This window comes from Chitinophaga agrisoli, from assembly GCF_008386695.1.
Classification (GTDB): Bacteria; Bacteroidota; Bacteroidia; order Chitinophagales; family Chitinophagaceae; genus Chitinophaga; species Chitinophaga agrisoli.
In genome coordinates, this window is the sequence record NZ_VUOC01000002.1 from 883,523 (window position 1) to 1,114,208 (window position 230,686).

165 protein-coding genes and 1 riboswitch (2 of these 166 cut by a window edge) are annotated in these 230,686 nt (G+C 50.0%); of the genes, 64 read left to right on the plus strand and 101 right to left on the minus strand.

From position 1 onward, the window contains the following. Window positions 1–1,629, plus strand: the 3' portion of a protein-coding gene (locus tag F0L74_RS10970) for a glycoside hydrolase family 31 protein (protein WP_149837909.1). It extends 765 nt beyond the left edge of the window; 1,629 of the gene's 2,394 nt are visible here — the last part of the coding sequence; its start codon lies off the left edge, out of view; its stop codon occupies window positions 1,627–1,629. Between the two features lie 273 nt (window positions 1,630–1,902). Here F0L74_RS10970 and F0L74_RS10975 read toward each other — a convergent pair whose 3' ends face one another. The 3 genes from F0L74_RS10975 to F0L74_RS10985 form a co-directional block, all read right to left on the minus strand. After that, on the minus strand, window positions 1,903–2,883 hold the full coding sequence (locus tag F0L74_RS10975) for an aldo/keto reductase (protein ID WP_149837910.1): 981 nt from the start codon (window positions 2,881–2,883) through the stop codon (window positions 1,903–1,905). A 26-nt stretch (window positions 2,884–2,909) separates the two neighbouring features. Next, a complete protein-coding gene (locus F0L74_RS10980; protein WP_149837911.1) occupies window positions 2,910–3,728 on the minus strand; it encodes a type 1 glutamine amidotransferase domain-containing protein in 819 nt (272 codons plus the stop codon). Window positions 3,729–3,841: 113 nt separating this feature from the next. Then, complete coding sequence (locus F0L74_RS10985; RefSeq protein WP_188315959.1) at window positions 3,842–5,809, minus strand: sigma-54 interaction domain-containing protein; 1,968 nt, start codon at window positions 5,807–5,809, stop codon at window positions 3,842–3,844. A 333-nt stretch (window positions 5,810–6,142) separates the two neighbouring features. Between F0L74_RS10985 and F0L74_RS10990 the strand changes: the two genes are divergently transcribed. After that, a complete protein-coding gene (locus F0L74_RS10990) occupies window positions 6,143–7,015 on the plus strand; it encodes an AraC family transcriptional regulator (RefSeq protein ID WP_188315960.1) in 873 nt (290 codons plus the stop codon). 74 nt (window positions 7,016–7,089) lie between these two features. Here F0L74_RS10990 and F0L74_RS10995 read toward each other — a convergent pair whose 3' ends face one another. The 7 genes from F0L74_RS10995 to F0L74_RS11025 form a co-directional block, all read right to left on the minus strand. Beyond that, window positions 7,090–10,869, minus strand: a complete 3,780-nt coding sequence (locus F0L74_RS10995; protein WP_149837914.1) for a T9SS type A sorting domain-containing protein — start codon at window positions 10,867–10,869, stop codon at window positions 7,090–7,092. Between the two features lie 27 nt (window positions 10,870–10,896). Next, on the minus strand, window positions 10,897–13,005 hold the full coding sequence (locus F0L74_RS11000; protein ID WP_149837915.1) for a fibronectin type III domain-containing protein: 2,109 nt from the start codon (window positions 13,003–13,005) through the stop codon (window positions 10,897–10,899). 4 nt (window positions 13,006–13,009) lie between these two features. Continuing rightward, window positions 13,010–17,515, minus strand: a complete 4,506-nt coding sequence (locus tag F0L74_RS11005) for a hypothetical protein (protein ID WP_149837916.1) — start codon at window positions 17,513–17,515, stop codon at window positions 13,010–13,012. A 47-nt stretch (window positions 17,516–17,562) separates the two neighbouring features. Next, window positions 17,563–17,952 carry a hypothetical protein gene (locus F0L74_RS11010; RefSeq protein ID WP_149837917.1) on the minus strand — a complete coding sequence of 130 codons (390 nt, stop codon included), beginning with the start codon at window positions 17,950–17,952 and terminating at the stop codon, window positions 17,563–17,565. Window positions 17,953–17,965: 13 nt separating this feature from the next. Then, the gene (locus F0L74_RS11015; protein ID WP_149837918.1) at window positions 17,966–23,086 is read right to left on the minus strand and encodes a fibronectin type III domain-containing protein; all 5,121 of its coding nucleotides are present in this window, start codon (window positions 23,084–23,086) and stop codon (window positions 17,966–17,968) included. A 14-nt stretch (window positions 23,087–23,100) separates the two neighbouring features. After that, window positions 23,101–24,825: a porin family protein gene (locus F0L74_RS11020; RefSeq protein ID WP_149837919.1), complete on the minus strand. Its 1,725-nt coding sequence runs from the start codon at window positions 24,823–24,825 to the stop codon at window positions 23,101–23,103. A 204-nt stretch (window positions 24,826–25,029) separates the two neighbouring features. After that, window positions 25,030–26,799, minus strand: a complete 1,770-nt coding sequence (locus F0L74_RS11025) for a thiamine pyrophosphate-requiring protein (RefSeq protein ID WP_149837920.1) — start codon at window positions 26,797–26,799, stop codon at window positions 25,030–25,032. 354 nt (window positions 26,800–27,153) lie between these two features. On the opposite strand from F0L74_RS11025, the gene F0L74_RS33635 reads away from it, so the two are divergent. Then, window positions 27,154–27,531 carry a KGG domain-containing protein gene (locus tag F0L74_RS33635; RefSeq protein ID WP_213086940.1) on the plus strand — a complete coding sequence of 126 codons (378 nt, stop codon included), beginning with the start codon at window positions 27,154–27,156 and terminating at the stop codon, window positions 27,529–27,531. 105 nt (window positions 27,532–27,636) lie between these two features. On the opposite strand, the gene F0L74_RS11035 is transcribed toward F0L74_RS33635, so the two are convergent. From F0L74_RS11035 to bshB1, 13 genes are all read right to left on the minus strand, one after another. Continuing rightward, window positions 27,637–28,536 carry a DUF4382 domain-containing protein gene (locus tag F0L74_RS11035; protein ID WP_149837921.1) on the minus strand — a complete coding sequence of 300 codons (900 nt, stop codon included), beginning with the start codon at window positions 28,534–28,536 and terminating at the stop codon, window positions 27,637–27,639. 328 nt (window positions 28,537–28,864) lie between these two features. Next, window positions 28,865–30,799 (minus strand): 1,4-alpha-glucan branching protein GlgB, encoded by a 1,935-nt coding sequence (glgB, locus tag F0L74_RS11040; protein WP_149837922.1) that lies wholly within the window; start codon window positions 30,797–30,799, stop codon window positions 28,865–28,867. Between the two features lie 162 nt (window positions 30,800–30,961). Then, window positions 30,962–32,698 (minus strand): DEAD/DEAH box helicase, encoded by a 1,737-nt coding sequence (locus tag F0L74_RS11045; protein ID WP_149837923.1) that lies wholly within the window; start codon window positions 32,696–32,698, stop codon window positions 30,962–30,964. Window positions 32,699–32,759: 61 nt separating this feature from the next. Continuing rightward, the gene (gene rimO, locus F0L74_RS11050; RefSeq protein ID WP_149837924.1) at window positions 32,760–34,067 is read right to left on the minus strand and encodes a 30S ribosomal protein S12 methylthiotransferase RimO; all 1,308 of its coding nucleotides are present in this window, start codon (window positions 34,065–34,067) and stop codon (window positions 32,760–32,762) included. Window positions 34,068–34,341: 274 nt separating this feature from the next. Beyond that, window positions 34,342–35,217 (minus strand): cupin-like domain-containing protein, encoded by an 876-nt coding sequence (locus F0L74_RS11055; protein ID WP_149837925.1) that lies wholly within the window; start codon window positions 35,215–35,217, stop codon window positions 34,342–34,344. 167 nt (window positions 35,218–35,384) lie between these two features. Next, window positions 35,385–36,347, minus strand: a complete 963-nt coding sequence (gene ftsY / locus F0L74_RS11060; RefSeq protein ID WP_149837926.1) for a signal recognition particle-docking protein FtsY — start codon at window positions 36,345–36,347, stop codon at window positions 35,385–35,387. Between the two features lie 249 nt (window positions 36,348–36,596). Continuing rightward, window positions 36,597–36,770: a DUF4295 family protein gene (locus tag F0L74_RS11065; protein ID WP_149837927.1), complete on the minus strand. Its 174-nt coding sequence runs from the start codon at window positions 36,768–36,770 to the stop codon at window positions 36,597–36,599. Between the two features lie 90 nt (window positions 36,771–36,860). Next, window positions 36,861–37,043, minus strand: a complete 183-nt coding sequence (gene rpmG, locus F0L74_RS11070; RefSeq protein WP_149837928.1) for a 50S ribosomal protein L33 — start codon at window positions 37,041–37,043, stop codon at window positions 36,861–36,863. 29 nt (window positions 37,044–37,072) lie between these two features. Further along, window positions 37,073–37,309, minus strand: a complete 237-nt coding sequence (rpmB, locus tag F0L74_RS11075) for a 50S ribosomal protein L28 (protein ID WP_145715343.1) — start codon at window positions 37,307–37,309, stop codon at window positions 37,073–37,075. A 451-nt stretch (window positions 37,310–37,760) separates the two neighbouring features. Beyond that, window positions 37,761–38,348, minus strand: a complete 588-nt coding sequence (locus tag F0L74_RS11080; protein WP_149837929.1) for a carboxymuconolactone decarboxylase family protein — start codon at window positions 38,346–38,348, stop codon at window positions 37,761–37,763. Window positions 38,349–38,448: 100 nt separating this feature from the next. Then, window positions 38,449–39,003: a peroxiredoxin gene (locus F0L74_RS11085; protein WP_149837930.1), complete on the minus strand. Its 555-nt coding sequence runs from the start codon at window positions 39,001–39,003 to the stop codon at window positions 38,449–38,451. A 482-nt stretch (window positions 39,004–39,485) separates the two neighbouring features. Next, entirely contained in the window at window positions 39,486–40,394 is a 909-nt protein-coding gene (locus tag F0L74_RS11090) for a serine hydrolase (protein WP_149837931.1), read from the minus strand. After that, a complete protein-coding gene (gene bshB1, locus F0L74_RS11095; protein WP_149837932.1) occupies window positions 40,391–41,119 on the minus strand; it encodes a bacillithiol biosynthesis deacetylase BshB1 in 729 nt (242 codons plus the stop codon). Before bshB1 ends, F0L74_RS11090 begins: the two co-directional genes overlap by 4 nt. 185 nt (window positions 41,120–41,304) lie before the next feature. On the opposite strand from bshB1, the gene F0L74_RS11100 reads away from it, so the two are divergent. From F0L74_RS11100 to F0L74_RS11110, 3 genes are all read left to right on the plus strand, one after another. Further along, window positions 41,305–42,321: a substrate-binding domain-containing protein gene (locus F0L74_RS11100; RefSeq protein ID WP_149837933.1), complete on the plus strand. Its 1,017-nt coding sequence runs from the start codon at window positions 41,305–41,307 to the stop codon at window positions 42,319–42,321. 522 nt (window positions 42,322–42,843) lie between these two features. Continuing rightward, entirely contained in the window at window positions 42,844–46,008 is a 3,165-nt protein-coding gene (locus tag F0L74_RS11105; protein ID WP_149837934.1) for a SusC/RagA family TonB-linked outer membrane protein, read from the plus strand. 27 nt (window positions 46,009–46,035) lie between these two features. Continuing rightward, a complete protein-coding gene (locus F0L74_RS11110; protein ID WP_149837935.1) occupies window positions 46,036–47,577 on the plus strand; it encodes a RagB/SusD family nutrient uptake outer membrane protein in 1,542 nt (513 codons plus the stop codon). A gap of 91 nt (window positions 47,578–47,668) precedes the next feature. On the opposite strand, the gene F0L74_RS11115 is transcribed toward F0L74_RS11110, so the two are convergent. The 5 genes from F0L74_RS11115 to F0L74_RS11135 all read right to left on the minus strand — a co-directional run bounded on the left by F0L74_RS11115 (window position 47,669) and on the right by F0L74_RS11135 (window position 52,947). Continuing rightward, complete coding sequence (locus tag F0L74_RS11115) at window positions 47,669–48,163, minus strand: hypothetical protein (RefSeq protein ID WP_149837936.1); 495 nt, start codon at window positions 48,161–48,163, stop codon at window positions 47,669–47,671. 103 nt (window positions 48,164–48,266) lie between these two features. Then, complete coding sequence (locus F0L74_RS11120) at window positions 48,267–48,887, minus strand: DUF4294 domain-containing protein (protein ID WP_149837937.1); 621 nt, start codon at window positions 48,885–48,887, stop codon at window positions 48,267–48,269. A 96-nt stretch (window positions 48,888–48,983) separates the two neighbouring features. Further along, complete coding sequence (locus tag F0L74_RS11125; RefSeq protein WP_149837938.1) at window positions 48,984–49,985, minus strand: alpha/beta hydrolase; 1,002 nt, start codon at window positions 49,983–49,985, stop codon at window positions 48,984–48,986. 23 nt (window positions 49,986–50,008) lie between these two features. Further along, the gene (gene ccsA / locus F0L74_RS11130; RefSeq protein ID WP_246197679.1) at window positions 50,009–52,516 is read right to left on the minus strand and encodes a cytochrome c biogenesis protein CcsA; all 2,508 of its coding nucleotides are present in this window, start codon (window positions 52,514–52,516) and stop codon (window positions 50,009–50,011) included. 32 nt (window positions 52,517–52,548) lie between these two features. Continuing rightward, on the minus strand, window positions 52,549–52,947 hold the full coding sequence (locus F0L74_RS11135) for a cytochrome c maturation protein CcmE domain-containing protein (protein ID WP_149837939.1): 399 nt from the start codon (window positions 52,945–52,947) through the stop codon (window positions 52,549–52,551). 225 nt (window positions 52,948–53,172) lie between these two features. On the opposite strand from F0L74_RS11135, the gene F0L74_RS11140 reads away from it, so the two are divergent. The 3 genes from F0L74_RS11140 to F0L74_RS11150 are packed head-to-tail and all read left to right on the plus strand — an operon-like array spanning window position 53,173 to window position 56,158. After that, complete coding sequence (locus F0L74_RS11140) at window positions 53,173–54,216, plus strand: agmatinase family protein (protein ID WP_149837940.1); 1,044 nt, start codon at window positions 53,173–53,175, stop codon at window positions 54,214–54,216. Between the two features lie 31 nt (window positions 54,217–54,247). Beyond that, on the plus strand, window positions 54,248–54,838 hold the full coding sequence (locus F0L74_RS11145) for a hypothetical protein (protein WP_149837941.1): 591 nt from the start codon (window positions 54,248–54,250) through the stop codon (window positions 54,836–54,838). An 18-nt stretch (window positions 54,839–54,856) separates the two neighbouring features. Further along, entirely contained in the window at window positions 54,857–56,158 is a 1,302-nt protein-coding gene (locus F0L74_RS11150) for a radical SAM family protein (protein ID WP_149837942.1), read from the plus strand. Here the strand turns inward: F0L74_RS11150 and F0L74_RS11155 are convergent. Beyond that, window positions 56,124–57,455 (minus strand): MFS transporter, encoded by a 1,332-nt coding sequence (locus tag F0L74_RS11155; protein WP_246197680.1) that lies wholly within the window; start codon window positions 57,453–57,455, stop codon window positions 56,124–56,126. The two genes, F0L74_RS11150 and F0L74_RS11155, sit on opposite strands and share 35 nt — an antisense overlap. 29 nt (window positions 57,456–57,484) lie before the next feature. Here F0L74_RS11155 and F0L74_RS11160 point away from each other — a divergent pair, with 29 nt between their 5' ends. From F0L74_RS11160 to F0L74_RS11180, 5 genes are all read left to right on the plus strand, one after another. Further along, entirely contained in the window at window positions 57,485–58,249 is a 765-nt protein-coding gene (locus F0L74_RS11160) for a sulfite exporter TauE/SafE family protein (protein ID WP_149837943.1), read from the plus strand. A 109-nt stretch (window positions 58,250–58,358) separates the two neighbouring features. Next, window positions 58,359–59,240 (plus strand): hypothetical protein, encoded by an 882-nt coding sequence (locus F0L74_RS11165; protein ID WP_149837944.1) that lies wholly within the window; start codon window positions 58,359–58,361, stop codon window positions 59,238–59,240. A gap of 103 nt (window positions 59,241–59,343) precedes the next feature. Continuing rightward, window positions 59,344–60,813, plus strand: a complete 1,470-nt coding sequence (locus tag F0L74_RS11170; RefSeq protein ID WP_149837945.1) for a DUF5723 family protein — start codon at window positions 59,344–59,346, stop codon at window positions 60,811–60,813. Between the two features lie 67 nt (window positions 60,814–60,880). Beyond that, on the plus strand, window positions 60,881–62,170 hold the full coding sequence (locus F0L74_RS11175; protein WP_246197681.1) for a bifunctional folylpolyglutamate synthase/dihydrofolate synthase: 1,290 nt from the start codon (window positions 60,881–60,883) through the stop codon (window positions 62,168–62,170). Between the two features lie 83 nt (window positions 62,171–62,253). Then, window positions 62,254–64,041 carry a hypothetical protein gene (locus F0L74_RS11180; protein ID WP_149837946.1) on the plus strand — a complete coding sequence of 596 codons (1,788 nt, stop codon included), beginning with the start codon at window positions 62,254–62,256 and terminating at the stop codon, window positions 64,039–64,041. An 82-nt stretch (window positions 64,042–64,123) separates the two neighbouring features. Here F0L74_RS11180 and F0L74_RS11185 read toward each other — a convergent pair whose 3' ends face one another. The 6 genes from F0L74_RS11185 to fbp all read right to left on the minus strand — a co-directional run bounded on the left by F0L74_RS11185 (window position 64,124) and on the right by fbp (window position 69,055). Beyond that, entirely contained in the window at window positions 64,124–65,248 is a 1,125-nt protein-coding gene (locus tag F0L74_RS11185) for a Fic family protein (protein WP_149837947.1), read from the minus strand. Window positions 65,249–65,417: 169 nt separating this feature from the next. After that, complete coding sequence (locus F0L74_RS11190) at window positions 65,418–65,975, minus strand: NUDIX hydrolase (RefSeq protein WP_149837948.1); 558 nt, start codon at window positions 65,973–65,975, stop codon at window positions 65,418–65,420. A 19-nt stretch (window positions 65,976–65,994) separates the two neighbouring features. Continuing rightward, entirely contained in the window at window positions 65,995–66,522 is a 528-nt protein-coding gene (locus F0L74_RS11195; protein ID WP_213086941.1) for a YfiT family bacillithiol transferase, read from the minus strand. Between the two features lie 39 nt (window positions 66,523–66,561). After that, window positions 66,562–67,326: an ABC transporter ATP-binding protein gene (locus tag F0L74_RS11200; RefSeq protein ID WP_149837950.1), complete on the minus strand. Its 765-nt coding sequence runs from the start codon at window positions 67,324–67,326 to the stop codon at window positions 66,562–66,564. 126 nt (window positions 67,327–67,452) lie between these two features. Beyond that, the gene (locus tag F0L74_RS11205) at window positions 67,453–67,944 is read right to left on the minus strand and encodes a CAP domain-containing protein (RefSeq protein ID WP_149837951.1); all 492 of its coding nucleotides are present in this window, start codon (window positions 67,942–67,944) and stop codon (window positions 67,453–67,455) included. Window positions 67,945–68,032: 88 nt separating this feature from the next. Beyond that, window positions 68,033–69,055, minus strand: coding sequence for a class 1 fructose-bisphosphatase (fbp, locus tag F0L74_RS11210; protein ID WP_149837952.1), 1,023 nt, complete (start codon window positions 69,053–69,055; stop codon window positions 68,033–68,035). 144 nt (window positions 69,056–69,199) lie between these two features. Between fbp and F0L74_RS11215 the strand changes: the two genes are divergently transcribed. The 11 genes from F0L74_RS11215 to F0L74_RS11265 all read left to right on the plus strand — a co-directional run bounded on the left by F0L74_RS11215 (window position 69,200) and on the right by F0L74_RS11265 (window position 85,375). Further along, complete coding sequence (locus tag F0L74_RS11215; protein ID WP_149837953.1) at window positions 69,200–70,465, plus strand: aspartate kinase; 1,266 nt, start codon at window positions 69,200–69,202, stop codon at window positions 70,463–70,465. Window positions 70,466–70,994: 529 nt separating this feature from the next. Then, window positions 70,995–73,424 (plus strand): TonB-dependent receptor domain-containing protein, encoded by a 2,430-nt coding sequence (locus F0L74_RS11220; RefSeq protein ID WP_149837954.1) that lies wholly within the window; start codon window positions 70,995–70,997, stop codon window positions 73,422–73,424. Window positions 73,425–73,561: 137 nt separating this feature from the next. Further along, window positions 73,562–74,152 carry an RNA polymerase sigma-70 factor gene (locus tag F0L74_RS11225; protein WP_188315961.1) on the plus strand — a complete coding sequence of 197 codons (591 nt, stop codon included), beginning with the start codon at window positions 73,562–73,564 and terminating at the stop codon, window positions 74,150–74,152. A gap of 49 nt (window positions 74,153–74,201) precedes the next feature. Beyond that, a complete protein-coding gene (locus F0L74_RS11230; RefSeq protein ID WP_149837956.1) occupies window positions 74,202–75,254 on the plus strand; it encodes a FecR family protein in 1,053 nt (350 codons plus the stop codon). 58 nt (window positions 75,255–75,312) lie between these two features. Next, the gene (locus F0L74_RS11235; RefSeq protein ID WP_149837957.1) at window positions 75,313–78,828 is read left to right on the plus strand and encodes a TonB-dependent receptor; all 3,516 of its coding nucleotides are present in this window, start codon (window positions 75,313–75,315) and stop codon (window positions 78,826–78,828) included. 25 nt (window positions 78,829–78,853) lie between these two features. Next, on the plus strand, window positions 78,854–80,479 hold the full coding sequence (locus F0L74_RS11240; protein ID WP_149837958.1) for a RagB/SusD family nutrient uptake outer membrane protein: 1,626 nt from the start codon (window positions 78,854–78,856) through the stop codon (window positions 80,477–80,479). A 27-nt stretch (window positions 80,480–80,506) separates the two neighbouring features. Continuing rightward, entirely contained in the window at window positions 80,507–81,649 is a 1,143-nt protein-coding gene (locus F0L74_RS11245) for a SusE domain-containing protein (protein WP_149837959.1), read from the plus strand. Between the two features lie 22 nt (window positions 81,650–81,671). Next, window positions 81,672–82,808: a glycoside hydrolase family 76 protein gene (locus tag F0L74_RS11250; protein WP_149837960.1), complete on the plus strand. Its 1,137-nt coding sequence runs from the start codon at window positions 81,672–81,674 to the stop codon at window positions 82,806–82,808. 100 nt (window positions 82,809–82,908) lie between these two features. After that, a complete protein-coding gene (locus F0L74_RS11255; protein ID WP_149837961.1) occupies window positions 82,909–83,976 on the plus strand; it encodes a sensor histidine kinase in 1,068 nt (355 codons plus the stop codon). Further along, the gene (locus F0L74_RS11260) at window positions 83,963–84,667 is read left to right on the plus strand and encodes a LytR/AlgR family response regulator transcription factor (RefSeq protein WP_149837962.1); all 705 of its coding nucleotides are present in this window, start codon (window positions 83,963–83,965) and stop codon (window positions 84,665–84,667) included. The genes F0L74_RS11255 and F0L74_RS11260 overlap by 14 nt, the downstream gene beginning before the upstream one ends. A 243-nt stretch (window positions 84,668–84,910) precedes the next feature. Further along, complete coding sequence (locus tag F0L74_RS11265; protein ID WP_149837963.1) at window positions 84,911–85,375, plus strand: DUF1440 domain-containing protein; 465 nt, start codon at window positions 84,911–84,913, stop codon at window positions 85,373–85,375. Between the two features lie 8 nt (window positions 85,376–85,383). On the opposite strand, the gene F0L74_RS11270 is transcribed toward F0L74_RS11265, so the two are convergent. The 14 genes from F0L74_RS11270 to F0L74_RS11330 all read right to left on the minus strand — a co-directional run bounded on the left by F0L74_RS11270 (window position 85,384) and on the right by F0L74_RS11330 (window position 101,253). After that, on the minus strand, window positions 85,384–86,823 hold the full coding sequence (locus F0L74_RS11270; RefSeq protein ID WP_149837964.1) for an NADH-quinone oxidoreductase subunit N: 1,440 nt from the start codon (window positions 86,821–86,823) through the stop codon (window positions 85,384–85,386). A gap of 6 nt (window positions 86,824–86,829) precedes the next feature. Then, complete coding sequence (nuoM, locus tag F0L74_RS11275; RefSeq protein WP_149837965.1) at window positions 86,830–88,380, minus strand: NADH-quinone oxidoreductase subunit M; 1,551 nt, start codon at window positions 88,378–88,380, stop codon at window positions 86,830–86,832. Window positions 88,381–88,401: 21 nt separating this feature from the next. Further along, window positions 88,402–90,291 (minus strand): NADH-quinone oxidoreductase subunit L, encoded by a 1,890-nt coding sequence (gene nuoL / locus F0L74_RS11280; RefSeq protein ID WP_246197682.1) that lies wholly within the window; start codon window positions 90,289–90,291, stop codon window positions 88,402–88,404. A gap of 59 nt (window positions 90,292–90,350) precedes the next feature. Continuing rightward, window positions 90,351–90,659 carry an NADH-quinone oxidoreductase subunit NuoK gene (nuoK, locus tag F0L74_RS11285; protein WP_149837966.1) on the minus strand — a complete coding sequence of 103 codons (309 nt, stop codon included), beginning with the start codon at window positions 90,657–90,659 and terminating at the stop codon, window positions 90,351–90,353. Beyond that, complete coding sequence (nuoJ, locus tag F0L74_RS11290) at window positions 90,656–91,183, minus strand: NADH-quinone oxidoreductase subunit J (RefSeq protein WP_149837967.1); 528 nt, start codon at window positions 91,181–91,183, stop codon at window positions 90,656–90,658. Before nuoJ ends, nuoK begins: the two co-directional genes overlap by 4 nt. Before the next feature lie 57 nt (window positions 91,184–91,240). After that, window positions 91,241–91,756 carry an NADH-quinone oxidoreductase subunit NuoI gene (nuoI, locus tag F0L74_RS33255; RefSeq protein ID WP_188315962.1) on the minus strand — a complete coding sequence of 172 codons (516 nt, stop codon included), beginning with the start codon at window positions 91,754–91,756 and terminating at the stop codon, window positions 91,241–91,243. Window positions 91,757–91,774: 18 nt separating this feature from the next. Next, window positions 91,775–92,725, minus strand: a complete 951-nt coding sequence (gene nuoH, locus F0L74_RS33260) for an NADH-quinone oxidoreductase subunit NuoH (protein ID WP_188315963.1) — start codon at window positions 92,723–92,725, stop codon at window positions 91,775–91,777. 28 nt (window positions 92,726–92,753) lie between these two features. Next, the gene (nuoG, locus tag F0L74_RS11300) at window positions 92,754–95,462 is read right to left on the minus strand and encodes an NADH-quinone oxidoreductase subunit NuoG (RefSeq protein WP_149837968.1); all 2,709 of its coding nucleotides are present in this window, start codon (window positions 95,460–95,462) and stop codon (window positions 92,754–92,756) included. Next, the gene (gene nuoF, locus F0L74_RS11305; protein WP_149837969.1) at window positions 95,443–96,723 is read right to left on the minus strand and encodes an NADH-quinone oxidoreductase subunit NuoF; all 1,281 of its coding nucleotides are present in this window, start codon (window positions 96,721–96,723) and stop codon (window positions 95,443–95,445) included. Before nuoF ends, nuoG begins: the two co-directional genes overlap by 20 nt. A 15-nt stretch (window positions 96,724–96,738) precedes the next feature. Beyond that, window positions 96,739–97,203 (minus strand): NADH-quinone oxidoreductase subunit NuoE, encoded by a 465-nt coding sequence (gene nuoE / locus F0L74_RS11310; RefSeq protein WP_149837970.1) that lies wholly within the window; start codon window positions 97,201–97,203, stop codon window positions 96,739–96,741. 27 nt (window positions 97,204–97,230) lie between these two features. Next, on the minus strand, window positions 97,231–99,030 hold the full coding sequence (gene nuoC / locus F0L74_RS11315) for an NADH-quinone oxidoreductase subunit C/D (protein WP_306462923.1): 1,800 nt from the start codon (window positions 99,028–99,030) through the stop codon (window positions 97,231–97,233). 15 nt (window positions 99,031–99,045) lie between these two features. Further along, window positions 99,046–99,684 (minus strand): NADH-quinone oxidoreductase subunit B, encoded by a 639-nt coding sequence (locus F0L74_RS11320; protein ID WP_149837972.1) that lies wholly within the window; start codon window positions 99,682–99,684, stop codon window positions 99,046–99,048. Window positions 99,685–100,136: 452 nt separating this feature from the next. Next, complete coding sequence (locus F0L74_RS11325; protein WP_149837973.1) at window positions 100,137–100,610, minus strand: NADH-quinone oxidoreductase subunit A; 474 nt, start codon at window positions 100,608–100,610, stop codon at window positions 100,137–100,139. A 199-nt stretch (window positions 100,611–100,809) separates the two neighbouring features. Then, entirely contained in the window at window positions 100,810–101,253 is a 444-nt protein-coding gene (locus F0L74_RS11330) for a CBS domain-containing protein (protein WP_149837974.1), read from the minus strand. A gap of 283 nt (window positions 101,254–101,536) precedes the next feature. Here F0L74_RS11330 and F0L74_RS11335 point away from each other — a divergent pair, with 283 nt between their 5' ends. Both F0L74_RS11335 and F0L74_RS11340 read left to right on the plus strand, forming a co-directional pair. Further along, window positions 101,537–102,409 (plus strand): NmrA family NAD(P)-binding protein, encoded by an 873-nt coding sequence (locus F0L74_RS11335; protein ID WP_149837975.1) that lies wholly within the window; start codon window positions 101,537–101,539, stop codon window positions 102,407–102,409. Between the two features lie 141 nt (window positions 102,410–102,550). Further along, entirely contained in the window at window positions 102,551–104,935 is a 2,385-nt protein-coding gene (locus tag F0L74_RS11340; protein ID WP_188315964.1) for an ABC transporter permease, read from the plus strand. A 70-nt stretch (window positions 104,936–105,005) separates the two neighbouring features. Here F0L74_RS11340 and F0L74_RS11345 read toward each other — a convergent pair whose 3' ends face one another. The 7 genes from F0L74_RS11345 to F0L74_RS11375 all read right to left on the minus strand — a co-directional run bounded on the left by F0L74_RS11345 (window position 105,006) and on the right by F0L74_RS11375 (window position 114,945). Continuing rightward, complete coding sequence (locus F0L74_RS11345; protein WP_149837977.1) at window positions 105,006–106,820, minus strand: glycoside hydrolase family 35 protein; 1,815 nt, start codon at window positions 106,818–106,820, stop codon at window positions 105,006–105,008. 139 nt (window positions 106,821–106,959) lie between these two features. After that, window positions 106,960–108,657: a GMC oxidoreductase gene (locus tag F0L74_RS11350; RefSeq protein WP_149837978.1), complete on the minus strand. Its 1,698-nt coding sequence runs from the start codon at window positions 108,655–108,657 to the stop codon at window positions 106,960–106,962. 122 nt (window positions 108,658–108,779) lie between these two features. Further along, window positions 108,780–110,477: a GMC oxidoreductase gene (locus F0L74_RS11355; RefSeq protein WP_149837979.1), complete on the minus strand. Its 1,698-nt coding sequence runs from the start codon at window positions 110,475–110,477 to the stop codon at window positions 108,780–108,782. Window positions 110,478–110,522: 45 nt separating this feature from the next. Further along, entirely contained in the window at window positions 110,523–111,098 is a 576-nt protein-coding gene (locus tag F0L74_RS11360) for a gluconate 2-dehydrogenase subunit 3 family protein (RefSeq protein WP_149837980.1), read from the minus strand. 170 nt (window positions 111,099–111,268) lie between these two features. Further along, complete coding sequence (locus F0L74_RS11365; protein ID WP_149837981.1) at window positions 111,269–112,018, minus strand: L,D-transpeptidase family protein; 750 nt, start codon at window positions 112,016–112,018, stop codon at window positions 111,269–111,271. Between the two features lie 405 nt (window positions 112,019–112,423). Further along, window positions 112,424–113,551, minus strand: coding sequence for a 4-hydroxyphenylpyruvate dioxygenase (gene hppD / locus F0L74_RS11370; RefSeq protein ID WP_149837982.1), 1,128 nt, complete (start codon window positions 113,549–113,551; stop codon window positions 112,424–112,426). A 395-nt stretch (window positions 113,552–113,946) separates the two neighbouring features. Next, a complete protein-coding gene (locus F0L74_RS11375) occupies window positions 113,947–114,945 on the minus strand; it encodes an aldo/keto reductase (RefSeq protein ID WP_149837983.1) in 999 nt (332 codons plus the stop codon). 150 nt (window positions 114,946–115,095) lie between these two features. Between F0L74_RS11375 and F0L74_RS11380 the strand changes: the two genes are divergently transcribed. The 4 genes from F0L74_RS11380 (at window position 115,096) to F0L74_RS11395 (ending at window position 119,773) form a co-directional block, all read left to right on the plus strand. Continuing rightward, entirely contained in the window at window positions 115,096–115,644 is a 549-nt protein-coding gene (locus F0L74_RS11380; RefSeq protein WP_149837984.1) for an HD domain-containing protein, read from the plus strand. Between the two features lie 303 nt (window positions 115,645–115,947). Then, the gene (locus tag F0L74_RS11385) at window positions 115,948–117,687 is read left to right on the plus strand and encodes a DUF8225 domain-containing protein (RefSeq protein ID WP_149837985.1); all 1,740 of its coding nucleotides are present in this window, start codon (window positions 115,948–115,950) and stop codon (window positions 117,685–117,687) included. Between the two features lie 5 nt (window positions 117,688–117,692). Beyond that, on the plus strand, window positions 117,693–119,174 hold the full coding sequence (locus tag F0L74_RS11390) for a cytochrome c family protein (protein WP_149837986.1): 1,482 nt from the start codon (window positions 117,693–117,695) through the stop codon (window positions 119,172–119,174). Between the two features lie 206 nt (window positions 119,175–119,380). Then, window positions 119,381–119,773, plus strand: coding sequence for a Rid family hydrolase (locus tag F0L74_RS11395; protein WP_149837987.1), 393 nt, complete (start codon window positions 119,381–119,383; stop codon window positions 119,771–119,773). 69 nt (window positions 119,774–119,842) lie between these two features. On the opposite strand, the gene F0L74_RS11400 is transcribed toward F0L74_RS11395, so the two are convergent. Then, a complete protein-coding gene (locus tag F0L74_RS11400) occupies window positions 119,843–120,982 on the minus strand; it encodes a homogentisate 1,2-dioxygenase (protein WP_246197683.1) in 1,140 nt (379 codons plus the stop codon). Between the two features lie 71 nt (window positions 120,983–121,053). Then, window positions 121,054–121,179 carry a hypothetical protein gene (locus F0L74_RS34015; protein ID WP_262714232.1) on the minus strand — a complete coding sequence of 42 codons (126 nt, stop codon included), beginning with the start codon at window positions 121,177–121,179 and terminating at the stop codon, window positions 121,054–121,056. Between the two features lie 371 nt (window positions 121,180–121,550). Here F0L74_RS34015 and thrA point away from each other — a divergent pair, with 371 nt between their 5' ends. The 5 genes from thrA (at window position 121,551) to rpe (ending at window position 128,244) form a co-directional block, all read left to right on the plus strand. Further along, the gene (gene thrA / locus F0L74_RS11405) at window positions 121,551–124,001 is read left to right on the plus strand and encodes a bifunctional aspartate kinase/homoserine dehydrogenase I (RefSeq protein WP_149837989.1); all 2,451 of its coding nucleotides are present in this window, start codon (window positions 121,551–121,553) and stop codon (window positions 123,999–124,001) included. A gap of 37 nt (window positions 124,002–124,038) precedes the next feature. Beyond that, on the plus strand, window positions 124,039–124,971 hold the full coding sequence (locus F0L74_RS11410; RefSeq protein ID WP_149837990.1) for a homoserine kinase: 933 nt from the start codon (window positions 124,039–124,041) through the stop codon (window positions 124,969–124,971). Window positions 124,972–124,997: 26 nt separating this feature from the next. After that, complete coding sequence (gene thrC / locus F0L74_RS11415) at window positions 124,998–126,314, plus strand: threonine synthase (RefSeq protein WP_149837991.1); 1,317 nt, start codon at window positions 124,998–125,000, stop codon at window positions 126,312–126,314. 236 nt (window positions 126,315–126,550) lie between these two features. After that, window positions 126,551–127,555, plus strand: a complete 1,005-nt coding sequence (locus F0L74_RS11420; RefSeq protein ID WP_188315965.1) for a tetratricopeptide repeat protein — start codon at window positions 126,551–126,553, stop codon at window positions 127,553–127,555. 23 nt (window positions 127,556–127,578) lie between these two features. Next, entirely contained in the window at window positions 127,579–128,244 is a 666-nt protein-coding gene (rpe, locus tag F0L74_RS11425) for a ribulose-phosphate 3-epimerase (protein ID WP_149837993.1), read from the plus strand. Here rpe and F0L74_RS11430 read toward each other — a convergent pair whose 3' ends face one another. After that, on the minus strand, window positions 128,245–128,610 hold the full coding sequence (locus F0L74_RS11430; RefSeq protein ID WP_188315966.1) for a response regulator: 366 nt from the start codon (window positions 128,608–128,610) through the stop codon (window positions 128,245–128,247). A 307-nt stretch (window positions 128,611–128,917) separates the two neighbouring features. Here F0L74_RS11430 and purE point away from each other — a divergent pair, with 307 nt between their 5' ends. From purE to F0L74_RS11450, 4 genes are all read left to right on the plus strand, one after another. Further along, a complete protein-coding gene (purE, locus tag F0L74_RS11435; protein WP_149837995.1) occupies window positions 128,918–129,373 on the plus strand; it encodes a 5-(carboxyamino)imidazole ribonucleotide mutase in 456 nt (151 codons plus the stop codon). 80 nt (window positions 129,374–129,453) lie between these two features. Continuing rightward, complete coding sequence (locus tag F0L74_RS11440) at window positions 129,454–130,416, plus strand: PhoH family protein (protein WP_149837996.1); 963 nt, start codon at window positions 129,454–129,456, stop codon at window positions 130,414–130,416. A gap of 326 nt (window positions 130,417–130,742) precedes the next feature. Then, window positions 130,743–131,204 carry a DUF4878 domain-containing protein gene (locus F0L74_RS11445; protein WP_149837997.1) on the plus strand — a complete coding sequence of 154 codons (462 nt, stop codon included), beginning with the start codon at window positions 130,743–130,745 and terminating at the stop codon, window positions 131,202–131,204. Window positions 131,205–131,451: 247 nt separating this feature from the next. Then, window positions 131,452–131,991, plus strand: a complete 540-nt coding sequence (locus tag F0L74_RS11450) for an inorganic diphosphatase (RefSeq protein WP_149837998.1) — start codon at window positions 131,452–131,454, stop codon at window positions 131,989–131,991. A gap of 55 nt (window positions 131,992–132,046) precedes the next feature. Here the strand turns inward: F0L74_RS11450 and F0L74_RS11455 are convergent, their stop codons facing one another. After that, on the minus strand, window positions 132,047–132,823 hold the full coding sequence (locus tag F0L74_RS11455) for a C40 family peptidase (RefSeq protein ID WP_213086942.1): 777 nt from the start codon (window positions 132,821–132,823) through the stop codon (window positions 132,047–132,049). Window positions 132,824–132,894: 71 nt separating this feature from the next. Here F0L74_RS11455 and F0L74_RS11460 point away from each other — a divergent pair, with 71 nt between their 5' ends. The 4 genes from F0L74_RS11460 to F0L74_RS11475 all read left to right on the plus strand — a co-directional run bounded on the left by F0L74_RS11460 (window position 132,895) and on the right by F0L74_RS11475 (window position 135,754). Continuing rightward, on the plus strand, window positions 132,895–133,488 hold the full coding sequence (locus F0L74_RS11460) for an RNA polymerase sigma factor (protein WP_149838000.1): 594 nt from the start codon (window positions 132,895–132,897) through the stop codon (window positions 133,486–133,488). Between the two features lie 4 nt (window positions 133,489–133,492). Beyond that, entirely contained in the window at window positions 133,493–134,542 is a 1,050-nt protein-coding gene (locus tag F0L74_RS11465) for a tetratricopeptide repeat protein (protein WP_149838001.1), read from the plus strand. Between the two features lie 274 nt (window positions 134,543–134,816). Beyond that, window positions 134,817–135,386, plus strand: a complete 570-nt coding sequence (locus tag F0L74_RS11470) for an RNA polymerase sigma factor (RefSeq protein WP_149838002.1) — start codon at window positions 134,817–134,819, stop codon at window positions 135,384–135,386. Window positions 135,387–135,397: 11 nt separating this feature from the next. Further along, a complete protein-coding gene (locus F0L74_RS11475; protein WP_188315967.1) occupies window positions 135,398–135,754 on the plus strand; it encodes a zf-HC2 domain-containing protein in 357 nt (118 codons plus the stop codon). A gap of 8 nt (window positions 135,755–135,762) precedes the next feature. Here F0L74_RS11475 and F0L74_RS11480 read toward each other — a convergent pair whose 3' ends face one another. Next, entirely contained in the window at window positions 135,763–136,242 is a 480-nt protein-coding gene (locus F0L74_RS11480; protein ID WP_149838004.1) for a nucleoside deaminase, read from the minus strand. Between the two features lie 143 nt (window positions 136,243–136,385). Further along, complete coding sequence (gene clpB, locus F0L74_RS11485) at window positions 136,386–138,998, minus strand: ATP-dependent chaperone ClpB (protein WP_149838005.1); 2,613 nt, start codon at window positions 138,996–138,998, stop codon at window positions 136,386–136,388. A gap of 880 nt (window positions 138,999–139,878) precedes the next feature. On the opposite strand from clpB, the gene F0L74_RS11490 reads away from it, so the two are divergent. After that, window positions 139,879–140,364: a DinB family protein gene (locus tag F0L74_RS11490; protein WP_149838006.1), complete on the plus strand. Its 486-nt coding sequence runs from the start codon at window positions 139,879–139,881 to the stop codon at window positions 140,362–140,364. A 155-nt stretch (window positions 140,365–140,519) separates the two neighbouring features. Further along, window positions 140,520–141,803: an OmpA family protein gene (locus tag F0L74_RS11495; protein ID WP_149838007.1), complete on the plus strand. Its 1,284-nt coding sequence runs from the start codon at window positions 140,520–140,522 to the stop codon at window positions 141,801–141,803. A 4-nt stretch (window positions 141,804–141,807) separates the two neighbouring features. Here the strand turns inward: F0L74_RS11495 and F0L74_RS11500 are convergent, their stop codons facing one another. After that, window positions 141,808–143,724, minus strand: a complete 1,917-nt coding sequence (locus F0L74_RS11500; protein ID WP_149838008.1) for a DUF3857 domain-containing transglutaminase family protein — start codon at window positions 143,722–143,724, stop codon at window positions 141,808–141,810. A gap of 20 nt (window positions 143,725–143,744) precedes the next feature. Further along, the gene (locus tag F0L74_RS11505; protein ID WP_188315968.1) at window positions 143,745–145,718 is read right to left on the minus strand and encodes a DUF3858 domain-containing protein; all 1,974 of its coding nucleotides are present in this window, start codon (window positions 145,716–145,718) and stop codon (window positions 143,745–143,747) included. 235 nt (window positions 145,719–145,953) lie between these two features. On the opposite strand from F0L74_RS11505, the gene queG reads away from it, so the two are divergent. The 6 genes from queG (at window position 145,954) to F0L74_RS11535 (ending at window position 154,208) form a co-directional block, all read left to right on the plus strand. Continuing rightward, window positions 145,954–146,877, plus strand: coding sequence for a tRNA epoxyqueuosine(34) reductase QueG (gene queG, locus F0L74_RS11510; protein ID WP_149838010.1), 924 nt, complete (start codon window positions 145,954–145,956; stop codon window positions 146,875–146,877). A 351-nt stretch (window positions 146,878–147,228) separates the two neighbouring features. Then, window positions 147,229–147,771 (plus strand): RBBP9/YdeN family alpha/beta hydrolase, encoded by a 543-nt coding sequence (locus tag F0L74_RS11515; RefSeq protein ID WP_149838011.1) that lies wholly within the window; start codon window positions 147,229–147,231, stop codon window positions 147,769–147,771. A gap of 57 nt (window positions 147,772–147,828) precedes the next feature. Further along, window positions 147,829–148,104, plus strand: coding sequence for an ArsR/SmtB family transcription factor (locus tag F0L74_RS11520; RefSeq protein ID WP_149838012.1), 276 nt, complete (start codon window positions 147,829–147,831; stop codon window positions 148,102–148,104). 390 nt (window positions 148,105–148,494) lie between these two features. Beyond that, window positions 148,495–149,571, plus strand: coding sequence for an efflux RND transporter periplasmic adaptor subunit (locus F0L74_RS11525; RefSeq protein WP_149838013.1), 1,077 nt, complete (start codon window positions 148,495–148,497; stop codon window positions 149,569–149,571). A gap of 141 nt (window positions 149,572–149,712) precedes the next feature. Further along, a complete protein-coding gene (locus F0L74_RS11530) occupies window positions 149,713–152,868 on the plus strand; it encodes an efflux RND transporter permease subunit (protein WP_149838014.1) in 3,156 nt (1,051 codons plus the stop codon). Continuing rightward, on the plus strand, window positions 152,865–154,208 hold the full coding sequence (locus F0L74_RS11535) for a TolC family protein (protein WP_149838015.1): 1,344 nt from the start codon (window positions 152,865–152,867) through the stop codon (window positions 154,206–154,208). The genes F0L74_RS11530 and F0L74_RS11535 overlap by 4 nt, the downstream gene beginning before the upstream one ends. A 287-nt stretch (window positions 154,209–154,495) precedes the next feature. Here F0L74_RS11535 and araA read toward each other — a convergent pair whose 3' ends face one another. From araA to F0L74_RS11580, 9 genes are all read right to left on the minus strand, one after another. Continuing rightward, complete coding sequence (gene araA, locus F0L74_RS11540) at window positions 154,496–155,998, minus strand: L-arabinose isomerase (RefSeq protein ID WP_149838016.1); 1,503 nt, start codon at window positions 155,996–155,998, stop codon at window positions 154,496–154,498. 41 nt (window positions 155,999–156,039) lie between these two features. Next, window positions 156,040–156,753: an L-ribulose-5-phosphate 4-epimerase gene (locus tag F0L74_RS11545; RefSeq protein WP_149838017.1), complete on the minus strand. Its 714-nt coding sequence runs from the start codon at window positions 156,751–156,753 to the stop codon at window positions 156,040–156,042. Then, a complete protein-coding gene (locus F0L74_RS11550) occupies window positions 156,750–158,396 on the minus strand; it encodes a ribulokinase (protein ID WP_149838018.1) in 1,647 nt (548 codons plus the stop codon). Before F0L74_RS11550 ends, F0L74_RS11545 begins: the two co-directional genes overlap by 4 nt. A gap of 256 nt (window positions 158,397–158,652) precedes the next feature. Continuing rightward, the gene (locus F0L74_RS11555; RefSeq protein ID WP_149838019.1) at window positions 158,653–159,357 is read right to left on the minus strand and encodes an NUDIX hydrolase; all 705 of its coding nucleotides are present in this window, start codon (window positions 159,355–159,357) and stop codon (window positions 158,653–158,655) included. Between the two features lie 175 nt (window positions 159,358–159,532). Then, complete coding sequence (locus F0L74_RS11560) at window positions 159,533–160,189, minus strand: HAD family hydrolase (RefSeq protein WP_149838020.1); 657 nt, start codon at window positions 160,187–160,189, stop codon at window positions 159,533–159,535. A 40-nt stretch (window positions 160,190–160,229) separates the two neighbouring features. Continuing rightward, window positions 160,230–161,378, minus strand: a complete 1,149-nt coding sequence (locus F0L74_RS11565; protein ID WP_149838021.1) for an efflux RND transporter periplasmic adaptor subunit — start codon at window positions 161,376–161,378, stop codon at window positions 160,230–160,232. Continuing rightward, entirely contained in the window at window positions 161,378–165,718 is a 4,341-nt protein-coding gene (locus F0L74_RS11570) for a CusA/CzcA family heavy metal efflux RND transporter (protein ID WP_149838022.1), read from the minus strand. Before F0L74_RS11570 ends, F0L74_RS11565 begins: the two co-directional genes overlap by 1 nt. Before the next feature lie 235 nt (window positions 165,719–165,953). Then, the gene (locus F0L74_RS11575; RefSeq protein WP_149838023.1) at window positions 165,954–166,340 is read right to left on the minus strand and encodes a hypothetical protein; all 387 of its coding nucleotides are present in this window, start codon (window positions 166,338–166,340) and stop codon (window positions 165,954–165,956) included. 118 nt (window positions 166,341–166,458) lie between these two features. Beyond that, entirely contained in the window at window positions 166,459–167,229 is a 771-nt protein-coding gene (locus F0L74_RS11580) for an SGNH/GDSL hydrolase family protein (RefSeq protein ID WP_149838024.1), read from the minus strand. Window positions 167,230–167,322: 93 nt separating this feature from the next. Between F0L74_RS11580 and F0L74_RS11585 the strand changes: the two genes are divergently transcribed. Next, window positions 167,323–168,570 (plus strand): dicarboxylate/amino acid:cation symporter, encoded by a 1,248-nt coding sequence (locus F0L74_RS11585; protein WP_149838025.1) that lies wholly within the window; start codon window positions 167,323–167,325, stop codon window positions 168,568–168,570. Here the strand turns inward: F0L74_RS11585 and F0L74_RS11590 are convergent. The 3 genes from F0L74_RS11590 to F0L74_RS11600 all read right to left on the minus strand — a co-directional run bounded on the left by F0L74_RS11590 (window position 168,554) and on the right by F0L74_RS11600 (window position 172,642). After that, window positions 168,554–169,906, minus strand: a complete 1,353-nt coding sequence (locus tag F0L74_RS11590) for an amidohydrolase family protein (RefSeq protein WP_149838026.1) — start codon at window positions 169,904–169,906, stop codon at window positions 168,554–168,556. The genes F0L74_RS11585 and F0L74_RS11590 overlap by 17 nt on opposite strands. A 6-nt stretch (window positions 169,907–169,912) precedes the next feature. Continuing rightward, window positions 169,913–171,088: a trans-sulfuration enzyme family protein gene (locus F0L74_RS11595; protein ID WP_149838027.1), complete on the minus strand. Its 1,176-nt coding sequence runs from the start codon at window positions 171,086–171,088 to the stop codon at window positions 169,913–169,915. 245 nt (window positions 171,089–171,333) lie between these two features. Then, window positions 171,334–171,449: riboswitch (SAM riboswitch) on the minus strand. A 266-nt stretch (window positions 171,450–171,715) separates the two neighbouring features. Continuing rightward, a complete protein-coding gene (locus F0L74_RS11600) occupies window positions 171,716–172,642 on the minus strand; it encodes an NAD-dependent epimerase/dehydratase family protein (RefSeq protein ID WP_213086943.1) in 927 nt (308 codons plus the stop codon). A 111-nt stretch (window positions 172,643–172,753) separates the two neighbouring features. Between F0L74_RS11600 and F0L74_RS11605 the strand changes: the two genes are divergently transcribed. From F0L74_RS11605 to F0L74_RS11625, 5 genes are all read left to right on the plus strand, one after another. Then, the gene (locus tag F0L74_RS11605) at window positions 172,754–173,368 is read left to right on the plus strand and encodes a TetR/AcrR family transcriptional regulator (RefSeq protein WP_149838028.1); all 615 of its coding nucleotides are present in this window, start codon (window positions 172,754–172,756) and stop codon (window positions 173,366–173,368) included. 76 nt (window positions 173,369–173,444) lie between these two features. After that, window positions 173,445–174,956: a TolC family protein gene (locus tag F0L74_RS11610; protein WP_149838029.1), complete on the plus strand. Its 1,512-nt coding sequence runs from the start codon at window positions 173,445–173,447 to the stop codon at window positions 174,954–174,956. 125 nt (window positions 174,957–175,081) lie between these two features. Next, a complete protein-coding gene (locus F0L74_RS11615) occupies window positions 175,082–176,149 on the plus strand; it encodes an efflux RND transporter periplasmic adaptor subunit (protein WP_149838030.1) in 1,068 nt (355 codons plus the stop codon). A 188-nt stretch (window positions 176,150–176,337) separates the two neighbouring features. Further along, the gene (locus tag F0L74_RS11620) at window positions 176,338–179,382 is read left to right on the plus strand and encodes an efflux RND transporter permease subunit (RefSeq protein WP_149838031.1); all 3,045 of its coding nucleotides are present in this window, start codon (window positions 176,338–176,340) and stop codon (window positions 179,380–179,382) included. A 197-nt stretch (window positions 179,383–179,579) separates the two neighbouring features. After that, a complete protein-coding gene (locus tag F0L74_RS11625) occupies window positions 179,580–180,842 on the plus strand; it encodes a YdcF family protein (protein WP_149838032.1) in 1,263 nt (420 codons plus the stop codon). A 95-nt stretch (window positions 180,843–180,937) separates the two neighbouring features. Here F0L74_RS11625 and F0L74_RS11630 read toward each other — a convergent pair whose 3' ends face one another. Further along, complete coding sequence (locus F0L74_RS11630) at window positions 180,938–182,440, minus strand: ADP-ribosylglycohydrolase family protein (protein ID WP_149838033.1); 1,503 nt, start codon at window positions 182,438–182,440, stop codon at window positions 180,938–180,940. A gap of 160 nt (window positions 182,441–182,600) precedes the next feature. Between F0L74_RS11630 and F0L74_RS11635 the strand changes: the two genes are divergently transcribed. Beyond that, on the plus strand, window positions 182,601–183,200 hold the full coding sequence (locus F0L74_RS11635) for a porin family protein (RefSeq protein WP_149838034.1): 600 nt from the start codon (window positions 182,601–182,603) through the stop codon (window positions 183,198–183,200). 88 nt (window positions 183,201–183,288) lie between these two features. Here F0L74_RS11635 and F0L74_RS11640 read toward each other — a convergent pair whose 3' ends face one another. The 3 genes from F0L74_RS11640 to F0L74_RS11650 are packed head-to-tail and all read right to left on the minus strand — an operon-like array spanning window position 183,289 to window position 186,967. Continuing rightward, on the minus strand, window positions 183,289–184,695 hold the full coding sequence (locus F0L74_RS11640; protein WP_149838035.1) for a putative oxidoreductase C-terminal domain-containing protein: 1,407 nt from the start codon (window positions 184,693–184,695) through the stop codon (window positions 183,289–183,291). Between the two features lie 16 nt (window positions 184,696–184,711). Next, window positions 184,712–186,115: a Gfo/Idh/MocA family protein gene (locus F0L74_RS11645; RefSeq protein ID WP_149838036.1), complete on the minus strand. Its 1,404-nt coding sequence runs from the start codon at window positions 186,113–186,115 to the stop codon at window positions 184,712–184,714. Between the two features lie 39 nt (window positions 186,116–186,154). Beyond that, window positions 186,155–186,967, minus strand: coding sequence for a ThuA domain-containing protein (locus F0L74_RS11650; protein ID WP_149838037.1), 813 nt, complete (start codon window positions 186,965–186,967; stop codon window positions 186,155–186,157). A 594-nt stretch (window positions 186,968–187,561) separates the two neighbouring features. Here F0L74_RS11650 and F0L74_RS11655 point away from each other — a divergent pair. Then, a complete protein-coding gene (locus F0L74_RS11655) occupies window positions 187,562–188,197 on the plus strand; it encodes a hypothetical protein (RefSeq protein ID WP_149838038.1) in 636 nt (211 codons plus the stop codon). Here the strand turns inward: F0L74_RS11655 and F0L74_RS11660 are convergent. The 7 genes from F0L74_RS11660 to F0L74_RS11690 all read right to left on the minus strand — a co-directional run bounded on the left by F0L74_RS11660 (window position 188,139) and on the right by F0L74_RS11690 (window position 195,973). After that, window positions 188,139–188,882: a metallophosphoesterase family protein gene (locus F0L74_RS11660; RefSeq protein ID WP_149838039.1), complete on the minus strand. Its 744-nt coding sequence runs from the start codon at window positions 188,880–188,882 to the stop codon at window positions 188,139–188,141. The genes F0L74_RS11655 and F0L74_RS11660 overlap by 59 nt on opposite strands. Window positions 188,883–188,888: 6 nt before the next feature. Further along, complete coding sequence (locus tag F0L74_RS11665; protein WP_149838040.1) at window positions 188,889–189,632, minus strand: nucleotidyltransferase; 744 nt, start codon at window positions 189,630–189,632, stop codon at window positions 188,889–188,891. A gap of 282 nt (window positions 189,633–189,914) precedes the next feature. Further along, window positions 189,915–191,363, minus strand: a complete 1,449-nt coding sequence (locus tag F0L74_RS11670; RefSeq protein ID WP_149838041.1) for an alpha/beta fold hydrolase — start codon at window positions 191,361–191,363, stop codon at window positions 189,915–189,917. Window positions 191,364–191,426: 63 nt separating this feature from the next. Next, window positions 191,427–192,236, minus strand: coding sequence for a helix-turn-helix domain-containing protein (locus F0L74_RS11675; RefSeq protein WP_149838042.1), 810 nt, complete (start codon window positions 192,234–192,236; stop codon window positions 191,427–191,429). Between the two features lie 50 nt (window positions 192,237–192,286). Then, window positions 192,287–194,752 (minus strand): outer membrane beta-barrel protein, encoded by a 2,466-nt coding sequence (locus F0L74_RS11680; protein ID WP_149838043.1) that lies wholly within the window; start codon window positions 194,750–194,752, stop codon window positions 192,287–192,289. Between the two features lie 326 nt (window positions 194,753–195,078). Next, window positions 195,079–195,408, minus strand: coding sequence for a hypothetical protein (locus F0L74_RS11685; RefSeq protein ID WP_149838044.1), 330 nt, complete (start codon window positions 195,406–195,408; stop codon window positions 195,079–195,081). A gap of 79 nt (window positions 195,409–195,487) precedes the next feature. Further along, a complete protein-coding gene (locus F0L74_RS11690) occupies window positions 195,488–195,973 on the minus strand; it encodes a hypothetical protein (protein WP_149838045.1) in 486 nt (161 codons plus the stop codon). 123 nt (window positions 195,974–196,096) lie between these two features. Here F0L74_RS11690 and F0L74_RS11695 point away from each other — a divergent pair, with 123 nt between their 5' ends. The 4 genes from F0L74_RS11695 (at window position 196,097) to F0L74_RS11710 (ending at window position 200,924) form a co-directional block, all read left to right on the plus strand. Further along, entirely contained in the window at window positions 196,097–196,486 is a 390-nt protein-coding gene (locus tag F0L74_RS11695; RefSeq protein WP_149838046.1) for a hypothetical protein, read from the plus strand. 10 nt (window positions 196,487–196,496) lie between these two features. Then, complete coding sequence (locus F0L74_RS11700; protein ID WP_149838047.1) at window positions 196,497–198,497, plus strand: DUF4132 domain-containing protein; 2,001 nt, start codon at window positions 196,497–196,499, stop codon at window positions 198,495–198,497. Next, window positions 198,497–198,811, plus strand: a complete 315-nt coding sequence (locus F0L74_RS11705; RefSeq protein ID WP_149838048.1) for a nucleotidyltransferase family protein — start codon at window positions 198,497–198,499, stop codon at window positions 198,809–198,811. The genes F0L74_RS11700 and F0L74_RS11705 overlap by 1 nt, the downstream gene beginning before the upstream one ends. 97 nt (window positions 198,812–198,908) lie before the next feature. Next, on the plus strand, window positions 198,909–200,924 hold the full coding sequence (locus F0L74_RS11710) for a beta-L-arabinofuranosidase domain-containing protein (RefSeq protein WP_149838049.1): 2,016 nt from the start codon (window positions 198,909–198,911) through the stop codon (window positions 200,922–200,924). A gap of 9 nt (window positions 200,925–200,933) precedes the next feature. On the opposite strand, the gene F0L74_RS11715 is transcribed toward F0L74_RS11710, so the two are convergent. The 14 genes from F0L74_RS11715 to F0L74_RS11780 form a co-directional block, all read right to left on the minus strand. Then, window positions 200,934–201,725 carry a hypothetical protein gene (locus F0L74_RS11715; RefSeq protein ID WP_149838050.1) on the minus strand — a complete coding sequence of 264 codons (792 nt, stop codon included), beginning with the start codon at window positions 201,723–201,725 and terminating at the stop codon, window positions 200,934–200,936. Between the two features lie 15 nt (window positions 201,726–201,740). Further along, window positions 201,741–202,799, minus strand: a complete 1,059-nt coding sequence (locus F0L74_RS11720; protein WP_149838051.1) for a hypothetical protein — start codon at window positions 202,797–202,799, stop codon at window positions 201,741–201,743. A gap of 8 nt (window positions 202,800–202,807) precedes the next feature. Further along, complete coding sequence (locus tag F0L74_RS11725; protein ID WP_149838052.1) at window positions 202,808–203,554, minus strand: hypothetical protein; 747 nt, start codon at window positions 203,552–203,554, stop codon at window positions 202,808–202,810. A 23-nt stretch (window positions 203,555–203,577) separates the two neighbouring features. Further along, on the minus strand, window positions 203,578–203,856 hold the full coding sequence (locus F0L74_RS11730) for a hypothetical protein (RefSeq protein WP_149838053.1): 279 nt from the start codon (window positions 203,854–203,856) through the stop codon (window positions 203,578–203,580). 71 nt (window positions 203,857–203,927) lie between these two features. Next, window positions 203,928–204,158, minus strand: a complete 231-nt coding sequence (locus F0L74_RS11735) for a DUF8617 domain-containing protein (protein ID WP_149838054.1) — start codon at window positions 204,156–204,158, stop codon at window positions 203,928–203,930. Window positions 204,159–204,808: 650 nt separating this feature from the next. Then, window positions 204,809–205,324, minus strand: a complete 516-nt coding sequence (locus tag F0L74_RS11740; RefSeq protein WP_213086944.1) for an SMI1/KNR4 family protein — start codon at window positions 205,322–205,324, stop codon at window positions 204,809–204,811. Then, window positions 205,302–206,438: an RHS repeat-associated core domain-containing protein gene (locus F0L74_RS11745; protein ID WP_306462924.1), complete on the minus strand. Its 1,137-nt coding sequence runs from the start codon at window positions 206,436–206,438 to the stop codon at window positions 205,302–205,304. The genes F0L74_RS11740 and F0L74_RS11745 overlap by 23 nt, the downstream gene beginning before the upstream one ends. Window positions 206,439–206,677: 239 nt before the next feature. Further along, complete coding sequence (locus F0L74_RS11750; protein WP_149838057.1) at window positions 206,678–206,974, minus strand: YrhB domain-containing protein; 297 nt, start codon at window positions 206,972–206,974, stop codon at window positions 206,678–206,680. Window positions 206,975–206,976: 2 nt separating this feature from the next. After that, entirely contained in the window at window positions 206,977–215,322 is an 8,346-nt protein-coding gene (locus tag F0L74_RS11755; protein WP_149838058.1) for an RHS repeat-associated core domain-containing protein, read from the minus strand. Window positions 215,323–215,324: 2 nt separating this feature from the next. Beyond that, window positions 215,325–217,553 carry a hypothetical protein gene (locus tag F0L74_RS11760; protein ID WP_188315970.1) on the minus strand — a complete coding sequence of 743 codons (2,229 nt, stop codon included), beginning with the start codon at window positions 217,551–217,553 and terminating at the stop codon, window positions 215,325–215,327. Between the two features lie 108 nt (window positions 217,554–217,661). Further along, complete coding sequence (locus F0L74_RS11765) at window positions 217,662–224,372, minus strand: DUF5977 domain-containing protein (RefSeq protein WP_188315971.1); 6,711 nt, start codon at window positions 224,370–224,372, stop codon at window positions 217,662–217,664. 864 nt (window positions 224,373–225,236) lie between these two features. Next, window positions 225,237–226,628 carry a PKD domain-containing protein gene (locus tag F0L74_RS11770; RefSeq protein WP_149838061.1) on the minus strand — a complete coding sequence of 464 codons (1,392 nt, stop codon included), beginning with the start codon at window positions 226,626–226,628 and terminating at the stop codon, window positions 225,237–225,239. 42 nt (window positions 226,629–226,670) lie between these two features. Further along, complete coding sequence (locus tag F0L74_RS11775; RefSeq protein ID WP_149838062.1) at window positions 226,671–227,312, minus strand: hypothetical protein; 642 nt, start codon at window positions 227,310–227,312, stop codon at window positions 226,671–226,673. Window positions 227,313–227,340: 28 nt separating this feature from the next. Next, window positions 227,341–230,686, minus strand: partial view of an RHS repeat domain-containing protein gene (locus F0L74_RS11780; protein WP_188315972.1) — the 3' end only. 5,381 nt of this gene lie beyond the right edge of the window; the window shows 3,346 of its 8,727 coding nt (coding positions 5,382–8,727); the start codon falls outside the window, past its right edge; its stop codon occupies window positions 227,341–227,343.

Sequence of the window (230,686 nt, forward strand, 5' to 3'; positions counted from 1 at the left end):
CTATGGGCTTTGGGCTATCAGCAATGCCGCTGGAGCTATTACCCGGAAAAACGGGTACGCGAGATAGCGGCCGAGTTCCGCAAACGCCGGATCCCCTGTGACGTGATCCACCTGGATATTGATTATATGGATGGTTTCCGCTGTTTTACCTGGAACAAGGAGTATTTCCCAGATCCGCAGCAGATGATCAAAGACCTCTCTGACGATGGTTTTAAGATCGTGGTGATCATTGATCCCGGCATTAAAGCAGACCCGGATTACGAGATCTATAAACAGGGCATGGAAGAGGATTACTTCTGTAAACGCGCGGATGGCGCGCTGATGGAAGGCGATGTATGGCCGGGCAAATGCGTGTTCCCGGACTATACAGACCCGCGGGTACGCGAATGGTGGAGCAGCCTGTTTAAAGGACTGCTGGACACCGGCGTAAGAGGGGTCTGGAATGATATGAACGAACCGGCCGTATTTGAGATGGGCACTTTCCCGGAAGATGTACGGCATGATTATGATGGCGAAGACGTGAGCCACCGTAAGGCGCATAATATATACGGGCATTTGATGAGCAAGGCTACGGCAGCAGGCCTCAAGAAATACCTGATGCCTAACCGCCCGTTTGTGATCACCCGCTCCGCCTACGCCGGCGCCCAACGCTGGGCCTCTGTGTGGACAGGCGATAACGTATCTGAATGGGATCATCTGTGGCTGGCCAGCATACAATGCCAGCGCTTATCCGTATCTGGTATTTCCTTTGCCGGCAGTGATATAGGCGGTTTTATTGGCGAACCGGACGGAGAGCTGTATACCCGCTGGGTACAGCTGGCCGCTTTTCACCCGCTGATGCGCACCCACTCCGCCAGCAATGAAACCGGCTTTAACCAGGAGCCCTGGAGCTTTGGCAGCAAATACGAGTTTGTGGCCAAACGTTTTATACAGCTACGTTACCGCCTGCTGCCCTACCTGTATACCACCTTCTGGCAATACAGCTTTAATGGTACGCCCATGCTGCGCCCCCTGGCCTTTGTGGCCCAGCAGGATGCGCAGACCTATAACCGCTCCCATGAGTTCATGCTGGGCGATGCCCTGCTGATCAGCCATGTGGATACGCCGGGCTCCACGGAGAAAGAGGTATACCTGCCAGCCGGCCAATGGTATTATTTCTTTAGCGATAAACTCTTTGAAGGCGGACAGGTAGTGAAGATACCCACGCCGCTGGAAGAGATGCCGCTGTTTGTAAAAGCAGGCGCCGTAGTGCCCAACTATCCCGCCATCCAGTATGTGGATGAGAAGCAGATTGACGAAATGATCCTGAATGTTTATTACAGTGATCAATCTACGCCCAGTATGCTGTATGAAGACGCCGGCGACCACTATGGTTATAAAAACGGGCAGTATAATATCATCAACTTTAAGCAGGTATCTGATAAGCAGCAGTTCCGTCTGAAGAAGAAGTTCTCCGGGCAGTACGAGGCCAGTTATAAGAAACACCGGGTATTGGTGCATGGCCTGCCGTTTAAGCCTACGGAGTATATAGTGGATGGCAAAGCGTATAAGCTTAATAACCGCAATTTTGCTGTAGGCGTGGTGAAAGTAGCTGTGGAAAGGAATTTCGAAGAGCTGATCATCCGTTAAGGATAAGTTTGTATATAAAGGAAAGTCGTTAGTAATTTTTGATACAATGCCCCCGCATTATCAGTATTACTAACGACTATTTTTTTTCCTCAAGCAAAAAAAAGGGCACTAACAGATGGAGATCTTGAGTGCCTTTTCATAACCTATGCCAACTTTAGAGTTTACTCCAAAAGTAAAGCAGTTCGTTATACAGGCAAAGGGGCCAGACAAAATGAATAAAATGAACGGCCTGAATGAAGTGAATGAAGTTGTTAGGAAACCAAACAAATCCATTTAGTTATTCGCCATTCGTTCATGCTGCTCCGTATACCTGGCGCCGGTATCCGGGTATTTTGCCAATAGTTCTTCAATCGTTTGCAAATCGTCTGCGCTTAGTGCTATATCTACTGCGGCCGCGTTTTCCTTCAGGTATTTGGTCTTTTTTGTACCGGGGATAGGTATAATATGTTCGCCCTGGCTTAACACCCAGGCCAGCGCTATCTGTGCCGGCGTTACCTGCTTTGCTGCGGCCAGCGCGGCAAAACCGGCTGCCAGCTTCCTGTTATTCTCCGCATATTTTTCCTGGTAGCGGGGCAATGTTCTTCGGAAATCGTTATCTGCCAGTGCGCTTACATCCAGGGTATTGGTGACCAGTCCGCGGGCCAGCGGGCTAAAGGGAATAAAGGATATGCCCAATTGCCTGGTGAGCGGCAGGATCTCTGTTTCTACGTTCCGTGTCAACAGCGAATACTCGCTTTGCAGCGCCGCAATGGGATGCACGGCATGCGCTTTTTTAAGTGATGCAGCAGAAGCCTCTGATAAACCAAGATACCTGACCTTACCTTGTTTTACCAGTTCCGCCATAGCGCCCACGGTTTCTTCGATGGGCACATCCGGATCTACACGATGCGCATAATACAGATCGATATGATCTACCCGCAGGCGCCGCAGGCTTTGCTCCACCGCCGTTTTGATGTACGCGGGAGATGCATCAAAGGAATTTGCCTTCCCATCATCCCAGCGGAAGCCAAATTTGGTGGCAATAAAGATCTTATCCCGGTTGGGGACCAATACTTCTGACACCAGTTTCTCATTTTCGCCTTTTGCGTAGATATCAGCCGTATCCCAGAAATTAATGCCTAAGTCAATAGCGAGGTTCAGCGTAGCTATTGATTCTTTATCATCGGGCTCACCATAGGCATGGTTCATGCCCATAGTACCCAGTCCTATAGCGGATAATTGTTCGTTGGTATTACCCAGTTTTCTATATTTCATTGTTTATTTATTAAAAGATAAATTTCTTACACTTCAACAGTGGCGCTGATCTCATCCAACGCTTTTACAAAAAGCCTGGCCAGCTCGGGCGCGGTAGGCGGGTTCTGACCGGTGATCAATTCACGGTCAACTACGGCGTGCGGTTTGAAGATACCGCCTTCCGCAAACTCCAGTTTTCCCCCGGCAATGGTTAAAGCATCGGCTACGTAGAACGGCGCCAAACGGTCTTTAAATACGTTCTTTTCCGCGTAATGTTCTTCATCGTTGGAGAACACCGTCATGCGGTAGCCTGCATACTGCCAACCTGCGGACGCTTTTTTTGCAGCCGCTGTATCGCCTGCTACCATCGCAGCACGGAAGGCGGCGGCATCCCGCACGGAGCAGGCAATGGATATGGGGCCATGACAAAGGAATGCAGATGGTTTGGCATTTGTATGGAAATGCCCCAGGATGGCGCCCAGGTATGGGTCCTGCATCAGATCTACCATGGGCGGATGCCCTCCCGGTACAAATACGCCTATATATTCGTCCAGCCCGCCTTCTACCAGCGAACGAAGCGATACCGGGTTTTGCATAGCCGGGTATTTCTCTACAAATTCAAGCGCTTTGTTCAGCGCTTCTTCGCTGTTGCCGAAATGCGCAGCAATGGCGGATGATCTGTCCAGCACCGGTTTATTGCCTTTGGGAGTTGCGAGTACGATCTCATAACCGGCGGCCACCACCGCCTGCATGGGGATGGTAAGCTCATTCAGATAAAAACCTATACGGTCTGTGCTACCATCTTTTAGAATAATGGTATCCACACTTGATGCTACCAGGATAACGGTACCTTTGGATCTTTTCATGGCTGGTGTTTTTGACGTGAAAAATCTGGAATCTATTATCACATCAAAATTAGGAGGAATGGCGCCAGGCGATTGTATCAATATCAAATGCGGTATTATGAATATCAAACATGCTATTTAAAGTGTTCCTTTCTGATGCCCAGCCGTTTCATTTTTGAGCTCAAGGTGCTGTTGGGAACGCCTAACCGCTGCGCCGCGCCGCCTTCTCCCGTGATCTTGCCTTTGCAGTAGATCAATGTGTTGAGGATATGTTCCCGTTCATTTTCATCAATCGTTTTCAGGGAAAAGTATACCTGGGCAGGCTGGCTGACGTTCTGTTGCCTGGGGGATGGCAGGGGTATATCTGTGATCGTATCCCCGGTTGTGAGCAGTATACTTCTTTCTACCAGGTGCTCTAGTTCCCGGATGTTTCCCGGCCAGCTGTATTGCAGCAGTTCCTGTAATTTACTATGGCTGATCTTATTGATCTGCTTCCCTAATTTTTTGGAAAAGCGTTGCATAAAATGAGCGGCCAACACGGGAATATCTTCTGTGCGTGACCGGAGCGGCGGGAGGCAGATGGGGAAAATATTCAACCGGTAATACAGGTCGTTCCTGAACCGGCCTTCTGCTACTTCTTTCTCAATGTCGCGGTTAGTAGCGGCAATGATCCGTACATCTACTTTAATGGTAGTTTTTCCGCCAATACGCTCAATCTCTTTTTCCTGCAGGGCGCGGAGCAGTTTTACCTGCAGTTCCGGCGGCAGCTCCCCTATCTCATCTAAAAACAGTGTGCCATGGTTGGCTAATTCAAATTTACCGATCCTGCGCTCTATAGCTCCGGTAAAGCTACCCCGCTCATGTCCGAAAAGCTCGCTTTCTACCAGGTGTACCGGTAAGGTGGCGCAATTAACCTTTACCATTATCCTCTCTTTCCTGGATGAGTTATTATGTATAGCGCGGGCAATGAGCTCTTTGCCGGTGCCTGTTTCGCCCAGGATCAGGACGGTGCTGTCTGTGCCGGCCACTTTTGATACCAGGCGGAAAACCTTTTGCATTTCCGGTCCGTTACCAATGATCTCTGCATAGTTATGGGTTGTTCCGATCTCTTCTTCCAGGTATATTTTCTTTTCTTCCAATTGCTGTTTATAACGTTTGATGAGATCGTGAATGTTCGCAATATCATCGCTCATCCGCAGTAATAACCTGCCTTCTTCTTCCTTGGCGGCAATGGCTTCATTAGCCTTTATATTCTCTACCGCAATGGACAGCTGGACCGAGATCTTCCTGATCAGCTGCAGCTGTCCGCTGCTCATGTGCTGGCCATCTACCTGGCATATGCACCACAGGCCTATCATCCTGTCCCTTACATGCAACCCCACCATAAACACCATCCTGACGCCGCTATCATAGAGGATCTGGAAGTATTCCGGCATATTGCCCCTGGCATGCTGCTGCCGCAGATCAAACACCTGGGGATCTTTGGATAAGATCACTTTATTAAAAACACCATCATTAAGCGGGTATTTTGCTGCTACGGATTGTTTGTATTTTGGGTGCTCATCCGCCCAGGACTGCGTATCCTGCAGAAAGGAGCTCAGTGTTAATTTATCATCGTTGATCACCGCTACAAACTGATCGCTGAAATCGAATAAGTTCTTTAACTTAAAATGGATGACTTTCAGCAGGTCCTGTTTTTGGCGTATGGTTGCAAAATCAATATTCAGGGATTGGATGATATCGTTTTCCTTTTCGCGGTCCAGCATCTCCTCGTAGTCTATACTGTTCGTTAAGGTGGCGGCTATTAATTCCGCAAACCCGGGCAGGCTTTCCAGGCAGGTTTCGCTTACTGTTTCCTGCGCGCCGTATAAGAGGATCCAGCGGCCTATGAATTTTTCACCATTCAACAGGTCCAGCTGCAGCGGCTTCCATTTTTTGCTGTCTGCGGGATGAAGCAGGTAAGGGTTGATGGAGGAGGTTGTAGCCGCTGCCGAACGGGCAAAAGGATGATGCTGCAGATCTGAAAAATAGTTATACAGCGTTGTTTTATTTGTACCGGGTAAAAATATGGTGGTATACGTATAACCGAGCAAGCGTTTCAAACGGTCATTCAGCAACTGAAAAAGTTGTTTTGCAGACCGGACCCGTAAGCATGCTACATTTAAGTTGTTGGCGTCATGACAGATCATAAGCCACTATTCACTAATTAAATTTAACATTTATCCACCGGATCTGATCATCTGTACAGGTACTGTTTTACGATATATCGGCGGCATTGTCGTAAAAAAAACGATATATCGATGGCCATCCGCTGCGGACGAGTTATAAGCCATTGATATACAACTATTTGAAAACCGGCATGATATTCTGATATGCATCCAGGGCGCGGGGGGCTGGCCGCCTTCCCCGGTAGCATACACTTTAAATTTATCATCATGTCAATAAAAAAAGTAATGCTTGTTACCGGCGCGGGGGATTCCTGGACCTGTAAAACGTTTTTCAGCAGCGGTGGTATGCAGGAAAGTTATTTGTCGCCTAACCGGCGGGAGTTTTACCAGATCATGCTTGTGACAGGCGGCGCCGGCAGGTTAACCATAGGCGGCAATACTTATTCTATTAAGCGGCCAGTGATGTTATTTGTACGCCCTCATGAAATTATCTCCTGGAAAAATCTATCCATACAAGCAGGGGCGCATTATGCGCTGTTTAAAAAAGCCTTTATGATCCGGTATCCGCAGTTTAAAGCCATGCTGGATACATCCGGTCTGTTCCGGGACCGGCAAAAAACGGTGATCTGTTTAAATAACAGCAGATTGCGTACCTGCTGCCGGTATTTTGAAAAGATGGAGGCGGAGGACCGGTCCGGCAATGTTTACCGGGAGGATATTATACAGGCACTGCTACAGCTACTGGTAGTGGAAAGCATACAGGCCGCCCGTTTTCTTACGCCGGGGACTGCCGTTCCGGATCCGCCCATCTGCCAGTTCTTTGAGCTTCTGGAAAAAGAGACTGCCGGCATCAGCTTTACTAATCCCATCCGGATCCGGACGGCCAAGGAGTTTGCGAATAACCTGCATATACATCCCAACTACCTGAACCGGCTGTCGAAAAAACAGACTGGTCAAAGCGTAAGCACGCATATCCGTAACAGGTTGCTGGAAGAGGCAAAAATGCTGTTATTACAAACCAACTGGCCCCTGCAGGATATTGCCTATAGTATAGGTTTTTCTGAACAATCCAATTTTCAGCTTTTTTTCAAAAAGAATACGGGGTTTACTCCCGCGGGGTTCCGGCGAGGCTTTAACTAAACTGCTATAAAAAGTTAGTGGTTAGTAACGCTCTCCGTTACTAACCACTAAAACAAATAGCTAACTTATATTTTTTACAGTATCATCACCTTCAACGCCTTTCTCTCCTTAGCTGTTTCCAGCAGCAACACATACACGCCGGCGGGCAGGTTGGGTATGTTAAACGCTTCCGTATTTACGGTTGACTGGCTTAGCTGGGAACGTTTTTCGTATACTGTTTTATTACGCGTAATATCCACGAAACGGTAGTTCACAGGCGCGTCCACCGTTACTTCCACATCTACATAAAACTGGCCGTTGTTGGGGTTGGGGCGCACTACGGTACGTTTGAACAGGCTTTCAAATTCCGTATCCAGGCCGGGCAGGGCTACGGTATCTATCACGATCAGGTCTTTTGCCATATAAGCGGTACAGTCGCCTCGGTAGGCGGTCATACCAACGGTATACTGCCCGCTGTTGGGGAAGCTAAGCTCTACTACGCTGCTATCTTCGCTGGTGATCACGGCGCCTTTGGGCAGGTTCCATTTTACGCTGTCTGCCCTGGGGAAGCTTACATTAGCCACGATAATGGATTCGCCTTTATAGGCCTGTGTGCTCACCAGGAAGCTGGCATTGATCTCACGGTCGTCTGTTTTGATAATAGCCGTATCGCGGGCAATACAACCCGGCTGGCTGGCTACTTTTACCCAATAGTCGCCGGCTTTGGTGACTGTTACGGCCGGGGTGCTGGCGGTAAAACCGTTGTTGCTGGTCCATTCGTAGGTGTAGCCTTCCGCAATGGTAGCATCGAGGATATACTCCTGGTCTACGCAGAGGGTCTTATCCGCGCCAATGCTTACCGTTAAAGGCGGCGGCGCTACCAGGTTAAATTCCTGTGTTAGCTTACAGCCGCTTTTATCCTGCAGGGTTATTTTGTAATACCCGGCAGGCAGGTTATTAATACTGGAAGTAAGCGCACCTGTATTCCAGGTATAGCGGTATGGCAGGCGGCCGCCGGTGGTGGTCAATGTAATAGCGCCATCAGTATAACCATCGCAGGTAGGATCTTTTACCTGGCTGCTGATGGTAAGCGCATTAGGCACGTTCACTATGGCGCTGCCTTTGATGATACAGCCATTAGCGTCCGTTACCTGCAACAGGTAAGTGCCGCCGATGATACCCTGCTGGTTGGGCGTGGTAGCGCCATTGCTCCAGAGATAGCTGTAAGGGGTTACACCGCCACCAGCCACTGAGCCAACGGTACCATCTTTTGCGCCACTGCAGCTTATTTCGCTGCCGGTGGTTGATAGGGTAAGGGCTGTAGGCTGTTTGATGGTATATGTCAGCCGCAGCTGTACACCGCTCTTGTCCGTAACCGTTACGCCGTAGTCGCCGGCTTTCAGGCCGGTGCGCACGGAGTCTGTAGCGCCATCGTCCCAGGCATACCGGTAAGCGCGCACGCCCCCGTTAACATGGGCATAGAGTTTACCGGTAGCAGCATCGTTACACAATACGCGGGCGGTCTCCTCTATAGCGCCGGTAAGCGGGTCCGGTTGTTTGATGATATAGCTTTGCTTTAAGGTACAGTTGTTCTTATCTGTGAGCAATACTTCGTAGGTACCGTCTCCCAGACCGTTAATATCTTCTGTTACGGGACCGTTGCTCCATTTGTAAACATAAGGCGTAGTACCGCCCTGTGGCGTAATATCAATGCGGCCGTCTGCCAGCTGGTAGCGGGTGGGCAGCACTACATCTGCCTGTATGGTCAAGGGCTCCGGCTGGGTAACGGTGGTATCGGCTGTAGTGGTACAACCGTGGCCGTCTGTTACTGTTACATTGTAAGCGCCTGCCACCAGGTTGTCCAGGTGGTCTGCGGTGCCGGCAGTATTCCATGCATAAGCATAAGGCACGGTACCGCCATCTACGGTGGATGTTATGCTGCCGTTTGCATCGCCATTACACAATGCGGCCAGCGGCAATAAGGTAGCCGTCAGTATGTCCGGCTCGTTGAGATCGTAGGGAACGGATTTAGAGATATTATTTTCGTCTGTTACCGTTATTGTATAACGGTTCTTTCCTAAACCGGTGATCGTGGTGGTTGTTTTGTTATTGGACCAGCGGTAACTTAATACCCCTATGCCGCCGTGGGCGGTAGCTTTAAGCGCACCATCCTGCCGGCCGTTACAACTGATGGGTGTTTCTTCCAGATCGATCGCAATAGAATCCGGCTCTACCAGCGGCACTTTAGCCTCCTGCTGGCAACCGTTGGCATCTGTTGCCACCAGTTTGAACTCGCCGCCACCTAAGCCGGTAAGATCCTCTGTGGTAGCGCCATTGCTCCATGCATAGGTATAGGGCGGGGTACCATTGGAAACACTGGTATTGATGAAACCATCATTGGTACCATATCCTTTAGGATCCAGGAACCCATCCACCGTTATCTTCAGCGGCGCTGTGGGCGCCGTGATGGTTACCGGTTGTGAGCTGGGGCTGGTACAGCCGTAGCTATCGCGGATCTTGATAGTATAGTTGCCTGCGGTAAGGTTACGGAATACATTATCACCAGACTGCCAGGTAACGCCATCATCTTTTGAGTATTCATATTGGGTCACATCCCCATTACCCTGGCCGCCTGCCGGCGTAACGGTAATGCTGCCCCCGTTGCCGTTAAAGCACAATACTTTCTGCGGAACAATATCGGCGATCGTTACCGGCGTTGGGGCTGTTACGGTGAAGGGATAAAAAGTGGCAGCACAGGCTGTCTGACCGTTATTCTTCCCTTCTACTGATAACAGGTAGTTACCAGGCGCCATTGCTTTTACATTACTCCAGGTAAGGGTGTTACCGGGCAGGGAAGTGATGGTGGTATTACCGTTGGCATCCGCATACTGATCAAATACATCCTTGTTGCCATTACCCAGGTCGCGGAAGATAGTCAGCGCGTTGATGGTTTCAATTGAATTCAGGTCCCGGTCAAAATTTATCGTTACCCCGGTGGCCTGATCATAGGAACATCTGGGCTGCACAGCCGATACGTTGACAGGTTTTGGCAATGCGGGCAGGAAGTAATAGGCCAGGATATTGGAGCCTTCATCCGGCCCCAGCGTATAGATAGGGCCCCTTAATTCTCCGTTGATCCCTGAATACTGGGAATCGTACCCGTACCCTACTGATGGCGCGGCGCGGAACTCAATCCTTTCATACAGGTGGTTCTTGTAATTACCGCCAAAGATATCCTGCGGGGTAACGTCTAACAGGTTGCCCTGGTACTGAATACCGTTAGCCGCGTTTACAAGCGGCGAAAAATCGCCCACGCCACCCAGCCGGTATTGCCAAAAGCCATTGGGGCTGAAGGTGGAACCACCGTTATAGGCCACTTTCAGCCGCAAGTGGCCATCCTCACAATATTTATCATCAATGGGATTTGTGCGTTCCGGGTTAGTGATCTGCATGGTGTTAAATACCCGTATAGAAAACCAGAGTATTTTGGAGTAGTCACCATTAAAGTTATCGCCGCTATAGGTACCGGTACGGTCATACGAGTAGGCGGTATTACCATCTACCGGGAAATAATAGCTTATGTTATTTCTGCCGTTATCCGTGGCCACATCCATGCGTATAGTATGTACGCTGCTGTTGCGGTATTCTACGCCGGAAAAGAACTGGCGGGAGTTACTTTTTACCACCTGGTTGAACAGCACTATTTCAGAGTTATCCCAGTTCACCTGGACGATCTTTACCGTCCAGCGGATTTCCGGCGTGCGTAACGGCACGCGTACCTGCCACCTGATGGCATACGGATTGTTGGGGGCCTGCGCCATTACAAACTGGCTACAGGCTAACAATATGATAACAAACAGTAGACCTCTTTTCATAAGTTTATAATTTCAATAAAGGGATCATTAATAATTTACCTGCACCATTTCAGAAAACTTGCTCTGGCGGCCGGTTTGCAGTACTGCTTTTATCGTGTACCGGTAACCGGTGTTAACGTGCAGTTGTTTATCGGTATAACTATCATGGGTGGCGTCCAGCGTCTGCAACAGGGTCAGCGGACCATCGCCCTCCGCACGGTACAACCAATACTGGTTTACGCCGGGCTGGGTAAATAACCAGCTTACTACAATCTCTTTCTCCTCCCGGTCCACCGCGGTCTTTAACACCGGTACCGGCATATTAGCCGCATCAGTAGGCACGGTAACGGTAAGGGGATTAGCGTTGGGTGATACCAGCCCGCTGCCGTCTATAGATTGTACCGTGTACTGGTACGCCACATCACGGTGGGGCGGCGTTTCCACCAGGCTATCCTGCTCAAGACCGGTATTATCATAGACCTTCAGCACCTGCCATACCGCCAGGGGATTGCTGTTTTCCTTACGCAGCACCTGGTATTTCACCACATCTTTTTCATAGCTGTTGATCCAGATCAGCTTTACCTGGCCATTCTTTATCTCATAGGCAGTAATTACGGGCGAGGTAGGCGGCACCAGGTCCGGCTTCTGCAGCTCGAGTATGGCAGAGAAAGCGGATTGGTTATAGCGCTGATCTACAGATTTGATCTTATAATACATTTTGCTGTTCAGGGATTTGATATCTATGGTATCCCTGAAAATGGTGTCTGCCGCCGGCGATTCCGTGAGCTGTACAAACTCCGCATCTGCGCGGCCAGCGCGGAAAACACGGTACCCCATCAGGTCCGGCTCTTTATTGGCCGGCCAGTGGATGGTTACATGGCCCATAGAATCTATCCGGCCCTGCAGGCCGCCAGGTATGGCGGGTGGTATGCTATCCTCCGGTTGCACCAGCACCGGGAAGGAGGCCGTTGCGGTACCGTTACGGCCTATGGCCACTACCGCCATATAGTTGGATGGCAGCAATGGTTTTTCCAATAGCCATTGCCGTTGCTGCGCCGGTATATTACGCTGCAACGTATCAAAAGGCCCTTTTGCGCTGGGCGCGCGGACAATGCTGAAACCAGTGATCAGCTCATTACCGGCAGCGGGAAACTCCCAGGCAAAGTCCACTTTATTTTCCTTGCTTATTTCGTACTTCGTGATCTTAGGATTATAAGGCAGCGAAGGCAGGCCCTGGCCTTTTACCGTGTCAGAGGGTGGCCCCATCTCTCCAAAAGCATCTACCCCCCTTACGCGGTAGAGGTAGGTGGTATAATTGGCTGCAATACTATCCGCATAATAGATACGGGTAGGGCCGCCGGAATCGCGCTCATTCACATTCACCAGCAGCTCTTTGTTAAGTCGTTCAAACTGCATATTGGTAGCGGCGGAGGCGCGCTCCAGGATGTAGCCGTTATATACTTCTTTGAGCAGGGTGTAGTTCCAGCTCAGCATCACGGCCTTATCGTTAAAGATAGCGCCCAGGTCCAGCGGGCGTGGTAAAGGCTGCGCATCTTGCAGGCCTACGTAAACCACGCCGGTATCTGTTTTCATTTTGGCGGCTGGTATATTGGTATATACACGGTACAGGTATTTTTCTCCGGGTTGTACAGTCTTATCCATAAACCCCAGGCCGGCAAACTGCGCTACGGACCAGGAACGGTCGCAGGCAAAAAGGGCATAGGAAAACCGCTGCTCCAGCTCTGTGGCCCTGTTCACAATGTCCATCATGGCGCCACCCTGTTGTACCTCTGCTTTAAAGGTTTCGCCATAGATGGCCTGCGCTACGATAGCGCCATAGTCGCTGGTATCTACCATGCGTTGCCAGGCGGCCAGGGGGCGTGGCTTCAAGGGCGCGGTGGTCAGCACCTGTTTCTCCGGCCGGTCCAGCACCTGTCCGTCGCGAACGATGGTATACCGTTCGATCGTATACCCATATATGTTAGCATACTTCCAGGACAAGGGACTGCTGGCAGCCCAGCGTAACCATACAGCCCCATCTTTGGGTTTGGCTATCACTTTCACCGCCGGGCCGTTACCGGCTTTTTGCTGTGCCAGGGCCCAGCTGCCGGTAAAGATCAAACCTATCGTTATTAAATATCTCAGCGCTTTACACATAAACTTATTGTATAGGATTGTACATACTGATCACCGTGCTGGTACCGGGCTTTTGTCCGGGCAGCATGTAGGTGAGCTTCATTTTATAGGTACCCTGCCGTATTACCGGGAATATGGCGTTCAACAGCGGCTTATACTGCGCCGGTAATGGCGTATAGATGGCTTTACTTACCAGCTGCGTCTGGATCTCTACCAGATCCGTCTTATACTGGTTAGGCAGGTGGTAGCGGTAAGGCAAACGGCCGCCATCCGGGTACAGCAGGTAAGTTTCTATAGGCAGGATGGCCCAGCTGGGGATCAGCGACTGGTTGCTTTCCCTTGGCAGGTTTACCATACCGTTATACGGATAGTTGCTATAGATGAGCGGTTTGATATCCTGTTCGAAATAAGGCTCGCCATCCAGTACAGCCTCGCCTTTGATGAGCGGCTGCCCGTCTGAGAATTCAGAGCCGGTGAGCTCTTTCTCATCAAACACTTCTATGGTGTTGATGAAAGTTTGCAGGGCATGCACATCCGGCAGGAAGATAGGCTCGCGTATCACCTTGGTAATGCTTACGGCGCTCATCTTCTGCGCAAATGAGTTATACTGGCTGGTGCTGAAGTTATAGGTCAGGATCATCTTTTCACCGGTGGCGGTATTAGTTAATGCGCCGCTGGCCTTATTATCCCGTATATCTGTTTCACCGCCTTCTGCCTGCGTATCGCCTGTGTTGGCGGCGGTATAACCCTGCGTTACCTGTTGCGGCGTGCTGCCTGCAGGCGGCAGGTTAACGATCTCCAGCGTGTATTTTGCCTGGTTTGTGAGGGCAGGCGAGCTCCATACCAGTTGTTTATTAGCGGCGTCATAGCTAAAGCCCGGGTTGGTGATCTGCCCGTTGGCCGCTTTGAAATGCAGTTCCTGCTGCCAGCCGGCGCTCTTATCAAACAGGTAGGACTGACCGCGGCGTAATTGTATATAACCCTGGTTGGACTCTGTGGGGAAGAAATGTTCCTGGTCCACTACCGGGTAAGTATACTGTACGTTGCTCATGGGAATGCTTTCCGGCGCCTCGCCGGTGGTAAAGCTTACTTCTTTGGACTCCAGCGCTCTCTGGCCATTATCCATTACCGGGCGCCAGCTGCTGCCTACCAGCTCCTCAAAGCTTACCTGCACCAGCGCTTTTATGGTGGCGTGCGGCGGCAGGATCTCGTCAGAATAAAAGGCCACGGCATCTTTGCCATCGTTCCATTTCAGCTGGCCGCTAATGTTAGCGCCATTATTATTCATTTCGAATTTCTCCAGTTTTACGCGGTATTTCTTAGGATTGCCGGCATCATCATCCAGCTCGATCTCTTTTTCCACCGCCATATTAAATACGGCCTGCGGCGCTTCGAACACATCTACTTCTGTTGATTGCTCTTTAGGCGTAAGGTCTGAGATCACTTTAATACCATCCAGCGGGCTGCCGCCTACCAGCTCACATTCCTGGCCCATTGTTACTTTAAAGTTCACCCGGCCTTTTACCAGGCCACCCAGCACGGAGTAGTAACCGCCTACATAACCGCGCATCCAGAACGGGTTGGGCAGTTTGGCCTGTACCAGCACCGCTGCGCCTACCTTGAGGATGCTGATCTTCTTGGTCTTAAAGAACAATTTGATCTTTAAACCTATATCACCCTGGAAGTATCCATAGGCTTGGCCGTTGGCATACCAGCCATTGATGCCGATGGGCTCATTGCTGCCTTTACAATGCACATCTTCTCCATAATCCTTGAGCATGATATCGAAGCCAAAGCCGGCGTCGAACTTGGCATAGAAGATCAGGAAGGTGAGGTCGCCGGTGCTGAGACTAAAATCCGCCCCAAAGGCAAAACCTGATCCTTTGTCCAGCGCATTCAGATCGCGCATATAATCCAGTTCTCCCGCCTCTACGCCCAGTATACTGGCTACGATAGCCGGCGGCGGCGGGCTGCCGGGTATTTCCTTACCCACCATCAGGTAAGCGCCTGTTTGTATATTGATGGGGCCCAGGCCAAACTTGATACCAATGCGGTTATCCGGGCGGCCTATATGGATGTACCAGATCTCCGGGTCAAAGTGCATGACGCAACTACCCGCCAGATCGCCCGCGCCTACACCGCGCAAGGGGCCTGCGCTCAGGTATACTTCAAACACCCCGTGTAAGGAGGAGTTAACAAAATCTATATCCAGACTGGCCACGGCGGTAATGGCCGCATCGTTGCCCATGGCCTTACGTTCCGATTCATATTGGTTTTTGCCTTCTTCATCGCTAAAGCCCAGTTTCTCCATATTCTTGGCCAGTTTATTAAACTGATCAAGCGGCAGGTCTTTTATGAATTTGGCGGTACCATCAAAATGGATATACCGCAGGCCGCCGCCGGTAGAGAAAGCCATCTCCAGCGTAGCCATACCGTTCACCACTTTCTCTGAGGTAGTAGCAAAACCAACTGAGGCTTTAAAGCCAAAACTTACCTGGTTATCCGGCACATAGAGGAAGCCGGTAGGCGTAACGCCAATACCGGAGGTACCCGCGGGCGCCCTGCCACCCAATTTCATGTGCTGGTACGCGCCGCCGCCAATACCGTTGATCTTAAACCCGGGGAAGATAGGAATGCCCGCCATACCTAACTGGGCAAACGCATCCGCATACCAGTAGCGGTAATCCGGCAGGCGGCCAAATACCGCTTTAGCCGTTACCGTCAGGCTCAGCTTTTTCAGCGTCATGGACAGATCGCCGGCGAATCCTTTTCCGTAGGTAGGGTCATCTTCAAAGATGTAGATATGCCCATCCAGCGCAATGCCGCTATTGTCAAAGCTTACGCCTATCTCATTCAGTCTTATTTTAGAGAATTTCCAGCTTTCCAATCCTTTACCGGAATCCAGCTTGCCAATGATATCCAGGTTGGCATCTCCCCGGAAACCGCCATCTTCCTCACCGCTCAGGTGCACATCTATGCCAAAGCCCAGGCGCACCTCGTCATTACTGGCGGCTACTTCTATGTTATTAATGCTGGCCGGGAAATTGCCAAGGGAGATAGTACCATCATAGCCAAAGCTGGCGATCTTGATCTTGGGGCTTACGGTTTGCAGCTCCAGGCCCTGGAACTCAATATCCGCCAGTTTGCCCACGCCATCATCATCTATCGGCGCATCCTGTTTGAGGGTAGCGTTGATGGTCATTTTACCATTCAGCGTAGCCTTGGGCAGGAACTTGCCATCCTTTACGCGCAGCTCCACAGAGGAGTTGCGGTATAGGGTTACCTGCGATGCGCGCAGGAAACCGAATTGTATACTGTCTTTGGGTTTTACGGTTAACAGGTATTCATTAGCAGGGCTGATAAGGGCATCGTATACCAGTTCCGTCTTATCATCCACCGGCAGTTTTATTCTGCCGCCAAAGCCGGCGCCTTTGAGGTTATTGGCCACCAGCTCCAGGGAGAACTTGTCTATGGAAAAAGGCCAGGAGCCGGCGCTGCCCTCTCCTATCGGCACCAGGTTATTGGCGCTTACCAGGCCGGTAAAGCCCTGGTTATCTATCAATATATTTTTGCCTTCTATGGTGATGGGCTGCGCTTTATCTCCTTTTTTGAAGATGCCCGGCAGGTCAATATGCAGGGTACTGATGGATACGCCCCTCCATACGTTGGGGCTGCCGGGAGGCATATAATCCTGCACATAGCTGGCAGGAAATACGGTGGCGGGATCATTACGCAGATCGCTAAAGTCAAACACCGCCTGGTTAATAGTGAAGTTAAAATCCTTGAGGCCATTCACCTGGAAGGCAGGCAGGCTCAGGTTCACCATAATATCGTTCCAGTCGCTGGCTATAGTACGGAAGCTGCCTTTTACCTGGCCGGTAGGCATGGGCTGTCCGCCGCCATCTACCGGGATCAGTATATCGCGGGAGAAGAGCACATCTGCCGCAATACTCAGCTCTTTAAAGCCTTTACAATCTATAGAGGCATAGGTGACGGGCTCACCGTTGTTCACCATATTGTTATCCTTATCGAATGCGCCTTTCAGGATCAGCGTTGATTTGCCGCCGCCCAGGTCAATGGGAAAATCGCCCAGCAGGGAAAGTTTCACATCTCCTATAAGGCCGCCGGTACGGGACAGCTTTACGCCGTATGCGCCAAAGAACAGGTCTTTTACTTTGCCGGTGGTATTCTTCTGGGGGATCTTGATCCGGAGGAAGGCGGTAAACTCCGCATAATTGGGATTGAACTTCACCTGGGTGATGCCCACGGTATACTGCACGTTGTTAAGGGTGCGGCTTTCGCCAACGGGCAGTTTCACCAGGGATTCCGGGGTGATGTTATCGATCAGGTTATTGTCTTTATCCAGTTCGTCGAACAGCGCCAGGGCGTCATTGAGCGTAGGCAGCAGGCTGGCGGCGCCGGTGGCAGCAGCCGTACTGTCTGTTACGGGTGTAATGGTACGGAAAGGCGCCGCCGCTGCCATGAAAGAGGCCATGGCAAGGAGCGTGAATAGGTATAGGGTTTTACGCATCCGTTAAGGATTTTTTATAGGTATATATCGGTTAGTAACAGCAGGCCTCAATGAGATGTTCCCATCACAGAGAAGTCGCCATTTAAAAGATCGCTGCAATATTTTTCAAGGCATATAGCGGCATAGGCGATGGTAGCCTTCACTTCATCCTCCTCGTCCAATAAGCCGGCAGCCTCCAGCTGCTCATATTCCTTTCCACTGTCTATCTGCTTTTTTTGCAGGATATCCGGCAGGTGGTAGTACTTATCATTCCTAGGATCGATCACCACAAACCCCATTCCTTCTTCACGTTCAAACGTAAACAGCTGCAGCTTTGCGCGCCCATTGCTGAGATGCGCTTCATATGCATTGGGCGGCGTTTCAAACACCAGCTGGTACGTTTTTATCAATCGTTCAAATTGCTTTTCCAGGAATGGGAGATAAAACGCAAACTCCATATCGTCTCTTTTATTATTTGTTAATATCTATGAGCAGATTATCCTCAAATTTAGTTACTGGCATTAACTTGCTAAAGTTAGGGCTGCCAGGCGCTACCATCATGTTTGTTTCAGGATCGAACCGCCATCCATGCTTCCACTCAAAGCGGTGCACCTCTTTACCAAACCCGGTGAGCACGTTCTTACCTTTTCTTAAGGTATACAAATTCCGGAAGCTCGAAACAATTATCACGTCGGCTTTCTGTGCTACGGCAGCATCCACCCACTTGGCGTTTACATTATCAAAGAAGCCGCCTTTTTTGGTGAATGATCTCACCACATCCTCAGATACATTCAGCAAGTTAAACCTTTGCCCGGCGGCCGTCAGGAATTGCGGATTGGAAGCCGGCGCTACGGCCATCGCATTTGTTTCTACCGGGTAGTTCAACTCCTCCAGTATTTCTTTCAGGTCAGCGTTAAAACTACCTACCAGGAAGGTACCTTGTTTGGCGTTATAGAGGATCTTGGCGCCGGAGGTAGGTACATGTATGAACAGGTGCCCCTCATTGGCTAAAATCCTTTCCGCCACCTCGCGGGGACATTTCACGATTGCCATCACATCCGCCACCTTCAGTTCGTAGTCAGCGATCAGGTCATCCAGCTTCTTGAGCCCCGCCGCGCCAAATGCTTCCAGTTTGGCAGCCAGTTCCGGATTTTTAGCCTTCAACTCTGCAAAGTCCTTAAATTTCCATTCCTGGTAAGCCGTTTTTAGTTCATCCACCGCCAGTTTAAACTCCACATATTTCACCCCAATGCCATAAAACAGCCGGATGCCCTGCGCAATCATAATGTATTTATTAGCGGCCTCCCACTTCTCCAGGAATTTTTTACCAGATTCTGTTTTGGCCAGCATTGCCTGGTTATCTGCAATATAGAGGTTACCATTTGCCACTACCAGGTCTATTGTAGCAAACAGGTATGTCCAGAAAGAGGCGCCTTTTGTCCCAAGCTGTTTAGCCGCCAGTACGGCTATCAGCTTGTTCACCGCGTTCATGATGGCATATTTCTCATAATTGCTGGTTATATACGCCATATACATGGCCGGCACATAGGCGTCTACCCTGGTGCCATCTGCTTCCTCGGAGAAAATCCTTAACAGCCTGAAGGGCTCGCTTTGATAGGAGTGACCTAAGTTAAACGGATCTGACAGGTTGATCATGCCGCAGTTCGGGTTCCTGGCCGTATAGCTAATAGACACTTTGCCGTCCTGGCCAAACAGGTTAGCCCAGGGGGTGAACTGGTACTTCACATCATTCTTGATGGACCCGGCTTCATCATAATAAGCGGCCTTTGTGACCATGAGGCCTTGGTCCGCCCATTTATAGTAATAGTTACAATCGTCTTTACTCAATGTCTCCTGGAAAGCGGCCAGCCTGGTATCAAAGGCATCAAACTCCGCCTGCCATTCGAATTCTGTCTTACTTCTGAAGAATAGTTGCGACATGGCGCTGAAGTATTCTTCCAGTTCCGCGCCATCAATATTCTTAAACAGCAGGGCCAGCAAACCGGTGTTATCCAGCCTGAAAGTGTCCAACACTTGTTTAACCTGATCGTCCGGCGTACTTCTGATCAGTTTTACGATAGACATCTCATCGTCATTGCCTACCAAAAATCCATCGGCTATATTCCTGATCAGCGCCACCCGCTCGCTTACGCAGAGGAAGTTCTTCAGGTTCTCTTCACTTATACCGCCCATCTTATCATCCAGCGTAGAACTGTTGGGGTCCCTGGCCAGCTCACCCAGCAAGGTCTGTATTTCCGTAGGCTTGCTTTCCATAGGTATTGTACAGTCTATACATACCTGGCCTTCTATCTGCTTAACGCCTACCAGCTTCCGCAGGTCATCAACAACCTTGATCTCCTTAAAATCAGTATACTTAATGGCTTGCGACTGGTAACGGCCTGCATAGAATGCCAGCTTACATTTGCTGTATTCTATACCTGCAACTATCAACTGTGTGCCCCCTACATCCGTAAATTCATATTTTGCCTTAGTGTTATCAGCGTTTTCATAGTAGCCGGTGAAATCTCCGCTCTCATACCGCGCCAGCCACTGTTTGTTATCTTTCGTGAAACCGGTCACTACGCCAATAGCGTCTTTTGAGATAGACGAGGCATTACCGCTACCGGCCACCATCACATAACCACCAAAGGACACTTTTACGTCTTTAGGCAGCGCAATGATCTTCCCATTGGGCGCCACGTAATTGATGTTGCCATTAACGATATAATCTGCATCTGTAATGCCTGGCAGCTTGTAGTCAGATACAAGGATCATTTTTGTGTTGAGTAGTCCTGCATCCGCATCACTCTGGAACACGCCCCATACTATACCGGGGTTATGCGCTGCGTCCCACTGGAATTTAGTAAGGCGCTGGCCATCGTTATAATTCATAACATTATCCGCCAGGTCGCCGGCGCCAAATCCGTAGCCGTCGAACGTGTGTTTGAGGTTAAATATGCCATGTCCCAGCTCATGCGCGGCGGTTAATCCCAGGTCGCTGCTACCATCGGTGAACAAGTAGCCAAACTGGTGATCACGCGGCATGTCGCCGGCCAGGGCGCCCTCCTTGCCTTTACCATTGCTCAGCACAAACAGGTATACGGTGCTGTTATCCGGCTTACGATCCTGGATATAGGCATTGTTAAGGGCCTTCATCTCATCTGTAAGCGTGCTGAATAAGCCGCTGCCGGAGGCATTCAACTGCCTGTCGCCATCCAGATCCCAGCTCATGTTGGTGAAGGTTTGATCTACGCTTACATCCCAGTGTATGCCTATGGAGTCATATACTTTGTTCAGCGTTGCCGCTATACCTGCGGCATCGCCGGGGTTACCATTCACCGGCACCAGTACCAGCTTACGCTGCTTCTGCCCGTAAGCGGCTATTTTTAATTTACCCAGGGTAATGGACTGGCCATTAGCCGGTTTGTATATGGCAAACAGTTCCTGCGCATCATCCGCCGGGCCACCTACGATGGAGACCTTGTATCTGTTATTCCCTATTGACTCGCTCAGGAATTGCGAGCCTTTACCAGTAATAAACTTAATGCTGTCCGCTACGATCGTATTATCATGTAATTCCACTTCGGCCGTTACCACATCGGTTTGCCCGGCAGCTACTGCTTTGGCGGATACCCGGTAATCGTCTGACAGTTTTTCGTATTCCGCGCCAAAGATCTGGCTCTTTGCATATACAGGATCCCAGGCATCGAAGGCATATTTTGCATCCGGATGTCCGGTGAAACGTACTACGGCTTTATCCGGATGCAGCTGGTTGAGCTGTCCGGCCGGCGGTAATGCTGATGCGCCACCGCCTTTGGCCACCTGTGTTACCTGGCCTTTTTCATCTACTTTATAAATATTACCTGCTGCGTCTTTTACGGTGGCGGGCAGTTTGTCTACTGTTTTGGTAACGGTTTCTCCATTGCTGCCGGTAACGGTGAGCGTACCGCCAGGCGCGGGGTTGCCATCCGCATCCGTATTGGGGGTAGCTTTAATATCTTCCGGTTTATCTACCACCACATCCAGCACCACATCCGCCGTATCCGTACCGGATACTACGTTGCCGGTATTACCACCGCCTTCGAACGTATCATCCAGGTTGTTGATACCATTCCAGCTGGCGTCGTATTCCGTTACTACCTGGCCCTTCACCATACGGTAATCCGTGTTGATGAAGATGTTGTTAAACATTACGCTTACCTGGCCGCCTTTGAGGTAAGGTATGCCAATGTATCCTTTACCGCTGTAGTTGCCGTTAGCGCCCTGGACTTCCAGGATCTTCACGGGAAAATCGCCTGCCATGAACATATCGCGGGCGCGTATAGCAGGCAGCGGTTCCTGGTTGCTGATGTCTACTTCCGCAGGTATCACACCGCAGTTATAGGCGGTTTCCGCCAGCTCATCTGCCGCGGTGGTCACTGTTCTTACATCTGTAAAGGTGCTTTGTCCGCCATCTGCACAATTGCAACGCACTTTGTATTCGTAGGCGGTAGCCGGGTTAAGCTCTATAAGCGTAAGGCTGTTGGCATTGGTCTTTTCTTCAAACCAGGCGGCATCCGGCGTATTGGCCTTGCGGTAGGATACCACAAACTCCTGCTGGTTGGCGGTACCGGGGTTCCAGCTAATGGCGGCGCGGGTGCTGCCTTTAGCCTCTGCATCCTGGTTCTGCGGCACGGCGCAGGAGCCCTGGTACACAAAGCTGAAGATCTCGCTGTAACCGTTGTTCTTAAAAAGATCCATCTCCTGCGCGGCCACCAGGCTTTTGGCCCTTACGCGGAATGCGTAGGTACGGCCGCTTTCCAGCAACGGCTCACCAGGGCCATACACCAGCATGGTGTTCATGGTGGTGGTGGAGTACAGCGGTTTGCCGGCCAAAAAGCCGGCTTGCGGATTATAGTTAAAGCCGGGCATCAGCTCCACCAGCTCCAGCTCATACTCTGTGGTAAAGGCGGAGTTGGGAGAGCCCTTATGCCGGGGCGTCCATTGAAAGGTGATGTATTGCGGGTCCCGTACGGCCACGCGCGCGTTGTTTTCCGGGAAGTTGATAACAGGCGGATCGTTCAGTACTATCCAGGCATTGGCGCAACCACTGGCAATGGATAGTTTTGCGCCTGTTTTCAGCTCATATACGTCAAAGCATATACGGTATAATCCTTCCGGCAATTTGCCGCCCTGCTGGCGGTAGGTATTGGCGTCCAGCCCGGCAAAGTTCAGGTTCTCCGCACGGAAATAAGGCTCGAGATCAGTGCCGGTAAGCCTTTCCGGCACGCCGCCATCGAGGGTGAGGATGGGTACATTTGCCTGCGGGTTGGTGCTCAGCTTTACCCCCTGCCCTTCTATATTTACCCGCAGCTTTACCTGTACGTTGGAAGCGTTGATATCGCGCAGCAGCAGGTTCACGATCATCTTATCATTGGCGCTGCTGGTATAGTCGCTGGTATAAGGGGAATACGGCGGTATAATAATGGTATTCACCTGTACGGGGTAAACCTGCGCTTTTAGCCCAAAGCTGGTCAGCAACAGGAGCAGGCAACCAACCAGGTAACGGGCGTTTTGCCTGAAAGAAAGTATATGATTAAAAAACGTACGCATGCCTAAGGAGTTGATCAGAAACTATAGTTGTAACCCAGTGTGCCTGTCCATTCGTTAAAACGGGATGGCGAGCCGCTGTTGGGCGGCTGCTGCAGGTTGTTCCTGAACAGCGTTACCAGGCTAAGGTTGATATTGTGTTTTTTGAGGAAGATGTAACTGCCACTGGCGCGCAGATTATAGATATCTACCAGCCGCTGGCCGTTGTTACTGCTGGTATTATAGGTAGCAGAGAAACGGGTCTTTAGCTGTTTGTGGAAGAAAGGCTTTCCTACTGCCAGCGTAGGGCCCCAGGCCAGGGAATTGTTGCCGGGCAGGGTATTGTAGCTGAGGTTCCAGGCGGCTGTAAAATTGGTCTGCACCGGCACCAGCATCAGGTTGTAGCCCGCATTCACATTATAGAACTCCGTATTGCCGGCGCTGGCCCCCTTATCCCCCTGCTTATCCGATGCATGCTGGAAAGACAGGTTCATGTTCAGGCTCTGCCTCCGGGCCTTATTGTTGCCCAGCTGGTAGTTTATATTGTAATTGGCATTCTGTGAGATCTGTGTGTAGTTGAGCGTATCCAGATTATCGTAAGGCGTTAGCTGTGTAATATCCTGGAACTGCGGTTTTATATAGGTGTATGACTGGAAGTTGCTGTAGGAGGCATCCATCTGCAGTTTTTCACTGGCGGTATAGGAAAGGTTCAGGGAGCCTACAAAACGTTTCATGTTGCTCATTTTCTTATGCGCCAGATCATCCTGCTGTACGCCGGCATTACCGCCCAGCACTACTTTATTCTTAAAGAGCGCCTGGGAAAAGTTCACCGTTACGTTCTGGAAATCGTTATTAAAGTAATAGGCGCCCAGGCTCTGGTATTCCGGGTCTACCCGCTCATACCCTACGCCCAAGCTAAAGGCGCGTACGCTATAGTTCATACCGGCTTTAAAGGCGTGATAGGTTGCGGTAGAGCCCCTGCGTTGGATAAACGGATCCGTAATAAAATCGCCTTTGCCGCCGGCACTGTCCTTACCGGCGCGTATATCGCGGGTGAGGGTGCTGATAGCATATTCCGCAGTAAGCTTAAGGCCTTTATACACGGTAACGCCGCCGGTAAAACCGATGGCAATGTTTTCCTGGGGCAGTACATTCTGCGCTTCCGGCACTACGGGCAGGGAGGTGATATCATCTTTAGCCCGGAACAGGTTCACGGACAGATCGTAGTTCTTGTGATCGTACGCCACCTTAAAACCATAGCCCATACGCTGGTAGGCGGGCTGGTTATTGGGGTTCAGCGTATCCGGCCGTACGGCGCGTTGCAGCTGCCCATACATGGCGCTGTATTTAAAACCGCCCTCCGGCGCCAGCTCCACTCCAGCGCCCAGGAACTGGTGGCCGCTGAGCGTGTAAGGCGAAAAGGTCATGGAGGTCCAGCCCAGGTGCGCCGTTACCCATTTATAGGTGGGGTGCAGACTGTATTGATTAAAAGGCTGCACATAGCTGAAGTTTTTGTTGGTATAGGAAAATGAAAAGGGAACATTCCAGCCATAGAGGCTGAAGTTGATATTACCGCTGAGGAAATAGCTAAACGGGTCGCGACGCTCCGCGCCGTTAGAGGTATACCAAATGGAGCTGGCAGAAACACCGCCGCTTACATGAAGGGCTTGTTCCTGGCCTATACGGCTCAGATCCTGTGCCTGAGAGGATAGCGGTACACTTGCGGTTATCAGATAAATAGACAGGCGTAAAAATCGGCTCAATAGGTATGAGGGTTTTAAATAGGATAAAGGGCGTTCACAGTTTCAAGGGCAACAGGTCATTTTCGGGGCAAATATAAAAAATAAATTAATATTAAAAAATATTTACAGGCATTTATAGTTAGGACGCCAAACCATCAAAAGCGAAAACCCCGGGCCACACGTTGGCGGACCCAGGGGCTTCCGTACATCAAACAGTATTGTATATCAGCCGTCTACAAGCTCTTTATAGGTTTGTTTGATAATATCCCAGGCTTCGCTATCACCTTTTACCAGGGCGGCAAAGAAATTACGCCGTTGTTCCTGGGTAATGTGGGGTGGCAGCATAGGCACATCCGGATCTGCCACAACCTCCAGCAATACGGGGCGGGTAGCATCCATTGCCTGTTCCAAAGCGGGTATGATCATTTCCGGCTTGTCTGCTTTGATACCTTCGAGGCCCAGCATATTGGCGTATTGCGCGTAGGGGAAATCCGGGATATCCTGGGAGGCGGCAAACTTAGGATCGCCGGAGAGCGCACGCTGTTCCCAGGTGACCATATTGAGGTCCCGGTTATTGAGCACTACGATCAGCATACGGGGCGAGGCCCATTCTTTCCAGTATTTAGCGATGGTGATCAGTTCATTAATGCCCTGCATCTGCATGGCCCCGTCGCCCACGGTGGCTACCACCATACGCTCCGGGTAGGCGAATTTTGCGGCTATGGCATATGGCACTGCGGAGCCCATGGTGGCCAGGTTCCCGGACAGGGAGGCCTTCATGCCGCAACGGATGCGGAGATCCCTGGCGAACCAGGCGGCAGTAGAGCCGGAATCGCCGGTAAGGATAGTATTTTCCGGCAGGAAACGGGAGAGTTCCCAGAAAGCCTTCTGGGGGTTGATGGGGTTAGCCTCATTTTTGGAGCGTGCTTCCAGCACTTTCCACCATTTGGCCGTTTCCTTTTCTATCTGTTCCCGCCAGCTGCGGTCTTTTTTACGTTGGATAAGCGGCAGCAGGGCCCTGAGCGTAGTTTTGCTATCGCCATGCAGCAGCACTTCCATGGGATAACGGATACCGAGCATACGCCCGTCAATATCTATCTGCACGCCCCTGGCCTGCCCTTCCTTTGGCAAAAATTCTGAATAGGGGAAACCGGAGCCTATCATCAGCAGGGTATCACATTCCGCCATCAGGTCCCAGCTGGGTTTAGTGCCCAGCAAACCAATAGCGCCTGTTACATAAGGCAGGTCGTCCTGTAATACATCCTTACCCAGCAGTGCTTTGGCCACGCCAGCTCCCAGCAGATCTGCTATTTCTATCACCTCTGCGCTGGCATTTGCCGCGCCAGCGCCTACCAATATGGCTACGCGCTGGCCTTCATTCAAGACTGCGGCGGCCTTTTGCAGGTCAGCATGGTGCGGCACTATATGCGGCCGGTGGTAACCTGCAGCGGAATGCACAGTGCCATGTTCGCGCGGTGGCGCTTCATAGTCCATTTCCTGGATATCGTTTGGCAGGATGATACATGTGACGGTGCGCTCACTGAGGGCAATGCGGAAGGCCCTATCCACCAGGTGCCGTACCTGGCTGGGATCCGTGCACATATGTACGTATTCGTTCGCTACATCCTTGAACAGGGACAGCAGGTCTACTTCCTGCTGGTAACTGCCACCCAAGGCGGAACGGCGCTGCTGACCAATGATGGCCACCGCGGGTTGATGATCCAGTTTAGCGTCGTATAGGCCATTGAGTAAGTGTATGGCCCCGGGGCCGGAGGTGGCCAGGCATACGCCCGCCTGCCCGGTGAATTTGGCATGGGCGCAAGCCATAAAAGCGGCGGATTCCTCATGCCGTACCTGTATAAAGGGGATCTTTTCGCGGCTGCGGTTCAGCGCGCCCATGAGCCCATTGATACCGTCTCCGGGATAACCAAAGATGCGTTGCACTCCCCAGGCGCCCAACCGCTCCAGTATGAAATCACTAACTGTTTGTGCCATTTTGTATGCGTTTGATAATGAGGATAATAGGGTCTCCAGTTACGGGTCTCCCTGATTTTCATGGTTACAACTTTAACGCCAGCTTGCCCGTTGGTGTAATGCGTACACATATGGCCCCATAAAGGTGTGGACATTTTCTATATACTGTAGAACTGGTTACCCGCCCCCTTGCTGGGCGGCTACTACTATTAGTTATTAATTTCCACAGGCTTATATAATATTACCGTAATGGCGGTGATTGAGCGCCAGGGCCGTCCATGGCATAGTCCTTGTTTGCCATATAGCATATAAGCGCGTTTATAGGCATCAATTACAACGGAAACCTATTTTTCAAACCACTAAAAATCTGATGTTATGACAATGCAAAGCAGCCACTCGAATCAGGAAGAGAACTGGCAAAATGTTGTTGACCATGAAAACCCGCAAGTGGACGACAACACAACACAAAACGATACTCAGAAAAAAGACGATACAAACCGCCGCAAGGCTTTACGCGGATTTGCTGCTATGGATATGGAAAAACAACGTGCCATTGCCAGTATGGGCGGCCGTGCAGCACATCAGCAAGGCGTAGCGCATGAGTTTTCTTCCGAGGAAGCACGTGCAGCAGGCCGTAAAGGTGGCGAAGCCGTAAGTCAGAACAGGGAACATATGGCCGCTATCGGTAAAAAGGGCGGTGAAGCCGCTCATGGGCGCCGGCGTCAACGCCAGGAGTCCCAGCAACAGTCTTAACCGGACAGCGGGAAGATAAAAAGCCGAAAGGTCACAAGTCAGTTTTTTTGCTGCTTTGTGACCTTCCGGCTTTTGTATTATATATCGCTATAGGTTATAAGGTAATTATTTCACCAATACAATCCTGCCCACATCTGTGTTCTTATTCCGCTCTACCGTTATATCGTTTACTGTTTTATCCTGGTAGCCGTTGGATGCATTTATAAACACGTTGTATTTACCGGCTTTGAGGCCGCGCACCTTAAACTGCCCGTTAAACCAGGGTAGTGCATATGCCGTATCTGTGCCATTGGCCACTGTTACCACCGGCCAGGCAGCAGCCGGCGTTACCTGTCCGGACAGGCTACCGGTAGTTTTAAGTGTAAACACCACTATGAAGGGCCGCAGGATGAACTGGCCATTCCTTACTTTGATGATGGAGCGATTAATGTCAAAGTCGAGCCAGAGGTGGAAATCGCCGGTTGTTACTTCGTCCCAGTCATCGCCACGCAGCTTAACAATGATCTTTACCTGGCCGTTTGCAGACTTAAGCGGATAACGTACGCTGTCTTTTACCAGCGCGTTGTTATTACCCAACGTGATGCGGATCTTCTTTACTTTGCCTTTAGGCACAATACCGCCGGCCAGTAACGTATCCGCCCCATTCCTTAAGGACAGTACATCGTATACGCCCGGCGCCACACCCAGGGAATTCCATACCTGGCAATTGTCCTTATCATCATGGCGGTCTTCATCCCACCAGCAGCGGTCTCTCCAATCCCAGTTACGGTCATCATCATCGTTTGGATCGCTGGTACAGGTATCTACCAGCACTTCTACTTTACGGATATCGAGGAATACATTGTCAAAGAAACCGGGATCATCCGACAGGTGGATGCTCAGCTTCTGCTGGTTGGGGCCTATCCCTGGCTGCGTGGAGTTATCCTTCTGACAGGCATACACGACAATTGCCATGAGGCATAGCAGTACCAGCGGCCATCTCAGGTTCCGGAGGTGGTTCTTCATAAATTAATGGTTTTAAGTGTTTATTGGATTATCAGGAATCTTTAGGTGTTGCGCCTTGTTTTTGGTGATTATTGGCCATTCCTACACGTATTACGCTATATTATAAAACGCAGCGTGTCCCCTGTTATATTGCATTTTGTGCTGCGTAATTTTTAGATGGGAACTGTTAAAGAAAGTTTAAAGGGCGTAAAAAAAATTATTTACCAGGTATTAGATCCTTTCATAAATGATAATTAATAGCTATGGTTGACGGTAAACAAGGCTGACTAAAAACAAGCAGGGCTGACCACTGGTTTGTGGTCAGCCCCTGGTATCGTAAAACGAAAATTTATTCCTGCTTTAGTACAATGGCGCCTAATGGCGGTACGCGCAGTTTGATCGTATAATCCTTTCCGTTATAAGCCTGTTGTTGTGTGGTAATGGCCCCGGTATTCACTACGCCGCTGCCGTAATAACGCGGATCATCGCTGTTCAGGATCTCTTTCCAAACGCCGGCAGCAGGAACGCCTAACAGATAGTCTTCCTGCACCATGGGCGTCATGTTCAGCACTACCAGCAGCTGGTCCTTTTCGTTGACGCCTTTACGCATGTATGCCAGCACGCTGTTGTCATAGTCTGTTACATTGACCCATTCAAAGCCGTGATAATCGAACTGTTTTTCATACAGGGCGGGCTGTGAGGTATACAGCTTGTTCACGTCCTTTACAAACTGCTGCAATCCCTTGTGTGTGGGATGTTCCAGCAGATTCCAGTTGAGCTCTGACTTGTAGTTCCATTCCTGCGTTTGACCAAACTCATCGCCCATGAACAGCAGCTTGGTACCAGGATGGGTGAACATGTAGCCATATAACAGGCGCAGGTTGGCAAACTTCTGCCAGTCATCACCGGGCATTTTATAGATCAATGGCGATTTACCATGCACTACTTCGTCATGGCTTAGCGGCAACATAAAGTTCTCGCTGAAGGCGTAGGCAATGCTAAAGGTAAACTGATCCTGGTGCCATTTGCGGTGCAGCGGGTCCTTTTTAAAGAAGTCGAGCGTATCGTTCATCCAGCCCATCATCCATTTCATACCAAAGCCTAAACCTCCCAGGAAGGTAGGTTTGGATACGCCGTAAAAAGAGGTGGATTCCTCAGCAATGGTCTGCGTATCCGGGAAGAGGGCATAGATCCTTTCATTGAGGTGCTTCAGGAAGTTGATGGCGTCGAGGTTTTCCCGGCCGCCAAATTCGTTTGGCTCCCAGGCGCCCGCCTCGCGGGAGTAATCCAGGTGGATCATGGAGGCAACAGCATCTACGCGCAGGCCATCCAGGTGGTATTTCTCCAGCCAGTAGATGGCGTTGCTAAGCAGGAAGCTTTTTACCTCGTTACGGCTATAGTTGAAGATATAGCTGTTCCAGTCCGGGTGAAAGCCTTTGCGCGTATCTGCGGACTCATAGACATGCGATCCGTCAAAGCGGTAGAGGCCATGCGCGTCGTACGGGAAATGCGAAGGCACCCAATCCAGCAGTACCCCAATGCCTTCCTGGTGGAAGGCGTCTACCATGGCCATAAAGTCCTGCGGCGAACCGTAGCGGGAGGTGGGCGCATAATAGCCGGTCTGCTGGTATCCCCAGGAGCCATCAAAAGGATGTTCCCCTACGGGCATGAGCTCCACATGGGTAAAACCCATTTCCTTTACATAGGGCAAGAGCCTGTCCGTGATCTCCTTGTAGGTGTAAAACACCTCGTGGTCATTAGGATCCGGGCGGCGCCAGGAGCCTAAGTGCACTTCGTATACAGTAAAGGGGCTTTGCAGGCTGTTATGCGCAGCCCGTTTTGCCATCCATTGCTTATCCTTCCATTTATAATCCAGCTCCCAGGTAATGGAGGCTGTTTTGGGGCGCAGTTCCCAATACAGGGCAAAGGGATCGCCTTTAAACAACTCCTCCCCAGAGCGGGAGCGGATAAAGTATTTATAGAGGCTGCCCTTTTTTACTTTGGGAATAAACCCTTCCCATATGCCGGAATGATCCCAGCGCGGGAACAGGGTATGCGTGTAACGGTCCCATTCGTTAAAGTCGCCGGTAACTGAAACATAGGCTGCATTGGGGGCCCATACGGCAAAGTAGGTACCCTTCTCCCCTTCGTATTCCAGGAAGTGCGCGCCAAACTTTTCGTACAGTCTCTCATGCGTGCCTGCCTGGAACAGTTCAATATCCCGGGAGGAGAACAGCGAAAAGGGTGCTACAGATGGTAATGTGCGGTATGATTCAGTTGACATCAGCTATTAGATTTCATTTTTTGGGTGTTCCATTTGCTCATAACGCGTTGATCGTTTCCGGATGGAAAATAACGAAAAAAGTCCTCCCGGTAGCACCGGAAGGACTTTTTATTTTTCCAATTCCCTATAGTAATCTTTTCAGCTATGTTGTGTGCAAAGCTATTAGTATCTGCGTTTGAAGCCGGGACGGGGAGCGCCGTTCCTTCTGCCGCCTTCTTCGCCATCCCTACGGGGCGGACGGCTGCCACCGCCGCCACTGCGACGTTTGTCACCATCCTGCGACATTTCGATACGAACGCTACGGCCATTGTGTTCTGCTTTTTTAAATCCTTGCACAAATTTTTCCACCACATCGTTTTCCACTTCAAAGAAGGAGTATACGCCTTTCAGGTCTATACGGCCAATCTTGTTGCCCCTTACCCCGCTGGTATCGCAGAGGTAACGCAGCATATCGCCGCGGGTAAAATCGTCTACAGAGCCGAGGTTGATGAACAGGCGGGTAAATTTACCGGTGCCACGGAAGCTCATGCCGCCGCCGGCGCCATTGCTTTCACCATAGGTACGCTTTTCTTCCTTTACGTTCAGGTCCGGCGCATCCTGGTAGTATTCCAGGAACTCGTTAAACTCCAGCGAAGCAAAGCGCTTGATCAGCTCTTCCTTACTCATGTTCTGAAACTCTTCGTATATACGCTCCAGATAGGGCTCTATCTGCTCCTCGTTCACGGTTACGTTATGTACCTTATGCACCAGGCCAAACAGTTGTTTTTCGCAAACGGCAAAACCATCCGGCACTTCTGCCTTAATGAACTTTTTGCTTATCGCCCTTTCTATCTGGCGGATCTTACCAACGTCACGACCAGTAATGATAGCAATTGATATGCCCGATTTACCAGCGCGGCCGGTACGGCCACTACGGTGTGTGTAGTTCTCTACATCATCCGGCAGTTCGTAGTTGATAACGTGGGTCACATTGTCCACGTCGATACCACGGGCAGCCACATCGGTGGCCACCAGTACCTGCAGGGCTCTTTCGCGGAAGCGTTTCATCACTTTATCGCGCTGCTGCTGGGTAAGGTCGCCATGGAGGGCGTCTGCATTATAGCCATCGCGGATCAGTGATTCTGCGATTTCCTGGGATTCTATCTTGGTACGGGTGAACACGATACCAAAGATCTCAGGATTATAATCCACAATACGTTTCAGCGCTGCGTATTTTTCGCGCGGGCGCACCACGTAGTATTCATGCTCAATATTTACGTTGCCACTGTTTTTGGTGCCTACGGTCAGCTCAAAGGGGTCCGTCATGTATTGCTGGGCAATACGGCGTACTTCCTGTGGCATGGTGGCGGAGAACAACCAGGTGGTCTTTGTTTGCGGGGTTTTGGAGAGGATGTTATTGATATCTTCCTGGAAACCCATGTTCAGCATTTCGTCTGCTTCGTCCAGTACGGCATAGCGTACATTTTCAAAGTTAACGGCGCCGCGTTCAATTATATCCAGCAGGCGGCCGGGGGTAGCAACCACCACGTGCGCGCCTCTTTTGAGCTCCCGCAACTGCTGTACGATGCTGGCGCCGCCGTAAACGGCTACTACGCTCAGATCGCCCAGGTGTTTGCTGAAGTTCTTCAGATCGTTCGTTATCTGCAGGCACAGCTCACGTGTAGGGCATAAAATAAGGCCCTGGGGCTGTCTGCGCTTAATATCCAGTTGTTGTAACAACGGCAGGCCAAATGCTGCCGTTTTTCCGGTACCCGTCTGTGCCAGTCCCACAAAATCCCGGTCGCCGGTCAATAACACAGGAATAGCTTTTTCCTGTATAGGGGTGGGTGAAACAAATCCCAGGTCCTGGATTCCTTTTAAAATGGGCTCCTGTAAGCCCAGTGATTCAAATGTTGTCATTGATTTGCTTTAACAGGCTCCGTCCGGAGCCATTATGTGTAATAAGCCGGAGGCTATCTGCTTAAATTAGTTCCCCCTCCAGGTCGTAATCAAACGCCTTGGTGATCCGCACCTGTACGAAATCGCCAGGTTGCAGTCTTTTGCTCGTATTAATAATTACTTCATTGTCTACCTCTACGGAGTCGAACTCTGTACGCGCCAGGTAACGGCCGGATTCTTTCTTATCCACTATTACCCTGAGCACTTTGCCTACCATTTCCTGGTTTTTTTCCAGCGAGATCTCCTGCTGTACTTCCATGATCTCCTGTGCGCGGCGCTCTTTCTCCTCTGCCGGGATATTATCCTCCAGCTCGTAGGCGCTGGTGCCTTCTTCGTGGCTGTAGGTAAAGATGCCTACACGGTCGAAGCGCATTTTCTCCAGGAAACGTTTTGTCTCTTCCACGTCTTCGAGCGTTTCGCCGGGGAAGCCGGTGATGAGCGTAGTGCGGAGGCAGATGCCGGGCACTTTTTCGCGGATGGCGTATACCAGTTCTTCCATTTCCTCCCGGGTGATCTGCCTTTTCATGGCTTTGAGCATGTTGTTGGCGGCATGCTGCAAGGGCATATCCAGGTAGTTGCAGATGTTGGAATGCTCGCGCATTACATCCAGCACCTCCATGGGGAATTTATGCGGGTACGCGTAATGCAGGCGGATCCATTCCAGGCCGGGTACTGCTGCCAGCGCCCTTAAGAGGTCTGCCAGGCGGCGTTCCTTATAAAGGTCCAGGCCATAGTAGGTAAGTTCCTGCGCAATGAGCATGATCTCTTTTACGCCAAAACGCACCAGCTTCTCCGCTTCGGCCACAATGGCTTCTATGGGTTTGGATACGTGGCCACCGCGCATCAGCGGTATGGCGCAGAAAGAGCAGGTACGGTTACAGCCTTCTGCTATTTTCAGGTAGGCGTAGTGGGCGGGCGTGCTTAAGAGGCGTTCGCCCAGCAGTTCCGCTTTATAATCCGCGTCGAATTTCTTGAGGATCAGCGGCAGCTCCATGGTACCAAACCAGGCGTCTACACCTGGTATTTCCTGTTCCAGATCGCCCCGGTAGCGTTCGCTGAGGCAACCTGTAACGTATACTTTATCCAGCCGTCCGCGCTGTTTAAGCTCTACCTGTTCGAGGATGGTGTTGATAGATTCTTCCTTGGCTTTATCAATAAAACCGCAGGTATTCACAACAACAATGTTATGGTCTTTTTTGGTGTTCTCGTGTACAACATCGATGGCGTTTGCCATTAGCTGACCGCTAAGCACCTCAGAATCAACCATGTTCTTAGAACATCCTAATGTGATAATATTAACCTTGTCTTTCTTTAAAGTTCTTGTCTTCATTGCCGGTTTATTACCGCCACGAAGACATTAAAGACACGAACAAATAAAAACAGCAGACTTACTGTATGTGACTTTGCCTTAGTGGGGGTGTATTGTTGGAAGGTGCAAAGGTAACGATTAATGTGCAAAAGTGCAAATATGCCGTTTAAGGGTGTATAAATGCCTTCCCGTAGGATCAATCATGTACCTGTAACGATTGCATAATTAGCACATCCTTTAGTGAAATGCAAATTAAAAAATTGTGAAGCTGATGAGTTGATGGTGTGTATGCATATCAACTCATCTCTTTTATGAGACGGCCCGCTTTGCGGTGGGCCAGTTTGCGTTTATAATGGTACCACCATTCCGGCGCGAGTTTAATGAGCAGGTTGTTCACGCCACGGAGGCCAACAAGATGATAGAGGCCGTTCAGCTTGCCGGTGAGGCTCTGGTCCAGCGCCCGCAGGCTCATGGCAAAGCCGCTGTCCATATACTCCATATGGTGCCAGTAGCCGCCAGGCATAAATAAAGTATCGCCATGGTTAAGGATGGCCGTATAACCGTTAGCGTATTCCAGGGCAGGAAATTGTTCTGTATCCAATGCCTGGTGCCAGTTTAGAAAGTTGGCGGCGCTTTCTACGGTAAAGGGCATACGATAAATCAGGGGGGATTGTTTGTTCTCCAGTAATAATACCCGCTTACGGCCTAAGAATTGGGTATGAAAGATATGGGACAGGTCGATATCGTAGTGCATATGCGCTACGGATCCGGCGCCGCCTACAAACAGCATGGGATATCGTTTCAGGAAGCCTTTTGCCAGGTGATCCGGCCAGGTAAAGTCCGTTACGATCCGGGGGGCATGCTGGAAAATGTTAAACAAGAAGATGCGTAGTTGGACCGGCCCCTGCTGTATCATATTAAGGTAGTCGCCAAAGCGGATATAATCATCGGCGCCGTTCACCACTGTGCCGGCCCCTGCCCTTTCATTGTTGTAAACGCCAACGGTCTGGTTGCCTACGATAGATTGGAAATAATCCCAGGTCCATTTGTCCCGGGCTGGCCATTGTTTGCTTAGGCCGGATATCACCAGCGGTTTCCGCGGCTCGTAATACTGTTGTCTGAATGCTTCCGGGGTAATCTCTTCAACTCTGTCTATAGCGATTATATTCATATAAACGAATTGTAATGATATACAAACAAGTAAAGGGTGTTAAAACAGAACAATCATCCAAATTTAAATAAAAGAGCTTTACAACCGATTATAACCTAAAATAGTGCCAGTTACGGCACTATTTCTTTAATAGGAATTTTATATAAATAAAGTAAATTATTTAATAATCAGCCATTTATGCTAAATAGTGAATCTACAAACTCTGTTTTATCAAAGACCTGCAGATCCTCCATTTTCTCGCCGATACCGATGTATTTTACGGGTATTTTGAACTGGTTGGCAATGGCGAGCACTACGCCACCTTTGGCGGTACCGTCTAATTTTGTGATGGCCAGGGCGGTGACCTCTGTAGCGGCGGTAAACTGGCGGGCCTGCTCCAGGGCGTTCTGACCGGTAGAACCATCTAATACCAGCAATACCTCGTGCGGGGCATCCGGGATGACTTTTTTCATTACGCGTTTGATCTTGCTCAGCTCATCCATCAGATGGGCTTTATTATGCAGGCGGCCGGCGGTATCTACGATGATCACATCCACATTACGGGCGGCGCCGCTTTGTACGGTATCAAAAGCTACTGCGCCAGGATCGGAGCCCATTTGCTGTTTTACGATGGGTACGCCTACGCGGTCGCTCCAGATGGTGAGCTGGTCTACGGCGGCGGCACGGAAAGTATCTGCTGCCCCCAGTAATACGGATTTACCGGCTTTTTTAAAGTTATAGGCCAGCTTGCCGATGGTGGTGGTCTTGCCTACGCCGTTTACGCCTACGACCATGATCACATAAGGTTTCTTACCCTGGGGCAGGTCAAAATCGCGGAAGCCGCCATCTGGCGCGTCTACCAGCAGACCTGCAATCTCTTCTTGCAGTATCCTGTTCAATTCACTGGTTCCCAGGTATTTATCTTTAGCAACCCGTTTTTCTATGCGGTCGATGATCTGTACAGTAGTATCTACGCCTACGTCTGCAGAAACGAGGGCTTCTTCCAGGTTATCCAATACTTCAGTATCAACGGAGGATTTGCCGGCGATGGCGCGGCCTACTTTCGAGAGGAAGCTTTCTTTGGTTTTCTGTAGTCCCTGATCCAGGCTTTCCTTCTTTTCCCGTGAAAATAGTTTATTTAAAAAGCTCATAATTATTGGGTTTGGTCCATGGCTCCAGCCGGAAATCATGGACGTCCGGTTATTTCCAGGCTGCAATTTACAATTAAACGGCGATTAACTGATGTGCGGATGTGCAGATGTGCTAATGTGCTGATGGGGGATGTGTTGATGGATCAAAGGGCGACGGGGGTGGATGTGCGGGCGGGGCTAATCACAAACACAAAAAGCTGTACCGTATAACGGAACAGCTTCTGTGCAATATGATGTTGTAAAGCCGAATTACTTTTGGTTCATATACTCCTGGACCTTGTCCTTGTGTATAATGGTATCTTTAAAAGTATAGGCGCCGGATTTGGGAGAGCGAACTGCTTTCACCACTTTGGTCCACACCTTTGCGTCAGCGGCAGCCTTCGTATCTTTTACTTTCGAGTTCTTAGAAGCTTGTTTTGCCATTGGTAAATTGGTTTATCGGTTTAATTGCTAACTGGTTTTGAAACAGTTGCGTATAAACAACCATTTCGCCTTTAAGACAATTTAACTAAATTATTTAATTTCTTTGTGTACAGTCACCTTACGCAGGATGGGATTGTACTTTTTCAGCTCCAGACGCTCCGGAGTGTTCTTTTTGTTCTTGTTGGTGATATAACGGGAAGTACCCGGCTGACCAGAGGTCTTATGCTCGGTACATTCCAGGATTACCTGCACCCTGTTACCTTTCTTTGCCATTGTATATTACAATTAAGTGAATGCTGTAATTAGATTTCCTGACCGGCAGCACGCAGTTCTTTTACGACCGCATACAGGCCTCTTTTGTTAATAGTCCTTAAACCGTCCGCAGACACTTTTAAGGATATCCAGCGGTCCTCTTCCGCCAGGAAAAAACGCTTTTTCTGCAGGTTGGGCAGAAATCTTCTCTTAGTTTTGATATTAGAGAAGGAAACATGGTGACCTGTTATCGGCTTCTTTCCTGTCACCTGACATACTCTTGCCATGATCGAAAAAATTTTGGACTGCAAAAGTCCACCTTTTTTATTGATTTCGCAAATATTGTTGCTTAATTTTATTAACACCACCGGATAAAATTAAAATGTGGATATATATGCAGGTGTTAATTATTTTAAACGATTTACTAATCAACGGGTTATGAAAATTGTTTCAAAAGATATCCACATTTTCTTTTATACCTTCCATTCGGGAAAATCAGCGAAATATGTGGTTAAAAAGGTAATGGTCATATGTTTATTGTATCCTCAGCATATCCATCTTTCACAAGATATCAGTCACCAATTTCACAAAAACGCATCGGATCGTTGCAAAGATAGTCATTCGTATTTACCCTGCGAGGGAATAAATTAACATTCCCACGAATATATGAGGCGCTGCCCAAAAAAATAGGCGCCACACCCGCGAACGATGTGACGCCCTCCTATCGCGGCTAAGAATTTACAGGATTGCCGTCAGGCTGCGCAGTACTGCACCCAGGCGCACCGCATCCAGGATGCGCTGTTGCTCTGTACCGTGTTTCAGCAGCGCCTCCTCGTGGGAGGTCACGCACATTTCGCAACCATTCAGGGCGGATACCGTCAGGCTTAACAGTTCAAAGAACTCCTTGCCCAGCACGGGGTTGGCCATAATGCTCATCCGGATACCGGCGGGCGTTACATTGTAGAACTCCTTATTCACAAAATGCCGGAAACGGTAAAATACGTTGTTGGCATTCATGAGGGAGGTGCAGCTGATGACTTCTGCAATTTCTTTGTCAGTAGCGCCATGCTCCCGGGCCAGCGTTTCGAGGGCTGTTTGCAGGGCAGGTTGCTTTTCGTTAATGGCTACGGCAAAACCAAGCAGGTATGCTTCCTTTTTTTGCAGGGTAGCTGCTTCCAGGGCATTGGTGATATTGATCTTCAGATCCTTCAGGTACCGGGCATCTGTAGCTACCAGCGCCTGCAGGTGGGTAGAGAGGGCGCTTTCTGTGAGGCCCACCGCCTGTAGCAGCTGGATGGCTGTATCTTGATTTGTAGTGGCAAACATGATCTATACTTTTTTAAATAAGAAGTCCATGACGCATAGTTAACTGCCTAAACGCAACCAATATGGCCATGGACTATGAACCTAATGAAAATCAAAGTGATTATCCAACCAGGGTAGCTTCGCCTTTCTGCCAGTTGCAGGGGCACAGCTCATCTGTCTGCAGGGCATCCAGCACGCGCAGTACTTCTTTCACGTTACGGCCTACGTTCAGGTCGTACAGGGAAACCCAACGAACGATACCCTGAGGGTCTACGATGAAGGTAGCACGGTAGGCTACTTTCTCGTTAGCTTCGAGGATACCCAGTTCTTCTGCCAGGGTTTTGGAAGTATCTGCCAGCATGGGGAAATGCAGGCCGCGCAGGTCTTCATGGTCTTTTCTCCAGGCCAGGTGCACAAACTCAGTATCGGTAGAAGCGCCTAACAGGATCGCGTCACGGTCAAGGAAATCCTGGTTGTGTTTGTTGAATTCTGCAATTTCTGTAGGACAAACAAAGGTGAAGTCCTTAGGCCACCAGAACATTACCATCCATTTGCCGGAGTTACGGATCTCTTCAGAAGATACGTCGTAAAATTCTTTGCCTTTCTCGATGGACACTACAGCCGTTTTCTTAAATTCCGGAAACTGGGAACCTACGGACAGGATTACATTCTTCATGGTGTTATATGTTGTTTTTAATTTATATTGCTTTCTCGATCCCCTGTTCAAGGTTCTTTGCGTATCAGGTACGCATTTTAAATCCGGTGCAAAGTTCTCTTTCCGGCCATAATAAGTCAAATAGATTTTCAAGATAAGGTATTGAAATTATCTATAGTTTATCCATTATTCCATAGATAATCCTCTATAGGCCCCGCTAATGCTGCGATCAGGCGCGGGGACGGCTCTCCAGCTGTTCAGGCTACCAGTTACGCGCCTGTTTTACCGTAACATTTTGGCACGTTATTTAGTTATACATAGAGAACTTTGAAAAAACACTTTTATGGCAGGTATTAAACTCAAGCATGTACTTTTAGTGATCATTACGGTAGGCCTTGCTTTGATTCCGTTTATTAAAAACAGCATCAGCAGAACGGATGAATTTGACGCTACCCAGGATCTATTCATCTGATAATGGCCAACGAACGGGTTACCCATCCGGATCAGAACTGCCCTACCCCAGGGTCAGGCACCCATTTGTCCTTTTTCTCGTAATAGTTCCAGATCACGCCCGCTACGCTGCGTAGCAAGTTCCAGGCTTCATTGTTCCTTTCCCAGCTCTGATCCTGGTTATTTTTTGTGATAATACTGTATACATAGTCCCCATGCGGGGCATTTACCATGATCACTTCCGAGCGGGACGCATCCACTGCGCCGTTTTTGGAGGCCGTTCTTATATATGGCGGTATCTGCAACAGCCCCTCTGTATCCCAGTAATTACGGGTAAGATTACGGTACATGCGCTCACTGGCTGTTTTGCTCACTACTTCCCCTTTATAGATCATTTCCATGAGACGCGCCATTTCGCGGGGCGATGTCTGTCCCCAGCCATATTGACTGCGGTTAACCTCCCGGCCGGGCGTGCGGCTATTCATACGGGTATTTACAAAACCATGGGCCTCCAGCCAGGTATTGATCCGGAGCCCGCCACCGGCCAGTGATTGCAGCCAGAGGCTGGCGGTGTTGTCGCTCATGGTGAGCATCAGCATCATTACCTTGGCCAATTCCAGCTTTTGTCCGCTTTTAAAGGATCCCAGCAGGTCCTCCTCCCCTTCGTACAGCAGGGAATCCTTGTAAATGAGCTGCTGATGGTATTGCAGCTCCCCGTTAGCTATCTTATCAAAGACGCCTATCATAATGGGTATCTTGATGGTACTGGCGGTAGGGAACACCGTATCCGCGTTGATGGCCACATACCGGTCCTTTTTCAGGTGGTGTACATAAATGCCGGCTACGCCATGGTGTTGGGCCAATAAGGGGCGCAACAGGGCGGCCAGCCGTTTATCTTCCTGCTGCGCCAGTACGGCGGCACTGCTGAATAAGCATATGAATAGTAAGAGGAAGGATCTCATGTTTCAGCGTTGATGAGGTCTGCAAAATTGCGGACACCGATTGCTTTGGCGCTGGTATAACCTTCTGCGTACTCTACCCCTACCATCTTACCCAACATTTTGGCCCGGTATATCACACTGTCGAAGAAGCCGGGAGATGAAATATAGGTCTGCACTTCTTCGTCCTGGTTGACCATAAACTGTGTCTTAAAGCTGCGGATGGCTTCCAGTTTGCGCTCCATTACGGAGCTGACGTCTACCACAAAATCCGGCTCATGATAACGGTCCTGCAGGAAATGATATACTTGTTTGGGGCGCCAGTGTTCCTGAAATTCCCCATTTAAGGCGGTTTCCACTTTACGCAGGCCGGCGAGGAAACAGCTATCAGCAATGAGTTTGGCGGCGCGCCCGTGATCCGGGTGACGGTCGTCTATGGCATTGGCCAGTACAATGTCTGGCCGGTACTTTCGTATAGCCGTTATGATGGCCAGCTGCTCCGGGGTATCGTTCCTGAAAAAACCATCTTTCAGTCCCAGGTTCTCACGGATGGTGAGGCCCATGATCTTTGCGGCGTCTTTTGCTTCCTGTTCCCGGGTATCAGGGGTGCCACGGCTGCCCAGCTCTCCGCGGGTAAGGTCTACCACTCCTACTTTCATGCCTTGTGCGGCGTGCACCATCAGGGTACCGGCACAGCCCAGTTCTACATCGTCCGGGTGGACGGCTATTGCGAGTATGTCTAGTTTCATAATGCTTTTTCAGCCTCTGTTACGGGTGCAAAGAACGGAAAAAGTTTTAGTTTATTAAAGCTGCGTATATCTGTGCGCCTATGAGCAGCGCATGTATAATCATCCTGATCATAAAAGACATGTTGTTGATTTTTATAGGCATAGCATATGAAAAGTCTGTATATTACGCCAGCCCCATTTTCCATATGAAAAGAGTATCGCTTAAAGATGTAGCCCAGAAGGCGGGGGTAGCGCCTTCCACAGTATCGCTGGTGTTGAACGGTAAGGCCAAACAAAGACGTATCAGCGAAACACTGGCCGCAAAGATCATTAGTGTAGCCAAGGCAGCAGGGTATCAACCGCATCCTGTAGCGGTGAACCTCCGGACCGGGCAATCCAAGATATTAGGGTTGCTGGTAGAGAGCATTTCCGGCAGCTTCTTTGCCTCCCTGGCCCGCACCATAGAAGTAGAGGCAGAAAGCTATGGTTATAAGATCATGTACTGCAGCACAGAGAATAATCCTCTTAAAGGCAAAGAGCTGATCCAGATGATGTTCAAACACCAGGTGGATGGTTATCTTATCACCCCTGCCCCCGGTATGGAAGAAGACATAGCGCAGCTGCTGCAGCTAAAGCGGCCGCTGGTACTGATGGACAGCTATTTTGAAGGTCTGAACGCACCTTATGTGCTGGTGGATAATTACAAGGGGGTCCGGACCTGTATGGAACAGCTGCTGAAAAAGGGACATCGTAAAATAGGCTTTATTACGGCAGACCTGGACCTGGTACAGCTGCAGCAACGCAAGCGGGCCTACCGCGATGCCTGCACGGAGTATAAGATACCGGCCTCCTCACAGTATGTGCTGGGCATTGCCTATGATACGCCACAAAAGACCATCATCAAACAGATCAGCGCTTTTATTACCCGGCACCGGGATATGAGCGCCGTGTTGTTTGGCACTAATTACCTGGGGGTGGCCGGCATGGAAAGCATCACCAACCTGGGGCTGCGTATACCCGACGATCTGGCGGTGGTGTGTTTTGACGACCACGATGTGTTCCGCCTGTATCCCCCTGGCATCAGCGCGCTGCAGCAACCCATTGACAATATCGCCAAAACGGCCATTGCCCTGCTTATGAAACAATTGGGCGCCACCAAGGCAAAATCCCGCAAACAGCAGATATTACTGGAGGGGAAGTTCATCAAACGACGGTCTATCTAAAGGTTTTATACAACCAAACACGGGGTTTTGTTGTTATAAAAGATAGGCAGCGGATGTTATCCGTCTGTTAATGCAATCGGTTCAATCCCGCTATGCGTGCCGCTCAACTAATTTTTTGAACAATCGTTTTGGAATGTAAAAAAGAATACTATTTTTACATAAGAACTATTCCAAGAAACAAAAGTCCAAGATTCCACATTCGTACGTAGTAAACAGTGAAATGAACTGAAGTATCAAACTTTAACCTTTAAATAAGATTCTGTAAACATGTAAAGTACTGGCAGGTCCTTTTAGGATCTTTTTTAAAAACCAAATGCTAAATCGATTTTGCTGACAAAGGGGGACATCACGTTATGTTGTGTAGTATCAATGCTCAATGGGTCGTCATTTCTATTTTCTGCTGAATAAATAAAAGTTAGCGGGCAAGTTATGCCCGAAAGTCCCCCCAAACTACTGTGCTGCTCTACGGCAGGATCGATGCTGCTTATTCTACATCGTAAATAAACCAAAAAACCAAAGCGTATGAAGAAAACATCAACCTTTCTTATGCGAACTGGCCTGGTTAACACGTTATGCCTATTAATGTGTTTGCTGGCTGCTGCCCAAACCCGGCAGGTCTCCGGGCGGGTTACTGACGCCAAGGACAATTCTCCCCTACCCGGCGTTACTGTACAAGTAAAAGGTACCACTTCTGGTACACAAACAAAACCAGATGGCACATTCTCTCTGGAAGCTCCGGAGGGCGCCACGCTCACTTTCTCTTTTGTAGGCTATATCCCGCAGGATAAGCCAGCCGGCAGCAATGTAGCCGTAGCATTGGCGCCTGATGTAAAGTCCCTGCAGGACGTAGTAGTAATCGGGTATGGTACCCAGAAAAGGTCTGATATCACTGGCGCGGTAGCATCCATCAAGGCCGCCCAGCTGGAAGAAAGGCCCTTACCTTCTGTAAACCAGGCCCTGGCCGGCCGTTTGCCGGGCGTAAACGTAACGGAGAACTCCGGCCGCCCGGGTGGTCAAACCCGTGTGCGCATACGTGGTTTCAGCTCCATCAACACCTCCAATAACCCCCTGTATATTGTAGATGGGGTGATGTTACCGGTGGGCACGCAAACACAGTTCTCTAACGCCATTGACTTTATTAATCCGGCTGATATCGGATCTGTGGAAGTACTGAAAGACGCTTCCGCCACGGCGATCTACGGTTCCCGCGGCGCCAATGGCGTAGTGCTGCTTACAACGAAACGCGGCTCTTCTGACGGGCCCAGGATCACCTATGACGTGAATGCCTTTGTGCCCATCATAGGCCCTCACCGTGTGAAAATGCTGGATGCCAACGAATTCCTGTTTGTAGAGGAACAGGCTTACAAGAACTCCCAAACCTACGATCCGCAGGGTTGGGCAGACGGTAAGTATTCTGATCCGGTTGAGAAAAGGAGGAATTACCTGGAAGGCAATACCGCCGGTAACCCGGTGCTTTTCCGCCTGGACGGCAGCGGCAACCCCGTGCCCATCTACAACACAGACTGGCTGAAAGAGGCCACCCAAAGCAAACTGGGGCATAACCACCAGGTATCTTTCACCAATGGTAATGAAGACGGTTCCTATGGCGTTTTTATGGGTTATCTGGATGATAACGGCCTGTTACTGAACTCTTACCTGAAACGTTACTCTGCCCGTTTCACCTTTGATACAAAATTGAAGAACTGGATCTCTGTAGGCGGTAACCTGGGTTATAACAACCAGGTGGAAAATATCGTGGATCAGGGCACCGGCGGTCTTAACTCCGTACGTATGATTACAGAAGGCCTGCCTATTCTTCCGGTTAAATTACCGGACGGCAGATGGGCCGGTAACTATATGTACCAGGGTATGGAAGGCGGTGAGAACCCGGTAAACATTATGACCAACCGTTTCTATGAAATGGTGACGCAGACCGTACTGGGTAATTTTTATGCCGATCTTCACCTGGCCAAAGGCCTGGAGCTGCGCTCTGTACTGGGTACTTCCATCGTTACCCGTAACCGCGGCGAATACAACGGCCGTAACCTGAACCAGATCTCCCAGGACCAGAAAGGCCGTGCCGTACTGGACGATAACCGCGAAAGCTTTATCTCTACAGAAACCTACCTGACCTATACCCGTAAGTTTGGCGCAGACCATTCATTTACCGGTATGGCGGGTATGTCATGGTACCTCACTAATATCAAGGGCTTCCAGGCGGTTGGGGAAGGCTTTCAGACAGATTACCTGAAATTCAATAACCTGAGCGCCGCCACCAATTTCCCCACACCGGGATCACGCGCCGCCAGGTTTGCGTTTAACTCATACTACAGCAGGTTGAACTATGCCTACAAGGACAAATACCTGTTAACGCTGACCGGCCGTGCGGATGGCGCGTCTAAGTTTGGCGAAGAGAATAAGTATGCGTTCTTCCCCTCTGCGGCAGTGGCCTGGAGGATCTCTGAAGAGCCTTTCCTGAAAGGCAGTCCTACCATTTCACATTTAAAACTGCGTGCCAGCTATGGTTTAACCGGTAACTCAGAGATCAATACCTACGCATCCCTACCGTTACTGGGTAATTACACGGCCGTATTTGGCGACGCCAGGGCAGCCGGTATTGGTATTAACAGGCTGGCCAATCCAGACCTGAAATGGGAAAAGACCAAGCAGTATGACGTAGGCCTGGAAATAGGCTTCCTGCAGAACAGGATCTCCATAGAAATAGACGGTTACTACCGCAAAACTTCGGATATGTTGCTGGAAGCTCCCCTGCCCCTGACCAGTGGTTATGCTACCATTATCCGTAACGTAGGCACCCTGGAAAATAAAGGCCTGGAACTGGGTATTAACACCGTGAATATCCAGACCAATGATTTTACCTGGAGCACCAGCCTAGTAGCCTCTACCAACAAAAATAAGGTACTGACACTGGCCACCCCTGCCCCACTGTTCAGCGGTAACCCCGGGTTTACCAACCCCACGGGTATCCTGCAGGAAGGCGCATCTGTAGGTTCTTTCTGGGGCCTGAACCGTTTAGGCACCTGGAGCACCAAAGACGCAGCGGAAGCGGCCAAATTTGCAAGCTATCGCAGCAGCCAGCCCATCCTGCCGGGCGATATCCGCTATGAGGATGTGAACGGCGATTACCAGATCAATGATGCTGACCGCAAGATCATTGGCGATAACAACCCCGATGTATATGGTTCCTTTATCAACACTTTCCGCTATAAGAACCTGGAACTGACCGTAGACTTGGCGTACTCCTACGGCGCTGATGTGCTGAACATGACACACCACTCCGGTGAAGACCGCGTGGCCATTGCCAACAGCTACAAGACCGTACTGAACGCGTGGACGCCTGATAATCAGAATACAGATATCGCCGCTTTACGCGATACCAGGGCCGGTTATGTAACCAATGTGGACACCCGTTGGGTAGAGGATGGTTCTTTCCTGCGCGGCCGTAACCTGCTGCTGGGATATACTTTCCCCACTTCTCTGATCAAAAGATTGTACCTGAATAAGCTGCGGGTATACGGTTCTGTACAGAACTTTTTCCTGTGGACCAATTTCAGCGGAAACGACCCGGAAGTGACTACCTACGGCGAAGCATTTGCACAGGGACAGACCTTCTTTGACTATCCCAAACCTACCCGGTTCACCCTGGGATTGAATGTTGGTTTGTAATTCATTGTTGACTAAAAGAACTTAATCATGAAGCGACTTCACTTAACTAAAATAGGATTGTTACTTTGCGGTATGCTGTTCATTGGCGCAGGTTGTACCAAATACCTGGAAGAGAATGACCCGTCCAACCTTGCACCGGACAGTTATTTTACGCTGCCTGAACATGCGGAAACAGCCGTAAACTCCGTATATGCCAACCTCCGATTTATGTCTGCCGGCGCCGGCATTTTCTCTTATAATTTCCAGCTGCCGGAAGCGCTTTCCGGCACCTCTGCCTCCGAGACCGGCCAGAACTCCGATCTGAACAACCTGTTAAACCTGGCGTATGATGCGGACAATGTGCATGTGCGCCAATGGTGGAACAGCCTGTACAGGGGTATTGCCAATGCCAACCTGGCTATTGCCAAAATACCGGACATCCCCAATATGGATGAAGGACTGAGAGCGCGGTATATAGGCGAAGCCAAGTTCCTGCGCGCGCTGCATTATTTCTATGCTGTAAGGCTGTGGGGAGATGTACCGCTGACCATCAAACCCATTGAATCATATACGGACCCGGAACTGTACCCTGGCCGTACGCCGCAGGAAGAAGTATATAACCAGATCGTACAGGACCTGAAGGATGCGGAAGCAGCCGGCCTGCCCTGGACAGATCAAACAGGCAGGGCTAACCTGGGCGCCGCAAAATCACTGCTGGCCAGCGTGTACCTGACCATGGCGGGTTTTCCGCTTAATAAAGGCGCGCAATACTATCAGCTGGCAGCTGATAAGGCCAACGAGGTGATCACACATGGCGATTATAGCCTGTTCCCAACTTACGAGAACCTGCATACGCCGGCGCTTAAAAACAGGACGGAACATATTTTCCAGATCCAGTACTCTGCTTCTGTATCCGATGCGCGCGCTGATTTTCAGCAACCCATGCTGCCCAACTTTGGCGGCGTATCCGCATTTGGCACACAGATCGGCAGTACTGTTCCCACAAGGGCATTCTACAATTCCTACGAAACGGGCGACAAACGTAAACAGGAGCAACAGTTCTTTTATACCGCCTATTATCAGGATGGCAATGGCGCTTTAAAACAGCTGAACGCCCCGTATATCTTTAAACATTTTGACCGCGCTGCCAATGGTACCGCCGGGGTGGCAGGCACCGCGCAAAGCGGTATGAACTGGCCGCTGATCCGCTATGCGGAGGTACTGCTGATCTATGCAGAAGCGCAGAACGAAGCAGCCGCCGCGCCTTCTGCTGCCGCTATAGCCGCACTGAAACAAATCCGCGACCGCGCTGCACTTACCACGCCTGCTACGTTTACCAAGGCCGCTTTCCGCGAAGCTGTCTGGAGAGAGCGCTGGTACGAGCTTTGTTATGAAGGCAAAGCCTGGTTTGATATGCTGCGCCTGCGCAAAGCGTTTAACGAGGCCACTAAAGGTTTTGACAATTTTGTAGGGCACAAATTCAGTTATGGGCCTACCCTGCAGGAAAAACACCTGCTGCTGCCGCTGCCTACACTGGAAATGAACAACAATCCCAGCCTGCGCCCGCAGAACCCGGGATTTGCCGGATAAACTTACGTTTTGGTTGATAGATTGATAACAAACAAGAAAAGGGGGTACCGTTAGCCGGTACCCCCTCTACTTTTATAAATAAGTGCAAGAGCTAATGGATCGTTATCACCACGCCAATCTCTTCTTCTTTTAAGCCATAGCGCTTTTTGCCATCTGCAGCGCTTAGCAGTTGTACATCCGCTATCTCCTTTTTTTCCAGCGCGGCCAGCTGGGAGACCGGGTTGGTGGTGATCACGCTATCGCTCATAATATAACGGAAGCTGCTGTCATTGCCATATTTCTGCAAGGCGGCGGCATAGGCGGGCGACAGGCTGCTGAACATGCGGTTATAACGTTTGCGGGCAAACGGTTTAGTCTCTATATAAAATACGCCGTTGGTAGCGCGGTCCCCATATTTTTCAACTGTTTTCCGGCCCCTTGCAATGGTGATCATGGCTATCTGGTCAGGCCCCAGCTCATTCACCGCCACCGGGTCCACTTCCACGCTGTCAATGATATAGACCTGCACTGCATCGTCTGTACTGTCCTGCGCCTGCAAGCTAAACCCGCAAAGCAGCAGGGAACCTATAATAATCGCCTGTTTCATCTTGTTCTTTATAATTAGATGCATGGATATCATAATATCCACAATATGCAAGAATCGTTCAAAATAAACGGAGGAAATGTTAAAATCGGGGGAATGGGGAATATCAATTATAGGCGCGGTAATAGCGGTACATTTCTATTTCCTGTACGATCACCTCAATATCGCTGTCCTCTTCTTTATCGTATTCGCTTTTGAGGTTGCCGCCAAAGAAAAAGGCCACTGTTTGCCATACCCTGGCATTAAAGCCGCCTTTCAGCTCTTTGATGATCTCGTAACAGTTCTCGCCGGTTTCGCGGTTTATCAGCTTCATGAGCACTTTGCCCTGGTAGATGGACAGGTTTTCCAGCTTATCGCCAAATTCGGCTTTGAGCTCCTTTTCCTTAGTGGCCAGATATGCTTTCCGGTCCTTTTTATTAGGCATGGAGGCCAGGCGGGCATTTACATCCTTGAGGATGCGGGAGGCGGATCTGGCGTAGGGATAGGTCACATACACAGCATTGCGCAGGCGGCTCCAGCGTTCGCGCTCTTTACGCAGGCGGCGGGGCAGTTTTTCCGTTACTTCAAAGATATTGAGGGTAATAGAGGGCAATGTATCTGTGCCTACGATCACCGCCCTTACGTGCATACCCTGGCCTTCTGCGGCAGCCTGTGCTACCGCATCTTTCCGGCATAGGAGGATGCATGATACAACGGTGAAGAAAAAAAGTGTTTTAAGACGGCACATGTACGTTCAAACGCTATTTTATATACTAAAGTTACAATAAAAGATTTTAGATATATACCCCCTGTAAAATTCTGGCGGCGGTGCTGCGGATTATCATCATAACGGCTTTAGTTTCAATATCCGCGTCATAAAATCATCGATGGCGCGCTCTACGCCCGGCACATCTTTGGACACCAGCGAGGAGCCCAGCACATGCGCGCCCGCACCAGCTATGGCAATGGCGGCTTTTTGCGCGGCAGGCGTGCCTAGTTCCTTCTCCATTTCCAGGATGGCGGACACCCTTACGGTGGGATCCTGGTGTGCTTCGTCTTTATAATAATAGAGATTTAATATGGGCTGATGCACTTTTTGAAAGGTGGCTTTGGTCATGGTGCTTTCCAGCAGGTTTTCCAGCTGGATCACCGCCTCCAGGCGGTAAGCATTATTCCAGTAGCGCCCCCTCACGGGATCATTATCGCTGGAACGGTTATACAGGCCTTTTTTCACGTAGCGGGCCACCTGCAGGCCCCAGGGATTATTGGCCAGGAATGCCAGGGGATCATTGATGGCAATATTGGGCGACATATTTACTATAGCATACACCTCGTTGGGGAATTCCGCTGCCAGTTTCAGGGCCAGGGTACCGCCGGTGGAGGTGCTCATGATAATTACGCGCTGCCCCAGGCTATGGCCTATGGCCAGGGCTTCTTTGGCGTCGCGCCAGAGGCCTTCCGCCGTCATGGTGAGCAGCGGCTCAGACGTGTCTATGCCGTGCCCGTCCAGGCGGGACAGGAAGAGGTTGCAGCCATAACGACGGGCAATATCCGGCGCTACCGGATCGCCTTCTTTACGGCTGGCAGAAAATCCATGGAGGTAAACAATGCTGTAAGGCGTTTTGCGGTGCAGGGAGTCCTGCCAGACAATGCAGGCCTCGTTCTCCGGCTTAATACGGTGATGGCTTTCGCGTACCTGCACGTATTGTTGCAGGGCGGCAGTATTTGTTGGCACAGGGGGCAGGCCTGGCGCATATACCGGCGTGGCGGGGCTGGGGCCCAATACATACACGCCTGCAAGCACCACAATAACCACCAGGGTTACGCGCAGCCATTTGCGTTTCATGGGAAAAGGATTTATGATTGAGACTATAGCTCTTCGCTAACCGCTATCTTCCCGCTTTTCACCGCCACTTTTTCCGCCGTCTTTTTTGCGCGCTGGACGATGCTCATCACAAAACCAGCGATCATGATCAGCACGCCGATCCACAATACATTGATGTAAGGGAAAATAAAGGCCTTCAGCACGATGTAGTCATCAAAAGTACCGCCTTCCTTCACTTCCAGCTCGATCTTGTTATCCTTGGGCATGATCTTGCTGAACTTCACATACAGGGATAAAGGCGATAAAGTATCCGGCACGCTGAATTGGTAGGTGCTATCCCGGATATAGTATACCGGTTGCAGTGTAAACTGCTCATTGTTCTTGTTATATACCTGCAGTTTGGCGCCTACGGCGAGGTCGCCGGTCTGGGCCTGGTAATTCCTGTTCTCCGGTTGCGTTTGCAGGCCGGTGAATACCATGTAACCGCTGGAGAAAAAGATGGAATCGCCCTGCTGTACCTGGTGCGTTCTGTACTGCGCCGTATCGTTGGCCGCGTCTTTACGCGGTACTGCTGTTATATAGGTAAATATATCCTTGGTGAGGTAGTGACGGGATGAAGGGTTGGGCGTTAAGCCTTCCTGTCCTTTTGTATTCACAAAGGCATCCGGGTACAGGGTAAAGCTTTCCAGCGTAGCGCCGTTGGCGGGATCCTTTTTCTCATAACGTACCACGTAATAGGTCTTTGGATCACCGGGAACGGTGGAGTCGCCAGCGTAGGTCACGTGGTAAGCACCCATCTGAATGGGGAAGTTACGCGGCAACATCAGGTTCTCCCGAGGGTTTTCTTTGCTTTGCTCGCCAAAGAAACCAGGCTCTATCATCTTCATCTTGTCGATGGAGATGGTTTCTTTTTTAGAGGAGGAAATGAGCACGCCCAGTAATATCATCCCAAAACCGATATGCGCAACGGAAGCCCCGGCAGATCTTACTTTGCCTTTCAGGCCGCTGAAGATATAGGCTGTATTGGCTATGATGGCGTATACGCTGGCAAACAGCATGATATAGATGGCTACCAGGAAGCCGGCGCCGTAAGCCCTGAAGTTGATATTACCCAGCCAGCCTATGAGGGCGGTGGCTACCAATGCAATCACGGTAGGCCATAACAGCTTTTGGGTAACGTGTTTGCGCGGCGTATCCTTATACTTCAGGAATTGTACGATGGCCGTGAGCAGGCCCAGTACAATAGCTACCCAGATCTGGATCTTATTATAGTGGAACACCGCCTCTGTGGGCGGGGCCATGTTCAGTTTAAACAATTTGTTCCATACGGGGATGGAAGTGGTGAAGGTGATCTGGATGGCCGCTATGAGCAGCACCAGTGAACCTACAAACAGCCAGAACTCGCGGGAGTAGGAGCTTTCCTCTCTTTTTACATCCGGTATCTCCTTACGGCGCATGATCAGCAGCGTAAAAGCCGGGATAGTGAATACTGCCATGTATACCAGGAGCTGTCCGCTCATACCCAGGTCTGTAAAGGAGTGTACGGAAGTTTCGCCCAGTATGCCGCTACGGGTAAGGAAAGTGGCATACAATATCAGCACAAAGGAGATAAAGAAAAAGAAGAAGGTGGATTTAAGCGCATGCCCGGTGGACCGGTAGGCCAGCAGGGTATGGATACCTGCCACCAGTGTGATCCAGGGTACCAGGGAGCCGTTCTCTACGGGGTCCCAGGCCCAGTAACCGCCAAAAGTGAGGGATTCATAAGCCCAGGCGGCGCCCATCATTACGCCAGTGCCCAGTATCATGCCTGCAAACAGGGCCCAGGGCATGGCAGGTTTAGTCCATTCTGTATACTGGCGGGTCCACAATCCGCCAAAAGCAAAGGCAAAAGGCACGATCATGGAGGCAAAGCCCAGGAACAGCACCGGCGGGTGGATCACCATCCAGTAGTTCTGCAGCAGCGGGTTAAGACCATTGCCGTCCGGGATCTTGCTCAGGTAATCCGGTAAGGATACCCAGGGCAGGTTGATGTTCTCTTCTGCCTGGCGTAACAGCAAAAAAGGATTGCTGCCAACACGGTAACCGAATATATAGATACCCAGCAGCATGCTGGCCAGGCAGAACTGGGCGAAGGACAGCACGGTCATTACCGGCGCCTCCCATTTCTTTGCCCTGAACATGAGGATGCAACCCAGTACGCTATGCCAAAGGCTCCACAGCAGGAAGCTGCCTTCCTGGTCTGCCCAGAAGCTGGAGAGCAGGTATTTTACCTCAAGGGTGCGGGATGAGTTACGCCAAACGTATTTATATTCAAAGAAGTGATTGTAGAGTACGTAGTATAAGATGCCAAATACAGCGAAAGATGAGAGTATTTCCACTACGAATGCATATCGCGCCAATTTCTTCCAGGAGTCCTGCAGGGGGGCTTCTTTGATCCTTACAGCATTGAAATAAGCGATGGTGGCTACCAGGGAGGCCATAAACGACAGTACAGCAAAAAAATGCCCCAACTGGCCGGGTAGCAGATGTTCCCCTATGTATTTTGTTTCCAAGATGTTGTGATGAATGGTAAAGTAATAGGAGACTACATTTTTTTGGTGCTCATGGCTACCTGGTCTTCCTTGTATTTAGACGGACATTTCATCAGGATCTTGTCACAATGAAACTCCTCTCCGCTGATCTTACCGGTAAGCACCAGCTGGTCTGCCTTCTCGAAATCAGTGGGTTTGGTGCCATAGAATATTACTTTACGGCTTTCACCCAGCTTATCTTTCATGTAGAATGTGAAGTAGTTAGCGTCTTTTACCGGATCATAATTAAGGGCCTGGGCTTTGTCCAGGGTCCCGATCACGTGATATTCCTTGCCTTCTTTTTCCTTAGCGGTGGCAAAAGTTACATAAGTGCTGAAATCACCCGCCATTGTTACAATAACCCCTATGGCCACTGCGATCACTACCAGTAGAACGATGTTTGTTTTCTTCATAGCTTAAATTTTCGGCATGCTTCCTTATCGTCTGTGATTATTTCCGTGAAAAACTCCGGGTACCCCGTCTTATTTCAGCCGCAAAATTAACGCAAAAAGCTTTCTGGTTTCCTTATTTTTTATACAAAAGGTAAGTCCCGGGGGCCGGGATTTTAAAAACCGGCAGGTCTTAGTTAACAGATCACTATCTTTGCGCCGGAAATTGAAAATTGAACTATCACCATCATGGCCGATCTATCACAATTTGATCCTAATTCGGTAGGCGTATTATCCAATAACGTCTTTGGCCTTCCCTTCAGTGAGGAAGACGCCAAACTGGTACTGTTGCCCGTTCCCTGGGAAGTGACCGTATCCTATTCCAATGGTACGGCCCGTGGCCCGGAGCAGATCTTTAAAGCCTCTTTCCAGGTAGACCTCCTGGACCCGGACGTTAAAGACGGCTGGAAAAAAGGGTTCTTTATGCGGGAACCGGACAAACACCTGCTGCTGCGCAGTGATTACCTGCGCAAGGAAGCCGAACTGTATATTAAATTCCTGACAGAAGGCGGCGATATAGGTGAGAATCAATTCCTTAAGAAAACCCTGGTGGACGTTAATACCGGCACCAAGGCTATGAACGAGTGGGTGTATAACCAAACCATTGCCTTGCTTAACAAAGGTAAGCTGGTAGGCCTGGTAGGCGGCGACCACAGCACCCCCCTGGGCTTTTTTAAGGCCATAGGGGAAAAGAAAGGCGATTTTGGCATTCTGCAAATAGACGCCCATTGTGACCTGCGCGACAGCTACGAAGGATTCCAGTACTCCCATGCCTCCATTATGTATAATGCATTGAAAGAGGTGCCCCAGCTGCAAAAACTGGTGCAGGTGGGCATCCGCGACTATTGTGAGGAAGAGCTGGACTTTATACAGGAGAGCAATGGCCGGGTGGTGACCTTTTTTGACAAGGATATAAAAGAAAGGCAGTTTGAGGGCGAGACCTGGCAACAAGCCTGCGACCGCATTATAGCAGCTTTGCCACAGCAGGTATATATCAGTTTTGATATAGACGGGCTGGATCCCAAGCTGTGCCCCCATACTGGTACCCCGGTACCCGGCGGTTTTGAGGTAGCGCAGATATTTTACCTGTTTAAGCGCCTGCTGGCCAGCGGCCGCAAGCTTATCGGCTTCGACCTGAACGAGGTAAGCACCTCCCATGATGAATGGGATGCGAATGTAGGCGCAAGGGTGCTGTTCAAGCTGTGTAACTTATTGGTAGCCAACAATGAATAAGTAATTCCTACACCGCAGATACTATTAATTGATGTATAAATTAAAGATCCTCCATCCCAATACCGTTACGCGCCTGCGCTTACAGCCTGTAATGCATGGGCTGGCGGGCATACTGTTCCTGTTTAATGCCATTGGCACTTACAACAGTCCCAAACCTAACTGGGCCGTGGTGATCTATTTTATTGTGGTGGGGCTGGCCAGCCTGGTATTTCCTTTTATTATGCGCCGTTTCCAGCATTTCTCCGGCGCTAACTCCGTTATGCGGCTGGTACAGGTATTTGTATGTTTTACGGGATTCCTGTACTTCCTTACGCATATGCAGCCCCTTATAGCGGTGCTGCACCTGATCATAGGGCTGGGCCTGGTATATATTGGCTGGGCGGAATACCGTATTTTTCAACCCGTATATGTAGGCCTGGATAACATGGGCGTACAGCTGCCCACCACCTTTTCCCAACGGAACATCGGCTGGAACCAACTCAATAACGTAATTTTGCGGAATGACCTGCTGACAATTGATTTTAAGAACAATAAGATCCTGCAGCTGGACATACTGGATAATATATCCGATGTGAAGATGGGAGAGATAAACGCCTTCTGTAAACATAGACTGGGTAATTGATAATTTGTAACTGATATTATGGCGCTAACAACAAGCCCGTTCATACTGTATTCCGACGGCAAGGGCAATATATTTGAGGATACCACCATGCATGCAACCGGCCGTAGTGGCTGGGATGCATTGCCTATTCCGGTGGAAGAGTGGATTGAGCTGCCGGAAGGAGGATCGTTGTATGAGCTGCCTGGCCGCCGTGGTATTGGCATTATGGCAGATGATACTGAAGAGATGGCCCTGTGCGAGAAAGGTTGGGCAGTAGCCGCCTTTATACCGCCGGCCCATACCGGTCTGTACCTCTCCGCCTACGAAACCCTGCCAGGAGCCCCCACCCTGCCCCTTTTCTGTTACACGGCAGTGGGTTGGCTGGATGGTAAGTTCTATGTACCGGCTACCCGTATAGAGCAGGATATCCGCCAGGAATGCGCCGGTTTTGACGATAAAAAGGTGAAACAAGGCGTAAAAGACCTGCTGGAGGCCTACCCGCATAACCGCCTGGTAAAACACCTGGCAGATAATTGCGCGCTTACTTATCATTGCCCCGCTGCCCGTAATTATTTTATGGGGCGCTGGGAATGCCCTATCCCCTCTTCCCCGGCCTGTAATGCCAACTGTGTGGGCTGTATCTCCTTCCAGCCGGAAGAGGAAAGCATTGTGTCCACCCAGGACCGCCTTCGTTTTAAGCCCTCTGCAGAAGAGATCGTGGAATATACCGTACCGCACCTGGAAACGGCCCCTTTCCCTATCGTAAGCTTTGGACAGGGTTGCGAGGGTGAGCCTTTGCTGATGTGGGAGACCATCCGCGAGTCCATTATAGAGATACGTAAACATACGCCTAAAGGCAGTATTAATATCAATACCAACGGTAGTAAACCGGATGCCGTACGCGCCCTCTGCGAAGCAGGCCTGAACAGCATACGGGTAAGTACCAACTCTGCCCAGGAAAGATGGTATACTCCCTACTACAGGCCCAATAACTATGCGTTTGAAGACATTGTGGAAAGCCTGAAAGTAGTACGGGAATTTGGGGGCTGGAGCTCCATTAACTATTTCGTATTCCCCGGGCTTACGGATAGTGTGGCGGAATACGAGGCCCTGCGTACCCTGATCCGCGATACCGGTCTTTCCATGATCCAGTGGCGCAATTTTAATATTGACCCGGACTGGTACCTGGGTAAACTGGGTATTACCGATCCCGGTGAATGCCTGGGCATGCAACAGATGCTGGACCTGATCCGGGAAGAGTTCCCTGATCTGAAGTTTGGGTATTTTAACCCGCCTATGGAAAGGATCAAAGGGGATTACGCGCAAGATTTTGCGCACTGACTTTTCGTTGCAACAGCCAAAAACCGCCTGCAGTCAACAGGCTCCAGGCGGTAATAATATACCACCAGTCCCGGAAACCCAGGCGCTCCACCAGGTAGGCGCTTAAAGAAGGCGAAATGATCTGCGCTACAGAATAAGCGATCGTATACAATGCCGCATACTGTCCCCTGTTATGCTCCCTGCTGCGGCCAATCCAGAAAGCATTCATATAAGGCATGGTCAGCATTTCACTAAATGTGAAGAACAGTATAAATACCACTGATGTTAGCCCAATAGCCGGTAGCAGGATAAGGCTCAGGAAGGCCAGGCAATTCAGGAACATACCCCGGTAGATAATAGCCAGTGGCGGCTTTGTATTCTCCAGTTTATATACCAGCACCATTTCCAGCAGGGCGATGAGTAGCCCGTTAAACGCCAGCACCAACCCAATATAGAACTCGTTCATGTGCAGCACCGTCTTAAAGAAGATGGGCACGATGGAGCCTATCTGGAAAAATCCCATGGCATACAGCATTACCAGCACTACAAACACCAGGTACAACACATCCTGGTAGGCCGTAGGCCCTTGACCGGCTGGTATCTGCTCCTGCTTATCTCCGCCTGCCTTACGGTCATTTACCTTGGCCGGCGGCAATAATACCCGCATGATGAGCGCCGCCACTATACAGGTAAGGCCATCCGCCCAGAAAAGGAAATTATAGCTGATAGCCGCCAGCATGCCGCCCACCGCGGGGCCAATGGAAAAGCCCAGGTTTACGGCTAAACGGTTCAGGGAATAAGAGCGCACGCGGTTCTCCGGTTTGCTGTACCAGGCAATGGCGGATGCATTGGCAGGGCGGAAAGCCTCGCCCACCAGGCTTAATACAAAGGTGCACGCGCTGATCTGCAGCATGGTGCGCATTTGTCCCAGGATAATAAATAACACCCCATTCAGGAACAGGCTCCAGAACTGCACGGGATAAAAACCGATCCGGTCTGCCAGCCGGCCGCCGGCCAGTGCGCCCAATACGGAGCCAATACCAAAGAAGGCCAGCACCAAGCCTGCCTGCGCGATACTGAAACCGAGGTGCTGGGTAAGGTAGATAGTAAGGAAAGGCAGCACCATATTGCCGCTACGGTTAATGAGCAGCACCAGTGATAACCACCAGGTGGAGGGGCTTAAACCGGCAAAGGCTTTTTTGTACAGCGAGAACAAGGGCATGTTTTTGTGGGAGCGCAAAACTACGGTTTTGACGGCAAAGGGGGAAACCCGTTTAGCGTGCAAGTGATCATGTACCCGGTCTTCGTACAGTTTCATGACAATATGAATACTACTTTTGCGCCGTTATGACCACCGATGTTGCCATTCTTTGCTGTTTTTCCCTGTGCGCCGGCTTTATAGACGCCATTGTAGGCGGCGGGGGATTGATACAAACGCCTGCTATCCTGTTTACCTTTCCGCAGTACCCGGTAGCCACCCTGCTGGGCACTACCAAGATTCCTTCGTTTTCCGGCACCAGTATGGCCGCCTGGCAATACGCCCGACGGGTGGAGATCAACCGCCCCCTGCTGCTGGTAACGGCGGGAACTGCTTTCCTGGCCGCCATGTTAGGGGCTTCCCTGGTAAGTTACCTGCCCAACCATTTTTTAAAGCCGGTGATGCTGGTATTGCTGATCGCTGTGGCCGTTTATACCTACTTAAAAAAGGATTTTGGGCAAGAAACGCACACATCAGTTACCCCCATGGGCAATACCTGGCTATGGGGCGCCGTTATTGGATTGGTATTAGGCTTTTATGACGGTTTTTTTGGACCGGGCGCCGGTAGTTTCCTGATCCTGGCGTTTATAAGCCTGATGGGGTTTGACTTTTTGCATGCCAGCGCGCATGCAAAAGTGGTGAACCTGGCCACCAACCTGGCAGCGATACTTTATTTTGGTTTACATGGGCATATTCTCTGGCCGGTAACCATACTGATGGCCGCCAGTAACCTGACGGGGTCTTTTTTTGGCGCGCGTTTGGCTATATTGAAAGGCAATAAGCTGGTGCGGAAGTTCTTTCTGCTGGTGATCTGCGGGACGATATTGCGGTTTGCGTGGGAGCTGTTTAAGTGATGTGCGGATGGGCGTGTAACCGGGTGTGATATGTGTATTATAACATGTAAGTAGCAAAGCAGTTGCGACAGTTAGGCAGTCTGGAAAAAAAGATTATTTTTGATTCATTATGGCGGAGCAGGATACTCAAGGAAAAAACTTAAAAGCGCTGGGCGTAACTATTGGCGTGCATGCCTTACTGTTAGTAGGGCTGTTATTTGCCGGTTTTTCTGCGCCACCGCCCCTGCCGGACCAGGATCTGGGTATGGAAGTAAACCTGGGTACGTCCGATGAAGGTATGGGTGATGTGCAGCCACTGAATCCCAACCCGCCCAGTGACGCCGCGCCTAATGCATCATCGCCGCAAAGCGAGCCAGTGCCTTCACAGGATAATGCCGCCACGCAGGATATTGCCACACAGGACCAGGAAGACGCCCCTGAAGTGACCCAACGGGAGAAACCGGTGGAGAAACCAAAGGAAACGCCGGAAAACCTGGAGCCTAAACCTGCTAAAACCGTTAAGCCGAAATCGGAGAACCCGCCGGCTCCCGTGCCGCCTGCGCCCAAGCCCAAGGCGGTGTACAGCGGTGGAACCGCGAATAATGCCAATAGCGGCAACAATGCCAATGGCTCTAATAACTCAACCGGCGAAGGGAATACCGGTAAACCGGGCGATCGCGGACAGATAAACGGCGACCCTAACGCCAGCGGTTATACAGGTGGCGGATTAGGCGGCGGCCGCAGTGATTTCCGCCTGAATGGCCGCTCACTGGTAAGTAAACCGCAGCCTACTTATGATGGTAATGAAACCGGCTATATAGCTATCAATATAAAAGTGGACAGGAAAGGTATTGTAACGGATGCCACCCATAGCCTCAGAGGCTCAACCCTTAATAATCCCCGGCTCATAGAGATCGCGAAGAGAGCAGCCAGGGAAATAAAGTATAATGCCAGTCCGGATGCGCCGGAAGTGCAGTTTGGAACCATCCGGTTTTATTTCAAAGTACAATAATACAAGCAGGACAATACTGGCATAATAAATGCTAAAATATACGCACGGAATCCGTGTGGGAAGTGACGCAGAGCGTAGAAACCGCAAAGCCTGGAATATTACTATGCAAAGAATCTTGATTGCCACTTTGGGGCTGCTATTGCTATGGCAGTACGGACAGGCCCAGTCATTTGCCGGGTACCATAATAGTCACTATGCAGGCATTTACGGCGTACTGACCAACCCCGCATCCGCAGCGGGCTCCCGCTATAAATGGGACGTGAATATCATAGGCGTTGACGCAAAAGCCGGCAACACCTATATAAGCTTTCCTAAATCATCTCTTTTTAATATGCCGGACACGTTCCGGCGCAACCGGGATTATTTCCTGGATACCGCCAGCACCAACCGGCAGTACGGCTGGGGCATGGCAGAGGTGATGCTGCCTTCCGTACTGTACTCCATAGACGAAAAACAGTCCGTTGCCTTTACCTGGCGTTTACGTGCTGTAGGTAATGGCGGTAACGTAGACGCCAATATCGCCAACTTTTTTGCGCTGGACTATCCCAATCCCCGCTTTAACGGCCGTAATTATAATGTAGACTATGCCGGCTTTTATGCCCATAGCTGGAATGAGCTGGGCCTCAGCTACGCCCGTGTGATAAAGGATAATGTGACCAGCCGTATTAAAGCGGGCGTTACGCTTAAATACCTCAGCGGCATTGCCGCAGGATATGGCGTAGTGCGGAACGCGAATTTTGTGATGGAGGATAAACGCAATGCCACCATCAGCAGCGGTACGCTGGAAGTGGCGTATAACGAACAGCTGGATAATTGGGAACACCCGGCCAACCGCAATTTTAAACTGTTTGCCAACCCTGGTATAGGCGCAGATATAGGCGTAATTTATGAATGGCGGCCGGATGGCGATGGATTTGGCAACTACGAATCCGATTCCTGGAACCCGGATGCAGATGAATATAAACTACGTTTAGGAGCTTCTGTTACGGATATAGGCGGTATCTATTACAAAAAAGCAGCTTTCAACCGCGACCTGGACCTTACCTCCGGAAACATTAGCCCGGACTCGCTGAAACGCCGCACCCACGAAAGCGTGGATGACTATTATCACCGTGTTGCCGGCTATTTTACGCCGATCACCACCTACGATGGCTTCTTTATGGCATTGCCTACGGCGCTGCATCTTATGGGCGACTATAATATTGATGGCCGCTTCTTTGTGAATGCCAATGCCGTCATAGGTATTTTCAGCGGCCAAAAAGACGTGAGCAAGAACTATGCGATCACCCAGCTACAGATAACACCCCGTTTTGACAGCAAACATTTTGGCGCTTATATGCCTTTTGTAGTGAACCGCTTTGGCCAGGTGGACGCTGGGGTAGGTTTCCGTGCCGGCCCGCTGATCATTGGGTCTTCGAGTATACTTTCCAACCTGTTCCGTTCCCGGATCAACCATGCAGATGGGTTTATTGCCCTGCGTGTAGTGCCCATCAGCTTTAAACACCGTGACAGGGATGGCGGCGGCGGCCTGTTCAAGAAGCAGAGAAGGCAGGTGGATTGTCCGCCGATGTGATGGTGATGTAGATAACTGCTCAACTAATCAGTTTTTTATCGAAGTTTGCGGTATCAATTCTGATCCGATGATGAACTACCAGCAAACTGTTGATTACCTCTACCAGCATCTGCCCATGTTTACCCGCGTAGGCGCGGCCGCACTGAAGAATGACCTGCATAATACATTAGAGCTATGCGCCCTGCTGGATAATCCTCAGCATAAATTCAAATCCATCCATATAGCCGGTACTAACGGCAAAGGTTCTACGAGCCATATGCTGGCCGCTGTGCTGCAACAGGCGGGCTACAAAACCGGTTTATACACCTCCCCTCACCTGCAGGATTTCCGGGAACGGATACGCGTGAACGGGCAGCTGGTACCGGAAGAATTTGTAGTCGAATTTACGGAGCAGATGCAGGATGCAATTGCCAAAATAGAACCTTCCTTTTTTGAGCTTACCGTGGCCATGGCCTTTCATTATTTTGCCCTGGAGCAGGTGGATATTGCGGTGATAGAAGTAGGCCTGGGCGGCCGGCTGGACAGCACCAATGTGATCACGCCTGAGCTGTCTGTGATCACTAATATCAGCTATGACCATATGCATATATTGGGTAATACCTTACCGCTGATAGCCGCGGAAAAAGCTGGTATTATTAAACCAGGCGTGCCCGTGGTAATAGGAGAAACCCAGCAGGAGGTACAACCAGTGTTCCTGGAAAAAGCGGCTGCAATGCAGGCGCCTATCCATTTTGCAGACCAGGAATGGCTGGTGCAGGAAAGTAAATTATCGGGTAGTGGGCTGGAGCTGGGTGTTGTAAACAAGCAGCAACCGGAGATGAAACATATTCATTTGGATCTTGGCGGGCAGTACCAGGAAAAGAATATCCTGTCTGTGTTAAGCGCGCTGAAGATATTACAGCTGGGGGGCTGGGAAATACCGGAAACGGCGGTGCAGGAAGGGTTATCCCATGTACGCAAGCTGACGGGGTTACGGGGCCGTTGGGAGGTGGTGAGTAAGCATCCGCTGCTGGTAATGGATGTAGGGCATAATGAGGCTGGTATTGCGGAGATCATGCAGCAGTTGCGGCATACGGTGTATCAGAAATTGCATATTGTGGTTGGGTTTGTGAAAGATAAGGCGGTGGATGCGGTGCTGCCGTTGTTTCCGGTAACGGCGAGTTATTATTTTTGTAAGGCGCAGATACCGCGGGCGCTGGATGAATTAACGCTGATGGAGATGGCGACTGCGCATGGGTTAAAAGGGCATGCGTATGGGACGGTGCAGGAAGCGTTGCAGGCTGCGAAGCAGCATGCGCATAAGGAGGATTTGATTTTGGTGTGTGGGAGTTTTTTTGTGGTGGCTGAGGCGATGTGAGGGGGGAGATTTTTAGTTCAAAAAGCTAATTTAGCTGCATTGCAGCAATAAGGTTATGGCAATGCAAGCGTTGTACGCAATTTATGAAACCGCGTATCTTTCTAATTAATGTTCTATTTGTTCTGTTATTCATACACAAACAGTCTTATGGACAAAACGGTATAACACCCGGACATTCCATCGGTCAGGTATCGGTAGCAGGCGATTTAATCGTGATCGAGTTGGACAGCGCAGCGCTCGGGCAACCGAACCTGTTTGATCTCGTCGGCCGCACGCTGCGATTTAATCCAGTCGGTTCCAGCTACCGTGTGACGAATGAGACTTTACGTTGGGACACCAACTACGGTGTGGAACTCACCGGTGCTGACGTCAGGCTTCAACAGTTCACGTTTCCATTTTCAGGGCAACGGTGGAGTTCGTTTTCCGTGGGGACGGTGGGATCCATTCGATTCGGTCCGTCACCGAGCATGGGAGATGTCGATGCGTACGGTCGCCCTGACGGCGGAATCGCTTTCGCCATTGGACGATTTGACCGTCTCGCTGACGTCGGCACCAGGCTGGGTGAACGCGCACCAGCCATCAGCGTGTTTCTGAAGCCCAGGATGTCCGGCCCGCGCTACGTGCGGGAGTTGGCTGATCGCGTCGTCATCACATGGGATCTCACCGAACCATTCGGAGGCTTTTTGGATTTCTCCTGGTTCCCCACGACCAATCTGTTTCAGGCTGTCCTGCACCGCGACGGCTCAATCGAGATGTCGTACAAGACCATGGCAGCGAAAGACGGCATCGTGGGGATTTACCCAATCTTATCGGCGGTTGAGAGTGTTCAATCCATTGACCTGTCCAGTCTGTCCCGGAAGAGTGGTCCGTTCGCCGCGTTGTGTGAGTCGTTTCATTACCTGCAGCCGCCCCGGCCACAGGATCTTTCCTGCACGGTCATTCAGACGCTGGGCGACAAGTTCGATTTTCTCGCCTACTATTCGGATTTCCGCTTCGACAGCCAAGAGGCCAGTAGCCCGAGCGATGGGCCTATTGGTGGCAACGTCACCGGGATCGGGGATACCAAACATACTCAAACGAAACTGATCTTGGAGAGCCGCTGCACGGGCGGGCGGTTTCAGCTCGGCCTGTTTCAGCCGATCTTTGTCGGTGCGAACGAAATGCAAGAGAGCCCGCCCGACAATGCACCAGGCGGAAACCCCAAAAATATCTCGTTCTATACACGCCCGCTCGCGCAGGCGACACCGGATGGGAAGCGCCGTGCGTACAATTACGCAGTCGGGCATCTCGGTCACGAGATCGGACACCGCTGGTCGGCGTATGCTGCCGCCTGCGTGAATGGCCAGACGATCTCGCTCGGAGCGTGGCCCCATTGGGATCCCGGATTGGAGACGCACGTGGCGTATCCATACTCGCTACCTCTCGAGGCTTCTACCCAAGGTGGAAGCGCGTGGCAAGACAATCTCGACGGCACGTTCACCCAATTGCGCGAAGGCTTTTTCGTACCCGCCTCGGGATACTCCTATCTCGACCTCTACTTAATGGGATTGATCGCCGCCGCTGAGGTGCCCGACTTCTACATCGTGAGGCCGCTTGTGCGGATCGGCACGGACGCAAACGGACGCCCGATCTTCAAAGGCCAACGAATGAGGATTACGATTCAAGACGTCATCGCCGCGGAGGGTCTGCGCTTACCTGACGTCAATCATTCACAGCGATATTTCAACACCGGGATCGTAGTGATCGTAGAGCACGGGCGAAAGCCAAGCGCGGAACTCATCAACCGAGCCAATGGCATCCGACGACAGTGGATCGACTACTGGGCCATCACGACGGGACATCGTTCTGCGATGACGGTCAATCCACACTAAGTATTCAAAAAAGCGTGAATTGTAAGTCAAAATAGAGAGCATCATAAAAGGATGCAACCAAGGTTTATGAGATTAGGATCATTCACTCTCTAAACAACCCCTCATTCACCAAATAACTCGTACTTCTGCCACCTGTAGGCTCCTTTACCAGTATATTACGATCAATCAGATCCTGTATATCCCGGATAGCCGTATCCTGAGAGCATTTGGCCATCTTAGCCCATTTTGAAGATGTAAACTTCCCTTCAAAACCGTCCAGCAATTTATTTAACATCAACCGCTGCCTGTCATTCAGATTGTGGGATGAAGGATGCCTCCAAAATGTTGCTTTTCTTATTACTGTTGCGAGGGTCTCGTCTGTAGCGCTCAAAGCACGTCTCAAACAGAGCAGGAACCATTCTATCCATGCTGTGATATCCAATGAGCCTTTCTGTGTGCTTTCCAGTATATCGTAATAGCCCTTTCTTTCTACCCTGATCTGAGCCGACATGCTATAGAACCGCCGGAATGTTTCATCTGCCCTTGCTAATTGCATATCTGTAATAGCGCGGGCAATACGCCCGTTACCATCGTCAAATGGATGTATGGTAACAAACCACAAATGTGCAACAGCTGCTTTTATTATTGGGTCTATTGTCGATTGCAGATTAAACCAGTCCAGGAATTGATGCATTTCCGCATCCAATTTATCGGAGTCGGGCGCCTGAAAATGAATTTTCTCTCTGCCCATTCCTCCGGAAACGACCTGCATCGGATCATCCTTTGCATTATCGCGCCACGTACCAACAACAATTTTATACATACCGCTATAACCGGTCGGAAACATGGAGGCATGCCATTCGAATAAACGTTCGGTTGTCAGCAATTTATCATAGCGCTGCGTTGCGTCCAGCATCATTTCAACCACACCTTCCACGTTCTGGTCAGCGGGAATTAATCCAGCAATTTCCATTCCCAGGCGGCGGGCGATGGAAGACCGTACCTGGTCATGGTCCAGGATCTCCCCTTCAATCTCACTGGATTTTAAAACATCGAGCGTCAACGTTTCTAAAGTTGCTTCCTCCTGTAAACTAGATCCTAATCCTTCCATGTACCCCAATAACCTACCCTGCCGGTAACGTACATCGGCTAAAAGTTCAGCTATGTGCTCTGTGTCCCACTGAAAATGAGGCCATTTCTTTAATTGATGGATATATACATTGCCCATTCTACGCACCTTATGCGTCAAATATAGCAATTATTCGGCTCAAGCGAGGATATTCTCGGCATTTCTTGCGTAGATTAGCGGCTATCTACTACGCAAATCGCATATTTCGTGTTAAATTTGCAGGCAAGCTACAGCGCAGACTTGAAGCACAATATTTAAAATAATCAGGTTAAATCCTCCCCTCCCCCAACCGCATCAACGCATACAATATACACGTCACATGCAAACTCTGCCGTATCTTATTCCCCCTCACCATCTCCTTCAACTCCTCCATCGACACATGCACAATCTCTATCTCCTCATTCTGATCCAGCTGCTGCTCCTGCACCTTTTTCCCCCCGGTAGCCAGGAACATAAACGTAAGGTTATTACTAGATGCCGGATTCGGGCATATATCCCCCAAGGCTATCACCGTTTCAAAAGCATACCCGGTCTCTTCCAGCAGCTCCCGCCGCATGGCTATCTCCGGTGAGGCATCTGTGGGGTCCATAGCCCCGCCGGGCAGTTCCAGTATCGTTTGTCCAAAACCGTGGCGGTACTGGCGAACCATGATCACCTGGCCGTCTTCTGCTATGGCCAGTCCGTTCACCCAGTTGGGGTATTCCAATACGTAATAAGGGTCTACGATCTTGCCTCCCGGCGTTAAGCAGGCGTCTTTGCGGGCGGTGAGCCAGTTATCTTTGTAGATGTATTCTGAGCGCAGCAGCTTCCATTCTAATGATGCCATAAACTATGTTATAATGATATTACCATTGTTCCCTTTCCTTCAGGTTCACGATATGCGCCAGGTGGTGCTGGCCATGCCAGGCATAACTGCCGGCTATATAATTAAGCTTAAAGACCTTGCCATGTTCCGGATGGATGAAGGTACGTTCCCATTGTTCGGGTGTTAAGGCCTCCATGAGATGTACCCACCGTGCATGCAGGGAGAATAATAAAGTGATGGATACGTTCACGGGCGTTTTCTGCACATCCGGCAACATGGCCCATGCCGCTTCATCATATGGTTTTATAATGGGTGAGGTTTCTGTAAGGGCCAGTTTAAAACGGGTATAGGCGTTCATGTGACTGTCTGCCAGGTGATGCACTACCTGGGCTACTGTCCATCCGCCGGGGCGGTAGGGCGTATCCAGCTGCCAGGCGTCCAGGTCCTGCACGGCTATCTCTATGAGAGAGGGCAGGTAGCTGATATCAGTGATATAACCTTTAAGCGCATCAGTGTCGATAGTTTCCGGCGCGTCGAAATGGCCGATGGGATAGCGGAGAACATCCATGTCAATTACGAATTACGAGTGAAATTATGCAGCAAAATATTATTCTTCCCGCAGTGCGCGGCCTGTCATTTGCAGGAACACATCTTCCAGGTTGGCTTTTTTCACTTCTTTCTTGCGCTCAAAACCGGTTGCCACCAGGTTGTCTATCAGCCCATCCGGCGAGTTAAGGGCGATGATCTCGCCTTTATCTACAATGGCGCAGCGGTCGCAAAGGAACTCTGCTTCATCCATATAATGGGTAGTGATCACTACCGTAGTGCCTTGTGACCTTACCTGCTGGATAAGGTCCCACAAGTTGCGCCGTGCCTGGGGGTCCAGACCGGTGGTGGGCTCATCCAGGAAAATGATCTTTGGTTTATTGATCAGCGTAGTGGCGATGGAGAAACGTTGTTTCTGTCCGCCGGACAGCTGTTTGTATTTAGCGTTGGCTTTGTCTACCAGGTTAAAACGGCCCAGCAGTTCCTTAGGGTTTACCGGCTGGTTATACAGTCCGCCAAACATCACGATGAGCTCCGTGAGGTTCAGGTTGGGGTAATAACCGGAGCTCTGCAGCTGCACGCCTATGATCTTCTTAATACTCTCCGGATCTTTATCCAGGTCAAAACCATCCACGATCACCTGCCCGGAGGTTTTATCCCGTAAGGTCTCTATGATCTCCAGCGTAGAGGATTTACCAGCGCCGTTAGGCCCCAGCAGGCCAAATATCTCATTCTCGTACACCTCAAAGCTGATGCCCTTTACCGCGGTGAAATCGCCATACTGTTTTACCAGGTCCTTTACGGTGATGATCGTTTTCTTTTCCATAGCGTCAAAAGTACAAAGTTAAACTGCGCCGGGGGATAAAAATTTGATTAAAAAACAGGAAGGCCGCAAGCTTATGCCCCGCTAAGGAACATAACGCTTACGGCCTGCAAGCAATTGCTTTATCCGTTAGTTCTTGATAAATACCTGTGTAAAAAAGGTGATATTGCCTTTGCCTCTGGCGGCGCCTATGCCTATCAGGTTATAAGAGCCCAGCATATTACGGCGGTGACCCGGGCTTTTGATCCAGCCGTTCACTACGCCTTCCGCATCCAGGTTGCCATAGGCTACATTCTCAGCGGCAGCGGCTACACGGCCCAGTTTCTTGCTCACATGGTCTACCCTTTCTTCAAAACCTTCGTGCCCAAAACCGGTACGGCCATTGGCCATGTCCTTGCTGTGATCCAGCGCCTCGCGGCTGATGGAGGACTCCAGCTGCAGGGGGCCTAAGCCCTGTGATTTCCGGAACTTGTTGGTGTAATACAGGATCTGCTCCTCCAGGGTGCCTCCTGCTTTAGCGCTATCCGGCGGCACGGTTGCCCGGCTACAGGCCCAGGCCTGCGCGCTCAGGAAAAAAGCAAACAATAACAGTACAATCTTTCTTTGTGCGGTGATTACCATATACTTAATAATAGTGAACAATAGATACCCTAACCCTTAGACCATTTAAAACGGTGGAGGTTTAGCAAGTATTGTACCTATTTTTAATTTAAACTTTTGGACGATTGGTTACGATCTGCTGCCAGGTGTCCATCAGGGACTTAGAGCCTATAAAAATAGGTACCCGCTGATGGAGCTGGACCGGTTTAAGCTCCAGGAGGCGCTGGCGGCCATTGGCCATGGCTACGCCCCCGGCCTTTTCCATGATAAAGGACATGGGGTTGCACTCGTAACACAGGCGCAAACGCCCGGCGGAGAATTTGCCAAAGGCAGGATACATAAAGATACCGCCCTGGATAAGGGTACGGTGGATCTCTGCCACCATACAGCCTACGAAACGGTGGCGGTAGATCTTATCCTGCTCTGTACGGGCCAGGAAATGGTCAATGGCCAGGCGGATGGGCTGGTCATACAGGTGATAATACCCTATGTTCACGGAGAAGATATCACTTTCCGGGGGGCATTTGAGGTTAGGATGCGACAGGCAGAACTCGCCAATGGACGGGTCCAGGGTAAAACCCTGCACACTGCGGCGGGTAGCATATACCAGCATGGTAGAGGAACCGTAGATGATGTACCCGGCGGCTATCTGCTGGGTGCCCGGCTGCAGGAAGTCTTCCAGCTCGCAAAGGCTACCGTTGGGACTGAGCCGGCGGTATACGGAGAAGATGGTCCCGATGGACACATTCACGTCTATATTATTGGAGCCATCCAAAGGGTCCAGCAGTACAATGTACTTGGAGTTCCTGGAATGCTCGTCTTCAAAGGCAATAAAAGTCTCATTCTCTTCAGAGGCCACCCCGCAGCAGTAAATGCTGGTCTCCAGGGAGCTGATGAACTGCTCGTTGGCAAATTCATCCAGCTTTTTCACGGACTCGCCCTGTACATTGGTTTTACCGGCTTCACCTAGTATATCGGCAATACCGGCCTTGTTTACTTCCACATTCACACGTTTGGCAGCCAGGCCTATATCCCGTAAAAGACCGGATAATTGTCCTGTAGCGCCAGGATAATTCCTAAGCTCCTGGATAGTAAATTCGTCTAAGGTCATCACTTTTTGCTTGCTGTTCATATACTTATCAATTTGGAATGAACGAATATAACGGAAAATAGGCCTATTTTAATGGAACTGTCATTTCTGGGGCCATATATTTTAAAACAAATTCAAAGTTGCCGTACTTTGCCGAATATTTTTTAACAGAAGATAATCTGCTCTATGAAGGTTTTTAAGTTTGGCGGCGCAAGTTTAGAAAGTATTGAACGTATCCACAAGGTAGGGGCCATTGTGCAGTCCTTCCCGGAGGAAAAGCTCCTGATCGTGATCTCCGCCATGGGCAAAACCACCAATGAGCTGGAAAAGGTGGCCCAGAACTTTTACCTGCGCAAGCGGGAGATAGCCGCTCAATTGCTGTACAACATAGAGCAGCAGCATATAGACGTTGCCGCCGCCCTGCTGGGCAACCGGGACCATGTCATTTTCCAACAGCTGCAGCAGTTCTTTACGGAGGCGGAATGGACCCTGGGCGAAAAGCCACTGCGCAGCTTTGACTACTATTATGACCAGCTGGTAAGCCTGGGTGAGTTGCTGAGCACCGCCATTGTGAGCGCCTTTTTTAACCAAACGGGGATCCAGAACACCTGGCTGGACGTACGGGATGTGTTCCGTACAGACGATAATTTCCGGGACGCCAATATTGACTGGGCCGTTACCCAGCGCAGCATCACAGAAAAGGTACTGCCCCTGTTCAATGATACCAATATCGTTATAGCCCAAGGCTTTATAGGCAGCACTGACCAGAACGAAAGCGTAACCCTGGGCCGTGAGGGCAGCGATTACTCCGCCGCCGTATTTGCCAATATGCTGGATGCGGAAAGCCAGACCATCTGGAAGGATGTGGAAGGGCTCAAGAATGCCGATCCCAAGCTGTTCCCAAATACCATTAATATTCCGGAGATCAGCTATAGCGAGGTGATTGAAATGGCCTATTACGGCGCCCAGGTAATACATCCCAAGACGATCAAACCCCTGCAGAATAAACAAATACCCCTGCTGGTAAAATGTTTCCTGAACAAGGACCTGCCAGGCACCGTGATCCGGGAAGACGCAGACCATACCCAGCTACCGCCCATTATTGTGCTGAAACAGAACCAGGTACTGATCACGGTTACCTCCCGCGACTATGCCTTTATTACGGAGGATAAGATATCCGATATCTATGAGATCTTCCATGGGCTGAAGATCAAGATCAACCTGATGCAGAATGCGGCCATCAGTTTCTCCTGCTGTATTGATAATAACCCGGAAAAGATAGAGCAGCTGATCAAGGCCCTGCACCAGGACTTTAAGCTGGCTTATAATGAAGGGTTGCAGCTGCTGACGGTGCGTTATTACCAGAACGGCCTGCTGGATGAGTTGAGCAACGGCCGTACGGTGCTGCTGGAACAGCGGTCTGCCGTCACCATACAAAGAATATTAAAGTAAAAAACAGTCCCTTTTGCCTTTTAATTTTTCCAAAAACCGTTCGTCAAATCTCAGTTTTCTAAGCTACTGAATATTAATACCTTGTTTGTGGCTAGATGGTTTTATGTCACATTTCCCGGGCCGCTGTGCAACCTTTTTTTATCTTGAGCGTCTATAATTAAAACGCCATCGAAAATGCAAAAGGTAATACTCCTGCTTCTGCTTTGTGTGATAGCCCTGGCATTATGCACCTGGAGAAACCATCCTGTACAGTCACCAGCGTCCGAAAATGTAGAGTTGAGCCCTGAATTGGTGCCTTTTTATTTGGTCACTTTTAGTGTGCCGGACATCATGCAATCAAAGCGTCAGCACGCATGCACAAATGCCATGCGTAAGATCTAAACTGTAAGCATTATTAAACCGTCGTTATCTAAATTCAATCATCTAATCTAAAAATCTAAACTCGGGTAACCCTCCGGATCCACCAAATGGCTAACGCGCCCCAACGGGCCGCTGGAATGGATAATGGATACTATTAACACGCGCCTTTATGAACAGAAGTATATTAACCACTTTGTTTTTCTTATTCCTTTCCCAGGTATTGCATGCGCAAACACGCCAGGGAAAAGTAACCCTGAAAGTAACTGAACAGGGCAACAAACCCCTTGCCTTTGCCAATGTGCTGGTGCACAAGGCAAAAGACAGCACCCTGGTAAAAGGGGAGCTGACGGATGAACAAGGTAATGCCACTATAGAGAACGTACCGGACGGCCGTTATTACGTATTGGTGAACCAGATGGGTTATGCGCCGGTAAAAAGCGCCGCCTTCACCATAGACGCCACGCATAAAACGATCTCCCTTCCGCCCATACAATTGACCACACAGGCCAAAGACCTGCAGGCGGTGAATGTGACCGCCCAAAAACCATTTATTGAGCGCAGCGCCGGTAAAACTGTGCTCAATGTAGAAAGCAGCGTAACCGCCGCCGGCAGCAACGTGCTTGACATGCTGCGCAAAGCCCCCGGCGTTACTGTTGATAAGGATGATAATGTGCTGGTAAAAGGCAACCAGGGCGTAACCGTGATGATAGATGGCAAGCTCACCTATCTTTCCGGAGACCAGCTGGCCAACCTGCTGAAAAGCACCCCGGCAGAAACCGTGTCGCAGATAGAGATCATCACTTCGCCCAGCGCTAAATACGATGCCGCCGGTAACAGCGGTATCATCAACATAAAAACAAAAAAAGGGCAGCTTACAGGCATCAATGGCTCTGTAAACGCCAGCATGAGCCAGGCCAGGTATCCTATTTACAATGCAGGCGGTAATTTTAACTGGCGCACTACCCAGTTTAACCTGTTTGGCAACTACAACTACGGTAACCGTCAGTTCTTTACCCTGCGCGAGCTGTGGCGGAATATTGAATCAGAAAAAATGCTGTTCCACCAGGATATCTGGCAGCGCAACCAGTTCCTGAACAATACCTATAAAGTGGGCATGGATTATTTCCTTAGTAAGCAGCATACCGTTGGCGTGTTGGTGAACGGCTATAACAATGCTTTCCGCAACAGCATTTTCAGCGCTACAGATATTGGCAACCAGGCCGGTCAGATAGACTCTGTGGTGCATACCCTTACCCAAAACGATAACCGTTTCAATAACATAGCCCTGAACGTAAACTATAAGGGCCAGCTGGATACCGTTGGCACTGAGATCAGCGTGGATGCGGACTATGCCCGCTTTAACAATAACCGTAAGCTGAACCTGGCCGATAGCCTGCAGGACTTCCACCTGGGCAAAGTGCGAGATCCCCATGGCATCCGCAACCTGGGTAATACGGAAGTGACCATCAAAAGCGCCAAAACAGACCTGGTGCTGCCCATTAATAAAGCGTCCAAATTAGAAGCCGGTCTAAAGGCCAGCTTTGTGGAAACAGATAACCGCCTGCAATACGATTCCCTGAAGGGGAAAGACTTTGTACCAGCCCCTTCCCAGAGCGACCGTTTTATCTATAAAGAGAATATACTGGCCGCCTATGCCACTTATAAACTACAGGTAAAGAAATGGGATATATCTGCCGGCCTGCGCCTGGAAAAGACCATTTCAGAGGGTAATTCCGTGAGCCTGCAAAGCACTATCAAACGCTCTTACCTGGATTTCTTTCCCAGTGTGGCCACTGACTATAAATTCAATGATGATCATAAACTGGGCGTCTCCTACTCCCGCCGTATAGACCGGCCGGGGTATAACGGGCTCAACCCCTTCCTGTTCTTCCTGGATAAGTATACCTATTTTCATGGTAACCCTTACCTGAAACCGGAGTATACAGATAACACGGAGCTGTCCTATACCTTTAAGCAGAAGTTCATTGTCACCCTGGGTTATAGCTATACCCGCGATGTGATCAACGAATACCTGGAACAGAATGACAGCACCAAGATCACCCTTAGCACCAACGTGAACTATAATAACCGGCAGAACTACAGCCTGGTGGTAACCCTGCCCTTTGACGTTACCAAGTGGTGGAATACCAGCACTACGCTGAACCTGTATTATAACAAGTATGCGCTGATGGCGCAGAACATTAACGTGGTGAACAGCCGGGTGGAATACTATTTTAACACCACCAATACCTTTACCATGCCGCGGGACTGGAAGGCGGAACTGGGCGGTTACTACTACTCTCCTTTTATAGAAGGCATTTTCCGCGGCCGGGCGCAGTATGATGTGAGCCTGGGCCTGCAAAAATCGCTGCTTAATAAGAACCTGACGATAAAGGGTAATGTTACCAATATCATCCGCCGGGGCAGCCAGTTCTTTGGAACGGCTAAATATGAAAACGTAGATACCCGGATACAGAATACCTGGAATTATACTACCTATACCCTTTCCATCAGCTACCGCTTTGGCAACAACAATATCAAAGGCGCGCGTGAAAGGAAAACGGGCAGTTCTGATGAGCTGCAACGGGCCGGGAACTGATGTGCGGTTGTGCAGATGATGACCAGTCCGGTTGGCTCCGCCTCAATCCATCTGCACATCTGCACATTTTTTTTTCGCGGCTTGTAAGTAGTTTTCCCATAATTCCTGTCTATATTGTAAATACACCGTGCCGGCGTATGGACAATGTGAATATTAAAGAGCTGCAGCATCAGATTGCACGTTATGGGGACGAACAGGCCTTTTCCGCGCTGTTCCGCCATTTTTATGACCGGTTACTGCGCTTCTGCATACAATATGTACAGGTGCACGAGGCGGCGGAGGAGATCGTATCAGACGTATTTGTAAAGGTGTGGAACCGCCGCGAGAGCCTGGAAACGATCAATAACCTGGAAGTATACCTGTTTGTAGCCATCAAGAACCACTCCCTTAATTACCTGGAGCAATATTCCTCCCTGCGTATTACCCCGCTTACCGATACGGGGATTTCCCAGCTTACCAATGCCGTAGACCCTGAGCGGGCCATGGAATGGAAAGAGGTGCTGTTTAAAATGGACCAGGAGGTAGACCGTTTGCCGGACCAGTGCCGCAAGGTCTTTAAGCTGATCAAGGAAGAAGGTTTCCGTTATAAAGAAGTAGCACAGATCCTGAATATATCCCCCCGTACTGTAGAAACACAGCTGTTCCGCGCCATGCGCCGCCTTAATGAAGCCATAGGCCCTTACCTGCCTGGTAATAAAGAAGGCGAAAAAAAATCTTTCCCCTTGTAAGTAATTCTGTCCTTACTACCTGTCCTTCTTGTACAATCTGCCTCCCCTTATGATGCATGAAGATCTATTTGTTACACTCATCACCAGGAAACTTGCAGGCGAAGCCAGCGCGCAGGAACTGCAGGAACTGGAAACCCTGTTGCAAGCCAACCCGGAGTTACGGGAGCGTGCTGTTATCCTCCAGAAATACTATACGGAATCCCATCACCATGTTACGGCTAATACAGAACAGGCCTTACAGCGCACTTTACAGCGCCTGCAGCAGCCGCAACAGGAAACATCGGAAGCGCCAGCGTCTAAGCCGCGTACTGCCCTGCGCCGCAGCCTGTATGCCGTAGCAACCGTAGCTGCCGCTGTGCTGGCATTTGTAATTATTACCCGGGTAATGAAACAACCCCGGCCTGCCGCGCCGCTGGCCGCCGCAGTTAAAACAGATACCGCCTCCTGGCTGAACCGCCAGAACGGTAAGGCCACCAAGGCCATTATTGAATTAACAGATGGCAGTAAGATCTGGCTGAATGCAGATAGCCGGCTCACTTACCCGGAAGTGTTCAGCAGCGCCGCTGCACAACGGGAAGTATACCTGGAAGGTGAAGCTTTTTTTGATGTTGCCACAGATGCCGCCAGGCCTTTTATCATTCACCTCCGTAAAGGCACTATTAAGGTGTTGGGTACCTCTTTTAATATACGGGCGTATGAGAATGAGCCGGTGCAAACCTCTGTTACTACAGGCAAAGTGGCTTTTATACCACGGTATACAGATAACCGGCAACAACAGGATACCATCCTCATTATGCCGGATGTGAAAGTAAGCTATACACAAAGCACCGGGCAGCTTGTAAAGGAAACAACTGCTGCGGAAGATGATAAGGCATGGACAGAGGGCCGCCTGATCTTTAAGAACGCCAGCCTGGAAAGTATTGCCGCAGAGCTGGAGCGCAGCTTTGGAAAAAAGGTGGCGTTTAAAACGGATGCGCCGCGGCATTACCGCCTTACCGGCTCATTCCAGCATAACTCCCTGCAGGATATTATGTACTACCTGGCCAGGTCCAGGGCATTCCGTTATGAGATCACAGACAGCACATTACTGATCAGCGAATAGGCAGATACTGTTTTACCATATAGTCAACCAAATATTCATTTATAAACAAATCCACGCTATGAGAGTTAAACCTATACTAGCGTTTCTCCCGCCGGCATTCCGTTCGTGGTGCGTTGCACTGCTTACCTGTATGGCGTTGTTGAATATGCTGGACCTGAGGGCCCAGGTGGCCTATGCTTACGGCATGCCGCCGCCCCGTACAACGCAGCAACGGGATAATACGCCCGGCAAACCGCTGGACAACCGCATTAGCCTGCAGGTAAAAGACGAATACCTGGACCAGGTGCTGGAAAAGATAGAGAAGCAAACGCCTTTTGTGTTTGTATACTCTAATGATATGATCAAAACGGCGCAGCGCATTACGCTGGACGTGAAAGACAAACAGCTGTCAGAAGTGCTGCCCATGCTGCTTTCGCCGCTGAATGTAAGTTATGAGCTGATCAACAACAAGATCATCCTGCGCCAGGGAAACGAGCCCGCAGCCGCCTTTCGCCAACAGGAACAGGTAACGGTAAACGGCCGCGTAATGGATGATAAGGGCGAAGGCATTCCAGGGGTGAATGTGCGCCTGAAGGACACCAATACCGGCACCACAACGGACGCCAGCGGTTTTTTTACGTTAAAGATCCCCAGTGGGCAAGCCAATGGTACCTTGGTTTGCTCGTCCGTTGGCTTCGTAACGGCAGAAGTGGGGATCAACAGCCGTACTAATCTTACTGTGGTATTACGGCCGGATGCCAAAGACCTGGGCGAGATCGTAGTAACGGCCTATAGCACGCAAAAGAAAACGCAGGTAACGGCCGCTATCAGCACCGTAGCTACCAAGGATATTACCAGCCGGCCCAGCGCCAACATGTTCCAGGCCTTACAGGGGCTGGCCCCCAACCTTACCATCCAGCAGAATACGGCGGAGCCAGGCGCCGCCCTGAACCTGAATATACGCGGGGTGGGCAGCTTAACGGGCAACGCGCCCCTGGTGATCATAGATGGGGTACAGGCAGGCAGCACCGGTTTGCAGAACCTGAACCCTTATGATGTGGAAAGCATTTCTGTACTGAAAGACGCCGCTTCTTCCGCCATATACGGATCACAGGCCGCCAATGGCGTGATCTATATTACCACTAAAAGGGGCAAAAAAGACGATAAACCCAGCGTACAATACAATGGCCTGTACGGCTGGCAGATGCCCACTACCCTGCCCCGGCAGGTAGAGGCCTGGGAATACATGACGCTGAAGAACGAAGCGCTGGTAAACTCCGGCAAAACGCCGCAGTTCAGCTCAGAAGATATACAGGACTGGCATAACCGCGGCTCTGAAAAGGGTATGCTGCGGGAGCTGGTACGCCGGTATACGCCGCAGCAGAACCATAGCCTGAGCCTTACCGGCGGCGGCAAAAGCAGCAGTTACCTGCTGTCCCTGGGATATGTAGACCAGGGTAATATGCTGCAGAACTCCTGGCTCGCCTCCGACCAAAAGTTTTATTACAAACGTTATAACGCCCGCGCCAATGTAGCGGTGGATGTAAGCAAGTATGTAAAGGTGGCGGCCAATGTGGCTTATACCAAATCCTTTACGCGCACACATCCTTTTGATATGGGCATCCTGATGCGCGATGCCATGCGCGTACCGCGTATCTATCCCGTAAAGGACAGCCTGGGCAACTGGGTAGTACCGGCGCTTACCAGTAACAGCGTATTCGCGCAGCTGTCAGAAGGCGGTTATAAGCTGAATGAATTTGACAACCTGCTGGGCGGGCTGGATATAACGATCACCCCCACAGATCATCTCCGGTTTAATTTCAATGCCTCCGGCGTATATAATATCAATAACGAAACGCAGCGGACTAACCGCTTCTCTTATGCGCCTTATTATACTACCGCCAATCCGCCCCAGTTTGATGAGATACGGCAACAGGAGTTCAAAGACCTGAATACGAACGTGTATGCTACTGCGGAGTATGAGAATACTTTTGGGATGCATTATGTAAAGGCGCAGGTAGGCGCCCGCAGCGATGCTATTAATGAAGGTTATGGTTTCCGGGCAAACCGTATCGGCACCACCAACCTGGATAATGACTGGACCATTGGCGGGGGCTACCGCCCTAAGCCGGATGGCTCTTTTGACTACGGAAAGATCAGCGATTACAATGATATCGTAAACCCCAACCTGTATGCGCTGAACTCTCTTTTTGGCCGCGTTAACTATGTATATAATGATAAGTACCTGGCGGAGTTCACCTGGCGTTATGACGGCTCATCCAAGCTGGCCCCGGGCCACCGCTGGCAGTTCTTCCCCGCCTTCTCACTGGGCTGGCGTATTACTGACGAGGCGTTTATGGATTATGTAAAACAGCACATCGGCAATGTGAAGTTCCGCTTCTCCTGGGGACAGGTGGGCAACTCCAATATTGGCGGGTTTAACTACCTGGCCAGGGTATACATTAACCAGGGCGCCTATACCTTTAACAATACGCCGGTGCCGGGCAGCATCTTCTCCACCTATAACGATCTGTTGCAGTGGGAAATATCAGAGATGACCAACTACGGTGTAGACGCTGATTTCTTTAAGGGCAAGCTGTCCGTTTCCTTCGATTATTTTAATAAGAACACTAGCGGCATTTACCTGTTCCAGACAGTACCCGGCACCGCCGGCGTTACCACAGACCAGGAAAAATCGCCACTGGAGAATGTTGGTGTAGTAAACAATAAAGGCTGGGAGCTGTCTGTTACTTACCGCGCCAATACCGGCCCGGTGGCCCACTCCTTTAACTTTAACGTGTCAGATAACCTGAATAAAGTGGTGAAGTTTGGACAGGAATCCATCCGCGGCTCTGACTTCTCGTATATTATCCGCGAGGGTTTCCCCATTGCCTCTTATTTTGGCTATAAGTCTGATGGGCTGTATCAGAACCTGGACGATATTAAACAAGCGCCTAAAGTGCCTTTTGCGTATAACCAGCAGGTAATGCCCGGCGATATCCGGTATATAGACCGGAATGGCGATGGCACTATCAATGCGGATGACCGCTTCATCTTTGGCAATCCTTTCCCCCGTTATACATTCGGCTTTAACTACAGTGTTGCCTGGAAAGGTTTTGACCTGAACATGTTCTGGCAGGGCGTGGGCAAACGCTCCCAGTTCCTGCGCGGCGATATCGTAGAAGCTTTCCATAATAACGAAGACCATGCTTTTGTACAGCACCTGGACCGCTGGACGCCCACCAATCCCGGGGCCAGCTACCCGCGGCTGACCATTGGCACGGCAGACGCTAACAATTTTGCCTACTCCGATTACTGGATGTTTGATACCAAATACCTGCGTTTAAAGAACCTGCAGGTAGGATATACGCTGCCACACTCCGTTACTGACAGGGTGCATATGGGCAGCGCGCGGATCTACTTTACCAGTCTGAACCTGATCACCATTATGCCTTCCCGCTTCCGCGAGCTGGGCATGGATCCGGAGTTTACGCAGTTTGATGATAAGCTGAACTTTTCCAATTATAACCCGATCGCGGGCCGTAACTATCCCAACGCCGCTACGTTCGCGTTTGGGCTGGATCTGAAGTTCTGATGTACTGATGTAAAAAGCAACACGAATGAAAAAACTACTTTTGATAATAACATGCTCCGTTTCGCTGCTCGCCTGTCGTAAGCTGGACCAGCCCATTACGCGCGAGTTTACGGAAACCGCCTACTGGCGGGATGCCCAGGATGCGCTGGATGCGCTGACCTCGTGCTACGAGCACTTTTCTAAAGACGATTATTATTTTGGCGATGAGGGCCTGAGCGATAACGCCTATGTAAGCGGCACCGGTTTCCTGAATGTTACTGCCGTGGCCAATGGCGGCTACGATCCTTCCAATGGCCGGGTAACAGATACCTGGGGCTATTATTTTACTACCATCCGGCGCTGTAACCTGCTTACAGACAACATAGACAAAGTACCGGCCATGGACGAGGCACTGAAACGCCGTATTACGGCAGAAGCCCGTTTCCTGCGTGCCTACGCTTATTTTCAGCTCACCAACTGGTATGGCGATGTACCATTTTTTACCAGTGTGCTGCCTATTGAAGAATCCCGCAGCATTAGCCGTACCGGTAAGAGCGAGGTGATGCAGTTCATCTTCAGCGAGCTGACGGCTATCCGTAACGACCTGCCGGTGAACAACTACAGCGGCGGGGATGGCCAGTATGCAGATAAAGACAAAGGCCGCATTACCCGTGGCGCCGCCATCGCCCTCTCTGCCCGTATACACCTGTATAATAGCGAGTGGCAGGCCGCCGCAGACGACTGCGCCCTGCTGATCAACAATACCACCAACGGCAGCTATGAGCTGATGGGGGATTATGCCAGCATATTTACCGTGGCCAACGAGTACAACCGCGAGGTGATCCTGGACCTGCAATACGGCGGCGGCAAAACCAATGACAAACAACGCTCCTTTATGCCGCAAACGATCGCCCAGCTGCGTAGCGTACTGGTGCCCACACAAGACCTGGTGGATGATTATGTAATGCTAAACGGTAAAGGCATACGCGAAGCAGGATCCGGTTATGATGAGAACAATCCTTACCAGAACCGCGATCCCCGTTTTGAAGCCACCATTCTGCACCATGGATCTACGGTAACGGATTTTAACGGTACGGTGCAGACCATCCTTACACAACCCGGCTCCAACCCCGCTACCAATAGCGTGGATGACCAGGGCGCCTCCCCTACCGGTTATTATTTCTATAAATATTATGACCGTACGGCCACCAATTATCAATCCGGCCTGAACCTGATCATGATCCGTTATGCTGATGTGTTGCTGATGTATGCGGAGGCAAAGAACGAATTGGGGCAAATGGACGCCGCTACCTGGAACCAGACCATCCGCGCCCTGCGTATACGCGCCAAGTTCACGGACGCCGGTGCTACGGAATTTAATGCCGGCTGGGGCCAGGCGCTGCTGCGCACTATCATCCGCCGGGAAAGAAGGGCAGAACTGGCCTTTGAAGGACTGCGGATCTATGATGTGCGCCGCTGGAAGATAGCGGACCAGGTGCTGACCCGCCCCGTAAGAGGCATCCGGGTAAGCTCCGGCGCTTTTAATAAAGATCCCAACGGTTATATCATCGTTGAGAACCGCACCTTCACCAATCCTAAACACTACCTGTGGCCCGTGCCCACTTTTGAAAGTGACCAGAACAAAAACCTGGGACAGAACCAGGGTTGGTAATATTATCACACGCATAAACTCCCGTATATGAATAAACGTATCATCAACATAGTTTCTATACTGCCTCTGCTGCTGGCTGTTGTGCTGGGCGGCTGTAAAAAGGACGATTATAAGATCAACACCAACCTGCAGCCCGTAGCCAGGCTCACTGCCCCGGTTAATAACAAATTTGTGAAGCTGCAGCCTGCTACCAGCGCCAGCGTGACCTTTGAATGGGACCAGGCCCGTGCGGAAGATGGCTCCCTGGTGTTATATGAAGTAGCTTTTGACAAAGCGGATGGCGATTTCTCTAACCCTATTGCCAAATTCACGGCTGATGGCGGCGGCGTACAGAACCATCTGTCCCTTTCGCATAAATCCCTGAACGGTATTGCCGGCAGCGCAGGCATACCCGCCCTTGGCACCGGTAAGCTGAAATGGACGGTGCTGGCGGCCAAAGGGTATAATATCCAAAAGGCCAGCGAGGACCGTATCGTGGAAGTTGAAAGGCCCAACGGCTTTGCAGAGATACCGGTGGATGTATACCTGACCGGCGAAGCCACTGAAGCAGGTACAGACCTTTCCAAAGCCATCCGGTTAAAGAGCATTTCCAATGGGGTATTTGAAGTATACACTTCTTTGAAAGACGGTAAATACCAGTTCACAGACCGTAACAGCGGCACGCCTGCTACTTATTCTGTAGCCGGCACCGTGCTGAAAGAAGGCGGCGAATCTACCCACACGGGCACTAAAGTATACCGCCTGCGCCTGGACTTTAATAATACCAACGCCACCGCTACAGAGATCACTGGTATGGGATTATGGTTTGCGCCGGATAACAAGATCATGTTTGACCTGAGCTATGCAGGTAATGGTATGTTCACGGCCACCAACCAGGTGATCACCTTTAAACAGGAATCGTGGGGCCGTGATGAGCGTTATAAGTTCCGTATGAATGTAAAGGATGCTGATGGCAACGCCGGCGAAGAATGGGTGGGCAGCTCCAATGCCGATAACTCCCGGCCTACCAGCGCTACGCCGCTTACTTTCTGGGAGCTATGGCCCATTGCGAATAATGATCAATGGAATTATTGCTATAAGTTCCAGACAGAAGTGGATACCAAAGCCTGCGATGTGAAAGTGTATTTCCAGGCGGATAAGGCATACACACATGAAGTAATAGTGTTATAAAACAGCTTAAAGCTTATAAAATATGCGTTCATTCCTATCATTGCTACTGCTGTTATCCATTGCCTGCACTTCCTGCCTGAAAGAGCCGGTAGATGATGGCCCCGGGCCGGGCGCCGGCAAAGGCGCCTACCAGTTTAACTGGCCGGGCATTGCAGACTCTGCGCAGGCTGCGCTTGGCGGCAGCTTCTATAACAGCGGCGGTAAGTACTTTAATAAGAACAATGCCGGTGACGTCACCTTTAATTACTGGCCCAATGCCCATGCGCTGGACGTGCTTACGGACGCGTATATCCGTAAGAATGACGAAGCTATCCGCACCCGCATGAACGACCTGCTGGACGGCATGAAGGTAAAAAACGGCAACACCTATATCAACCATTTCTATGATGATATGGAGTGGATGACGCTGGCCTGCCTGCGGGCCTATGAAGCCACCGGCGACGCCCGTTATAAAACGGTAGCGCAGGAACTGTGGAATGATATCAAAGGCGGCTGGGACGATATCTGGGGCGGTGGTATTCACTGGAATAAGGATAAATCCAAAAAGTATAAGAACACGCCGGCTAATGCGCCCGCCTGTATCATTGCCGCACGTATGTACCAGGTTAGCCGGGACCCGGCGGACCTGGAGTGGGCTAAAAAGATCTATGAATGGGAAAAGGCCACGCTGGTAGATCCCGCCTCCGGGCTGGTATGGGATGGTATTAACCAGGATGGCAGCGGCACGGTGAATAAAGACTGGAAATTCACTTATAACCAGGGCGTATTTATAGGCGCTGGCGTAGAGCTGTATAAACTTACCGGCGAGACCTCCTATATCAATGACGCCTTAAAAACGGCCAATAATGCCCTGGGAGGCGATTTTACCCAAAGCAACCTGGTCAAGGATGAAGGCGGTGGCGATGGCGGCCTGTTTAAAGGTATACTCGTGCGCTACCTGTTGCTGCTGATCACCGATGGCGATCTAAACAGCACGGATAAAACGCGGTTTATGAGCTTCCTGCAGCAGAATGCGGAAACGCTGTGGCTGCAGGGTACATCGCGCCCGCAGATCTTCTTTGGCCCCAACTGGAAAGCGCCTGTTACCACCACAGATATGACCACCCAGCTTAGCGGTGTGATGCTGATGGAGGCAATGGCAAAACTGAGCGAAAATTAATGTGCACATCTGCACATTAAAAGCTGTTTTTCATCCGTCGATTCTGGCCGTTCATCCGTTTGTGCAGGAATAACCGCGTTTTTTACGATTTTTGGATCGCATGAACCGGTTATTGCTGCACATTTTGTTTTGGGTATTATACCTGCTGCAGGACGCCCTGCTGGAATTCCTGTGGGTAGGCCCCGCCCTGCCGCCTGCGCTGGCAGAGGGCGCGCGCTTTGTGATGGCCCTGCAGGCCGCCATAGCGGTAGGCATCCCCAAAATGCTGTTTATCTATTTTTTGCTGTTTGTATCTGTGGATAGGGTACTGAAGGGGGAAAACAACCGCCTCTGGCAGGAGATCACTAAGGTAGTGCTGGTGCTGGCGGTTATTATCGTTGTGTACCGGGCCGTGTTCCATTATTATGTTTACCCGGAGGTGTACCATGGCCTGTTAACGCACCGCTCCATGTTATCCCCCAGCAGCCTGCTGCTAGCCTTAATGGATATAGGCTTTGTAAGCGGCACCGCGGTTACCCTGCACCTGTTAAGGATCCAGCTGGCCGGCAAGGAACGGGAAAAGAACCTGGTAAAAGAAAAGCTGGAAACAGAATTGAAATTCCTGCGTAATCAAACCAACCCGCATTTCCTGTTTAATACGCTTAACAATATCTATGTGCTGGCCCGCAAGAAATCAGACCATACGGCGGAGATCGTGATGAAACTCTCCAAACTGCTGCGCTTTATGCTGTATGAAACCGGTAAACCTTTTATACCTGTAGCAGAGGAGATAAAAATGCTGGATGATTACCTGGAGCTGGAAAAGATCCGCTATAACGAAAGGCTGACCATCACCTTCCAGAAAGAGATAGACAATGGCGCTTATCCCGTGGCGCCGCTGTTATTGCTGCCTTTTGTGGAGAACGCCTTTAAACATGGCGTGAGCGAATCGCGTCTGGATGCTTTTATCTATATTGATATTAAATTACAGGAAGGCCAACTGAGCTTCCATATAGAAAATACCAAGGAGAACGGAGATACCCAGCCCATTACGGATAACATAGGACTTGGCAATGTAAGACGGCAGCTGGAACTGATGTATAAAGAATACCGGCTGGATGTGCAGGATCAGAACGGGCGTTTTAAAGTACACCTTACCATAAACCTGGACAGTCATGCAAAAATATAGCTGCATCATCGTGGAAGACGAGCCGCTGGCGGCAGAAGTGCTGAGCGATTATATACACCAGGTGCCTTTCCTGCACCTGCAGGGCGTATGTGCGGACGCGATCTATGCCATGGAAATGCTGCAGAAGGAAAAGATAGACCTTATTTTCCTGGATATACACCTGCCCAAGCTAAAGGGGATGGACTTTGTAAAAGCCCTGAAAGAACCGCCCCAGGTGATCATTACCTCTGCCTACCAGGAGTATGCGCTGCAGGGCTATGAGCTGAATGTGGTGGACTACCTGCTGAAACCTATTGAATTCAGCCGTTTCCTGATGGCGGTGAATAAACTGAAGAAACCCGCCGCCCCGGCTACTATCATACAAAGCGGGCCCGCTGCTACAGAAAGGATGCACCTGTTCTTTAACGTGAGCAAAAAGATGGTGAAGGTATACCTGGATGAGATCTTGTATATCGAAAGCCTGAAGGAATATATCCGTATCGTAACAAAGGATAAACATATCCTTACCAAGTTCCAGCTGGGGCAGATAGAAGAACTGCTGGCCCGGAATAATTTCCTGCGGGTGCACCGTTCTTTTATTGTTGCGAAGGATAAGATCGAAGCTTTTACTGCTACGGATGTGGAGATCTGTGGCAAACCTATACCCATTGGGCGCAGTTATAAAGAGCTGGTGATGCGGGGACTGGAGTAACAGCTATCATTGACTATTTACAATGTATGAAGAGCGTTTATCGCCCCCTAAACGCCAGGTTACTGGTTTTTCTGGCGCTTCTGTATGCTGTTGGGCCTCCTTCGTTGAATAACCGGCCGTCATGATAAATAGCCCGCTATATTTGGATTGTATATAGCATGTATAATTCCACTCCTTCCGCTAAAAAGGTTACAACTATACATACATCGTATAAACGGGAACCATGCTCTTAAAACAACCAACATGCCATCATCTGCAGCATCTGCCGCAAGTACTATCCTCCGTACCGGCCTGGTAGCCGGTACTTTAGACATCACAGCCGCCATTACGGTATACGCATTTATACTGGATAAGGTCACGGCGCTGCAGTTATTGCAGAGCGTGGCCAGCGGCGTTTATGGCCGGCAGGCCTTTACCGGCGGGCTGGCTATGGGCCTTGCCGGGTTATTATTCCATTACCTGATAGCGCTTACGTTCACCACTGCGTACTACCTGGTATATCCGTACCTGCCTTTTCTGCAAAGACATCCTGTTATAAGCGGAATAGTATTTGGCATTGTAGTATGGAGCATCATGAACCTGCTGGTATTACCGCTCTCCAACTGCGCCACGCGCCCTTTACAGCTGGGGCCTTCGCTGCTGGGCATGGCCATCATTATTGTGATGATAGGTTTGCCGGTGGCGCTGCTGACGAAGAAACTGCGGTAAAACGCAGATCATTTTATCAGCGTCATCATCTGCTGTATAATATGCATCATGGCCGTGGGATACACACCCAGGCCTACCAGCATCACGACTAACAAACCCAGGGTTACATTACCGGCCAGCGGCAATGAGGGGCGGATAAAGACCCGCTCTGAGGTGTCCGTGGTGCGGAACATCATGGCTACGATGCGGATGTAGTAGTACAGGCCTATCACGCTATTGATGACCAGCATAAGCAACAGGAACCAGCGCTGCCCATCCACCCCTGCCATAACAATATAGAACTTGCCGATGAAACCCGCTGTAAGCGGTATACCGGCCAGGGAAAGCAGCATGACGGTAAATGCCAGCGCCACCCAGGGGTAACGCCAGAAAAGACCCCGGTAATCCTCTACCGTTTCCGCGTCCTGCACACTACTGCTCATGACGATCAATACGCCAAAAGCGCCTATGCTGGTGGGAAAATAAGCTACCAGGTAAAAAGCAATGGCCTCCAGCCCCGTTTGCGCGCCGGACAGGAATGCCACCAGCAGGTAGCCCAGGTGCGCAATAGAGGAATAGGCCAGCATACGTTTTATATTCTGCTGGGTAAGGGCCAACCAGTTACCTACAAACATGGAGGCAATGGCCGTAATGGCTAAGATCCACCATAACATGGTATAATCGCGGCCATGAATATCCTGGTAAAGGCGGATAAGCACTACCAGTACCCCGCCTTTGGAGATGGTAGCCACAAAGGCCGCTACCGGTAAAGGCGCGCCCTCGTAAATATCCGGCGCCCACATATGAAAAGGCACAATACCCAGCTTAAAGCCGATGCCGATCAACATCAACCCAAAACCGGCGATCACGGGTAGCGGCAGCGTACCGATCTGCTTTAGATAATTGCCGATGCCTGGAAAATCCATATGCCCGGTAAAGCCATATACCAGCGCCATCCCAAACAGCAGGAAAGCAGAGGAGAGCGCGGCCAGGATCAGGTATTTAAGGCCTGCCTCATCAGAGCGGGGACGTGCGCGCAGGTAAGCGATCAATCCATAAAGGCTGATGCTAAGCATTTCCAGGCCCAGGAACAGGGACATAAAATGCCGGCTAATCACCAGCACCAGTGCGCCAGCGGTAGCCAGCAATAAGAGCAGGTAATATTCTTCCTTGCGCTCTTCGCGTTCTTCGAAATAGTTGTAGGATAACAGCACGATGATGAGCCCTGAGCCAACAATAGCACCACTATTAAATAGGGCAAACATATCTACCACCACCAGTGGCGGTACGGTATGCGGTAACAGTTGAGCAATAGGCACTACTGACATTAAGGCCAGCGCAAAGGCCACCAGCGTAACAAAATATATCAGCCGGTGATTACGCCAGATGGCGACCAGCAGCATACACAGTACGGCGGCGCCGCAGATATTGATCAATGGCCCAAGGGCGAGCAGATCATCAAAAGTCATAAGACATCAATTAGGAATTATCAAAGAATCAGTCGTTATGCTGGTCCTCATTACGAATGACGAATCTGTACGCATGGGCTTTTGATTGTTTGCCTCGTTGGACATGCGTAACTGGTCATTCGTAACAGTTTTTAGTACGGGTGAAGGGTATATGCCCAGCCATAAGATCACGGCTACCAATGGCAGCAGCATGGCCCACTCGCGCGGGCGCAGGTCTGGCAACGCGTACTGCCTTTCCGTATGGCCAAAGAATACCCGCTGCATAATACGCAGGGAGTAGATGGTAGCCACCACCAGGCCTACGGTGGCCAGTATGGTCATTACCTTGTTGGCCTGCCAGCTGCCCAGCAGGATCAGGAATTCTGCGATGAAATTGCCCAACCCAGGTAGCCCCAGCGAGGCCATTACAAATACCATAGTCACCGTGCCCATGGCCGGCAAGGTAGGCCAGAGCCCGCCCATACGCCCCAGTTCGCGGGTATGGATGCGCTCATATAATACGCCTGCCAGCATAAATAATGCGCCGGTGCTGATGCCGTGTGTGATCATCTGCATTACTACGCCCTGGTAGGCTACTTCGTTAAAGGCAAAGGCGCCCAGCAGCACAAAGCCCATATGGCTAACGCTGGTATAGGCAATAAGGCGTTTCAGATCGGGTTGGGAATAAGCCAGCTGTCCGCCGTAAAGGATACCCGCCACGCCCAGCAACATAGCCCAGGGCGCAAAATCGTGGGCGGCTTCCGGGAACAGGGGCAGCACAAAACGCAGGATACCATACGCCCCTGTTTTCAGGAGCAGGCCTGCCAGCACTACGCTGCCAGCCGTGGGCGCTTCTGTATGCGCATCCGGCAGCCAGGTATGGAAAGGAACGGCCGGCAGTTTTACCACAAAGGCTACCAGGAAACCCAGCATGAGCCATTGCGCCAACGCGCGCTCCATAGGAGTATTGAGCAGGGCAAAATAATCGAAGGTATAAACGCCGGTATTGGCGCCATGCACAAAGTACAGGCCCAGTATGGCCAGCAGCATGAGCAGCCCGCCTGCCTGCGTAAAGAGGAAGAATTTATAGGCCGCATACTCCCGCCGCTCATGGCCCCAGATACCTATAAGGAAATACATGGGTATAAGCATCACTTCCCAGAAGAAGTAAAACAGGAACAGGTCCATCGTAAGGAATACGCCGGCAATACCGGCTATTACGAACAGGAGGTTAAAATGAAAGAAGCCTGTCCGGAATTTGATCTCTTTCCAGGATACCAGTACGGAGAGTGCGCCCAGGAAAAAAGTGAGCGCCAGCATTACCAGGCTCAGGCCGTCCATGGCCAGGTGCAGGCTAATGCCAAAATGCGGGATCCAGGGTTGCTGCCAGTTATACAGCCATTGGTTAAAGCTACCTTCGTTGCCGGCATGCGTGATCCAGATACCGGTTACCAGCACCAGGCCCGCCAACAGGCTTAGCAGCGCTACCCAACGCCCCAGCGCCGCTTTCCTGGCTGCTAATAGCCAGGAAAGCAAAGCGCCGAGCATAGGGATGAGTATGATATATAACAAGACCATTTTGGTATATTTTATAGTTCATCATACATATACCCGCCATATGAGCACACTCAGTATCAGCACCGCCCCTATCACCACGCCCATGATATACCAGCGCAGCAGGCCGCTTTGCGTGCGGGCCAGCATATCATGGCACCATTGCATGATACGCGCCAGGGTGGTATAGATACGGTCAACGATATCTTTGCGGTTCATACGCGCGGTGCGCACAAACGGGTGTACGAAGAGTTCATTATACGCGGCGTCAAAGGCCCAGCCGGTAAACCAATATGCCCGCAGCCATTGCATAAAAGGCATTTGCGAAAAGCGCAGCATGCCATCCGGCTTTTTTATGACCCATACCCAGGCAATATAAATGCCCAGGAAAGTGAGGCCGGCTGCCAGCAATTGGGAGGTCCATTCCAGCGCAGCAGATTCCTGCACCAGGTGCACGGCCGGCAATACAGGTTGCAGGAAATCGCTGAATAAAGTAAAATGTCCCATGGTATGCGGCAGCTCCACGAACCCGGCCAGGGTGCTGCAGGCTGCCAGTATATACAGGGGTATCATCATACTGTTGCCGGGCGTATGGGGGTGATGATGGCCGCGTGGCTCACCATAAAAAGTGAGGAACACCATGCGGAAGGTATACATGGCTGTGAGGAAAGCGCCCGCGATAGCAATGACCCAATAGGCGCTGTGCCCCTGCGCGGATGACCAGGCCAGCCATACGATCTGGTCTTTGCTGTAAAAGCCGGATGTAATAAATGGAATAGCAGATAAAGAGGCAGACCCAATAAGAAATACCCAGAATACGGCGGGTAGCTGCTTACGCAGCCCGCCCATTTTAAACATATCCTGTTCATGGTGCATGGCAACTATGACCGCGCCCGCGCCCATGAACAATAAAGCTTTAAAGAAAGCATGTGTTACAAAATGGAAGATGGCCGCAGACCATGCGCCTACGCCCAATGCCAGGAACATATAGCCTATCTGGCTGATGGTGGAGTAAGCCAGCACCCGTTTTATATCTGTTTGTACCAGCGCGCTGCAGCCAGCCAGTAATAAGGTAATAGCGCCTACAATGGCTACGGCCGTTTGCGCGGTAGGCGCCAGTGCAAAGAGCACATGCGTGCGGGCAATCAGGTATACGCCCGCTGTTACCATGGTAGCCGCATGAATAAGGGCGCTTACGGGCGTGGGACCAGCCATGGCGTCTGGTAACCAGGTTTGCAGCGGCAGCTGGGCAGATTTGCCTACGGCGCCGCCCAATAACAGGAAGGCGATCAGTACTACGGTCTCATTACCGGTAGACCATAATTCCGGGGCGCCTGACAGTATAGTTTGGATCTGCAGGCTGCCGGTATGCTGGAACAGCATAAACAGGGCAATGGCCATGGCGGTATCGCCCACGCGCGTTACAATAAATGCTTTGCGGGCGGCATAACCATTGGCGGGGTCTTTATACCAGAAGCCGATAAGCAGGTAGCTGCAAAGCCCTACGCCTTCCCATCCAAAGTACAGGAGCAACAGGTTATCTGCCAGCACCAGCATGAGCATAGCGCCTACAAACAGGTTCATACAGGCAAAGAAGCGGCTGAAATCCGCATCTTCCGCCATATAGCCGGTAGAATATACGTGGATGAGGAAACCTACAAAGGTGATCACAAATACAAAGGCCAGCGAGAGCGCATCCAGCCGCAGGTCGATGCCCGCGTTAAAACCGCCGGATTGGATCCAGCTCCAGAGATGCTGGGCTACTGCGTTTTCGCCGCCCTGCAGGAACTGCCAGCCAAGTACCAGGGTAATGGCAGCCGCCAGCCCCATACTGCCGCAGGCAATCACGGAAACGGCCGCCTTGCTGAGGGAGCGCCCGCCCACAATTAAGATGAGAGCGGAGAAAAAAGGCAATGCCGGTATGAGCCAAAGCATAGATTACAGTTTGAGATGAAAGGTGTGGATGTTCTTTTCAGTAAACACTGCGGGCGCTGTTACCCGGTCATTCTGCTGGCCGCATCGCTATCCAGTGTTTTCAGCTGGTGATACAGCTGCAGGATAAGCGCCAGGCCTACGGATACTTCTGCCGCCGCCATGGCCAGGATGAACATAAACATCACCTGCCCGTCCGGCTGCCCCCAGTGCGAGGAGGCCACAATAAATGCCAGGCCCGCCGCATTGAGCATCACTTCTACGGAGAGCAGCATAAAGATCATGTTACGGCGTATAAGCATACTAACAAGCCCCAGCGTGAACAGGATACCTGCCAGCGTCATACCTGCCGTTGTTGGATGTATATTCATGATACGTTGCTTTCAAGGAAACGATGTACTGTTTTTTTCTTTTGCCGGCCTAAATGATAAGCGCCCACAATACCGGCCATGAGCAGCATGGCGCTCAGCTCCACGGCCAGCAGATACGGACCGTACAGGCTTAGTCCAACGGCTTTGGCCTCCACTACCTTGATACCCGTCGCCGGCGTCCGGTTCTGGGCTATGAGGTATACCAGCTCTCCTAGGAGTATGACGCAGAACACCGCGGGGAATAACCAGAGGCTGGGTTTTAGCCATTGTTTTTCCTGCCGGTACATTTCCGGCCCCAGATTGAGCATCATCACAAAAAAGATGATGAGCACCATAATGGCCCCCGCATATACGATGATCTCCAGCGAGGCCATAAAAGGCGCACCATACAGGTAAAAGATCACCGCCACGGATAAGAGGGATACCACGAGCCATAACAGCGCGTGCATGATATTAAAGCGCGTGAGCACCATGATGGTGGACAGTACGGCAATAGCCGCAGCAATATAGAAGGTTACGCCCATGGTAATTACAATTAGCGGACGGCATACCGGCGTTTATTACCGGTAGCCGGCCGGGGTTTATGGCAACAAGCTCTTTATATCTACCGGTGGCTCTTCCCGTTCTGCCTCGCCTTTATCTTTACCGCCAATGGCCATACCGGCTACCTTGTAATAGTTGTAACCGGGGTATTTACCCTGGCTGTTGATGAGCAGGTTCTCTTTTTCATACACCAGGTTCTGGCGGTTGTACTCTGCCATCTCAAAATCAGGTAACAGTTGTATGGCGTAGGTAGGACAGGCCTCCTCACAGAAACCGCAAAAGATGCAACGGGAGAAGTTGATGCGGAAAAATTCCGGGTAACGCCGTCCGTGCTCGTCTTCTGTGGCCTGTAAGGAAATACAATCCACGGGACAGGCGGCGGCGCAGAGGTAGCAGCCTACGCAGCGCTCCCCTCCGTCCGGATCACGGGTAAGCGCTATACGCCCACGCCAGCGGGCCGGCAACGGCGCTTTCTCTTCCGGGTACTGGTATGTTTCCCGCTTGTGGAACATATGCAGAAAAACCAGCCACATACTGCGCAACAGACTAAACATAGTATCAGTTTTATATTGTTACAGCATTAGTTTAATAGCAGCCGTTATCAGCAGGTTCACCAGCGATAACGGGAATAGTATCTTCCATCCGTATTCCATAAGCTGATCATACCGCGGCCGGGGCATAGAGGCCCTTAGCAGGATGAACAGCATAATAAACGCAAACGTTTTGAGCACAAACCAGATCACGGGGGGCAGGAATGCGGGGCCCAGCCAGCCGCCAAAATAAAGGGTGACCACCATGGCGGAGATGAGCGTAATGCCCATATACTCGCCAATGAAGAACATACCGAACTTCATACCGGAGTACTCTGAGTGGAAGCCCGCTACCAGCTCGCTTTCCGCCTCTGGTATATCAAATGGCAGGCGGTGTGTTTCCGCAATGCCTGCAATCAGGAAAATAAAAAAGCCTACAATTTGTGGCAGTATATACCAGCCGCTTTTTTGCGCTTCTACGATCTCACGCAGGTTAAAGGACCCGCTCAGGATAACCACGCCCATTACGGACAGCCCCATAAATACTTCATAACTTATCATCTGTGAAGCGCCGCGCATAGCGCCCAGTAATGCATATTTATTGTTGGAGGCCCAGCCGCCCAATACAATACTGTACACGCCCATGGAAGACATGGCCAGGAAAAACAGCAGCCCTACATTAAAATCTGCCACCAGCACATTAGGCGCAAAAGGGATCACGGTAAAACTCAGCAGCACGCTGGCCACCACTACGGCCGGCGCAAATACGAACACGACTTTGTCTGCAAACGGCGGTATCCAGTCTTCTTTGAAGAACAGTTTGAGCGTATCTGCCAGCACTACCAGTATGCCAAAAGGCCCGGCCCTGTTAGGTCCGTAACGGTCCTGCCAAAGCGCCAGCATACGGCGCTCCAGCCATATTAAACCGGCTGCGGTATTCAGCAGTACAAAGAGTACGCCGCCAATGACTAACCAGTGATGTCCTGCGCTCATATAATTACGAATTACGAATGATCAATTGTTATAGTTTTCCCAGCTCTGGTACTTCTGCTATTCCTATTCCTTGCAAGCCTACCGGCACGCCGGCCATACCGCGGTGCAGGGCAGGGTTTATCTTTACGGTGAAAGTGTAGGGGTGCCCGTTTACTGCCAGCTGCAACTGGTGATGTTCGGCTACCTCGTAACGTTTGGCATCGTCCGGATTGAGCATGATATAAGGCGCCCCGGGCGAACGCTCTGCTATACCGGGCGTATGTACGCTCAACTCTTCTGAGCCATAGATATGATAAACGGGTACCATCAGCAGGTGGCCGGCCATCGGTACAAAATGCTCCGGCGCATCCGTGAACCAGGGTATGTGGCCATTGCCGTTGCTGTTGCCATTTGGCTCCAGCAGCCGTTTGCCAGGGTCGCCGTCATGCAGCGAGCCGCCTATCTCTACCTGGAATTTGTTGATAGATTGTACGGAGTTCCATCCCGGCCACCAGAAAAAGGGGATCATGGAGGATGGCGGTTCGCCCCGGTAACCTTCCATGGTGAAGGACAATGCGGTATCATCATCCACCGGCGGTTTTGGCTCGCTTACATTAACATTGGCCTGCATAGCGGTGCGGCCGCTGTAACGGTGTGGCTCGCGGGGTATTTTCTGGCCGGCAATGCGGAAATCTGCCGGAGGCGTTAAATGATCTATGCCTGCAAAAACGGGCTGGCGTTTGGCAATGGCCTCGGTTACATCGTCCAGGAACTGCATATGCCGCAGCCTTTCGTTGCCGGTAATGGCGCCCAGTTGTAACAGCCAGCGCCAGCTTTCCTGTATAGCGCCGGTAGCGCCATATACCTGGAAGAAACGTTGCGCCCTGCCTTCATTATTCACCAATGTACCGTCAGATTCTGCGAAACTGCCGGCAGGCAGCAGCACAGTGGCTTTTTCTGCCGTGGCGTTATACAGATGGTCCAGTAATACCAGGTCTTTACAATGTTTCAGGAAATGATCCGCGGTGTGTTTATCCATACGGCGGTATAGGTCATTTTCCAGTACGATCACCGTATCCACTTCGCCATTCAGCACCGCATCTACGGCGGAGTCTAACCTAAGCCCGCCCAGCATTTCCAGGCCCAGCGTATTACACTCCGGCATGGTGAAGCTGAGCATAGCGGGTTTGCCCTGGGCGTGTAATGCCCAGCTAACATCCGCAGCGGCGCGCAGGGATGCTTCGTTGCCCATGCCGTAACCGGCAATAATCAGCGGACGGGCAGCGGCAGACAGGGCGTCTGCTATCTGCTGTACCAATTGCCGCTCCTCTTCCGTAAGATCTGTTATCACCGTTACCGGTGCGCCCAGCACCTGGGCAACGGCAAAACCTATCCGCGCAATATTATCAGGGGCGGCATGATAGGCGCGGGTTGCTATTTCATCCAGCCCGGTAGGTTGTATGTTCAGGATAAAACAGGGGCCATTCCTGTCCTGCATGGCTTCGCGTACGGCGGCATCCTGCCAGGCCAGTACGTGGGCGGCATTCATAGCGTCCTGCGTGGGTTGGCGGCGAACGGCCTGCCTTACGGCCAGGCCTAACATGGGCGCTGTGTTCAGGAGGTCTTCTCCCAGTATCAGCACGGCGTCTGCCGCAGCGGCTTCCTGCATGGAAGGCGTGCGCACAGGGCCTTGCTTTAATATCTTCAGGGCCAGCGTGGCCAGGTCGTGTTCTGTGTGCGTCATGCCCAGGTAGAACTGGTCCTGCCCTACCAATTGTTGCAGCACAAAATTGGACTCGAGCGATGCGCGTGGCGAGCCAATGCCGATCACGCGGCCGCCCGTTAGTTTATCCTTAAGGTGCCGCAGGGCGTCATCCGCCGTTATGGTGGCGAGTGTGCTGTTCCGGATGGCGATCTCCCGGATCCTGCGCGGGCTGTTTACAAACTCATAGCCATAACGCCCGCGGTCGCAAAGGAAATAACCATTTACCGCGCCGTTATAGCGTGTGCTGATCTGCCGGAGAGAACCATACCGTTCGCCGGCAATGATATTACAACCTAATGAGCAGCCCTGGCAAATGGAGGGCGCATAGGTCATATCCCATTTACGGGTATAATGCTGTTTGAGGGTCTTATCTGTGAATACGCCGGTAGGACAGATCTCTGCCAGGTTGCCACTGAATTCGCTTTCCAGTGTTCCCTCCTTGTGCCGGCCAAAGTATACATGGTTATGCGCGGCAAAAACATCCATATCCTTACCGCCGGCAAAGTCTTTATAGAAACGCACGCAACGGTAACACTGTATGCAGCGGTTCATTTCATGGTTGAGGAAAGGGCCCAGGTATTGGTTCTTATAAGTACGTTTGGTGAAGTGATAGTTGCGGTAGCTATGGCCGGTCATCACCGTCATATCCTGCAGGTGGCAGGAGCCGCCCTCATCGCATACGGCGCAGTCATGCGGGTGGTTGGTCATGAGCCAGCCTATCACCTGCTCGCGGAAAGCGCTGGCTTCCTGGTCGGTAACGGAGATGCGCAGCTGGTCTTTTACCGGCTCCATGCAGGACATAATAAGCCTGCCTTTTGTGTCCTTTTCATCTTTAAAGGATTTTACCGCGCATTGCCGGCAGGCCCCTACAGAGCCCAACGCCGGATGCCAGCAGAAGTAGGGCAGGTCAATCCCCAGCGACAGGCAGGCCTCTAACAGGTTCCTGCCTTCTTTTACATCGTATGACTTGCCATCAATGTGAATGATTGCCATAAGGACATTTTTTTTCGTGAACATGCCGTTCAAAATCTTCCCGGAAATATTTAAGCGCGCTCTGTAAAGGCTCCATAGCACCCGGCGCCAGTGCGCAGAAAGTGTTGCCGGGGCCTAACCAGCGGGTGTGCAGGTCCAGCTGCTCCAGGTCGGCAGTGGTACCATGGCCCTGTTCCAGGGCATATAAGATCTTTTCTGTCCAGGGCAGGCCCTCGCGGCAGGGCGTGCAGAAGCCGCAGGATTCCTGGGCAAAGAAGTGTTCCAGGTTATGTACAAAACCCACGGGGCAGGTATGATCATCCAGCACGACCATGGTGCCCGTGCCCAGGCGGCTGCCGGCAGCGGCGATGGCGGTGAAGTCCATCGGCACATCCAGGTGCTCCGTGGTCAGGAAATCTGTAGAAGCGCCTCCCGGCAAAGCGCCGCGGAAGCCGTAACCATTCTGCATACCGCCGGCATACTCTTCCAGCAGCTCGCGCACGGTAACGCCCATGGGCAATTCCCATGCGCCGGGTTTATTTACCCGGCCGCTTACACCATAGATCTTGGTACCTCCATCGCCGGTGCGGCTGAGCGACTGGAACCAGGCGACGCCTTTATTCATGATATGCGGAATGAAAGACAGGGTCTCTACATTGTTTACGATCGTTGGGCGGCCAAACAAACCGCTGATCTGCGGAAAGGGCGGTTTAGCGCGGGGCGTGGCCCGCTTGCCTTCCAGGGAGTTGAGCAGCGCGGTTTCCTCTCCGCACATGTAACGCCCTACACCGGTGTGCAGGTGCATTTCCAGGTGATAGTCCTTGCCTAATATGTTGGATCCTAAGTAACCGGCTGCATAAGCTTCGCTGAGTGCCTTGCGCATAATGGCCGCTGCTTCTTTATAGGCCCAACGCATGAATACAAAGGAGATATCTGCCTGGATGGCATAGGCGCTGATGATCATGCCCTCTATCAACTGGTGGGGGTTACCTTCCAGCAGCCAGCGGTCTTTAAAAGTACCGGGCTCCATTTCGTCTGCATTACAGATCAGGTATTTAGGGCCTTTACCATCCATGGGCACAAAACTCCATTTCATACCGGTGCTGAAACCCGCGCCTCCCCTGCCCCGCAGGTTGCTTTCTTTTACCAGCGCGGTGACCTCCTGCGGCGTCATTTCCTGCATTACCTTGCGCAGCGCCTGGTAACCGCCAATGGCTTCATAAGCCCGGAGATCCAGGGTTTCCCCGTCTTTGATATGTCCTGTTAGTGGCGCCTCTGTCATAAGTTTACAGTTATACTATTCATATTTCATGAGTATACTTTCGATCTCGTCTACTTTCAGATCGCGATACAGATCATTATCCACCATCAATGCCGGCGCACGGTCACAGCAACCCAGGCAGGCATTGGGCAGGAGCGTAAAACGGCCATCCTGCGTGGTTTGCCCGTACTTGACCTGCAGCAGTTCCATGAGCTTACTCCGCAGCCCTTCATATCCCATTACCCAGCAGCTGATGCTGTCACATAAGAGTATCACATGCCTGCCTACCGGGCGGCGGAAAATGAGGTTGTAAAAGGTGGCCACGCTGTCTACTTCGTCTGCGCTCATATCCAGCAGGGTGGCTATGTCTTCCACATTCTCATCAGACACCCAGCGGCGCTGCTCCTGCACGATCTTTAATGCCTCTATCACTGCCGCTTTTTTAACCGGCACCTGTTGCAGTTCGTGTTCGATACGTGATATTTCAGTGGCTGTTAGCATATTTTATCGTTTACTGCTTTTGTTCATTTACCGGTCTATATCTGCCAGCACATAATCCATCCCGCCCAATATGGACAGCAGGTCCGCTACGGTGTAGCCCCGGCTGATATATGGGATCATCTGCATGTGCGGGAATGAAGGCGTGCGCACCCTTACGCGGTAGGGTGATGTATTGCCGTCGCTGATGAGGTAATACCCGTTCCAGCCTTTCGTTGCCTCTATACAGCTCATGGCCTCGCCGGCCGGTATTACCGGTCCCCAGCTTACGTTCAGGAAGTGATGGATAAGGGTCTCAATATCATGCATGGTATACTGCTTCACCGGTGGTGTTGCCAGGGGGTGATGGGATTTAAAATCCCCGGCGGGCATATGTTCCAGGCATTGTTCTATGATGCGCAGGCTTTGCCGCATTTCCTCTATGCGTACCAGGGCGCGGTCGTAACAATCGCCATTGGCGGCAGTGGGCACTTCAAAAGCAAAGTTCTCATACCCGCTATACGGGCGCATTTTGCGCATATCCCATTCCAGGCCGCAGGCACGCAGGCCAGGGCCGGTGACGCCCCAGTCAATAGCCTCTTCGAGGGTATAGATGCCAATGCCTACGGTGCGCGCTTTAAAGATGGCATTCTGCATCACCATCTTATCATACTCGCGTAGTTTAGGGGGAAAGTATTTTATGAATTCGCGTACCAGTTTATCCCAGCCATTGGGGAGGTCCTGTGCTACGCCGCCAATACGGAACCAGTTGGGGTGCATACGGCCGCCGCAAACGGCCTCTATGATCTCAAATATCCGTTCGCGGTCTGTAAACATGTAAAATACGGGGGAGAGCTGGCCCACATCCTGGGCAAAGGTGCCGTACCACACCAGGTGGCTGGCAATGCGGAAGAACTCGCAGAGCATAACGCGTATCACCTGGGCCCGGAGGGGTACTTCTATACCTGCCAGTTTTTCTACGGCCAGCAGGTAGGCCAGGTTGTTCATCACCCCACCCAGGTAGTCAATACGGTCTGTGTAGGGGATATAAGTGTGCCATGACTGGCGTTCGCCCATCTTTTCTGCACCGCGGTGATGGAAGCCGATGTCCGGCACGGCGTCTACAATATCTTCCCCATCCAGCTGCAGGATGATGCGCAGTACGCCATGAGTGCCGGGGTGCTGGGGGCCGATGTTGAGGAACATAAAGTCCGAATCATCACTTTGCCGTTTCAGCCCCCATTCTTCCGGGCGGAACTGCAGGGCCTCCTGTTCCCTGTCCACCTTTTCGTCAAACAGCCGGAAGGGCCCCATTTCTGTAGCGCGGGCGGGATGCTCTTTGCGCAGGGGGTGTCCTTGCCAGGTAGTTGGCATTAAGATGCGTTTTAACAGCGGGTGGCCGTCAAAGCGGATGCCGAACATATCATACACTTCCCGCTCGTACCAGTTAGCGGCGGGCCATATATGGGTAATGCTGGGCAAGTTGGGATATTCTCCCCGCAGGCCTACTTTCAGCCGCAGGAAATCGTTCCGCTCAAACGAAAAGAGGTTATACACTACCGCAAAGTCAAAGTGGATATGACCGTTCTGGGCTCTTTTATACGCACGCTCATCAATGGCCGTGAGGTCATAGAGCATGCGGTAGGGCATATTTACGTCGGATTTCAGGTATTGCAGCACTGCTACAATCTTATCCGCCGGTACCCAGCAGGTGGGCATCGCGTCGCGTGTAACCTGAACCTTGCAGGTTTGTTCCCCAAAACGGGCTTGCAGTGCAGCTATGATACTTTCATTCATATCTTCGGTAGTTGGCAGTTGGCTTCCGCAGCGGCAGCCGGATATAACTGCCAGCCTACAGTAGCCAGCTTATATTTCGTCCGGTGTTTTGAACTGGGTCATTTGTTGCCGTTGCTCATGTAACACCTCCCTCATGGAGATCTTTTCCGGTTTGATCACCCCCTGATCGCCGATCATCCAGCTAAGGGGGCGGATCTCTTTGCCTACGGCATCCCTGAGCATTACGAGCCCCTGCATAAAGGCGTCTGGCCTGGGCGGACAGCCCGGCACATATACATCTACGGGCAGGAATTTATCTACGCCCTGTACTACGCTGTAGATATCGTACATACCGCCGGAGTTGGCGCAGGAGCCCATGGATATGACCCAGCGCGGCTCCATCATCTGCTCATAGAGGCGTTTGATGATGGGGGCCATCTTAATAAAAACGGTACCGGCAATGATCATCACATCGGCCTCGCGGGGCGTGCCGCGGATCACTTCCGCGCCAAAGCGCGCTACATCATATTTTGGCGTCATGGAGGTAGCCATCTCCACAAAACAGCACGACAATCCAAAGTGGAAAGGCCACATGGAGTTACTGCGCCCCCAGGCCACCAGCCTTTCTACAGAGCTTAGTATCATGCTACGCTGCATCACCTCTTCCAGTGAGGTATTGCCATTGACCACGTTTGTCTGATCGTTTGCTTTGTTTAACCACCAATCCATATAGTGACGAATGTTTTATGAAGAATAGCGGGAACGCGCATACAGGCGGCCGTCATTTATTGAAAGGCAGCATGTACAGGCACGTGGCGCCCACATGTATACGTGTGTTGATGCGTTGGATGTAATTACTAATACGATGCAGGAATAACAAATAGACAGGTCCTGATGATCCTTATATTCGTCATCCGAATTGCTCAATTTGTAATTTGATCCCGTTGTCCTGGCTGTTGCAGAAGTTACCAGTCATGTTGTGCTACAAAAATCCAGTCTGGCTGATTTGGAGAATGGAATGCCAGTCTTTGTTGTTAGATCCGTGGAATGAATTAATACCGTTGCTTCCTTATTGATCCTTTTTATATCGCGTATTAATTGTCCGTGTGTTGAGGTTTATCTATGTACCGTTTTATGAGGCGTATAATCTTCTTCAGTGCTATGTTAAGGGTTGATGACCGTTAGTTAGCCGGTTGTGCCGGATTAAAGGGAATGTCCAGGCTGCGGTGTGGTCTTTCCTTGCGGAGCTTTTTATACGCCCTTAAGATCTTTTTACCGTCCGGCCCAAAGTCCAGCGCGCCGTTACGCCATTCGTAGATGAGTACCACCAGCAGGATAAAGATAAAGATGCCGACGCCTATGAAGCCCGCCCAGCCCAGTTCCCCGAATGCGATGACCCATGATATAATGAATACGGTCTCAATATCAAAGATCACAAACAACATCGCTATTAAATAAAATTGGGAAGGGAAACGTAAACGTGCGGAGCCGGTGGAGAGGATGCCGGACTCATATGCTTCGCCGGTAGCGCGGTCTTTATGCCGCCCGCCTAGCATATAAGACAGTCCAAGTATGGTTCCTACCAGTACCAGGACGATGGCCCCAAAAACAATAAAGGGCCATAAGGGTGCCGTTTCAATAACTGAGTCTTCCAAGATATATCGCCCTCCAAGCGATCTTTAAAGTCAGTCCAATAATCTGTCAAAAAACATTAATGCTACGCACGTGGTCAAAACCTGTCGCCTGGGTCATATACCTCAATAAACGCTGTTGGCAGGCGGATATATCCTACGGTCTGGGATATACTGATATGAATGTACAGAAAAAAATTCAAAACAACAACCAACAATTTTATCAGGTATGCGTGCCGTTGATATAACATTCCAGGTTATTGATAATATAACGCTGTTCGTCTATGATAAATTTTACGACGTCCCCGATAGAGATCAGTCCCACCAGCCGTGACTGCTCATCGGTTACGGGCAGGTGGCGGATACGTTTATCCGTCATCTTTACCATACAATCTTCGATAGAATCATTTTCGCAAACGGTAATGGGGCGTTCTGTCATGATCTCGCGGATCATCGTTTCTTTAGATGCCCTGCCTTTAAGTATGACCCTGCGGGCATAGTCGCGTTCGGAGAAAACGCCCAGGAATTTATCCTGTTCATCAACCACCATGAGCGCGCCCACATTGCGGTCTACCAATAGTTTCAATGCTTCAAAAACCGTGTTGTCCGGATGGATAGTGTATACTGCATGCCCCTTGGCCTGCAGTATATTGCGTACTGTTCCCATAACGAGGCCTTTAAGAATGAAATAATAAATGAAAAACCAGTTATTGTAAGTTAAGTGATTTGTATTGAAAAAGCAAGGGGTATGCCCGGATTGCTTTGCGCCATGGCCGGTTTACAGGCCCGGGGATGGCATTTTCTCCCCTGATTTACAATCTTTTAAATATGTGATATGCCCCGCCCGCCGGTTTCATCCGCTACAATCCAATGCTGGCGGAGCTTTGCTCAACTGTGTTTTAAACTGGATTGATCTTTGTTGCGGTATCTATCTAAAGCCTACTGTAGATATGCACATCATTATTGGAGCATCCGGACAGGTAGGGGCCGCCGTAGCCGCCCACCTGCTGGAGATGGAAGAACCCGTTAAAGGCATTGTGCGCGATATGAAAAAAGCGCCGCCATTGCAGGCAAAAGGGGCCGTAGTGGAAAAAGCAGACCTGCAGGACCTCCGCGCCCTTACCCGCGCTTTACAGGATGGTACCACCCTTTTTATTATTACGCCGGAAGACATGCATAGTGAAGACATGATGGGTGATACGCAAAAACTGCTGGACAATTATCATAAGGCATTGGAGGCCTCTTCCATTAAAAAGGTCGTGGGCATTTCCTCTATTGGCGCACAGCATGAAAAGGGCACGGGTAACCTGCAACAGTCCTATATGCTGGAGCATGCGTTTACGGACCTGCCCATTGAAAAGATCTTTATCCGCCCGGCTTATTACCTCAGTAACTGGTTACCTTACCTGCCGGTTATGCAGGAAACGGGCAAACTGCCCACATTTTTCCCCGCAGACATGCCGCTATCCATGATCTCCCCCATGGATGTTGCCGCGTTTGCGGCCGATGTGCTGGTTGGCGAACATGGCATTACCAAGGTATATGAATTGCTGGGGCCTGCTGAATATACGGCTAACGATGTAGCAGAGGCCTTTTCCCAGGCGCTGGGCAAACCCATAAAAGCGCACACTATACACCGTAACCAGTGGAAAAAGGAGCTCCAGCAACTGCATTTTACGGCAGACGCTATCAAACAATTCACCTGCATGACGGAAGCAGTGATCAATGGCAGAACAGCGTTGGCAGGCAGCGGTACGGCTGTGGTAAAGGGGAAAACAAGCCTGCAGCAGTATATTGAGGAGGCTGTTAAAGTTACGGTGTAAGGTATTGTCCGGAAGTGAACGAGGGCTGTGCAAAAGCGGACAATCCTCCTTTTGTACAGGCAATGTATATCATTGATTTTCATCACCCCATGAATGTGGCACCCGGTTGGCAGGAGTGTATGCTTCCCAACACATCCACTTATGCTGAGCCACTACTATAAGACAGGTTTAAGGAATCTGCTCCGGAACAGGACACATTTCTTTGTTAACATCACGGGCCTCGCTATTGGGTTCAGCGCTTTCCTGCTGATCTTTATGGTGCTGGCATATGAGCAAAGTTTTGACAATTTTCACCCAAAGAAGGACAGGATCTACCGGGCAGTGAGGATCAGCAATAACCCTGGAGACGGGGAATACCGCACGGGCGTGCCTTTCCCGGTTACCAGCGCGCTGCGGGAAGAAATGCCGCAGATAGCGGCAGCGGCAGCCATTACAGCAGAATATGACGTACAAGTGATCGTACCCGGCCCGGATGGCAGCGCAATAAAAAAATATAAAGAAGCCAAAGGCGTATTCCTGGCGGAGCCGCAATTCTTTCATCTATTTAATTTCCCCCTTGCTGAAGGCGATGTAAATACTGCCCTCAAAGAACCTAATACCCTGTTGCTCACCAAAGCCCTGGCAACAAAATATTTTGGCGGCTGGCAAACAGCGGTGGGGAAAACGCTGAATGTACATGGGTTAGCTATGCGCATTACCGGCATCCTGGAGAACCCGCCTGTTAATACGGATTTCCCGTTAGGCATGGTATTCTCCTACGCCAGCCTGAATGCCGACATGAATGACTGGGGCAGTATTACCGATGTTAATTATTGTTTTATACAGTTACGGCCGGGGTATACACCCGCGCAGATAGACGCGTTGATGCCTGCGTTTATGTCCCGGCATATCAAGGCAGATCAGCGGGGATATGACCTGCACCTGCAGTCGCTCGAAGATATGCATGCGGATAAGCGCTTCGGCAATTTTAGTGGCCGGACTTTCAGCAAAGACCTGGTGACCGCGCTAAGGCTTATTGGTTTTTTCCTGCTGGTGGTAGCCTGCGTTAACTTCATCAACCTCTCTACTGCCAATGCCATTAACCGCGCCCGGGAAATAGGCGTGCGGAAGGCGCTGGGCAGCAACCGCGGGCAGCTGTTGCTGCAGTTCTTTGGCGAAACGGGCATTACCTGCCTGCTGGCCATGACAGGCGCTATTATCATATCGCTGGCCTGTATTCCTTTTCTGAATAGTTTGCTGGATATAAAACTGTCACTTAACATCCTGAAAGACCCCGCGGCTATCCTGTTTATGCTGGCGGCATTGGCAGGCGTAACATTACTGTCCGGCTTTTACCCGGCCCTCATATTATCCGGTTTTAACCCGGTAAGCGCGCTTAAGGGTAAGATCACGACCAGCGCAGGCAAAGGCGTTTCGCTGCGGCGGGCGCTGGTAGTATTACAGTTTGTGATCGCGCAGGTGCTGATCATTGGCACATTGGTAGTGATCTCGCAAATGAACTATTTCCGGAATAAGGACCTGGGTTTTAGCAAAGCAGCCATTGTAACGGCCTCCATTCCACACGACAGTCTGAACCGCACCAAGTTTATCCTGCTGCAGAATGAGCTGCTGGCGGCGCCGGGTGTGGAAGGTCTCAGCTTTAGCAGCTTTGTGCCTATGGGGGATGGCGGCTGGGCCACGGACATCAGACTTACTGAAAACACAAACATGGTGGTAAACATGAAACCGGCTGATACGGCATACGCTAAGCTGTATAATATGCAGTTGCTGGCGGGGCGTATGTATTTTTCTTCCGATACCATGCGGGAATATGTAGTAAATGAGACCCTGCTCCGGAAAACGGGTCTGGGGAGCCCGGAAGCCGCTGTTGGCAAGATCGTTACCGTGGCGGGCAGAAGGGGGCCTATTGTGGGCGTGGTAAAAGACTTCCATAATCACTCCCTGCGCGACCCTATTGACCCCATCGTGATGACCGCCGCCAACCAGATGTACGGTTTGACCAATATTAAGATAGCGCCGGGCAAAGCCAAACAGGCTTTAGCCGCTATGGCCGCCATCTGGAACAAACTGTACCCTGACTATGTGTTTGAATACAATTTCCTGGATCAGTCCATCGCTAACTATTACAAGCAGGAAGACCAGCTTTCCCAGCTGTTTAAAGTATTTGCAGGCCTGGCCATTTTTATCTCCTGCCTGGGCCTGTATGGCATGGTTTCCTTTATGGCGGGCCGGCGTAAAAAGGAGATCGGCATCCGCAAGGTGCTGGGCGCGCCGGTAAGCAGTATTGTAGTGCTGCTGTCCCGGGAATTCACCATCCTGATCGCGGTGGCGTTCTGCATTGCTGCGCCGCTGGCCTGGTATTTTATGGGGGAATGGTTGCAGCAGTATACGTTCAGCATTCGCCTGGGCGCCGGGTTCTTTGTGGTTACACTGCTATCGTCTGTAATAATAGCCTGGGTTACTGTGGGACATTCTGCTATTAAGGCAGCCATTGCGAACCCGGTGAAGAGTTTGCGAACGGAATAATATCCATCCTGATCATATAACAAAAGCCCGGCGTATTACACCGGGCTTTTGTTATATATGGGTATTTTGACTATTCCAGGGTCTTTGCACCCGTAATGGAAGCGGGGGCGGTTTGGTGCAGGTCAAATACCACTATCTCGTTAGTACCTTTTTTAAGCCAGCTGGCGGGACAATACAGGCGTGTTTGCGGGCCTATATCCCAGTAGCGGCCCAGGTTATGCCCGTTTACCCATATTACGCCCTTTTTAAGGGCAGCAACATCAAAATAGGTATCTCCGGTGCGGGAGAGCTTAAACGTGCCTTTAAGAAACTGTCCGGGCCTTTCTGTAGCGCCGCTGGTGGCACGCAGCTGCTGCACGTACTCGTCCTTCATGGGCAGGCCAAAAACATCCCAGTTCATAAGCGTCATGCCGTTCAGGGTTACCCTGTCTGTGATACCCTTACGGTCTATCAGCTGTTGTGCAAAGTTGATGCGGCCCATTCCTTCTACCAGGATCTCCAGCACGGGATCCTTTATAGCTGTTTTGGGCAGCTCTATGCTGTTCTCGCCCAGGCGGCGGTCTATCTTACCAATGTATTGTCCGTTCAGGAAAACGGTGGCGTAATCATGCAGCTCTGTTACCTGCAGATGGCCGCTTTTATGCCCTATGAGGGTAGTGCGGTACACCATAAAACCATAGTCCTGCGCATAGGCCTCAAACGGCTGCGGCTGTATGGAATGCACGGCCTGCGGCAGCTGCTCCCATACGCTGGTAAAAGGCGTTAGCGGCACGGCAGGGATGGTGATGGTGGGGATGGGCGCTGGTATACGCGGTAATGGTTTTGTTTGATAGGAGCCGATGAGCTTACGCAATGCCATATATTTTTCTGTGGCGTTGCCCTGCTCATTTATTGGCGCATCGTAGTCATAGCTTGTCAGGTCCGGCTCATAACCTTTACCGCCGGAGTTAGCGCCGGCGGTGAAGCCAAAATTGGTGCCGCCATGGATCACATACAGGTTAAAGGAGCGTTTGTTATCCATCAGGTATTTTACATCCTTAAGGATCCCTTCTTTATTGGGCCGTGCCCATTGCTCGCCCCAGTGGGTGAGCCAGCCGGGATAAGTTTCACTGCTGAATGCGGGTACATCCGGGTTCTGGCGGTTAGCAGCGGCAAAATCACCATCAGACCCGCCGGAGTCCAGCCCTATAGCGGCGCCGGGCACGGCGCCGGCTTCCAGCATAAAGGCGGTGGGGCCATCTGCGGTATAAAAAGGCACATCTATGCCATTGTGCTCCCATAATTCCTTAAGGCGGTACAGGTATTGTTTATCGTTGCCATAGCTGCCGTATTCATTCTCTACCTGCACCATCACGATAGGGCCGCCATTGGTTACCAGCAAAGGTTTTACCTGGGCGGCCAGCGCGGCTACGTACCGCTCTACAGCGGCCATATAACGGGGATCCATACAGCGTACCTTGATATCCGGGGTACGCAGCAGGTAAGGCGGTAACCCGCCAAACTCCCATTCCGCGCATACATAGGGGCCCGGGCGCAATAGTACCCACATGCCCTCGTCCTGCGCCAGTTTGATGAATTCTGCTATGTTGCGGTTATCGCTGGCAAAGTCAAAAGTGCCCTGCACCTGCTCATGATAGTTCCAGAACACATAGGCGGCAATGGTATTACAGCCCATAGCTTTGGCCATTTGTATGCGGTGCCGCCAGTATTCTTTGGGGATACGCGCCGGGTGCATTTCCCCGCTGATGATCTGGAAAGGTTTGTCATCCAGCAGGAAATCTGTTTTGGAAAGTGCGAAACTGTGTTTGCTTTGCGCGTTTACATGGGTTAGCTGGCCGGTAAGGCAGGCCAGTAACAGCAGGTGTGCCAGTATAGATTGCTTCATTGTCCTATGAAAAATGTCTGGGGATAAAAATAGTATTCTGTTCAAAGGATAAAAGTAAAAAGGGTTAAACGGTTAAAATTGTATCAGCAAAAGCGAAGGTAAGCGGATGTGCACCTATGCACATCCGCAGATTTATATATCAGATATTTCCTTTTTTTAGTTCCTGCACTGCATAATCACATGCGCGGGCCGTAAGGGCCATGTAGGTAATGGAAGGGTTCTGACAGGCAGAGGAAGCCATACACGCGCCGTCTGTAATGAATACGTTCTTTACGGCGTGCAGCTGGTTCCATTTGTTCAATACAGATGTTTTAGGATCTTTTCCCATGCGGGCGGTGCCCATTTCGTGGATACAGTGGCCGGGAGGCGGCATATCATCATAGCTGGTGATATTTTTCAATCCGGCTGCGTCCAGTATTTCCCTGGCGCTTTCCTGCATATCCTTACGCATGGCCAGCTCATTCTCCTTGAACTCGCAATCGATATCCAGCGTGGGTAATCCGTATTTATCCTTTTTGTTTTTATTGAGGGTGGCTTTATTCTCGTAATAAGGCAGGTGCTCGCCCCAGGAGCCAATGCCCATGGTCCATTTGCCGGGTTCCTGCAGGGATTCTTTCAGCTCCGCTCCTATGCCTTCTGTGCCGTTGCCACGACCACGGCCTGCGCCGCCCTGGTAGCCAAAACCGCGTACAAAGTCTTTACGCATGGTAGCTGCATTGGTATTACGGAAGCGCGGGATATAGATGCCGTTTGGCCGGCGCCCGCTGCTGTAGTACTGGTCTTCAAAACCATCAAACTCCCCGTCTGCGCCCACACCAAAATGGTGGTCCATCAGGTTATGGCCTACCTGCTCACTGTCATTGCCCAGGCCATTCGGGAAACGGTTGGAGGTGGAGTTCAGCAGTACAAACGTAGTGCCCAGTGTAGAGGCATTCAGGAAGACGATATTGGCATAATACTCCACGGTTTGCAGCGTATGCGCATCCAGTACGCGGACGCCGGTGGCTTTGCCTTTTTTCTCATCATAGATCACTTCTGTTACGATACTATCCGGCCGTAAGGTAAGGTTACCGGTGGCGGCTGCGGCAGGCAGCGTAACGCCGTTGCTGCTGAAGTACCCGGTGAAGGGGCAGCCGCGGTGGCATAAGTTACGGTATTGACAGGCACGCCCATTCTGCATGGCTTTGGTGGCGTGCGCCACGCGGCCGATGGTCATGATACGGTCCGTATATTTTTCTTTGATACGTGCGGCCACATGTTTTTCCAGGCAGTTCATTTCCATAGGCGGCAGGAACTGGCCATCCGGCAATTGCGGCAGCCCTTCTGCCTGGCCGCTTACGCCGGCAAACGCCTCTACATAGGTGTACCAGGATTCAATATCCTTGTAACGGATAGGCCAGTCAACCCCATGCCCATCCCTGGCGTTAGCGCCAAAATCCAGATCGCTCCAGCGGTAAACCTGCCGGCCCCACATCAGCGAACGGCCGCCTACGTGGTAACCGCGCAGCCAGTTAAAAGGTTTGATCTCGTTATAGGGGTTCTCCTTATCGTTTACCCAAAACTGTTTGGACGATTCATCGAAGGCATAACACCGGCTCTGGATGGGATAGTTCTCCTTCATTTCGTTGGTGAACTGCAGACGGTGTTTGAACTCCCAGGGCGCCATCATGGCGGTGGTGTAATCTTTTACGTGCTGTACGTCGTTCCCCCTTTCCAGCACCAGTGTTTTTAAACCCTTCTCGCATAGTTCCTTGGCTGCCCAGCCCCCGCTGATGCCTGAGCCCACCACTATGGCGTCATACGTGTTTTCTTGTCCTGCTTTAACGTTGAGATTCATTGTTGATGTGCTAATATGCTAATGTGTCAATGTGCTAATGCTAATATGCTGATATGCTAACGAACGGCGGCAATCGTCCGCATCAATCCATTAGCACATCAGCATATTGGCACATTAGCACATTAAATATTGCCTTTCTTCATTTCTTTCACCGCGTAATCCACTGCCCTCGCAGTTAAGGCCATATAGGTAAGGGACGGGTTCACGCAGGCCGCAGAGACCATGGCGGCGCCGTCTGTTACAAATACGTTCTTTACTGAATGCACCTGGTTCCAGCTGTTCAGGATAGAGGTCTTGGGATCCCTGCCCATACGTGCTGTACCCATTTCATGGATGGCCATGCCCGGGAAGGAACCGTTGTCGAAGGTCTTGATGTCTTTAGCGCCTGCTGCTTCCAGCATTTCTGCCGCGTCGTTCATCATGTCCTTCCGCATCTTCATTTCATTTTCCCTGAACTCCGCGTCGAATTTCAGCACTGGCTGGCCCCAGATATCCTTGGTAGAAGTATCCAGTGTAACCTGGTTCTGCTCATAGGGCAGGCATTCGCCAAAGCCGCCCAGGCCCATGGTCCAGGGACCCGGTTCTGTGAGCATTTCCTTAAAGTCCTTACCTACGCCCATCTCAGCGATGCCGCGCTGCCAACCGCTACGGCTGGCGCCGCCCTGGTAGCCAAAACCACGCAGGTAATCGCGTTTGTCATCACCTACGTTGCGGTAGCGCGGTACATAGATGCCATTGGCGCGGCGGCCAAAGTAATAGTTATCTTCAAACCCTTCCACGGTGCCGGAAGCACCGGTACGGAAGTGGTGATCCATCAGGTATTTACCCAATACACCGCTATCGTTGCCCAGGCCATTGGGGAAACGTTTGGATATTGAGTTCATCAACACAAAAGTAGAGCCCAGCGTAGAACCATTTACGAAGATGATCTTGGCGTAGTACTCCGTCATTTGTTTGGTATGCGAATCAATTACGCGCACGCCGGTGGCCTTGCCTTTCTGCTCATCATAGATGATGGAGTTCACGATGGAATCCGGCCGCAGGGTAAGGTTGCCTGTTGCCACAGCAGCAGGCAGCGTAGAGGATTGTGTGCTGAAGTAAGCGCCAAACGGACAGCCGCGGCTGCACAGGTTACGGAACTGGCAGGCGGTACGGCCGGGCAGCGGCTTAGTGATGTTAGCCACACGGCCCATGGTGATGATACGGCCTTTGAATTTGGCCTCCACCCTTTTCTTTACTTCTTTTTCTACGCAGTTCATTTCCATGGCGGGCATAAACTGGCCGTCCGGCAGCTGGGGCAGTCCTTCTGCCTGGCCGCTGATACCGGCAAAGCGCTCCACATAATCGTACCAGGGGGCCACATCCTTGTAACGGATAGGCCAATCCACGGCGATGCCATCTTTCAGGTTGGCTTCAAAATCGAGGTCGCTCCAGCGGTAAGACTGGCGGCCCCACATAATGGATTTACCACCTACGATATCCGGGCGGTACCAGTCAAAACGTTTTACCTCGTTATACGGGCTGTCTACGTCTTTGATCCAGTACTTCTCATTGTGTTCGCTATATGGATAATCACGTTTCAGTTTAGGATGGGTTTCGCGCTGCTCATTGGTGATCTTGCCGCGGTGCGGAAATTCCCAGGGATCTTTGGTGGCGGTCTCGTAGTCCTTTACGTGCTCTAATTTCTTACCGCGGTCCAGCATCAATACTTTCAATCCTTTTTCGGTCAGCTCCTTGGCGGCCCATCCGCCGCTTACGCCGGAACCAATGACAATGGCATCATAGGTGTTCTGGTCCTGTGCTTTTATATTCAGATTCATGGAATTCGATTTTGTGAGTGGAAAAACAAGCTAATGGCTGTTGGGTTACATTGCCCAGGCCTTATCGCCTTTCTTGTAGGGTACGCAGCCTTCAAACTTACCGGGTACAGCTACATAACGCAGGGCTTCAGTAGCGCCGGGCTTGGAAGTGAAGTAGCCAAGCAGGGTAAGTTCCTTTATAAACTGGAAATAGTGCGTAGGGTCTTCCTTTTGCTTGTTTTCCCGTTTGTTGTATGCCACCCGCTCTTTGTCAATCTCCGTGAGCACAGCGGTCTTTTCCTCTGCGGTCAGGTCCACAAATGACTTTTTATACTGTTTATTACTGGCCTCGTCTACCTTTTTAAGACCATCCAGCAAAATCTGCTGATCCTTCGGCTCATAGCAATCCTGCATCATGGTCAGTATAAACTCGTCTACCTTGGCGGCTTTTGCCCCCGGGGTATTGGTTTGCGGGATAATGGTCTCCGCAATCTCAGCAAGGATAGATTTGGTCTCCGGCGCCTCCAGGGCATAATTCCTGGGCCCGGAACCGGTACAGCCTTCCAGGGCTGCTAACGTGGAAGCAGAAATGGCGGTGCCCAGTAACAGCGCCACATTCTTAATAGCATCTCTTCTATTCATAATAGTAAATTGATTTGACCTTTGGACTCAAGTTTCGAAAAAAAAAGCAGAAAACAAACACCGTCTGTAAAATAATTAATTTCCAAACAACAAAGGGGTTGTTCTCCCATGACAGAGAACACCCCCTTTATTGACGATCCACCGGGCGGATAAGCCCGTAACCTATTCGTTTACATCACGTATTTGCCTTTGCTGTCGATGAGGACAACGGGCAAGCGGTGATATTTCTCAAAATAATCATATGCGGTTTTCAGCTCTACCCAAAACTGCTGGGAACTGTTATCCGTTAAGGATACGCCGCCCAGGTAGTCCATAGACCGGGTATTGCCGAACTTTACAGGATAAACATGCACGGGAATAAAGTCCTGACCGGCATTTTTGGCGTTCACCGCCATAATGTACACCTCTTCTATGAACTGGTCCGTTAAGGGAATACAGCCAATAGTGAGGCAGCTGCCGTGGATATAGATATCGCCTCCCGGGTTCTTGGCGTCGCTCAATACCTTGTCTGAATAATTGGGATAGTTAATGCCCAGGGAGAGGTGATAATTGCTGTTAGGATTAAAATCGTTTATGTAGTAGAAGCCTTCCGGCACCTGGCGGTCTCCCTCCTTACGTTTGGGCCCCATTTTGCCGGACAGGGTACACACCCGGTAAGATTTGAACAGGCGGAAAGTATCGCTCACATTATTCTTTACCCAGATCTCCAGCTCGCTATCCAGCTTAAAGGAGCGGATAAACATATATTTGGCGGGATAAGTAAGCCCTTTCTTTTCAAATTCCTTGCGCAGCGCCTCTTCCTTTTCCTTATAAGCCACCCCTACCTTGGGGAACAGCTTCTGGTTTTCGAGAAAGGATTGCTGGGCCCGTGCCGCAGATACGCCCAACATCAATAATACCACTACAAAAATCCGCTTCATCGTTTTTAACAAAATTTTAAATATATCAGCCGAAGACCCTTGACCCGGTAAAAGCCGCATAGGCGAGGCCGAACATCAATAATGCAAAAATAGCATATATAACAATACCGACCTTACGATTCGCTACGCGTAAAATGTAATGCTGATGGCCCTGAGCGATCAGGTATGCCGTGATGGCCTGAAAAATACCCCCCAGCAGGAACAAGATACCGAATAATGTTTGTACCCTCATAAAACTAACGTGCCATTGGCTTTGATTATTGCCAAAAATAGGGGTTAATGTGCTAATATGCTAATGTGCTGATGTGTTAATGGAAGGATGTGCAAATGTGCCATTGGAAGCCCGGGCGGCAACTGCGCGGGGGCATCATCAGCACATAAGCACATTAGCACATCCGCACATTATTAAAGGTTACCTCTCCGCTCCTGCTCTCTTTCTATCGATTCGAACAGCGCTTTAAAATTGCCTTTACCAAAGGATTTGGCGCCTTTGCGCTGTATGATCTCAAAGAATACCGTAGGGCGGTCCTGGATAGGTTTGGTGAAGATCTGCAGCAAGTAGCCTTCCTCATCTCTATCTACCAATATGCCCAGCTCCCGCAGTGGCGCCAGGTCTTCGTCTATCTTACCTACACGGTCCAGCAGCTCCTCGTAATAAGAGCCCGGCACTGTCAGGAATTCCACGCCCCTGCGCTGCAACTCGCCTACGGTATGGATGATATCATTGGTGGCTATGGCCACATGCTGTACGCCGGGACCGCCATAAAAATCGAGGTATTCTTCGATCTGTGATTTCTTTTTGCCTTCTGCCGGTTCATTGATAGGGAATTTCACGCGGCCGTTGCCGTTGCTCATCACCTTACTCATTAACGCGGAATATTCTGTGGAGATGTCCTTATCGTCAAAGGAAATGAGGTTATGGAAGCCCATGGCGTTGCCGTAGAAGTTCACCCAGGTGTTCATTTCGTTCCAGCCTACATTGCCCACACAATGATCTACGTATTGCAGGCCGGTATCTGTAGGATTATACACCGTCTTCCACTCCTTGTAGCCGGGCAGGAATAAGCCTTTGTAGTTTTTACGCTCTACAAAGATGTGCACGGTATCGCCATAGGTGTGGATACCGCTCCTTACTACTTCCCCGGACTCATCCTTTTCCACTACCGGCTCCAGGTAGGGCTTTGCCCCTCTTTTTACGGTTTCTTCGAAAGCGGAGCGGGCGTCATCTACCCACAGGGCCAGTACTTTTACGCCATCCCCGTGTTTTTCTATGTGCTGGGAGATCTCGCTGCCGGGTTTTAAGGGAGTGGTGAGCACAAAACGTAGTTTGTTCTGTACCAGTACATAAGAGGCGCGGTCCTTTACGCCGGTTTCCGGCCCGGCGTAGGCTACGGATTGGAAGCCAAAGGCTGTTTTGTAGAAATGGGCAGCCTGTTTGGCGTTGCCTACGTAAAATTCCACATAATCAGTACCATTTAAGGGTAAGAAGTCCTGCGTGTTGGTATTCACGGCAGGGGCAGTTGCTATATCCATGTGTTGATGAATTTAGATTGTTTTGGTGTATGATGGGTAATATGTTATTTATGACACGACGATGCTGGCCGGTGTGCGCGCGCTTTGGGAGTGAAAAAGTAAATAAATGCGGAAAACTACCCAAAGGCAGCAGCAGCTGGTATTAAGCCATTAACGAATCCATGGCCAGGGTAGCCATTAAGAAGTAGTATTTGGTATGGCGCTGATCCGCGCGGGAATGATATGTATGCAGATGTTGCATGAAATAGTTGCTAATGCAATAATACGAAAGTATTTGGGATTTGGGGGATTATTTCATTTTAATCAAAGACGTGATCAGGAGATGCAGGTTAACGATGAGGAATTATCAAAGGACACCAATTATCACTTTGATAATTCCTCACTCAACAACTCCCTTACACCAATTCCACCTTCGCCAGCTTATCATTGATATACTTAATCTCTTCCGGGCTCAATTTCACCTCTATCGCCTTCGCATTCTGTATCGCCTGGTTAGCATCCCTTGCGCCTACCAGCGCTACCGTAATACCCGGCCTTTCAATAGTCCAGCGGATGACCAGCTGCGCCAGTGTAGCGCCCTTGCTTTCTGCCATGGGACGTAATTCATCCAGGAAGGCATTGATGCGCGTGATATTCTCAGGACGGTAGAACTTTGAATCCGCGCGGGTATCGCCGGCGTTAAATGCATGACCTGGTTTTACCTTACCGGTGAGGATACCGCGTTGCAGCGGGCTATAGGCCAGGATGCCTTTTTTGTTGGCGATGCAATAAGGCACCAGCTCGCTCTCGATCGTTTTTTCCACCATGCTGAAGGGTACCTGGTTAGAAGCCAGTTTGATGGTCTTTTCCGCTTCCTTCATTTGCTCCACGCTATAGTTGGATACGCCCGCGGCCAGGATCTTGCCTTGCTCCTGCAGTCGCAGTATTGCTTCAAAGGTTTCTGAGATGGGCGTTACCACATCCGGCCAGTGGATCTGCAGCAGGTCAATATGATCTGTGCCCAGTCTTTTCAGGCTATCCTCACATTCTTTGATCACGCTTTCCTTGCCGGCATATTTGTATATGTCGATGTCTTTGCCATTGTTATCCTTGCTTTTAAAGGCCAGGGTGCCGGCGGGAGAAGTAAGGTCCCAGCGCATGCCGAATTTGGTCAGGATCTGCACCTTATCACGCGGTACGCCTTTTAGTGCTTCGCCCACGATCTCTTCGCTTAAGCCTTGTCCGTAAATGGGAGCTGTGTCGATAGAGGTTACGCCATGATCGATAGAAGCCCTGATAGCCTCCACTGCATCCTTGCGCTCCGCCCCGCCCCACATCCAGCCGCCAATGGCCCATGCGCCAAAGGTGATAACAGACACCTGTAAATTACTCTCTCCTAATTGCCTGAATTCCATATATTATGTTGATTTTTTATTAACGAAAATGGGTTTTAATGGCCATGATAAAGGGGCATCAAAGATAATTGTAAATAAACAGTATAAAATCTGCCTAAAAGGTATTTTTTTTGATAGTTATAAGCTATCTATTTGAATAGCCTGGTTACTATGGAAACTATACTGGAACAGATAAGGGATTTTGCCGATCAGGCCCATGGCGCACAGACCCGTAAATATACGCCGGATCGTTATATTGTACATCCTGTACGCGTAATGCAGATGTGCCGGGAATATACCAGCGATGTTACCATGCTGGCGGCCGCTCTGCTGCATGATGTTTTGGAAGATACGCCGGTGACTGCGCAGGCCCTCTATCAATTCCTGCTGACGATGATGGATGAGACCCAGGCCGGCCGCACGCTGCAACTGGTATTAGACCTAACGGATATCTACACCAAAAAAAACTATCCGCGCTGGAGCCGTCCTCAGCGTAAAAAGCAGGAAGCAAAGCGTTTGGCTACTGCCCTTCCGGATGCGCAGACCATTAAATATGCGGATATCATGGATAACTGTGCGGAGATTGTGATACAGGATCGTGATTTTGCCGGCACATTCTTGCGGGAATGTAAGCTGATACTGGATCAGATGGAAGAAGGCAATCCTGTGCTCCGTGGAAAAGCGATCGTCCTGGTAAATGCCGCTTTAGCACAATTGTAACTACCGCCTGACAATAACTGTAACAAACTATAGCTATTGCGAATATTTTAAACCTACGTATTGTTTTGTTATAAAAATCCCTATATTCGCTGTAACGACGCGTTTTAGCACAGATTGTTATATACTCCGGCAATAATTTATTAAACTCAAAATAACCGGCATAAACCGCAACAAACACCTTTTAAATCTTTATTAAACCTTATTACTATCCTGATAAAATGTATCTGGTATGGCATGCCCGCGCATCTGCTTCTATACCAATTATATTTTATCCTCTTTTTCACATCTAAACTACATATCGCTATGAGCACCACCTTCCAAGCACCGCAGCCAGCGGCGGCTACGGGATTTCAATTCCTTACGCCCGCGGCCCAGCAGGATTTTCCTCATGACGCCAATAAACAGGATGCCCTAAACAAACAATGGAATACTAATCTCAATGGTTTTGCCAACCAGGCGATTGTTGGTAATCCATGGAACGCCACCAACTCACAAGCCTTTGAAAACTACGTAAACCCAATTGACACGCCCCTGCCTTCCGGTACCCAGACGGCTGCTATACAATGGAATGCTTTTCCCGGCCGTATCGCCTACTACTTCCCTACCCTTTCCCAGCAGGACGTATACTCCCTGGCCGATACCGGCTATCAGACCAATGGCCAAAGCTTTCCCGCCATCACTACTGACCCCTGCTCCGGCCTTTCAGTCCCCCCACAACCTTATGGTCCGTATGGCCCCCGCGGATGGCAGGATGAATACTGCGAGTGGGCCGTTACCCGTAATACCCAGGGGAAAATAACACGTATTGACTTTACCTGCGAAAATCCAGAGTACTGGAACAGCCTGTGGATGATAGATCCGCAAAAAGTGCTGGAGCTATACCGTTCCACGCTTAACAAACCCCAGATCAAGATAGAAGACCTGTATCTGTACGATTCCAATAACCAGGTAGTCATAGACCCCTCCACCGGCAGGGCGGCCTATAACGCGCTGAACAAATGGAACAGCGGGCCTTTGTCTACTGCAGAGCAGGGTGGGGCTATGCACCTTACCAGCACGCCTAATACCCTGCAAACAGAAACCTGCCTGGCCGCAGCAGCTACGGCACAGCGTACCACCGGTAATACCAATTTCAATAAGCTGATCTGCTGCGCACAATATGGGCAACCACACCGCAACAGTGATCCCAATATAGGCGGTTCAGTAAACCAACTCACAGGCAGCGGCTTTGCTGCTACGCTCACCAATCCTCCCGGCCTGTATATACAGACGCCAGATTTCTCCAGTTACACCACACCGGATGGCGCCAATGCCCAGGATTTCTGGACCATTGTACGCGGTAATGAAACCCTGACTGTAAATGGCCAGGTACTGCCCGGTAACTTTATACTGCACGCTGTATTCGAAGTGCCTGCGGACAAGGGTTATACCGTATCTGACATCAAGATCAACAATCAAAATATCAAATGGGGCGGCCAGGTGTCAGAGACCATCGATATGCATATCATTGCGGATGCCTTTGCAAGTAAAGCACCTGCTGCCCAGCCCTGTGTGCAGAATATTTCTGCTCCTTCTGCGCAGGCACAGCCCTTGCAGATGTTCCACCAGGACATTTTTAACGCCATGTCCCGGCAAACTGTGAATAACCCGGTGAAGGTACCCATGACGCTCCTTAGCAACAGTACGCTGATAGCGCCTTTGGTGGAAGTAGGACAATCCAGCGTGCCCATGGTGATCACTGCTGCTACGGTTGTAGCCAACCCGAGTGATCCCAGCACCTGGCCACAGATAGTGGTAGCCGTGGGCAACAGCTGCCTGAACATCACCATCACCAGCGTGGAAACCGTCAATTATGCAGTTCCCGGTAACACATACCCCTCAGAGGTTACCGCGCTGTACGTGAATGTGGACACAAGCGGCATCACACAAACAGGCTTGCAGTCTGTGGCTATTTTCAACCTGGGTCCCGGCGGCTGCGAGATCCCCATGCCTGCTGTCATCAACCTGGTACCAGCCGGTAGTATTCATCAACCAAAATCATAATACCCATGACTGCACTCGTCGTCTTTATGCGCAAACGTAAAGCCTGGCTGCTGGGTACTCTCATGGCTCTATTGGTTTACCTGGCGTCTGCAAGCCTGCAGATGCCGGGTAAGGCCAATGCAAAGACCTCTGAAGACAGCTGCAAATGCGGATTCCTCAACATCCGGTTTGATTCTATTGTACCCGGTGACTCTCCCTTTTTCATTAACCAGGAAAATGCGGATTGCTTTGGCTGGTGGGAGTTTGTTACCCTTAACTGGCCTACTGTACCCGGCGCCGGGTTTGGAGATCCGGGCGATATGAGCCCGGTGGCATGGGAGACCTATATCGGTAGCCAGGAAATGTATCCGCCTAATGGCGCGCCGCCTCCACCGTGGGGCAGCGCTTTTCAGCTGCCCAGCGGGGCCAGGGACCTGCTGCACACGGATAAAAGAATGGCCTCCACCACCAAGCTGCTCACGGTAACGAATAAGCTCGATGATGTGCCGGTATTTGGTCCCCAAAATACCGGCCAGGCGTTCCCGTTCAGCGGCCCTGCCTGGCTGGGCGCCCAGAACAACACCAATGTATGGTATGAGATAAAGCTGAACCAGGACATCTATAATTTTGTAGTCAGCAATAAATACTATGACGCTAATTACCAGTATGCGGCGGTGCAAAAAGGCATACCTATCGTGTTTCCCATGGGGTCCTATCCCGGACCAACGGGCGCTATTGAGCTGAAAGCCGCCTGGATGGAAGTACCAGACCCCTCCAACGAAAAATGGAAACGGTATAAGCTATCCCAATCTGTGGTAAGGGACGCTGTTACCGGTAAGTACCGTTATACCGTAGTAGCGCTGGTAGGGCTGCATATCATCCACAAAACAAAGCAACAGCGCACCTGGGTATGGGCCACTTTTGAGCATATTGATAATGTACCCGGCGATAAGAACAGCAACGGCGATTATAGCTTTTATAACGATAATTGCCAGCCCAGGACGTTCCCTGTATCTGGCTGTGCGCTAGACAGCCCATCCCCTGTAACGGTTACCTGCGCGGCTAATATGCCACCGCCTTATTATCTCTGCAAAGGCGGTCCTGGCCCGGTACCCATTCAGGTAACCCGGCAAACGCCCATTGACCAGCAGGCGCAGCAGGTGAATGCGGTCCTGCAGGCATTTATTGCTAAGAACTATCCCAGTTCTGTATGGCAATATTACCAGCTGGTAAATGTGATATGGTCTACTAACGCGGCACAGAACCCGCAAAAACCGGATACTGTGCCCATACGCCTGCAATCCATGTTGCCCAGCAGTATTAAAGTAGCCAATGTCACCATGGAAACCTATGCGCAGACCATGAGCTGCACTGATTGCCACCAGTATGGGACCATTGCGCCCACCGCGCAGGATACCGCGCCTAACTGGGCCGCGGATTTCAGCTTTGCTATAGGCCTGGCGCAAAGCCCCAAGGCTGGACGGCTGCTGAAGAGAATAAAAAGATAATCTTTCCCTCAAATGCGCCCCTAAAAAAAGGGGCCAGCCTGAAAGTGCTTTTTTTTCTTTTAGGTCAGCCCCTTTTACGTATGGCGTTGAAAACGCTCCGGGTCTTTAGCCACGCAAAACGGCGCCAGTATGATCCGGCAAAGAATTGTTGCAACATATAATGGCATTGCGATAATAGTCATACATTACCGGTAAAATAACAACATATGGAACAGGAACAAAAAGATTATCAAGGGCTGGGAATGCCCTGGGAAGACGATTACGGTTATGCACAAGCGGTAAAAAAAGGAGACACTGTATGGATATCCGGACAGCTTGGCCATGACGAAAAAGGTGTGCTGCTTCAGGGTATGGAAGCACAGGTGAAACAAACCTATGCGAATATTAAAACATTATTGTCCCGGTTCAACATGACGATGGATGATGTGGTGGAAGAGGTCTTGTATGTAATGGATATGCCAACGGCTTTTGAGGCCCGGAAAAATAACAAAGCGGAATTTTATTCCAACCCTAAGAGCGTAGCCAGTACGATTGTGGTGGTAAGTGGACTGGCATTGCCCGGCCAATTGATAGAGATCAAGATCGTGGCGCGCCAATGATCTGTTCATGGGCTGACCAAAGCCATTTTTTGCTTTTGGTCAGCCCCTGTTTTTATAAGAAGCAACCTATTACTCTGCCCAGCTCATGACGTACGCTTTATCTTCTATGGCCAACGCCTCTTGCGTGATCTGCAGTGGGTGAAAAGTATCCACCATCACAGCCAGTTCCTTTGTTTCCTTTGCTCCTATACTCTTCTCTACTGCGCCGGGATGCGGCCCATGCGGAATACCGCCCGGGTGCAGGGTGATCATACCCCGGGTAACGTGTTTGCGGCTCATAAAATCGCCATCCACATAATACAACAGCTCATCACTATCGATATTACTATGGTTGTAAGGGGCAGGTATAGATAAGGGATGATAATCGAACAAACGCGGGCAGAAGGAGCATACCACAAAGTTCTGCCCTTCGAAGGTCTGATGAACCGGCGGCGGTTGATGCACCCGGCCAGTGATGGGCTCAAAATCGTGGATGGAGAAGGCAAAGGGGTATTCGCAACCATCCCAGCCTATTACATCCATGGGATGATGGGCGTAGTGGATGGGATACATCTGTCCCTTCTTTTTGATCCGGATCAGGAAATCCCCTGCTTCGTCTATCGTGACCAGGTCCTGCGGGGCGCGGATGTCCCGCTCGCAGAACGGCGCATGCTCCATTAATTGTCCGTATTGGCTGAGATACCGTTTGGGAAACCGGATAGGGCTGAACGATTCCACGATGAACAGCCGGTTGCCGGCGTCTTTAAAGGAGATCTGGTAGATGGTGCCCCGGGGGATCACCAGGTAATCCCCATAGCCAAAAGGCAGCCGCCCGTATTGGGTAAGCAGCTCGCCGGATCCTTCGTGGACAAAGATCATTTCGTCCGCATCCGCATTCTTGTAAAAATAATCCTGCATGCTCTCCTGCGGCGCGGCCAGAGAGATATGGACGTCATTGTTCACCAATACCGGTTTACGGCTGGCCAGGAAATCCGGCACAGGCTTGATGTTAAAACCCTGGAAGCTGCGATGTTTGAGCATTTTCTCCTCCGCAACGCGGGGCATACAGGGGTATGGCGTATCCACCCGGATGATCTCCGTGGGGGGATGGCAGTGATATAACAAGGAGTAATGGGAAGAAAAACCTTCCGTGGAAAACAGCTGCTCCGCATACAGGGAGCCGTCCGGTTTACGGAACTGGGTATGACGTTTATGGGGGATTTGACCCAATTTATGATAATATGGCACGATCAATACAATTAAAGGTGAAGAATAAAGAAAGGGGGCCGCAGCGGAAACGGCTATTTTACATACGAATCCATGGCCAGGGTGGCTAACAGGAAATAGTATTTCCATTTCCTTTTATCTATATGGTACGTGAAATTCCTGAAGTAAGGCATAATACCGCCTTTACGTGGCTGTAACAAATATAGCCCATTATATACTATTCCGGCAAAAACGGCATTGCCGGCCCTTATTTAGTATTTATGCTTACTAACAACATTTTATTTGAAAAATTTCAAAACTTTGACAATCCTATTGTTTTTTACCAATAAAATTTCCACTTTTGTTGTCGTAAAGTCAAAATCTTATAATAGTGCTATCAGTATTTACATACACTGCGCCCGCTGCCTGCTCCTTCTCCGGAGTTGGCTTCAGCACTATTACAACAATCTCCACCATTACAACCCCTGTGCGGGGTTAATGTAAACATATGATCTAAAGACCACTCCGGTGGTAGCCCCGCAAGGAAACGGGGAGAGTTCTTTCTACATACCCACTAATTAGATTCTTCACAATGCAGGTATTAAAATTCGGAGGTACTTCCATGGGCAGTACCCGGGCAATAGAACAGGTTTGTAATATCATATTACATCAGAAACCCCAGGGCCGCTTTGTAGTGGTAGCTTCCGCCATGGGAGGCATTACCGATAAACTTATCAAATGCGGTCAGCTGGCCGGTCAGGGCCAGGAGCAGTACAAGACCTTATTAGCGGAGATCGAGGCCCAGCACCTGGACACCATCCGCACCCTGTTCCCTATTACGGCGCAAAGCAGCCTGATAAGCCAGGTAAAGAAAAAGCTGAATGCACTGGAGATCCTGTGCGATGGCATTTTCCAGGTGGGCGAGTTAAGTAAGCGCTCCCTGGACAAGATCATGAGCTTTGGCGAACTGATGTCGTCCTATATGCTGGCAGAAAAGCTAAAACAGCTCAGCGCCCCCGCCGCCTGGAAAGACAGCCGGGAGCTGATCGTAACAGACGCCAATTTTGGCAATGCCCATGTAAACTTCCTGGCCACCAATCACCAGATAGGCGAATACTTCCAGGAGGAGAAAGCAGATTATGTGATCGTGCCCGGTTTTGTGGCCGCCAGCGCAGATGGGGAAACCACTACCCTGGGCAGGGGCGGCTCCGACTACACGGCCGCTATTATGGCCGCCGCCCTTAATGCGGAGGTACTGGACATCTGGACGGATGTTAGCGGTATGATGACCGCAGATCCCCGCCTGGTATCACAAGCCATCCCCATCCCCCATATCAGCTATGAGGAGGCCATGGAGCTGTCACATTTTGGCGCCAAGGTGATTTACCCCCCTACCATACAGCCGGTAATGAATAAACGGATCCCTATCTGGATCAAGAATACATTTGCGCCGGAAGACCATGGCACCCTTATCCATGTGCTGGATGGCCGTGACCGCGGTTTTCCCGTGACCGGTATCTCCGGTATACAGCATATAGCCCTGCTTACGCTGGAAGGCAGCGGTATGATAGGTATCCCCGGTTTTTCCCGCCGCCTGTTTGACGCCCTCCTGCAGGAACGCATCAACGTGATCCTTATTACCCAAAGCTCTTCTGAGCACTCCATTACCGTAGGCATACATGAAGCGGATATGCTGAAGGCCAAAACCACGGTAGACAGCGAGTTTGCACAGGAGATCCAGGAAAAGCAGATAGAGCCGCTGATTGTGGAAAGGGATCTTTGTATTGTAGCCGTAGTAGGCGATAAGATGAAGAACCACCACGGCACCAGCGGCAAGCTGTTTGGCGCATTGGGCCGTAACGGCGTGAATGTACGCGCCATTGCCCAGGGCTCTACAGAAAAGAATATCTCTGCCGTGATCAACCGCCCGGATATTAAAAAAGCGCTGAACGTGATCCACGAAGCCTTTTTTGAAACGCCGCTAAAACAGGTGAACGTATTTATTGCCGGCGTAGGCAATGTAGGCAGCAAACTGCTGGAGCAGCTGGAGCAGCAGCATGGCTATCTGCAACAGGAACTGGGCCTGCAGGTGCGCGTTGCCGGTATTGCCAACAGCCGTAAGATGTTCTTTGGCCATGAGACCATCCATCTGCCCAAATGGCGCGAGCTGCTGCAGGAGCAAGGCGAAGCCTCCGATATGTGGGGTTTTGTACAAAAGATAAAATCGCTGAACCTGCGCAACAGCGTATTTGTAGATAATACCGCCAGCCCGGAAGTAGCCGCCGTATATGGCGAGTTCCTGCAACATGGCATTTCCGTGGTAACCTGTAATAAGATAGCCTGCTCCGCAGACTTTGCCTATTATAAACAGCTAAAGGAATTGGCACGCCGCTACAATGCCTCTTTCCTTTTTGAGACTAATGTAGGCGCAGGTTTGCCGGTGATCAACACCCTCAATGACCTGATCCGCAGCGGTGATAAGGTGAATAGTATTGAAGCGGTATTATCCGGCAGCCTCAATTTTGTATTCAATCATTTTGTGAACGGCGCTTCTTTCCGCGAGGTGGTAAAAGCCGCGCAGGATGAAGGCTACACAGAGCCGGACCCGCGTATAGACCTGAGCGGTACCGATGTAATGCGCAAGATATTGATACTGGCCCGGGAGAGCGGGGCGGTGATGGAGCTGGAAGATATCACCAATCACTCCTTTTTGCCGGCAGCCGCGCTGGAAGCCCCTTCTGTAGCGGAGTTCTATGAGCAGCTGGATGTGCATGCGGACCATTTCCTGCAGCTACGCGAGCAGGCGGACAAAGCGGGTAAACGCCTTAAGTTTGTGGCCAGCTACCAGAACGGGAAAGCTTCTGTGGGACTGCAATCCGTAGCGCCGGATCATCCTTTCTACCAGCTGGAAGGGAAGGACAATATTGTATTATATACCACCAACCGGTATTCCCAGCAGCCCCTTATTGTAAAAGGCGCTGGCGCCGGCGCAGATGTAACGGCCTCTGGCATCTTTGCGGATATCATCAGAACAGTGAGATAGGGTCAATTACGAACAGTTAAAATGAAACACAGTTTACATGAATAGCATAAAAGTATTCGCTCCCGGAACTGTAGCCAACGTAGCATGCGGCTTTGATGTGGTAGGCCTGGCGATGGACGCCCCTGGCGATGAAATGATCATCCGCAGAAGCGAGCAGCCCGGCGTACAGATCAAGGCCGTGCATGGCGCGCGCCTTTCTACGGATCCTGCGCAGAATGTGGCGGGCGTAGCCCTGCAGGCGCTGCTGCAGAAATATGACAACCCGGATACCGGTTTTGAAGTAGAGATCTTTAAGAACATACAGCCTGGCAGCGGTATAGGCTCCAGCGCGGCCAGCTCCGCCGGCGCGGTTGTAGGCGCTAATCACCTGCTGGGTGAGCCCTTTACGCCTAAACAGCTGGTGCGGTTTGCCATGGAAGGCGAGCGCCTGGCCAGTGGCGCCGCCCATGCGGATAATGTGGCCCCGGCCATTATGGGCGGTTTTACCCTGGTACGGAGCTATAAGCCGCTGGATATTACCGGCCTGCATACGCCGGCAGACCTTTGGGTAACGGTGATCCATCCACAGATAGAGGTAAAGACCTCAGACGCCCGCGAGATCCTTAAACAAAAGGTGCTGATGACAGACGCCATTCGCCAGTGGGGCAATGTAGGCGCGCTGGTAGCAGGGCTTTACCAGGAGAATTATGGCCTTATCAGCCGTGCGCTGGAAGACGTGATCGTAGAGCCTGTACGGGCCATCCTGATCCCCGCCTTTTATGAGCTTAAGCTGAAATGCAAGGAAACAGGCGCGCTGGGCGGCGGTATTTCCGGCTCCGGCCCTTCGGTGTTCATGCTTAGCAAGGGCGAAGAAGTAGCCAGGCAGGTAGCCGCTACGATGGATAGCGTGTATGCGCCGCTGGGCGTGGATTATAAGGTGCATGTGTCCCCCATCAATAAAGAAGGGGTAAAGATATTAAGTACAGAGTAATGGCTGATGGCCACTAAAATTCGAAAATGCAATACTTCAGTTTACAGCATAAACAACACCAGGTATCCTTTGAGCAGGCCGTAGTACAAGGCCTGGCGCCGGATAAAGGGCTTTATTTCCCGGACCATATACCGGCGCTGGAAAAAGACCTGGTGGACTTCCTTGAGAACTATGATGATTTTGATATAGCCTACCGGGCTATACAGCCTTTTATAGGCGAAGAGATCCCGGCGGCAAAGCTGCAGCAGATCATACAGGATACGCTTAGCTTTCCTTTTCCGCTGCAGCCGGTTACGGACAAGATCTTTTCGCTGGAACTGTTCCATGGCCCTACCCTGGCTTTTAAGGATGTAGGCGCGCGTTTTATGGCGGGATGCCTGGGTTATTTCCGCCGTAATGACGAGCGCCCGGTAACCGTGCTGGTAGCTACCTCCGGCGATACGGGCGGCGCGGTGGCCCATGGTTTTCATCATGTACCCGGCGTTAGGGTGGTGATCCTGTACCCCAGCGGTAAGGTAAGCACCCTGCAGGAAAAACAGCTTACGACGCTCAATGGCAACATTACGGCACTGGAGATCCAGGGCAGCTTTGACGATTGCCAGCGCATGGTAAAAACGGCTTTCCTGGACCAGGAGCTGCAGCAACACAGCCTGCTTACCTCTGCCAACTCTATTAACGTAGCCCGCTGGCTGCCGCAGATGTTCTATTACCTGCTGGCCGCCAAACAAGCCAAGGCGGCGGGCGCCCAGCCGGATAATATCGTGTTCTCCGTACCCAGCGGTAATTTTGGCAATATTTGCGCAGGCATGATGGCGGCCGCTATGGGTTTGCCTATACAGCATTTTATAGCCAGCACCAATGTCAATGACACGGTGCCGCGTTTTATGCAGAACGGCCGTTATGAGCCGCATACGGCCACGCCTACCCTTTCCAATGCGATGGACGTAGCTGATCCCAGCAATTTCGTACGGATATTGGAGTTATCTGCCAACAGTTTGCCTGCCCTGCAGGAAAAGCTCTCTTCCTACAGTTTTACGGATGTGCAAACAGTAGCGGCTATGCAACAAATCTGGCAGGAATTTGGTTATATGATGGACCCGCACGGTGCAGTGGGTTATCTGGGCTTGCAGCAATACCTGCAACTGACAGCAGGGGCAAATGGCGCTACCGGCATATTCCTGGAAACCGCCCACCCGGTGAAGTTTGCAGATACTGCGCCCGCTGCGTTGCAAACCGCCATTACTATTCCAGACCGGGTGAAAGCCCTTTACAGCCTGGAAAAACAGGCCGTTCAGCTACCGGCGGAATATGCGGCATTAAAAGAATGGATGATGCACGCCTGATTCAAAATACTAAGTTAGGGGGCCCGATGGGCTTCCTAACTATTCCATTCATTTTCAACAGTTTGTCCATATCAAGTCCACATTAAGTCCACGTTTAGTCCACCTTATCTCCACGTTGCATTTATGCTCAACCCCATAAGCACCCGTATCTACGCCGTCTGAACCCCGTATACTCTACCCGCATGCAAACATCTTCACATTTACACATCCGTACATTATTATTATTTTCGCCTCCTATGAAGTACCTGCCTTTATTACTATTTACCCTTTGCCTTGCCTGCCAGCAGCAGAGCGCCAGACGGCCCACAACGCCGGCGGCCGATACCGTGCTGGAATCAACGATGATAAAACCGCTTACCGATTCTATCCGTCAGTTCCCGGACCAGGCCGGCCTCTATTTTCGCCGTGCCCTGCTGCTTTTTAATACAGATCCGGCATTAGCGCTGCATGATTTTGAAAAAGCCGCCAACCTGCAGCCCACCATCACTGATCATTGGGCGGGAGCCGGCGAGTCCGCGCTGGTAACGGAACAATATGATAAAGCCGCCCAATTCTTTGAGAAAGCCCTGCATACAGCGCCTGCCAATACTTATCTCCAATACCGCCTGGCCATGTCATGGATAGAGCGTAAAGCCTATGACCGTGCAGACAGCCTGGCCACCGTTATGGCGCAACAGCCACAAGGTTACGCGCAGGCCTTTTACCTGAAGGCCCGCATTGCGGAAGATCATAAAGATACCCTGCAGGCCATTAGCCATCTGAAAGCCGCCGTAGACAAGGCGGGCCCGCAAAGTGAATACGAAGCCGTAATGGAACTGGCAGACCTGCTGGCCGCCAGACAGGATGCCGCCGCTGCCCGCTATTACGAAATGGCCTATTCCCAGGATCCCGCCAATGCGGAACCTTTGTATGCAATGGGCCAGTATTTTGAGGCCGCCGGCAAACCAAAGGAAGCAACCGTAGCGTATAAACGTTGTATAGAAGCGGACCCCGGTTATGCGGATGCTTATATTGCATTGGGTAAAATGAGCGTTAACGGCAAGCAATGGAAAGCTGCGCTGGGCGATTTTACTCTGGCCGCCAAAGCCAGGCCCACAGACGCTACCGCCTATTATTACCGCGGCCTGTGTTATGAGCAGCTGGGCAATAAAGATGCTGCACAAAGCGACTATGCCAAGGCCGTTACCTTCCGCAAAGATTACCCGGAAGCGAAAGCCGCGCTGGAGAGGATCACGAAATAGATTAGAATCATTAGCTTTACAAAATGGAAAAGAAGCACGTATTAGTAGCGCCATCCCTGCTGGCCGCTAACTTCCTGGAACTGGCAAAAGAAGTGGATATGGTGAACCGCAGCGAGGCCGACTGGCTGCACCTGGATGTGATGGACGGCCACTTTGTACCCAATATCAGTTATGGTATTCCCGTTATTTCCCATGTAAGCAAACATGCGCGCAAAATGTGTGACGTGCATTTGATGATAGAACGCCCCGAACAATATGCCGAGGCCTTTCAAAAGGCGGGGGCCCAACAGCTAACGGTCCATGCAGAGATCTGTCCTAACCTGCACCGTAATATCCAGCAGATAAAAGGACTGGGCATGAAGGCCGGCGTGGCGCTGAACCCGCATACCCCTGTACAGATCCTGGAGAATATCATTAATGATATTGACGTAGTACTGGTGATGGCCGTAAACCCCGGCTTTGGCGGCCAGGCCTTTATTCCGCAAACCCTGCCCAAACTGCGCCAGCTGCGGGCGCTGATCACGGAACATAAAGCGCATGCCCTTATTGAAGTGGATGGCGGCGTTACCGTAGATAATGCAGCAGAGATCGTGGCAGCCGGCGCCGATGTGCTGGTGGCGGGCAGCAATATCTTCTCCGCCCCGGACCCCGAAGCGGTGATCAGGCAGCTGAAAGCCGCAGGTCAGTAATTATTCCGCTAAACTGAGGATGATCTCTTTTGACAGGGGTTTTGTCAGGTATCCTTTTACAAAGGAATAGGAACGCACACGTTCTCTATCATTCTCATCGATGGAGGAGGTCAGTACATAGATCTGGATACTCCTGGAAAGGTTGGTATAAAAGCCTGCATAGGCCTCCAGGAAGTCCCACCCGTCCATTACGGGCATATTAAGGTCCAGCAGTATTACATCCGGCAGTTTGTCCCGGTGTTGTTCATGCCCATGGAGATAATCCAATACTTCCTGCGCGTCAGAAAACGTCCTCATCGCATGGCTGATCCCCTGTCTGTCTATCATTATCTGCGCTATCTGCTGGTGGATTGGATCATCGTCCACGATAAAAATCAAGTTAAGCCGATTCATAGTAGGGGAATATTCAGGGCTTAAATGTAAGCATAATTTGATTCTCAGCCGGGGGTGGTTTGTTTTCATTTTTGGCGGAATGCCTTGTGGGGCAGGCAGTTGAAAACTTGGCACGGATAAACGATTTGGGGCCAGGGAGGAGAACCCATGGGGGCGATGAGAAACCTGTTACAACGAGCATTCCTGTTAGCTGGTCCCTTATTTTTCCACCGTTGTGGATTTTCCATTTCCCAGATTTACAAAGGTTAAATTATCTTTGACCGGCAAAAACTTATAAAAGATGAAAGTATTGATCCTAATGGGTTCGGAAAGCGACAAACCGGTAATGCAGGAATCGCAGAATTTTCTTCAGTATTTCGGCATCACCGGCGATATGGTGGTAGCATCTGCCCACCGTACCCCTGACAAGGTGCGCGAGCTCTGCATCACAGCGCAGGAAAACGGATATGGTGTGATCATTGCAGCGGCTGGTATGGCAGCGGCTTTACCTGGCGTTGTATCTGCCTACACCTCCTTACCGGTATTAGGCGTACCTTTGGACGGCGGTTTACCCGGTGGTATAGACGCTTTATATTCCATCGTACAGATGCCGGCTGGTTTGCCTGTAGGCACCCTGGCAGTTGGTAAGGCGGGCGCAAAGAATGCCGCCATCCTCGCAGCGCGTATCCTGGCCCTGGGCGACAAGGCCGTTGCTGAACGCGTAGAAGCCTTTAAACAGAACGGCTACAGGATTTAGTAATTGCTTAACAAAAAGGGCTGGCGGTTTGCGCGAAAATCATTTATATTACAGATCATTAGCTAAAACCATAGTAGAATTTGACAGAATCAATTATTAATCTGGATAGTATTAACCCTATCGAGTTTTTCGGCGTCAACAACGGAAAACTGGACTTGCTCAAAAAGAAATTCCCGCTGCTTAAGATTCTTTCCAGGGGCACTCAGCTTAAATTATCCGGGGCTCCCGAAGAGGTGGCTACCGCCAAGGATAAAATAGGCCAGATCGTGAAATACCTGGAACGTAATGGCAATCTTTCAGACGGCTACTTCGAACAGATCCTTGGCGACGAGGAGAAGAGCGTAGATAACTTCACCGACCGTAATCCGAATGATGTACTGGTATTTGGTCCCAACGGCCGCACCGTAAGGGCCCGTACCGCCAATCAGCAACGGATGGTGGCATTGGCAGAAAAGAACGATATCGTTTTTGCCATAGGCCCCGCCGGTACCGGTAAAACCTATACGGCAGTGGCCCTGGCCGTACGGGCTTTGAAGAATAAGGCAGTCCGCAAGATCATCCTTACCCGCCCGGCGGTGGAAGCAGGCGAAAGCCTGGGTTTCCTTCCCGGCGATCTGAAAGAGAAGATCGACCCGTACCTGCGGCCTTTATACGACGCGCTGGACGATATGATACCGGCGGATAAACTAAGCTATTTCATGACCAACCGCGTCATAGAGATAGCGCCGCTGGCGTACATGCGTGGCCGTACCCTGGATAATTCATTCATTATCCTGGATGAGGCGCAGAATGCGACAGACCTTCAGCTGAAGATGTTCCTTACGCGTATAGGCGCATCCGCCAAAGCCATCATCACCGGCGACCTTACGCAGATAGACTTACCCAAGAACCAGCGGTCCGGCCTGGAGAAAGCCACCCGGATCCTGCGGAATATTGACGGTATAGGCTATGTGCAGCTGGACGAAGAGGATGTGGTAAGGCACCGCCTGGTAAAGGCCATCATCAGGGCCTATGAAGGCGCCAAGGAAAAGGATGAGCATTAAAGTCAGCTAATTTATTTAATAGTGAACGGTCCATAGTCCGTAGCCATACCGGTTACAGGCTATGGACCGTATAACTTGAACGGGCCGCCAATACCACTCCCCACCTGGTTTTCAGGGCCGGGAGGTCAACAGCGGGAGCCTGGCCGCTGCCATCAGCCAGACAGCACAATTAACACTTCCTTAACAGCGTTTATAGTATGTTCAACGCCTGAATCGGGGGCGTTTCCAGTGGTTGATTGCAGTTGATAAGCGAGGGCGCATAGCTTTCTTTGTAGATTTAGACTTTCCCCCTATTTTTGTTAATGATATTTTAATTTAGCAACTGCATGACCAATTATTTGCGTATTCTTACCCTGGTACTTATAACAGGAATCCTGGGCGGTTGTAAACAACGGGCTACACCACAAGAGGTGGCGCTCGGATTTATGCACGCCATCCAGGTCTCTAATTTTGAGCAGGCCAGGGAGTACGCTACCAAAGAGTCGCAACAGGTGATCCAGCTTTACTCATTCTTTGACGCCCGCAGGAACGAATCAGAACGCGAAAAGATCAGGAATGCCAAGATAGAGGTGATAGACAGTAAGGAAAATGGCGACAAAGCCACTGTAACGGTCCTCAATTCCTCGTCCAAACAAAAGGAGATGTTGCAGCTGATAAAAGAGCATGGTCAATGGAAGATCTCCCTCACCTTTGAAAGTATCATCCCTAACTATATACCACCCGCCAGCTTTGATTCCAGTAACATGATGCCGCCCGATACCCTGATGCCACCCGTACCGGTCAAATAATCATCCTCCATCGCCACCCCTCCCCCCTGTCCAGGCATTTTAAGTTTGGAATGTGGATTTTGCGCTTTATTTTTGCCGGCACGTAAACCGTGCTGCCCGCCTTATGGCCGCCATTACTCCGCCTTTACAGTCGGTGAACAATGAGATCCAGGCAAAGCCGTTGATCCGGCTATATGCTGCAACGGGGCAGCTACCAATGCGAACAGTAACATTAAATTGGAGTAACCATAAAAAAGCAAAGTAGAATATGACAACGAATCCCTGGCATAGTGTTAATCCCGGATCGGATGCGCCGCATATTGTGAACGCCATTATTGAGATACCGAAGGGTTGCCGTGCCAAATACGAGCTGGATAAAGACAGCGGGTTGCTGAAGCTGGACAGGGTACTGTATTCTTCCGTATATTATCCGGCCAACTATGGCTTTATACCGCGCACTTACTGCGATGACCATGATCCCCTGGATATATTGATCCTTTCACAGGTAGACGTAGTGCCGCTGTGCATTATGGACGCCAAGGTGATAGGCGTTATGCAGATGATCGACAGCGGAGAGGCGGATGATAAGATCATCGCGGTAGCCGCCAATGACATGAGCGTGAACCACATCAACGATATAACGGAGCTGCCGCCCCATTTCATCGCGGAAATGCGTCATTTCTTCGAGGAGTACAAGAAACTGGAGAACAAGACCGTAAAGGTGGAAGAGTTCCAGAATAAAGAGGTAGCGGAAAGGATCATCAATGAGAGCATCGTGGCATATGACCGAATGTTCACTAATAAATAAGCTCACACACTTGCATCAATATGGGCCCGGCGGATGCGCCGGGCTTTTTTATGCGTTAGCGGCTTACTCTTTTAATAATCCGTAGCTTATGCGTACGCAGGCCGGTATCTACATTGATGATGCCCTGGTTATCAATTGAATCTATGCGCACTTTGCCGGATGAGTGGATGATCTCATGATCGTTGAGCAGGATACCTACGTGTGTAATACGGCCATCTGCGTTATCAAAGAATGCCATGTCCCCGGTTTGGGCTTCCTGCAGGAAATCTACGGTAATGCCCTGGGTGGCCTGCTGATAGGCATCCCGTAACAGCGGTATTTCCAGCAGCTTAAATACGGATTGGGTGAAGCCGGAGCAGTCTATGCCAAATACGGAGCGGCCGCCCCAGAGGTAGCCGGTATTCAGGAAGCGGGAGGCAATACGCATCAGGCTATCAGCGTTATGGTTACCGGTTTGCAAAGGCTGGATTTCCTCAAATTGTATCTCCGCCTTTCCCCAAACTGTGCGTTTGCTGTCAGCGTTGGGCGCTTTGATCAGGCAACCGTAGGGAATGTACATAGGCCAGCCGTTGATAGATACCGGCGTAACCCAGTGGGGGGCGTAATGCGTGTAGGGAGCGTCAAATAATTGCTGATCAATTGTTTCGAGGTTGTTGGCGGTGGCCCATCCTTCGTAGCCATCGTACTGGCCACGCACCTTCACCCAACCGTCTGGCCCGGTTTCGAGGATGGTAACACATTCGCCCCAGAGGCCCTGGGAGATCATTTCGCTTTTATGGGCATGTTCCGCGCGTAATGGCATAACCGGTACTACGATAATGGCGTATGGCATATTAATTGTATTAATACTATGTTCTTATTTGTAAAGTCTTATAAGAAATTATAAAAATATTTGAACCATTTTTGGATTCATACGTAAATATAGATAATAACACGATGTACCAGCAACTAAGCAATTTATCCGACAAAGAGTTGATCTCCCGGGCCCGTAAACTCAAGGACCGGGAAGCAGAAGGCATATTGTTGGAGCGATACAGCCATCTGCTGGTAGCCGTGTGCCTGCCCTCTATAAAAAATAACCCGGGCGCTGCGATGAATACTGTTTTCCCATCCATATTGCAGCGTCTTAGTAATGGCCTGAAGACACAAACGATCCAGAAGGCCAATGAGTGGGTGCACCAGACTGTCAATGCTTATATAACCAACCCGGACAAGCAAGTGCCCTACTACCCTTCCAGGGAATCGAGAGACCGGTTACATACTGAGAACAGGGTGGAAAAAGCTGCCACCAATACGATAGAGAAACAAGCGCTGATAGCCCAGGTAGAACGGGCATTAGCTAGTTTAAAAGCCGAAGACCGGTACCTGATCGAACAATTTTACCTGGAAAATAAAACCTTTGCCGATCTGGCTGCTCACAAAGGATACACCACTGAAAAAGTGCGCACCCTGCTAAAAAAAGCGAAGAGCAAGCTGGCCATGCAACTCACGAATTAAGCCCATGTCAAATAATACTGTCCATAACGAGAACGAAAAGCTGCTCAAGATCTTTGCCGGTATCCGCTGTCTGAACAGAGATCAGCTGCCCCGCTACCTGCAAGGCAGGCTTACCGATATTGAGAAACACCTGGTAGAGCAGCACCTGGTAGATTGTGATCTTTGTTTCGAGGCCCTGCAGGCATTGCAGCAGGAAGGGCAACTGGAGCAATACCAGGGCCTGTCTGCCAACATACAGCAATACATCCGCGAAAGCATAAAGCCGGTATCCCAGCTGCAGAAAATGGAGCGCTATGTGCGCAAAACCAAGCAACGGGAAAGCATGCTGATCTACTTCTGGCTGGTGGCCTTTATAGTAGGCGGCGGCGCCATACTGTACCTTATGCAACAATACAACTACCATAAACCGGTAGTAGCCCGGCCTGTCATCCCTGTTCTGCCGGCCGCCTCCGTGGCGGCTGCCCCCTTACCTCCCCCCGCCGACAGCACCAGCACCGCAAAACCTGCACCGCTTGCTGCCGCGGCTACGCCGCCCGTGATACCGGTGGTGAAGAAAGATACCGTTAAGGCAGCGCCCCCGCCAGCCAAAAAACTGACGCCTGCGGACAGCGCTAAGAAAGCGCCCCCGCCTAAGACCGTAAAGGATACGGTAAAGCGGGCGCCGGACAGCAATGCGATGGCCAAACCTGCCCCGGCCAGGAATGATACGCCTGCTGCCACAGTAGCCCATAATAACACGCCTAAAAAAGAGGAAAAGAAGGAAGAGAGCAGCAAACCCGCTGCCAGCTCTTCCACCGCCATGGATACGGATGAATTCCTGTATAAGGCGGCGATGGTATACCAGCAGCAGGGCGATCTTAACGAAGCGATCAACAGGTATAAGCGCCTGTCGTCCAGCGGTAACCCGCGCATTGGCGAAATGGCGCGTTACCAGATGGGCGTTTGTTACCGGAATAAAGGCCAGAACGGTAAAGCCCGCCGTATCTTTAAGGAAGTGGTGCGCATGGATGGTAATATGAAACAGGCCGCGCAGCAGGCGCTGGATAATCTATAATGTGCTAATGTGCTGATATGCTAATGTGCCAATGAAAAATGCGCATGCTGTATTGTAAAATTTCTTTTCGTTTTCCGCTGTCAATTTCCGCTATACACTCTCCCCTACTTAACTGATTTTCAATCACTCACACTCCCTCTCGCCTTAACTGATTTTCAACCCTTTACTTTCCACCGCTCCAATTAGCACATTAGCATATCAGCACATTAGCACATTATTTTTATGGAATTACAGAAATTCTTCATCTATCATATAAGCATTTTATCTTTACCCTGTGAATAATAACCTGCCACTGACTGACGAAGATCTATTACGCCGCTATAAAACGGACGGCAATACCGATTGGATAGGTATCCTGTTTGACCGGTACGCTGTGCTGTTGCTGGGTATGGCCATGAAATACCTTAAGAACGAAGAAGATGCGCGGGATGGCGTGCAACAGGTATTCCTGAAGGTACTATCAGACGTGAATAAACACGAAATACAGTACTTTCGGGCATGGATATACCAGGTAATGAAGAACCATTGCCTGATGCAGCTACGGCAAAAACACACCAAATACCAGGAGGAAGTTACTGATAAGAACATGCCGGGTACGGCTACGCTGGAAGATAATTCCGGATACCGGGAAAAGGACCAGCTGCTGGAAGATATGGAGCATGCCCTGGCTACCCTGAGCACTGAGCAACGCACCTGCGTACGGCTTTTTTACCTGGATAAACAATCTTACCAGCAGATAGCGGCACAAACAGGTTATACCCTGCTACAGGTAAAAAGCTATATACAGAACGGTAAAAGGAATTTAAAACAACAACTGGACAAACAAACCAGCCATAAACGTTAATTTGCAATATTGTGAAAGCGGATCTTAACGACATATTTGTAGTAACCGGGCAATGCCCTGCACAACAGCAGCTGCTGGACTATGTACAGGGCAAACTGAGCGCTGCGGAGCAGCATGAGATAGAAAAACATGTAGCGGATTGTGAACTGTGCAGCGACGCCCTGGAAGGATTAGCCGCTATTCAGCAGAAAGAGCGGATACCGGTGGTGGTAAGGCAGATGAAATGGCAGCTGATGCGTAAGCTACGCCGCCAGTCCCGCCGTAAACGCCGGCTGGGGCATAATATAGAGCTGGCGCTGATCGTAATGGTGGTGCTTTTCTTATTGCTGGCTGCTTTCTGGATCTTTTATTTTGTGAATAAAAAATGATGTGCACATCAATATAAAGTCTTATCCCCCTTCTCCTTCCAGTCCTTAAACACCTGCAGCGCCTCCTGGTCCGGGAATGTAATGAACGGTATCTTCTTCTCGTTATGCGGCATTTCTATCTCGCGGTAGATAAAGGAATCATCAAAATCAATAGCGGCCGCATCTTCTTTGGTATTGGCAAAATATACCCTTTGCGGGCGGGCCCAGTAAATAGCGCCCAGGCACATGGGGCATGGCTCGCAGGAAGTATAGATCTCACAATCATGCAGCTGAAAAGTGCCCAGATGCCGGCAGGCATCCCGTATGGCCACTACTTCCGCGTGCGCGGTGGGATCGTTGCGTAACAATACCTGGTTCCAGCCTTGTCCTACGATCTCCTCCCCTCTTACTACAATGGACCCAAACGGGCCGCCATCCCCATTTTCCATTCCCCTGCGGGAGAGCGCCACCGCCATTTGCATAAACCGTCTTTCTCTGTCGCCTATCATATTAGTATCCGTTTATCCAAATTTAAATAAAAAACCCGGGCGAAGAATCGCCCGGGTATTTCCTGTAACTGTATATCGTTATTTATATCGTTGAAACGTGTATACTACACGTGATATTCATCTATATTATTATTTTGCGTTTATTACTGGCCGTTACCATTGTTCCGCACTACTACCACCCCATCAAACACATCCACCAGCACAGGTTTGCTCTTATCAATCTCTCCGGAGAGGATCTTCTTGCTCAGCAGGTTCACCACCTCTTTCTGGATAAGGCGCTTTAACGGCCTTGCGCCAAACTGCGGATCGTAACCCTGTGTAGCCATGTAATCCAGCGCATAGTCAGAGAATTCAAGTATCATGCCATTCCGTGCCATCAACTCTTTGAGCTGTTGTAATTGTATGTTAATGATACCCTTGATCTCTTCCCGCATCAGCGGCTGGAACATGATCACTTCATCCACGCGGTTCAGGAACTCTGGCCGGATGGTTTGCTTCAGCAGGTTCATCACTTCTTCGCGGGTATTATCCACTATGTCCTCACGGTTCTTATCGTTGATCTTCTCAAAATTTTCCTGGATAATATGGCTGCCCATGTTGCTGGTCATAATGATAATGGTGTTCTTAAAGTTCACCACGCGGCCTTTGTTATCTGTAAGGCGGCCATCGTCCAATACCTGCAGCAATATGTTAAACACGTCCGGGTGGGCTTTCTCTATCTCATCCAGCAATACTACGGAGTAAGGTTTACGGCGTACGGCTTCTGTAAGCTGACCGCCTTCTTCATAACCCACATATCCCGGAGGCGCGCCTACCAGGCGGCTTACGGCATGTTTCTCCTGGTACTCGCTCATGTCTATCCGCGTCATCATACCTTCATCGTCAAACAGGTAATCTGCCAGGGCTTTGGCAAGCTCTGTTTTACCAACCCCGGTAGTACCCAGGAAGATAAAGGAGCCGATGGGCCGTTTGGGATCCTGTAATCCTGCGCGGCTACGGCGGATAGCATCTGCCACCGCAATGATGGCCTCTTCCTGTCCTACTACCCTTTTATGCAGTTCATCCTCCAGTCTTAACAGCTTATCTCTTTCGCTTTGCATCATGCGGGTAACCGGTATGCCGGTAGCTTTTGCCACATTTTCTGCAATATCTTCCGCATCCACTTCTTCTTTCAGTAAACGTTTATGGTTATCTGAAAGATCATTCAGCTCTGCAGTATATTTTACTACTAATTGTTCCTGTTCTTTTACTTTTCCGTAGCGGATCTCTGCCACCTTGCCGTAATCGCCGTTACGCTCTGCCTGTTCGGCTTCCTGTTTCAGGTTTTCGATGGCGGCTTTGGCATTCTGTATCTTATCCACTACTTCTTTTTCTTCCTGCCATTTGGCCTTAAAGGTGTTCCGTTCTTCGCCTAAGCGGGCTATTTCCGCATTCAGCTCAGACAGCTTGTCTTCATCGTTTTCCCGTTTAATGGCTTCGCGCTCAATCTCCAGCTGACGGATCCTTCTTTCCAGTTCATCCAGCTCTTCCGGCATGGAGTTCATTTCCAGGCGCAATTTAGCCGCGCTTTCATCTATCAGGTCAATGGCCTTATCCGGCAGGAAACGGTCTGTAATATAGCGGTGTGATAGTTCTACCGCTGCTATGATGGCCTCATCCTTTATTAATACGTGGTGATGGCTTTCATAGCGTTCTTTTAATCCACGCAGGATGGAGATGGCGTCTTCTACGGTAGGCTCATCCACCATTACCCGTTGGAAGCGGCGTTCCAGCGCTTTATCCTTTTCAAAGTACTTCTGGTACTCGTTGAGGGTGGTGGCGCCTATGGCCCGCAGTTCTCCGCGCGCCAGGGCAGGTTTCAGGATATTGGCGGCATCCATAGCGCCTTCCATGGCGCCTGCGCCGATCAATGTATGTATTTCGTCGATGAACAGGATCAGCTGTCCTTCGCTTTCTGTTACTTCTTTTACGACCGCTTTCAGTCTTTCTTCAAACTCGCCGCGGTATTTAGCGCCCGCCATCAGGGAGCCCATATCAAGGGCGAAGATGGTCTTGGAGCGCAGGTTATCCGGCACATCACCGTTAATGATACGGTGCGCCAGGCCTTCTACGATGGCTGTTTTACCTACACCCGGTTCACCTACCAGGATGGGGTTATTCTTGGAACGGCGGGAGAGGATGTGCAGCGTTCTGCGGATCTCTTCGTCCCGGCCTATCACAGGGTCCAGCTTGCCGGCCCTGGCCAGTTCGTTCAGGTTCTTGGCGTATTTCTGCAGGGAGTTATACTGTGTATCGGCGGTCTGAGAGTTAACGGTATTGCCTTTGCGCAGTTCCTTTACAGCAGCCTTGAGGCCTTTTTCCGTAAGGCCGGCATCTTTGAGCAGTTTAGCGGTATCATCGCTGCCGCCTAAAAGACCCAGCAGCAGATGCTCTACGCTTACAAATTCATCTTTGAACTCCTTAATGGAGGAGCCGGCACGCAGCAGGGCATTGTTAGCTTCCCGGCTCAGTGACTGGCCAGGTTCCGCCCCCGCTACCCGCGGGTATTTCTTCAGCTGATCATCCAGCTTACCGGAAATAAAGCCGGTGTTTACATCATTCTTTTTCAGCAGGTAATCTATCGCATTATCATCATCGTCCAGCAGCGCCTTCAGCAGGTGCCCGGTCTCGATGGACTGGTGCTGGTCGTTGAACGCCTGCTGCTGTGCTTTTTGCAGGGTTTCCTGCGACTTGATGGTAAAATTGTTAAGATTCATATAAATAGTTTTCTCCTTTGTGTTGAATTTGATCCGTCATCCATGGCCGGCTTCTAAAGCCGGCCAACAGCTTTCGGCATCTGGCAGGTGGCGCCTGCGGGAATTTCTGTTGCCACTCAACCACACATTGTCTTTATCACAACAGGCCTTATGCCTGTTTCTCCTGGTCACTTCACTTGCTCGTGGCGTTAACTTCACTCGTTTTCACCGTTCATCTTCACTCGCTTCATCTTTTACACCTGGTAAGCTTCTTCTCGCTGATCCGTCCACTCTTCACGTCCATCTCACGTTGTTCCTCTTCACTCCATACTCACTTATCCTCTTTCCTCCGCCTCGACTCATCCGTCTCTTCACATCCCATCCCACTTTCTCCTTGTTCACTCCATTCTTCACATCGCTCTCACTGTTCGCTCATCACATCCATTGCACTGTTCTCTTTCTTAAAGGTACCTTTCAAACTGCACGCCATCCCTGCTTATCCTCCTCACGCGCTCTCGTCAAATCCTGTACTCACTTGTTTCACACTTCACATCAAACACTACCTGATCATCTTCACAAGATACCTGTTCATCTACAACACGCTTACCTTTTCCTCTCGTCACATCTTCAACCTCAAAATCCTTTCCATTCTTCACATCTATCTCCTCATTTTCCTTGCTGCCCTCCCGCCTAAACCACCTGTCTTTTGCTGATTACCGGGATGCAGATCGCGGGAGTAATTGCAAAAGACGGTCCAACGCATTATTTCAGCAATTTTGACATATTGGGCATGTTTTTCCTGCATTTTTTTCAGTTTTATAAGTAAAAGCCTGTTAATCTTTCAGGTAGCAGCTATTATAGGATATATCTTTGCGATGAACATGTCTAAAAAATTGTTGGGATGATCTTACAACAACAATATATGATGGTACAATACTCCAGGGAGATTGTGCTGGACTTTATCGAAACTACAATGGGTAAAGACATTAATACCCCTGTTCCGGTTTATAACAACAAGACCATCTGTGAGCTGCTGGAACATAATGCCAGTTGTTATTTTTACTGGCTGTCTTATTTTGGGCTGCACCAGCCGGCAGAACGGTTGACGAATGAAAAACTTACGACCATCCCGCAGATCCGGCGGCTTTACGGGCGGGTAAATGAGCTGGTGGCTGCTTTCCTGGAAAAATACGGTGAAGACCTGGATACGCCCATTACTCCTGTGCCGGAAGACTGGGGACCAGGGACCGCCACACCATTACAGGCGTTTACGCAGGTGTTGACGCATGAATGCCATCACAAGGGGCAAATTGTATGGATGTGCCGGATCTTGGGTTACGCCCCTCCTGATACAGATGTACGCCGGTCATTCCCCTATGAAGTGTAGCTATCCTCCTTATCTAATTGTTCACCCCGCCATACTTATACCCGGCCCATCCATTTTTAAACAAATCTACCGGGTAGCTGTTTTATATGCGTTAGCCCTATTTACTATATGATGTATGGTTCTTTATCATTTGTTCACCTCTAAAATACAGCTACATGTCTTTTGACTTGCTTAACACTGTAAAAGGATTATTTACCGGCGACGTGATCTCCCAGGCCGCGGGCCAGCTTGGCGAGAGCGAATCCGGCATCCAGAAGGCCATTACCGGTATTGTACCGGCCGTACTCACCGGATTGTTATATAAAGCTGGCTCCCAGGGCGATCCCAGCGGCGCGTTACAGGCTGCCAAAGATGCTACCGGGGCTAACTCTTCCGGCACGTTGATCAGCTCCCTGCAGAATAATGCCGGCGGCTGGCTTAGCAAGGGCACCAGCCTGCTGCAGAACCTTTTTGGCAGCAAAGTATCTACGCTGATCACTTCTATCGCCACTTTTGCGGGTATTAAGGAATCATCTGCCAGCACCCTGCTTAATGCCGCTACGCCGGCTACCCTGGGTACGGTGGGGCAGTATGCGGAAGACGAGAACCTGAATGCAGGCGGCTTCCTTTCCTTCCTTAACAGCCAGAAGGATAATATCCTGGGGGCGGTACCCTCCGGTTTTAACCTGGCCGGGTTGTTGGGCTTAGGCAGCCTTTCAGAACTGGGCAGAAAACTAGGCGGTATTACGGCTGGACTGGGTGATGCGGGCGCCAGGGCTACGGAGTCCATCCGGCAAACCGGCCGGCGCGCCAGTGGCAGTCCCCGCTGGATATGGTCGCTCCTATTGATACTGGTAGCCATTATATTGCTATGGTACCTGGTGAAAGGCTGTGGCGGCAGCACTACCGAAACAGTAGCCACGGATACCATAGCGGCCAATAACATGGCGGATACCGCGGTGGCCCAGGTTGCCAGCCCCGGCACAGAAGTAGCCCGCGAGAGCATTAAAGTATCCCTGCCGGACGGCACCGTGCTCAATGCCTATAAAGGCGGTATTGAAGACCAGCTGGTGGCCTTCCTGAAAGATGACAGCCGGCCTGCGGGTAAAGATGTATGGTTTGATTTTGATAACCTGAATTTCCGCACCGGCAGCGCGGAGATCATGGAGGAAAGCCAGGGACAGGTACAGAATATTGCCGCCATCCTCAAAGCCTTCCCTAAGGCCCGGATCAAAGTGGGTGGATATACGGACCGTTCCGGCGATAGCCTTAGCAATATACGCCTGTCACAGTCACGGGCAGACGCGGTGCTGGCAGCGCTTAAAACCCTGAAGACGGATAACGCCCAGTTACAGGGCGCAGAGGGATATGGCTCCCAGTTTGCCAAAGCGCCGGCTACAGCGCCGGATGATGAGCGGAAGAAAGATAGGCATATATCAGTGAGTGTACGGGAGAAGTAAGCGGTTATTCATTCTTCACAAATACCAGTTTTGCGCGGTCTGCCTTGTATACGTTGTCGTAAAACTGCTGCAGCTCTGCAAAGGCGGTGGCCGGGTATACGCCGGCCTCGCAACTCATGGTGCGCACGTAGGTAACGATGCTATCCTGTACGGTTGCCCTGCTGGAATAGGTACCAAAACGCGTATGCAGCAATGTGATCTTTGGCAGGGTTTCAGTCCGGTATCCTGCAGGTATAGTTATCTGCACGGAGTCAACATCAACAAAGGAAAAGGTGCGCCGGATCTCAGATTCCCGTTGACTTTCGCTGTTGATGCGCATACTGCTTTTATTAAGCAGGTTGGGCTCTATGAACATCCGTTTGCCGCTGATAGCTGCATAGTTCCGGGCTGTTAAGGTCAGGTCTTCATTAATGCCGGGGATGGCGGTGCCCAGCTCTTTCCACTCGTAATGCTGCATATCATAGCTGGGCAGGTCAAGAGAGGAGCCTATCCACTGCTTTAACTGGTCTTTGCTCCACACATGCAGACGGCCCTGCATATCATCCTGTTGTTCGCCGGTCATTACGGTATGCGCCTGCACCAGTACGTTCCCCTCCGGGGTAATGCTGGCGTTTATATGCCGTAATTGCCGGTTCTCGTCTCCCCCATATACGGGCGTATGTACCAGCTTACCGCCTTTCTCTGTTATGATCAGCACGGGACGGTTGGCGGTAAAACTGCCCAGGTAGCCGGCAGGTAATAATTGGCTGGTACACTCCAGCCAGGTGGTATCCTTGCCCATGGGTACACAGGCTATAACGTGATTAAACTGGTTGCTGGGAAAGTCCTGCTCCATATCCGTTCTGCCGTTGCCTGACTTTACCAGGGTACAATAGCCAGTGATGCCCGCCTCTTTCAGCATGGCGCACATATAGTTGGATAGGGCCTTACAGTCGCCATAGCCTTTGGCCGCTACAGCCGTTGCATCAAAGGTTTGCCAACCGCCTATACCCAATTGTATGCTGATATAACGGGTGTGTTCCTGCAGATAGCGGTATAATATTTTTATCTTCTGCCGGGGGTCGCTGACGCCATCGGTCAATTGATGTACGGTTTGTTTGGCAGCTTCCGGCAGTTGATCGCGATCTTTGTTAAGCTGGTACATAAATTTTCCGTATTCCTCCCAGCTGTTCATGTTTCCTTTGTAGGCTTCCATCTCAAAATCGCTGGGGGCCAGCCATACCGCAGTAGTACATGTATTCCAGCCGGGTGCAAACACTTCGTCTGTACGGGCTTTCATCCCTTTTGCCTCCCAGGTGTATATGCGGTTCTCTTTTTCTGTGGCTATCCGGGGCTCGCCCTGGTAGTGGAAAGCCCGGTAACGCAGTTTATAGTTAGCCGGCACACTCACACTGATGCGGCTCTGCTCTACCGCCAGATCGCGCTGGCCCTGCGGCACCCAGTCCGGGAATATGTAGGTATTATTGTAACGCATCGTCACTTCAAATTCCACGGTATAAGGGAACGTGCTATGATAGAAAGCATATTTCTTTGCGCGGTCGTCTGTCGCAATAGAAAAACCATCCGTTAGCCCAATATCTTCCAGGTATCCCTGTTTCAGCTTCTTTACGCTTTTACCGTCCGCATCATATAAAACGCCGTGTATAGCGCGTATTTCCCGCAGCTTATCGTAAGGCACTAACAGGTGCGCATTATCTTCTCCATTGCCATCCAATATAGTGATCACATAATGCCTGGTATAGAGGCTTTCATTGCTGCTTGTCATTGTAAAGGTGATCTCCTCCATGCGTTTTACAGCATGCGCTTTCTCTTTTAATGCGGCCGGGATGGTGGAGGCAGGGTATTGAGGATCGCCTGCCAATGCCGGCAAAGTTGCCAGCAGCAGGCATATATAATAAAACGAGATCAATAGTTTATACATAAAATAGCGTTGGATCGATGTTATGCTTTTTTCTTCAGAACGATCTGTTCCCCTTGTTTCTTTACGATCATATCAAAAAAGCCGCGCAGCGCTTCATATTCATCCGGCCGGAAATTAGCCCGTTTCAGCTTGATGCGGCAGCGGAACTGTATATTCCTTTCTGCCTGTGCGATCATATACTGGAACATGCCTTCATCTTCGTTAAAGGTGACCATAGTGGATTTAGGCAGCTCTTCCACATCATAACCAGCGGGGATCTCCAGATTCAGCGTATAGATTTCGTCCATGGTGCAAGGCATTTCCACCGGGTATTTACGGTCCGGCGATTTAAAAGGGTTTTCTTTGGTCGCTTGTCCGAACATGGGATTGATGTACAACATATCCTCCTCACCCGGCTGCCAGTCGAAGTCGCATTTCACCATCACGGACTTGTCCAGGCTATCCAGGTCTTCAATGGAGGTATTATGTACATTGGTAAAGGCCTTTTCAAATGTTTTGAAGTATTCATCCTTTCCTTTATCACGCACCTGATCACGGAGGCTATAAGAGCCAAAATAGGTGGGCCGTTGCTGATAGGTACCTTTCATGCCGGTGCTGTCCTGCATGATGAGCAGCGCGGTGAATTGCTGTTCCAGCAGGGAGTCCGCATCAAAGCTAACGGGCGTGGCGGCAGCATCCATCACCCTTGCGTGGCCGTTATAGCAGGAGCTATGCAGCTTGCCAAAGCCCAGGGGGTAGCTGGCATCCAGGTAACAGGGCTTACCATCCAGCTCTACCTGCGCTATAGTGTAATTAAAGCGGTCTAAAAGGGGGTAGAGCGGGTTTACATATCCCTCATTGCGGGCGCCGAGCATAACGGGATAGGCAGTAAGGTGGGCCTTACGTAACATAGCCACCAGCAGCAGGTTAATGTCCACTACGTTTCCATTCTTACCAGTATACACGCTTTTAAGCGATGGTTTGTCCATATAGCGGGCATAATGGCCGGTACAGGTAACGTTGTTTTTTATAAAGCTATAAATCCGGCGGGCCTTTTCTTCGTCTGTTGTGGCGCCTTTTGTGAGTGTTTCCACATCATCATTCAGGAAGCCATTGTATTTATCCAGGGCAGCGCCATAGCGCTCTTCCTTCATCATCTCCTCAGACAGCTTGGGCCAGGTGGTCATTACTTGTTTGACCACACCGGGGGACGGTCTTTCGACAGACCGCTGAAAGTCTATCCTACCTACATAGTTGTCCAACGTGGTGATAAAAGGTTCTGCCTTCAAGGCCGGCACATCCTTTGCCACCCAGCGGTACGTGCTTACATTAGCACTCACATTAGAATATTCTGTTTGACCCGTGCTCATGCCAAAAGCCTGAATGTCCCCGCGGAAGGGAAAACTTTTCATGCCATCTTTCCGCGGATCACGTTTTACTTCCTGATACCCCTGTGCAATGAAAATGTAATCAAAGAACTCAGGGATACTTACGGTATATTCGCTCCAAAGGCGGGGATATTCCCCCTGAAAATCCCAGGCCCTCAGCCGGAAATTATTCAGGGAAGTGGTAGTATAAGTATATTCAATAATAGACCCTTCTTTTACCGCGGGCAGGGTAAACTTTTTGGATATCCAATTATCTTCTTCCTCTTTGCTGAATATATCTTTGCTATCCAATTTGGTTTCCACCACTTTACCGTTTTCGAGATTATAAGTACTGGCCTTGAGTGTGGGCATCTTATCCCCGTCCTGGCTATTATATTTATACAGGTATAAGGTTACACTAGCCTCATCATAACCGGCCTTGTCCACGATCTTTACCCGCTTGTGGCGTTTATATACCAGGCGCAGATATTGCCGGTCAGCCTCAAATTCAGAGGAGCCAATATCCGCCAGCACCACAGCATGGGCGCTGGTATCCTGTTCGTAGGCAGTTTTCTTGAAATCGTCCGGCGTGATCTTTCCGTATTTAATGTTGTTCTTTTCCTGTGCAACGGTTGATAGTGTTAACAAACAACCGGTTAGGATAGGTAGTACTACTCTTGTAATTCGCATATGCAGGGATAAATCTGGAACGAAATTAGGATTTTTTTGATTATAGCGTTTAGCACGAAAAGGGGAGTTTCCGCCGCGGGCGGGGGCGGCGGATGTGCTAATGTGCTAATCGGGGATGTGCAGATGTGAGGGTACCGATGGTTGGCAGGCAGGGCTTAATCCCAATCCCATTCCTTAACTTTGCGGCTGCATTATGACGCCAACGGAGAAAAATACCGTCTTTATCAAACAGCAGGCTGCGGCACTGGGATTTGACCATTGCGGCATAGCCCGCGCCACGCAGCTGGACGAGGATGCCCGCCGCCTGGAACAATGGCTGCATAAGGGCATGCACGGCTCCATGCATTATATGGAGAACCATTTTGATAAAAGGATCGATCCCCGGAAACTGGTAGATAATGCCCAATCCGTTATCACCCTGCTGCTTAATTATTACCCGGAGCAACAGCAGCCGGCAGATGCGCCCCGTATTGCCAAATATGCCTATGGCCAGGATTATCACGAGGTGATCCGGGCTAAGCTGAATACCCTGCTGCAACGTATACAGGAAACCATTGGGGAGGTAAATGGCCGCGGATTTGTAGACTCTGCGCCGGTGCTGGAACGCAGCTGGGCACAGCGCAGCGGTCTGGGGTGGATAGGTAAGAATGGGAACCTGATCCACAAACAGGCTGGCTCCTTTTTCTTTATTGCTACGCTGATCACAGACCTGGCGCTGGAGTACGATTCCGCCGCGGGCGATTACTGCGGCAGCTGTACGCGCTGCCTGGACGCCTGTCCTACCGGGGCCCTGGTGGAGCCGGGCGTGGTGGATGGCAGCCGTTGTATCTCTTACTATACCATCGAGCTAAAGGAGCTGCTGATACCGGATGAAATGCAGGGCCGTTTTGATAACTGGATGTTTGGTTGTGATACCTGCCAGGATGTATGCCCCTGGAACCGTTTTTCCAAACCTAACAGCAATGTGGAGTTCACGCCTGTACCGGCTGTGCTGAACTTCCGTACCCGCGACTGGGAAGCCCTTACGGAAGAGAGTTTCCGCGAGCTGTTCCGCCATTCGCCGCTGAAACGGTCCAAGTTCAAGGGCATCCAACGGAATTTGAAGTTTATTGGCTAATTGTGCTACATTTGTTTTATACTTTTTTCGAAGAGTATGTCGAAAATTACGTCAAAAATTACGTCATTAATAGCTGGCCTTTAGTGACAGCATTGGTTCAAGCCTGCACCTTCGCCAATGACCGGCAGTTAAACGAACTACAGTTAACAGGGGACAATATCACAGCCAGGAGCTGTTTCAATTCTTTCTTCAAAACTATCATGCGCGACTAACGATATCTGCTAAGATCTTATGGACCTGAGTGCCATAACGTGGAATTTTAGCATTAAAAAGGCCGAACTCCTTCGGCCTTTCTTTTTACGGATGTTTTTGTATACATTGTATACCATTCTTCGAACCTACCTCTTTCTTATGGACATAAGCGTTTTGACAGCCCCCGGGTTGGGAAGCTCAGGCCCTATGCACTGGCAGACCATCTGGGAGGAACAGCCCGGCTTTAGACGGATAGAACAGGAAAATTGGGACGCGCCCGTATGCGCAGACTGGGTAGCCAGTATAGAGGCAGAGGTGGCGCTGGCCGGCCCGCAGGTAGTGATCGTAGCCCATAGCCTGGCCTGTATTGCATTGGTGCATTGGGCAGCGCAGACCCAATTAAAGATCAGGGGCGCGCTGCTGGTAGCCCCGGCAGATGCAGAAAGCCAGGGTTTCCCGAAAGAAGCTACGGGTTTTACCCCCATCCCCTTACTGCAATTGCCTTTTAAAAGTATTGTGGTGACCAGCACCAATGATGAATATGTAAGCCTGGAGCGGGCGCATTTCTTTGCCGATGCCTGGGGCAGCCGTTTTGTCAATACGGGAGCCAAGGGACATATCAATGCCAGTTCCGGCCTGGGCGACTGGCCGGAGGGACAGAAATTGTTAAAAGAACTGGTATCGGACTGGAATACCTTATAGTTTTCTTTTTATATCTTAATTTTGCAATTCGATTGCAGTACGATTAAATGATATGTTATGGACACAAAGAAAGTGGAGAAAATATCCAAAGCGCTGGCAGATCCTAACCGGTTGTTGATATTGAAGGAGTTGCGGAAGAACCAGGACTGTCTGTATTGTTCAGACGTATATGAGTTTATTGACCTCACACAGCCATCTATATCCCATCATCTTAAACAACTCTCTGACGCAGAACTGCTTATACCGGTAAAAGAAGGGCGGTATGTGAAATACCATTTGAATACGGGTATTATTGACCAGTATGTAGCGTTTTTGCAAGGTCTTAAAAGCTGACAGTTTTTTTACAGTTAACTTATTGAAACATTTCAATAGATCGATAGCTTTGTGACCTGTTGTAAACCATTTGGGTTTTTGGAGTTTCTTATCTATAGAAGTATTTGAATAGGTCATTAGGAGGTAGCGGGATGGTGTGGTGATAGGAAAAGGTCGTGAGAGGCAGGATGGTGAGAAAATAAGAAAAGGTGAGGAATAAGAAAAGGTCGAGAGCGAACAGTAGAGGCTCGGCCGGTTAGGATGGAGCGTGAAAACACTTCGATGGATTGTGAGGGAGAACACAAGGTATTTCAACAGGTTAAATGAGTCTGATACAATTTATAATAAGTGGCTTTGCAGCCTTCAATATATAGAAACATTTCAATGAATCAATTAAATAAGTACCCTTTTATGAAGCGTCAAGTAACACTATTCAAATCCGGTTTATATGCATTGCTACTGGCCACCGGCGGCAGCTTGCTGCTGCAGGCATGCGCCAGCAAGGCCAATGACAAAGAGGCGACAGCTACGGCTGCTGCAGCCACGGCAGGGATACCGGCAGACGGGCATATAGTAAAAACCAGCTCTTTCAGCGATGAGCTGGAGATCACCGGGTCCCTGGTCGCTAACCAGGAAGTAAGCATTGTAAGCGAGCTGCCCCGCAAAGTAGTGCAGGTACATGTGAAGGAAGGTAACGTAGTAAACACGGGCGCCCTGCTGTTTCAGCTGGACGATGCCGATCTGCAGGCGCAGCTGGAAAGACTGCGGCAGCAGGAAAAACTGGCGGCCCTGAACGAGGCCCGTCTGAAAGACCTGATAGAACATGATGCCGCCGTGCAGCAGGATTATGATCAGGCCATCACCAACCTGAAAGTACTGGAAGCGGAGATCCGCGCATTACAGGTAACCATTGCCAAAACACGTATCCGGGCGCCGTTTGATGGCCGTATCGGTATTATCCGCGCCTACCCGGGCGCACTGGTATCGCCCAACACGGAGCTGACCAATATTGTGGACGACAGCCGTATTAAGGTAGAGTTCCAGGTGCCGGAGAAATATGCGCATCTTATCCGCATGAACGAACAGCAGGCCTTTACCGTGGCTTCTGATACCACATTATATCATGCTACGGTAATTGCCAAGGAATCGCAGATTGATGCGCAGACCCGTACACTGCTGATCCGCGCTATTACGCCTAATGCGCAACGCGCCCTGGTACCGGGACAGAGCGCCCGTTTAACGCTGGCCCTCCGCACGGCGGATAATGCGCTTAAGATCCCCAGTCAGGCGCTGATGCCTTCTGCAAAAGGATATGCGGTATACCTGGCTAAGAACAAGGCGGTACAATTCACAGAAGTACAGATAGGACAGCGTGGGGCGTATGATGTGCAGATACTGAAAGGACTGTCTGCCGGTGATACGGTTATTACCAGCAACCTGCTGCGTCTTACGCCTGGCGCTAATGTGGAGCTTGTGACAGTTAAGTAAAAAATACAATACCCGGTGAAAGCATACCCGTCTTCTATATACACCACCATCACCTAATGCGTACTGAGTAGCATTTCACTGCCAACGAATGATCATCAACTAAGAACTTTTTTTTCCTCTTTTATTTATTAAACAATTTTTATGAGTGCCATTTCTCAAATGAGCATCTCCAGGCCCGTATTGGCCGGGGTGATGTCTGTGCTGCTGATACTTTTTGGTATCGTAGGCTATTCGTTCCTGGGCACACGCGAGTATCCTGTAACGGATTCGCCCATCGTAACCGTAACTACCGTATACCCGGGCGCCAGCGCCGATATAATTGCTTCCCAGGTGACAAAGCCCCTGGAGGAAGCCATCGCGGAAGCCAATGGTATCCGCGCTATGTCATCTGTTTCCCGTGAGCAGGTAAGCGTGATCACGGTAGAATTTAACCTGAATGCAGACCTGGAGGCTGCCGCCAATGATGTACGGGATAAGGTATCCAAATCCCGGCAGCAGCTGCCTACGGATATTGAGCCTACCATCGTGGAAAAATCCGGTCCGCCGGAATTCCTGGTATTCCTTACCGTAAAAAGTAATACTAAGAGCCTGGAAGATATCACAGACTTTGTGAACATCAATATCAAGGAGCGTTTGCAGTCCATTCCGGGGGTACGTATCGTAGATACGTATGCCGGCCGTAAACGCGCCATGCGCCTGCGTATGGACCCTGTTAAGCTGGCATCCTACGGACTAACGCCATCGGATATACAGGGCGCGCTGCAACGGGAGAACGTAGACCTTCCCAGCGGCCGTATTGAAGGACAGAATACGGAAGTGACGCTGCGTACCCAGGGAAGGCTGGTAACGGAAGAAGATTTCAATAACATGATCGTGAGCCAGAAGGATGGCGCGATAGTGCGGTTCCGGGATGTTGGTACCGCCGTAATGTCGTCCCAGAACGAGCGTACGGCCATGATAGAAGTGGAAGGCGCCACCGCCCTTTTTGGAGTAGGCACGGGCGTGCAACCACAACGGGGCGCCAACTCCCTGGCTATTGTAGACGAGTTCAAAAAACGTTTTGACGAGATCGTAAAATCTGCGCCAAAGGAGTATATCATCTCCCTGGGTAAGGACTTTACCGTGCCGGTGCGCAACTCACTGTCAGAAGTGGAAGAGACGCTGATCCTGGCCTTTGGCCTGGTGACGTTGATCATCTTTATCTTCCTGCGTGACTGGCGCAGTACGCTGATACCGATCATTGCTATCCCGGTATCTATTATCTCCGCGTTCTTTATTATGTATATCGGCAATTTCTCCATTAATGTACTGACGCTGCTGGGCCTTGTATTAGCCATTGGGTTGGTGGTGGATGACGCCATTGTGGTGCTGGAGAACATCTATAGTAAGGTGGAGCAGGGCATGAACCCGCTGGAGGCCGCGCGGCAGGGATCCAACGAAATATACTTTGCGGTGATCTCCACCACCATTACGCTGGCTGCGGTGTTCCTGCCTATCCTGTTCCTGGGTGGTATTACCGGCCGTTTATTCCGTGAGTTTGCTATTGTGGTGGCGGGGTCTGTACTGGTATCGGCTTTTGTGGCATTGACCCTCTCCCCTATGATGAGCGCCTACCTGTTAAAGGCCGGCGCTACCCATGGCTGGTTATACCGTAAAACAGAGCCCTGGTTTGAAGCGCTGAATAACGCCTATGCCCGTACGCTGAAAGGCTTCTTTAAAGTACGGTGGATGGGATTTGTGTTGCTGGGCTTATCCTTTTTGATAGCGTACCTGCTGGCGCCCCGGCTGCCTTCTGAACTGGCGCCGCTGGAAGACCGTTCCATGATAGGCCTGGCGGTGATTGCGCCGGAAGGCACCTCCTACGAAAGTATGGAGGCCACCATGAAGGAGATCAGCAACTATGTAGCGGATTCTATCCCGGACCTCAACAACAGCCGTACCTATGCCGGTATTGCCGCCAGCGTGGGCACCCTGGTACAGCCGGTGAATGGCGGTTTCCAGTGGATCTTCCTGGAAGACCCCAAGAACCGTAAAAGCAAAATGTCGCAGGCAGATGTATACCAGAAGCTGATGGGCGCTGTACAACGGTTCCGCAACGTGATCTGTATCCCCATCCAGATACCTACCATTGGCGGTTTTGCCACCACGCAGCCCGTGCAGTATGTAATACAGGCGCCGGACCTGCAGCAGCTGATCAATGTAATGCCTAAGCTGATGGGCGAGGTATATAAAAGCAGCAAGCTTAGTTTCCAGGACCCTGATTTTAAGGTGAACCGGCCGGAGATCAGCATCTCTATTGACCGGCAGCGGGCCGCCCAGCTGGGCATCTCTACCCAGGAAGTGGGCCGTACCCTGCAGCTGGCGCTGAGCGGCCGCCGTTATGGCTATTTTATCTACAATGACCGTCAGTATGAAGTAATAGGACAGCTGGACCGCACGGAAAGGTCAGCGCCGGAGAACCTGCGCTCCCTGTTTGTAAGGGCGGGTAATAACGAGATGGTATCCCTGGATAACCTGGTAACCCTGAAAGAAGGGATTAGCCCCCCGGCTATCTACCGTTATAACCAGGCTTATGCGGTCACTATCTCCGCTACGCCCCCTGCCGGTGTAAGCCTGGGCGAGGCGATCAAAGAGCTGGACAATATTACGGCCAAGGTATTGCCCAAGGGCTTTAGCACGGACCTGGCCGGCCAGAGCCGCGACTATGCGGAAAGCAGCTCCAGCCTGCTATTTGCCTTCATCTTCGCTATCATCCTTATTTACCTGGTGCTGGCCGCACAGTTTGAGAGCCTGATAGATCCGTTCATTATCCTGCTTACAGTGCCTATGGCCGTAACGGGGGCGTTGTTGAGCCTTTGGCTTACTGGTCAGACCATTAACATCTTCAGCGAGATAGGCATCATTATGTTGATAGGGCTGATCACCAAAAACGGGATCCTGATCGTGGAGTTTGCCAATCACCGCAAACAGGAGGGCGTAAACGTAGCAGATGCGGTGGTAGCCGCTGCGGTATCCCGCTTCCGTCCCATCCTGATGACCACATTGGCCATGATCTTTGGCGCGTTGCCCATTGCGCTGTCATTGGGCAACTCGTCCGGCAGCCGTACTTCGCTGGGTATTGTGGTAGTGGGTGGTCTGATCTTCGCCGGTGTGCTTACGCTGTATGTGATCCCGGCAGTTTACGCTTATTTCTCCCGTCCTGCCAGGCCCAAAGCAGCAGGGGGGCTTAACGGGTCGCATGCAGCGGCGCCTGCCGCCGTACACCCTGTGTCTGTTCATACAAACGATGTATTATGATTAGTAAAAGATCCATTTTATATAGCGCTTTATTATCGGCCGCCGTATTCCTGTACGGGCCTGCCGGTCATGCGCAAAGACTTTCCCTTTCTTTAGAGGAGGCGGTATCGCTGGCGGTAAAACATAACCGTTCGCTGAAGGCTTCGGGTATAGATATTTCCATAGCGCAGGAACAGCGGCGGGTAGCGCGCAGCCTCTCTTTGCCCACCGCGGGCCTGGGCGCGCAATACGCGCACTATTTTGAGCTGCCGGTATTCTTTGGCTTTGGCGAAAGTGAGGCTGGTAGCGATAAAGTACCTTATGGCCGTTTTGGCGGCAAGGACCAGTTCACCGCTGCGTTGTCTGTTTCACAGCCGGTATATAATCCCGCTGCTAAACCAGCGCAACGCCAGGCGCAGCTGGCAGAAAAAGCTACCCGTAGCGGGCATGCCGTAAAGGAGATCGACATTACCGCGGCGGTGAAACGCACTTACCTGGGCATACTGGTGCTGAATGAAAGGCTGAAGCTACAGCATGAAAGCCTGGAGCGTAACGAGAAAGCCCTGCAGGACGCCCGCTCGCTGCTGGCGCAAGGCCGCGCCTTACGGGTAGATACCCTGCGCGCCTTTACCAGCGTAAAGAACCTGGAGCCGGATATCCTTCGGCTTAACAAAGCGATAGATGTAGGCAAGCTGCAGCTGATCACCCTGATAGGCCTGGATTCCCTGCAGGAAGTATCCCTTACGGACTCCCTGCTGCACCCGGCGGCAACGGTATTACCGCAGGAAGCCGCAGTATACGAAGAAGCCAGGACTAACCGTCCGGACCTGCTGCAGCTGAACCTTAACCAACAGATCAGCGAACAGGGTATAGCACTGGCCAAAGCGCGGCGTTTGCCGGTAGTGTCCCTGGTGGGGCAGTACCAGCTGCAAACGCAGGCACAGCGTTTTAAGTTCACGGACGCTTCCTGGCCCTCTGCCTCTTTTGCCGGCGCGCAGGTAACGGTACCGCTTTTTAGCGGCAGCAGTAACCTCGCAAAGATCAGACAGGCTAAACTAGCGCATGAACAATCCGGTATTGTGCTGACAGACGCTTATGAGACGTTGAAGACGGAAGTACGGCAGGTAGTGGCCAACCTGCAAGAAACTTTTGAAAGGATGCAAACACAGGAACAGGTAAGGACCACTGCGCGGGAAAGTTATACGATCGTGCAATACCGTTACCAGAAAGGTGTGACATCGAGATTGGAGTTAACAGATGCGGAACTGGCGCTTACCACCGCGCAGTTGAATTACCTGGAAGCCGTTTACGATTACCTCTCTGCCCGGATTGAGCTGGATAGGACTGTGGGGAGGCAGTAGCAATGTGCTGATGTGCTAATGTGCTGATGTGTGGCAGTGATGAGGTGCTTATTTGTTTAGTGTTGTTATGTTCAGGGGCCGGATTCTTCTGGCCCTTGCGTTTTGGGGATGAATAGACGCCCTTATTCGCTGCATTGCATCAGCACATCAGCACATCAGCACATCTGCACATCTGCACATAAAAAAAGGCCGGAGGAATCCAGCCTTTTGTTATTCCACGTCATCAATGGCTGATATTATAATCAGCAACTAAGTTTATAATAATTCAGTATGACAGTTTTAGGTAATTACCTGTTATTCAGCTGGTAGAATACTTCATTCCAGCGTAACTCATTCCGGAACTGGTAGAGTTTTGTTTCTTTATCAATGCGAACATACTCAATACCGGCCATGTCTGCAAAATCTTGCATATGGGCCGCGGTGAGATCCTGGCTGTAACAGGTATGATGCGCGCCACCAGCCTGGATCCAGGCCGCGCAGGCAGTGCTCATATCCGGCTGGGGCTTCCACAGCACGCGTGCCACCGGCAGTTTGGGCAGGTCGTGCAGCGGCTCTACCGCATCCACTTCATTCACCAGCAGGCGGAAGCGGTTACCCATATCAATTACGGATGCGTTAATGGCCGGACCGGCTGCTACGTTAAACACCAGGCGTACCGGGTCTGCCTTACCGCCTATGCCCAGGGGATGCACCTCGCAGGAGGCTTTGCCATTCGCAATGGAGGCACAGATCTCCAGCATGTGTGCGCCCAGCACCAGCTTGTTCTCAGGATCAAAATGATAAGTATAATCTTCCATGAAAGAGGCGCCGCCAGGTAAGCCACTGCCCATCACTTTCATAACGCGTACCAGCGCTGCGGTCTTCCAGTCCCCTTCGCCGCCAAAGCCGTAGCCGTCTGCCATTAAACGCTGCACGGCAATACCCGGTAACTGATCCAGGCCGTGCAGGTCCTCAAAGGTATCAGTAAATCCCTTAAAGTTACCTTCTTCCAGGAAAGCACGCAAACCTAATTCTATACGGGCGGCTGTCTGTAATGTACTATAGCGGTCGCCGCCTTTTCTCAAAGGCGCTGCTACGTTGTAGAGCTGTTCGTATTCGTCTGTGAGGCGGGCTATTTCCGCATCGCTTACGGCTTTTACTTTGGCTACCACATCGCCGATACCGTAGCCGTTTACGGAATAACCGAACTGCAGCTCGGCTTCTACCTTATCGCCTTCTGTTACCGCTACCTGGCGCATGTTGTCGCCAATACGGGCAAAACGGGCGCCCTGCCAGTCGTGCCAGCCGGCGGCGGCGCGCAGCCATGTTTCCATCTCGCTGAGAACCCCTTTATCCTGCCAGTGGCCTACTACCACTTTACGATTCATGCGCATGCGGGATTGCATGAAACCAAACTCGCGGTCGCCATGGGCGGACTGGTTCAGGTTCATGAAGTCCATGTCTATTTTATCCCAGGGGATATCCCGGTTAAACTGGGTATGCAGGTGCAGTAAAGGGCGCTGTAATACCTTAAGGCCACCGATCCACATTTTGGCCGGCGAAAAGGTATGCATCCAGGCGATGATGCCTATGCAATTGGGGGTGGTATTGGCTTCCTGGCACACGCGATAGATCTCTTCCGGGGTTTTGACCACGGGTTTGAACACGATGCGCACGGGAATATTGGACGCCTCATTCAGGGAGGCGGCAATGGTCTTTGCATGTGCAGCAACCTGCTGCAGGGTCTCTTCTCCGTAGAGGTGCTGGCTTCCGGTAATGAACCACGCTTCTAACGTTTTCAGTTGGATCATTGTATTATTGTTGTTAGTAGTTTAATGTAAGCTGTTGGCTTTTAGATCTTGCTATTACTTTGCCCGTAATATGCGTCTGGTCCATGTTTGCGCTCAAAGTGCTTGCGGATCAGCGTTTCTTTGAGGCGGGGGGCATCCGGGCGGATCTGTTCCGTGAGCAGGGCCATACGGGCTACTTCTTCCAGCACGGCGGCGTTGAACACAGCTTTTTCGGCGGTCTTGCCCCAGGTAAAGGGGGCATGGTTGCCTACCAGCATCATTTCCACTTCTTTGTAGGAAAGATTCCTTTCCTTAAAGCAGTCCATGATCTGGAAGCCGGTCTGGTGCTCATAATTGCCCTCGATCATCTCGTCGCTCATGGGCGGCGCGCATGGGATGTCTACGGTAAGGTAGTCTGCGTGGGTGGTGCCAAAGATGGGGATATCGCGCTGTGCCTGCGCCCAGGCGGTGGCGTAGGTGGAGTGCGTGTGCACGATACCGCCTATGCTTTCCCAGTGCTTATACAGCACGGCATGCGTTTTTGTGTCTGATGAAGGGCGCTGCGCGCCTTCCACTACATTCGCGTCGAAGTCTACGATCACGATCTGCTCCGGCGTAAGATATTCATATGGCACGCCGCTGGGCTTAATGGCGAAAACGCCCGCCTTACGGTCTACCACGCTTACATTACCAAAGGTGAACAGCACCAATCCCAGCCTTGGCAGCTCCATATTGGCTTCGTAAGCCTGCTCTTTGATGGATTGATATTGGCTCATACGTATAGTTTTTCGGTGAAGGCGCCCAGTTCCAGGAACTTTGTGTAGCGCTGGGCGTAATAAGGTACATGTTCCGGCCGGGGCTCCCAGGTGGTCTCAAAGCCGGATGACATAGCCGCCTGTGCGGCCGCAATATCCGGATGTATACCGGCGCTTACAGCGGCGAACATGGCCGCGCCCAGTGCGCAGGCATTTTCGCTGCGTACGATCCTGATAGGGCGGTTCAGCACATCTGCCAGCACCTGCATAGCGTAACCTGATTTTTTTGCCACGCCGCCCAGGGCTAATACTTCGTGGATGGGCACCCCCTCGTTCACAAACCGGTCTACAATACTGCGGGCGCCAAAGGCGGTAGCCTCTACCAGCGCGCGGAACATCTGTACAGCGTCTGTACCCAGGTGTACGCCGGTGATGCTGCTCTTAAGGGTATGATTTGCATCGGGTGTACGGCGGCCATTGAACCAATCCAGTACCAGCGGGTCCTGGGGCTTGAGGGGCAGCTGTTGCGCCTGTTCTGAGAGGTAGTTGAGCAATTTACTTTCTGCCTTAGCCAGTGCCTCTGCATTTTCCGGCATGAGGGCATATAAAGGCTGCATGATAAAACGCCTTAACCAGGCGTATACATCGCCGTAGGCGGACTGGCCTGCTTCCAGGCCCAGCATGCCCGGTACCACGGAGCCATCTACCTGGCCGCAGATACCTTTTACGAACAGGTGGCCCACTTCTTCTAGGGGGGCCATCAGGATATCGCAAGTGCTGGTGCCTATTACCCTGGCCAGGGAATAGGGCTGTATGCCAGCGCCAACCGCGCCCATATGGGCGTCAAAGGCGCCGGTGCCGATGGTGGTATCTGCCGGGATGCCCAGGCGGGAAGCCCATTCCTGGCTGATGGTACCGGCAGGTACGGTGGCCACTACGGTATCGGTGAACGTTTGATCGTATTTTTTCAGATACGGATGCAGTTTTTCCAGGAAGTCTGCCGGTGGCAACCCGCCCCAGGCGGCATGCCACATGGCTTTATGTCCGGCGGAGCAACGGCCTCTCAGCAGGGTGGACAGCTGGTTATTACCCGTAAGCACGGCCGGGATCCAGTCGCAATGTTCTACCCAGGAGGCGGCTTTTTCCCTTACGGCATCGTCTTTTTTCACGATGTGCAGGATCTTGGACCAGAACCATTCGCTGCTGTAAATACCGCCACAATATTTCGTGTAATCCGTGCCGTTTGCGTGGGCTACTTCATTGATCCATGCTGCCTCGTCGTTGGAGGTATGGTCTTTCCAAAGCACGAACATCGCGTTGGGATTCTCCTCAAAGCCAGGCAGAAGGGCCAGGGGCGTACCCTGTTCATCCACTGCTACCGGCGTAGAGCCGGTGGTATCTACGGAAATACCTTTTACCAGTGCTGCTGTGCCGGCAGGGCATTGGGCTAATGCCTCCTTAATACTGTGTTCCAGCCCTTCCAGGTAATCGGCCGGATGCTGGCGGTATTGCTGCAGGGCGGCATCGCAATACAGGCCCTGTTTCCAGCGGGAATAATAATGTACGGCGCTGCCAACTTCCTGACCGGTGGCGGCATTCACTACCAGGGCCCTTACGGAGTCTGTGCCGAAATCCACTCCTATTACAAAAACGTCTTTTTTCATAACGCTTGCGCTTAAGCTGCTGATTTTTATTGTCCTGATGACATTTATTAAAGTGAGTAAAAAAATTTAATTGACGACGGTAGTGGTTAAATGACGGACCTTAAGTTACAAAAGACCATTTACTATCTACAATAACTGTAAATTATACACTTAAAATAAAAAGTACAAAATTGGGCTTTGTGACGGCGCTATCTGCCGGCAAAGCCTGTAAATCTATCTTTAAGAAAGTCTGTAGAACCTATCTTTAAATTGTTTGCTATTTCAAGTTACCCGGGTCGGCTACAAAGTTGAGGAAGGCGTTGAATTTTGCGCTGTACTTTCTTTTATCCAGTTTGTAGTAGAATGCGCCTCTTTTGGAACTGGTCCTCTCCTTATCCTTCTGCTTTACGAGCAACCCGGTGGATAATACCTTCCTGCTAAAGTTACGTTTATCAAACATGGTATCATACACTGCTTCATAGAGTATCTGTAACTGCGGGATCGTAAATTTCTGGGGCAGCAATTCAAACAAGATGGGATGAATAGCTGCTTTGTAGCGCAGTCTTGCCTGGGCCATATTCACCATGTCAGCATGGTCAAAGATCAGCCTGGGTATTTTCTTCAGGGAGATCCATTCTGCACGGTATTCCTCGCTAAGCTGCTGTTTATAGGCATTGATGTCTACCAGGGCAAAGAAAGCCACGGAGATGGTGCGTTCCATGGGATCGCGCTCCGGGCCGCCAAAGGCAAACAGTTGCTCCATATACACGCCTTCGAGGCCTGTTAATACCTTCAGGATGCGGGAGGCTGCATCATCAAAGCCTTCATCCGGCTGTACAAAACCTCCCATGAGGCTCCACTTGCCTTTTTCCGGCTCAAACCCACGTTTTATGACCAACAATTTAAGGTCCTGCCCATCAAATCCGAAGATAATACAGTCTATGGCTACCAGCATTCTAGTTTGCCGGGAATAACGTGTCATACACCCAGGTGTTTTAGTTTACGCTAATATATGTCACCCGGCTGATATTATGTAAAGAACGCTAAAATTAGTTGGCGGCGTTTAGCGGCTGCCAACCATCCATCTGCAAGATAGATAATAAATGTCAACAGTACAATTAATTTTTACCAACCAGCCACCAGGCTTGCCTGACAGTTTAGGCAACTGTCAGGCTGGCCAGCGCCGGCGAGGTATAATCGTCCGTAAAGGCGATGATATTCTTATAGGCCGCAAACTCTTCCGCGGTATGGGTGGTGGTGAGCACTACGGACTGCATGCCTGCGTTGGCGGCGGCTTCTACGCCTTTAGGCGCGTCTTCGAACACGATACAGGAGGCAGGGTCCACGCCCAGGAGGCTGGCGGCCATGAGGTAGGTTTCCGGGTGTGGCTTGCTGATCTTTACGCTGTCCGCGCTTACAATGGCCTTAAAGTAGTGGCGTATGTTCAGGTTATCCAGGGCAAAGTCGATGTTAAAGGGGATAGCGGCCGATCCTATGGCCATGGGGATACCCTGCTGGTACGCCTTTTCCAGGAACTCCGGCAGGCCGTCTATCAACCGCAGGTGCGGCAGGTATACCTGCTGGTAGCGGCGTTCTTTTTCCATGGCGATATCCGCCATCTGGTCCAGGGTAAAACGGCCTTCGCCAAATACCCTTACCAACAGTTCCTCGTTCTTGCCGTACATCTCTTTTTTTACGGCTTCGCGGGATAAGGAGCCGCCCAGGTCATTGTTGATCACATTATGCCAGGCGTCCAGGTGAAAACCCATGTCGTTGATCATGGTTCCGTTCAGATCGAATATAAATGCTTTCATGCAGCAAAGATAGTCAGATAGTTGTTAGTTGATAGCGGCCTTACTCCTCCTCCTCTTCGCCGGCGTTCTTTAGTTTCATGAGCAGGGAGTAGGCGCCTTTGGTCACAAAAGACGCGCGCGCCAGCTCTTCCCTATCCTGCGGCAATGCCACGTAACCGTTGGCTATACCGCCTGTTTTGAGCTGTACCATTTCAAATACGTTGTTATCCTTTTGTATAAAGGCGTATTGGTTATTCTGGTAACGTACCACAGCTTCCTCCGGCAGGGCCAGCACGCTGTCTGCCGCCGTTTCTATCAGGGCGTTCATGAAGGTGCCGGGGATCAGGGTCTTATCATAGGCCTCGAAATGGCAGTGCACCTGCACGCTCCTATCCGGCGTTACATCCTGCCCTATCAGGATGATCTCACATTCATATTTTTTGGAGGGATTGCTGTTGGTGTAGGCCCATACTTTCTGACCAATGGCCAGTTTGTTCACGTCTTTTTCAAAGACCATCAGGCCCAGGTGGATATCGTCCGGGTTTACGATCTCGAAGAGTACATCGGTGGCGTTCACGTACTTGCCAATGTTTACATTCACCTTGGTTACAAAACCATTGATGGGGGAATAGATGTTTACGTGGCGTGACAGGCTGGCCTCATTGAGGCTGGCCGGGTTTACGCTGATCAGCTGCAGTTTTTCAGACAGCGCTTTCAGCAGGATCTGCTGGCTGCGGTACTCTGCCTCTGTTTGCTGGAACTGTTTATCACTACTGGCCTTACTCTGGTTCAGGGCCTGCTGGCGGGCATATTCCTTTTCCAGGAAACCCAGGCGGGTTTTGGCGGTAAGATAGTCCTGCTGCAGCTGTATGTACTGCTGGTCTTCCATGATGGCAATGACGCTGCCTTTGTTCACGTGCATACCGGGCAGTAGTTTGGTAGACTCCAGGTAACCGCCCAGCGGGAAGCTGATGCTTACAATGTTTTGCGGCGGTACGTCTATTTGTCCGTTTACTTTCAGCTCAGCTGCCATGATACGTTTTTCCGGACGGGCGGTTATAATGCCGGCGTTCTTTACCTGGGCCTCGCTGAGTTGTACCAGGTTCTCCCCTACTTTCTCTTCTGTTTTCTTTTCGGCCGCTTTCTGTTGTCCGCAGGCGGTGAGCAATACAAACGCCGCTGCTGCGATATATGGTTGCAGATAGTTCATTATCGGTTCATTAATGCATGGATGTTAATAATAGCGTTATTCAGGTTGTTGACGGCATCTATATACTCGTTGCGGATGCCGATGGCCTGGTTGATGAGCAGCACCCATTCCAGGTAATTGATCTCGCCGTTGAGGTATTGCTCATTGGCGCCTTTGATCACCGCGTCTGCATGCTGCAGGCCTTCGCTTTCGTAGTAGCTTACTGCCTGCAGTGCCTTGGCATATTCCTTTAGCGCCTGTTCATACTGGGCCTGCAACTGTTGTATGCCGGCTTGGTAGTTATTATCTGCCAGTGTTTGCTGGATCTTCTGGGCGCTGATGCGTGATTGCTGCGCGCGGGAAAAGATGGGGATGCCTACGCCTACCTGTACCGACTGGAACCGGGTACCCGCACCGTAGATTTTATCATCTGCCCCTGTGCCTTTGATACTGGTGTTGTTATACGCCACAAAAAGGTCTGGCAGCAGCTTCGCTTTTTCTACGCCCACCTGCATAGCGCTGACCTGCTGTTGTTGCGCCAGCAGCTGTACATAGGGATGCTGCGCCAGTTGAGCGCTGTCTGCCATGGCGGGCAACTCCATCTTTAATGTGGTGCTGTCCGGCTCTACCGGCATGTTTGTATTAAGCAGTAGTTTAAGCTTTGATTGTAATATGCTGTAGTCCTGTTCCAGCTGTTTAAGCTGCTGGCCTACCTGGCCGCGTTGTGCTGCGGCAGTGGCTTTTTCCACGATGTTGGTCTCGCCGTGTTCGAAACGCAGGGCAGCTTTTTCGAGGAAGGAGGCGTAGAGGCTATCAATATACCCCATCAGCTGCCGTTTGCTACGCAGGTATAATAGCTGGTAGTATACGTTGGTGACCTGTTGGCGCAGCTCTTTTTCTTTTACTGCCACATTCAGTACGCCGCTTTTCCATTCTGCATCCAGCAAGGCTTTTTGCCGGGTGTAGATGGTAGGGAACTGCATGTTCTGCGAGATGCTGAACTTTGTGTCATTATAGGCGCTGTTGATCTGCCCATAGTCGCCGGTGAGCATGGTCTGGTTCATATTCCAGCCGCTGCCTTTGAGCTTTTGCAGATAATCTGCCTGCAGCTGCTCTGAGCGTAAGGAGCGGTTATTATGCAGAGCGGTATCAATAGCAGCCTGCAGGGAGATGGGTGTTTGCGCCTTTGCGGGCGGCAATGCCAATAACAGCAAAGGCAGCAACACAGCGGCTACCGCTGCTTTGGGCGCACGCGGGCGCATTCCTTTTTCAAATAGCATATATAAAACCGGTAATACAAACAGGGTGAGGAAAGTGGCTACGAGCAGACCGCCAATCACTACCGTGGCCAGGGGGCGCTGCACTTCCGCGCCGGCGCCGTTGCTGAGGGCCATGGGCAGGAAACCCAGGGAGGCAACGGAGGCTGTCATCAATACAGGGCGCAGCCTAAGTTTAGCGCCCTGCAGGATGATCTCCCGGGCATCTGTAAGGCCGGTGCTTTTTAGCCGGTTAAACTCTGCTATCAACACAATACCATTTAGCACCGCTACCCCAAACAGGGCAATGAAACCAACGCCGGCGGAGATGCTGAAAGGCATACCACGCAGGGCCAGGGCCAGTATGCCGCCTATTGCGGATAAGGGGATGGCAGAATAGATGAGCAGCCCTTGTTTAAGGGAATGAAAGGTGAGGTATAACATCACCAGGATCAGCAACAAGGCTACCGGTACGGCGATGGTTAAACGTTGTTTAGCCGCTTCCAGGTTCTCGAATGCACCGCCGTATACCACATGGTAACCGGCGGGTAAGCCCATATGCTGATGTACTTTTTGCTGCAGCTCTTTTACAATGCTCTGCACATCGCGGCCACGTACGTTAAAGCCTACGATGATGCGGCGCTGGGCATCTTCCCGCTGGATCTGGTTGGGGCCGTCCTCTATCTCTACGTTGGCTACCTGGTTTAACGGGATCTGGGCGCCGGTGGCGGTGGGGATGAGCAACTGCTGTACATCTGTAAGGTCTTTACGTTGGGTACCGCTTACGCGTACTACCAGGTCAAAACGTTTCTCACCTTCATATACCAGGCCACTGCTTTGACCGGCAAATGCCGCGTTTACGGTTTTATTGATATCTGCGATATTAAGGCCGTATTGGGCAATGGCGTCGCGGTTATAACGGATCACGATCTGGGGCATACCGGTGGCCCGCTCTACATACAGATCGCGGGCGCCTTTTATGCCGTGGGCGATGCCGCCCAGGCGGTCTGCCAGTTTGGCCAGCGTATCCAGGTCTTCGCCATAGATCTTACAGACCACATCCTGCCGGGCGCCGGTCATGAGCTCATTAAAGCGCATCTGTACAGGATATTGGAAGCCAAAGCTAACGCCGGGCACTTCTTCCAGGGCCTTGCCCATTTTTTCTGCCAGCTCGTTAAAGCTGGAAGCGGAGGTCCATTCTTTTTTATCTTTCAGGATCACCATCAGATCGCTGGCATCGAGCGCCATGGGGTCTGTGGGTACTTCGCTGTTGCCGGTTTTACCTACTACTTTCTCTACTTCCGGGAACCGTTCCAATAATATTTTGCTGCCTTGTGACACGGCTGTTACGGATGTTTGCAGGTTGCTGCCGGTGAGCACGCGGGTCTCTACGGCAAAATCCCCTTCTTCCAGCTGCGGTATGAACTCGCCGCCCAGCATACTGAGGACGCCTATGGCTACGATGAAGAGTCCCAGGGCGGCCAGGATCACGGTACGCGGGAAGGACAGCACTTTCTTTAATGTGCGCTGGTAGCTATTACCCAGGCGGTCCATCATGCGGTCTGCGAAGTTCTCTTTCTGCGGGATCTTTTTGTTCAGGCATAAGGCACTCATCATGGGTACGTAAGTCAGCGAGAGCAGAAAGGCCCCTATCAGGGCAAATGTGACCGTTTGGGCCATTGGTTTGAACATCTTGCCTTCGATACCGGAGAGGGCAAAAATGGGCAGGTAAACGATCAATATGATCAGCTCTCCGAATACAGCAGCGTTGAGCATACGGCCGGAAGTTTCCTGTACCAGGCCATCCATCTCCCCCTGACTAAGCTTTAATTGCCTGGAATGATGCAGCCGGTACATACAGCCTTCTACGATAATGAGGGTACCATCTACAATAAGCCCAAAATCCAGCGCGCCCAGGCTCATGAGATTACCGCTTACGCCAAAGATGTTCATTAGGATCACGGCCACCAGCATGGCGAGCGGGATCACGGAAGCCACGAGCAGGCCGGCCCGCAGGTTGCCCAGGAAGAGCACCAGGACAAATACCACAATGAGCGCGCCTTCGAGCAGGTTGCGCTCTACGGTGCCGATGGCGTTTTTTACCATCTTGGTGCGGTCGAGGAAGGGGTCTATCACCACGCCTTCCGGCAATGTTTGCTGGATCTGGCGCACCCGGTCCTTGATGTTGCGTACTACTTCGTTACTGTTGGCCCCTTTGAGCATCATTACCACAGCGCCGGCCACCTCCCGTTCGCCGTTATAGGTCATAGCGCCATAACGGGTGGCATGGCCCAGGCGGATCTCCGCCACGTCCCTTATGAGCAGGGGCATGCCCTGGGCGGTATGTTTGATCACGATCTTGCCTATGTCTTCCGGATTGCCTACCAGGCCTTCGCTGCGGATAAAGAGGGCCACAGGGCCTTTTTCTATATAGGCGCCGCCGGTATTCTGGTTATTGTTTTCAAGGGCGGTAAAGATATCACTGATGGCGATGCCATAGGCGCTGAGCTTTTCCGGCGCTACGGCTATCTCGTATTGTTTGAGGTAACCGCCAAAGCTGCTTACCTCTGCCACGCCTTTTACGCCCAGCAACTGGCGGCGTACGATCCAGTCCTGGATGGTGCGCAGCTCCATGGGCGGGTATTTATCTTCATAGCCTTTTTTAGGCCGTACGGTGTATTGATAGATCTCTCCCAGCCCGGTAGTTACCGGCGCCAGTTTGGGAATGCCCAGCCCTTCCGGTATCTGGGCCTGCACCTCCTGCAGGCGCTCGCTTACCTGCTGGCGCACCCAATAGATATCCACATCGTCATCAAATACAATGGTCACTACGGAGAGGCCAAAGCGTGAAAAGCTGCGCATCTTTTTCATACCGGGTATGTTGCTGGCGGCCTGCTCTATGGGAAAAGAGATAAGCCTTTCCACATCCGGCGCACCCAGGGAAGGGCTTACGGTAATGACCTGTACCTGGTTCTCTGTAATGTCCGGCACCGCATCAATGGGCAGCCGGGTAACTTCATAAATGCCATATGTGATGAGGCCCAGCATAAACAGGCCAACGATCAGTTTATGACGGATCGAAAAACGGATAATATGGTTAAGCATGAGTTTTCTAATGTGCTGATGTGCTAATATGCTAATGTGCTGATAACAGCACTGCATATTTCACAGTTGCATATGTATAAATGTGCGGGCGCAATGATGTAACGTGCAGATCAGATCTTTGTGCCATAGAGGGATGGCCGTACTGTTTTTGCCATTATAAATAACAAGAACATTACGAATAAGCGCATGTAATACAGGACATGCACCTTCATTGGCACATTAGCATATCAGCACATTAGCACATTGTCTTCGGTGGCTGGAAGATATCAGGATGGTAAATAAGGGGATGGAAACGGTTGGTATAGACAGGGTACATAACGACCACCTGCCGGTGTACAACCAGGGCCAGCTGCGGTTCTGTGGGCGGCGGCGGCACGGGGTTGGCGTTTGTAAGGTATTCGTGTGATTTGAAGGGCAGTTCCATATCGCGTTGCCAGTCAGCATCCCGTACATTGCCGCTGAAATAGTGCTCCACTATAAAGCCCCAGAGGGAGCCATAGCGGTGTTCCTGCTGATGTTCCTGTACGTGCATTACAAATACGGGGATCTTGAGCAGCTGGTTACACTCCGTGGCGTTGCACAGATAAATGGTGAGTAATAATATGCTGATGGCTCGCCTCACATTACAAAAGTAAAAAATAAAAAAGTAAAAAGAAAAACGATTGAAGCGGATAGGTGGCTGATGCTTGCTATCGCTGTGCCTTTCTTTTTACTTTTTATTTTTCTTTTTTGCTGTTTACTTAGTACTTCACCGTTTCCAGCCAGGCATGGGCCATCAAACCGGCGCCTGCGAGGCTCGGGTGTACGCCGTCGCCGGTCCAGTAGGAGGCGGCTGCTGCTTTCTGCGCTTTGTCAAAAATGCTTTGGTAGGGAATGAAAGCGGCCTTAAATTCGGTTGCTATTTCCCGGGCTACGGCACGGTATTCATTAAAGGCAGGGAACCACTTATCATCTACCGCTTTTACGTGGTTTACGGCAAAGGGCTCGCCAATGATCAGCTTTACATCCGGCAGTTTTTCTTTAGTGCGGGTCAGTAATGCTTTGTAATCATCACGGTATTTCTGTACGGTACCGTTATAGTTACCGTTCAGCGTATGCCAGAAGTCATTTACGCCTATTAGGATACTCAATACGTCAGGTTTTATATCCAGGCAATCTGCATCCCAGCGTTCTGCCAGCTGGTATACCTTATTACCGCTCACTCCTTTATTGTAGATCTGCAGGTTCTTATCCGCATGCTTTTCCAGCAGCGCGGCGGCAGCAATGAAAGGATAGCCACGGCCCAGGGCAGACGGATCGTTGGGTTTAGCTTCATCCCGTTTACGGCCGACATCTGTGATGGAATCGCCCTGGAAAAGTATAACGGCATCTTTTTTTAGAGGAATATCGGGCGCATTTCCGGCGGGCGACTTGCCAACGGCAGCAGACACGATCTCCGGTATGCTCATAGCCATCATACCGCCTAAGGCTGCTTTCTTCAGGAAATTCCTGCGATCAGATTGTGGAATCATTATTACGTTTTTTTAGATTAACCAGGAAGGAAACAAGATCCTATTCTGTGTTCAAAATACAATTGTTCTTATTTTTATGCAAATACAAATACCATGAACGGTACTTTCCTTAAAAACTACGGCGATATTATATGGTTACTGGCGGGCATTATTGCCGGCAGTGTACTGGGATTGGTATTAGGCCCCAACATCAGCGTGCTGAAGCCTGTAGGCGATATTTTCCTGAACCTGTTATTTACGGCGGTGATACCGCTGGTATTCTTTGCCATCGCCTCGGCGATCGGGAATGTGGACCGGTCGCAGCGGCCGGGCCGCGTAATTGCCGTGATGATGATGGTATTTGTGGGCACGGTGCTGGTGGCGGCTTTTCTTACAATTGTGACCATCTGGATCTTCCCTATCCATCAGCAGGTGGTAGCCTTGCCTGGCTTTGCGGAGAAGGTGCAGCGGGTAAGCGCGGGGGATCAGCTTACGGAGCTGCTGACCACCAGCGAGTTCTTTCAGCTGTTATCCCGTAAGAGCATGTTGCCCCTGATCATTTTTGCCGTACTGGTAGGCACTGCGGTGTTACAGTCCGGCGATAGCGGCGAGCCATTCCGGCGGTTCCTTAACTCCGGTAACGAGGTGATGAAACGCCTGATTATCCTGATCATGAAGCTGGGCCCTGTGGGCCTGGGCGCTTATTTTGCCTACCAGGTAGGCACGCTGGGACCGCAGCTGTTTGGCATCTATGCCCGGTCCATGGCGGTGTATTATGGGTTTGGGCTGTTTTATTTTATCGTGTTATTCAGCGTATATGCGTTTATTGCCGGCGGCGTGAATGGCATCAAAAAATACTGGAAAAATAATGTGGTGCCCTCCCTCACCGCGGTGGGCACCTGCAGCAGCATTGCTACTATCCCGGCCAACCTGGAAGCGGCGCCCAGGATGGGGGTACCGGGTTATATCAGCAATATTGTAGTGCCTTTGGGCGCTACCCTGCATAAAGATGGCAGCAGCATATCGTCTATCGTAAAGATCGCCGTGGTGTTCACCATGTTCGGGCGGTCCCTAACGGGGGTGGATACGGTACTGCTGGCTTTAGGCATTACCGTTATAGTGAGCATTGTAGAAGGCGGCGTACCTAACGGCGCCTATATTGGCGAGCTGCTGATGGTATCTGTGTATGGATTTCCGCCGGAGGCGCTGCCCCCGGCCATGATCATTGGCACGCTGGTGGACCCGCTGGCTACGCTGCTGAATGCCACCGGCGATACGGTAGCGGCGATGATGGTGACGCGTTTTATGAAGGCGCGGCCCGATCCCCACCCTGTCCCGGAGCCGGTTACAGCGGCGTCTTAGGCAAACGCCGTCCGTTCCTCCATATTTCCACGATCTTACGGGTATTGCGTATATCCTTTACCGGGTCGCCGTCCAGCACAATGAAATCGGCTTTTTTGCCAGGTTGCAGGGTGCCAACGGCACTATCAATACGCAGCATCTCTGCCCCGTTGCGGGTAGCGGCGGTGATGACCTTGAGTGGGCTCATGCCGGCTTCTGTCATCAGCTGCAGCTCCAGGTGCTCTGAGAAACCCTGGGCGCGTACCGGCTGTGCGCCCGAGTCTGTACCCATCACGATCTTGATACCGGCGCTATCCATTTTATGCAGGTTCCGTTTTGCGGTGGCAAAGGCCTGCATTTTTTTCTCCCGGGCAGGATCGTTCTGCTGTTGTGTTTTATAATCGATGCTGATAAGCATTTCCCATACGCCCGGTTCCAGGGAGGCTTTAAAGAGGGAATCGTTCAGCCATTCCGGTTGTCCGGCGTAGACAAAGCCATAGTCGTCTATACATAAAGTAGGGATATAGATGGTACCTTTTGCTTTCATGTCATTGATCAGCGCATCATCCACATCCTTATCGCGGATGCTGTGGGCCAGCACATCCACGCCGGCGGCCACTAAGCGGCGGGCATCCTCCAGGTAGTAGACATGGGCCGCTACGCGCAGGTTGTGCGCGTGGGCTGCGGTAATGATGGCCTGGTATATTTCCGGCGACAGCTTGGGCAGGGTTCCGCCGCCATCATCCACCCACATCTTTACAAAATCCACATGGAGATCTGCCAGTTTTTGCACATCTGCGATGGCTTCTTCCGGCGTAGTGGGGCGCAGGGCTTTATCCGCAAAAGGCCCCGGCACGCCGCCTACGGCAGCAAAACCGTAACCGGCGCTATAAAAGGTGGCGCCCTGGAGCTGTCCCTGGTGGGAAGCCCTCAACATGGGAAAAATGCTTTCCCTGTCTGTGCCCAATGATAATACCTGGCTGATACCAAATGCCTGATATTTGCCTAACTGCCGGATAATATTGCTTTGCGTATAATTCTCCGCCCCTGCCTTATTGCCTTTGAGGAGGCCCAGGTGACCGTGGCCATTCACCAGGCTTGGTATTACAGTGCGCCCCTGACCGTCCAGTACCCGGGAGTTTGCCGGCGGCGGTGTGGCGGCTGGTAATATTTTGGCAATGCGATCGCCCTGTATCACCAGGCTTACTTTTTTCTTAGGCGCAGCGCCTGTACCGTCTATCAGCGTAATGTTCTTCAGCACAAAGGAGCGGGTCGCTGTTGCGGCAACCGGTTGCTGGCCATAAACGCTGCATGCGCAGCAGCATAAAAACAGGGATAAGGAGCGGCGTAGGTTCATAAGATATCAGTATGTTGGTACCGACGAAGTTAGTTTTTTCCCTGCTCTTTTAAAAGCCTGTTCCAGATCGGCCACCAGGTCATCTGCTTCTTCGAGGCCTACGGACAAACGGATAAGGCTATCCGCTACGCCGGCCGCCCGGCGTTTCTCGTCTGGAATGGATTTATGGGTCATTGCCGCGGGATGGCAGAGCAGGCTTTTTATGCCGCCCAGGCTCTCTGCCAGTTTAAAATACCGGGTGCTGGTCACAAAGGCTTGTGCCGCCTCTTCCGTATCATCCCGCAGGGTAAAAGACACAATGCCGCCAAAACCTTTCTGCTGGCGTTTGGCCAGCGCATGACCGGGGTGAGACGCCAGCCCCGGATAAAATACTTTTCCTACCGCGGGGTGCTGCTCCAGGTAAGTAGCCACCGCCAGGGCATTGGCGCTGTGCTGTTTTACGCGCAGGTGCAGGGTCTCAATCCCCCGGATAAGCAAAAAGCTATCAAACGGGGATAACACGGCGCCGCAGGCATTCTGGTAAAATTTGATCTCTGCGCCCAGCTGCGGGGTGCGGGTGATGACCAGCCCCGCTATCAGATCGCTATGGCCGCCCAGGTATTTGGTAGCGCTATGCACTACAATATCCGCCCCTTGTAATAAAGGCTGCTGCAATACCGGCGAAGCAAAGGTATTATCCACGCAAAGCCAGCAGTTATGCGCTTTGGCGATATCTGCGATGGCGCTTATATCTGAGATCTTCAACGTAGGATTGGTAGGCGTTTCCAGCCATATGAGGCGGGTAGCCGGCGTAATAGCATTGGCTACGGCCCTGAGGTTGGAGGTATCGACATAATGCACTTTGACGCCGAATTTTGCGTACACTTTATCGAATAAGCGGAATGCGCCGCCATAGATATCATCCACCGCAACGATCTCATCGCCGGCCTGCAGCAGTTTCAATACTGCGTCGATAGCGGCCAGGCCACTGGAGAAAGCGGCGGCGGTATGGCCGCCTTCCAGCTGCGCTACGATAGTCTCTAATGTTTGCCGTGTAGGATTGTTGGTGCGGGCGTAATCAAAGCCTTTATTCACCCCGGGCGCTTCCTGCACAAAGGTGGAGGTTTGATAGATAGGCACGGCAATAGCGCCGGTTAATTCGTCAACGGGAATGGAATGGATCAGTTCTGTAATGGTGCTCATCTTGTTTGTTTTTTAATTGATGAAATAAGTTGTTTAGACAAGTTCTTTTCAGTGAAGGAACGTTTGCCCGCAGACGTTATCAACGGCATGTGCACCTGCCGTATGTACTGCGATATAAAGGCCTTCGTATCAGCCACTAAGAACCACTTTTCAAGAGAGCGCAGGAGGGGTATAAAACAAAAAAGCTCACCTGATAGTCAGGTGAGCTTTTCTTTATTGTGTAGTAACTTAAAGTAAAAACTGCTGACTTATCTTCCCGTCCTCTATGGAACGGATGGATGTAGCACCTTGCTCACCGTGGTACGGTGGCGGGTTGCTAAGGCTTCGCAGGGCCATTTCCCTCTGCCTTTCTTGATAAGTGATCGTAAAGAACTGGTGCAAAGATACGGGCGTGATCCAAAAAACCAAAAAAATTTATGAAAGGTGTTTTTTGACCAGGTGATCATTAACACCGGATTCGTATTCCTGTTAACATCTGATTAGTGCCTTTTTATCATTAAGCATCGTAATCTTGTTATCAACAAATTGTAGTGTAAATTCTAGGCAAAGTTGTTCAACCGCCCATTCCTGGGCGGTTTTTATTTTACAGGAAATTGAATGCGGCTATACGAGGCTACACTGCTGTTATCATTTTGCCGCCGCTATTGTTTCGCTTATCCCCTGCTCGTAGCTGGTAGGTTGAAAATTGAAATGCCTGTTAAACTTCGTTGAGTCAAACACGTAAGGGTTGGTGTTCTGGTATAACATTTCCTGCAGCTCGCCCACAACGCCATCAAACAGGCCTCCCAGGCGCAGCATAAAGCTGTTCATTTTTGTATAAGCGGGTTTAGCCCCTGTTTTTTGCGCGATCAGGGCAGCGTATTCTTTGCCGGTAAGGGCGGGATTATAAGTAGGCATGTGCCATGTTTGGTTATCTGCAGCGGGATCCTGGCCCAGGAGATACATGGCCTTGCCTGAATCCGGCGTATAGGAGTAGCTATGCGGCAGTTCATCGCTACCCAGCCACATACCTTTTTTACCTTTTACAAATTTGCTGATGAGGAGCACATTCAGCATACCGGTGGTATCTGCGCCGGGACCGTAGAAGTCTGCCGCGCGGGCAATGCTGGCGCGGAGGTTACCGGCTTTTACTTCGTCCATCAGTTCCGTGGCGATACGCGCCCGGATCTCTCCTTTTTTTGTGATAGGGTTATAAGGTGTGTCTTCTGTCATGGGGCCGTTCACCAGCCCGTACATATATACATTGTCGTAGAAGATCAGTCTGGCGTTGGCCGCTTTACAGGCGTCGATGGTGTTACGCATGATCTTTGGCCAGGAGGCGGCCCATACCTTCCTGTCATAGGACAATCCTGCGCAGAGGTATACCACCGCGGAGCCTGCCACCGCGGCTTTTGTTTGTTCGTAATTCGTCAGGTCTGCAGCGGCAATATCTGTGCGCCCGCCTATGGCTTTTGGCTGACGGCTGACGAGCTTCACTTCTTTTCCGTTTTGCAGCAATGTATTAGTTAGCTCTTTGGCGATGACCCCGCCGGCTCCGAGAATGGTGTGTATCATAGTATATGATCTATATGGTTAGGAAGACGGGACAAAGTATGGAATATTGCAAAAAGATTTATTTGGAATACTGAACACTGTTCAGTAAGTTTGCGATGTAAATAAATTGACATGGGCATTGCAGACAGAAAGGAACGGGAAAAAACGGAGATGAAGCGGCTGATCATGGACGCTGCTATGCGTATGTTCCTGGAAGAAGGGTATGAAAAGACGTCCATCCGCAATATTGCGGAGAAGATAGAGTACAGTCCGGCCACTATTTACCTGTACTATAAGGATAAGGATGAGCTGTTGTATGATGTGCAGCGTCAGGCTTTTGAGAAGCTTTACCAGGTGTTTGAAAAGAAGGCGGTGAATAAACATCCGTTTAAGCGGCTGGAGGAATTGGGTAAGGCTTATATACAATTTGGGCTGGAGCAGCCGGATCTTTATGATCTGATGTTTATTATCCGCTCTCCGATGAACAAGATCGAGCAGGAGGATACCTGGGAGAATGGGGATGCATCTCTGCAGTTTTTGCTGAGTATTGTTGAGGAGTGTATGGCGCAGCAGCTGATCCGGTTTCAGGACAAACATGTAGCGGCGCTGTCTTTGTGGTCTGTTTGTCACGGGTTGGTATCGTTGCATGTGCGGTGCAGGCTGAAGGTGATGTCGCTGGATGATAACAGCGCCAGTCATGCCATCTACCATGCGTTGGATCAATATCTGCAAATGATAAAAGTTTAATAGGAGATTGCGCTTCACGAAAATTAACGGGGATTTATCTCCCTTTTTTTTACGCCAATACTAAACACTGTTCATTATGTCAACAAAGGTTAATAAGTTACTTGCGGTTATATTAATAATGCCATTCATTGGCATTGGCGCTGCGGAGGGCCAGCAGGTGGCGGCGGCGCGTGCACGGGCTACGGTTGGGGCTTTGGGAGCGAATGCGGTGGCAGGGGGCCGGTGGATGATAGCTGATAGCGCGGAGGCGGCGCGTGCGATGGCAGTAGCGGCTGAAACTGCGGAAGCTCGTCCAGCGGTATTGGACCAATACATCCAGGAGGCCTTTGCCCATAACCAATCCCTACAGCAGCGGAATTTTGCCCTGGAGAAATCCATGTATGCGCTGCAGGAAGCCCGGGGGATGTTCCTGCCGCAGGTAAGCCTGCTGGCCAATTACACAAAAGCCAGCGGCGGCCGTACGATTGACGTGCCGGTGGGCGACCTGATAAACCCGGTGTACCAGACATTGAATGAACTAACTACGGGACCTAAGCTACCGATGCTCAGCAACCAATCCATACAGCTGAACCCTGATAATTTTTACGATGCTAAAGTGCGCACCTCCCTCCCATTGATCAATACGGAGATCTGGTATGCGCAGCAAATCCGCCGGGAAGATATCTCGCGGCAACAGGCAGCGGTAAATGTGTATAAACGCCAGCTGGTGAAGGATATCAAGACTGCTTATTATCAATACTTCCAGGCAGCACGTTCGGTAACCATTTATGATAACGCGCTGCAGCTGGTGCGGGAAAACATCCGCGTAAATGAAAGCATGCTGCGCAACGGCGTGCGTAACAGCACGGCGCTTACCCGCTCGCAGGCAGAACGGGAGAAAACACTGGCGGCCATTACCGCGGCGCAGAACAATCAACAGAACGCCAGGGCTTATTTTAACTTTTTGCTGAACCGGCAGCTGGCAGATAGTATTGTGGCGGATAGCGCAGCATTGGCGATAACGACCGGCGTTATACCTGATCTTAACGGCGGCATCAATGGCCGGGAAGAGCTTGTACAGCTGGACAAGGCACGGAACATTGCATTACTACAGCAAAAGCAGCAGCAATCCACCTTTATTCCCAAGCTTAGCACTTTCCTGGATCTTGGCTCACAGGCTTATAACTGGCAGTTCAATAATACATCGCGGTACTACCTGTTAGGTGTGGACCTGCAGTGGAACATCTTTACCGGCGGACAACGCCGCGCCCGCGCCCAGCAGGCCGCTACAGACGCCTCCACGGCTAAAGCCGCCTATGATGAAACAGCGCAATCATTGCAGCTGGAAATGAATACCGCTTCCAATAATTATCAAACTGCACGGAGCAATTATAACAGCGCGCAAACACAGCTGCAGCTGGCGGAGAAATATTACCGGGATCAATTGAAAGTATATAAGGAAGGACAGCTATTGTACCTCGAATTACTGGACGCGCAGCAACAGCTGACCAATGCGCGGTTGGAATCGTTGCAGGCCTATGCGCAGGTGCAGATAGCGCAGGCAGAGATAGAAAGAGCAGGCGCGAGTTTTCCGTTGGGAAGAGAATGAGTTGATGTGCAGATGAAGGGATGTGCAGATGTGCTAATGTGCAGATGAAAGGATGCGCGAATGGCAGACGAATTATATGATGGATCAAATACAAATACAAACCACTACATAAAATGCTTAAGTATATGAAACCGATCTTTTCCTTACTATTGCTGATAGGCGGCGCAGCGGGCTTACAGTCCTGCGGCAGCGAATCCGCCGCTTCACAGATCCCAGCCACAAGCGCCATACCGGTGCAGCTGCAGGCGCTGAATGCTACCACTGCATCTGCCGCTATCCCGGTATCCGGACAGTTCACTACGGACGATGAAGTGTTGCTCTCCTTTAAAACAGGCGGTATCATTCAACGCATACTGGTAAAGGAAGGCGACGCCATCCGCCAGGGCCAGACCGTAGCCACCCTTAATCCCACAGAGATAGACGCACAGGTGCAACAGGCGCAGCTGGCTTATGAAAAAGCGCAGCGCGATCATCAACGCACCAATAATCTTTACAGAGACAGCGTAGCCACGCTGGAGCAGCTGCAGAATGCAAAGACGGCCCTTGATATAGCGCAACAGCAATTACGCACGGCGGAATTTAACCGCAGTCATTCTGTGATCACGGCGCCGCGTAACGGATATGTATTACGGAAGCTGGCCAATGAGGGACAGCAGGTAACCGCCGGCGCTCCTGTGTTGCAGACCAATGGCGCACAATCCGGCAACTGGCTGCTGCGTGTGGCGGTCAGCAATAAAGAATGGGCGGCCATCCAACTGCAGGACAGCGCTACGATCGAAGTAGAATCTGTTCCTGGCAAAACCTTCCATGGCATCGTAACCCGCCGGGGCGAAGGCATAGACCCTGCCACCAGCGCATTTTCAATAGATATAAAACTTAGCGGCGACAAACCTGCGGCCATTGCCTATGGTATGTTTGGCAAAGCGGTGATCAACGGTCATAATACCATAGACGCCAGCAAAGGCGGTCCCTGGGCCATCCCCTATGAAGCCTTACTGGATGGAGACGGCAACAGCGGTTTTGTATTCATCACCAATGATGGACAAACTGCGAAGAAGGTGCCGGTAACTGTTGCCGGTATGGAGAAAGATAAGGTGATCATCAGCAGCGGACTGGCAGACGCCAGCAATCTTATCATCTCCGGAAATGCTTATTTAACGGATGGCAGCACCATCCGGGTGATGAAAAACTAGCTGTTAGCTATTAGCGGTTTGCTGTTATTATCCGGGGATAAATTGAATGATGTAATTCTTATGATTGTTAAGCCTGACACAGTGGATGATTGGCCGGATAATAACAGTGTACTGCTAATAGCTGATAGTCAACATTCAATAACTACTATTAACCGGCAACCACCGGTGGCTTAGAAAAGCTAATTATTATGAAAATATCTGACTATGCTGTAAAGAACTACCAGTTTACGCTGGTGATCTTTATCATGATCGTTGCACTGGGCATTAGCACCATTATGAACATACCGCGTTCAGAAGACCCGGAAATGCACTCGCCTAATTTTACCGTTATCGTCGTATACCCCGGTACCAGCCCAAAGGATATGGAAGAGCTGATCGTAGACCCGCTCGAAAAGGAGATCTATGGGCTGGAGAACATCCGCAAGATCCGCACCAGCATCAGCGACGGGCTGGCCGTGCTGCGTGTGGAATACAAATACCGCGTGAACATCGACGAGAAATACCAGGAGATCGTAAGAACAGTGAACAATAAACGCCGCGATCTGCCGCAGGATAATATCAGCATCGATATCCAGAAGGTACAGCCTTCTGATGTGAATGTGCTGCAGCTGGCCATGATCTCCGAGAACGCCTCCCGCGACAAGCTGAAGTACTATGCAGAGAAACTGCAGGACGAGCTGGAAAAGCTGCCCGCGCTGAAGAACGTGGAGATCTTTGGCTTACCGGAGCAGCAAGTACGCGTGGAGCTGGACCTGGAGAAACTGGCCCAGCTGAACCTGCCAGTCAGCAATGTGATCAACAGCCTGCAGAATGAAACGCTGAACATTCCCGGCGGCAGCGTAGACGCCGGCAACCGGATCTTTAACATCAAGACCAGCGGTAATTTCCATAAGCTGGAAGACATCAGGAATACGCTTATCAATGCTAAAAACGGGCGTAATCTTTTCCTCAAAGACATCGCCAACGTATACTATGGTTATGAGGACGCCACTTATCAGACCCGCCTGAATGGCTACCGCTGCGTGTTTGTAGCCGCCGCACAGAAAGAGGGTGAGAATATCAGTCAGACACAAAAGGTGTACAAGCCCGTTATTGAAAAATTCAAAAAGACCTTACCGGCTAATATTGACCTGGTGCAGCAATTTGACCAGGCAGATAATGTAAACCGGCGGCTGGGGCATCTGGGCGAGGATTTCCTGATCGCCATCCTGCTGGTAGCCGTTACGCTGTTACCGCTGGGCGGCCGCCCGGCGTTGATCGTGATGATCTCCATTCCGTTATCATTAGCTATTGGCGTGATCCTGTTACAGGCGTTGGGGTATAACCTGAACCAGCTAAGCATTGTAGGCCTGGTAGTGGCCCTGGGCCTGCTGGTAGATGACAGCATTGTCGTGGTGGAGAACATTGAGCGCTGGATACTACAGGGACATACTCCCCTGGAAGCCACTTTAAAAGCCACCAAACAGATAGGCACAGCGGTGGTGCTTTGTACCGTAACGCTGATCATTGCCTTTATGCCGCTGGTGTTCCTGCCGGAAGGCAGTGGCGATTTTATACGCGGGCTGCCGCTGGCGGTGATATTGAGTGTGCTGGCCTCCATGTTCGTATCGCTCACCATTATCCCCTTCCTGTCCAGCAAACTGCTGCGCAACCATGCGGGGCATCCGGACGGCAACCTGTTTATGCGCGGCCTGAAAAGGCTGATACATGGCAGTTATGCCCGCTTCCTGGATAAAGCGTTGCAGCATCCTGTAATAACTATTGTTACCACCGTGGTGGTATTTGGCGCATCGCTTTTCCTGTTTGGCGTGATAGGCTTTAGCCTGTTCCCCGCATCAGAGAAACCGCAGTTCATGATCAATATCACCACGCCGCCGCAAAGTAATCTTGCTTATACTAACCGTATTACGCGGGATATAGAACGGGTGCTGAAACAGGAGCCTGCGGTGAAATATTTCTCCAGCAATGTAGGCAAAGGCAATCCCCGGATCTATTACAATGTGGTACCGGAGAATGAGCATCCTGAGTTTGCGGAGATCTTTGTACAGCTGAAAGAAAACATCAATCCTACCGACAAGCTGGCGCTGATAGAGCAGCTACGGAAGCTATGGACGCCTTATCCCGGCGCAAAGGTAGAGGTAAAGAATTTTGAGCAGGGCCCGCCCGTGGCCGCGCCGGTGGAGGTACGCCTGTTTGGCGATAACCTGGATACGCTGCGTATGCTGGCGGCCAAAGCGGAGGTCATGTTACAGCGTACGCCCGGCACCATCTATGTAGATAACCCGGTAAGCCTGTTAAAAAGCGATATACGGGTAGCCGTACAGCGGGAGAAGGCGCAACTGCTCGGCATCCCTTCCATTAATATTGACCGTACCGTACGCCTGGCGGTAGCAGGCCTGAATGTGGGCCGTTATACAGACGATAATGATAATGATTACAATATTGTGCTGACACGTGGCCGTAGCGGCCGGCCTACGCTGGACGCCTTCAGCAACCTGTATGTAAACAATAACGATGGTAAGCCCTTCCCGATAGGCCAGGTAGCTGATTTGCAGATGGAGACCTCGCCGGTGAACATTAACCACCAGGAGAAAAGAAGGGTGGTATCTGTAAAAGCCTTTATACAGAAAGGTTTCCTGGCGGACCGGGTGATCAATGACGTGATCGGCAAGATGAATAAGCAGGTGCTACCAGCCGGGTACAGCTACGAGATGGGCGGCGAGGTAGAGTCGCGCCAGAACTCCTTTGGCGGCTTCCTGAGCGTGATCATTGTCACCATCTTCCTGTTCATAGCGGTGCTGATACTGGCGTTCAAGACCTTCAAAAGTACCCTGATCGTATTATCTGTGATACCACTGGGTGTAGTAGGCGCGGCCATTGCCCTGTGGCTGAGCGGGAACTCACTTTCCTTTGTGGCCATTATCGGTATGATAGCGTTGGCGGGTATTGAGGTAAAGAACACCATATTGCTGGTGGACTTCACCAACCAGCTGCGTATGGAGGGCAGATCGCTGGAGGCTGCTATCCGCGAGGCCGGGGAAGTACGTTTCCTGCCAATTGTGCTGACTTCTTTAACGGCCATTGGCGGATTGATACCAATCGCCATTTCCAATAATCCATTGATAGCGCCGCTGGCCATTGTGCTGATAGGCGGATTGATCAGCTCTACGCTATTATCCAGGGTGGTGACGCCGGTGGTGTATAAATTGATGCCGCCGAAAGTAGCGCATTAACTTACGGGTATATAAATAGGAATGTGCAGACAGGTGAGGCTATAGTCTTACCGTCTGCACATCCTTTTTTATGTAAATGTTAAATCTTCTGTGCAAGCCCGGCTGTGGCGGCCGTATTTTTAAGGGATCGTTCCGTCCGCCTTAGCAATGGTAATCGGATTTTACTATTTTGCAGCCAGTAATCAGTTGATAGTCATATGATGCGACGTACCTTTTTCCTGCTGCTCTGCAGCCTGGCATGTACCCTGCCTATGCTGCTGCGGGCACAGGGCCAGCCAACTTTTGATCCGGCCTACCAGTTTGTGCAAAGCGGCAACCTGGTGCAGGATAAGAATTTTTACCTGCTTACCCTGTTTGAACAAGAGCCGGTGCTGCACAAGGCCCTCAGTAACAACAAGGCCTTGCAGCAATATTCCCGTGAACACCAGCAGCGGGTAAAGCAACTGACAGATAGCTGTACCAGTGCCGCCTGTTATGCCAACGCCCTGCTGTACGATACAGAGCAGATCAAAACCATTTCCCAGGCACTGCAAACGCTGTATACCCAGCAATCTGCTTTCCGGGAAACCTTACAACAGCACCTGCGGCCCAGCGGCGTTTTTATGCGCTATGCATCTATGCCGGAAGAGGAGATGCTCATCATGCGCTGGCGGGAAGAGGCCCTGGGTCTTAACTATATCCTGACTGCCTATACGAAGAATATAGGCCTGCGCTATCCCCGTATTGACTCCGCCGCCTATGATGTGCGCAGCGCGGCTTATACAGCGGCAGTACAGCACTTGTGGAGCGGGTATAAACAGCAGGATGCCGCTGGCCTGTTCTTTAGCCCGGCCCTGCGTTTTGCCATGGACCTGCTGCAGCTGAACGGGAAAGACCATGCCGCCCGGCATGAGCCAATGTCTGCGACCAACCAGGCGCCGATATCGCGTGTAAGCAGTATCCAGTGGAATGAGTTTCCCTACTCCGTAATATTAGTACTGGGCGCCGGCCCGGACGATGATCAACCCATCAGCTTTATGAACAAGCAACGCTGCCGTACCGGCGCGGAGCTGTTCAAACAGCATAAAGCGCCTTTCCTGATCGTATCTGGCGGGTATGTACATCCTTTTGGCACCAAATACAGCGAAGCCATAGAGATGAAGAAGTTCCTGGCAGACAGCTGCGATATACCGGCCAATGCTATTATCGTAGAACCGCATGCAAGGCATACCACTACCAATATGCGCAATGCCAACCGTATCCTGTTACGCAATGGCTTCCCTGCGGATAAAAAGGTGCTGGTGACCAGCAGTAAGGCGCACCTGATCTATGCGTCCAGCGTGTTCTTTGAAAAGGTATGTATAAAAGATATGGGATACCTGCCCTACCGCAAGATGCGGACACTGAATGATGAGAGCATAGAGTACCTGCCTTCTGAGGAGAGTTTGCATGAGGATCCGCTGGATCCGCTGGACCCGTGATCTAATGTGCTGATGTGCTAATGTGCTGATATGCTAATGTGGAACAATCGCTGCATTTCATTAGCACATTAGCATATCAGCACATTAGCACATTATTATTTGTAGATAATATAATCTGAAGTGCGCAACGCATAACTGGCTGAAGGGCCTAGCAGGCGGATGCGCACTTCGTGTTTTTTATTTTCGAGGTTATAGGCCCAGCACAGCTCATTGCGCCGGGTTTGATAGCTGGTAGGCAGGGCCACGGTGGGCTGTTGGCGGTTATCGATATAGACTTCCATAGAAAGCGTGGTATCTGCCACTGCTTGTTTCTTAAAAACATCTCCGCGCAGCACAAAACCGCTGCCTTCAAATTCAAAGGAGGTATCCTGTATATCTACATTATACCAGGCCGTTCTGGCCACTGGCTCCATCTTTTCAAAACATTGTTCCAGCTTTACTGCGCGGGGCGTTTGTACGGCAATGCTCACATTCTGCGCTCCTACCTTACCGCCCTGGCGCGTTATCATCTGCAACGCATGGTTGTAACTGATCTCATACACCTTATTCAGGGACATGGTGGTATATTTAAAATCGAGCCCTTCTGCTTCTTTTAATCCCATCTTCCATTTTTCCGGGATCCGTTTATACCCCAGCATGGCGCCCAGGATACCGCCGGCGGAAGACGGATTACAATCCGCATCCTGGCCGGCGCGGGTAGCAATTTCCAGGGTACGGGTAAAATCGCCCTTCCCATAGAGCAGCCCCAATACGATATAGGCCGCATTGATCTTGGCATCAATATCAAAAGCCGCATATACACCTTCCGGACAGCCCTTTTCCGCGCTCCATTTCTTTTGCAGCTCAAACCAGGTCTGCCGCCAGTCGTTAGGGTATACCTGGTACCAGCGCATCACATCGGCTATACATTGATAGAAGGTACTACGGGCGGGAATGGTCTTGAGCGCTTCTGTTATCACATAGGGTATATCGTCCGATATAAATGCCAGGGTGTACATGGCGCCTACAAATACGCCGCCATACCATCCATCGCCATAATTCATGATATGGCCCACCTTATCGCTGATGGCGGATGCCAGGTTGGGCATACCGGGGCTCATTAAGCCGGCAAAATCGGATTCTATCTGGTAATCAATATCATCTGCGTGGGGGTTGTTGGTCCAATGACCGGAAGCCGGGGCTTTTATGCCCTGCAGGATATTATAACGGGCAGACTGGTTGGCATGCCACAGCATATAACCCGCATGGGCAAACGCCTGTGCAAAGGAGTCTACCGGGGCGTCCAGGCCGGCGCGCTCAAATACATCTACAAAGGTGAGATCCATGTAGATATCGTCATAGAGGCCGGGGTTTTCCAGCATGGTCTTCTTCAGGTATCCATCGTACCACAACAGGGGCTGATAATCCTGTATAAAAGTGCCATTGAAGCGGAACTCATAGGGGCCGCCAAAGGTAACGCCAATTGTCTGACCGGCCCAGCCGCCCATGATCTTATCCTTCAGCATTGCTTTTGACAGGGTGACCTGGGGTGGTTGGGGCGCTGCACAACTCATAAACAGGTATACTACGAACAGATAAACGGCCGTGTATTTTCTCATACGTGGAATTTTCAGTGATCCTTGTGCTCACAATTTTAGGAAAAAAACGGCAGATCATCCATAAATTTCCCGGTATTATGGGGGTAAAGCGCCTGATCATCTATTAGGCGCGCCATAGTCGTTCCTGTATAGCATATTTGTACCTCCATATTTTGTATCTATGACTAACAAACTACTGACGGCCATTATGGGCCTGTTACTGCTGGCCACCGTTTCTTACGGGCAGTCATCCTTTCATTTCGGTTTAAAAGCTGATATGGACCTGACCAACATATCGGGTAAGGGTATGAAGGGTAACTTTAGCCTGGGATTTAATGGAGGCGCTTTTGCCGAATACAATTTTACGCCCAAATGGGGTTTACAGCCGGAAGTGCTGTTTACGCAGTTTAACAACAAACAGGGCGATGATTTCCTGACGTACTACGTAAACTCCGGGAAAAACGACGCGAAATCGTCTGTAAAGCTGAGTTATGTGACGGTACCGGTGCTGCTTACGTACAACGTGAACGAGATCCTGTCACTGAATGCAGGACCGCAGATGAGCTTCCTTGTGTATGATAATGAAGACCTGCTGTTGCGCGACCGGGCTGCTTTTAAGAAATTAGATTACGGGGTGGCCGCTGGTCTTACGCTACATGTTGCCCAGATACGGTTTTACGGCCGTTATGTGTATGGTATTGCCAACGTGAACGATGTGGATGACCGCTATAAATGGCATAACCAGGAGATACAGCTGGGCATGGGGGTGACGATAAAATAAATAGCTGATACCTACACCGATTGTATAATAATAAAAGCAGCGCGGCTAATGCCGTGCTGCTTTTTGTTTGTATTCAATGTAAGAACGATTATTTCTGTTGCATGGACATTTCCAATGCTTTGGTAGTGGTGTAATATTTGGCCAGCATACCCGGCACTTCCCATTCCGGCAGCTGCCCATCTTTGAGGTATTGCAGGTAACGCTCCATTACCTGGGCAAAATGCGCTTCGTGGCCTACTTTGTATTTGGCGGGTATTACGATCTTCCAGCCCGCTTTGGTCTTTTCCAGTGACAAGCCGGGGTATTTGCTTTCCAGCTGCTGTAAGGCTGCCTGCAAGGTCTGCTCAAAGGCAGGCGCCTTGTTAGCGCCTACCGGCTCTACGTATAAACTAGGCTCAAACTTTTCGTCCTTACCCTGGCGGATCACGAGGTTGCTCTTAGTACCGCGCAGGATAGAGTAATGGGTATCGCCACTACCTTCCGGACCGGCGTATTGCCACAGGGCCGTTACTTTTACATGTACTCCTTTAAGCATGTATTGGGCTTCCCCGTTGGCATGCACATTCAGCACGGTATCCTTAGCGTATTTACCCAGGTAGGCAGGAAAACTATCCAGGCCGGTGATCACGCTAAACTGGGACAGCGTAACGGGCGTGGTCCAGTGGCGGGCGGACTGCAGCTGGATGTCTTTCTGATAATCCAGCACTACGTTAGGGAAACATTCCCATTGCACCAGGTCAACCAGGTGGGTGCCTACATCTACAATAGCATCACCCTGCTGTTCCGGGTCAAAGAACCAGGCCGGCCGTGTAAGGGCCTTACCGGATACATATTTATAGAAGTTATGCACGCTTTCCATCACTACGCCCGGCTCCTTTGCGGTGCCTGGCTGCAGGGTACCAAAAACATCGTTGATGCGTGATAATTCCGCCTGCAGGGTATTGGTGATCTCTGAGCGTTCCGTCATGATATCATACAACAGCACTTTCTTTTGCTGTGCATCCTGGAAGGTTTGCTGCAGCTTATCAAAACCCGCAGCGCTGATGGCCATGGGCTTATCCGCCAGTACGTTCATACCAGCAGCAACCGCTTGCTGTATGTATTCCGTTTTACGCAGGTTATTACCGGCCATTACGACCACGTTGCCTTTCTTCTCCGCCACCATTTTTTCCAGGAAGTCCGGGCCCTTGTAGATATCTTCCTGCCAGTGCGTGGGCGCGTCTGCGCGGGTATTGTACTGGTTAATGAAGTTGAGCTGTCCCTGCAGCTCCGGGCCATCCGGCGCATACACGTGCACCACGGAGTCGATACCAGGGTACATAGATTTCTGTACCAGGGCCGCATGGAAATGGCCGGGATCCAGGGTTACCAGGCGGATAGCCGGCTGGCCGGCAGCGGTGGAATCCTGGTTTTGTTCTTTTGTCGTGTTGCCGGTGTTACAGGCGTAGTTCATCATTCCTAGAAGCAATAGTGATGGAATCAGTCTGTTATTCATGATTTTCGTTTAGTTATCAGTCCAATACATAGGGCCAGCGCTGCGGGCGGGTAAGCAGGGCGTTGGCCGCATCGTCATTCTTAAAACGTTCCTTTACCGGATCCCAGTACAGTTTGCGTTGCAGCTTCATGGCGGCATGATTGAGCAGGCAAACGGTACAGCCGCGGTGGCCTACTTCAATAGGCGTGATGGGCGTTTGGCGCGATTGTATACAATCCAGCCAGTTGCCGTGATGGTCTTTGCTTTCATACAAATGTACACCGTCTGCCGGTATTACGGCATTGAGTATACGGGGATCGCTCGCGTCGAGGGCTTTGGTATTCTCCCCTTTGGCTACCGGGTCGCTGGCGGTGGCCGCATAGTTGCCCCGGGTCACGAAGATCCATCCATCTGCCCCTACGAATTTTACCCCGTTTGGGTATTCATTGCTGGCCAGCACTTTTACGCCGTTGGCAAAAACAGTCTCCGATTTAAAAGGGCCATGTACATCCCAGAGGTTGCCTGCCGGCGGGAATGTTGCCGTAGCGGAGATCTCCACAGGGCCGGTGTATTCTGTATCCAGCCCCCAGTTCACAATATCAAAATGATGTGCGCCCCAACCGGTGATCATGCCAGCGCCAAACTGCTCACAACGCAGCCAGCCGGGCCTGGAAAAATCTGCCTGCGGGTGTACGCGTTTTTCGGTATAAGGCACAAAAGGCGTTTCGCCCAGCCATTTCTCATAGCCGAGATTAGCGGGCAGGGGCATATCTTTCTCTACGGTGCTTTCTTTTGGATCGTCAATAGGCAGGCCTACATATACGGTATGCACTTTACCTATCACGCCATTACGTACCAGCTCACATGCCCTTTTGAACTGGGGCATAGAGCGTTGCTGGCTGCCTATCTGCAGGATACGGCCGCTATGGTGCACGGCATCGCTAAGGGCGCGGCCCTCTGCAATGGTGAGGGAAGCGGGTTTCTGCATATATACATCCTTTCCTGCACGTACCGCGTGTATGGCGGGTATTACATGCCAGTGATCCGGTGTGCTGATCAATACGGCGTCAATATCTTTATTATTGAGCAGTTCCTGGTAGTCTTCGTATGTTTTTACCCCGTCGTAAGGTTTGCCGGTCTTTTTGCTGTAGTAGTCATTTACCAGGCGCTTAGCGGAGGCTACGCGGTTACTATCCAAGTCGCAGACGGCGATGATACGTGCCTGGTCATATTTCCAGACGCCGGGCATATCGTGGCCACGGGAGATACGGCCATTGCCAATAGCGCCGATGTTAATACGATTGCTGGGCGCATTTTTACCCAATACGTGTGCGGGCACAATGGTGGGGAAGCCGGCTAATGCCAGGGCGCCGGCGCCCTTGAGGGTGTCTTTGAGGAAGTTTCTTCTCGTGGAACGAGGCGGGTTATTTTGTTCTTTCATGGGTTGCTATTTATGTACAGTTGATGGTTAGCTATTAGTTTAATACGGCAGCGGATCATCCGGATGTTGTGCTTTTGCACGGGAATAATCCAGCGGCCCGCGCCGGCTTAGTACCCATTGCAGGCCTCCGAGGAGATGTTGCTGAAAAACAGGATCGGCATATACTTTAGCATCATGCCCAAGGGCGGTATACCATTGGCGGCCGCCATCATACTCATGGCACCATACGGAAGGAAAAACATGTCCATAGATCTCCGGTTTCTCTTTATCGTTGACGCCGTTGAGCTCATGCACTACCAACACATGCAGATCCGGGTTTAGTTCCTTTATGAAATAACATTCATCTTCCCATTGCCAGACCTTAGGTAAAGCGGCGGTGGATGGATGCTGAGGATCGATGACCAGCTCCTTCAGGGGCTGAAAAGGTGGATGCCGCTCGAAGGTGCCGCCGATCATCCGCTTAAACCATTCCCATTTACGCTCTGTGCCCACTGCGGAGTGGATGCCTACAAAACCGCCGCCTGCCTCTACAAAATGCATGAGGGCCAGTTTTTGCGCGTCCGTATCAAATACATCGTTATTGGTGTTGGCAAATATGAGGGCGTTGTATTTGCGGAGATTAGCGTCTGTAAAATCTGCGGGGGTATCCGATACATCTACCTTAAAGCCGTATTTGGTCCCTAATGCGCGGATACCGGCTATGGCAGCGGGTATATTCTGGTGCACATATCCTTTTCCGTTGCGGGTATATACCAGCACGCGGATGTTTTTCCAATTAACGGGCGGATCATTCTGTGGCGTAGCGGCGATGCAAAGAAGGCATAGCAGTATGCAACGGGTCCAGTTCTTCATACGTGGTTTTGATTACTAGCGCGGAGAAAATACAACAAATAATCCTGATTTAATAACGGGTGAGGGAAATGGGGATAGCCTGTTTATACAATAAGACAGCAGCAATCCTACAGTGGACCAGCAACACCAGGGGGTGTAGAGCGCTTTTAACATATATACTGAACGCTTCTGATTAGGGATGGCCTGCTGTCTGGTACGCTATTAACACTAGTACCGAACGCTTTTAACCCATGGCGAACCCTAGCATGGAACGCTTTTAACCCGGGTACTGAACGCCTTTGAGCCTGGGGTTTCCCTGGTTTGGAACGCTTTTAACAGCAGTACCCAACGCTTTTGAGCCTGGAGGAGTGTTGGCTTAACGCGATATAAACTGCGGTCCGTAGTTAGTGATATGTTAGTATAACTGCCGGACATACCCTATCCTACATACGACTATCCCCAACTACCCAGCTGTTAGTTTGCCAGAAATGTACGATTTAGTCGAAAAGTGTTAAAAATGTACATTTTTGATTAAAAATGCTCAAAACGTTCACCTTATTTGGCCGGTATAAACTCCCCCTTTACATTTGTCAGACATCAAAAAAATGAAAGATCATGGGTAAACAACGCGGCCCTATTTTTTACGAGGGCACCATTGACGGCCGTACTTACTACAAAAGGGACGGCAAGTATTATGTGAGAAAAAAAAGCAGTCTGAGCGCCCGGCGGGTTAAACGAACCCCGGCATTCCGGCGCACTATGGAGTATGCCGGGTGGATGGCGGCGGCATCTATCATAGGATCCGCGGTTTACTGGAAGCTACCGGAAAAGGAAAGAAAGCGGAAGCGTTACCAGGCGCTTACCGGAGAGGCCATGCGTTTATTACGGGATGGCGTAGATGAAGCTACGGTGCAGGCCCGCCTGGAAGCGGCGCATGTGCGGAAAGAGGTAGCCTGCAATGTACATATTGCACCGGTGGCCTGTGACGCACATTCAACACCTGTGGCTACCGCAGAACTGCCAGCATCAATAGGCGGGCAGCAAAGATCTGAAGAAAAGCCGGTATTAAGCGCTGGTCAACGACTGGCCAGCAACCAGCGAAAAAGCGGAACTATCGTCGTTATTCCTCCGCCTGCGGGTATCAGCCGCCGGCCGCGCGTATTGCGTTACAAAGGAAAATCTGCACATGTTGTTACACTTCAAAGAGGAAAAAAGGCGTCTGGTAACCCTCCCGTTGCAGTACCGGCTTAGACACGTTAAAGACTTTTACGCCACCCGGGGCTTCTCCTGAGAAGGCGCCCATATGGGCATGGCCATGGAAAACGGCGGTAACGCCGCGCCGGCTTAAAGGCTCTGCCAGGCGGGATGATCCCAGGAAAGGGAAGATCTCTTCCGGCTCGCCTATGACGGTATCCTTAATGGGGGAATAGTGCATGATGGCGATCTTTTTGAGCGCATGATGTTCCTGGTCCAGGCGGGCCAGGGCACGGTCCAGGTGGAGGGTTTCATCTACCACCTCCTGTACAAAGGCCTTCATAGCGCCTTCGCCAAACATGGACAACATGTGTTTGTCAAAACCGCCGCCAAAGCCTTTGATGCCTGCAAAGCCTACATTAGCCACTACTACGGACTCCCCGTCGAGCATACGCACCTGGTGGTGCTGCAGCATAACCTGACGGATAAGCTTATGGCGGCCTTTCTCATGATCGTGGTTGCCCAGCACAGCGAGTATAGGAATGGTACAGGCCTTTAGCTCCTCTACCAGTACCTGGGCCTCTGTTTCATCGCCGGTGTCTGTAAGGTCGCCGCAGAGCAGGAATACATCCGCTTTTTTGGAGACTTCCTCAAAAAGCGGCGCCCATTTGCCTTTATCGCCTTCCTGGGTATGAATATCCCCAAGCGCGGCAATGCGTGTTTTTCCGTTTGCCTGTTCCATATCTTATTAAATGGTTTTAATAGTATATGATTTATAGTTCCATTCCTTTACGTCTGTCTGGTACTGGGTTTGATCCAGCAGCGGGCCACGGCACACCTTTTCTACGGGTGCGGGCAGCTCGTATTGCTCCCCTACCCTTTCCATGAGCTCATCCAGCAGCCATTTGGGAATGATATCGCGGTAGTCTGCCGGGTAAATGAACTGGAAGATCAACAACTGCGCCAGCAGGAGATGCCAGTGATGATCCAGGCGCGTTTGCAGGCGTTTCCAATCGAGCTTGTGGCCATAGCGGAGGATGATATGATTGATATCCGCCCCATCGAAGCGTTCGCGGTTCTGTACGTAGATCTTGCAGCGGATCAGCTCTTCCGGCGATAATAGCTTAACATCTACACCTACAAATTCTGCCTGGTGGGCCTCTTCATACCACATTTCATCTACATGAAAGATGTTATTGACGGAGGCGAAGATGATATCTATGTAATACTCGCCCTTGAAGACCTTGGCCAGCCAGCGCACGTCTGTTAATTCTGTGCGGTAACCTTTGGCGGCAAAGAATTTAAGGATGCGCGGGTATTCTGCCGGCTCGCAGAATACGTCCAGGTCCTTTGTATCGCGGTAGATGCCTGTGTAGTGAAACATGGCAAAAGCGCCGCCTAATAAATACCGGACGCCGCTTTCATTGAGCAGCAGCAACGCTTCTTTGTAGAAGGCATGTGCCTCCCCGTTTTGTTTGTCTTGTGGGATCATATATGGGGAACACTCCAAAAGTCATTCCAGCGGGGAAGCGGGCGCGGCTTTGAGCGTATATATGGGAGGATCTTTTTCGGGATAAAAAGCGCTGTAGTTACAATAAATCATCGTGTTTACTCCACTTCCGGCAATTGCGGTTAATAACGGAGATACACGCCACGATGAAAGCCACGAGTGCAACAATTACAAGAAAGAAGAAAATAAGTGTCAACTTTATCATAGGTCCGGTTTATTCCGGGGCAAAGGTCTGTATTTTCTTTGAATTTTTATAGTGCCGGGCTAATAGGCGATCACGCCTTCCTGTTGCGGGATCACCGGTTGAAAGGGATTGTCCAGGAAGGCGCGTACCATCGTATCCATCTCCCGGCCGCCCAATACCATATGGGACCCATTAGTAAACAACAGGCGCTGGCTGTTGGGCATGTAATGATGGATCCTGTCAATATAAAGAGGGCGGCAAGCGGGGTCCATCTCACCATCTGCCAGCAGGGCCGGTTTATTGGAATAAAAGGGCTGTTTAGTCTTTGGATTGATGGGCGGTACTTTCCAGCAATCGCAGATCTGGCGGTGCACATCGTTGATGTGATACCCTTCCATATACGGGTATACATTGTATACCTGACGCAGGATGGATTCGTCATGATAGGCTGTCTGATCGGCACAGTAAACAGAGATGCGCATACCGGAGGCAAAACCGCCGTTGTTGAAAATACCATCCAGCACATCTTTCATGTATACGGCGTGATGGCCTTTGATCATCTCTGTAATGATATAGGGCACTTCTTTGATCCTGGAATAATCAGACATGGTATTTACCAGTACATTCAGCAGCTCGTTGCGGGTATATGCCACCTGTAAGGTATCGGTCGTACCCTTTTCCAGGTAAGGGATGTAGAAGGTTTTGTTACCAATAGCTGTAAAGTAATCCCGGAAACGCTGCCGGAGGTTGCCGTACAGTGTTTTATCCACAGAATCTTTTTCGCAGCGGCGGAACATGATCGTCAGCGCTTCGTTGAAGTTGGCTGGTTCATCTTCATCAATAGGAACAAAAGCAGGCAGGGGCGAGTCCAGGACCAGCGATCGTACCCGGGCGGGATCATGCTGTAGTACGGCCAGCATAAGGCCACCGCTATAAGAGCCGCCCAGCAGGTTTACGGAGTCGATATTCAGGGTGATGAGCAGGTCATCGATATCAGCTACTGTTTCATCTGTATTATAACCAGAAAGGTCGATCCCCTTTGCTTCGAGGGCCTTTTTAGAACGTTGCACTCCCACCAGGATCATGCTGTCTTTATCCAGGTTTTTGCGATAGGATTCCTGTATGGCCTGCACGATATCATCTGTCCACAGCCTGGGCTGCGCAAAATAGGTACCGCGCTGTTCAAAGGCGATACAGTCCCGGTCTTTAATGATCGCATGCCGGGCCGCGCCACGCGCCCATCTAAGGGAGCTGCCGCCGGGGCCACCAGCGGTATATAAAATGGGGTCTTTCCGTTTATGGGGATTAGGGCTCAACGCAACAATAAAAGGCAGTTTGATGGTCTTTCCGTTGCGCTTCTTCCTGTTTTCCGGCACTATGAGGTAGCCGCAGCGTGTTTTGATGGTACTATCTACCTCAACAGGGCATTTACAGGGCTCTATTACTGGCTTATAATGCTTTTGTTGTGCACGGATATTTGTTAAACATGTGAACATGCTTAACAGGATCATTAACCAGCCTTTTTTCATGTGAATCATTTGAGGCAAAGCTATCGAGGTTGCTGCAATAAAACCAGGTAAAAAACGGACAATCTACGGCTTAGGCGCCGGTAGCCGCCGGCCGGTAAATTGTTGCATCTCCTTATAAAAATGGCTCATATCATAGTAGCCGAAATCTGTAGGCGAGAATGTTTTCCTGCCGGCTATGTAGGCGGTTAATGCCGTCCGTGCCCGCACAATGGAGAAGTAATGTTTAGGGCCGATGCCTACTACCTGGTGAAAATAACGGTTGATGGTCCTGGAGCTGGTGAACAGGCGGGCGGATAGCTCATTTACGTTATACTGCAGCCCGCCGGCCCCGTAACAGGCCATGGTATCCTTTACAAAGCGAATGTAATGATCCCGTTGTTTTTTGCGATGAAACTGCGCCAGGAAGTAATCCTGCAGATGGTACATCCGGTCTTCAAAACCATGCAGTTGTCTTAGCTGTTGTAAAAGCCGCACCGGCAGTACCTGCTGCAAGGGAATCAGCTGGTCTTTCATTTTTGATTGATCAATGCCGAATATCGCCTCTAATCCACCGGGAAAAAACTTGATACTGAAAATATGGTCTGCGGGCTGATTAAAGCGCTCCACTGTACTATCGCGGATAATGAGCACATCCTCTCCGGGTTGGATAAGATATTGCTGATCACCCATCGTGAGGTGATAGGGAGCGCCCAGGTTGAACCAGAAAGTGGGCGTCCAGCTGGGGAACATCTTTACGGTAAAATGGTCGCGTCCTATATGGGCCAGGGTAGCTTCGGTGGAGGATTCTGAAAAGAACTCAATATAGTCCGCCAGCTCCTCGCAGGGAGGGCTGAAGTGGTATATTTTGCGGATGTTATCGAAGATCTCGATCATGAATATGCCAATCAGCCTGTAATATATAAAAGATAACGGTTCCCTGCCTGTTATTGCGTTTGTACCCGTCCTTTTTCGTCTTCTGCGCCGGTATCCCGGTTGCGTTTGCCTTTGAGCTTGTCATTACCAAACGTGCGGGTATAAGTCAGTTTTACGGTCCTTCCAAAAAACCGCAGGTAGGTCCTGGTACGCAGGTTGAGCTCCGGGAGATTGGTTTCCGGTCTGAACACTAATGTTTTCAACAGGTTGGCGCCATTTAATACAAATGAGCCTTTATTACGCGGCAGGGTCTTTTTAATCCCAATATCCAGTGTTCCAAACGGCTTGGTGACGGAGATGCCGTTTAAGTTCCGGGACTGATAAAAAGCAGACGCTTCCACAGAAAAGCCTTTGGGCAATTTGAATTTCTGTACTGTGTTGATGTTTAGATTACCATGTTGCAGACGTACGCTTTCTCCCTGGTAGATACCATTCGTCTGGCGGCCCAGGGCGGTCAGGTTCCATTGCATGCTCCACCATTTGTTCACATCTACCGGGGCAGACACTACCAATGCGATCACTCTTGCATTGACCAGGTTCTCCGGGTACAACACCAGGAAATTGGTAACCGAATCTATATGCGGCTGGAAGTTGGTGATGGCGTCATCATCCTGCGTAAAGGACAGGGAGAATAAGAATTTTTTGAAGGTGTAATCGACCTTCACCATATTCGAGATGGCGGGTTGTAAAGAAGGGTTACCTGTTATTAAGGTATTAGGGCTTCCGTAATAGGTGAATGGGGCCAGGGCATTGAATGGCGGACGGGTGATCCTGCGGGTGTAAGATACATTCACTGTATTATCCTCATTTATTTTGCGTGATATGAAGAGCGTAGGAAAAAGATTCCCGTATTTGCGGTCTACAATATCCTTTACCTCCACGGTGCCCAGGTTAGAGGTAGTGTATTCATAGCGGAGGCCTGCTTTAATGGTCGTTTTCTTGTCCACCGTAATATTAAAGGAGGCATAGGCAGCGCCATACTTCTCATCGAGACTGTAGAGCGCAGATGCTGTTGGATCTTTTGTCCAGGTGTTTTGCTGTAATCTTTCAAACGAGATATCATTTGTAAAAGTGGACTTGGTACCTTTAAGGCCGGCTTCCAGTTGCACGTTCTTCCCCAACGTTGTTGCATAATCAGCTGCGGCTACCCATAGGGTAATAGGCGTTAATTTTCCGCTCCTGGTATCTTCCTCAAACAGGAAATTGCCTGCGCCGTCGTAATAGGAGTTGAAGTACTCTACCGGTTGATTGTTGGAATAACGGATATAATCCAGGTTAAGGGTCAACTTTTCATCCTTTGTGAAGTTATGTTGCAGGTTGATATTGCCGCTATAATTCTTCCACCTGTTCTTTTCATTATTGCGGATGCTGATCAATGTATCCAGCTGATCGTCTGTGGTGATAGTATTCGTGTTAAGGGCATTCATCGCGTATTTGTTGTAGTAGCCGGTCAGCAAGCCGCCCAGAACAGTGCGGCTGCTCAACTGGTAATCCAACCCTACCCTGCCATTGCCATTGGTGACGGTGGCGTGCCTGTCTGTATTGGCAAATATTTTGGTGATCTCATCCCCGTTGCTGATCTCGCGGTAGGAATAGATGTAAGGGGTGGTCCTGACCTCTGAAAAAGACAGATCGCCAAATACATTGATCTTACCGCTGCGATGATTCAAGACCACGGTAGCCGCATCTACCACTCCCTGTCCGTACCCCAGCGTGGCTGAATAAGAGCCATTGGTACCATAGTTCTCACTGTTCTTTAATATGATATTGATGTAACCGGCATTACCCTCCGCATCGAAATTTGCGGGCGGCGTGGTGATAAGCTCTATCTTCTCAATATTACCCGCGTTCATACCTGCCAGCATTTGAACGGCGGCGGCAACGGGCATGTAACTGATCTTGCCGTTCATCATCAGCACTACCCCATCTTTTCCGTTCATGGAAACGGCATTATTCTGACGGTCTACCGTCACACCCGGCGAACGTTCCAATACATCCAATGCAGTATTGCCGGCAGCGGTGATGCTATTTTCCACGTTAATGACCAGGCGGTCTATCTTCTGCTCAAATACCGGCTTGCGGGAGGTGACGGTGACGGCGCCCAGTTGCACCGCGGTCTCCGCCAGGATCAGTTTTTCCAGGCGTACCTGCTGCCCGCCATTGATCGTAAAAGAAGGGGTATAGACCTGTTTAAAGCCCGTAAAAGTGGACATGACAAGATAACGGCCTTCTGCAATATTCTCGAACTGGTATTCGCCGGAGGCAGGCAATACCAGGCCTTTTACCAGGGAAGAGTCTGTGGACCGCAATAGCAGCACATTGGCATTGGCTATGCCATGATCATTTTTATCTACGACCTTGCCATGCACCCTTGATTGTGCCTGGCAGATGGTTTTGCCCAGCATAAAAAAAGAGATGGTAAATACCAGCATGTATCCCAGTGCACGTTTTTGCTTATGGCATGCGGAAACCTGCATTGTTATTATTTAACGGATTGTTTTTGGGGAACCTGATAGAAATGGCGTATCCGGCCGCTCTTTTTAGCATGTCCGTTCTTACTGCAGTACCTGTAGGTCTAAATCATTGTGTAATTCTCCTGGGGTTTGACTATAGCTGTAGTTTTTCTGCTGCCCGTCACATGAACCTACTCTAAGTTTGGCTAAAGGAAAGAAAACCTTAACAAAGGTATCTTAATAAAAATCAATCTGCCAAATTTAAAATTCGCTGACGGCGGCCTATACCGGGGGCAGAGCCCCTGAGCGCCTGCATCAAATCCGGGTTTTACTGGTGATGGTATGTTGTGTTAAGCGTGCATTTCAGCAGGCTCTTCTTCGTGCATGGCTTTATCAAACAGCGCCAAGCCTTCCCGCAGATCATCCGCATTCATGACGGGGCACATCTCCACTTTGGCGTTCAACTCCAGGAAGAAAGGCTCCGAAATAGAAGGGATCATGGCGGGGTCCTTAAGATCAAACACCATTAAACAGGCCCTGCAACCGTCGATGGGGAGGAAATAGCTCGCTTCCGGCTGGAGCCGGTCCATGGTAGCTTTCATGATGCGGGCAAGTGACCCGTTCTTAATGGCATTGTTCCCTGCCATTACATCCATGGTAACTCTTAAGAGTGTGCGCATGTTTTGAGGTTTTAGTTGGAACAAAGTTGAAGCTTTTTCCCGGCGCGAAATGTTATTGAAATGTTGTTGCAGAACGGTATCAGCGGATGATGGTCATGGGCGCCAGCTCAATATCTTCCAGCAGTTCTCCATGGCTTAAGAGGTGATTAATGGCATGCAGCTCTGCACTGCGTGCGCAGACCCTTTTTATGACGTTCTCCCGCGGGGCGGCCTGGAAATAACTTTGGGTAACCGCCCAGATAAGCTGATAGTTTTTTGTTTCACTGTATTTCCGTTCGATCTGTGTTCCGTGGATGGTCTCTATATAGTCATCGCGCCAGTTATAATCCGGCATCCAGCGCCGTACAAAGGCAATGGGGAGGAAGAGGAGGATCTCCGGCGCATCGGTTTCGCTGATGCCGTTGTCGCGGAATAACCGGAGGATCTCTTCATCAGTGGAGAGATGTTCACTTTCTCCCAGGAGGACGATGGCTTTCAGCACTTCACGGGCGAAGCTGGCGGAAGTAGCAGCTTCCGGTTGCGGTGGTGCGGCTGGTTTGGAGAAGAGTGATCTGAAGAATTTCATATGTGCAATGGCTGTTGTGCTAATCTATAAGGCATAAATATATATCATTATTGTACGGCTATTGAAAATTATATTTAAATTAAAATTTATATTTATAATTACAGTATAAATGTATGCCGACCTATGAAAATTCTCATCAGGGACAAGAGCCTTACCGGCAAAGTGGCCCAGGAATTTGAGCTGGAACTGGAGGCTTCCACTATCACTGTGCGGGAGCTGATCCGCAGCCGGGTACACCAGGAAGTAAACATATTTAACAGTAACCGTTCCGTACCCTATATGGGGCTGGTAGAACCAGGTGCGAAAGAACTGTTGTTAAACCCTGCCCGCTCAAACGGTCTGCGGCAGCAGGATCCCGTTAAGCAGGCGGAGATTGCGCTGAAAGCGTTTGATAACAATGGCTTCCTGCTGCTGGTGGATAATAAGCAATGTACGGATCTTAATGACGAAATTAACCTGCAACCGGATACTACTATTTCCTTTATCAAACTCACACCTTTAGTAGGAGGATAAAATTCATATCATGCGATCTTTAAAAGGATTAACCGTGCCGCCAGGCAGCGAATGGGAGGAACTGTTTACGCTTTTCCTCGCATTAGATAACCATAATATTATGCCGGATAATGAATGGTATCAGGCAGCGCTTGAAAAAATATCCGCCATTGGTAAGGAGGTATATATTGACCATGTGGTAAAATGGGCCAGCAACAAGATGGATGACCACGAAGCTTACAAAGGTCGGATGGATGAATATTGGAACAAACGTTTTGCAGAAAAGCATACCGGGACTATGGGAAGCTCGTTGGAAACTGCCCTGCAGCAACAAGCCACTACGCCTGACTGGGTGAACCAGGTATTTAAGCTGGATTATACTTATGACCACAATGTAAACCCACTGTATACCAATAGCGGTTACTATTTTTATTATACGCTGAGCGGACGCCTGCTACGTGGCATATTGCATACAGCCGCCCTTTTTCCTGATACGGAACTGATGACGATGGTGGATGCCTTTAGCCGCAGTCATCTTCACGAGTGTATGGACGTTATCCATATATACACCAGGACGCTGCCAGCGGATATCACACTGGCCCGCATATTACGGATACAGGGCAAGATAAAAGATAAGCCCCTGCTCAAGAAAATAGAAGCGGTGATCACTAAGCTTGGCAAGTCGATGAACATGAGCAGCGACCAAATGAAGGAGGCTATGGTGCCCGACTTTGGACTGGATCCCCAACATCGCATACTGTTAAGCACGGGTGGTTATTCAGTTGGGCTTGACCTGCTGCAACACAAGCCTGCGGACATCGTCTGGTGGGAAAATGGGCAGAAACTGGCAAAGCCGCCCACCAGCGCAAAGAAGGAAGCGGATGCTGTACTAAAAAAGCTAAAGGCGGACGGGAAGGTGCTGTCTGAACAGCTTAACATCCACAGAAACAGGATAGAGAACGTTTACCGCCAGCCACAAAGCTGGGTATTTACAGCCTGGTTGCCGCTGTATATAACACATCCTCTTATAGGCGCATTAGGGAAACGACTGATCTGGCAGTTCAGCAAACAGGAAATGCAGTATGCTGCCATCTGGACAGCACAGGGTTTCCGCACGGCATCCGGCGAAATACTCAACTGGATGGATGAGGAGACCACCGTGGAACTATGGCATCCCATCCTTGCAGACGCCGCTCATGTATTACAATGGCGTACCTACTTTACCAATAACGAGATACAGCAACCTTTTAAACAGGCTTTCCGTGAGGTATACCTGATCACAGATGCGGAAGAGACCACCGGTACCTATTCCAACCGCTTTGCCAGCCATATCCTTTACAAAGACCAGTTTGCAGCACTCTGTAAGGTAAGGGGATGGACACCCAGCGATATGGAATATACAGGCCCCAATATCAAATTACCAGCATGGGAAATGCAGGCCAATTTTTCCACCAGGGGCATATACCTTGGCGCAGAGAGCAAAGTACGCGGGTCTGCCCATGTTACTACCGATACGGTGATGTTCCTGCGTAAGAAAAAGATCATCTCCCTTAGCGAGGTACCTCCCATCGTGTTCTCTGAGGTTATGCGTGATATTGATCTTTATGTTGGCGTTACCAGTATAGGCAATGATCCCACCTGGCATGACAGGAGCGAGGAAGAAGGCGGCAGGTACTGGCGTAACTATGCCTTTGGCGACTTATCCGTAACGGCAAAGATCAGGGAGGAGGCGCTGCGGAACCTGGTACCCAGGCTACCTATTGCAGACAAATGCCGTTTTGAAGGAAAATTCCTGGTAGTAGATGGTTCTTTCACTACCTATAAGATACATATGGGCAGCGGAAATATCCTCATGGCGCCCAATGATAGCTATCTCTGTATTGTGCCGGACGGAAAGGGTTTTGCCAATAAGGTATTCCTCCCGTTTGAGGGCGATAGCACCTTGTCTATTATCGTCAGCAAAGCCATACTGCTTGCCAATGACAAAAAGATCACGGACTCAACTATTCTTCGCCAGATAAAAAGAAACTGATGCATCCTTATCTTTCAGACAGGCTGCCCGCTATCCGGGAAGCCTGTCTGCAGCACCGGGTGAAAACGCTGTATGTTTTCGGGTCTGTTATTGACGGCCGCTTTCGACCGGGGGAAAGTGATATAGATATGTGGATACAACTAAAGCGGATGGGCAAAGTGGAGCAGGCCCGTACCCTGATGCAGGTATGGCTTTTGCTTCAGCAGATCCTGTCCTGTGAGGTAGATCTGCTACCCAAAAACAGTATCCGCGGCGTTCATTTTAAACGGTACCTGGAACTTTACCAGGTAAAGATCTTTGACAGCGGGGCATAATTGCTCCGCTGTTTTATTTTCTAAAGTTTTGATAGCCAATCTGGGGAAATTTATTATTTTCCGGAACATCTGATCATCTAACGGGAAAAAGAGTGATATGAAACGGTTATCTGCCTGTATTATCTATATTGTACTGAGCCTGCCGGTTTGCCTGGCACAAACAACCTACACCGCGCCGGTATACCAGGAACTGCCGCTGGGCGCTATTAAACCGGAAGGCTGGTTGCGTAACCAGCTACTGATCATGCGCAAAGGTACCTCCGGCCATCTGGACGAGATCTATGCCAAAGTAAAGGATGATAACGGCTGGCTGGGCGGCAAAGGCGATGGCTGGGAAGAAACCCCGTACTGGCTGGATGGCGCACTGCCATTGGCCTATCTGCTGGATGATAAAACACTGCAGGAAAAAGTACTACGTTATGTACATTGGACACTGGCACACCAACGCCCCTCCGGCTATTTTGGGCCCATTACCAAAGCAGAGCGGGAGCAGCAGCAGACCATCGACCCAGCGCATGCCAATGCCGGCGAAGACTGGTGGCCTAAAATGGTGATGTTAAAGGTACTACAGCAATATTACTCCGCCACCGGCGATACCTATGTGATCCGTTTTATGAGCAATTATTTCCGGTACCAGTTAGCCGCTCTAAAAACTGCCCCGCTGGGTAAATGGACCCAATGGGCGGAAGCACGGGGACCAGAAAATATGCTGACGGTACTGTGGCTGTATAATATCACCCATGACGCTTTTCTATTGGACCTGGCGGCACACCTGGAAACACAATCCTTCCCCTGGAGCAGCTGGATGGGCAACCGGGATTGGGTGATCAGCACTACTACCTTCCGCGATAATAATCTATGGATGAACCGCCATGCAGTGAATGTAGCCATGGGTATAAAAGCGCCTGCGGTTAACTACCAGCGTACCGGTGATACGAATTACCTGCGCAGCCTACGTACCGGCTGGCATGACCTGATGACGGTACATGGCTTGCCTATGGGTATTTTTTCCGGTGATGAGGACCTGAATGGGAATCTACCTACACAGGGCGTTGAGCTGTGCGCTGTAGTGGAGGCTATGTTCTCCCTGGAGAATATCATTGCCACCACCGGCGCCGTGCCGTATATGGACGCACTGGAGCGGATTGCGTTTAATGCGCTGCCTACACAGACCACCGATGATTATAATGCCAAACAATATTTCCAGGTCGCTAACCAGGTGCAGATCAGCAGAGGCGTGTTTGAGTTCTCATTGCCGTTTAACCGGGAGATGTGTAATGTGCTGGGCATGCGCAGCGGGTATACCTGCTGCCTGGCTAATATGCACCAGGGCTGGACGAAATTTGCGCAGCATCTGTGGTATGCATCGCCGGAAGGCGGGCTGGCTGCGCTGGCCTATGGACCTTGTAGTTTGCATGTGAAAGCCGGTAAAGATAGCACCCCGGTGACCATTCATGAAACTACCTCCTACCCTTTTGAGGATGTGATACATTTTTCGCTTGCCGCTTCTAAGACAGTTTCGTTTCCCTTACAGCTGCGTATACCTGCCTGGTGTAAAGAAGCGGTTATATTGTTGAATAGTCAGCCATTACAACGCGCCGCCGGCGGACAACTGGTTACACTGGATCGTAGCTGGAAAAACGGCGATAAGCTTGCGTTGCAGCTCCCTATGGAGATCACCACCTCTACCTGGGGCCGGAACTCCCGGGCGGTGGAAAGAGGGCCGCTGGTGTATGCTTTGCGACTGCAGGAGAAATGGGGAAAGGAACATGATGCGGTAGAAGGGGATTATTTTAGCGTGTATCCTGAAGGGGCATGGAATTATGCGTTGCAAAAAGCGGGGGTTGATAAGCCTGGGGAACAGTTGCATTTTAGCGTGGTGAAGCCGGTGGATGATAGTTTTGTATGGAACCTGGCGCATGCGCCGGTGAAGATCACCGCGCCGGCGAAACAGCTGCCGGATTGGAAGGTGGCTAATGGAGTGGCCTATCAGCCGGTGACGGATAGAGAGGGGATTTATAAAGGCAAGGTGGATAGTGCCGTGCACGAGATCACGCTTGTGCCCTATGGGTGCACAAAGGTGAGGGTGGTGGCTTTTCCGGTGGTGAGGTAGGCTTAACTATTATTCTAATGGCAATGTGACGGTTTCTACATCTATCATAGTTTCGTAACTGCCGTCTTCGTCGGCGGTTGGAGATGTTAACAGCAACTGAATGCTATCCCCCCGGGCGCTTAGCTTTGGATAAAGGTTGCCGGCTAGTTCACCGAAACTATATAGCAAGTACCCTCTCGGTTGCTGACTGCTCATGTTAATTAACACGGTATGCATAATTTGCCGGAAATGGCCTTCCGCCAGCCTCGATGATCCCTGCAGCAACAGCCACTGTTTTCCGCCAATAACGAATACCAGGGGCTCGTTATCAAAGTCTATATCATCCTTGCTATTGATTACCTTCCCTGTTTCGTCATTATATAGGGTGATTAGTTTGCCGTTGACCGTAATGCTGACAAAGGAGCTGTCGAACCCTTCAAACTCGTTTTCGCGGATACCCACGCCATTAAATGTGTAGGTGACATCGGCGTCTTTATTGCGGAAGGTAGTAGTCCGGCGTACTGTTTGGCTGATGGTATCTTCGTTAAAGCTTGTTGTCATCCGTACCCGTCTTTCTACCGTGGAATCATATTTGTATGTTTTATACAGGTAGGTAAAGAATAGCGCGGTATCTATTGTGGCAACGTCTGCTTTCGGCCGCTGCTTTTTCTCTTGTGCTACCGGCGTTACGGTGGTTACATCACCGCTGGCGGCAGACGGCAGCCGAAGACTATCCGCCATGGCCCTGTTATCTTTATGTTGCGGCGCGCAGGATGCCAGCAGGCAAATGACCGGCGCCAGAATTGTCAATATGTATTTCATACTTTATTTATTAAATTATCCTGCCAGTACAATCTGGTATAACTCAATTTTTCCATGTCCGTTTTTCCTGAAATAAAAAACGAGATCAGACTCAGATTCCAGTTCTCCGTCTTGATTATAATCCCTAACCTCATAGGAAATGGTGTGCTCGTGCACATCAACCCGTTTCCTTCCGGCGAAAAATTCCTTTACATCATCCTTTGTTAAAAAGTCGTTAAGCCTGGTCTTGAGAATACGGCCATCTGCTATACCGGCAGTATCTCCGCCCTCCGCTGTTCTTAACAGAAAAGGAAAACCACAATGATCCAGGATCGCGTCAGCATTCTTAGATTTGAAGAGATCTATGATCTGATTGCTTTCCCGTTGTTCCGGTGACAGGTATTCTTTTAATAATTCCGGCGTCAATGGTTCATCGATCCGTACCTGGTAGGTGACTTGTTTTTGTTGATCCAGTACCAGGAGCAGATAGACCGGGTAACTGCCTACAGGTGTGAATGCCATATGATACAAGTCAAAGAGTAAGCAGTTTTGCCCGTTGTAATTGAAATTCAGCAATGCATTAGGGATTATCATGTCTACATCATCGGTGGCGCCCTCCCAGGGAATATTATTTTCATTGAGTAAAAGTACTGCCTTTTTCTCTTTGATACCGGCCAGCAGGTTATTTGCATTTGCTGGTTTAAGGGTGTCATCAATGATGGTAGTAATATTGCTCAGGAAATATAGCTTGCAGCTGAGATTCTTTAATGAATCTTCTATAAATACTGTTTCCAGTGTGTCATTATAAGGGTATATAAAAGCTTTTAGCTCTTTCTTCGCGTAGCGGGGATCAATCATTGATATAACGGAATCAATGGGCATATGATCCTGTGGTTCATCTATGGATATTGTGTCTTCATATGTTGTGGTATTTTCTACGGTAGACGTTGGTGTTGTTAATGTGGAATCGTTGACTGGAGGTTTTGTTGCCGGTGTACCGGAGAGGATCAACTGTGAAATGTAGAAGTAGGCAGCGATCAAGAGGCTGCCTCCCAGGAAAATGACGATAATTATTCCGGCGACTGCTTTTTTCATAGGTTTTATTATCCCTGATTAAATTTTTCGCACAGGGTTTTCATATACTCAGGTGCGTGTTTTCTGTCCTTATCGTAGTTTTGTATGCGGGATTGTATTTCTCCTTTGTATAACCAAAATACCTCCCCGTTACCGTGGCTTAAAATATTATATTTTTCCATAAATCTGAGGAAGTTTTCTTTGTCGATATCGTAGACGTATAAAGGGAGGTTGGGGTACGGAGCCAGCAAGAACTTTATGTATTGAAAATGGGCGATCGCAGGGCCACTCCAATTGGCGAGGAGGAAGATGACGCCGTTGGCGGGAATGGTTGACGGTTCGTAGATTATGTTGGCAGGGTTTGCTGGCATTTCGTGTGGGGTGTTTTCTATCCCATTTTGATGTTTCAGGCTTTCCCTGCGCTTTATTATCTGATATGCAATGTAGTTTATCAAAAAGCCTAACGCCCCAATTATGATGACTATCGCGCTTCTGTAAGGATAACCGTTTAGAGTTGGCGCTACCCAAATGCTGAAGGCGACTATACTCGCAATAGCAATAAGCAATGTCTTACCAGGGAAAAAGTAAATGAGTGCGTTTGAAATCAGGACAAAGAGTAGATAAATGAAGCAATAATACTCCATTGACACTCCCCATGCCACTCCTCTTGAAGTAACCCAGTCCATTTTATGGGCTACAATGTTTATTAATTCGTAAGAAAAGATAAAGAAGAATACCTGAATAATTGGGAGTAATATGTTGATTTTATATTTCATAGGAATAGTGATGCGCATTTGTATTATCCTATCTGTTCAAATTTGATCTGAGGAACGTGATCCAAGTTTACAATTTCATCTGAAAATAGATAGTTTACCGTGTCGGGGACCTGCATTCTTGATAAATGTATCCCCCGATGGGTTTTAGAGCACCATATCATTCCATAGCCCATTTTAGTATCCTTCAAGACAACAATAAATACTGATTCGATCTTTCCTTCTTCAGAAAAAGGAGAAGGAATGTTCTTTTCACCGCTTAGCACTCTTATGATGATTTTTGTCCAGCGCTTGTCCTTTCTCATTGTTTATCGTTTTACCCCGAAATGTTGACTATCTGACAATCTTCGTCTCTCCCTGTGCTTCTCCCTGCTTACTATTCCTGTATATAACAGATTGGCTCTTTGTCATAACCATTCCAGAAAAACCAAAGCCTGCCGCACTGATCACACTTCAACATTCCTTTCATTTGCATGTACAACACCTCTGCATCTATTGTATCAAAAAATTTGTCATATTCAACGTCCGAAATAAATAACCACTCATTTGGATTAGGTATCTCTCCCATAGGTATGATATTACCAAATCTACAGTTCATCTCAGGCATTATATATTATTTTTCATTAGTAACGAGTCATTCTCTTTTTTTTACACATATACAACATCCGTTTTGGGGGCTTTCTGCGCTATTTTTAAGATGTCCTGTTTATCTTTATCACTCAAACTAAACTTACAATTATAAGTAGAGCCGTTCCTGAAACAGACTGTGTAGGTTTCTTTTTCTAGATCGATTTTATAAGCCAGGCCGATTTTAATTACTATTTTCTGGATCTGCGTGTCGTTAACGCTAGTTTTGGGGTTGCAGGCGAAAAGCATTGTTATCAAAAAAAATCTCGTCACAATAGGCTGATTACCAAGTAACAAAATAAGCCCACTGTCACCTAACGATTTTATTTTCAGTATAATTATATTTATCACAGGTATAAAGCGTTGAATTTTGAGGATAATCAAAATTATGCAATAGCTATGATATAAATAATGTTACAGGATATTCTTTCAATTAATACTATTGCACTATAGTATACACATCAAGACTTACCTTCTCCTCTTCCTGTACAAGTAGTCTAACGTGCTCTGCATATTCCCAGCGTACGTGATTTCTTATATGTTCAAGAAGTAAGGGCAGATCGATTTGCTTATACGTCTCCATTACAAATGTCATTTATGCTACTGTTGCTTAATAAATCTTGACCTTCTTTACTCTTTAAAAAATTTTGGCACTTTCACCATCTGCTTGACCCACCCAAAAACGCGTTGATGCCATTTCAAGTTTACATCTCTAAATGACATTGTTAATTCTTGTTCTAAGAAATCAATGAATCTGCTGTACCGGATCTCAACACTTTTCATCCCCTCACCCTCCCCAAAATAATATACAGGCAAGTGTTCATTCTCATCCAATAGAAAAAAAGCCATCTGATACCCCTGATGTAACCAAAAGACAAAAGCATTATCCGGCAACGGCTGTAATGAATTATCTCTGATCAATTCTTTTGCGTACTGCCTCAGAAAAAAAATCTCATCATAAAAGACTGATGATCCAGCCATATATTCTCCCGCACCTTTCCCCATCATTAATAGAAATTCTTTATAAACCGCCGGAAGACTTACTTTGTAAAATTCTTCCACCTTGATCACTTCCTGAGGCGTGCAAGGTTTCAATTGCGTTTTCGTCTTTACAAGTCTAGCTTTAATTTCCTGTAGCTTTTGCACCTTTAAAATCATTAAAAAAGTTAGAAAAGTCTCCATCAGCTGTTCCATTCTTATAAAGATTAATAGGAGACAGCTCCTTGATTTCGAGTTCTAGATCCGGGAACTTAGTCCTAAATTGCTCAAGATTGAGACGACATCCGGGGCACATCGTTCTCTCTGTAACTAACTTCAGTTTTCCTTTTACCGGATCTGGGCCAAATTTTTTTGTAAAATGTTCAAATAGTTTTACTTCTGAATCCCACCCATTGGTTCGAACATTATTCACTCTAAAATTCCTAAAGCTCCTTGATCCGTCTAAAGAAAGTTGTACGCCCTGCGACATATTCTCCCCACTGACTGCAAACTCATAAAATGGCTCACCTTCGACAATTCCCTCCATGTACGCAATATTCCTACCCCTACCAATTGAATTAAATCCTGTACCATTCTTAGAAATACTAGCCTCTCTTATTCCCGATAATCGGGCGATTTCAGACGCATTAGAAGTTATTGGCTTAAAGTTCCATTCCCCACTACCCATATAGATAGTAAATGCAAAAGTTACCGCCTCAGGAGAGGAGACAGCAGAAACGGGATCCCTAATCAACCCAACAGCTCCATTCCAAAGCGATGGTCCAACTACATTCCATTCCTTTTTCAAGTCTTTCAGATATTCACCTTTCCAAGCACTTTCAGCAGACGCCTCGATACCATTCCAAGTGTTAGGAATAAGGTTTAAAAAAGCGATCCCTGCATTATTGGCCGCATTTATATAATCTAATACCGTTCGTTTGCCACTATTAGGAAATGCCTCGAAGCACGGCAATTTCTCAGCCCCATCCAAATCAATATTCCTCAATACATCGTTCTCTGCAAAAGCATATGTACTATTCCATGGATAATTTTTACTGAGGGGATCCACACTCAAAAACCTCCCTACCCTCGGATCATACACCCTCATCCCATAATCCTGCTGGTTCCCCTCTCCCTTCACCTCCCGATCATTCTCCTTCCCATTAAACCCATAACGATACCCACTCTTTCCTATCCCAGCTTTAGTGAACCCATTCAGTCGCTTCTCACGATAACGCCCCCTGCATACAACTCTTCTTAATTGTAATAAATTTATATCCAGAACTCATAATTGCAATCACTACACTCCGTGGGCAACTCCATATCCAGCCATGAATTATTTCAATATTTGCTTCGGGATTTCATTTAAATCCAGTCCACCTTCTATAAGGGAGTTGTATAATAACCTGCCACACTACTTGCTCCACGTATCCTTTCTCATTTATAGCAACTTCAAAACATTTCATTTAAAGATGTACTTTCGATAGCTCCTTACCCTAACCTAAGTTTAAAGAGCCTAATTCAATCTTTCAATCCCATCAGTTTAATATATTCCTCAATATAATAGCCTGGTTTTCTTGCAGTTCCTAGTTTAAAAATACTACCATCAAATTTATTTACTACTATGGGGCCATTCCCTCCTAGCAAATGCATTTCATCCCCCGTCTCCAAGTACTTTTTATTTTGATAAAAAAAAATCCATCCATATTCAAACTCCTTAATTGCATCTGTCAACAATACAAATTCATATTTCGACTTCTCAGATTTAGATTTTAAATATTCGTCTGCAATTTTTATTGCATCTTCTCTTGTTATCATAATTAGCGATTTGTAGTTCTAAAAAACAGCGCATCATACCCCTCTCTTTGCATTAAATTTTTAGTATCTATAACCTGTTTATTGGGCTTTTGTTGAAAATCCAGAAATTTGATCTTCCCTTTTTCGTTTACAACATTGAAAAAATGCCCATCCACGGGAAGCCCGTCAATATTTGCTCTGTGCCCAAAAATAACTCCTGTTGCACCATCGCCAGCCTGCTTCATAAGAGTTTCAATCTCCTTCAGCTTTTCATGGCGCGTTGGCACCTTTAATGGAGAAAACCACATAAAAAAATCTTCGGCGGTCATAGGTTCATGATTTAATGCTATTGCCGGCCTTCCATTCAAAGTTGCATCACCGGCTATTGTACATCCTGCACAATTACTTTCACCCCCAAATCTATTTATATTATATCCACGTCCCCTTCCTCTAAGCATTCTGCCCCTACTGTTTACAAAAATCCCACCGGTACGATTTTCATCAAATTGCTCAAGAGCAGCTTGAGTCCTTTTAGCTCTCAGATCACGCACTTCGTCCTCAAACCGTGGCACCCATTTTCCGCCAATCAGCACATTGTTCAATAAATACTCTTCTCTTCTATGCTCTTCGGCCTGTTTAATTTGCTCTATAGTACTTAGCGGATTTTCTTCATAAGCAGCTCCCGCCGGGCTTACTCCATATCTTGTATACGGAGCCATAGGCATAGGTGTACGTAAGCCTCCTATAATCGGTCTCATAACTGGGGCTGCTTCTCCTTCAGCAACTGGTAGCGCCTCAAGTCCATCTAAATCTATAGCATCTATCGGCCGGTTACTAGCAAACTGATAAGGCGTCAACTCTGGATATTTCGCTGTTATCGGATCCACACTCAAAAATCTCCCCACTCTCGGATCATACACCCGCATCCCATAATCCTGCTCATTTCCCTCTCCCTTCACCTCCCCATCATTCTCCTTCCCATTAAACCCATACCTATACCCGCTCAGCGCCTCACTATTTCCTCCGCCTACTCCTCCACTCTCACTCACATATCCCCCGTCCGCAATCCTCGCATCAAACCTATCATCCCCTCCACTATTAAACCCTTCCGTAAAACTAATCCTCTCCGCTGCTACATACTCTCCCGGCTGGTTCCCACTCCTGTTATTAACAGTCAACGACTCCGGCACACTATACCCATTCACCACACTATTCCCGGAAGACCAACCACCGGCTATTTTATGACCATTCCTGCCCGGCATCAACATCCCGAACGGATAATAATCCTGCGCGGAAGCAATCTTCGCCTCGTAGTGATCCACCGTACTCCCATCAACACTCACGCCCTTCTTCACATCCAACACCGTCACCAGCACATTGCCCAGATGGTTGCTTAATTCAAAGATCTTATTACCGCGCGTAAATGTAATATTTATTCCGGTTCCCAGTCCTGGCATATTTGTGGTAACAGGCAGCACCGTATGCTGTATATTAGTATATAAAGTACTCATACCCAACCTACTACTACCATACAGGTTCGTTTCCGTTTGGGTAAGGTCCCCATTATTAACAGTAGCGTCGCCAACGGTATATACGCTCATGATATTACCACTGGCATCCCGTACGTACCAGGTCTGCTTACCATTTACATTTTTACTGATCCGGTTACCGGTCACATCATACGTATAGTAGATGTTAGTGCCATTGGATTTATGGATACTCTGGATCTTGCCATATACTGTCCATTTAATGGAATCAATGCCCTCCTTAGTATCCCGGATAAGATTCCCGATAGAATCATAGGCATAGTTACCCCCCAATTGACTATCAATATCGTTGTCATACGCCATAGAATCAACCTTATCCTCAATATGATCCAGCTGATTTCTGTCAGATATGTATGCATAGCTAAGGCTATCCATCCCAAGCGGCTTTCCGGCGAATGTCTGGTTACCATTCCGCAGGTAACTGAGTATGTTACCGTTAGCATCGTAGGTAACCCTCTCCTTAAAATCCTCCAGCAGGGAGGGCATCCAGGTATTGGTAGTCTTATTCAGATTACGCAGGGCGTTCATCGCCGTCAGCCTGTTCAGTACATCATAGTTGTAAGCATAGAGCATCGGCTCGCCCAGGGTGGGTAAATGTACGCTCATGGCTGCGATGTTACCGTTAAATAGCGGCCGGAAATTGCTACCGGCATCCACGCCCTCTGCAAAGGGTTTAACAGAACTCTTAATGGGGTTATAGTCCCGGTTACCAAAGTAGTGCAAGGCAAAGCCAAAAGCATCTTTAGCAACGATACTACCACTGGCGCCATCACCGCTCATATCGAAGCCGGGTGTAAGGGCGGTGCTATTCACCCCTTTAAGCCAGCCCTGGAGAGTGTAAGCATAGTCCAGTCCCTGTACCTGCTGCTGTCCCAGTACGGCCCGGGCTAAGGGCCCGTGCTTATAATACTGGTAAAAGGCATCATTTTCCCAATAGATGCTATCATGGCTGGTTTCTACGTTGGTGAGCCTGTTCTCGGCATCATAGCTATAGCGGTGATAAAACGCATCCGGCTCCCCAGGCTGGTAAGCCACTTCGTTTACCTTACCGCTGATCAGATCATAGCGGTATACCATCTTACGCCAGCGGTTACCGGCCGCCTGTAAGGGACTTTTCCTGAAATCCTGCACCAGGGTATCCACATTACCATGGATATCATAACTATAGAAAGTACCCGCTGCATATTTATTGCTATCCAGATCAGTTTTTGTATTGTAGACGGCCGACCAGGACACGCGGTTACGGACATTAGCAGCCAATAGAATATGACCTTCCTCCGCTCCTTCGAGTGGCGTATAGGGCTTGTCATAAGTGGTACGGGTGATCTGTGCTTTGGTGTTTTCGGCGTGCGCAATCCAGCTGGTCAAGGCGTTATCATTACGGCTGATGTCATCACTCATCGTCTCGCCGCTGGAGATCTCCCCAACTTCTATAATACGGCCCAGCGGATCATACAGCGTATAACTGTAAGCCTTCAACGGCGCCTGCCTCGCATTCTGTGAAACAGCCAGTCTTCCCAGGCGGTCATACCAGAACCGGCTCTGGCCGGCATCCGGTGTCTGTTGGGCAATTACCAGGTTCAGCGTGTTATAATGATACTCCGTAGCCATGGTATGCTCCGGTACTTTTGACTGCCCGGCGGCTCGCGCGTTTTTCACCGCATCCAGCCAGGGTTGCGTACGGTTCACGACTACACCGGCCGGCGGGATGGTCTTGATCAGGTTACCTGCCTGGTCATAATAATATAAGGTGTAATGATACTCGCTGGCATTGTATTTCACCTTAAAGTCTTCCAAGGTAGCCGCCTGCAGGGCGGTGTTTATATAAGCACTGTCAAAACTGTTACGTATAGAATCTTTGTAAGCTTTATACAATTCGGTACCGGTGCTGATAGCGAAGAACTCGTTATCCGAGCAATTATTGATGCTTTCTGTTACCGGACCAAAAAGCGGCGTTGCTTTATCACAGAGCAAAGGACCATTATAAGTGGGATATGTATCGGCGGGGCTGCAGATACCTGCACCGGCGCCACATACAGACATGTAAAGCGCCTCGAGGCTTTGAGGAGTGAATGCCGAATGTGGCAGTTGCTCGTTCATATACGCTACAAATTCCTCGCAACGGCTGGCTTTGTAGATTACCTTTAAAACAGGCGCTACATTAGATGGAGCGGCAGCGCCATTAGACCAGAGCGTCATCCCTCTGTATACATTATTCAACGAATCTTCGTTGAGGCGGAAGATCAACCCGTTATAATTACCCCGGAGGTAATCCATATATAAGTCCTTTGCCAACCCGGTACAAGGTTGGTCAGGATAACTGTTGGTACGGTATCCCTCCTGCAATGGCGGCAATGCTAACCTGTTAGCCGCCGTAGTAGCAGGCTGGCTACTCCACGTTGTTACATTTTCGATAACCGGCCCCAATGCCCGTTCAAAAACTCCATAAGTGTTGTCATATCCAATCGCCTTATATTCAGAACCATACCCAAGATAAAAGTCAATGTCATCCGGTTTGCCAGTTAAGGTTAATGACGCGTTTGTAATAACGGCATCCTTTGCCAGCTTAGCAAAACTAAAGGTGATATTATCCCGTAAACGGTACCACCTGGTATCCGTCCATACAACTGCAGCTAAAGCAGCCTGTGAGCGAAATGCTGGTTGCTCAGTAGAATCATCTTCGAAAACCCTGAGGTGCAGCACATCAACTACCGGTATATTCCTGTTCACCGTCACTGTGTCGCCCATGGATGCAGGGTATAATTGCAGGAACTGTTGCTTTAAAGTCTGCAACTGATCACATGTAGTCCCTATCTGGGCTGCCTGTGAAGATAATACACGGGCAAAGGTGGGATTTGACTGCTGCTCGCATTGTTTACGAAAATCCAGGTATTCCCATGCCTGTTTATTGAAACCCAGCCGGTTGTTCATAAAATTGGCGAACAAGGTGTTTTTCTTCGCCTGGGTTTCATCTGTTTCTTCTATTGCCGGCAAATTGCCGGGATAGGTAGTACTGAATAAGTTATACAAGCTGTCTACCGTCTGACAGGTTACACAGATATCTCCCGTATAACACTGCAATGCCGGCGGGATGGTAATGGGTTGGGGAAAATAGCCACAAGTACTATTGCCGTTGCAGGCCGTCATTAGCTGGTTTAACTCGTCATCAGACATGGTTATACGCCTGGTACGGAAAAGGTATGCCGCAAAACTGGTATCCGCGGCTGTTGCATTTGCCCGGTACTCGCCATTCAATTTAGTCAGCTTGGTACATTCACAGTCCGCCGGTTTGCCGTACAAGGTTTTATTAACAAAGGCGGATTGTTTATCATATGGCTTAGGCGCCGTGATCATCTCCCCATTACATACCAGTGGGTTGGCGGAATGCTGACTATTATATTCATTCAGCACATCTGCAAAGCTCTTATACTCATTGGTACTTCCCGGCTTTACCGTACTGGATCCATAAGGATGGTCAATATCTGACCCTTCTTTACAAACCTGGATCAGTTTAGCCTTTATATCTCTCCAGGCATCAGAATTGTACTGGCACGGCGCTACCTGCTGCAACCAGTACTCTGCATAAGCAGCACAAGTGCTATCATAGGATTGCTGTAGGGCCACATTGGCGGCATTTTGAGCAGCGGTACCGTCACTGTTATTCATGTAGCCTATTCCCTGCTGGTTCAACAATTCTATTGTATTGTTAAAATGCGGTTGCTTACCTGCTGCAGTCAGATCGGAGGCTTTAGGCCCCGGACAGGACTGCTGAATTAGACCGTTGATGATATCCCGCTTTGCCTGCAGGTACATTTCACGGAAAGTCCGCCAGGCCATATCCAGCTCACCCTCACACAGGGAGGTTTCATCAAAGGCTGTTCCCGCAATGCTGTATTGACTGGCACAGGCTGTTTCAGATTGTTTACATTTTATAGCGATCACCGCCAGGCTCCATATGGAATAACCATTCTGCTGATAGTTACTCAGCTTCTCTTCCAGCTTGGCTTGCAAATCCGCGCTCTCCAGCGCCAGGGAATCTTCATTTTCCGGCACCGCATGATACGCGGTAAATGGAGCGATAAGCGTATTAGCAGTGGGGTTCAGATATCCTTTTTCCTTTGCCTCAGCGTAGGTATCCACCGCGCCAAATAGCTTATCCCAATTATAACTGCTGTTATGTTTTTCCATCTCCAACAACTTACAATACTCAGGATGAAGCGGCAGCAGGGTTTCTGCCCAGGAAGACTTGAAGTTGGCGGAAAACCGGTCCTTTTCCAGGTTCTGCGGCGCGATTTCGGCATTCGTAATATCATCGTGCACATGGTCCGGGTTGCCCAACTCATCCTTGTATAACAGATACGGGCGCTGGTAGGGGGGCAAGGTATCTGTTCCGGATGTATAGAACACAGACCAGGTATCCAGTTCATTATCAATATTGGCATACTGGCCGGAGGGAGGTGTTACATCCATCAGCATGGCTTTACGGAGGTCCTCTGCCTCGGTTACCTTATTACACAAAGCATCACAATTCTCCTGGGCCTCCCGGTAGGCTAATTGTATCCGTGAATCGGAAGGAATGTCACCGTCGCCGAGAGCATTGATATAACGCGACCGGAACTCATCCAATGTACCTAAACCATCTAAACAGGACTGGCAGGTAGGCACACATTGCATATTTGCCACCAATAAACGCTGCTGCTGTATAAAGTCGTCCAATGTTCTGCAAAGATTGGACGGTAGAAATATGCTATCCCGGTAATAATCCAGCCCTTCCTGGCTGATCGTGAGCCGCTTGGTAATTTCATAGTTTCCTTTTTTCAGGTTCACTACAAAAGTCGTATCAAAGGAAGGAAGCGCGTCGTTACAAGCGCCCAGCTGGATATTTCCCCGTTTATAATTGTACACCACTTTTCTTACCGGTTTTCCGTCCAGCACGAGGTTATAGCTATCATCTGTAATAGTTATCTCCAGGTCATACAGCGCAGGGTAACAAATGATGCTGCCATCCGGTGCGCAGCTTTGTTTTTGCAGCACCGGCGGCGTAAGGGAATAGGAGAACTCGTAATCCGATGGTATAGCCACCACCTGGGATTGCCGGCTTTCCATCACCATTTCTTTTACCACATTGCTTCCTGGCTTTGACAGCACATCCATAGTGCTATACACGCTGTAGGAAGGTAGTGCATCCAGACTAGCGCTATCCGGCAAGCCGGCCAGCGCGGTCGCAATGGTACGGCCGTGCATATCCACATAACTTATGGAGTATTGCCCATTGGCATCCCGGACCATATTTTTGAAATAATGGGTCTTATCCCCTGCTTCTGTTCCAAATAAAGCGTCCAGGTCATTATCACCGGGACTGCCATAATAATATTTGGTTTCATGGTTGCTACCCAGTTTATATACCGGGCCTACTCCTCCCTGCCTGCTGATCCTGCCTGTATTATCCTGAGTATAGGAAGTTTCTGTAAAGGGATAGCCCTGGGCGTCGGGGATGAAACGGTTAATACCATTGTCCCTTTCAGGATTGTTAGGAGAGTAGTAGCGGCTGGCGCCGCTGTCTGCAGACATCTCCGCTGCGCTGGCCGTCAGAAATTCAGTGGAATCGAGCATATGATCATACCCGTCCTTATCGTATTCTCCTCCATTCACGGCCGTATTGAAATTCCGGCTGTACTTAATGATCGTATTGATGGTAGGCGCAGGCAGTACCTGTATAACAGGCCGGCCCTGGTAATCATAATAAGACTCTCCCACAACCGTAGTGCCGGTTGTGTTATCTTTTGTGACCATTTGGCGGCTGCGCAGGCTGCCATCAAAATATTGTACTACTGCTTTGCGTTTGCCGTCTTCGGCATAACTGACATCGGACTGCCAGTTTAAACGGCGCTGGTGCCCAGTGAAGATATAACTACCCAGCCCATCCGGAAAATCTGAGCTCCAGATAGTTTCTATCCGCTGGTTGTTACCATTATCTATTATCGCGCGTACGCGCATATACAGGATACCGCCATTATCGTATAACAATGGTATAGCGTAGGCATTATCCTTAACTGTTACCCGGCTAGCATTATTATCAAATATCAATGCTGCATTGGGATGTGTGCCATATTTTTTCAAGGCACTGGAATCTATATAAGCCCATTCCAGGTCGTATTCATCAGCGCCTATAGCATTATCCCAGGTTACCCGCAGCTCGTCCGTCGAATCCGTATTGGCGGCAACATCCAGAGTGATCTTATGCACAGCGTCGTCTATACAGGAGAGTTTATACGCCGGCTGGGCCTGCAGTTCGTTCTCCAATACAAGCGCCGGGATAACGCCGGAGATGGAAGTAGTAATATCCAGTACTTTCACGGTTACCTCGTGCGCATCCCGGAACACAAAGCTGCTCCTTACCGCATATGCCTTTGCCGTATCATAATTGATCTCGAGCACTTTTTCCGTAACAGAATCGATCGTATGGTCGCGGGTTGTATAAATAACCCGGATCCTGGCGGTGGCGGTGAACTGCGCGGGCAGGTATACGGGCGCATATTCGTTGATCTTAAAAGTAACAATGTTAGTCACCTTATACGGGGTATCCAGCTTGTTTTGCAGCGTTGCGCTAAAATAAGCCGTATCCTGAATGGTGATAGCAGCGTCCTTTACAAGCTGTCCTTTACCGCCGTCCAGCACCTTTTTAAAGATACTGCTCCCCGTTTGGGCCCACGCGCTGTTGGTAAAGGCCAGCAGGACGAACAGCACTATATATTGCCCTATTTTCTTTTGTTTATGCAGGTAATGCATCATATCCTTGAGATTGGGAAATCCTGTTAACATTTTTATTGCTCTTTCAGCATGGCACTTCTGGTCTCCTTGATGGTCTTAATGCCCCTCTCCGTTTCCTTCTTCAGGCGGATCAGGGTACCATCATCGTCGTACTCGTAAAAAGTGGCATAGTTGTTTTCATCCAGCTCTGCTACCAATCGCAGGTTTACCGGGTTATATACAAATGACTTCATATTTGCATTGTAAGGATGGATCCTTACATCATCAAAATATACCGCTGTATTCCCGGTAGATTGCAGGTTGATCGAGATCCTGGTGGCGCTGGTGGGTATATCTACAACCTGCTCTACTCTTTGCCAGCCTTCTATGATATTACCCGCCGGTTTAGCTATAAAAACCTGATTGCCGCCGGGCGTCTCTACTACGATGCTTACCTGGCTGCCGGTATAGCTCATACAATGGCATTCCTGCGCTTCTTTTACCCAGGCGCTTAGCAGCGCCTGCTTTCCTGATATAGGAGAGAATACAGGCAGTAGCGCATCTGCATTCAGGCGTACGCTCTTCAACACCTGGCTGCCATCGCCACAATCGCTTACTGCGGTATTAACAGTAAGGCCGAAGACGTCATTTTCTCCACTCACCAGCGGAGCGCTGATGCCTGCAGATGATCCGCTCTCCACACGCAGGCTATATTTACCGGTGTGTTTCTGTATAGTATCCAGTTTGGCCTTATAGAGGGAGAAATCGAAGTTCCTGTCACCGGAACAGGTGGTATCGCATAGGTTAGGCTCGAAAAAATAATCTTCGAAACCGTCAAAGGCGCTCTCCCGGTAGTGGCTATTCTGTATTACTGCAATGGGTAATGTATGGTCATATCCGTATAAACCGGCATTATAGCGGCCTAAAGGATCTTTGTTCTCCAGTTCAAAGCCTTTGCGGTTAAAGAGGGTGCTTTCGGAATTCCAGACCCAGACTGCATCGTTGTACTGGGGGGACAGCTTGCCAAAGTTATCCGGGCCCCAGAAATATAAGAAATTGCTGGTGGCCCCATCCCTGCGGATATCGGTATGCTGCCCAAAAGCAGCCGACGTTCGGGCGCCGTAATAGGTATATGCCTTGGATGGCCGCCAATTCCCGGCTAATCCGTAGAGGTATGGATTTACGCTGGTATCGGTAATAGCGCTATAACAGATGCCGGATGAAACAGACGTACATGCGTAACAGGAATCGACCTGCAGCTCCGCCACTATGCTGGAAGCCGACCCTGTGTAGGTAATATCGACCCTTGGCCGCTTTGCCGCGTCTGGATACTTATGGGAACAGAAGGTAGCATACGAAAACGGCGTTTTATTCCATGAAGGGGCCATAGCCACTAGCGCCAGTCCCTTGTTTTCATTAGTTTGCCAGTATTGGATATAATTATGTATATCAAAGCTGATATTTTCAAAGCTGCTGTCAATATGTATTTCCGGACGTCCATTTACCGCTCCCCAGTCACCGCCCAGCTGCAAAGTGCCGAAATCTGTTGTGCTGTTACTCCATTGCCGGGGAGGCATTACTATTTTTACCGGGTCTTCCATTTCTTCAGCGGATGTGATATGTGCCTTAGTATAAACAGGTGGCATAAACCCTTCAGGGTAAGCATACAACATAAGATAAGCCGTTTTTATAGTAGCATTGGCAGGTATTCCTGATACACCGGCAAACCTAAAAAAACTGTAAACCTGATATTGCTCAAGGTTCGGTTCAGTAGCTGTATCATAATTATTCTGGAGAGCGGCTACCATTTTCTGGCTCAATGTATCTTTAACAATCTGAGATGATTCCGTATTGGATGTTGTGTAAAAAGGATCTGTAAACAACTTATTTGATGCAATGACATTATACAGCGTCATTCCCTCTGTTACCGGTAGCGATACCCTTATCAGGTCTGCTGCCCGGTAGGTGACCTTAGTGCCATTGCTACAGGCATCGCTTGCCAGCTGATCAAAAGTTACAGGGTTACCATTAAGCGATTTCAATGACACCACGCAGTCCCCAATCCTGGCTTTGTAAATAGCAGCTGTTTGCTCTGTAGTGACCGCGTAAAAAGTCTTATTTATATTGTCGTTTAATACCGCGCAGGAGGTATAATCTACCGTATACCCCGCATCTGTGGCGTCCTGCACGAGGGAGGAGACCAACATATTGTCTGTAGCCGGTGTAAAGAGCCGGTGCGAGGCAATCAGGTAATCAAACAGTGGTTTAAGGCAATTACAGGTACAGGAAGTAGCCCCTGGCATTGTTTGTGCAACAAGTTTTATACTCAGGAGCGACAAAAACAGTACCCCCGTTACCACTTTTCCTATTTTATATATAACTAACATAAGTATCTGATCAATTTATCATGATTAGAATTGCTGTTGCTCTGACATCTCTATTACAATAGGGCCGGTAGCATTCCAGAATTGCGAAGTAGCACTCTTTACAGTCTTTTCATCGGCATTTACAGCCGCAACTACATCTTCCATACGCGCTGCTATCTCTACTCTGTAATTACCCACTGGCAGATTAGGGAATTGAAAATCCGGAAAGGGCGTTCCGTCAAACAATTGGTTAAACAATTCCTCCTGTGTATCTGTGTTTGTAACTATGACCCTGAACTGACCACTTGCTGATGGCGCATTAGGCTTTTTTCTTACTGTAAGGCTAGCTACAGGCACACAGATACCATTTGTGTTGGCGTACCCCTGCGCCTGCTGGTCAATCTGCTGCTGTGCCAAAGCATTCGCCGCGTCTTTCCCCAATGCAAATATTGTATTGGCCGGCACGGTGTACTTTACCAACGACCCTACTAACGAGGAGCAATCATTTTTCCGGAGTACAACGGTCCGTTCGTCGTTACCAGTCGTGAATTCTGTTTTCGACAGAATGATCTCTGAGGGAGAGACAGCCTGGAAACTGGCCCCATTACTATTACAGAACTCCTCTTCATTGCCAACAATAGCATATATACCGCTCTGGCTGACAACAGCTACCTGATAGCTATCATTAGGTTCCATATCAAAGCTGATGTAGTATGGGAATGTTCCTCCCCCGGCATTAATCGGAGGATCTGCTGTATACGTAATAGGTTGATGCGTCAACGTACTGATAACGCTGATACCAAAAGGAAACATTGCATCCGGGGTGTCTTCTGGTAGCCTGCCTCTTACGGTAATTCTGCGGGGTGGACCGCAAGTGCCAATTGAATCGGCATAGTGCTGTCCATTCCTGTCTATATCAGCCTGAGCCTGCGCATCTGCATCGTCTTGACTAACAGCAGAACTATATATCCCCTGACCAACCGTGTAAAGTACTGCAGAACCAGCAACGCCACCCGGGCATTGCTTATTAAACGACTGGCTCTTCCCCTTGTTCTTGTATACGCATGTTCCATTAGCATTGGCATAAGCCTGTCCATTGGCTGCAATGTCTGCCGCCGCCTTAGCATCTGCATCTTCCTGGCTAATGGTAGAACTATAAATGCCTCCTGCTACCTTATAAATCAGAGCAGCTTCCCCGCTGGCGCCATCCGGACATAGCGGCAAGATCTCCCTGGCGGCTGGATGATTTACAAAGGTCCTGATCGAACAATCGTTAATATTATAGGGGGAAGGAATACAGTTTGTTACGATGCCGGCCTTCTTATGGTCTTCCGCTTTCCAGAATTGTTTGAATTCAGTGGCGTTGGCGCTCGTAACTTCGTAATCGACCCTGCTAGGACCTGAACTAACAAACAAAAACACAAGAGGACCACCCACACTTCCCAAATTGAGCACCGGGTTAACGAGCGTCGTTAGTTCTCCCATACTGGCAACCATATTACGCCTTCCGGAACGTATCACTTTCAGGGAAATATCATTACCGCTGAAGGGAACTCCATTTGCGTCGATAAAATAGATATTTGGCGTCCCCCCGTTCATCATATTCCCATCCAGCGCCCATATCTTGCCGCCTGATGGCCAGGTGGCAATATCCGGATTACAGTCAGCACCAGATGTTTTCGGCTTTGACCAGATCAATAGCTCATCGCCGGATGCAAAATAACCGGCGGTCATTGCCGCAGGCAACCCGTGCGTGATCCGCCCCTCTTTCATATCTATATTATCCATGGTAAGGCCTATATTTTTATAAGCGCCTCCCATACCGTCGTACATCCAGGCCGCGGAATAAGTAGTGTGATAAAGCGGATCATTAAATTCATTTTGTGTGGACGTTACAATAGGCTCTCCTGACTCTCCGTCATATAAGGTACTAGCAGTCACGACGCGGCTACCCTTATCTATAGCGAGTACACTGTCGATGATACCATGTCGGTTTATGACCTTGGTAGTAGCAACAGAACGGAACTTAGTTTCATCGCGCTGGGCCAGGTTCAGCAGGCTGGGTATTATAAATGGAAAAACAGCCGCTGCAAACATTTCTGTGTTTATCTCTATGTTATAGGCATTTGTAACAGAATGCTGTTCCCTCATATCCACCATCAATTCTACGTCCTTTCCAATACTAGCAGTTGAATCAACAATAGGAATCTGATCAACTGAAAAGACCGGCAATACCCTCACCGTATTATTCAAATGCTTAAACTCCGCATTAATATCATCCACATGATAAAAATTCTCCGTATACGTGATATAATTATTCGGATCAGCCTCCCCATAAGTTGCCTGGGAACGGATCTTGCCATGCATATCATTCAGCTCTACCTTAAAGCCCTGGCTTACCGCCAGAAAATGTTTGGCGTCAATACGGAGAAAATTGGCCACGGCTGGCTTATAGCGTTTTTTATTATCTGCCAGCTCCGTACGCTCGACAATAGTGGGAAAATCATATGCAGTAAAGAAACTGGTTTCTGTGTACCCATTGGCAGAGCGGGTGTTCTTGGTATGTATAGATCGCACCCGTACCTTACTGTACCCTACTACCGGCGCAGGGAAAAAGGATTCGCCCAGCGGCGCTTCCGTATACCCATCCGTTACCGGCGCCAGGGCTGCTACCTGCTCTGCATATTGTATGGGCACCCGCCAGGGGTTCTCTTCTCCGCCCAGTATAGGCTCATAAGCAGCTACACCAGAGCTGATCGTCTCCTGCACGCCATTTACCAGTTTTGTGGTGGTATACTGGTATTCCTGGCCGTATACAGACTCCTGCTGGCCGGTCATTGTATTCCAGTGGTCATAGGTCACAATACGTTTCACCCGGAGGCCGCCTCCATATTTTTTTAAGAATGGATTGTCAAGACGGATGTAAGTACGATTAAGATCCACCTCCTTTGCCCAGCCTTTCATCCGCGCCGTATGGTCAAATGAGGAAAACATTGTCATCACATTCTCCGTCATTCCTAAAACGGCCTGAACGGCGGAAGCGAGGCTCACGTCATCGCCTACTTCTGACCCCTGGAATGCCTTGGAAGGCAAATTCAGACGTAGGAACTGGATAGCAGCCTTAGCCAACGGGCTGGAGGAGCCGCCGTCTGTTCCGTCATTCTCAATGCCCCTTATCTTGACCCATATCGTATTGCCGTTATCAATAAATCCATATCCGCCCCCAAGGTCCAATGTGCCATAACATGGCACGTACTCATTGCCATTCCCCCACTGATCAGCAGGCATTTTTACAAATAGCTTGAAATAGGCGTTTTGCAAGCCTTCCAGATACCAGGCGTATACCTGCTGTCTGGTTGTTACCCGCCGCGGCACCTTGATCGCCACATACAGGTGGTCCCGTATATCATCCAGCTGCTGACTATACAACCTGTTACTGAGATCGTTTAAACTGTCCGGCGCTGAAGCGGCGAAACCCGCGATCTTAAATAGCTGAGCAGCCCGCTTATTTTGTACATAGCCATAGTCATCGCCCTCGTACGTGATCTTCAGTCGGCCGCCTGCTGGTTGCGCAATAGAATCCAGCGTCCAGGCGGCGGCATTCGCCGCCACGATAGTGCTATCCTGTAACGCATAGGGATATTCCGCATTGGTGATAGGATTAGCAGCGGTAGAACCGGGATTCTGCAAAGGATCTTTATAATTACCCCAACGATCGTATGACTTAATATTATAGTCCGGGTTCTTACTATTATAATAAAAGACATATGGATTACGCTTTCCTTTATCGTCACTGTTGCCGTTATAGGTGAAGAAAATACTGTCCAGGGTTAGCTTGCCGCTGTCGACTGCTGTACCATTAACTCCCCGGCACAGGCGGTAACTATACCGGAAGTGTACCGTTTTAACGGGCGTCGCCTTAAAACCGTTCTTCATGAAATCTGCCTTGGTATAAAGGTTAATTTCCTCCAGTCTTTTTCCTGGCCCGGGCATTTTGTGGCCAGTCCTGTCAATGGCCAACAGATCTTTCCTTTCGCCTACCTTAAAGGTGGCGATCATATTTTTGGACTCAATGGAATGGAGGTACCATAGTTCCTTTTCACCGTATACGTAGTTCCCTTTATCATCGCGGCTGTCTGTACGCAGGCCTTCGCTATAACCAGCACTGTCTGTGTAGGGCGCGCGCCAGCTAAAAGGATTGTGGATGCCCGCTACTTTGGAGTAATTAAACTTCACCGCATCCCCCGGGTCATCATCAGAGATACCATTGCCGGTAAGGTCCGCATAATCCGGAGAGAGTATACCGGTAAGCAGGAAAGAATGCGGATAGGCCGGCACTTCTTCCCGGTTAAAATAATGGTCTATGCCATTTTGGTTTAAAGTTGTATCATCCTCACCAGGCTTATATTTTACCAGGCCGTCCTTTAAATTACCATTTGCCGCGTTTACTGCGAAAGTAGCTTCTTGTTGTTTCAGGTTGTATACAGGCAGGCCATAAACATATCTTCTCCCGTCAGTATTCAGGACATCTATTTCAGACAAGTGGTTCTCTTTTCGGAATCCATTAACCCTTTTCTCTTTTGATATAAGGGTATCTGCTTCCCCCGTTGCATTAAGGCCTATCCCTGCGGAAAAAGTGTCCTTTGCACTGGGTGGGTATAGGAATTCTTTGGGAATGATCCGTCTGGAATGACTGGGGTACTCCCAGTAAAGCCGCACTGCCGCCTTTTTCTTATATTGAAAGTACCGTAGTTCTATGTCGTAGGTTTCACCCGCAACCAGGTTCACATGCGCATGCCCCATTGTTTCTTCGCCTTCCCCTTGTATATCCCAGCGGTTCGATACCTCCTGCCCGTTCATGACCAATACCGCGCCATCGTCACTGTCTGTAGTTATCTCGTAGGGACCGGTGATATCAGCTTTCAATTTACCCGTCCAGGTAACGTAGTAGATGTCTCCCATGTCGGGCAGTCCTGCGGTAAGCTGTCCCGAGCTTTGGAAACTGATCACCGAATCCACCCGGCTGCCTTTCCATGTTTTTATCAGCCCTGCAGTACTAAGGCCACGAAACTTAAGCTCCCCTTTATAATAGTTGCCCAAAAGACCAGTACCGGGAGCAGTAGTCTCATCCGGGAAAACATCATTGCAACCATAAAGGCCAAAGGTATTAGGCGTGTAATTCTCAATATATTTGTTAAGGCCCACCACACTGGCTTCTTTAGCAGTGAGATAACTAATTACTTGTGTTCTTTTATCACGCGCCGTCTTAAAGGCGGTTTCCTTCCTGAGCGGGACCTGGTCTATATAACGCTTGTTCCTATACCGGTCCAGCAAGCCGGTGGTAGTCAGCAAACTGCTGCTGTTGCCCGGCTGGTATATGTCCGCTGTTACCAGGTCATCCCCACCTATTGCATCATAAAATGATCGGGTATTAACCACTTTTTCTGCCGGGTTGCGGAAATATGAAGCCTCAAAAAGTTTATCTGATTTTTTAAAGCCTATGGTAGTAGCCAATGGATTTTCAATCTTCCAGGGGCCCGTTTCTGTGTATGCATCTACAAAATTAAGGTCAACCCCGCCATGCGCGATGTTACCTAATCCCACATCCAGGCTTATGCGGTCAGACCCGCTGCCTGTTTTCATGTAGGGATCGTGGACGAAGCCAATATCACCCCTGTAAGCCCTGAACATTCCACCTGTCCCCTCACCGGTCATTGAAAATACATCATAGGTGTAAGACGGTACGGCAACATTGGGCACTGCCGGTTTTTCCCTGTAAGGGATGTCTTTCTCGCGGTTAAAATCCAGGAGTGCGGCAGGATCTGTAGCGTTCTGATAGTTCAGATAACCATATGCCGGTAGCTTACGACGCTGGTCCTCTGGTGCAATGTATTGTGTAGCCACGTCGCCGGTAACTGTCGCAGAAGGGTGCACTACACCCACTTCACCTCCTATCTTAAACGTAGCGGAAAACATACTGTTAGTATACGGAATACTGATCGTGGGGGTATAAGATGGATAAGCAAAAGAAATTAGGTTGCCTGTGTTACGCCACAACCCAACAGACCTGGATGGCGCCCATATATCACTGGAAAGCTGAAGCGCTTTCATCCCTGTCCGCGAATTATAAGCAGTCCCCAGGGAGAGCCCACCGGAAAAACCACCCAGTTCCTTCGAAATTGCTTCTGTCGTTTTGAATGAGAGAGAAGGCGATAAGGTAACGCCCTCCTGGGAATTATTGGTTAAGGACAAACCCGCGGTAAATGGCCCCTGGCCATGCGCGCCCAGATTGATCGTGGCATCTAAACTGGTTTCAATTCCCCAGCCCCTGTAGGTATTATGAAAAACACCCAGACTGCCGGCTATTCCCTTTTTCACGATCTTATCAATAGACGTACCTACCACCTCTACGCCAGCGCCTAATGATACACCGATAGTCCGGCTATCTTTTATAGATGTTATCTTCTCTATTGAATCCGTACCATTGAATTCATCAGGCAAACCACGCATATTACGCGTAATTGCGCCCGGGTTTAGATTCCAGCCCAGGCCTACCCAACTGGCCTCCTGGTCCATAGTAACGCCGCTGTTATAACCAATGGTAATAGGATACCCGCCTACATCCATCAAAGGGATGGTATAGGAAAAATCTCCGGTGAACAGGTCCACCATATTGGTATTATCAGCCGGATGGAAAGCCTTACTTTCTGGCTGTCCCGGGCCACCAATACTTTCAGCAGCGATGGGTTTGCGCATCGTTAGCTTTTTCCCCGTAGTTGTTACAGTCGCAATATTGACGGCAGGAGTCTTAATTCCCTCTGTATGCCTGACAGACACAGCGGAGATACCCATGCGGTAGTTATCCGCACTATGCCCCCCCCGTGCATAACCTGGCAGTACTACTTCACTGTAAAGTAACACCAACCAAATAATCGCAATTGTTTTCCTACCTCTTGCAGCAAGTGCCAGTATCATGTAAATATTATTTAGCTTAATTTTTATTGTCTATTCTGTGAGGTGCATAGGAATTTCCATATGCCCGAATCGCCGCTGGTGCACATGCCATCAACAAAATGTCCATAATGATATGTAGGTACGAGTTCACAAACAAAGTGATAACATTCATAAGGTATAAGCATGCGGTTACCCGCGTGCCTTTAATTTATATATACAAGCAGAGAAAACGCGGCTATGACCGCCCGGTATAGATGACAATTACAATAGCATGCAATACGTTTGCGTTCTTTCATACGTTCCAGGGATGCATCCTTAAATTGTCATTATTTTGGGTTACATACTTACGGTTTTTTTTCTCTTGTTATTTTGAGTAGAATCAAGGGGTGTGTACTGCTCACCGATTTTCAACTCATAGGTATAGACGATTCATGACAAAGATTTATATATTTTATGGAACATGCAACTTTTTCCTAAAAAAATTTCCATTGGCCAACTCAACCAGTTCAATACTTCCGTTTACTTTCATAAACAAGGCATCCAAAGCAACCAGAGCAGATATTTGCACGTCTTACAATCTATACAAGTACCTGCCCTGGCTTCATCTTAACACCTGGATGGAGCTCACGCGGAACATCTCCATCCAGATGTTATCCGATCCCACTATCAAGGAACATCAGCTGCCTCCTGCTCAATAATCAACGCATTCAGATAAGAGAAATCACCATAAGTAGCGCTATCCACCGGAGAATACATTGCAATCTTTATCTTCCCCTCCGCATCCGGTATCACATTGCCCACCACCATCTGTTGCGTTACATTATCAATAGCGCTCTGTAGAAGCTCCTGACCACCATTAATACGCCATACACCATATCTTGGGCCAGTTACCCCTGATTTACGGGAGGCCACCAGTTTAACCTTATATGATTTTTGTGCATCCAAACCGCTGATGATCAGGTTACTCAGCGAGTCATACTTTTTGCTATAATTGAACCAGAAGCTCTGTAATACAATATCCGGTACAATACCACTGTTATCGCCGGTCACCGCTCCATCTGTATCATTACTATTGGCGTTTGTACCGGTACCGAAACCAGTCCAGTATTCAGGTCCGGCGCCGCCATTATCGACAGTCCATCCGGTAACAGGATCAGTAGCCGTTATATGATTACCGTTTACGGGGCCATATACGTTAAACCATCCTGGCACTGCCGGTGCAGGTGTATTGGAGAAGTTAACCCGTAAAACCATTGCCTCAGCGGCGGTATTTACCTGAACGGTAAAATCATCACTAGCCTGCTTACCACCGGTTGTGGTAACGGTTAATCGGTAAGCGTAGGTCCCGGACACAAGCCCTGTGATGGTGCAAGTAGCAGTTGTAGCATTCGTAATGGTGGAGCTGGAAGGTCCTGACAACTGCATCCATTGATAGCTGTTGATAGTTGCACCGTGGGTATCTATGCCCGGTGTGAGCACTAATCCGCTATTGGGCAATGTAATAGCTGTATCCCGCACCGTAACTACAGGTATGGGTTCTGATAGTTGGAAGGAAAGACTTACACCGTACAGCGACTCAATGTATACCCGGTCACCCTGAGCCAAAGCGGGATAAAAGCGTATTTTCCCGGAGAGGCTGTCCATCATGACGCCGTCATTGAGGTCACGGTACTGGAAAAGCCCGTTACGCCATACTTTTACATTGCCAAGGCGAAAGCCATTGTTGGTGTAACTGGTGTCGCCAGCGACTGGAGTGCCTGTTCCCTCTCCTACTTTGAATTGAACGCTTTTGCCGATACTGGCGCTTTTGTAGGTGATGGTATCCTGGCCAACGATGGCCAGCGCCGTATCGCCCAGGTTTACAAGCTGCAGGCGTTTGAAGGCGGTACGGCCGTTGCCGGTGTTGTATAAATAGCCCAGGGTGTCGCTGGTTTTGTTTTCAATGACCAGTTCACCTTTTTGGACGGTGATGGTATCTTTCTTTACCTGCAGATTGGTTTGGGAAAATGCAGTAAAGGAGAGTAATAGGAATAAAATTCCAAATAGTGATTTACACATGACGATAGATTAAGGTAAGGGATAACGAAATGTCTTACGTGATCATGAATTATCATAACCGATCCTAAACTCCACTAGTATACCATGACTGAATGTATAAATTGCCAAATAGGTTTCATACTGATTATGAAACGTGTATTTTTTTTCTATTCCTTTTTCACTGATTTCCCATTTTTTGTCACGATATATGTTTAAAAACTCAGATTCAGACATCCCTAACTTGACCCCCTTTTCCGTTTCAAACTCCGTAACGTCTAAAAATGACGACGAATCACGTCTATTAAATGAGGAACTATATTTGACATTATATATATCATATTCATATTTTGCGCCCCCGTAAGCAGGATAAAGAATCATGACCTGAGATTTATCCCTATTATAAACTGTAGCGCACTCGCATTCGCCAGGGATAACTACCGGATCAATGGGACCTATTGCGTTTAAAACCGATTTAGGATCAGACAAATAAATTCCACTTATTGAAGAATCGAGCGTCCCAACTGTATCTTTCTTTTCTTCAAAAATATCTTTACGGACATGGGCTGAATCCTGCATTTGCTCTTTCACTTTCAGCAACGAATCAGTAGGTTTAGTAGAAACTGCATTTGTAGCCGTCTTTGTTGGACCTACCTGAACACATCCGATTAACCATAATGATGTAATTAAACAGATTCTGTATTTCATATTGATAAACTAAAAAATAGAAAAATCTTTATTGTTTCACCTTGGGATCCGCTTTACCTTCATTTCCATAATCCGGATTACCCGGTATATTAAAGTAAACATTTATTGTTCCACATCTGTTTATATAACTGTCCAAGAACTTTCCAAGATTAAACAGCACATCATAATTATTTACTCTAATACCTATACATCCTTTCGTGCCAATTTTGTTGACATCGGGATGCATCCTCAAGCCGGTTCTACCATTAAAATCCGGTAAATGAAGTTTCCATCCTAAATTTGAATTAAACATTCTCATTCCTTCCTCCTTCGTCCAGCTAAATTGATTCGCTACATATGAATTATTGGGTGTTGGCCCATTTCCCCATGGGCCACTTGTGAAAGGATACTCATTTACTCGCACTAAGCCTCCATCTTCCATCACTTCCCTCAAATACATATAGCCTTGTATACCGTTAGGCTGGTTTCTTTCTAAATTAATTTTCTCACCAACCATATTTTCTGAGCTACTTACGTGACCGTCGAAATCCAATTGATAAGTTCCCGTACCAAATGCAATTATGTCTCTACCCGTCTTCTTTTCCTGGCCCAATGCATATTCTATTAAGCCGTTTACGTACACATCCGCCAGAAGCTGATCTTTATCTGTCCTCTCGTAGTCCAATTTTGTTAGATTCCTCTCTGTATATTTATTATGAAAAACATTTTCATATATAGAATAATCGGCTTCGCTAATTCTAATATTACGCCTCGGTCCTTGATCGGAAACTATATCCAGGAAAACTCCTATATTATCAGATTTATCGAAAAAAATTGTTGTATCTCCTAATGGATCACTAAATAATAATGGATTATTTCCGAAAGCCGAATAATCACTTATCCCAACTGTTGGACGAGGATCTATATTCCAACGTCTTCCAATTCTGCCATCATATTCCCAAAATTCTGCGGTATAACCACTTCCCCCTCCTTCCACTTCATCACTCTTCTCCTGTCCATTAAACCCATAACGATATCCGTTCAGCGCATCGCTACCGCCACCTTCAGCGCTTCCGCCGTCATATGAACCATCTGCAATAATCGCATCAAACCGATCATTAACCCCACTATTGAACCCTTCCGTAAAATTAATTGTCTTTGAGGCGGCATACTGGCCTGGCTGATTGCCACTCCTGCTACCAATACTCAACGACTCCGGCACACTATGTCCATTCACCACACTATTTCCAGAAGCCCAACCACCAGCTATTTTGTGTCCATTTCTACCGGGCATTAACATCCCGAAGGGATAATAATCCTGTGCAGAAGTAAGATTCGCCTCGTAGTGATCGATCGTATTGCCATTGGTGGATACTGGTTTCCGCACATCAGAAACTGTAGCCAACACATTACCTAAATGGTTACTTAATTCAAAGATCTTGTTATTGCGCGTAAAAGTAACATTTATTCCGGTTCCTAGTCCTGGTATGTTCGTGGGAACAGGCGCTACTTTGTTCTGTATATTGGCATATAACTTGCTTATACCCAACCGGCTGCTACCATACAGACCGGCCTCAGTCCGGGTAAGGTCGCCATTATTTACGCTGGCATCGCCGCTGGTGTATACGCTCATGATATTACCGCTGACATCCCTTACGTACCAGGTCTGTTTTCCATTCACATCTTTACTGATACGGTTTCCAGTGCCGTCGTATGTATAGCTTATAGTAGTACCATTGGTTTTATGAATACTTTGGATCTTACCATACACCGTCCATTTAATCTCATCAATACCTCCCTTACTATCCTGTATAAGATTTCCAATAGGATCATAACCATAATTTCCCCCTAATTGATTATCTATATCATTGTCATACACCGTTGAATCAATTTTATCCTCAATATGGTCTAATTGATTTGTGCCGGATATATAAGCGTATGACAGACTATCCATTCCCAAGGGCTTGCCGGCAAATGTCTGGTTACCATTCCGCAGGTAACTCAGTATGTTGCCATTGGCGTCATAAGTCACTTTTTCCTTAAAGTCCTCTAATAGAGAAGGCGCCCAGGTATTGGTAGCCGTATTCAGATTACGTAAGGCGTTCATCGCCGTCAGCCGGTTCAGCACATCATAATTATAAGCGTACAGCAATGGCTCTCCCAGGAAAGGCACATGCACGCTCATAGCAGCGATATTACCGTTAAACAACGGTCGGAAGTTGCTACCGGCATCCGCCCCCTCTGCAAACGGTTTTACACCACTCTTAATAGAGTTATAATCGCGGCCGCCGAAATAGTGCAAAGCAAAACCAAACGCATCTTTGGCCACTATATTGCCTGCGGTGCCATCGCCGCCCATATCAGAAGCGGATGTCAGCGAGGTACTATTAACACCCTTCAGCCAACCTTGCAGCGTATACGCGTAGTCCAGGCCCTGCACCTGTTGCTGGCCCAGTATCGTCCTGGCTAAGGGACCATGCTTATAATACCGGTAAAAAGCGTCATTCTCCCAGTAGATACTATCATGGCTGGTCTCCACGTTCGTCATCCGGTTCTCCGCGTCATAACTATAGCGATGATAAAATGCATCTGATTCGCCTGGCTGGTAAGCCACCTGGTTCACTTTACCACTGATGAGATCATAGTTGTACACCATTCTACGCCAACGGTTGTTAGTGACCTGTAGGATACTTCTCTTAAAGTCTTGCACCAGTGTATCCACATTACCAAGGACATCATAGCTGTAAAAAGTTCCGGCTGTATACTTATACTGATCAAGATCAACTTTGGTATCATAGACAGCTGACCAGGACACCCTGTTACGGGCATTCGCAGCTGCCAATATATGCCCATCTTCATCACCTTCCAGCGGCGTGTAAGGCTTGTCATAAGCAGTACGGGTGATCTGTGTCTTGGTATTTTCAGCGCCAGTAAACCATTCAGATAAAACATCATCGCTCCGGCTGATATCATCACTCATCCCAGCACTGCTTGTGATCTCCCCTACTTCTACAACGCGACCAAGCGGATCATACTGTGTATAACTATATGCATCCATCGGCTCCTGCTTCGCATTCTGCGAAACCGCCAGCCTGCCCAGGCGGTCATACCAGAAATGGCTGGTGCCCGCATCTGGTGTTTCCTGTTTGATCACTTTATTCAGGGTGTTATAATAATACCTGGTTGCCATTGTATGTGCCGGCACTAAATAATTACCTGCCGCACTTGCGGCTTTCACATCATTAGCCCAGGCCTGCGTACGGTTCACCACCACACCTGCCGGCGGGACTGTTTTTACCAGGTTTCCTGCCTGATCATAATAATATAAGGTATAGTGGTACTCACTATTGTTATAATTGACTGTAAACAGCTCCTTGTTCGCTGCCTGCAATGCA

Coding starts and splice junctions, on each gene's coding strand:
- F0L74_RS10975 (WP_149837910.1), bottom strand. CDS start 2,883: ATGAAATATAGAAAACTGGGTAATACCAACGAACAATTATCCGCTATA.
- F0L74_RS10980 (WP_149837911.1), bottom strand. CDS start 3,728: ATGAAAAGATCCAAAGGTACCGTTATCCTGGTAGCATCAAGTGTGGAT.
- F0L74_RS10990 (WP_188315960.1), top strand. CDS start 6,143: ATGTCAATAAAAAAAGTAATGCTTGTTACCGGCGCGGGGGATTCCTGG.
- F0L74_RS10995 (WP_149837914.1), bottom strand. CDS start 10,869: ATGAAAAGAGGTCTACTGTTTGTTATCATATTGTTAGCCTGTAGCCAG.
- F0L74_RS11000 (WP_149837915.1), bottom strand. CDS start 13,005: ATGTGTAAAGCGCTGAGATATTTAATAACGATAGGTTTGATCTTTACC.
- F0L74_RS11005 (WP_149837916.1), bottom strand. CDS start 17,515: ATGCGTAAAACCCTATACCTATTCACGCTCCTTGCCATGGCCTCTTTC.
- F0L74_RS11010 (WP_149837917.1), bottom strand. CDS start 17,952: ATGGAGTTTGCGTTTTATCTCCCATTCCTGGAAAAGCAATTTGAACGA.
- F0L74_RS11015 (WP_149837918.1), bottom strand. CDS start 23,086: ATGCGTACGTTTTTTAATCATATACTTTCTTTCAGGCAAAACGCCCGT.
- F0L74_RS11025 (WP_149837920.1), bottom strand. CDS start 26,799: ATGGCACAAACAGTTAGTGATTTCATACTGGAGCGGTTGGGCGCCTGG.
- F0L74_RS33635 (WP_213086940.1), top strand. CDS start 27,154: ATGACAATGCAAAGCAGCCACTCGAATCAGGAAGAGAACTGGCAAAAT.
- F0L74_RS11035 (WP_149837921.1), bottom strand. CDS start 28,536: ATGAAGAACCACCTCCGGAACCTGAGATGGCCGCTGGTACTGCTATGC.
- glgB (WP_149837922.1), bottom strand. CDS start 30,799: ATGTCAACTGAATCATACCGCACATTACCATCTGTAGCACCCTTTTCG.
- F0L74_RS11045 (WP_149837923.1), bottom strand. CDS start 32,698: ATGACAACATTTGAATCACTGGGCTTACAGGAGCCCATTTTAAAAGGA.
- rimO (WP_149837924.1), bottom strand. CDS start 34,067: ATGAAGACAAGAACTTTAAAGAAAGACAAGGTTAATATTATCACATTA.
- F0L74_RS11055 (WP_149837925.1), bottom strand. CDS start 35,217: ATGAATATAATCGCTATAGACAGAGTTGAAGAGATTACCCCGGAAGCA.
- ftsY (WP_149837926.1), bottom strand. CDS start 36,347: ATGAGCTTTTTAAATAAACTATTTTCACGGGAAAAGAAGGAAAGCCTG.
- F0L74_RS11065 (WP_149837927.1), bottom strand. CDS start 36,770: ATGGCAAAACAAGCTTCTAAGAACTCGAAAGTAAAAGATACGAAGGCT.
- rpmG (WP_149837928.1), bottom strand. CDS start 37,043: ATGGCAAAGAAAGGTAACAGGGTGCAGGTAATCCTGGAATGTACCGAG.
- rpmB (WP_145715343.1), bottom strand. CDS start 37,309: ATGGCAAGAGTATGTCAGGTGACAGGAAAGAAGCCGATAACAGGTCAC.
- F0L74_RS11080 (WP_149837929.1), bottom strand. CDS start 38,348: ATGTTTGCCACTACAAATCAAGATACAGCCATCCAGCTGCTACAGGCG.
- F0L74_RS11085 (WP_149837930.1), bottom strand. CDS start 39,003: ATGAAGAATGTAATCCTGTCCGTAGGTTCCCAGTTTCCGGAATTTAAG.
- F0L74_RS11090 (WP_149837931.1), bottom strand. CDS start 40,394: ATGAGATCCTTCCTCTTACTATTCATATGCTTATTCAGCAGTGCCGCC.
- bshB1 (WP_149837932.1), bottom strand. CDS start 41,119: ATGAAACTAGACATACTCGCAATAGCCGTCCACCCGGACGATGTAGAA.
- F0L74_RS11100 (WP_149837933.1), top strand. CDS start 41,305: ATGAAAAGAGTATCGCTTAAAGATGTAGCCCAGAAGGCGGGGGTAGCG.
- F0L74_RS11105 (WP_149837934.1), top strand. CDS start 42,844: ATGAAGAAAACATCAACCTTTCTTATGCGAACTGGCCTGGTTAACACG.
- F0L74_RS11110 (WP_149837935.1), top strand. CDS start 46,036: ATGAAGCGACTTCACTTAACTAAAATAGGATTGTTACTTTGCGGTATG.
- F0L74_RS11115 (WP_149837936.1), bottom strand. CDS start 48,163: ATGAAACAGGCGATTATTATAGGTTCCCTGCTGCTTTGCGGGTTTAGC.
- F0L74_RS11120 (WP_149837937.1), bottom strand. CDS start 48,887: ATGTGCCGTCTTAAAACACTTTTTTTCTTCACCGTTGTATCATGCATC.
- F0L74_RS11125 (WP_149837938.1), bottom strand. CDS start 49,985: ATGAAACGCAAATGGCTGCGCGTAACCCTGGTGGTTATTGTGGTGCTT.
- F0L74_RS11135 (WP_149837939.1), bottom strand. CDS start 52,947: ATGAAGAAAACAAACATCGTTCTACTGGTAGTGATCGCAGTGGCCATA.
- F0L74_RS11140 (WP_149837940.1), top strand. CDS start 53,173: ATGGCCGATCTATCACAATTTGATCCTAATTCGGTAGGCGTATTATCC.
- F0L74_RS11145 (WP_149837941.1), top strand. CDS start 54,248: ATGTATAAATTAAAGATCCTCCATCCCAATACCGTTACGCGCCTGCGC.
- F0L74_RS11150 (WP_149837942.1), top strand. CDS start 54,857: ATGGCGCTAACAACAAGCCCGTTCATACTGTATTCCGACGGCAAGGGC.
- F0L74_RS11155 (WP_246197680.1), bottom strand. CDS start 57,455: ATGAAACTGTACGAAGACCGGGTACATGATCACTTGCACGCTAAACGG.
- F0L74_RS11160 (WP_149837943.1), top strand. CDS start 57,485: ATGACCACCGATGTTGCCATTCTTTGCTGTTTTTCCCTGTGCGCCGGC.
- F0L74_RS11165 (WP_149837944.1), top strand. CDS start 58,359: ATGGCGGAGCAGGATACTCAAGGAAAAAACTTAAAAGCGCTGGGCGTA.
- F0L74_RS11170 (WP_149837945.1), top strand. CDS start 59,344: ATGCAAAGAATCTTGATTGCCACTTTGGGGCTGCTATTGCTATGGCAG.
- F0L74_RS11175 (WP_246197681.1), top strand. CDS start 60,881: ATGATGAACTACCAGCAAACTGTTGATTACCTCTACCAGCATCTGCCC.
- F0L74_RS11180 (WP_149837946.1), top strand. CDS start 62,254: ATGAAACCGCGTATCTTTCTAATTAATGTTCTATTTGTTCTGTTATTC.
- F0L74_RS11185 (WP_149837947.1), bottom strand. CDS start 65,248: ATGGGCAATGTATATATCCATCAATTAAAGAAATGGCCTCATTTTCAG.
- F0L74_RS11190 (WP_149837948.1), bottom strand. CDS start 65,975: ATGGCATCATTAGAATGGAAGCTGCTGCGCTCAGAATACATCTACAAA.
- F0L74_RS11195 (WP_213086941.1), bottom strand. CDS start 66,522: ATGGATGTTCTCCGCTATCCCATCGGCCATTTCGACGCGCCGGAAACT.
- F0L74_RS11200 (WP_149837950.1), bottom strand. CDS start 67,326: ATGGAAAAGAAAACGATCATCACCGTAAAGGACCTGGTAAAACAGTAT.
- F0L74_RS11205 (WP_149837951.1), bottom strand. CDS start 67,944: ATGGTAATCACCGCACAAAGAAAGATTGTACTGTTATTGTTTGCTTTT.
- fbp (WP_149837952.1), bottom strand. CDS start 69,055: ATGAACAGCAAGCAAAAAGTGATGACCTTAGACGAATTTACTATCCAG.
- F0L74_RS11215 (WP_149837953.1), top strand. CDS start 69,200: ATGAAGGTTTTTAAGTTTGGCGGCGCAAGTTTAGAAAGTATTGAACGT.
- F0L74_RS11220 (WP_149837954.1), top strand. CDS start 70,995: ATGAACAGAAGTATATTAACCACTTTGTTTTTCTTATTCCTTTCCCAG.
- F0L74_RS11225 (WP_188315961.1), top strand. CDS start 73,562: ATGGACAATGTGAATATTAAAGAGCTGCAGCATCAGATTGCACGTTAT.
- F0L74_RS11230 (WP_149837956.1), top strand. CDS start 74,202: ATGATGCATGAAGATCTATTTGTTACACTCATCACCAGGAAACTTGCA.
- F0L74_RS11235 (WP_149837957.1), top strand. CDS start 75,313: ATGAGAGTTAAACCTATACTAGCGTTTCTCCCGCCGGCATTCCGTTCG.
- F0L74_RS11240 (WP_149837958.1), top strand. CDS start 78,854: ATGAAAAAACTACTTTTGATAATAACATGCTCCGTTTCGCTGCTCGCC.
- F0L74_RS11245 (WP_149837959.1), top strand. CDS start 80,507: ATGAATAAACGTATCATCAACATAGTTTCTATACTGCCTCTGCTGCTG.
- F0L74_RS11250 (WP_149837960.1), top strand. CDS start 81,672: ATGCGTTCATTCCTATCATTGCTACTGCTGTTATCCATTGCCTGCACT.
- F0L74_RS11255 (WP_149837961.1), top strand. CDS start 82,909: ATGAACCGGTTATTGCTGCACATTTTGTTTTGGGTATTATACCTGCTG.
- F0L74_RS11260 (WP_149837962.1), top strand. CDS start 83,963: ATGCAAAAATATAGCTGCATCATCGTGGAAGACGAGCCGCTGGCGGCA.
- F0L74_RS11265 (WP_149837963.1), top strand. CDS start 84,911: ATGCCATCATCTGCAGCATCTGCCGCAAGTACTATCCTCCGTACCGGC.
- F0L74_RS11270 (WP_149837964.1), bottom strand. CDS start 86,823: ATGACTTTTGATGATCTGCTCGCCCTTGGGCCATTGATCAATATCTGC.
- nuoM (WP_149837965.1), bottom strand. CDS start 88,380: ATGGTCTTGTTATATATCATACTCATCCCTATGCTCGGCGCTTTGCTT.
- nuoL (WP_246197682.1), bottom strand. CDS start 90,291: ATGCTTTGGCTCATACCGGCATTGCCTTTTTTCTCCGCTCTCATCTTA.
- nuoK (WP_149837966.1), bottom strand. CDS start 90,659: ATGAATATACATCCAACAACGGCAGGTATGACGCTGGCAGGTATCCTG.
- nuoJ (WP_149837967.1), bottom strand. CDS start 91,183: ATGGGCGTAACCTTCTATATTGCTGCGGCTATTGCCGTACTGTCCACC.
- nuoI (WP_188315962.1), bottom strand. CDS start 91,756: ATGTTTAGTCTGTTGCGCAGTATGTGGCTGGTTTTTCTGCATATGTTC.
- nuoH (WP_188315963.1), bottom strand. CDS start 92,725: ATGAGCGCAGGACATCACTGGTTAGTCATTGGCGGCGTACTCTTTGTA.
- nuoG (WP_149837968.1), bottom strand. CDS start 95,462: ATGGCAATCATTCACATTGATGGCAAGTCATACGATGTAAAAGAAGGC.
- nuoF (WP_149837969.1), bottom strand. CDS start 96,723: ATGACAGAGGCGCCACTAACAGGACATATCAAAGACGGGGAAACCCTG.
- nuoE (WP_149837970.1), bottom strand. CDS start 97,203: ATGCTAACAGCCACTGAAATATCACGTATCGAACACGAACTGCAACAG.
- F0L74_RS11320 (WP_149837972.1), bottom strand. CDS start 99,684: ATGGATTGGTGGTTAAACAAAGCAAACGATCAGACAAACGTGGTCAAT.
- F0L74_RS11330 (WP_149837974.1), bottom strand. CDS start 101,253: ATGGGAACAGTACGCAATATACTGCAGGCCAAGGGGCATGCAGTATAC.
- F0L74_RS11335 (WP_149837975.1), top strand. CDS start 101,537: ATGCACATCATTATTGGAGCATCCGGACAGGTAGGGGCCGCCGTAGCC.
- F0L74_RS11340 (WP_188315964.1), top strand. CDS start 102,551: ATGCTGAGCCACTACTATAAGACAGGTTTAAGGAATCTGCTCCGGAAC.
- F0L74_RS11345 (WP_149837977.1), bottom strand. CDS start 106,820: ATGAAGCAATCTATACTGGCACACCTGCTGTTACTGGCCTGCCTTACC.
- F0L74_RS11350 (WP_149837978.1), bottom strand. CDS start 108,657: ATGAATCTCAACGTTAAAGCAGGACAAGAAAACACGTATGACGCCATA.
- F0L74_RS11355 (WP_149837979.1), bottom strand. CDS start 110,477: ATGAATCTGAATATAAAAGCACAGGACCAGAACACCTATGATGCCATT.
- F0L74_RS11360 (WP_149837980.1), bottom strand. CDS start 111,098: ATGAATAGAAGAGATGCTATTAAGAATGTGGCGCTGTTACTGGGCACC.
- F0L74_RS11365 (WP_149837981.1), bottom strand. CDS start 112,018: ATGAAGCGGATTTTTGTAGTGGTATTATTGATGTTGGGCGTATCTGCG.
- hppD (WP_149837982.1), bottom strand. CDS start 113,551: ATGGATATAGCAACTGCCCCTGCCGTGAATACCAACACGCAGGACTTC.
- F0L74_RS11375 (WP_149837983.1), bottom strand. CDS start 114,945: ATGGAATTCAGGCAATTAGGAGAGAGTAATTTACAGGTGTCTGTTATC.
- F0L74_RS11380 (WP_149837984.1), top strand. CDS start 115,096: ATGGAAACTATACTGGAACAGATAAGGGATTTTGCCGATCAGGCCCAT.
- F0L74_RS11385 (WP_149837985.1), top strand. CDS start 115,948: ATGAGCACCACCTTCCAAGCACCGCAGCCAGCGGCGGCTACGGGATTT.
- F0L74_RS11390 (WP_149837986.1), top strand. CDS start 117,693: ATGACTGCACTCGTCGTCTTTATGCGCAAACGTAAAGCCTGGCTGCTG.
- F0L74_RS11395 (WP_149837987.1), top strand. CDS start 119,381: ATGGAACAGGAACAAAAAGATTATCAAGGGCTGGGAATGCCCTGGGAA.
- thrA (WP_149837989.1), top strand. CDS start 121,551: ATGCAGGTATTAAAATTCGGAGGTACTTCCATGGGCAGTACCCGGGCA.
- F0L74_RS11410 (WP_149837990.1), top strand. CDS start 124,039: ATGAATAGCATAAAAGTATTCGCTCCCGGAACTGTAGCCAACGTAGCA.
- thrC (WP_149837991.1), top strand. CDS start 124,998: ATGCAATACTTCAGTTTACAGCATAAACAACACCAGGTATCCTTTGAG.
- F0L74_RS11420 (WP_188315965.1), top strand. CDS start 126,551: ATGAAGTACCTGCCTTTATTACTATTTACCCTTTGCCTTGCCTGCCAG.
- rpe (WP_149837993.1), top strand. CDS start 127,579: ATGGAAAAGAAGCACGTATTAGTAGCGCCATCCCTGCTGGCCGCTAAC.
- purE (WP_149837995.1), top strand. CDS start 128,918: ATGAAAGTATTGATCCTAATGGGTTCGGAAAGCGACAAACCGGTAATG.
- F0L74_RS11445 (WP_149837997.1), top strand. CDS start 130,743: ATGACCAATTATTTGCGTATTCTTACCCTGGTACTTATAACAGGAATC.
- F0L74_RS11450 (WP_149837998.1), top strand. CDS start 131,452: ATGACAACGAATCCCTGGCATAGTGTTAATCCCGGATCGGATGCGCCG.
- F0L74_RS11455 (WP_213086942.1), bottom strand. CDS start 132,823: ATGCCATACGCCATTATCGTAGTACCGGTTATGCCATTACGCGCGGAA.
- F0L74_RS11465 (WP_149838001.1), top strand. CDS start 133,493: ATGTCAAATAATACTGTCCATAACGAGAACGAAAAGCTGCTCAAGATC.
- F0L74_RS11480 (WP_149838004.1), bottom strand. CDS start 136,242: ATGATAGGCGACAGAGAAAGACGGTTTATGCAAATGGCGGTGGCGCTC.
- clpB (WP_149838005.1), bottom strand. CDS start 138,998: ATGAATCTTAACAATTTTACCATCAAGTCGCAGGAAACCCTGCAAAAA.
- F0L74_RS11490 (WP_149838006.1), top strand. CDS start 139,879: ATGATCTTACAACAACAATATATGATGGTACAATACTCCAGGGAGATT.
- F0L74_RS11495 (WP_149838007.1), top strand. CDS start 140,520: ATGTCTTTTGACTTGCTTAACACTGTAAAAGGATTATTTACCGGCGAC.
- F0L74_RS11500 (WP_149838008.1), bottom strand. CDS start 143,724: ATGTATAAACTATTGATCTCGTTTTATTATATATGCCTGCTGCTGGCA.
- queG (WP_149838010.1), top strand. CDS start 145,954: ATGACGCCAACGGAGAAAAATACCGTCTTTATCAAACAGCAGGCTGCG.
- F0L74_RS11515 (WP_149838011.1), top strand. CDS start 147,229: ATGGACATAAGCGTTTTGACAGCCCCCGGGTTGGGAAGCTCAGGCCCT.
- F0L74_RS11520 (WP_149838012.1), top strand. CDS start 147,829: ATGGACACAAAGAAAGTGGAGAAAATATCCAAAGCGCTGGCAGATCCT.
- F0L74_RS11525 (WP_149838013.1), top strand. CDS start 148,495: ATGAAGCGTCAAGTAACACTATTCAAATCCGGTTTATATGCATTGCTA.
- F0L74_RS11530 (WP_149838014.1), top strand. CDS start 149,713: ATGAGTGCCATTTCTCAAATGAGCATCTCCAGGCCCGTATTGGCCGGG.
- F0L74_RS11535 (WP_149838015.1), top strand. CDS start 152,865: ATGATTAGTAAAAGATCCATTTTATATAGCGCTTTATTATCGGCCGCC.
- araA (WP_149838016.1), bottom strand. CDS start 155,998: ATGATCCAACTGAAAACGTTAGAAGCGTGGTTCATTACCGGAAGCCAG.
- F0L74_RS11545 (WP_149838017.1), bottom strand. CDS start 156,753: ATGAGCCAATATCAATCCATCAAAGAGCAGGCTTACGAAGCCAATATG.
- F0L74_RS11550 (WP_149838018.1), bottom strand. CDS start 158,396: ATGAAAAAAGACGTTTTTGTAATAGGAGTGGATTTCGGCACAGACTCC.
- F0L74_RS11555 (WP_149838019.1), bottom strand. CDS start 159,357: ATGACACGTTATTCCCGGCAAACTAGAATGCTGGTAGCCATAGACTGT.
- F0L74_RS11560 (WP_149838020.1), bottom strand. CDS start 160,189: ATGAAAGCATTTATATTCGATCTGAACGGAACCATGATCAACGACATG.
- F0L74_RS11565 (WP_149838021.1), bottom strand. CDS start 161,378: ATGAACTATCTGCAACCATATATCGCAGCAGCGGCGTTTGTATTGCTC.
- F0L74_RS11570 (WP_149838022.1), bottom strand. CDS start 165,718: ATGCTTAACCATATTATCCGTTTTTCGATCCGTCATAAACTGATCGTT.
- F0L74_RS11580 (WP_149838024.1), bottom strand. CDS start 167,229: ATGATTCCACAATCTGATCGCAGGAATTTCCTGAAGAAAGCAGCCTTA.
- F0L74_RS11585 (WP_149838025.1), top strand. CDS start 167,323: ATGAACGGTACTTTCCTTAAAAACTACGGCGATATTATATGGTTACTG.
- F0L74_RS11590 (WP_149838026.1), bottom strand. CDS start 169,906: ATGAACCTACGCCGCTCCTTATCCCTGTTTTTATGCTGCTGCGCATGC.
- F0L74_RS11595 (WP_149838027.1), bottom strand. CDS start 171,088: ATGAGCACCATTACAGAACTGATCCATTCCATTCCCGTTGACGAATTA.
- F0L74_RS11600 (WP_213086943.1), bottom strand. CDS start 172,642: ATGATACACACCATTCTCGGAGCCGGCGGGGTCATCGCCAAAGAGCTA.
- F0L74_RS11605 (WP_149838028.1), top strand. CDS start 172,754: ATGGGCATTGCAGACAGAAAGGAACGGGAAAAAACGGAGATGAAGCGG.
- F0L74_RS11610 (WP_149838029.1), top strand. CDS start 173,445: ATGTCAACAAAGGTTAATAAGTTACTTGCGGTTATATTAATAATGCCA.
- F0L74_RS11615 (WP_149838030.1), top strand. CDS start 175,082: ATGAAACCGATCTTTTCCTTACTATTGCTGATAGGCGGCGCAGCGGGC.
- F0L74_RS11620 (WP_149838031.1), top strand. CDS start 176,338: ATGAAAATATCTGACTATGCTGTAAAGAACTACCAGTTTACGCTGGTG.
- F0L74_RS11625 (WP_149838032.1), top strand. CDS start 179,580: ATGATGCGACGTACCTTTTTCCTGCTGCTCTGCAGCCTGGCATGTACC.
- F0L74_RS11630 (WP_149838033.1), bottom strand. CDS start 182,440: ATGAGAAAATACACGGCCGTTTATCTGTTCGTAGTATACCTGTTTATG.
- F0L74_RS11635 (WP_149838034.1), top strand. CDS start 182,601: ATGACTAACAAACTACTGACGGCCATTATGGGCCTGTTACTGCTGGCC.
- F0L74_RS11640 (WP_149838035.1), bottom strand. CDS start 184,695: ATGAATAACAGACTGATTCCATCACTATTGCTTCTAGGAATGATGAAC.
- F0L74_RS11645 (WP_149838036.1), bottom strand. CDS start 186,115: ATGAAAGAACAAAATAACCCGCCTCGTTCCACGAGAAGAAACTTCCTC.
- F0L74_RS11650 (WP_149838037.1), bottom strand. CDS start 186,967: ATGAAGAACTGGACCCGTTGCATACTGCTATGCCTTCTTTGCATCGCC.
- F0L74_RS11655 (WP_149838038.1), top strand. CDS start 187,562: ATGGGTAAACAACGCGGCCCTATTTTTTACGAGGGCACCATTGACGGC.
- F0L74_RS11660 (WP_149838039.1), bottom strand. CDS start 188,882: ATGGAACAGGCAAACGGAAAAACACGCATTGCCGCGCTTGGGGATATT.
- F0L74_RS11665 (WP_149838040.1), bottom strand. CDS start 189,632: ATGATCCCACAAGACAAACAAAACGGGGAGGCACATGCCTTCTACAAA.
- F0L74_RS11670 (WP_149838041.1), bottom strand. CDS start 191,363: ATGAAAAAAGGCTGGTTAATGATCCTGTTAAGCATGTTCACATGTTTA.
- F0L74_RS11675 (WP_149838042.1), bottom strand. CDS start 192,236: ATGATCGAGATCTTCGATAACATCCGCAAAATATACCACTTCAGCCCT.
- F0L74_RS11680 (WP_149838043.1), bottom strand. CDS start 194,752: ATGCAGGTTTCCGCATGCCATAAGCAAAAACGTGCACTGGGATACATG.
- F0L74_RS11685 (WP_149838044.1), bottom strand. CDS start 195,408: ATGCGCACACTCTTAAGAGTTACCATGGATGTAATGGCAGGGAACAAT.
- F0L74_RS11690 (WP_149838045.1), bottom strand. CDS start 195,973: ATGAAATTCTTCAGATCACTCTTCTCCAAACCAGCCGCACCACCGCAA.
- F0L74_RS11695 (WP_149838046.1), top strand. CDS start 196,097: ATGAAAATTCTCATCAGGGACAAGAGCCTTACCGGCAAAGTGGCCCAG.
- F0L74_RS11700 (WP_149838047.1), top strand. CDS start 196,497: ATGCGATCTTTAAAAGGATTAACCGTGCCGCCAGGCAGCGAATGGGAG.
- F0L74_RS11705 (WP_149838048.1), top strand. CDS start 198,497: ATGCATCCTTATCTTTCAGACAGGCTGCCCGCTATCCGGGAAGCCTGT.
- F0L74_RS11710 (WP_149838049.1), top strand. CDS start 198,909: ATGAAACGGTTATCTGCCTGTATTATCTATATTGTACTGAGCCTGCCG.
- F0L74_RS11715 (WP_149838050.1), bottom strand. CDS start 201,725: ATGAAATACATATTGACAATTCTGGCGCCGGTCATTTGCCTGCTGGCA.
- F0L74_RS11720 (WP_149838051.1), bottom strand. CDS start 202,799: ATGAAAAAAGCAGTCGCCGGAATAATTATCGTCATTTTCCTGGGAGGC.
- F0L74_RS11725 (WP_149838052.1), bottom strand. CDS start 203,554: ATGAAATATAAAATCAACATATTACTCCCAATTATTCAGGTATTCTTC.
- F0L74_RS11730 (WP_149838053.1), bottom strand. CDS start 203,856: ATGAGAAAGGACAAGCGCTGGACAAAAATCATCATAAGAGTGCTAAGC.
- F0L74_RS11735 (WP_149838054.1), bottom strand. CDS start 204,158: ATGCCTGAGATGAACTGTAGATTTGGTAATATCATACCTATGGGAGAG.
- F0L74_RS11750 (WP_149838057.1), bottom strand. CDS start 206,974: ATGATAACAAGAGAAGATGCAATAAAAATTGCAGACGAATATTTAAAA.
- F0L74_RS11755 (WP_149838058.1), bottom strand. CDS start 215,322: ATGTTAACAGGATTTCCCAATCTCAAGGATATGATGCATTACCTGCAT.
- F0L74_RS11760 (WP_188315970.1), bottom strand. CDS start 217,553: ATGCCAGGGGCTACTTCCTGTACCTGTAATTGCCTTAAACCACTGTTT.
- F0L74_RS11765 (WP_188315971.1), bottom strand. CDS start 224,372: ATGCGCAAACCCATCGCTGCTGAAAGTATTGGTGGCCCGGGACAGCCA.
- F0L74_RS11770 (WP_149838061.1), bottom strand. CDS start 226,628: ATGTGTAAATCACTATTTGGAATTTTATTCCTATTACTCTCCTTTACT.
- F0L74_RS11775 (WP_149838062.1), bottom strand. CDS start 227,312: ATGAAATACAGAATCTGTTTAATTACATCATTATGGTTAATCGGATGT.